We start from the raw sequence: 230,686 nt of genomic DNA on the forward strand, positions 1-230,686 counted from the left end.
ACCTCGTTTTAATATTCTCATTTTAAGCCGATATTTTTATATTATCATACAAAACCTGCTAAATTTGTTAAGAAATCCTTTTTTGTTTCATAAAATGCAATCTTTTTTTTGGTGCGCTAAAAATAATTTATACATTCGCAGAGAATTTAAAATAAAACACAAACAAAATGGCAAGTAACCGTTTTTATTTTAGCAACAATTTTTATTTCTTCTTTAGTAGAAGTCAGGATTGTGCTATGGTTATTTGAGATCGAATTTTAAGACAAATAAAACTAATATACAATCCTGATGCAAATCAGGATTTTTTTTTGACTATATGACAACGAAAATTGCAATACAAGGTATAAAAGGATCATTTCATCATCAGGTTGTGAAAGAGTATTTCTCTGAAAATGTGGATATTGATGAATGTTTGTCTTTTGAAGAATTGATCGACAGCCTTATTGCCGGAAAATCTGATCAGGCAGTTATGGCGATCGAAAATTCAATTGCCGGGCCAATTATCCCGAATTATGCTTTGATTGACAAGAATAATTTACACATAATTGGAGAGCATTATTTAAATATTCAGCAGAATTTAATGGCTTTAAAAGGTCAGAAAATTGAAGATATAAAAGAAGTTCATTCACACCCGATGGCACTTTTGCAGTGTATGGATTTCCTGAAACAATATCCAAATATCAAATTGGTTGAGGATAAAGATACAGCAGAAACGGCAAGAAGAATTCAGGAAAAACAATTAACCGGAATTGCGGCAATTGCAAGTGAAACGGCAGCTGAAATGTACAATTTAGATATTATAGTGTCATCGATTCAAACGATCAAAAACAATATGACACGTTTCGTAATCATTAAAAAGCAAAATTCATTTTTGCCGGAAAGCGAAATCAACAGAGCTTCTGTAAAATTTGAATTGGATCATAAAAGAGGAAGTTTAGCAGCGGTTTTGAATGTAATGAGTGATTGCAAACTGAATTTGACAAAAATCCAGTCGCTTCCAAAAATAGAAACACCTTGGAAATATTCATTCTTCGTAGACGTGACATTTGAGAAATACGAAGATTTTGCAAAAGCCAAAGCGTTATTAAACATCATGGCAGAATATTTTAAAGTGTTGGGAGAATATAAAAATACAAAACCTTTAAGTGAGTCTTAAAGTTGGAAAGTCGAAAGTCTTAAAGTCCAAAATAGAAAGTTTAAAAAGAGCCTAAAGCCTAAAGCTTACGGCCTAAAGCAATAAAAACAATGATTACAACAGCAAAACGATTAGACACAGTTGAAGAATACTACTTCTCATCAAAATTAAGAGAAGTTCGTCAGTTGATGTCTGAAGGAAAATCGATCATCAACATGGGAATTGGAAGCCCTGATTTGAGTCCGTCAAAAGCAGTAATTGAAGCAGTCGCTGCGGCAATTCAAGACGAAAACGGACATGGTTATCAAAGCTATCAGGGATTACCGGAAATGAGGCAGGCGATGGCAGATTTTTATCGTGATCAGTTTGGTGTTGAAGTGAATCCTAATAATGAGATTTTGCCTCTTATGGGTTCGAAAGAAGGAATTATGCATATTTCGTTAGCATTTTTAAATGAAGGCGATCACGTTTTAATTCCGAATCCAGGTTATCCAACTTATACTTCGGTAACTAATTTGGTTCAGGCAGTTCCGGTTTATTATGATTTGAAAGAAGAAAATGCATGGGAACCGGATTTTGAAGCTCTTGAAAAATTAGACCTTTCGAAAGTAAAAATTATGTGGCTTGGATATCCTCACATGCCGACAGGAGCGAGAGGAAGTTTAGCGTTATTTGAAAAATTGGTTGCTTTTGCTAAAAAACACAACATATTATTGATCAATGATAATCCGTATAGTTTTGTTTTGAATGATAATCCGATGAGTTTACTGCAAGTTGAAGGCGCAAAGGAAGTGGCTTTAGAATTAAATTCTTTAAGTAAAACGTTCAACATGGCAGGCTGGAGAGTCGGGATGGTTTTAGGAAATCCTGAAATTATTGATGCAGTCCTAAAAGTAAAAAGCAATATGGACAGCGGGATGTATTACGGAATTCAGAAAGGTGCTATCGCAGCGTTAAAATGTGATAAATCGTGGTTCGAAGATCAAAACAAAATTTACAGACGCCGTAGAGAATTAACAGAAAAATTAGCTGAAAAGTTAAACTGTAAAGTGTATAAAGAAGGAGTTGGCCTTTTTGTTTGGGCTAAATTGCCAGAAGGAATCGAATCAGCAGAGAAGTTCATTGACGAAATATTATATGAGAAACATATTTTCATTACACCGGGAACCATTTTTGGAAGCAACGGTGAAGGTTACATCAGATTCTCATTGTGTGTGAAAGAAGAAAAAGTACAAGAAGCGATTGATCGATTTTAGAAGCAAGAGCCAAGACTTTTTTAAAACTTGGAATTAAAAAGATATGAAAGTATACGTAATAGGAATAGGATTAATAGGCGGTTCGATGGTGCTGGACATCAAAGACCAACATCCGGATTCGACCATTTTTGGAATTGATAGCAACGAAAAGCATTTGCAGGAAGCCATTGATTTAGGAGTTATCGACGAAGCAGGAAGTTTTGAAGATTTGGCTGAAGCCGATTTTGTAATCGTCTCAGTTCCGGTGGATGTGGCGCTGACGGTTTTGCCTAAAGTGCTGGATTCGGTTGGAGATAAAACAATTGTTTTTGAGGTTGGCTCAACTAAAAAGCCAATTTGTGATGCCGTTGCCAATCATCCGAAAAGAAGAAATTTTATTGCCACGCATCCGATAGCAGGAACGGAGTTTTCAGGACCTTCGGCGGCGATAAGAGGTTTGTTTAAAGGAAAAACAAACATTATTTGCGAAGTGGAAAAAACCACTTTTAAATTGCAGGAAAAGGCGTTAAAGCTTTTCAGCGAAATCGGAATGAGGATTCGATATATGGACCCGACTTCGCACGACAAACACATTGCTTACGTTTCGCATTTGTCGCACATTAGTTCGTTTATGCTCGGGAAAACGGTAATGAATAAGGAAAAAGACGAACAGGATATTTTTGATATGGCGGGAAGTGGATTTGAAAGTACCGTTCGTTTAGCAAAAAGCTCGCCGGCGATGTGGACACCAATTTTTAAGCAAAACAAAGAACACGTTCTCGAAACATTAGAAGAATATATTTCAAATCTCAGTCGGTTTAGGGATTTGCTGAAAGATGAAAATTACAATGCCATTTTTGAAGAAATGGAAAGCACAAATAAAATAAAAGAAATACTAAACGGATTAACAACAACTAAAAAGTAAATTAGAATTAAGATGGAAAATAAGAAAGAAATGAGAAAGTGGTTAGAAGATTTCAATTTAAATCACCCACTTGTGATAGCTGGACCATGTAGTGCAGAAACTGAAGATCAAGTATTGAAAATTGCTCACGAATTGAAAGATTCAAAAGTAAGTGTTTTCAGAGCTGGAATCTGGAAACCAAGAACACGTCCAGGAGGATTTGAAGGTGTTGGAGAAATTGGATTAAAATGGTTACAAAAAGCAAAAGCTGAAACTGGTTTATTAATGGGAACTGAAGTTGCGACTGCGGCTCACTGTAAACTGGCTTTAGAACATGATATCGACGTTTTATGGGTTGGTGCTCGTACAACTGCAAACCCTTTCGCGGTTCAGGAAATTGCTGATACTTTGAAAGGAACTGATAAAATCGTTTTGGTTAAAAACCCAGTAAACCCGGATTTAGCTTTATGGTTAGGTGGTGTTGAGCGTTTACACATGGCTGGAATTGAGAAATTAGGTGTTATCCACAGAGGTTTCTCTACTTACGAAAAAACAAAATACAGAAACATTCCAGAATGGCAGATTGCTATCGAATTGCAAAATAAATTCCCTGATTTGCCATTAATCATCGATCCATCTCACATTACAGGAGATCGTAAAATGATTTTTGAAGTAACGCAAGAAGCTTTAGATTTGAACTACGATGGTATGATTATCGAAACGCACTACGATCCGGACAACGCTTGGTCTGATGCTGCACAACAAGTTACTCCGGACGCTTTGAAACAAATCATTAAAGATTTGACAATCAGAAAAACGGATGATACTACAGATGAGTACAGCCAAAAAATGAAAAAACTAAGAGCTAACATCGACGTTCTTGATGCTAATTTATTAGAATTGTTAGGAAAACGTATGAAAGTTGCTGACGAAATTGGTCAGGTGAAAAAAGACGCTAACGTTGCGATTCTTCAAAACAACCGTTGGAACGAAATCTTAGGAAAAATGATTTTGGAAGGTGAGAAAAAAGGTCTTACTGAAGAGTTTGTTTTGAGAATGTTCAAGGCAATTCACCAAGAAAGTATCGGACACCAGGAGAAAATTTTCAATGCATAATTTTCTCTAAATAATATTTATGGTATAAGTCAATTTAAAATCTTTTGAACTTTGTTTTTAGGTTTTCTTATATCATAATGGTAAAATTAGATTGTTTTTTTAAAATCTCCATCACTTAAGTAAGAAGTGGTGGAGATTTTTTTTGCATAAATATTTTTATCTTCCCAACCTTTTGATGTTTTTTGTTCTCTATAACAATATAAACCTTAATTTTCGTGTCATGAAGTTAAAATTGTTTTCGTCTGCGCCGGGCATTTTTCAAATGAATTTGAATGTATTGCTTTTTTTTCTGTTTTTTATTGGAACAAAAACTTTCGCACAAAGTCCTGAACTTACTGTTAAAGGAGAAGAAGCTGAAAAAGTGAGAATGAATAAACTTTTCGTCAATGTAAAAGTGGTGGGTAATATTGCATACACTACTGCCGAAATGCATTTTTTTAATTCAGGAACTCGCCAGATGGAAGCAGAACTTATTTTTCCATTACCAGAAAATGTTTCGGTTTCAAGATATGCAATTGATATTAATGGAAAACTTCGTGAAGCAGTTCCAGTAAACAAAAATAAAGGGAAACAGGTTTTTGAGGCAATCGAACATCGTCGTGTAGATCCGGGATTATTGGAAAAAGTAGATGGAAATAATTTTAAAACGAGAATTTATCCGCTGATGCCAAATGGTGAACGAACTGTTGTTATTGGTTATGAAGAAGAACTTTCGGCTTTTGATAAAGATAATCTGGCGTATCAATTGGTAAGTCGTTTTCCGAAAAAACTGGATAAGTTTGAAATTAATGTTTCGGTTTTAGGAACTTCGACAGCACCAACTGTTACTGAAAATTCAGGAAATGAAATTACTTTTTCAAAATGGAATCAAGCTTTTCAGGCTTCCATCAAAAAAGAAAATTATCAACCTGCAGAAAAAATTGTTATTAAAATTCCAATTCAGCAAAATATTCCAAGTGTTTTGATGCAGGACGGTGGTGGTCAGTATTATTTTTATGGAAATACTTTTATTGAAGGAAATAAAACGGTTAAAAAGATACCAGCTTCAATTGGTTTGATTTGGGATAATTCTTTGAGTTGTCAGAATAGGGATTTAAAGAAAGAATTGAATTTGCTGGATGCTTATTTTCAGAAAATAGAAAACACAAAAGTTACGCTGTACTTTTTGAATTATACTTTTGATAAACAACAAGAATATATTGTTTCTAACGGAAATTGGGATGCGTTAAAAGCTGTTTTAGAAAAAACAAAATACGATGGAGGGACTCGTTTTTCACAACTGAACTTTACCGGTCAAGATGAATATTTGTTTTTTACTGATGGATTATCTTCTTTGAGTGAAAATCTTCTGCCAAAAACTAAAAAACCTGTTTATACCATTACATATTCAGTCTCTGCTGATTTTGCTTTTCTGAATTATTCTTCAACGAAAACTGGCGGTAATTTCATCAATTTAAATCAGATAAATCCTGAAGTGGCTTTGGATAAATTGACAAATACAAATTTGAAGTTTTTAGGAATAAAAGAAAATTTAACGGTAACTGATTTGTTTCCAATGGAAGGAACTTCGGTTTCAGGGAATTTTAGTTTTTCTGGAATTTCTTTGAATCCAAAAAATGAAATTACCTTGTTATTTGGCTATGATAATGAAGTTACTTTAGAAAAGAAAATTATGCTTGATGTCGCGGTTCAAAATTCTAATGACGTAAATGTTGAAAAACTTTGGGCGCAGAAAAAAATTGCCAATCTTGAATTGCAATACACTAAAAACGCAGATGAAATTGAGCTTCTGGGGAAGAAATTCGGAATTGTAACCAAAAACACATCATTGATTGTTCTCGAAAATGTTCGGGATTATATTATGTACGATATTTTGCCGCCAGCAGAATTACGTGCTGAATTTGATTTAATCAAAAAACAGGAACATGATGCTACATTGGCACAGCAAAAAAATAATTGGGAGAGTATTGAAAGTTATTTTGCCAGTATAAACGCTTGGTGGAAAAAAGACGTCAAATACGCAGGGCAGAAAATCGCATCTAAATATAAGTACAATAGACAAGTTCCACCGCCACCGCCACCTCCAAATGGTAGAAATCGAGCTAGAAATATGGAAAGAAGAGTAGCCTCTGAAACTATAAAAGGAGATCCTGATGCAGTACTGACAGTTGATGAGCCTATTGGAAAAGGACCAGTTGCAACAGTAATTGAAGGAGATAATGCTGTATATAATACGCCTCCTCCGTCATCTGCGGCAAAAGTGGATCAGGTAAAATTTGTTTCGCCAGTTGTTGCAAAAGCAGAAGAGGTTACTGATGACGTACCAAAAATTGTTGAATTAAAAGATAAAAAAGTTGGAAGTGAGGTAATTAGGGAAGATTCAGATTTTACTAAATTACAAGATACAATAACTGTAGGATACGCGACTCAAAAAAAATCTGATGTTGTTGATGCTATAGGTGAAGGTACTTCAAAAAACAAAGATCTTTTGCAAGATTTAAATTTCAGTAGAGGTTATTTATCTGGAGATTCAAAAAAGCCTTTAATTATAGTTGATGGTCAGTTTTATGAGGGAGAATTGACCGACTTAAAGTCAGAAGATATTGAAGCGGTGGATGTTTTAAAAGATGCCGCGAGAATTGCTACTTATGGTAGCAGGGGAGTAAATGGAGTTATTATTATAACAACAAAAAAGAAGTCTACTAATAATGGAGTAGTTCAAACAAAAAGTTGGAATCCGGATCGATTATATTTAAAAGCTTTGGCATCGGCGCCAAAAGAGAAACAATACGATTTGTATCTTGATTTGAGAAAAGCGCAAGAGAGAAATCCAAGTTTTTATTTTGATGTGGCGCACTTTTTCTACAATCAAGGAGATGTTAAGAAAGCATTGCTGGTTATCAGTAATATTGCCGATTTAGGTTTAGAAAATCATCAGCTTTATAAAACATTGACTTATACTTTGAGACAATGGAAAGATTATGACGATGCCTTGTTTACTGCAAAACAAGTTGTAAAATGGCGATCTCACGAACCTCAGAGCTTAAGAGATTATGCTTTGACGCTTGAAGATGCCGGAAAATATCAAGAAGCATTTGATGAATTGGTAAAATCACTTGAAGTAAATTATTATGGAGAAATGAGCGGACAATACGAAGGTGTGGAAGATATTGTTTTAATGGATATTAATCGATTAATAACGGCACATCCAGGATTGAAAACAGGCAAATTAGACAAAAAATACCTTGCTAAAATGCCGGTTGATATCAGAATTATCATGAACTGGAACCAAATGGATATTGATTTAGATTTACATGTAATTGAGCCAACAAATGAAGAATGTTATTACAGCCATACTTCAACACAAATTGGAGGAAGATTCTCAAAAGATTTCACAGAAGGTTACGGCCCAGAGCAATATATCATCAGAAATGCGGTGAAAGGGAAATATCAAATCAAGACTAATTATTTTGGGGAAAGTGAATTAACCGAAAGTGGTCCAGCAACAATTATGGTTGAAATTTATACCACAAAAGCGGGCAAAGTATCGAGAACTTTAAAAACAATTCAGCTAGGAAAAGTAAAAGAGAATGAAACTTTAGCCGAAATAGTTTGGTAAAGTCTGCAAATTAAGGATATGTCTTTCAAATTTAAAAGGCGAAATTGCGTTGTTCCATTCTAAAAACGTAATTTTGCCTTTTATTTTTTAGGTTTTAAGCGTAATCTAAAATCTAAAATTTACAATCTAAAATTAAAGAATGACAGGAACCGTATACAAATCTACAGGAAGCTGGTACACCGTAAAATCTCAAAATGGAGATTTTGTGGAATGCCGTATGAAAGGGAAATTCAGAATAAAAGGTATTAAAAGTACCAATCCTATTGCTGTAGGTGATATTGTTGATTATGAGTTGGATGAAACTTCAGATGCCATAACAGGAACAATTCATACTATTCACGAAAGAAAAAACTATATCGTTCGTAAATCGGTTAACTTGTCGAAACAGATTCATATTATTGCTTCTAATATTGATCAGGTTTTTTTATTGGTCACAATCGATAATCCGCCTACAACAACCAGTTTTATTGATCGTTTTTTGGTTACTGCCGAAGCATACGGAATTGAAGCAATTTTGATTTTTAATAAAATTGATACTCTAAACGATCAGACTTTAGATGATCAGCTTTATTTACAGCACATTTATCAGGAAATTGGATATAAATGTCTACGAATTTCATCTACCGAAAATAAAGGAGTTGATAAGCTGAAAGAAATGATGGTCGGAAAAGTAAGTATGTTTTCAGGACATTCTGGAGTTGGAAAATCAACTTTGGTAAATGCGATGGAACCAAGTCTTCATTTAAAAACGACTGTAATTTCAGAACAAAGTAAACAAGGTCAGCACACTACAACTTTTGCTGAAATGTATGATTTGTCTTTTAATGCCCGAATTATCGATACTCCAGGAATTAAAGGTTTCGGAATCGTAGATATGGAACCAACAGAAATCAGCGGTTATTTTCCGGAATTCTTCAAATTAAAAGATCAATGCAAGTTTAACAATTGTTTACACAAAGAAGAACCGCATTGCGCCATAAAAGCTGCTTTAGAAAAAGATGAAATCGCCTGGTCGCGTTACAATAGTTATCTTAAAATTTTAGAGGGCGACGAAGAGCATTATCGCACCGATACCTATGGTGAAGACCGCGCTGCGAGTGATGAAACACGTAAATAATTATTAATTGTGAATGGTTAATTGTAAATTATGATTGACTACAATTTTAATTTCATCACCTCTAAAGAAAAAAATCAATAATTAATAATTCACAATTAATCATTAAATGAAAATTGTTCTTCAAAGAGTTTCTGAGGCTTCTGTAACTGTTGATTCTAAAATTGTTGCAGATATTAAAAAAGGCTTGTTAATCTTAGTCGGAATAGAAGATGCCGACACTCAGGAAGATATTGACTGGCTTGCCGGGAAAATCATTAAAATGAGAATTTTTGGAGATGAAAACGATGTTATGAACTGTTCAGTTCAGGATATCGATGGCGATATAATTGTAGTTAGTCAGTTTACACTTCATGCTTCTACAAAAAAAGGAAATCGTCCCTCTTATATAAAAGCAGCAAAACCAGATTTTGCAATTCCGATGTATGAAACCTTCGTAAAAACTTTGGAAAAAGAATTCAGTAAAAAAATCCAAACTGGAATTTTTGGTGCCGATATGAAAGTCAGCCTCTTAAATGATGGTCCCGTAACAATCGTTATGGACAGCAAAAATCGGGAGTAAAAAAATATAAACAAATGTTAAGGATTTCTAAAAAAAATATATATTTGGGGAAATTCCTTACTAATGAAAAACCCTTTTTTTACGTTATTTTTATTTCTAATTGCCCTTAATTCTTATTCTCAAAAGGTTAATTATAACGTTACTTCTATTCCAGATAGTTTAAAACAAAATGCAAATGCAGTTGTTCGGCTAGATCAAATGGATATTACTATTGCTTCGCAAAGAAGCATGATTATCAAAAAACAAAGAATTGTAACCGTTTTAAATGAAAAAGGACTCGGTGATATCGATGCTTTTGAGCATTATGATAAAACGACTTCAATAAATAGCATTGAGGCAATTGTTTATGACGTAGCCGGCAATGAAATCAAAAAAATCAAGCGTAAAGATTTTAGAGACCAGAGTGCAGTAAGCGGAAGCACACTTTTTTCAGATAGTCGGGTAGTTTATTTAAATTATACACCAATTTCATATCCTTTTACGATTGCTTATACATGTGAGACAGAGACTTCAAATACTGCCTTTATTCCACGTTGGTATTTTTTAGGAGGCTATAATGCAAGCGTTGAGAAATGTATTTTGAATGTTACTTTTCCGAGTGATTTAGGTTTCAAGAAAAAGGAATTTCAGTTTGCTGGATTTAATATCAAAAAAACAGAAGAAACCGCTACTAAACTTAGTTATGTGGCATCGAACATTTTGGCTCAAAAAGGAGAAGATTTAAGTCCGTCTCCATCTGATTTGTTTCCAAAAATTATAATGGGTTTAGAAAAGTTTCATTTAGAAGGTGTTGATGGAACAGCAACAACCTGGGAAGCATTTGGAAAGTGGTACGGAGATAAAATTTTAACTGGAACAACAACTTTGCCGGAAGAAACCAAGGCAAAAATGAAAGCACTTGTAGGCAATGAAAAAGATCCGATCAAGAAAGCAAAAATCATTTATGATTATGTCCAAAAAAAATCAAGATATGTAAATATTGCTATTGGAATTGGCGGATGGAAACCAATGCTGGCCAGCGATGTTGATCGTCTGGGATATGGAGACTGTAAAGCATTGTCAAATTACACTAAAGCACTTTTACAAGCTGTCGATGTCCCTTCTTACAATACCATTTTATATGGTGATTCATATAAATCTAATATTCAGTCTGATTTTGTTTCAATGCAGGGAAATCATATGATATTGGCAATTCCAAATGGAGACAATTATACTTTTTTGGAATGCACAAGTCAAGATGATCCTTTCGGTTATCAGGGAACTTTTACAGATGATCGTGATGTTTTGATTGTTAAGCCAGAAGGCGGCCAAATTGTTCGCACAAAGATTTACGAAGACAAAGGGAATATCCAAAAAGATAAAGGAATTTATACAATTGACGAAAATGGAAACTTTTCAGGTTCTATTTCGATAACTTCTGAAGGCTCGAAATATAATGAGAAATACAGAATCGAAACCTATCAGCCAACAGAAAAAGAAGCTCATTATAAGGAATATTGGGATAATATCAATAATCTGAAATTAGGAAAAATAACATTTTCAAACGATAAGGAAAATGTTCGTTTTACTGAAGATGTACAGTTCAGCGCGATAAATTACGCTTCAATTTCAGCAAACAAAATGATTTTTGCCATTGATGCTTTCAATCAAAATACAGGAAATATAAAACGAATCCGAAACAGAAAAAATCCGTTTCAAATTCAGCGTGGTTTTTTAGATTCTGATGAAATTGAAGTGAATCTTCCAGCCGGATTTACAATCGAATTTCTTCCTGAAAATTATGAACTCAAAGGGAAATTCGGTGAATACAAAACTGAAATCATCAAAAAAGAGAATAATAAGCTTGTTTACAAACGAAGCATGTTTTTGAATAAAGGAAAATATTCAAATAAAGAATATGACGAATTTCGTTTGTTTATGGAACAGGTTTCAAAAAATGATAATGCAAAAATTATATTGATTAAAAGCTAATAAACTAACCAAAACCAACTAACCAAATTACCACATGAAATTAATCAAGATCTTCAGTATTTCAATTGTGCTGTTAATCGTTTCAAAAACCACAGCACAAGAATTTAAACTAGGAAAAGTATCTGTTGCCGAATTAGAGCAAAAAATGCATCCGAAAGATTCAGCAGCGCCAGCCGCTATTTTATACAAAAGAGGAAGAACCAGAATTGAGTATGATGTAAGTGAAGGAGGTTTTGCTACAATGGCCGATGTTGAGGTTCGAATAAAAGTTTATAAAAAAGAAGGTTATGAATGGGCGAATCAGGCGGTTTGGTATTATAAGCAAGCTAACTTTGTTGAAAAAGTTACTTTTTCAGATGCCTATACTTATAATTTAGTGAATGGTAAAGTCGAAAAAACAAAATTAAAACCTGAAGGGATTTTTGATGAAGTGCTAAACAAGTTCAAAGCGCAGAAAAAAATTACCATGCCTAATGTAAAAGAAGGTTCTGTAATTGAATATAAATATACCATCAAAAGTCCGAGCGACAGAATAATAAGAGAATGGAATTTTCAGGAAGCTATTCCGGTAAATTATTCTGAATTTGGCACTAATATTCCAGAGTATTATGTGTTTAATCCAAGACAAAAAGGCTATGTTTTTCCTAAAATGTCGGTTGAAAAAGGACCACGTTCCATTATAATTACAACTAAAGAACGATCAAATGTCGGCGGATTTGGTGGTCCAGTCAGAACCGATTTTTCAACAGACAAATACGATTATACAGAAACAAGAACGACATACGTAGCACAAGATTTTCCAGCTATAAAAGAGGAATCTTTTGTAAACAATATGGACAATTATGTTTCCAGCGTTCAACATGAATTAGCGATGATAAAATATCCAAATTCACAGCTGAAAATGTATTCAACAGATTGGGAATCGGTAGTGAAAACAATTTATGATTATGAAACTTTTGGTCCGGAATTAAATAAAACGGGTTATTATGAAGATGATTTAAAAGCGCTTCTTGCCGGAAAAAACACACCTGAAGAAAAAATCTGGGTGATTTTGAATCACGTAAAATCTAGTGTAAAATGGAACGGTTACACTGGTTACGATTGCGATAACGGAGTTAAAAAAGCATACAAAGAAAAAACAGGAAACATTGGCGACATTAATTTAATGCTGACTTCAATGCTTCGTTATGCGGGTCTGACTGCAAATCCGGTTTTGTTGAGTACACGTGAAAACGGAATTGCTTTATTTCCTAACAGAACTGCTTTTGATTATGTAGTTGCCGCTGTCGAAACGCCACAAGGAAATTTATTGTTAGATGCTTCAAATAAATTTTCAACACCAAATATTCTTCCTTTTAGAACCATTAACTGGACAGGAAGATTGATCCGTAAAGACGGTACTTCTGAAGAGATTGAGCTGACACCTAAAAAAGCATCAAATGATTTTGTTTTTATGATTTATAGTATTGATGCTGATGGAAAAATTTCTGGAAAAACCAAAAGACAATACACAGATCACATGGCAATGATTACAAGAGAAAAAATTGATGGTGTTAAAGAAGAAGATTATCTTGAAAAATTAGAAAATAAAAGCGGAAAAATTGAGATTAGTGATTATAGCCGAACTAACGAAAAAGATATTTTGTTGCCTGCTATAGAAACATATGCCTTTACCGGAAATGATTTATGCGAAATTATTGGTGGTAAAATTTATATTAGTCCAATGCTGTTTTTTACAAATGACAAAAATCCGTTTAAACAGGAAGTGAGAGAATATCCCGTAGATTTTGGATTTCCACAAATGGATAAGTTCAATATCACAATTCAGATTCCTGATGGTTTTGCCGTTGAAACTCTGCCGGCTCCTGCGGCTATAAATATGCAAGACAATGCAGGAAGTTTTAAATTTAATGTTGCAGCGAGCGGAAACAGTTTACAGGTAATTATCACAAATCAAATTAATGAGGCAATCTTTTCTGTAGAAAAATACGAAATGCTGAAAGAATATTATAAAACAATGATTGCGAAAGAAACTGAAAAAATTGTTTTAAAACGTATATAAAAAATGAAGGTTAAAAGTTTAGCGATTGCAATTTTGTTTATTGGTTTTGCAATAAAAGTAAAAGCTCAAAACTACGAACTTGGAAAAGTCACAATTGCTGAATTACAGGAAAAAAGAAATCCAAAGGACACAACTGCTCCGGCAGCAATTTTGTTTAAAAAAGGAAGAACTTTTTTTACGTATAGCGAAAGTGTTGGTTTTTCGGCCAATCATGTTTATGAATTTAAAATTAAAATCTACAAAAAAGATGGACTTAAATGGGCTGATCAGAAAGTGCGTTTTTTCATTGGATATGAAAACTTAAACGAAGATCGTTTGGAGTTTTCCAATGCCATTACTTATAATCTTGAAAATGGAACAATAGTAAAAACAAAACTCGACAATCAAGGAACTTTTAAGAATAAAATCAATAAATTTTGGAAGGAAAAAACCATAACGCTTCCTAACGTAAAAGAAGGATCTGTTATTGAATACAAATATGTATTGAAGTCTGAAAAAATGGTGAAACTGCCTGATTTTGAGATTCAATATGATATTCCGGTAAATTACTTTGAATATAAAACGGAGATTCCGGAATACTATATTTATAAATCTATTTCAGTTGGAAATTTTCCAATCGAATCAGATGCAAAATTAGTAAGCAAAAGTCAAAGTTTTGAGAACGAGCATAATCAATCCGGAATACTTTCTTATAAACAGATAAATATTTTTTATAAAGGAAAAGATGTTCCAGCCCTAAAAGATGAGCCGTATGTAAATAATGTTGATAATTACAGAGGTTGTCTTCAGTTTGAGTTGGAGCGTGTGCGTTTTCCTGATAAGCCAGACAAAGATTATGCACTTACTTGGGAAGGTGTTGCTAAGGATATTTTCAAAAACGAACATTTCGGAAAAGAACTGAATAAGAAAGATTTTCTTCTGGATGACGTTAAAAGATTATTGACAGGAGTTGAATCTCCTAGTGACAGGATGAACATCATTTTTAAATTTGTTCAGAATAAAATGCATTGGAATGAGGAGAATGATTATTTTACCGATAAAGGAGTTGAAAAAGCGTATACAGACCAAACTGGAAATGTAGCCGAAATTAATTTTATTTTGATCAATATGCTGAAATTAGGCGGTATTGATGCAAATCCGGTTTTGGTAAGTACGATTCAAAATGGTGTGCCGGTTTATCCAACAAGAACAGGTTTTAATTACGTAATTGCTGGTGCGCTTATAGATGGAAAATTAGTTTTGTTAGATGCTACGCATAAATATACATGGCCAAATATTTTGCCATTGAATGTTTTAAATTGGAAAGGAAGACTGATTAAAGTAGATGGAACTTCACAGGAAATAAATTTAGATCCAGCTACATTGTCTAGGGAATATTCGACAATCTTCGGAAAAATAAGCGACATCGGAAAAATCGATGGAAAAATGAGGATTCAAAGAACGGATTATGATGCATATAATTTCAGAATAAAACATTCAGGTCAAAATCAGGAAAATTACCTTGAAAAATATGAAGAACAATTGGGCGATGTGAAAATCTCAAATTATAAAATAGAAAATGCTAAAGCTAATTTTTCAGATCCGGTAACCGAAACTTTTGATTTTGCGTCTGATAATGTTACTGAGGTAATTGGAAATCAAATGTTCATTAATCCGTTACTGTTTTTTACTTCGTCTAAAAATCCTTTTACTCAGGAAACAAGGCAAATGGGAATTTATTTTGGGTATCCAACTCAGGAAAAAATTAGTCTAAGTCTTGAAATTCCTGCTGGATTTGCAATCGAATCAATGCCTAAACCAATCCGTATTTCATCACAAAACAAAGAAATTATTTATACTTTAAATATTTCAAACCTTGAAAATAAAATTCAGATTAGCTGTATAAAAGAAATTAACAATAGTATTTTTGCAGCTGACGATTATATTGGATTAAAAAATCTTTTCCAACAAGTGATCGCTAGCCAAAATGAAAAAATTGTCCTTAAAAAAATATAGCAATGGATTTGAAAAATGCTCAACTTGATGTTGATACCTGGATAAAAGAACACGGAGTTCGATATTTTAACGAATTGACCAATATGGCGCAACTTACAGAAGAAGTAGGTGAAGTTGCCCGAATTATCGCGCGTCGTTATGGAGAACAATCTGAAAAAGAAAGTGATAAAAATAAAGATTTAGGCGAAGAATTGGCCGATGTTGTTTTTGTGGTTTTATGTTTGGCAAACCAAACCGGAATCGATTTACAGGCTGCTTTTGACAAAAAAATGGATTTAAAATCGGTTAGAGATAAAGATCGTCACAAAAACAATGATAAATTGAAATAATTGTGAAATTTCAGCGTGAATTTTGATTTACGAACGAGGAGTGGTAAATTGCGCACTCGAATTATGTTTCTCATAATTCGCAACTCATAACTAATATCATGAATTTAAAATTAAGCACGAATTCACCATTCACAATTGATGATTCGAAACTAAATATCACAGGTTCTAAAAGCGAAACGAACCGTTTATTGTTACTAAAAGCTTTATTTCCAAATATCACTTTAGCTAATACTTCAAACTCAGACGACAGCGAAGTAATGCAAAAAGCATTAATTGGAAATGATGAAATCGTAGATATTCACCACGCCGGAACTGCAATGCGTTTTTTGACAGCTTATTTTGCTGTAAACGAAGGCAGAGAAGTGGTAATGACAGGTTCTAGCAGAATGCAGGAGCGCCCAATCAAAATTTTGGTTGATACCTTAAGACAATTGGGAGTTGAAATCTCTTATGAAAAAGAAGAAGGTTATCCGCCAATTAGAATCAAAGGAAAAAAAGTTACGGCTTCAAAAGTTACTTTGGCAGCAAATGTAAGTAGTCAATACATCTCAGCACTTTTATTGGTAGCTTCAAAACTTGAAAATGGTTTAGAGTTGACTTTAGAAGGAGAGATTACTTCGATTCCATATATCAAAATGACTTTGGCTTTGTTGACGGATTTAGATATTAAAACAAGTTTTGAAGGAAACGTAATTAAAGTTTTTCCTAAAGAATCTGTTGAATCAAAAGAAATGGTCGTAGAATCTGACTGGAGTTCAGCTTCTTATTTCTTTAGTCTTGTTGCTTTATCTGAATCTGCTAAAATTACGTTGAGCAGTTATAAAGAAAATAGTCTTCAGGGAGATTCAGAATTAGTTTTTCTTTATGAAAAAATGGGTGTGAAAACGACTTTCCAAAACAATAAAATGACTTTGGAAAAAGTTTCTGGGTTTAATTATCAAGATGTAAATTTTGAATTGAATAACACACCTGATATCGCTCAAACTATTGTTGTAACTTGTTTAGGTTTAGGAATTGGATGTCATTTAACTGGACTTCATACTTTAAAAATTAAAGAAACAGACAGACTTGAAGCTTTAAGAATTGAATTGACAAAATTAGGAGCGAATATTTCAGTTACAAACGACAGTTTGACTTTAATAAAATCTGATAATATCAATCACGATGTAAAAATCGGAACTTATAATGATCACCGAATGGCAATGGCTTTTGCGCCATTGGCAATCAAAGTGCCTATTATTATTGAGGATGCAGGAGTAGTTTCAAAATCATACCCAGATTTCTGGAACGATTTAAAAGCGTTAAATTTTCAGGTCTCAGATTTGTAATTAAAAAATATTCTTTGCCAAAATATAGCCTCTGGTTTCAACCAGAGGTTTTTTTATGCTTGGTTTTGTTTGTGCTCGCAAAGTTTGTCATTTCGACGAAGGAGAAATCTCCGCAAGTAACTCCGCAACGAAAATCCAATCTTTGTAGAGCTTCTTGCGGAGATTTCTCCTTCGTCGAAATGACAATAATATGTTGAAAATGTTTTTTGTAAATAAAAACACAATTTTAATGGTTCTCGAAACATCAGTAAATCAAGGACTTTTGAAAATAAAAGCCAAAACACTTGACAACGCCTATTTCACAATCGTATATTTGCAAGCGATTTAAAATTTTAGATAAAAAAATCTAAGATTGATATTTTAAAATCTAACTTCAAATATGAAATTATCACACTTCAATTTCAATTTACCGAAAGAACTTTTGGCTGAATTTCCAGCAGAAAACAGAGATGAATCTCGTTTAATGGTAATTGACCGTAAAAAAAACACTATCGAGCATAAAATGTTTAAAGACGTTATCAACTATTTTGATGACGGAGACGTTTTAATTCTTAACAATACAAAAGTTTTCCCTGCGCGTTTGTACGGAAACAAAGAAAAAACGGGAGCGAGAATTGAGGTTTTCTTATTAAGAGAATTAAATTCTGAGCAAAGACTTTGGGATGTTTTAGTAGATCCGGCTAGAAAAATCCGTATTGGTAACAAACTTTATTTTGGTGACGACGATTCATTAGTTGCTGAGGTAATTGACAATACAACTTCTCGTGGTAGAACTTTACGTTTCTTATACGATGGTTCTTATGAAGAATTCAGAAACAAATTAACAGAACTTGGAGAAACTCCAATTCCTAAATACATCAACAGAGAAGTAACTGCTGAAGATGCTGAAAGATATCAAACAATCTACGCAAAAGAAGAAGGAGCTGTTGCAGCACCAACTGCTGGTTTACACTTCTCAAAACACCTTTTGAAAAAATTAGAAATCAAAGGGGTGAACTTTGCGGAGGTAACTTTACACGTAGGTTTAGGAACTTTCAATCCAGTTGAGGTTGAAGATTTATCTAAACACAAAATGGATTCAGAAGAATTGGTTATTAATCAACAAGCTTGTGATATCGTAAACGAAGCTAAAGCGAAGAAAAAACGTATTTGTGCAGTAGGAACAACTTCTATGCGTGCAATTGAAAGTTCTGTTTCTTCTGCTAATACTTTAAATCCTTATGAAGGATGGACGAATAAATTTATTTTCCCTCCTCACGATTTTAGTATTGCAAATTGTATGATTACGAATTTCCACACACCAAAATCAACATTATTAATGATGATTTCTGCTTTCTGTGGACATGATTTAATGAAAAAAGCATACGACGAAGCAATCAAAGAAGGATACAAATTCTATTCTTACGGAGATGCGATGTTAATTCTTTAATTAGAATTTATTTTCAAGATAAGAACCCGACAGTTTTTTAGAACTTGTCGGGTTTTCTGTTTTTAAAGGTTTCAAGTTTCAGGTTCCAAGTTTCAGGTTGCCAACAAAACGTGAAACTTGGAACATGAAACAAAACAAAACAAACAATTTTTGTTATTTTAGCAACCAAAACAAAACAAAATGACTTTTCAAAATACACGCGAATTTGCACGAGGGCTAGATTCGAAAGACACATTAAACCACTATCAGGAACAATTTATTTTTCCTAAAGTAAATGATAAACGAGTTATCTATTTTACCGGAAACTCTTTAGGATTACAACCAAAACGTACCAAAGCTTACATCGATGAAGTAATGAATGACTGGGCAGAATTGGCTGTTGAGGGGCATTTTTATGCCGAAAAACCTTGGTGGGATTATCAGGAAAGATTTGCAGAGCCGTTGAGTAAAATTGTGGGAGCGCTTCCGTCTGAAGTTACGGTTATGAATACGTTGACTGTAAATCTTCATTTATTAATGGTTTCTTTTTATCAGCCAAAAGACAAACGTTATAAAATTATCTGCGAAGAAAAAGCTTTTCCGTCAGATCAATATATGTTTCAGAGTCAGGTGAATTTTCATGGATACAAGCCTGAAGATGCGATTGTAGAAATTAAACGTCGTGAAGGGGAACATAATATTCGTCTTGAAGATGTTTTAGCCAAAATCGAAGAAGTTGGTGATGAATTGGCTTTGGTTTTAATTGGTGGAGTAAATTATTATACGGGACAAGTTTTCGACATAAAAACCATTACAGCAGCCGGACAAAAAGCTGGAGCAAAAGTAGGTTGGGATTTAGCACATGCTGCCGGAAATATCAAATTAGAACTTCACGATTGGAATGTTGATTTTGCTGCATGGTGCAGTTATAAATATATGAATTCAGGACCAGGAAATGCTTCTGGTTGTTTTGTTCACGAAAAACATCATAATTCAGATTTACCAAGATTTGCCGGATGGTGGGGACATAACAAAGAACGTCGTTTCAAAATGGAACCAAACTTTGACCCAGTTCACGGAGCAGATGGATGGCAGATTAGTAATTTACCAGTTTTGTCATTAGCGCCGTATTTGGCATCAGTAGAAATGTTTGCTGAGGTTGGAATGGATGCTTTAATTGCAAAACGCGATCATATTACTTCTTATTTAGAATTTATTCTTCATGAAATTGATAAAGAAGTAGAAAGTACTTTCGAAATTATTACACCAACAAATCCAGAAGAAAGAGCTTCGCAATTATCTGTTTTTCTTCACGGACAAGGGCGAAGCTTATTCGATTATTTAATGAAAAACGGTGTCATTACAGATTGGCGTGAACCAAACGTTATTCGTCTTGCACCAGTTCCTTTGTATTCTTCATATGAAGATATGTATGACTTTGGACAAATTCTGAAAAAAGGAATTTTAGGGAAATAAAAAAATAATCTCGTAATCCCGAAAGCCTTCGGGAGCGAAGACGCAAAGCTTTTATTTAAAGTTATAGATTAGAAAGATTAAAACTTTGCGTCTCCGCGACTTTGCGAGATTAAAACATTTGGCTTAACTAAAAACTCTGCGAGAAAAACCACAAAATCTTCTAATCTTATAAACTTTCCGAAAAATTCTGTAATAAGCATTATAGCAGATATTCCGTATTTTGTAGTGTATAATTTTAAAAACTACAATCATGAAAGGCTTATATATTTTATTAGCAGCGATACTTTTAACTTCTTGCCAAAATCAAAGTAAGGAAGATTTAAATAAAGCCAAACAAGCCAGTATTGATTCAATGAAAGTTGAGATTAACAAACAGCGTGTTATCGATTCGATGAAGACTGAGATGGCGAAGGTAGAAGAGAAACAAAAAGCAGAAGCACAAAAAGTTGTTGTGGTCCATCAAAATGATGGAACTGCCACTGCGACACCAGCAAAAAAGAAAGGCTGGAGTTCTACTGCTAAAGGTGCAGTAATTGGAGCTGGAGTAGGTGCCGCAACCGGAGCTATTGTAAGTAAGAAAAAAGGTGAAGGTGCCATAATAGGAGGATTGGCCGGCGCTGGAGTTGGTGCGGGTACAGGCGCAATTATTGACAGCAACAAAAAGAAAAAAGAATAGATCTTATATTTATAAATAAAAGAACGCCGATTTAGATTTTTCTAAACCGGCGTTTTGTTTTATGCTAATTCCAATGTTGGAATTTGAATGGCGTTTAATTCTGATTTGTAAAAATTGAATTGATTCTTGATTTTTTCTTCTTCGCTTTTAAAATAAAAAGTAGATGAAAATAGATTTTGATAATATTCAATTCCTTCCAAAATATTAGCTTTAAAAGAATTCCATTTTTTCAGTTGATTTGAAGTAACTTCAGAAACAGATTCAATTTCGTTTCTAAAATAATCAACATACATTTTTAATTCTTTCACAAATAAATGAGGACGGTCTGTTCTCAAAACTGATTTTCCCTGATAAATATGTTGAAGCATTTCCTTCAATGAAACTTCCTGATCAAAATAAGCCAAATTTGGTCCGGGACAAATGACAACACCTTGTGATTGCCCTTTTATTTTAATATCATTTTCAAGATAAGAGGCATTTGCTAAACCAACACACAAACAGGATTTTTCGGTGATTTTGATTTTGCATTTCTCAAAATCTTCAACTGATAAAGAATCTTTTTTACTTTCGAGTTCTTCCAGTTTTATATCCTGATATTTTTTTGAAGCGGTACAAATTCCGTGTGGATCGTATTCTTTGCTTAATGCTAAAAATTTCTTCGGACACGAACTTCCGGCTTTGTTTTCCTGAATGCGTTTTTGTTTTAAAAATTCATTTGTTGTTCCTTTTAAAGTATTAAACGGAACTCCCAAAGGCGAAATATTACTCAGATAAAAATCATCTTCCTTTGCATTCATTAATAAATTACGAGTTTCCTGATCTACGGAAGTGGCTTCTGGAACTAATAAAAATGGAGAGCCCCATCCAACAGCATCTATATTATATTCGTTTAATAAAAATTCATGTTCTTCAGCAGTTCCAACGCCACCTTGTACCGTAATTTTTAATGGTAAAGGATTTTCAGGGAAAAGCTGATTTTTTAGCTGTAAAGCCTTAATCATTAAATTGTGGGCAGATTGTATCAGTTGTTCTTTTTTTTGCTTGAATTCTTCTAAAATAGTGCCTAATAAAAGTCCGTCAGTTGCAAAAGCGTGGCCACCGCAGTTTAATCCTGACTCGATTCGGTATTCGGAAACCCAAAGTCCTTTTTTCGCAAGGAAATTTCCCTGGATCATAGCCGATCTGAAATCACTCACTTTTAAAGTGATTTTTTTTCTCAGTTCATTATTTTCATTCGGAAAAAAATCTTTGAAGTTTTCAAAATAACCAAATAATCTTGGATTCATTCCGGCAGAAAGTACCACAGACGATTCCAGATTGCTATTTGCAAAACCTCGCAAAGCAGCATGAGCATCATTAAACTCAATTGGAAGCTGTTCATTTTTGATAAAATTATCTTTATCCAATTTTGTCATAATATTGACATCGATTTCTCCCGGAAAAAGATGCGATTCGATATAATGCTGAATGTTTTCTTTAAAAGCAATTCCGTCGTCTAATAAGTTTTGAAAACCTTTTTTAATGTCAGAAGTATTCGGCAACATCGACATGAAATTTTCCAATGCTGTTTTGCTTTCAGTTAATTCGGTTTTAAAGTTTTCGAATTTTTCTTTTACAATTTTATCGACTAAATTTAAATACGAAGTAATTCTTTCAGCGCGGTAATCATGAAATTTTTGCGTAATTTCTTCATACGGAATATTGAATTTTGCGCTATAAAAATTACGCATCTTTTCAATCAAATCATCGTCGGCGAGCGCAATCACAGACGAAATTCCATATTGTGCAACGCGAATGGGGCTGTCGATTGTATAAGCAAGTCCCATTACCGGAATATGGAAGGTATGTAAAGGTGTTTTTGTCATTAGTTTTCAGATTAAAATAAAGACAAATATTGAAAAAAGGATTTTCCTAAAACCTGATAATTGTCAGGTTTGTAGGTAAAGTTTTTCTGCCACGAATTCCCCTCAATCTTGTCATTCCGAGGAACGAGGAATCTTCGTAAGTAACTCCGAATGCAAAATCACATTAGTTTATTTATCTTGCATAAAAAGTAAGAATAATCTTTTATTTTTGTTTCTGAAATTGAAATGAATAATTAATTTGACTGAATGGAAACATTAGAAGGATATCATACTTATTACATTTATATTATAACTAACAAATTTAAAACTGTCTTTTACACAGGTGTAACTAACAACTTGAGAGCTCGTCTAAGCCAGCATAAAGAGAATATTACTGGAGAGAATTAAACTTTTGCTTCAAAATATAAAGTTGAATTTTTGTTATATTATGAAAAGTTTACATGGATTCAAGAAGCAATTGGCCGCGAAAAAGAGATAAAAGGCTGGACTAGAGATAAGAAATTAGAATTGATTAAGACTATTAATCCTGATTTGGATTTTTTGAATCATATTTTTTCTTAAGATTATTGATTTACTATGTCGAAATACTTTGTAGAGTTTCTTACGAAGATTCCTCGTTCCTCGGAATGACAAGATTGTGGGTAATGCTTCATTGTTAAACGGTTTCATATCAAAATCTTCTTCAAAGATTCTGCAATACTTCGCCACAAAAAATTGTAGAATGATTTTTCCTGAATTCTTTCCACTTCAACATCGGCGGTTTTCGCTTTGTCTTTTGAATCGTTTTTTACTAATAAATTAGCGACGGCCGTTTTGAGTTTGGCTTCTTTTTCTGGATTTTTCTTTTTGTAAAGTTTCACTTTAAGATCATCATAATCTAATGAAGCGTTTCCTTTTGAGACATTATCATTTCCATAAAAATTAAATCGGTATTTATTGAAAGTTCCAGTAAAAGTGGTGTTCATGTAAGGTTTGGTAAATCTTGTCATTGCCACAACGTCAAAATTTGAGATGATGCCCTGAATGTGAAATCCATCGGTTTTGTCTAAAACATTAAAACTCCAATCTACGTTTAGTGAAGAGTTTTTCATGAAAATGCATTTCACTTTGATTTTTACATCATCCGTTTTTTTTAATCCAAAACCACTACGAAGATTCGTGGCTTGCAAATTGAATCGGTCAAAAGTCAAAACTCCTGGGCCTTTTGAAAAATCAATTTCTTCTTCATAAACCAGTTTCGATTTCAAAACCTGCAAAGTGTCAATTTGAAGCGGGAATTTTATATTTCGCAATAAATGATTGTAAAGATATTTTTTGCTTAAATCGTCTTTCGGGATTTTACTTCGGTAAATATTAGCGTTAAAATGATGGATTACAAGGGAATTTGCTTTAAAATAAAATTGGTCATTTTTAAATCCCCAATCCATTTTTGCAATTTGAGCCGAATCGAATTTCAAGGTATAAATATCCTTTTCTTTTTCTAATCGCTTCACAAAATTAGGTCGGTCAAACTGAGGAAGATTAGCGAAATTATTGATTTTCAGAAAGTTTTTTTCCGTGCTTATTTTTCCAATAGTTATATGATAGAAAGCACTTGGTCTGTAAAACAAACTATCTATAATTAAAGCATATTTTTGATATTGAAGCGGAATTTTTTCTTTTAAAGTTGCATCGGTTATTAAAATTCCTTCCAATTTTAAAATGATTTTTTTAACGCTGAAAATTGGTTTTTCAGTATCGAGCGAAACAACATCAATTGTTCCGTCATTCAGATAAATGTTCGAAACCGCAATTATTTTTCGGAAAGGCGCCACAATTTCAGTTTCAATGCTTTTGCTGTTATTCAAAAGTTTTTCACCTTTTTTGTATAAAATTACGCGAGGTTTGTTGATGATGATACTTTCGGCCTGAATAATATCGTGAAAAGCCAAATCCCAAATATTGAAATGTTTTATAGTAATCGATTCAATTTTAGAAAAAAGGCCGTTTTTACTGTCTTTCGGTTCGTTTTTCGGACTTACTAATAAGGTCTGGGCATAGATATTTCGAGAAAAAAGTGATACTTCAATTTTTTCATAATTGATATTGTATGCCGTTTTGTTTTTCTCATGAATGATAATCGGAAGTTGTTTTTTGATCCAGTAATTCAAACCAACATTGGCTAGAATCACAATAATAAACAGAGAAATTACTCCGATTGCTATTTTTTTATAGATTGACATTTATTGTATCGATTTTAAATATAAATTTAGACTTTAGAAAATAAAGTCGTTTACATGATTTTGTTTTTACGTTACATTTTAACTAATTATCACATCGCAACACTTTTTTTGAATATGAAAAAACTTAAGAAATTCCTGCTGGTTTTATTTGTCCTGATTGTTGTTTTAGGAATAGGTTTATGCGCTTATATTTTTCATTTAAAACCGAAGTATGAAGGAGAGCTGGAATTGAAAAATCTTCAAAAAGAAATGACTGTTTATTTTGATGAATTTGGAGTTCCTCATATTTATGCCGATTCTGAAAAAGATGCGATGACAGCGCTTGGATATGTTCACGCGCAGGAAAGATTATGGCAAATGGAATTGCTCCGAAGAATTGCTCCGGGACGTTTATCTGAAATCTTCGGATCTGTAGCGCTGAAAAATGATAAGTTTTTCTCCGGAATTGGTATTGAAGAAGCTTCGGCGAAAGCCATTTCCAAATTAGATAAAAACAGTCAGGCGTATCAGTTGACGATGGCTTATCTGGATGGAATTAATCAATATTTAGATGAAGGTGTTACGCCAGTAGAATTTACTTTGGTTGGTGTGAAAAAAGAAAAATTTACGATAAAAGATGTTTATAATATCTTCGGATATATGTCTTTCAGTTTTGCAATGGCTCAAAAAACAGATCCGTTATTAACTGAAATCCGAAATAAATATGGTGTTGAATATTTGAAAGATTTAGGAATTGAAGGCGAATTCAATACAACTCAGTTAAAAAGTTCAAAAGAAAATATTGATGAATATACAGCAATCTCAAAATCGGTTGCGGCTTTGTTGGACAAATCGCCAATTCCGCCGTTTATAGGAAGTAATAGCTGGGTTGCCGGACCTCATAAAACCAAAAGCGGAAAAGTGATTTTTGCCAATGATCCACACATTGGGTTTTCACAACCTGCAACTTGGTATGAAGCGCATTTGATTACGCCTGAACATGAATTGTATGGTTGTTATTTGGCTGGAACTCCGTTTCCGTTGTTGGCGCACAATCGCGATTATGCTTATGGTTTGACAATGTTTGAAAATGATGATATTGATTTTTATCAGGAGAAAAATAAATCGGGAGACAATAATCAATACCAAACTCCGACAGGTTTCGCAAGTTATGAAGTCAGAAAAAAAACAATCAAAGTCAAAGATACTTCTGATGTTGTTATGACTATAAAATCAAGCCGACACGGACCAATTATGAATGATGTCTTAGATCGTTTGGATAAAAAAAATCCGATTGCAATGTCATGGACTTATACGCGAGAACCTATTCAAATTTTAGATGCGGTTTACGGACTTTCGCATGCAAAAAGCAAGGATGATTTTAGAAAAGCCGTTCAATTAGTTGCAGCGCCGGGATTGAATGTGATGTATGGTGATGCTAAAGGAAATGTAGCTTGGTGGGCGACAGGAAAATTGTATAAACACGACAAAGGCGTGAATACTTTCTTGATTCTTGATGGCGCAAGTGGAAAAGATGATATTAAAGAATATCTGGATTTCTCAAAAAATCCATCTTCTGAAAACCCGAAATGGGGTTATGTTTATTCGGCTAATAATCAGCCTGAAGCGATAGATGGTTATTTGTATCCGGGTTATTATTTGCCGGAAGATCGCGCGAAAAGAATTTCAGGTTTAATGGATGCTAAATCAGATTGGGATAAAGAAGCAATCAGTAAAATGATTTATGACAATACATCGCCAGTTGCTGCGGGAACTGTTCAAAATTTGATTTCGAATTTAGATAATAAAGCGCTTTCATCAGAAGAAAATAAAGTTATTGAAGTTTTAAAATCTTGGAAAGGAACAACAAATCTAGAAGATGTTGCGCCAACGATTTACAACAAATGGATTTATTTGTACATGAAAAATACTTTTGAAGATGAAATGGGAAAAGACAATTTCGATTTGTTTTTAGGAACTCACATTGGAAAACAAGTTATTGCCAGACAAGTTGGAAATGAAAATTCGGTTTGGTGGGATAATATCAAAACCAAAAATGTAAAAGAAACGAGAAAAGATATTGTTTCAAAATCATTTCATGAAGGGGTTGCAGCACTTCAAAAACAATTAGGAACTACGATTTCAGATTGGAATTGGGGCAAAGTTCACACCGTTGAACATGAACATCCGTTAGGAAAAGTGGCCGCGTTACGAAAATTATTTAATGTTGGACCTTTTGCGTCGCCAGGATCAAATGAAGTGATTAATAATTTGTTCTTTGGCTTTAACGAAGAAGGCAAATATTACGTAAAAGGCGGACCTTCAACCAGAAGAATCGTCGATTTCTCTGATGTTGAAAACAGCTGGAGCATTTTGCCAACCGGACAATCCGGAAATCCATTCAGTAAACATTATCATGATCAGGCAGAAATGTACAATGAAGGGAAATTCAGAAAAATGAAATTGAATAAGGATGAGATTGTGAAAACTTCGACGAAATTGGTTTTGAAACCAAAGAAATAATACTCATTAAAATAAATTTTATTTACGCTTTTTTAAAACCAATTTCATGGATAAAAAAATTATTGCTTTTTCTTTATTTGTTTCTGTTTTAAGTCTTCTTATTGGAATTTTACCACTTACCGGTGTTGGCGAGATAGTATTTAGTATTTTGAGAGTATTTACTTCGTACATTTTCCCGAGCTTGGGTAATCATTTCAAAATCAATGAAATGGAACACAGCTTAACAATAGCATTGCTTTTCAATAGTCTTTTATTTGCAAGTGCTATTTTATTTTTTAAATCTAATGGGAAAGAAGAACGTCTTTTAAGGTTTATTTTTTCAATAATTTTTATAAATAAATGTTTTTTTGCATTAGATGAAGTTTGTCGTATTTATGTAATTTATAGAGATTTTGGAACATTTTATTTTTGGGTATTTTTTTCATTGTTATTAAGTATTTGTTTGCTTTATTTTTTATACAAAAGCATAAAATACATGAATGAATTAAAGATAGTAGAATATGAGAATTTAAAACTTACAGAATCAGAAAAAGGCTCTTCTTTTAAAAGCAGTAAGTGGCAACGTTTATTGCATTTTATAATAGATAATGTAATTTTTGTTGTTTTTACGTTTAATTTTTTAGATGGAACACGAATGATATATTTTAATGGTTCGTTTGGAATAATTGAAAATATATTAGGAAGACAAAATACAATTTGGATAATGTTGATTATTTTTCGATTTGTTTTTTATTTTGTTTTTGAAACTCTTTTCAGTGCAACACCAGGAAAATTTTTAACAGAAAGTAGAGTTGTTGATAATCAAGGTTTAAAGCCAGAAAATAATTTTGTGTTCAAAAGAACGCTATCGAGATATATTCCTTTCGATTCGATTTCTTTTTTATTTAATGTAAATTGGCATGATTCAATCTCTCATACTCAGGTTTATAAAGAAAAGCAAACGGGACTGAATGGAAAAATATTTTTTTTACTTATTCCAATATATCTTATTCTTTGGTTAGGATTTCATTTGCTTGGAATACAAGAGGAGAAAAAGCAAAATTTTGGATACTCTTTTGAAAGTTTTGTAAATGAAAGAAATCAGGTTTTAGACGGCAAAAAGGTAATCAATACAAACGCAGTTTTGAGATTAGATGAACGGTTTTAATGAAGAAGGCAAACATTATCACGATCAGGCAGAAATGTACAATGAAGGGAAATTCAGAAAAATGAAATTGAATAAAGATGAGATTGTGAAAACTTCGACGAAATTGGTTTTGAAACCAAAGATATAGACAACTTAAAAAAATTATTAATTGAAATTAAACCCCCATTTCTATGTATAAAAAAATTATTGCTTTTGCTTTGTTCCTTTCCATTATTAGTTTTTTTACGGCTTTTTATAATGACTATAATTCGAACTTGTATTATGTTTTAAGTTTTTTCAATTATAGTATCGCAGGCTGGATTGATGTAGGTTGGATTGAAGCTAGAACCTTGCGATTGTTTTTCAATTTTCTATTGTTTGTTGGTGTGATTACTTATTATTTTTCAAAAGGTAAAGAAACACGTCTTTTGCGTTTTAGTTTCGCTACACTATTTGTACAGCTTTGTTTTGGTGTTGTTGTTCAGTTTATTTTTATTTTAAATAGATTCGAGGGAATTGAAGTAAAGAGTTATGCAGGCATTGTCATTTCTTATGTAATAACTTTTTTTGTGCTTTATGTTTTATATAAAAGCTTAAAATACATGAGCGACCAACAATCATTAGATTTTGAAACTGTTGCTTATACAGAATCAACGGAAGTTTATTATTTTAAAACTGGAAATTGGGAACGCTTACTTCATTTCATAATTGATAATTTAATTTTCTTGCTGATTGGATATCAACTTTTCTCTGGAATTTTGATGTTTGAATTTTTTAATTACTTCGGAATAGTGAGAGGAGATGATGCTGATCGATTTTTTTTACTAATTGTTTTTCCAGTATTCAGCTTTGTTTACTATTATATATTTGAAAAGCTTTTTAGCGCAACACCTGGAAAATTTTTAACACAAAGCAGATTGGTTAACAGTGAAGGTTTAGTTCCTGCTAATTCTCATGTGCTTTTAAGAACTTTATGTCGAAACATTCCTTTTGACGGAGTTTCTTTTTTGTTTAATGCCAGCTGGCATGATAATTTGTCAAATACCGAAGTATTTAAAGAAAAGAAAAGTGAAATTAGTGGAGCCTATTATTTTTTGATTATCCCGATTTTTGGTATTCTTTTGTTTTTGGTAAAAGCAATAGAAGGTTATTTGCATACAACCAATATTTAAACCTTTCAACTTTATTAAAATAAAAAGGTTCAAAGGTTTTAAAAGAAAAACCTTTGAACCTTTGCAACTTTGTGCCTTTGAACCTTATTTAGAAATATACTTCCCTAAAACAATATCATTTGCAAAAATGTTCAAATTATTTGCAAGCGCTTTGTTAGCAAGCATTACATTTTTGGTTTGGTAGGCAGTATCTTTTTCGTACGCTTTCAGCAGCGTTTCTAATTCTACTTCATCATAAAAAGCAAAAGAGTTATAAATGGCATCCCTGAAATTTTTATAATTGATACTTTGGGTAATTTCCATCGCTTTTTGTTCGTTCCAGCCTTCTTTGGCGGAAGTCTCATTAATTTTAGTCAGACAAAAATCAATTACATAAGTTTTGTAATGTACCGCTTCGACAATTTTATCGACGATGATTTTGTTTTGCTGTGTTGGCATTGCCGGAGGTGGCGGATTGTTTTGCGATACGCATTTTGAGGAAACAAACAAACAAAACAAGGCAGTCAAAAGACTATACTTTTTTAGATTTTTCATAGGTTATTTAGCTGTTTTTGGGAAGAGCTAAAATAGTATTTTTTATGATAAATCATCGAATAGGAATGTTATAAGTTATAACAAAAAACTCCGATAAAGCAGTTTGAAGCTGTCTTATCGGAGTTTTTGAATTTATGATTTTGCTTATTTTTTTGAAAGTTCAGCCAAAACTTTTTTACCGCCTTCATTACCAGGATCAAGCTCAACCGATTTTGTATAATTTTCAATTGCCAGCTGTTTATTGCCATCAGCTAAATAAGCTTCACCCAGACTGTCATAAGTATTTCCTGATTTTGGAAAAGCTTCTACATTGATTTTGAAAACTTCGATCGCTTCTTTCTTTTTTCCAGTTTGTAATAATTGATATCCAACTCGGTTCATATCGCCTTCTTTGATGGCGTAAGTTGGGTCACTTTTTAACTTTTTGTAAGTTTCATTTCCTGCTGCAACACCTTTTTGTGAATAGGCATCTAATAAATCAAGTGCCAGGGATCTTTTTGCTGGATTATATGGCTGTTTGTATAAAATAGCTCTAATTGAATTATTCATTTCTCCCAAAACAGTTCCGCCTGTATTATTCAATAAAACGACCAAAATTTTATCAGCAGGAATTCTTGAAATAATAGTGTTAAATCCGTTAATTCCGCCGCCGTGTTCTATAATTTTTAGTTTTTTATCACCAATTGTAGCTTCTTCAACACCCCAGCCATATCCGTATGAACCATCCCAAGCTTTAATATAAGGTTTGAATAGCAATTCCATTGACTTTTCTGAAAGTAATTTATTTGTATAAAGCGCCTGATCCCATAAATATAAATCTTCAACTGTTGAATATAAAGATCCTGCTGCATACGGAATACTCATATCGATAAAAAAAGCGTTGCTTAAATTTTTTCCTTCTTTTTCATAACCTGCCGCTCTGTTTTTTATGATGATTTCACTATGATCAAAACCAGTATTAGTCATTTTTAGAGGCGTAAGTATAACTTCTTGTAAATATTGCTCGTATGTTTTTCCTGTGATTTTTTCGATAATATAACCCAGTAGAAAATAACCCGAATTGCTGTAATTGAATTTTTCGCCTGGCGTAAATTCCAGCGGAAGACTTGAAAACGTTTTTACAAATGCTTCAGGTGTATACGAATTTCGGGCTTTCTCTCGCATAAAGTTTGGTACACTTGTGTAATTAGGAATTCCAGATGTATGTGTCAAGAGATTATGAATCGTTATTTTATCTCCATTTTCTTTTGGATAATCGGGTAAATAAGTAGTAATTGGAACATCTAATTTTATTTTTCCTTCTTCGGCCAATTTCACAATTAAAAGTGCTGTGAATTGTTTTGTAATCGATCCTAATCTAAATTTAGTATCGGGTTGATTGGGAATATTCCATTCAAAATTAGCCGAGCCAAAACCTTTTTTGAAAATTACTTTTCCGTTTTCAGCCACTAAAGCCGATCCGTTAAATTGTCCATATTCATTGTATTTGCTCAAAAGCTGTTCAATTTGTTTGGCTTTTTCCTGAGCGAAAGTTGTAATGGTAAAAAGAAATAATATTGCAAAGAGGGCAATTGGTTTGATTGACTTTTTCATAACGATTGATGATTATGGTTGTTGGATTAATGAAATAATTTGTTTTTTGATTGATGATTGAAACGTCATAACAATTGTACAATCAGTATTTTAGTATAAAAATACCGAATTAAATTACGTGTTCTAATTGTTAGACGACTGAATTATCGTTTGGTTTCAATTTCAATCAATTTTTTTCCACTTTCTCCTAAAAAATGTTCCATAAGCTTCGTATAAACTTTATATCCATCATCGACATTGGTGAAAATAATCAAACCTTGTTTTGTTTTTGGAAAAAGAAAAAACAGTGTTTGCACGCCTTGATCAGCGCCACCGTGCGATAACGCATAATTTTCACTTCCTAAATCGTAAATTTCAAAACCCAATCCAAAATATTTATCTGCCTTTGTTTGTTTTACCTGATGCGAATTCATTTCCTCATAAACTTTTTTATTGAGGCCATCGCCATTCATTACACTGCATAAAAAAGTTCCGTAATCCTGAATTGTGGTCAATAAATCGTCGGCAGCGTTTGCGGTTTTGTTTTTTACAGGTTCGTATGCATTTCCGTTTTTGTCATAATTGATAGCATATCTTGAAAAATCTACTTTATCGTTCCAGATATATTGTGTGTCGTTCATTTTCAGTGGTTCAAAAATTAATTCTGAAGCCAACTGATTAAGGGTTTTGTGGAATTTTTTCTCCAAAGCTTTTCTCAAATATTCCATTCCCTCGCCAGAATACTGATATTGAGTTCCGGGTTTGAATTTAAAATCCAATTTTCCGGATTTATTCATGTAGCGCCAGTTTGGAAAACCAGTTTGATGACTTAAAACAATTCGCGTAGTCAGTAATTTATGATTCGGATCATTTGCAATGTCTGGATCGGTCCAGTATTTATATAAAGGTTCATCTAAATCCCATTTTCCTTGGCTTACTAATTTTAATGCTACAATTGCTGTAACTGGTTTTGTTAGTGAAGCTACATTCCAAATGGTATTATATGGTGCGGCAACTCCTTTTTTAAGTTCGCCATAAACTTTAATTTGTTTCAGTTTTCCTTCCGAAATAATTCCGAGGCCTAAAGTTGGGATATTATTCTCTTTTAGCCATTTTTCTGTTTCCTGTTCGCTGTCAAAAAGATTTGTTTTTTCAGTTTCATTTACAGCATTATGATCGTAACTCAAAGATCTTTTTAATCTCCAAACATTATTTTCTAAAACCCAAACATGAGTAAATCTTGCTTTACCAACTAATTTTTCGTTTTCAGGTTTTAAGGATTCATTTTTAGCGGCCACATTTTCATAAAATTGATGGATTCCAGTTTGAATAGCAGCATATAAAACGCCTTTTTTATACATCGGAAAAATTTTGGTACTTCCGTCAACTAATTCTCGTCTGCATTTATAGGTTGCTGGTGAGCCACATAAACCATTTTTGAAGCTTTGTAAAAATTCTGTTTTGTTTGAAGTTCCGTCTTTATCATGATAAAATTCGAATTGATCGCTGTATAAATTTTCAAACTGGCTAATATCGCAAGTGTTAAAACCGACATTAAAAAGCAGACTATCGCGTGACATAATAGTTTTGTACAGTTCTGAGTTTTTTTCTTCCTGCGAAAAAACACTTTGATTACAGAATAATGCGATTCCCAATAAAATGATTTTTAATTGGAAAGCAATAAAATTGATGGTTTTCATTTTGATAATTGATTGATGATTAATGATTTTGCAAGAATACTACAATCAAAAATAGGGAAATTGTACAAAAGCGAAATATTATCTTTTTTGAGAAAGAAAATACGAATTTGGATTGAATGTTTTTGGACTTGCTTTTGTTACGTCTTTGAACTTTCGGATAAAATGAGATTGATCAAAATATTTATTGTAGAGTGCAATATCGGTCAGACTCATTTTTTCTAAATCGGCAGAAATCATTTGATCGACCGATTTTCTGAATTTTAAAATCTGAATGTACTTTTTGATCGTAAGCCCGGTTGCCATTTTAAATTTAATTTGAAGAAGACGCTGTGAAGATTTTATCTTTTTTGAAATGTCCGAAACTGAAATTTCTTCTTCCTGAATCCTAATTATTTCACAGATTTTTTCAACCGTATTTTGATTCGGATTTGAATTGTTCAGTTCTTCAAAATACGAGTTTATTTTGCCTAATAAAGTTTCTATATCCGAGTCAATATGAATTTGAAAAGGCAATTCTGCAGCATCAATTTTAATGATTGAATCGACAAAATTGCTCAAGTCATATTTAGGAAACATCGAAATCGTCCAAGCGTGAAGCTGAATAATAGTGACTTTAGTTTTCGGCTGAATATTGACCAGAACTTTATTGGTCATTTGAGAACAGAAATAAATGCTTTCGTTCATTTCATATTTTTGTTTGCTTGTATGAACTTCAATGGTATTTCCAGAAACTATTGCAAGATTAAAACAGCCATTTGGCAAAACGAGTTTGTTTTCAATGAGGCTTTCGCCGAAACTATTATCCAGACACCAAATCTTATTTACAAATCTTTCCGATTTATTAGAAACATAGTGTTCAGAATATAATTTCATTTACGAAGTATTAAACTTTAAAATTGATGATTATCATTTTGTTTCAAAGTTAATCTAAATTGATTGAACAGTATGCGATATAAAAAAACTAAAAGTGGTTTCATTTTAGAAAGTGAAACATAATAGAAGGTTGGAAAAAGTTTAGTTTTCTTATGGTACGTTAATTTTGGGCTAGAATTTTTTGTTTAATCGATTTAATTCTCCTGCCATGAAAAAATACATTTCTTACTTATTTTTATTACTGTTTATCATAACTGCTTGCAAAAAAGAAAATACAACAGAAACAACAACGAATCAGTCCACAGTTAATTCAAAAACTGCTTTTCAGCCAGAAAATATAAAAGAGAAAATATTATATCAAAGAGCTGTTGATGCTGCCATTTGGGGAATTCCGGCAGTTAATTTCCAACTAATGTATAAAGAAATGGAAAAACAAAACGGTGCGTATAATCAGATTGTGTATTGGCCGGGTTTATTAAGTTGGAAAAACCAGACATTAACTCCAAATCCAGATGTTATTTATCTTATGCCTTTTTTTAATACAGAAAAAGGTCCAGTTGTATTAGAAATTCCTCCTGCGGATAATGGTGTTTTTAATGGCAGTGTGATGAATTACTGGCAAGCCGCAATCGAAGATGTTGGGCCAGGTGGATTGGATAAAGGAAAAGGTGGAAAATATATTATTCTGCCTCCCGGTTACGACAAAAGTAAAATTCCAGCTGGATATTTTATAATGCAGTCTGATACATATCGTGGTTATGCACTTTTACGTTCTGTACTAAAAAGTGGAAGCCCTGCAGATGTAAAAGCAGCTGTAGATTATAGCAAAAGAGTAAAATTATATCCTTATTCTGAAGCTTCAAATGCTCCACAAACAATATTTGTAGATGCTACAAAAGCAGTTTATGATTCTTCTATTAAATATGATGATAGCTTCTATGCGACACTAAACGAAATTGTGCAACAAGAACCTTTTTTGGAACGTGACAGAGCAATGATTGATCCGTTAAGAACTATTGGAATTGAAAGAGGAAAGAATTTTAGCCCTGATGCAAAAACCAAAGAAATATTTAAGGCAGCAGTAAATGAAGCAAGAGATTGGCTTATATATAATTATGAAAAAACTAAACCTTTTTATGAAGGGACCAATTGGTTTTTTCCGGCTGATGAAGAAAACATAACGAGTGTAAAGAATTCTTTCCAGATCAAAGAAATTTATCCAATCGATAACCGAGCAGTTTGTTATATGATTGCTTTTTTTAGTGCCAAACACTTAGGAGAATCACAATATTATCTTATGACTTTAAAGGATAAAGATGGTAATTTGCTTAAAGGTGATACTTCGTATCGTTTAACTGTGCCTGCAAACGTACCTGTAAAACAATATTGGTCAATGACGGTTTATAATCGAGAGACGCATACATTTATTAGAGATATGAAATGGGCTGGACGTTCGTCTCAAACACCTGGCATTAAAAAGAATAGTGACGGAACAGTAACTTTATACTTTGGGCCAAAACCACCTCCGAAAGGAGAGAACAATTGGGTTCCAACTGATCCAAAAGGAGATTTTGAAATACTGGCAAGATTTTATGGGCCAACACCGGCCTTGTTTGATCAATCTTGGAAGCTAACGGATATAGAAAAGGTTAATTAGTTTTGAATAAGTTTTTATTTTCAAACCCAGCTTTTTTTGGCTGGGTTTTTCTTTTAAATGATCATTTAAATTCAGAGAAATATTGTGCTTTAGTATTTTCCCATTCCTCCAAAATAATACTATAATAAACATCATCTTTACTCTTTCCTTCAGAATCAACATAATTATTTCTAAAAAGTCCCTCTTTTAAAGTGCCTAATTTTTCAATAGCTCTCTGTGACCTTAAATTTTCAAGATCGGCACTGAATTGTATTCTTCTAAATTGAATTTTTTCAAAACCAAAATTCAGCAACTCAAATTTGCAGGCTTTGTTTAAACCAGTTCCCTGAAAATCCTTTCCGTACCAAGTCCAGCCAATTTCGCATTTTTGGCTCGCATGATTTAGATATCCGTAACGCGTACTTCCGGCAACTTTATTTGTTGCTTTGTCGATAATTAAAAACGGATAACAAATTCCGTCTGCTTTTTGTTTTAAGGTGCTTTGAATATAGTTTTCGAAATCTTGATCATTTCGAACATACATTCCCATATATTTCCAGATTTCATCATCAAAAATGATTTCTCTGAGTTCTGAATTTCTTTCACTTCCAAATGGAATTAATAGTACTTTTTCGTTTTCTAAAATAATATCCGATTGTAAAATTTTGCTGTTCATGATTTTTAAAATAATAATGGAATCTTAAAACGAAGATAGTTGTTAAATATTTTTAAATAAATCTGTTTATGTAACAAATTGTTATATTTTAAATATCGATCGAATGTCAGTTTTTTTTATTGATTATATATTTAGGTATAGATTAACTTTAAAATAATAGTAGATAAAAATTTTAGAGAAAATCCTCAGCCACAAATAATTCGTTTATTTTAAAGGTTATCTATAATTATTACTTATTTTTACGACCCAATATATTAGAATTTCCCTCGATGCAAACTTCATTAAAAATTGCTGTAGTTGGTTCTGGACTTGTAGGATCGCTTTTGGCAATTTATCTTAAAAAAGCTGGTCACACCGTTCATGTTTATGATCGTAGTCCCGATATTAGAAAAATAAATTTCTCTGGCCGTTCTATAAATTTGGCGATGTCGAATCGCGGATGGAAAGCACTTGATGCTGTAGGTGTTGGCGATTCTGTTCGTGAAATTGCAATTCCGATGGATAAACGTGCAATTCATTTAGTTGATAAACTGAATTTCCAGAATTATGGACAAGAAGGAGAATCTATTTATTCGATTTCGAGAGGAAAACTGAACAGAAAAATGATCGATTTGGCTGAAGAGGCCGGAGCTGAGTTTCATTTTGAACAAAAAGTTTGGGATGTCACTTTAAACGATGCGACTTTGCATATTGGCGAAAGCGAAAGAGGCGAGTGGGAAGAACGAAAATTTGATATGGTTTTTGGTGCTGATGGAGCGTTCTCAAGAATCCGCCACAGAATGCAGCGCCAGAGCATGTTCAATTATTCGCAGGAATTTTTGAATATGGGTTATAAAGAATTAAATATTCCCGCAAATGCTGACGGAACTCATAAACTAGATAAAAATTCATTTCATATTTGGCCAAGAGGCGAGTACATGTTAATTGCATTACCAAATCTTGATGGAAGTTTTACCTGTACTTTATTTATGCCTTTTGAAGGCGAAAACTCTTTTGAGTCATTGACTGACCGAAAAATGGTAGAAGATTTCTTTGAGAAAAACTTTCCAGATTCTATTGAAGTGATTCCTGAATTGGCAAATGATTTCTTTAAAAATCCAACGAGTACTTTGGTAACGATGAAATGCTTTCCGTGGACTTTTGAAGATAAAATCGCTTTGATTGGAGATGCTTGTCATGCAATTGTTCCGTTTTATGGACAAGGAATGAATGCAGGTTTTGAAGATATTACGGTTTTGAATGAAATGATTGAAAAGTACCAAGACGATTGGAAAAAGATATTTTCAGAGTACCAAATTTCCAGAAAACCAAACGCAGATGCGATTGCAGAGCTTTCGTATCGTAATTTTATGGAAATGAGTACTAAAACTGCTGATGAAAAATTCTTGCTTCAAAAGAAAATAGAAAAAGTCTTTTCTGATAAACATCCAGACAAATGGATTCCGCTTTACAGCCGTGTTACATTCAGTGATCGTCCTTATTCTGAAGCTTTAGCAATTGGTGATTTCCAAAATGCCATCATGGAAGAAGTTTTAAAGCTAGACAACATCGAAAATATCTGGGATACGCCAGAAGTTGAAAATAAAATTCTTGTGTTGCTGCAAAACGCATAACTTTTTAACCATATAAGTTACTATAAATTGATTTATGTAAATAATAAAACCCGACAGGTTTTTACCGTCGGGTTTTGTGTTTGTAAAATTAAGTGAACTTATATCACTTATATGGTGTAATTTTTATTTTTTAAAGATTTTAGTTAAAACACCAAAAACTCCTCTTATAAAAGTAGCGCTTGTAACAACTTTTAAAACAGATTTTGTAACGACTTCTGTAGTACTAGGTCCTGTTTTTGAAGATTTTGTTGGAGCTTGTTCTTCTTGTTCAGCTGCAGCCTGAGTAGCACTTTCAATCTTTTTATTTAGCATTTCGTAAGCACTTTCTCGGTCAATTTCTTCAGCATATTTTTTAACCAATTTGGATTTGCCGTTTATTTCTTCAATTTCATCATCGGTTAAAATATCCATTCTACTCATTGGCGCGCGCATCATCGTCGCAACAAGCGGAGTCGGAATCCCTTTTTCGCTTAATGCGGTAACTAATGCTTCTCCAATTCCTAAACTAGTTAGTAACTCATCCGTTTTATAATAATCGGAAGTTGGATAATTATCTGCAGTCTTCTTGATTGCCTGGCGATCATTTGCTGTAAAAGCCCTTAACGCATGCTGGATTTTTAAACCCAATTGCGCCAAAACACCACTTGGAACATCCATTGGGTTTTGTGTTACAAAATAAACACCAACACCTTTTGAACGAATCAGTTTTACAATAGTTTCAATTTGTTCCAATAATGCTTTGCTGGCTTCATTAAAAATCAAATGCGCCTCGTCAATAAAAATTACTAATTCTGGTTGTTCGGCATCGCCTTTTTCAGGCATTTTTTGATAAATTTCGGCAAGCAAGCTTAACATAAATGTCGAGAATAACTTAGGTTTATCCTGAATATCTGTCAAACGAATGATATTTACGTAACCTTTTCCATTTTCGTCAATTCGCATCAAATCTTCAGTATCAAAAGATAATTCACCAAAAAATAAATCACCGCCTTGTTGCTCTAATTCAATTATTTTTCGAAGAATTGTTCCTGTTGTTGCGGTAGAGATTTTACCATAATCTGCTGCAATTTCGTCTTTACCTTCTTCGGTAATATAATTAATGACTTTTTTAATGTCTTTTAAATCCAATAAAGGCATTTGTTTGTCATCGCAATATTTAAAAATAACGGCAACAACACCAGCCTGAGTATCATTAAGGTCTAATATTCTGGAAAACAACACGGGACCAAATTCAGAAACCGTTGCACGAAGACGAACTCCGTTTTGTTTAGAGAGTGACATTAATTCTACAGGAAATGAAGCTACATTATAAGGTATATTCATTTTTGCATGACGTTCCGTAATAAAGCTTTGTTCTTTGCCTTCTTTTGCAATACCGCTGAAGTCTCCTTTAATATCCATCATTAAAACAGGAATTCCCACATTTGATAATTGTTCTGAGAAAACCTGAATTGTCTTTGTTTTTCCAGTTCCAGTCGCGCCAGCTATAAGTCCGTGACGGTTCAGGGTTTTTAACGGAATTTTTACATGAGCATCTGCAACAGCCTCTCCATCCAGAATTGCACTTCCTAAAGTGATGCTATCGCCTTTAGAAAGATAACCGTTGTTGATGTCTTGAATGAAATTATCTTTTTTATTCATGTTTTTATTTGTAATTTAGATGATTATAAGAGTTTTGCTTCATTTTTTAACAATAAGACTATATTTTTTTTAGTAAGAAAATGCTTTTTTTGATTGAAAATGATATAAAAAATAAATTCTCAGCTTTTTAAGAAGATTTCAATGGATTAATTGAATATTTACTAAAACGTTGTAATTTTTTTACTAATCGACCTTTTTTTTGGTTTATCAAAAAAATGACAGCGACAAATTAATGAGATATTTTTTAAATTGACGTTAAATTTCCTTCAATAAAATTAAAAAAAGTTTTTTTATTTAAACTAAACGTATAAATTTGCTCCTCTACAAGTTAAATATAACTAAAAAATAAAAATTATTTAAAACTATTAAAATTAAAAAAAATGGCAAACGTTAAAGTTAAAAAAGAAAGCACTTCAAATGGGGGAGGAATGATTTCAGGAATCATTATTGCAGCATGTGTTTTTGTAGGTTGGTTAATCTGGAAATTCGTTATGGGGGATTCAGCTAACTTTGAAGGAGGAAATCCAGAAACAGGTCACCCAATCAATACTTTAGGTATGGTTTACAAAGGAGGTTTCATTGTACCAGTATTATTAGGTATGCTTTTAATGGTTGTTGTTTTTTCTATTGAAAGATTTATCGTTATCGGTAAAGCTGCTGGTAAAGCTAACTTAGACAAATTCATGAAAAGTGTTCAAGGAAGCATTAAAGAAGGAAACATCGAGGCTGCTATCGCTTCATGTGACAAACAACAAGGTTCAGTTGCAAATGCAATTAAATCTGCTTTGATTAAATATCAAGACGTTAAAAAAGAAGGTTTCAATAGTGAAGAAGCTTCAGAAGTAATCCACAAAGAAATCGAAGAGGCTACTTCATTAGAAATGCCAATGTTAGAAAAAAATATGACTATTATCTCTACTTTAGTATCTTTAGGTACATTAGGAGGATTATTAGGAACTGTATCAGGTATGATTAAAGCGTTTGGTGCGTTAGCTTCTGCTGGAACTCCAGACCAGGCTGCTCTTGCAACAGGTATCTCTGAGGCACTTATCAACACTGCAACAGGTATCTCTACTTCTATCTTTGCAATTGTTTCTTACAACTTCTTTACTGCTAAAATTGACGATTTAACTTACTCTATCGATGAGGCTGGTACTACAATCGTGAATACTTACAGAAAATTCAGAGGAAGTTTAAAACAATAATTAATTTTTGATATATAAATAATTAGATTTAATTATATCAAAAAAATAAAATAAAAGATAATGGCTAAAATTAAAATGAAAAAGAAGTCAACATCGACAGATATGACTGCCATGTGTGATGTTGCGTTCCTTTTGCTTACGTTCTTTATCTTGACTGCTACTGCTAAAGTTCCTGAAGCGCTTCCTGTAGATATGCCTGCTTCTACTGTAGAACATAAATTACCAGATTCTAATTTGGCAATTATTACAATAGGACAAGGAAAAGACGGGAAAAGCAAAGTTTTTTTCGATATCAAAGGAAGAGAGATTCGTAAAAGAACTCTTGAAGGTATGGGAGCAAAATTTGGAGTGACTTTTTCAGAAGATGATAAAGCTAAATTTGCATTAATGGATGACTTTGGTGTTCCAGTAGCAGGTTTAAAGCAAATCATTGATATGAAAGCAGCTGATAGAACTAAAGCAAATCAGCCAGGTATTCCAATCGATTCTTTGGATAATCAATTAAAAGAGTGGCTTTTGGTTTCAAGAAGAGCTACAATTGATCTTGAAGACAAAGAATTAGAGATTGCAATCAAAGGAGATGCTAAAGAACAATATCCTCAAATCAAAAAGATTATGGATATTTTACAAGATCAGAAAATCAATTCCTTTAACTTAGTTACAGGTACAAGAGGAAAAGACTTTTAATTAAAAAAGATACACTAAAATGGCTGAATTAAATACCGGCGACGGTGGTGGCGGAAAAGGTGGCAAAGTAAGAAGTAAAAAGCAAAATTCGAAAGTCGATTTAACGGCAATGGTGGATTTGGCATTCTTATTGATCACGTTCTTTATGTTAACCACTTCGTTGTCAAAACCTAAAGCGATGGATTTATCATTGCCAGATAAAGATCCAAATGATAAAACACCTCCAGTTAAAGTAGATGAAAATCGTACAATGACTATAATGTTAGGAGAGAACAATAAGATGGTTTATTATATGGGATTATTGGCTACTCCAAAAGTTGGTCCAAAGGATATTGCATATGGTAAAGATGGTATTCGTAGAGAATTATTAAAGCAAAAGAAAGAAGTATTAGCTTATTCTACTGCTTTAGGAAAACCTAAGAATGGAATAATAGTTATTATCAAACCAACTAAAAAATCAAATTACCGTAATTTGGTTGATATGTTAGATGAAATGGCTATTACAGGAGTTGATACTTATGCAATTGTTCCTGAGTTTAGTCCTGAGGAAACAAAATTGATAGATAAAAAATAAGATTTATCTTGTTTGAACATCCTAATAATCAAGAAAAATGAAATTAGATATTATAAAAAATCAGTGGCTTGATATCGTATTCGAAGGGCGTAATAAGATATATGGTGCATATGAGTTAAGAAAATCGAACAATAAAACTACGGTAAGAGCACTTATCATTGGTTCGGTTATTTTTAGCTTTGCTGTAGCAGCTCCTCTTATTGCAAGCTATTTGCCAGATTCTGGCGAAGCAGACATGGATAAGGATATTAAGATCGCTACAGTTAAATTACCTCCTAAGAAAAAAGAAGAGGTAAAACCAAATGAACCACCACCACCGCCACCACCACCAAAAGTGGATCAGGTGAAGTTTGTGAAACCGGTTGTTGCTAAAGCAAATGAGGTTACTGAAGATCCACCAAAAATTGAAGATCTTAAAGATAAGAAAGTTGGTGCTGAAACTATTAAAGGAGATCCAGATGCAGTTTTAACTGTTGAGGAGCCAGTAGGAACTGGAACTGCTGCAGTAGTTGAGGAAGATAACCAAGTATATAACACGGCTGGTATCGAAGTAAAACCAGATTTCCCTGGAGGAATTGAGAAATTCTACAAATTCGTAGGAAACAATTACAAAACTCCAGAAGAAGAAGGTTTAAAAGGTAAAGTTTACGTTACGTTTGTAGTTGAAAAAGACGGTTCATTAACCGACATTAAAGTTTTAAGGGATATCGGTTACGGTACAGGAGCAGAAGCAATTCGTGTTCTTAAAAAATGTCCAAAATGGACTCCTGGCGAACAAAATGGTAAAAAAGTTAGGGTATTATACTCTCTTCCTATTACTATTCAATCTGCAGAATAATGTTAAAAGATATGCTTAATAATATTCAGAAGAAATCGCTCAAAGAGCGATTTCTTCTTGTTTTAGGAATACTGTTTTTTTTAATATATCTTGTGCTGGGTTTAATGATTATGTTTTGGGAAAAATTGCCTTTAAACATGGAACCTAAATACAGATATGCTTTTGGAGGACTATTGATTGTGTATTCAGGAATACGCTTCCTTAGGTTAATTAATTCTAATACGGACTAATATGTTGAAGTATAGTAAAGTCTTTGGTTTGGTTGCTTTTGTTTTTTTGTTTGCCATGTGTAACCAAAAAAGCAAGAATGAATCAGAAGAAACAATTTTAAAAGGATCTCTTGATGTCACAGTTGATGAAACAATAAAGCCAATTGTTGATGATCAGGTAGCTGTCTTCGAAGGAACTTACTATGATGCCAAAATCAATGTGAAACCTAAATCAGAGGTTGAGCTTATCAATGATTTACTGAATAAAAAAGCTAAAGTTGTGGTAACTGCTCGTAATTTGACAGCGGAAGAATTGAAAAGATTTGAAAAAAGTAAAATTAATCCTAGAGTTACGCCATTTGCGATTGATGCAATAGCTTTAATTTCAAATAAAAGCAATAATGATACATTAATTGCGTTGAAATCAGTGATAGATTTTATGCAAGGAAAAAAAGATACAGGAATTAAAGGGCTTGTTTTCGATAATCCAAATTCTAGTACAGTTCGTTATATGAAGGATTTGGCTAAAATGAAAGATATTCCGGCGACTGGAGTGTTTTCTTTTAAAACCAATGATGAAGTGATTAAATTCGTTTCTGAAAACGAAGGAATGATTGGGGTAGTTGGTGTTAATTGGTTGTCTCAGCCTGCAGCAAATATGACTCAATATATAGAAAAAGTCAATATTTTGGGTGTGAAAGGTTTAAAAGGTAATCAATATTACTATCCAAGCCAAAATGACCTTGCCGAAGAAAAATATCCTTTGGCACGTGATTTGTTTATTATAAATTGTCAGGGGTATACAGGATTAGGAATGGGCTTCTCGTCATTTGTGGCAGGAGAAATTGGTCAAAGAATTATATTGAAATCTAGTTTGATGCCAGTGAAAACACCGGGAAGAAAACTTAATATTAGAACCCAAATTTTAAAAGATAAAGAATAAATTAATTACTACAAAGATGAATAAATTTAAAATTTTTAGTCTTGCCTTAGTTGCTACAGCTTCTGTTGCAAACGCGCAAGACATCAAAGAAGCTAAAAAAGCAATTGATGCTGAGCAGTTTCAAAAGGCAAAATCTTTGCTAAAGTCGATTATCAAAGCGAAGCCTTCAGATGGTGAAGCTAATTTTGTTTTAGGTAATATCTATTTAAACCAAAGTGTTATTGATTCTGCTAAAATTTATTACCTAAACGGAATTGAGGCAGCTGACAAAAAAAATCTGAATTATATTGGATTAGGTCAAATTGATCTTGATAATAAAAATACTGCTGCTGCTCAGGCTAATTTTGGTTTAGCAACTAAAGATATGAAGCGTAAAGATGTTGATGAATATATCTACATCGGTAAAGCTTACATCAATTCAAACAATCCTGATTACAATAGTGCAATCACTAGTTTGAAACGCGCTTTAGCAATTGAGCCACAAAATCCAACAGCTTTACTTACAATTGGTGATGCTTATTATGGAGCAAATAATCAAAACGATGCTTACAAAGCTTACCGTGATGCTTTTACTGCTGATCCAACGCTTTTAAGAGCTAAAATGCAATTAGGTGTTTTGTTGAAAGGTGCTAAATCATATGATGAAGCTATTAAAGCTTTCAATGAAGTTATCGCTTTGAATCCAAACTATGGTCCTGTTTACAGAGAGTTAGCTGAAACTTATTACAAATGGGCTAGAAATAAACCTTCTACAGCTAAAACTAATTTGCAGAATGCAATTACAAATTATGAGAAGTACTTAAGTTTAACAGATTACTCTTTAGATTCAAAAATGCGTCATGCAGATTTCTTGATCTTGGTAAAAGATTACAAAAGCCTAGAAACTGTTGCAAACAAAATGATTGCTGAGGACAAAGTTAATCCTAGAATTTACAGATATTTAGGATATTCTGCTTATGAGAACGGTAACATCGATGTTGCTCTTAAATCATTAGAAGATTATGTAAAAGTTCCTAACAATAAAGTAATCGCTAAAGACTATCTATACTTAGGATTTGCGAAAATTAAAAAAGGTACTGCTGCTGACGGTACAATTGAAGCTTCTGCGTTTGAAGCTGGTTTGACTGATATCAAAAAAGCCGTTGCTATGGAGCCATTAGCTGTTGAAGATCTTGGTGATTTTGGTAAAGAATTGTTTGGTAAAAAACAATACAACCAAGCTGCTGCTATTTATGAGTTAAGCACAACTAATACAGAGCAGAAAAACTACTTAAACGATAATGTTTATTTAGGTATTTCGCTTTATTATGCTAATGCTAACAAACCTGCTGGGACTGCTGATGCTGCTGCTTTGACTAAAGCTGATGCTGCTTTCGATAGAGTTCTTGTAGCTTCTCCTACTTATGACGAGGCTTACTTATACAAAGGAAGAATCAACAACTTATTGGAGAAAGATGATTTAATTATCAAAAACTACGAAGAGTATGTTGCAAAAACAACTGCTAAAGGTGCTGAAGAATTAGCAAAACCTGCAACAGTAAAAAAAATAGTTGAATCTTACAACAGTATTGGTGCAGCTTATGCTAATACAGACAAAGCTAAAGCAGTTGAATATTTCAATAAATCTTTAGTTTTAGATCCTGCTAATAAGTATGCAGCTGATTCTGTAAAAGCTTTAAAATAATAAATTAGTTTCTAACTAATTATAAAACCGACAGTTCAATGAGCTGTCGGTTTTTTTGTTCCGTATTTAAATGACTATCTTTGCACTTTAAAATTGAATAATGTTATCAAAAGAAATACAATTAGAAGTTAATAAAGGAGCTATGTTGCCTCTGATGGAAGAATTTTATACCATTCAGGGAGAAGGTTATCATACAGGGACAGCGGCGTATTTTATTAGAATTGGAGGATGTGATGTTGGTTGTCATTGGTGTGATGTGAAAGAAAGCTGGAATGCAGAACTTCATCCGCCAACAAGTATTGATTTAATTGTAAAAAATGCTTCAACTTATGCAGATACTGTCGTAATAACTGGCGGAGAACCTTTAACATGGGATATGACTTTGCTTACGCAGCAATTAAAAAATGAAAATTTAAAAGTTCATATTGAAACATCTGGTGCATACCCTTTAAGTGGAACTTGGGATTGGATTTGCCTTTCGCCAAAGAAGAACAAATTGCCAACTCAAACGGTTTATGATAATGCTGATGAATTAAAAGTAATTATCTACAACAAACACGATTTTATTTTTGCAGAAGAACAAGCCGAACTTGTTAATGACAATGCAATTTTGTTCTTGCAGCCAGAATGGAGCAAAAAAGAAGAAATGACTCCGTTGATTGTGGATTATGTAATGAACAACCCAAAATGGCGTGTTTCGCTACAGACACATAAATACTTGAATATACCATAAAAAAAATCTCTTCAATTGAAGAGATTTTTTTTATTGCCAGTTTTTATGCTTTTTTAAAGCTGCAATATGCGCCAAATGATGGTTTCCATGCCAGGCATACATTCCAATAATTTTCTTTAGTTTGTTTTCTGAGTTATCTGCTGGATGTATAAACGTCTTTTCTAAATCAGATTCTGATAAGTTTTTCATGATATAACCTAATCTGAAATGAAGTCCTTTTAATAAATCTAAGGTTGGCTGAATCGGCATTGTTAAATTATCATTTAGTTCAGACCATAAAACTTCATCATAAGCTTTAATCACAGGATTGTTTTCAGTTAATGTCCATTTGATTCTAGTATAACAATGCATGTGGCTTTCAGCACAATGATGGATAACTTGTCTAACGGTCCACCCGCCAGGACGATAAGGTGTGTCTAATTGTTCATCGGTTAAATGAATAGTTTCATTTGCTAATTTTTCAGGGAAAGCTTCAATTTCTTTAATTCTTTCAGAAAGATATTCTTGCGAATAATGTTCTGGAGCAATAAATTTTCCGATAGGATATTTTAACTTTTCTAGATCAAATTCTTTCATGGTGTATGTTTTAATGTTAAATAGAAAGTTTGGCTAAATAATCATAATGCTCGCCTTCTAAAATAAGTTCACATTTTAATCCATTAGCAATTGCTGCATTTTGTAGTGTGTTGTAATCTAGATAAAGCCAGTCAAACGATTCTTCTTTTTCTCCTTTATACGAAATCGTAAAAGTTAATTCTCCATAATAATCATTGCTTGACGGAATCCATTTTCCGCCATCTTCATCCTCATCAAACATATATATGATATCTGAACTGTCTATTAAAATTTGACCTCCAGGATTTAATAGGGATTTAAGTTTCGACAAATATTGATTGCAGTTTTCTAATTTTCCAAAAATTCCAGTACCATTCATTAATAGAAGAATAGTGTCGAATTTTTCTTCTTGAAAATCAAGAATATTTTGAACTTTGGGATTTTTTATTCCTCTTAATTTACAAGTTTCGATTGCTTTTTCTGAAATATCAATTGAAGTAACATCCAAATTTCGGTCATTTTGTAATGAAAGACTATGACTTCCTGCTCCGCATCCCACATCTAAAATTCTGCCGAAAGATAACTGAAGTGCTTTTTGTTCTAATTTGGGCATTTCATTATAAGACCGAAATAAATACGCAACACTCATTTCGTCTTCTTCAGAAATTGAGGTCTCGGTAATAATATCTTCAGGTGAATTATTGGTTTGGAAATCGTACATCGCTTTCCCAAATAGATCTTTCATCGTAATTTAGTTCAAAGATTAGGGTTTCAAGTTCAAAGTTGTTTAATTTTGCAGGATCAACTTTAAATTTTAAACTTGAAACAAATTTTAAATAACTTAAATAAGTTAGCCAAAGATAAGCATATCGAAAATAAAAAGTATTTTGATAAGCTTAAAAAGAAACAGCCTAAAAATTTAGATTATATTATGCAGGATTTGCATGACGCCGAATTTAAAAAAACGGATTGTCTGCAATGCGCCAATTGTTGTAAGACTACAGGGCCGTTATTTACCTTGGCTGATATTGAAAGAATCGCGAAATCGTTTAGACAAAAACCGCAGCAATTTATTGATCAGTATTTGCGAATTGATGAAGATAAAGATTATGTTTTAAAAAGTGTTCCTTGTACTTTCTTGGATAGTGAAAATTATTGTATGATATATGACGTGCGTCCAAAGGCATGTCGCGAATTTCCACATACTGATCGTAAAAAGTTTCATCAAATTTCAGATCTGACATTAAAAAATGTAGCAATATGTCCGGCTGCATATAATATTGTTGAAGAAATGAAAAAGAAAATGCCTTTATAAGAATCTGAAAAAATCGTAATTGTTTTTTCTGACAATTCAATTCTGGTTTTTTAAACGTATTTTTGGCTTAAATAAATTAAGCGGTAAGTATCACCAATATAACATCATTAAATTGAATTTAGAATATTTTATAGCCAAAAGACTTATTACTGCAAAGGATTATAAAAGCAGTATTTCGGCGCCAATTATAAAAATTGCTATTTCGGCAATTGCAATTGGTATTATTATGATGCTGGTTTCTGTAGCGACGGGAATTGGACTGCAACAAAAAATCAGAGATAAAATCTCTGCTTTCAACGGACAGGTTATTATATCGAATTTTGATAACAATAATTCTGAAGTTACTTTGGTTCCAATTTCAAAAAAACAAGATTTTTATCCTAATTTCAAATCTGTTCCAGAGGTAAGTCATGTCCAGGCAATCGCTACAAAAGCAGGAATTATTAGAACTGCAAACGCATTCGAAGGAATAGTTTTTAAAGGAGTAGGGGCTGATTACGATTGGAGCAATATAAAAGAATATCTTGTAGAAGGAAATTTGCCAGATTTTAAAAAATCACTCAATGAAGAAGTTATTATTTCCAGATATCTTGCTGACCGACTCAATTTAAAATTAGGAGATAGTTTTAATACCTTTTTTATAAAAGAAGAACAAGGGAAAGTGCCAAACAGTCGCCGATTTAAAATTGTAGGTATTTTTAGTTCGGGATTTCAGGATTTTGATGCCACTTTTATAATAGGCGACATTCGTCATATCCAGAGAATCAACAAATGGAATCCTGATCAAATAGGTGCTTTCGAAGTTTTTGTAAAAGATTTTACAAAAATAAAGCAAACAGGTAATCAAATTTACGAACAAACCCCTTCAGGCTTGGATACTAAGACTATTATTGAAAAGTATAGTTATATTTTTGATTGGTTGCAACTTTTTGATTTTAATATAGTAGTAATTCTTGGTGTTATGATCTTGGTTGCAACTATAAACATGGTAGTAGCACTATTGGTTCTTATTTTGGAGCGTACACAAATGATAGGTATTTTAAAATCTCTTGGTGCAAATAATTGGACAGTCAGAAAAATATTTCTATATAACGCTTTCTATTTAATAATACGAGGTTTGTTTTGGGGTAATCTTATAGGTATTTCAATATTGTTAATTCAGCAACAGTTCGGAATAGTTCGTCTTAATCCAGAAAATTATTATGTAAACCAAGCTCCGGTATATTTAAATTGGGGTTATGTAATAGGATTAAATTTACTTACAGTGGTAATTTGTTTTATGGTCTTGCTGATTCCGTCCTATATAATAACGAGGATATCTCCAGTCAAAGCAATTCGTTTTGATTGATATCTAAATATTTTCATTTCAAACCCGACAGTTTTTGAAAACCTGTCGGGTTTGTTTTTTCTATACATATATGTATTTAGAAAGCTATACTATATATAAGAGTAGAAAATCCGAATTTTTGATTGTATATAAGGAGCTGTTTCCCGCTATCCGCTTCAATCTTTTGCTTTTTAAAGAAAAAAGCAAAAGGATTTCCGCTTCTATCGGGGCTATGGGAGCTGTTTTCAGGAGAAATCCAGAGGAAGAAGAGAGGATTCCGGTTAAAATGGAGCCTGAAAAGGGAAGACTTTGCGTCTTTGCGACTCTGCGAGACTAAAAAGTGCATTTTAAGTAAGCCTTGAATCCTGTTTTCTTATCATAAAAGAGGCCGAAAGACTAAAAATTCAACAAAACGGAAAGCAGAAAAGACCCGAAAAGAATCAAAACCGCACCTTGATTCAGAAAAACGCTACAAAGAATCAAAAAAAAATGATTTGTAAAGAATCCGTTATCAGTGAGTTAAGAAATAATCCGAAAAAAGATGAAAAAAAGAGGCTAAAAAAGCTTGTATAACTGAATAAAGGTTCTACTTTTGCACCCGCAACAACGAAAGGCGTTCACTGAAATACTGGCAAGCGAGACGATTTAAACTGAAAAATATTTTCAAAAAAAGATTTCGAAAAGCTTGTGAGATTTGAAAATGCTTTTTACATTTGCACCCCGCAAAACACGGAAAGTTCATTGAGAGATTGGGAGGAAAGTTTGGAATATGAGACGAAAAAAAAGTTTCAAATTTTTTTAAATTTTTCTTGCGAGAAACAAAAAGAATTTTTAGTTTTGCACCCGCTTTGAGAGACAAGCGAAGGAAACAAAATTACGTTCGTAGACATATTGAATTGACAGCCGTTCCGATGAGAATCGGAACAAATAGAATAAGAGTAATGGAATCGATAGATTCGAAAAGAACCACTAGAGGAAGCATCGACTATATAATATTAAAATATACGATGAAGAGTTTGATCCTGGCTCAGGATGAACGCTAGCGGCAGGCTTAACACATGCAAGTCGAGGGGTATAGTTCTTCGGAGCTAGAGACCGGCGCACGGGTGCGTAACGCGTATGCAATCTACCTTTCACAGAGGGATAGCCCAGAGAAATTTGGATTAATACCTCATAGTATAGTGAGTTGGCATCAACACACTATTAAAGTCACAACGGTGAAAGATGAGCATGCGTCCCATTAGCTAGTTGGTAAGGTAACGGCTTACCAAGGCAACGATGGGTAGGGGTCCTGAGAGGGAGATCCCCCACACTGGTACTGAGACACGGACCAGACTCCTACGGGAGGCAGCAGTGAGGAATATTGGTCAATGGGCGCAAGCCTGAACCAGCCATGCCGCGTGCAGGATGACGGTCCTATGGATTGTAAACTGCTTTTGTACGAGAAGAAACAACATTACGTGTAATGTCTTGACGGTATCGTAAGAATAAGGATCGGCTAACTCCGTGCCAGCAGCCGCGGTAATACGGAGGATCCAAGCGTTATCCGGAATCATTGGGTTTAAAGGGTCCGTAGGCGGTTTAGTAAGTCAGTGGTGAAAGCCCATCGCTCAACGGTGGAACGGCCATTGATACTGCTGAACTTGAATTATTAGGAAGTAACTAGAATATGTAGTGTAGCGGTGAAATGCTTAGAGATTACATGGAATACCAATTGCGAAGGCAGGTTACTACTAATGGATTGACGCTGATGGACGAAAGCGTGGGTAGCGAACAGGATTAGATACCCTGGTAGTCCACGCCGTAAACGATGGATACTAGCTGTTGGGGGCAACTTCAGTGGCTAAGCGAAAGTGATAAGTATCCCACCTGGGGAGTACGTTCGCAAGAATGAAACTCAAAGGAATTGACGGGGGCCCGCACAAGCGGTGGAGCATGTGGTTTAATTCGATGATACGCGAGGAACCTTACCAAGGCTTAAATGTAGATTGACCGTTTTGGAAACAGAACTTTCGCAAGACAATTTACAAGGTGCTGCATGGTTGTCGTCAGCTCGTGCCGTGAGGTGTCAGGTTAAGTCCTATAACGAGCGCAACCCCTGTTGTTAGTTGCCAGCGAGTCATGTCGGGAACTCTAACAAGACTGCCAGTGCAAACTGTGAGGAAGGTGGGGATGACGTCAAATCATCACGGCCCTTACGCCTTGGGCTACACACGTGCTACAATGGCCGGTACAGAGAGCAGCCACTGGGTGACCAGGAGCGAATCTACAAAGCCGGTCACAGTTCGGATCGGAGTCTGCAACTCGACTCCGTGAAGCTGGAATCGCTAGTAATCGGATATCAGCCATGATCCGGTGAATACGTTCCCGGGCCTTGTACACACCGCCCGTCAAGCCATGGAAGCTGGGGGTGCCTGAAGTCGGTGACCGCAAGGAGCTGCCTAGGGTAAAACTGGTAACTAGGGCTAAGTCGTAACAAGGTAGCCGTACCGGAAGGTGCGGCTGGAACACCTCCTTTCTAGAGCCTCGAATGTTAGTGCTTGCACACGTTGGGGAAAAAAGATGCGGATCGAAATGGGTCTGAATTGAGGATTTTATTACTCTTGCTGTTAATTTAAAAAAATGATAAAACTTAAGTAAAACAGAGTCTCGTAGCTCAGCTGGTTAGAGTACTACACTGATAATGTAGGGGTCGGCAGTTCGAGTCTGCCCGGGACTACTATTTGGCTTAAAAAAAAAGGAAATTCTAGAGTTGAGTTCTTATGAATATAAATTCATAATTCATAATTCACAATTCATAATTAGATTGGGGGATTAGCTCAGCTGGCTAGAGCGCCTGCCTTGCACGCAGGAGGTCAACGGTTCGACTCCGTTATTCTCCACGAATTTACTTGAAGAAGTAAATAAAAGTTCATTGACATATTGAGATAAGAAAATAATAAAAAGTAGAAAGCGTTTTTTACAATTTATTGTAGAAAACAAAAAAAAACGGTCTTGTTTTTAGGAACAAGATTGGTACAATAAGCAAAATAAGGGCGTATGGGGGATGCCTAGGCTCTCAGAGGCGAAGAAGGACGTGATAAGCTGCGAAAAGCTGCGGGGACGAGCACACATCGATTGATCCGCAGATATCCGAATGGGGCAACCCACTATGTTGAAGACATAGTACACCGATAGGTGGGCAAACCCGCTGAACTGAAACATCTAAGTAGGCGGAGGAGAAGAAAACAAAAGTGATTCCGTAAGTAGTGGCGAGCGAACGCGGATTAGCCCAAACCAATAATGTTACGGCATTGTTGGGGTTGTAGGACCACGACATTTCATGCATGCAGAACCGGAAGTTACTGGAAAGTGACGCCATAGAGGGTGATAGCCCCGTATGGGTAATAAATGTAATGAATAGTGGTATCCTGAGTAGGGCGGGGCACGTGAAACCCTGTCTGAATTTGGCGGGACCATCCGCTAAGGCTAAATACTCCTGAGAGACCGATAGTGAACCAGTACCGTGAGGGAAAGGTGAAAAGAACCGTGAATAACGGAGTGAAATAGATCCTGAAACCATACGCTTACAAGCGGTCGGAGCCCTTTAGTGGGGTGACGGCGTGCCTTTTGCATAATGAGCCTACGAGTTAACGTTGCTGGCAAGGATAAGTGGTTAAGCCATGGATCCGTAGCGAAAGCGAGTCTGAATAGGGCGCTTTAGTCAGTAGTGTTAGACGCGAAACCGTGTGATCTACCCATGGGCAGGTTGAAGCTGTGGTAACACACAGTGGAGGACCGAACCGGTTGACGTTGAAAAGTCTTCGGATGACCTGTGGGTAGGGGTGAAAGGCCAATCAAACTCGGAAATAGCTCGTACTCCCCGAAATGCATTTAGGTGCAGCGCTGATGATAGTTATATAGAGGTAGAGCTACTGATTGGATGCGGGGGCTTCACCGCCTACCAATTCCTGACAAACTCCGAATGCTATATAATGTTTCACAGCAGTGAGGGCTTGGGTGCTAAGGTCCAAGTCCGAGAGGGAAAGAACCCAGACCATCAGCTAAGGTCCCCAAATATATGTTAAGTTGAAAGAACGAGGTTTGTCTGCCCAGACAGCTAGGATGTTGGCTTGGAAGCAGCCATTCATTTAAAGAGTGCGTAACAGCTCACTAGTCGAGCGGACGAGCATGGATAATAATCGGGCATAAACATATTACCGAAGCTATGGATTTGCAAGCAATTGCAAGTGGTAGGGGAGCATTCTGACAGGGTTGAAGGTGTATCGTAAGGTATGCTGGACTGGTCAGAAAAGAAAATGTAGGCATAAGTAACGATAATGCGGGCGAGAAACCCGCACACCGAAAAACTAAGGTTTCCACAGCTATGCTAATCAGCTGTGGGTTAGTCTGGTCCTAAGGCGAACCCGAAAGGGACAGTCGATGGCCAACGGGTTAATATTCCCGTACTACTAATTACTGTGATGGGGTGACGGAGTGATGAAAGCGCCGCGAACTGACGGAATAGTTCGTTGAAGTACCTAGCTATAAGACCTGTAGGCAAATCCGCAGGTTTTGGTGAAATACGATAGTACTCGGAGTCTTCGGACAAAGAGATAGTGCGCCTAAGGGCTTCCAAGAAAAACCTCTAAACTTCAGGTAATTAGTACCAGTACCGTAAACCGACACAGGTAGTTGAGGAGAGAATCCTAAGGTGCTCGAGAGATTCATGGCTAAGGAATTAGGCAAAATAGACCTGTAACTTCGGGAGAAAGGTCGCCCCCAGCAATGGGGGCCGCAGTGAAGAGGTCCAGGCGACTGTTTATCAAAAACACAGGGCTCTGCAAAATCGTAAGATGAAGTATAGGGCCTGACACCTGCCCGGTGCTGGAAGGTTAAGAGGAGATGTTATCTTCGGAGAAGCATTGAATTGAAGCCCCAGTAAACGGCGGCCGTAACTATAACGGTCCTAAGGTAGCGAAATTCCTTGTCGGGTAAGTTCCGACCTGCACGAATGGTGTAACGATCTGGACACTGTCTCAGCCATGAGCTCGGTGAAATTGTAGTAACGGTGAAGATGCCGTTTACCCGCAGTGGGACGAAAAGACCCTGTGCACCTTTACTATAGCTTAGTATTGACCTTGGATAAATGATGTGTAGGATAGGTTGGAGACTGTGAAGCGGCGTCGCCAGGCGTTGTGGAGTCATTGTTGAAATACAACCCTTTGTTTATCTGAGGCCTAACCCCGTGTTGCGGGGGACAGTGCTTGGTGGGTAGTTTGACTGGGGTGGTCGCCTCCAAAAGAGTAACGGAGGCTTCTAAAGGTTCCCTCAGTACGCTTGGTAACCGTGCGTAGAGTGCAATGGCATAAGGGAGCTTGACTGAGAGACATACAGGTCGATCAGGTACGAAAGTAGAGCATAGTGATCCGGTGGTTCCGCATGGAAGGGCCATCGCTCAAAGGATAAAAGGTACGCCGGGGATAACAGGCTGATCTCCCCCAAGAGCTCATATCGACGGGGGGGTTTGGCACCTCGATGTCGGCTCGTCACATCCTGGGGCTGGAGAAGGTCCCAAGGGTTGGGCTGTTCGCCCATTAAAGTGGCACGCGAGCTGGGTTCAGAACGTCGTGAGACAGTTCGGTCTCTATCTACTGTGGGCGTTAGAAATTTGAGTGGATCTGATTCTAGTACGAGAGGACCGAATTGGACTAACCTCTAGTGTATCTGTTGTCCCGCCAGGGGCACCGCAGAGTAGCTACGTTGGGAAGGGATAAGCGCTGAAAGCATATAAGCGCGAAACCCACCACAAGATGAGATTTCTTTTAAGGATCGTGGAAGATGACCACGTTGATAGGCTATAGATGTAAAGGCAGTAATGTCATAGTCGAGTAGTACTAATAATCCGTAAGCTTATGTACACCCTTTTCCCTCCGAGCAATCGGAGGGAGGAAACTTTCTAAACAAATACTTCTTTTCTTTATCTCAGTATGTTAAAATATTAGCTCGACGCAGAGCAGTTGATGGTCAAGAGTTGATAGTTGATGGAGAAATCCGACAACCAAAAACCAACAACTAAAAACCTTAAGGTGGTTATTGCGGCGGGGCTCACCTCTTCCCATCCCGAACAGAGAAGTTAAGCCCGCCTGCGCAGATGGTACTGCAATTTTGTGGGAGAGTATGTCGTCGCCTTTCTTTTGAAAACCCTGTTTCGTGAGTTACAGGGTTTTTTATTCTTAACTTTATTTATAGTATTGTAAATAATTTAAGGTACCTTAGCTCAGATGGTAGAGCAATGGACTGAAAATCCATGTGTCCCTGGTTCGATCCCTGGAGGTACCACATAATGCTCGGATGGTGAAATTGGTAGACACGCTGGACTTAAAATCCAGTGAACAGCAATGTTCGTGCGGGTTCAAGTCCCGCTCTGAGTACTAAAACTTCAATTGGCTTTGCTAATTGAAGTTTTTTTTTGGAACAATCTCATGTTTAATTTTTTGTATTTTGTCGTTTAGGGGTGCTTATTTGTATTTTAAAACCTTTTCATTTGACTTTGTTATCTTTAAACTCTCTTCTTTAAAATATAATGATAAATTTGTTTCCTTATAAGTTACAGTATGAACGAGCTAATTACCGTTATAAATAGTTTTCAAAAGCTAGATGCTGACACTGAAAATGCGATTCGGAGATTTTTTGTTGAAGAAAAGTTTAAGAAGAACGATTTTATAATCCAAGAGCATAAAATATGCGACAAGATTTATTTCATAAGTTCTGGTGCTGTTAGGAGATTTTGTTTTGAGAATGATGAAGAAGTTACGAAGTGGATTTATACCGACAATCAATTTGTAACTTCCATGAGTAGCTTTTTTGAACAAAAACCTTCTTTTGAAATTTTTCAGGCTTGTGAGGAAACAGTTGTCTATTCTTATCATATTCTAATGAACAGCTTTTATTGGAATATCCTTTATTTTTAAAATTTCACCTTAAGCAGCTGCGGCATTATCTTTCTAGTATAAATGAATTTCATCATTTATTTCGTTTAATGACGGCTGAAAAAAAATATTTGTTTCTATTAGGATCATTCCCTCAAATTATTCAAAAAACTAAGCTGAAACACATCGCTTCACTAATTGGCGTAAGCCAGGAAACCTTAAGCCGAATTCGAGCTTCAATTATTTGATATTAGGTCAAGAAATAAACTTTTCTTTTTTTTAATATTTGCTTTGTTATTAAATTTAAGAATATTGAAAAATGTTGAAATAGATAAGAATGCAATTATTGGGAAAAATGCTCATTTTGGTAATTTTTCTACAATTGAAAATGATGTAATTATAGGTGATGACACCTGGATTGGTAATAATGTTACAATCTTAAGCGGTTCCAGAATTGGGAACAATTGCCAAATCCATTCAGGATCCGTAATAGGAGGAATTCCTCAGGATTTGAAGTTTGTGAATGAATATACTTTACTTGAAGTCGGTGATAATAATGTAATCAGGGAGAATGTTACTATAAATCGTGGTACTGCTTCAAAGGGAATAACTCGAATTGGAAATTTTAATTTAATTATGGCAAATGCTCATATAGGGCATGATTGTTTTGTTGGAAATAATTGTATTATTGGTTTTAGCGTTGGTATGGCTGGTGAAGTGATTGTCGAAGACTGGGTTAATATTAGTGGTCTGACTGCGATTCATCAATTTTCCAGAATTGGTGGTCATTGCATGATTAGTGGTTTGAGTAGAATTGTTCAAGATATTCCTCCTTATATAACTGTCGCACATGAACCTCTACGATTTGCTGGATTAAATATTGTTGGTCTTCGTAGAAGAGGTTTTTCTTCGGAGAAAATTGAAGAGATTAAATCAATTTACAGAATTATTTTTCAGGGAAATAAAAATACTAGACAAGCTTTGGGTTATATCGAACGAAATTTCAAACCTACTTTTGAGCGTGATGAAATTCTGAATTTTATTAAATTTTCAAAACGTGGAATTGTAAAAGGAATAGAATAATAAAGAGGCTCCAATTTTTTGTATTGGAGCCTCTTATTTTATGAATTAAAATTAAAGATGAAATCAATTTTCTATTCGTATTTCAGGTATTTCAAGATATCTGTTTTAGTTGCCTGATATGCGCGAGCTAAAACAATTATTAAAGTTAGAGATAATAGGACAATAAATCCAGAAAGAAATGGTGTTATGGTAATGTCAATTCTAAAAGCAAAATTTTGAAGCCATTTATTCAATAGGAAATAAATGGGGAACAATGCAATTAAAAATCCCATTATACAATACAAAATATATTGCTTGGATAATTCTTTGAGTAAAACATTTGTTTCAGCCCCTAAAGTTTTTCTGATTGCAATCTCTTTCATTCGTCTTTGGATTGAATACGATGCCAATGCAAATAATCCGAATAATGCGATAAGAATTACGACTATATTTAATAGTAAAAAAAGATTCTTTTGCTTGACATAAGACTCATATGTTCGTGCATATTCTTTATCGACAAAATCATATTTAAATGGATATTCGGTATCAACTTTTGTTTTCCAAAATTTCTCAATCTCTGTAATTGAATTTTGAATATTGTCGGATTTTAATTTAATATAAATACGATTTATTTCTGGAGCCATCCCCAATGTTTTTATATGATAAAATGTAATTGGCGGTACTTCAACTTCGGGGCTTAATAAATTAAAATCTTTTACAATTCCGATAATATTCATTGATTGGTTTCCGATTTTTATTTCTTTTCCAATTGGATCCTTGATATTCATTAATTGTAATGATTTTTCATTTAGCAATACTGAGTTTATGGTATCTGAAGCAAATTTTGGATCAAAATTTCTTCCTTTTGTTATTTTTATGTCCAATAGGTCGAACATAGCATAATCAAGTCCGATGGCTTTCTGTTTGAATAATACACCATGATACCAAATGGGCCAAAAAGAATGATCAGTTCCATCAAATGAAAGAAGACCTGTTGAAACTTTTTCAACACCTTTAATTTTTTTTAATTCCTGCTTGATCGTTTCATATCTGCCAAAAATATTTTTTCCGACATTTTCCCCCTGATAATAAGATGAAGGAAGATTCAGTGAAATCGCAAGAACTTGGTTTCCTTTAAAACCTAAATTTTTATTGCTCAAATAATTTATTTGCTCGTAGACAATAGAAGATCCTATGATGAAAAATGTAGCAATTGCAAATTGGAAAATAAGCATTCCATTTCGGAGCCAAACACCACTTTTGCTTCTTTCGTAATTGCCTTTAAGAACTTTTAAAGTTTCAAAATTAGCAACGTAAAGGGCTGGAAATATACCAGAAACTATTATTGTTACGATGAAGACTATTATTAATTGGATATAAAACTGTGCTTCAATGATTCTTAGATTCTTTCCTAAAAATAAATTATAGTATGGCAATACCACTTCTACGATTACTAATGCTAAAAGAATTGAAAATAGTGTGATGAGAACAGTTTCAAATATAAACTGATTGATAATATCTCTTTTTGAGGCGCCTAAAATTTTACGCACGCCAACTTCTTTGGCCCGCTTAATCGCATTTGCTGTTGCCAAATTAATATAATTGACAATAGACAAAACAAGAATTAAAACGGATAAACCTGCCATTATCATCAGAAACTGGTAATTTCCCCGACCTTCTGGATAACCATCTGTAACCGAATGTAATCTGGCTTTTGAGAGAGGTTCCATATAAACTTTGAAGTTTCCAATTTTCTTAACCATTTCTGCTGGTGTAAAACCTGCTTGTTTGGCACTTCTTACAATAATCTCGTCATAAAATACTTTTTCAAGCATTTTTCGGGTTATATCTGCTTTTAATGGATCTTTTAGTTTCACTAATAATTTTAAAACAAAAAGACCGGGATTTTGAGTAGGATCTGCTAGATTTTTCATTCGATTGACTACTATATTTGGCGCTATCGAAGAATTCCCAGGAATACGATATACAGCACCAATCGTAAGCATAGTGTCAAAACATTTGATTTGCTTGCCCACTGGATTTTGATTTCCAAAGAAACGTTGTGCTAATTTTTCGGAGATAGCAATACCGTTCTCGTCTTTTAGAGCTGATGTTGCATTTCCATAAATGATTTCAAAAGGGAAAAGAGTAAAGAAACCGCGTTCGGCATTAATGATTTTATCTACAAATTCTTTTTGTTCGTTGTACATCACTTTGCTTTTTTGATACCATTCATCTGCGTATACAACAGTTTCGACATTGGGATCACTTTCTAAATGCGGTTTTAAACGTACCGGGTTATTTGTAGTTACAGGCATGTCGCTTAATTGCGCCAAAACCTGATATACATTCTCTTTTTCCGGATTCCAGGCATCGTAACTTTGTTCGTCATTCCAATAAAGCAATGCGAAGATCAAACCAGAAATTCCAATTGATAATCCTAAAACATTCAAAGCTGTAAAAAGCTTATTATTTTTAATTTGGTAAATAAATATATTGATCCAGTTTTTTAGCATCTTATTCGTATTTTAAATATCGTAGAACTTCAACTTTTGTTACTTGGTAAGCTTTTGCCAAAACGATTGTTAGTGTCAGAAATAGTAAAGACACAAAAGCAGTTATAAAGGGCAAAACCGGAATATCAATTCTGAAGGCAAAATTTTCCAGCCATTTTTGCAATAATAAATACGCCGGAATAATTCCGATTAGAAAACCAATTGCACAAAAAATCACATATTGTCGGGACAATTCTTTGAGTAATATATTGGTTTCGGCGCCAAGCGTTTTTCTGATTGCAATTTCTCTTAATCTTCTTTCCATCGAAAATGAAGCTAAAGCAAACAATCCGAAAACGGCAATAAGGATTACGATGATATTTAATAAGGCGAATAAATTTCTTTGATTTTCGTATTTCTTAAAATTTCGAGCATAATTTTTATCCACGAAATTATATTCGAATGGATATTCAGAATCTACTTTTTGAGTCCAGAATTTATTAATGCCAGCAATAGTTTCTGAAATATCATCCGGTTTGACTTTAATAAAGATATGTCTGATGTCATCTTTTACACCATTAATTTTTGTGACATAAAAGAAAACCATTGGCGCAATTTGACTCTCAAGTCCGAAATAATTGAAATTTTTGACAACACCAATTATTTTGACTTTTTGATCTCGCCATAAAATGGTTTTGTTTAAAATATCTTTTTCTGGAATCATTTTGGCAGTTTCTTCATTTATAAGAACGGACGAAATTGTATCTGAAGAAATAGCAGGATTTAATTTTCGCCCTTTTATTACTTTGATATCCAAAATGTCAAGCATATCTAAATCCATTGCCATTTCTTGTACTAAAAAAGGTTTCTCATTTTTGTAATTTGCGCTTGACCATGAATTTTCCTGAGATCCCATTGCAAATAATGCTGTTGAAACACCATCGACACCTTTTATTTTCAGGGCTTCTTGTTTTAAAACTTTGTACCTCTCATATTGCGTTTTTCCTTTTTTAGGTTTAAAGGTGATATCTATAACTTGTGATCCTTTGAAACCTAAATCTTTTGAGGCCATAAAATTGACCTGTTTGTAAACTATAAAAGAGCCAATGATAAAAAAGGTTGCAATTGCGAATTGAAGAACCAACATTCCATTGCGAAGCCAGATTCCTTTTTTGCTTCGGGAAAAATTTCCCTTCAAAACTTTTAGAACTTCAAAATTCGAAACATAAACAGCTGGCAAAACTCCTGAAACAAGAATGACAAGCAACGTAATTAGTATTAATTGCGTGTAGAATTGAGCGCCAACCAGAACCAAATCTTTATCTAGAAATGAGTTATAATACGGTAATAAAACCTCAACAAGAACCAATGCCAGTAAAGCAGAAAAAATCGTAATTAAAGCGGTTTCAAATACAAACTGAATTACAATTTGTCCTTTTGTAGCGCCAGTAATTTTTCGCACCCCAATTTCTTTGGCTCTTTTTATGGCATTTGCAGTCGCCAGATTAATATAATTTACAATAGAAAGTGATAAAATCAAAATCGACAAACCCATTAAGATTAATAGATATTGCATGTTCCCGTTTGGCTCAGAAAAAGGAGTGCTTCCGGTATATAATTTTGCTTCTGGCAAAGGCAATAAACTTGATTTTACAGGATCGCCGTACTTTTTTACAAATTCAGCTACGGTCATTCCTTCTTGTTTAGCATATACTTTTGTGCAATTTTCGAAGAATAAATTATCTAACGTTTTTATAATTCTGCCCGTGGTATTCGGATTTTTGATTTTAAGAACCAGTCCGTAATGATAACTCCATTCATTTTTTGTTCGCTCAATATCATCATCAATAACGGTTGTGACAGCTTCGGGCATTACAGACGATTTTTCAGAAAGATCATAAACGCCTCGAACAGTAAAAAACTGACCATTATATTTTACTAATTTTCCCATTGGATTTTCTGTCCCGAAAAGTCGTTCGGCAGTTTCTTCAGATAAAGCAATACTGCTTCGATCCTGAATTGCCGTTTTGCCGTTTCCGTGAATAAATCGGTAAGGGAAAAATGAAAAGAAGTTTTTTTGCGCAGTAAAAATCTTGTTTAGTACTTCTTTTTTGCCATTATAAGAAATAACATCTTTGGCATACTCGGCATAAAAGTAACAATAGCTTTCTACGTCCGAAGAAACTGCTTTTAGCATTGGTCCAGTTGTCGCAGCATTTGTTGTCCAGATATTATGGTTTCCAATGTCATTTAGAACCGAATAAATCTTGTCCTTTTCCGGATTCCACTGGTCATACGAATGTTCGTCGTTCCAAAAAAGAATCGCAAAAATCAAAGTCGCCATTCCGATTGACAATCCCAAAATATTCAGAATCGAAAACAGTTTGTTGTTTTTGATGTGATAAAAAAATGTGTTAATCCAATTTTTTAACATGACTCTAGTTTTTAGAATTTACTAAAACGTCAACATTTCTATGATTTTGTTTTTCAGAAAGAATAACACCATCTTTCATTAAAATGGTTTTTTGCGAAAAAGAAGCATCATAATCCGAGTGTGTAACCATCAAAATTGTTGAACCGCTGGCATGAAGATCAGTTAGTAATTCCATCACTTCATTTCCGTTTTTACTGTCCAGATTTCCGGTTGGCTCATCGGCCAAAATAATTTTCGGATTATTGATTAAAGCTCTTGCAACCGCCACACGTTGTTGTTGCCCACCCGAAAGTTGTTGTGGGAAATGTTTCAATCGGTGAGAAATTCCTAAAATTTTTGCCATCTCATTTACTTTTTGTTTTCTTTCAGAAGATGGAACGTTGTTGTAAATCAAAGGCAATTCGATATTATCATAAACCGATAATTCATCAATCAAATTAAAGTTTTGGAAGATGAAACCAATATTTTCTTTTCTGGCTTTCGATCTTGATTTTTCTTTCAAGCCAACCATTTCCTGATCAAGCAAAACATAACTTCCATCTGAAGCGCTGTCCAAAAGTCCAATAATATTTAATAAAGTCGATTTTCCACTTCCGGACGGCCCCATAATCGAAATAAAATCGCCTTGATTGATTGTTAACGAAATTTCACTTAATGCTCTGGTTTCTAATTCCTCAGTTCTAAATACTTTTGAAAGCTTTTTAATGGTAATCATAATGGATTGTTTTTAGTTTTGATTGATTTTCTCTTTTAGATTTTTCCCTTCGGAAGCAAAAGAAACGCGTCTGAAAATTAAGATAATTAACAATGCAATTTTTTGTTATTTTTACTTTCGAAAGGGCTTAATAATTAATGATTTACTAGTACAAATGTGATTTTTATGCCAAAAATTTAAACTTTGTAACTGCTTTATTTTTAATATTTTATTTTCTGAAAAAAAGCCTCACTGTCCATAAGTGGACACCTTTCGTCCAAAACCGAACAAAAATGAAAAAGACAAATGCATCAATTTTAATCATCGACGATCAGGAAGACATCCTTTTTGCGTCGAAAGTCTATCTTAAAAAGTATTTTGAGAACATTTATACGCTCAATAATCCGAAGAATATTGTCGAATTATTGGCAAAAAATACCATTGATGTTGTTTTGTTGGATATGAATTACAGAATTGGTTTTGAAGATGGAAGAGAAGGTTTGTATTTATTGAAAGAAATTAAAACACTTTCGCCAAAAACGGTTGTGATTTTAATGACGGCTTTTGGAAAAGTAGAAACGGCTGTTGAAGGTTTGAAATCAGGTGCATTCGATTATATTTTGAAACCTTGGGAAAATAAAAAACTATTAGAATCAGTAAAACAGGCAGTTGATAAATCTCGAAAAGAACAAAAGAAAATTAAAAATCCGGAAATTGCTGATGATTTTTTTATTGGCAATTCTGAAATCATAAAAAAAGCGTATTCTCTTGCCGATAAAGTTGCAAAAACGGATGCCAATGTTTTGATTCTTGGTGAAAATGGAACAGGGAAATTCGTTTTGGCACATCACATTTATTCGCAATCAGAAAGAAAACATCAGCCCTTTATTAATGTTGATTTGGGTGCTTTGAATTCGAATATTTTCGAAAGCGAATTATTCGGATATGCAAAAGGCGCTTTTACCGATGCAAAAACCGATACGCCGGGACGTTTTGAAATGGCGCAAAATGGAACTATTTTTTTAGATGAAATTGGAAATGTTCCACTTCATTTACAATCAAAATTATTACAGGTAATTCAAACCAAAACGGTAACAAGATTAGGCGAAACAAAACCAAGACCTTTAAATGTTAGAATTATTACGGCAACTAATCTGAATTTAAAACTCGAAGTTGCCGACAAAAATTTTCGTGAAGATTTGTATTACCGAATTAATACAATGGAAATTATTTTGCCTCCGCTTCGAGAAAGAATCGAAGATAAAATTCCGCTAGCCGAATATTTGCTGGGAAAAATCAGTGAAAAATATGGACGAAGCCAAATTACTTTTGACAAAAAAGTTTTGGAACAAATTGAAAAACACGCCTGGAACGGAAATATCCGCGAAATGGAAAATAAAATCGAGCGCGCTATCATTCTCTGCGAAAACAATAAAATAACAGTTTCCGATTTGGATTTGGAGCAAATCACCGAATATGAAAATCTGGATGATATTCAGCTTTCTTCGGTCGAAAAAGCTACAGTCGAAAAAGCACTTTTGAAACACAATAATAACATTAGCAAAACTGCCGAAGAACTCGGTTTGTCGAGAGGTTCATTATATCGTCGTTTAGAAAAATATAATATCAGCACCAATTAATATGCTTAAATCATTAAAAACCTATCAGCTTCTTTTTTTGCGGTTAATTTTGATTTTGGCCGGAATTGAATTTTCTATTTATCTGCATAAAATCAATTTTGTTTTTGCACCGATTTTTGGTTTTCTAATTGTTTTTCTGCTAATTATTGAATTGTATAATTATGTAAAAAGTATCATTTTGCTTTATGATAAAACCATTTCTTCAATTATTCAAAACGATTTTAGTTCTGATTTTTCGAAACATAAATCGGAAAAAAATGATTTGTTTCAGTTGTATGATATTTTAAAAAACAAGCAAAACGAGCAGGTTTCGAAAGACATTATATATACTTCGATTTTAAATAATATTGAAACCGGAATTATTATCCTGCAAAAACAGGAAAAAGATTGGAACGTTTTTTTGATGAACGATTATTTTTCGACGCATTTTAATGTCCCGAAATTTTCAAAATGGAAATACCTGAAAAGTCATTTGCCTTCGTTGTGTGATATTATTGAAAAAGATGATTTTCAGGAAATAAAAACGTCAATCGAAATCAGTATTAATCAGCAAAATTCGCAGACTTTTGTTTTACAGGCGTCGCGAACCGAGATTTTTGAGAATGATTATTTTATTGTTTTATTGGATTCGATTCAGAATGTTGTCGAGAAAAAAGAGAAAGATGCCTGGATTAATTTGATGAAAGTGATTTCGCATGAACTCCTGAATTCGATAACGCCAATACGTTCGATTTGTCAAAATTTGCAGGATTTGGTCGAACAGGATTCATTGTCTTCTGAAGATTTGGAAGACATCAAAAACAGCGTTGGAACCATGCTCAGACGAAGCGATCATTTGCAGAAATTTGTTGAAGGTTATCGAAAACTAGCGATGCTTCCTTCGCCAAAAAAGCAAAAAATAGAGTTGAAAGATTTGGTGAATAATAGTCTTGATATTATGGAACCAATGTTTAAAAAGGAAAATATCGAGATTGTAAATTCAATTTCGCGTCATTATTTCATTACGGTTGATGCACAGCAAATTGAACAAGTTTTAATTAATCTTTTAACGAATTCGATAAATGCTCTTAAAAAGACAAATCAAAAACAGATTTTCATTTCGGCGGAAGCCAAAGAAAATAGAACTTTTATAAAAATTTCAGACAACGGAATCGGAATTGAAAAAGAAATTGAAAACAAAATTTTCCTACCGTTTTTCACCACCAGAAATGAAGGTGCCGGAATTGGTCTGACTTTATCTAAAAATATTATCGAAGCGCATGGTGGTTATATCAATTATAAAAATGAAAACGAAAAAACAGTTTTTGAGATTTGTTTGATTGAGAATTAGTTTCAGCTGAAATAGAATTATATTCGCATAAAACATCTTTTCAAATCATGATATTAGCCTTCGATACTTATTATTACGACAATAAAGCCAAAACAGTCTGCTTAGAATTTACAGAATGGAATCAAGAAAAAGATTTTAAAATTCACACTGAAATTATTGATAATGTCTCAGAATATATTCCGGGCGAATTTTATAAAAGAGAACTGCCATGTATTCTTAGTTTGTTGAATGAGATTGATTTAAAAGAAGATACGATTATAATAGTTGATGGTTTCGTATATTTAGACGACGATAAAAAATACGGTTTAGGCGGACATTTATATGAAAAGCTAAACAAGAAGATTCCAATTATTGGTGTTGCCAAAACGAATTTTGCCAGCATTGAAAAAGATAAAAAGCCTTTATTTAGAGGCGACAGCAAAAAACCTTTGTTTGTAACTTCTATCGGAATTGATTTGGAAGATGCTTTTCAGAAAATTGAAAGTATGGCGGGCGAATTTCGAATTCCGACTTTGTTGAAAGAAATGGATCGGCTGACAAAGGAAATATAAATTGAATTCAATTATAAAACGAAAATGAATCTAATAATTCAATCTCTTTTATCCGAAGATTCTATTTCGCATTTTGTTCACAGCTTTTGGATGGTGGAAAATAAATCGGGAAAGGATATTCCTGGAACAATTCTTCCAAACGGAATGGCTGATATGACATTGATGAAAATGAATTCAGAAGATTGGGAAATTTCAATTCGCGGACTCGATACAATGCCTGGTCAGGTAATAATTGCCAAAGATGCCAAAATATTTTCTGTTGGATTTAAACTTTTGGCTGTCGAATATTTATTTGGAGATTCTATAAAAGATGTTTTAAATGAAGGAAAAATAATTCCGAATGACTTTTGGCAGTTTGAAGAATTTGATACAGAAAGTTTAGAAAATTTTCAGAAAAAAGTAACGCAGAAAATCAATTCAATTTCCATAAAACCAATCGATGAAAGAAAGAAAAAATTATTTGAAGTGATTTATTCCTCGCACGGAACCATTTCGGTGAAAGAACTTTCTGAAAAAGTGTTTTGGAGCAGTCGCCAGATCAACCGTTATTTTAATCAGCAATTCGGGATTTCGCTTAAAGAATATTGCAAAATTTTGCGTTTTGGATCTTCGTTTAAAGATTTAAGTGAAGGCAAACTTTATCCCGAATTAAATTTCACAGATCAGAATCATTTTATCAAAGAAATCAAAAAATACTCCGGCGTTACGCCAAAAGAACTCAGCAAAAATACCGATGAACGTTTCATGGATATTTTGGCGATTAAAAAACTGCCTCCACAAAACGACTGATTTTTACTATTTCAGCAATTCCTTTCGTCGCAATTTTGTATCACATTAAATGATACAAAATATGTTACTTCAAAATAAAAAAATAGCCATTATTGGCGCTGGGCCAGTTGGTTTGACAATGGCAATATTATTACAACAGAAAGGAATCGATGTTTCAGTTTACGAAAGAGACAAAGATGCGCAAACCAGAATTTGGGGTGGAACGCTCGATTTGCATAAAGGTTCAGGACAGGAAGCGATGAAAAAAGCAGGATTGTTAGAACAGTATTTTGAACTCGCAATTCCGATGGGAAGAACCATTGCTGATGAAAAAGGAAATGTTTTATCTGTTCAAAAAATAACTCCGCAAGAAGCTCAGGATAATCCAGAAATCAACAGAAATGATTTAAGAACCTTATTGCTCGAAAGTTTAAAAGAAAACACGGTTATCTGGAACAGCAAAGTAACTGAAGTTGAAGCAAAAGATGGAAAATGGATTTTGCATTTTGAAAATGAAGAAACTGCAATCGCAGATTTTATTATTGGAGCTAATGGCGGAATGTCGGCAATTAGAAAATATATTTCGGATGCCGAAGTGGAAGAAACTGGAACGTACATGATTCAGGGCGAAGTTTCTGATGCTGAAATTTTATGCAAAGACTTTTTTAATTTATGCGATGGTACTATTTTAATGTCTGCTTATAATGGGAATTTATTGGTTGCAAATCCGAAGAATAAAGATTTGTTGAGCTATAATGTCATTTTCAAAACTCCTTTAGATTGGATTCCTGAAAATGAATTAAATTTTAAAGATACTGAAAGTATAAGTTCATTTCTGATTAATCGTTTCTCAGAATGGAATGAAACTTTTAAGAAATTATTTCAAGCAACATCATTTTTTGTGGGATTGCCAACGCGAAAAATTTCATTGGAAAAAGAATGGAAAAACAATCGCATTTTGCCCATAACACTTATTGGAGACGCAGCGCATTTAATGCCTCCTTTTGCCGGACAAGGCGCAAATATTGGACTTGTCGATGCGATGATTTTGGCAGAAAACCTTTTGGACGGAAAATTTGAAAACCTTGATTCCGCAATTACAGATTATGAACAAAGAATGTTTGTTTATGCCAAAGAAGCGCAGGAAGATACAAGAATCAATGAATTGGCAATGCGTGACCCTGATTTTTCATTTTCGCAATTCGTGAATTAAAAACTTCAGAATTTTAATAGTCATATATTTTTGACCTATTGCAAAATGCATCTGTTTCAGCGTAATTTGTTAAACTAAAAATTAAAAAGTAACTTTCAAGTTCTAAAAACCAAATTATGGCAGCCAAAAAACCAGAAGAAATGAGCAACGAAGAATTGCTTAAAAATGAAAAATTAATAAAAACAATGCTTTACATTTTGATATTTTTCGCCTTGATATTATTTGCGGCGGGAATTTGGCTCACGATTGTAAAGCATAAATTTAGCGCTTTAACAGTTATTCCACTATCATTAGGAATAATCGCATTAGCAAATGCAAGCAATTTAAAAAATTTGCAGAAAGAGAAAAAAAGCAGAGGATTGTAAAATAATATTCTCTATAAAAGTAAAACTCCTTAATTTCTTAAGGAGTTTTTTTGTTTTAAATTCTTGGAAATTACATTCCCGGCCAATATAAAAAATTGAATTTATGACCGTCAGGATCAGCGAAACCAAAAGTATAACCTTGTTGAAAATTTTCGGGTTCGGAAAAGATTTTGGCGCCGGCTTTTTTTACAATTTCGTACCATTCATCTACATTTTCTCTACTGTCTGCAGATAAGGAAAAGATAATTTCATTTTCCGTTTTAGTATCAGCAGATTTGCCTCTTAGTGCATTGTTGAATCTTTCAGGTATAAAAAAAATTAATTACAAAATTATTTTCGCCATAAATAAAACTTACTAATTCTTCGGTTTCTTTGCCGTTTTGCTGGAATCCCAGATCCGAATAAAATTGAATCGTTTTTTGCAAATCATGTGAAACCAAGTTTGCCCATATCATTTTAGTTTTCATAAACTTTAGTTTTTAGAATAGTTAATAAACTAAGTTAGCAAATTAATGTCTTACATACTTTTAATGAAATTGTAAAGTTTTGTTCTGGCCATCTTTTGTCTTAATTTTGTACGATTGCCAGAAGATGCGAAGGCTGAAAAATAAAGAAGAAATAAAAGTGAAAAAGGAAGAAACAAGCTGGACTATTTGTGAAGAATGTCAGGGAAGAGGGAAAAAAAGCCAGCGAATCAGCAAAAAGGTGAAGCTTCGCTATCAATTGGAATTGGAACAATTTCAAAATGATGGAGAAGAAGGAAAAGCGCCAGTTCCTCCCAAAGCACATATGAAAACCTGCTTAAATTGCGACGGATCTGGATTAATTCAGGCTTTAAATTCTCCAATTGCAGATACAGAAAAATATCCTCACATTGCTATTATTGGTGGCGGAATTGGCGGAACAGCTTTAGCAGTCGCTTGCCTACACCGAAAAATACCTTTTACTCTTTATGAACGTGACACTAATTTCGAAGCCCGATCTCAAGGTTACGGACTCACTTTGCAACAAGCCAGTAAAGTAATGGCAGGATTGGGAATTTTGAAATTAAAAGATGGAGTAGTTTCCTCAAGACATTTGGTTCATACTACTGAAGGAAAAGTTATTGGTGAATGGGGAAACAGAAAATGGATTCAATCCGATTCTAAAAAATCCCAAAAACGTTCCAATATTCATATCGCCCGACAATCTTTGCGTTTAGAACTTTTGGATCAGCTTGGTGAAAGCGATGCCATAAAATGGGGATATCAATTAATCGATTTTAAGCAAAAAGAAGAAAACGTTGAGCTCAGTTTTAACGTAAATGGCGAAATAAAAAAAGCTACAGCTGATATTGTAGTTGGTGCCGATGGAATTCGTAGTTCAGTAAGAAAACTTTTGATTGGCGAAGAAGTTGCGCCTTTGCGTTATTTAGATTGTATTGTGATATTGGGAATTTGCCCTTTGAGCGCGCTTGAAGGTGTTGAAAGTTCTTTATTAGACTCGGCGACGGTATTTCAAACGGCTAATGGAAATGAGCGAATTTACATTATGCCCTATAAATCAGATTCTGTAATGTGGCAACTTAGTTTTCCAATGCCTGAAAATGAAGCAAAAGAATTAAGTTTAAAAGGTGCGAAAGCACTGAAAGAAGAAGCGTGCAGAAGAACGCAGTGGCACGATCCGATTCCGCAAATTCTAAAAGCTACTGAGGAGATTCATATTTCCGGTTATCCTGTTTACGATCGGGAATTGCTTCATTCTGAATTATTAAAAAATGGCGGAAATGTTACGCTTATTGGTGATGCAGCGCATCCAATGAGTCCGTTTAAAGGACAAGGCGCAAACCAGGCTTTGTTAGACGCGCTTTCGTTGGCGCGAGGTATTGTAAAAGGATGTAAATCTTTATCGCATTGGAAAAAAGCGGGATTGCGAGAAAGTGTATTAAATGAATTTGAAGCCGAAATGCTAAAACGCAGCGCTGTAAAAGTAAAAGATTCTGCAGATGCTGCACAATTCCTTCATTCTGAAATTGTACTTCACGAAGGTGACGAGCCGAGAGGACGTTGTTTGAACAAAAAAAGATCTTAGATATTTCTAGATAATCTTGAAGTTTCTGTTTGAGATTTATTGTGATAAATTGTTGAAAAACAGTTTTTTGTAATTATTCGTGCTTATAAATAAAAAAAGTCGTACTATTTTGTTTAAAGCAAATGAGTACGACTTTTTTTATTCGGTCGCGTAGCCAAGGCTTCTTTCTCAAATTTGTATCGAAATAAATTTCTAACCTAAAATTCGATACAATGAAAACTTCAGTAAAATTTTTAGCAGTACTATTATTAATAAGCAACTTTTCTTTTGGACAAGATCTTTCTAAAAGAATTGATTCGATAATAAAGGACAATTATCAAAAAAATCCAAAGGTTGGTATAAGCGTAGGTTTTATTAAAAATGATGACGAATATTTTACAGCCTATGGTAATTTGAATTCCGAAAGTCAAATTCAAATCAATAAAAATTCGTTATTCGAAATTGCATCGATTACTAAAATTTTAACTTCAAATTTGATTGCGCAAGCCGTTATTGAGAATAAAATAAAAGTAGATGATTATATAGACAATTATCTTCCGAAGGAATATGTTCTGCAGAAAAATCTTCAAAATAAAATAAAAATTTCAGATTTGGCTTCTCATCAATCTGGTTTGCCTGATATCGATTTTGGAAAACTAATTGAATTAAATCCGCAACAGCCTGTAAGTAATGTGACCGAAAAAACATTGGCTGATATAATCAATAATTGCAGTGAATTGAAAGATTATGGTAAATATCGTTATTCTACGATTGGCTATACTTTACTCGGTCAAATACTAGAAAAAGTGTATAACAAGAATTACGATCAAATTATTAGAGAAAAAATAATTCTACCGTTAAAAATGAAAAATACATTTACGGAAGACTTTAATGTAAAAAACATTACAACAGCTCACAATCCTGAAGGTGGCATTCAGGAATTCTTTAAATGGAATGTTACTGCACCTGCCGGATTAATAAAATCAAATGCGGCTGACATGGTTACTTATTTAAAAGCAGTTTTAAATAGCAAAACTTCAATAGGGAAAGCAGCAATCATTACTGAAAAAATCTTTTATAAAAATCAAAAAAGAGAAATGGGTTTAGGCACAAATATTGTCACTGATGATAAAAATACAATCTATATGAAATCAGGTGATTCAATGGGACAATCTTCAATTATTTGTTATAACCGAACTAAAAATTGGGGTATTATTATATTATTAGATCAAAGAAATTCAAAAATGAGACAAGACCTCTTGAATACAATTTATGATACTGTTTTGAAATAAATAAAAGCAACTCTTTAAGAAATTAAGGAGTTGTTTTTTGTGTGATTTAAAGAGATATTTCAATGAAATTACAGTAAGAATTATTTCTGTTTTTATTCACTATTAAATTATCGGATTTATAATATTAATATTTTTATATTCGTTTGTTTATTGGTTTATTTTAATCGAAAATTAAAGATAAAACTCAAAAAGTAAAGTAAAAAATAAGAGATATGATCAATTTAAAAAATGCAAAATACCTCATTGTACTCTTCGTATTTATCCTTTTTGGTTTTTCTATCCAGTCTAATAAATCTGGAATAGAAATATTTGCTGTTAAGGGAAATTTAAAAAAATCATTTAAAGATTGTTATTATTGTTTTGATGAGAATTCAGTGGTTTTGTCTCAAAATCCAATTTTTGATGAAGATGATATTGAAGGTTTTAATTGGAAGAACCAACAAATTTTCCTCAATGAATCAGGAAAAAGGAAAGTAAAAAACCTTAAAATTGCACTTTCGGGACTGCCAGTTGTAATGGTTCTGAATAAAAAAAGGATTTACGGATTTTGGTTTTGGGATAAGTTTTCTTCCTTTGGATGTGATCGAGTTTATACCTATCCACAAAAGGATTTTAAAATAAAATTTGGGTTGCCTGAAAATAATGTCTTTGGCAAAGACCCAAGATTTGATAAGTTACTTCAAAAATATGTCATAGATAATTACAAACAAGACTAATTATCAAATTAGTACGGAATGCTTTTTGCAGTAAACATGTTTTCTGACAGAATAGTAACTAATCATTAAAATCTGAAATGAATTATAAAAACATAAAACGGATTTTATCTACATTCGGAATATTGATTTTCTTTCTTCCCTTTTTTCAGATGTGCTCTGATGAAACTCTAAAATCAAGGCCAGCAATTTTTAAAAATCAACCAGATTCCCAAGATCAATTGGAGAAAAATGCTGCTTTTGATAAAGCTAAAAAAAAATGCGACTTTAACTGGTTATAATTTAGCACTGGATTTTGAAATTTCACCGTTGTCAATATTTACGGTAATTATGTTTCTTAATTTCATTATTTGGGTTTTCACACTGCGAAATTTCGAAATTTCGATGCTTACGTTTTTAAATATGCTTTTGTCTTTGATTGCTCTTATTTTATTGTGTTTTACAATTCCCTTTGGACAATTTCGATATGGAATATTTTTATTTCAACTTAATTCGTTGCTTCTTTTTTATTTCGTTTGGAAAGAGGAATGAAAAGATTGGTCAAATAAAAAAAATTTCTGAAAAATTGTACGACCTATTTCTAAAAATCACAAAAAGAAATTATTCCCCTTATAATTTTCGTACCTAAAAAACTGCATTTCATACCTAATCCCTGATTTCGTGCTGAATCAAGATGTTTTCGAATATACTTTTGTTGCTCAAATCTAAATGAAATAATTTATGAAAAAACGATGGTTTAGGAGATTGTTGTACGCTGCTATTATAGTAATAGTTGTTTTTATGAGTGTCTTTATATGGGCCGATAATGAATTAAATAAAGTTTTAGGTAAATCAACCAAGGTCATCAATATTTCTTCAATTGTTAAAGCATCCAAAACAGTTCAAATAAAAAATGTAAACATACTTTCAGAAGATTGCACCTATTTTGTAAATAATCAAGATGTACTTATTAAAGATGGTGTAATAATTCAAATTGGAAAAAATCAATTGCTGGATAGTACAATTACCATAATTGACGGAACTGGAAAATTCCTGATTCCAGGCCTTGTAGATAGTCATGTTCATTTAAAAGAAAGCAAGAATGATTTGTTTTTGTATTTAGCAAATGGTGTAACTTCTATCAGAGAAATGGCTGGAAGTGATGCAATTTTGGAATGGAGAAAAGAAATCTTAAATGATAGTATCGGGCCACGAATGTTTATTGCCTCTCCGCCCATATTTAGCGAAAGCGGACTAACAGGTTATTACTACAGCTGGACGAGACATTCTATTAATTATTCCACTCAAAAAGATGCTGAAAAAGCAATCAAAAAAATAAAAGAACAAGGTTATGATGCCATTAAAATGTATGGTTTTGTTAATCCTGAAATGTTTAAGACCACAATAGCAATTGCCAAAAAACAAAATATTCCAGTTATTGGTCACATTCCGCTAGTTGATTTAGAAACTTTTTATCAATCAGGTCAAATTGAAGTGGCTCATGTTGAGGAACTAACTATCAAGACTATTGATGAATTTGGAAAATCTATTTCTAAAAACCCGAAAGAATATCTTCAGTTCTTAAAAGTACGTTCTGATCAAATTGCCAAAAAACTCAGAAAAAATAATATAAGTGTTACTTCGACGGTTTGGCTGTGTGAAAGTTTTTCGAACCAAAGATTTGGCTTAAAGGCTAAACTAAAAGAAATAGAACTGCAATATGTTAATCCAAAAATCATTGAAGGAACACCGCTTTACAAATTAGGCTGGCTGCCTGGTGAAAATGGTTATGAATATGATGGGGAAAATGATGATAAAGCCAAAAGGTTATCCAAAACTTTTTGGAACACTTATGCCGAAGCTACTCATATTATGACAAAAGCACTGGTAGATAATAAAGTTACAATTATGGCTGGAACAGACGCGAATGTAGCCACGGTTGTTCCTGGGTTTTCACTTCATGAGGAATTAGAATCTTTATCTAAAACCGGAATGACGAATTCACAAGTGCTTTATTCAGCAACCGTTGCGCCGGGTAATTGGATGAAAAAAAATACAGGAAAAATAAAAGCAGGATATAAAGCTGATTTGATTCTGCTCACAAAAAATCCATTAGAAAATATTACAAATACAAAGGCTATTGAATATGTGTTTTTTGATAAATATAAGATCGATAAAATCCAAATTGAAAATATTCTTAAGGCTATTGAAGATGCCAATAATCAAAATAGAAATATAAAGATTGACGAATATTTATAAATAAAAAAACTCCTTAAGAAATTAAGGAGTTTTTTATTTTGGTTTTTAAAAGATTGAAAAACTTTCGTTTTAGCTTCTTTTACCCTTTTAGTGGGGAGAGCAGGATTCGAACCTGCGAAGTTCACACAGCAGATTTACAGTCTGCCCTCGTTGGCCGCTTGAGTATCTCCCCAAAATTCCGCATTGTAAATTTGTAATCTATAGACAACCGGTAAGGTGTAAAAAAAACTCCTTAATTTCTTAAGGAGTTTTTTGGTGGGCGATGAGGGGTTCGAACCCCCGACCCCCTCGGTGTAAACGAGGTGCTCTGAACCAGCTGAGCTAATCGCCCTATTTTACTAGGTTGCTATCGTTTGTGATTGCGAGTGCAAATATACGCTAGTTTTTGAGTTCTGCAAAGAAAACACACTAAAAATTTAAACTTTTTTTAATGTGTTTTCTATCTTGCTGAGGCAGAAAATGTTATAAACGTAATTTTTTTAAGTATTTTTTATTTTGAAACCGAAGGAACGTTCCTGTAGATGTAATCGCTGTGTTTTCCGTTGAAAGATTTTTCTAATTCATCAAAAAAAGCATCAGCATCTTTTTCATTTGGCCACGTCGATTTGATAAGCTCGTCTATTTTATCACTAGATTTTTCCATATCGGCTAAAGAATCATAGTAAAAAACTTCAAGAAAATCGGTGCTATTTGAACCCCACGAATGTCTTAAAGGATAATAGGCTTTTATGTAAGGATCTTTAAAAGTGATTTTGTCATTGAATTCTTTTGCTTTTTTTGAATCTCCTTTCATGCTCAGTTGAGATTTTCGCAAATAAACAATCATTGGTTTTTTAGTTTCGTCTTTGTAGTCTTTCCTACCAATAGAAGTTACGCTTTGATAAATTTCATCAGAATGTACAGGAGTGTAAAAGGAATCATACTTTTCAAAAAACGCTTTTCTGGCCTTTTCATCAGGCCATCCTTTTTTAATTAAATCATCGCTGACAGTGTTTGCTTTTTCAATGTCTTCCCAAGTTCTGTAAACGTTCACCATAGCAATTTCAGTATTATCCTCAGTGTAATAATGAGTGATAATCTCAGATCCAATAATAAGGTCATTTTTACTGGTAACTTTATCAAAGTATTCCTGTTCTGCTGCTTTCCAATCTTTGGCCTTCAATTTAGAATCCAAATTTCGATGTAAAGTGGTAACTGTAATAAATACAGGTTTTTCCGCATCTTTTTCCTGCGCGCTGACTTTTGCGCCAATAAGAATCATCAATATGATGATCCCTATAGCAAGGGTTTTTCTCTTTTTCATGTTTTAAATTTGTATTGGTTATTAAAAAAACTTTAACAAATTTAAAACATTAAAAATCAAGTAGTTATAAAATAAGTACGAATTTTAAAGGGTGTTTTTCCCCAGATTTTAACTTTCGTTGTTTAATGGGAGTTCAGCGACAACAAACGTACTTCCGCCAACGTAAATAAAATCATTTTTTGTAGCGTTTTTCTTTGCATCTAAAAAAGCTTTTTTAACCGAATCGTATTTTTCTCCAATTAAATAATACTTCTTGGCAGTATCTTGCAGGATTTCAGTGCTTAATCCCCTCGAAGAATCGGGTCTGCAGAAATAATAATGCGCTTTTTTAGGGAAGAGTGGTAAAATTGAATCCAAGTCTTTATCGTTTACAACACCCAAAACAATATGTAAATTATCATAAGATTCCTTTTGAAGCTGATTCATAACTACAGACAAGCCATGTTTGTTATGTGCAGTATCGCAAATAATTTTCGGATTTTCGCCAAGCTGTTGCCATCTGCCTTGAAGACCAGTATTTTTTACAACATTCAATAATCCCGATTTTAGTTTTTCATCTGAAACTTTAAAATCAGTAGTTTCATTTAAAATCTGAATCGTTTGCTGAACTGTTTTTTTATTATGAAACTGATAGTCCCCAATTAAATCGGATGGAAAAACTTTCGAGATTAAATCGGAAGCAAAATAAATCGGTGCTTTGTTTTCTCTGGCTTTCGCCAAAAATACAGGCTGGGTTTCATTAGTATATTCGCCAATAACAACCGGAACATTTGGTTTTATAATTCCAGCTTTTTCGCCGGCAATCAAAGCTGGGGTATTTCCGAGAAACTGAGTGTGATCTAAATCTATATTTGTGATTACTGAAATTAATGGCGTAATAATATTAGTTGCGTCTAATCTTCCGCCCAAACCAACTTCAATAATAGCAATGTCAACTTTTTCGGCAGCAAAATAATCAAAAGCCAATCCAACCGACATTTCGAAGAAACTCATATCATTCGCTTCAAAAAAGCTTTTGTGTTTTCCAATAAATTCAATTACAAAATCTTCTGAAATTTCCTCACCGTTAATTCTGATTCGTTCTCTAAAATCTTTCAAATGTGGCGAAGTGTACAATCCAACTTTATATCCAGCTTCCTGCAAAACCGAAGCCAACATGTGCGAAGTAGAGCCTTTTCCGTTTGTTCCTGCAACGTGAATGCATTTTAAATGATCTTGCGGATTATCAAGATGTGCAGCCAGTAATTTAATATTGGTTAAATCTTCTTTATAAGCCGAAGCGCCCTGCAGCTGGTACATTGGAAGTTGATTAAACATCCAGTTTGTAGTCTCTTGATAGTTCATTTATTTTGGATAAAATGGTTGTCGATTGAAATAAATTTCGATTTTTGTAGTTTAATATTACAGCGAAAATTATCTTTAGTGCAAATTTCAAATAATTTTTAGAATTAATCATAAAAACCAGAATTAAAATATGTTTAGCTTCATTCAATTACAAACAGATACCATCGCAAAAGCAGCATCTAACGTAGTTATCGAAAAAATTGCTCCAAATAACGAAATCTCAGTTTTAGACTTTATCTTCAAAGGAGGTGTATTCCTTATTCCAATTGCTATTTTATTGTTTTATACTATCTATGTTATTTTTGAGCGTTATATGTACATCAGCAAAGCTTCAAAAATCGACAGCCGTTTGATGCAAGATGTTGGAGATAAATTGAATGCAGGGAATATTGAATTAGCAAGAACTATTGTTGAAAGAAGCAATACTGCAGCCGGAAATATCCTAAAAGAAGGCGTTTTAGTAATTGGAAGGCCAATTGCAGAAATCGAATCAAATATGGACCGCGCCGCTGATATTGAAATTGGCGAAATGGAAAAGCATTTAGGTCATCTTGGTCTTATCGCTGGTATTGCGCCAACGCTTGGTTTTATTGGAACAATTTCAGGAGTTATTAAAATTTTCTACAGTATTTCGGTTACAGAAAATATCAGTATCGGAAATATTTCTGGAGGTTTATACGAAAAAATGATCAGTTCAGGTTCTGGATTAATTGTGGGTATTATTGCGTATTCTGCGTACCACTTATTAAACGGAAAAATTGATAATTTCGCCTTGAAAATTCAGAAACAAATATTAGAATTTGTCAATATAATTCAAAGAGCATAAGCTATGTCAATTAAAAGAAAAAGAAGATTTCACGCTGAGGTTGCGACTTCGTCATTAAGTGATATTATGTTTTTCCTGCTGTTGTTTTTCTTAATTATTTCAACGCTGGCAAATCCTAATGTAATTAAAATGACGTTGCCAAAAGCCAAAGCAAACGAAAAAACAAATAAACAATTAATCAGTTTATCAGTTACTGAAGATAAAAAATTCTACATCGACAAAGAACCGGTTGATTTTGAAAATCTAGAAACCAGTTTAATGTCTAAAATAGGTACAGATAAAGAACAAACAGTCGTAGTCCGAATTCCGTTTAATTTACAAGTGCAAGATTTAGTAGATGTTTTACAAATAGGAGTGAAGAACAATTTGAAGTTTGTAATTGCTACAAGTCCGAAGTAAATTTATCATTAGGGCGTGACCATCCCGAGATAAAAAGGCAAATATACTTTGCGGAAATACGCCTTTTTATCTCGGGACGGTCGGGCTATCCGCGCTACTTCGGTAGCCAGCTCCTATCCCTCACGCGGAAACAAGACGATTTTAGTATCCGAGAAATAAAGTAATTTCAACACAATCTTGTCATTCCGAGGAACGAGGAATCTCCACAAGTAACTCGACAAAGATTGGCGATTTTGCTTACGGAGCTACTCGCGGAGATTCCTCGTTCCTCGGAATGACAAACTAGGCGAAAATAAAAAGGCTTTCAGATTTCTGAAAGCCTTTTTTATGAAAACAGATTTAGTGTAAATCCGTGAAATTCGTGTTTTAATTCAAACTAAAATTATAAGTAATAGTTCCAGTTTGTTTTGCAGCTGCATTTTCATCAGCAGACCATTTTGTATTCATTGCGGCCATCCTAGCTTGTTCTCTTAAACATTTAGCTGTAATTGTAGTTCCTTTTGCTCCAGCAACGGCACTGATAGTATTACCATTTTGATCAACGGTAATTTGTACTACTACAGTTCCTGTTTCATTACTGCATTCACTATTTGGTTTAGGTTTAGATAATGCTTTTCGTCCATTTAAAGCATATCCTGATCCACCGCCAGAACCACCGCCGCTTCCAGCTCCGTAACCGCTTCCTGTACCAATTCCATGTCCGGTTCCGTTACCGCCTCCAGTTCCTCCGCCAGAACCACCGCTTCCGTAATAACCTTTCGAATTTAAATCCCCATTTGATTTTCCTTTATTCCCGGCGACTTTATCATCGCCATCTCCGCCTTTGTTTGATCCTTTTAAAATACTAGACAAGGCATCGTTTGTGGAGTTGGAAACTTTTGGTTTTTCAGGAACAGGTTTTTGTACCGGTTTTTCAACGGGAACAGGTTTTTTAGGTTTTTCTTTTGTCGGAATAACGACGTCATTATCTGTAGTTGTATTTTCCTGTGAAATTATCGCTTCTTCTTCAGGAGTTGCTTTTGCAGGAGCTTGTTTTACATTATTTTTTACCTCCAGAACTTCGCTTTTGTAATTGGCACCAGAACCCAAATCACTGTCGCCAAAGTTCACAGTTACGCCGCCACCGCCACCACCGCCATCAGCAAGTGCAACGTTGTTTTCTGGGTTGTATGGAGGCCAAAAACGTATAAAAAACAATAATAGAATTATTACTGCATATATAGCCGTTGTGTATAGTAACGATTTCTTTTGGTCCGAAGAAATAGTGGAACTCATTTAATTCTGAATTTTGAATGTATTATTTTAAAAACGTTTAAAAGTAGTAAAAATTGTTGAGAGTGAAAGAGAGAATTTAACCGCAAAGCTCACTAATCTATTTCTCGCAAAGTCGCGAAGTCGCAAAGAAAACTTAAAAAGAAAAACTTTGCGACTTCGCGACTTTGCGAGATTAAAACTAACCGCTTAGCGAGTATCGCAATTATGCTAAAAAAAAACGAGCCAAATATAAATTTGACTCGTTTATAATATACAGTATAAAGAAAATTACACTAATTGTTTCAATGCAATTTCAAAAGCAGTTGCACTAATATTTGTTTTTGACGAACTTAAAGCATGCGCTTTAACAATCGCATTTTTTATAATTTCTGAAGTATCATTAAAGATCGCCTCATCTGTCATTTGAACTTTTTTCTCCATGAAATAAGCAAAAACTCTCGCCATTCCGCAGTTTGAAATGAAATCCGGAATCAAACTTACTTTGTGGTCCACTTCTTCCATAATCGATCCGAAGAAAATTTCTTTATCAGCAAAAGGAACATTTGCACCACATGAAATAACTTCTAATCCATTTGCAATTAAATTATCAATTTGCGCTTGCGTTACCAATCTTGAAGCTGCACAAGGCGTGAAAATTTCAGCACCGATTGTCCAGATTTTAGAATTGATTTCTTCAAACGGAATCATATTTTCGGCAACTAATTTGTTTCCGTCTTTATTTAAAAACAAAGTTCTGATTTCTTCAAAAGAAAAACCTTCTTCTTTGATTAGTCCTCCGTCACGGTCAATAATTCCGATAACTTTTGCTCCCATTTCAGCTAAATAAAAAGCAGCTGCAGAACCTACGTTTCCAAATCCCTGAACAATTGCTTTTTTGCCTTTGATTTCTCCGCCATAAGTAGCGTAGAAATGACGAACCGCTTCAGCAACGCCATAACCGGTAATCATATCGGCAACAGTATATTTTCTTGTTACATCTGGTGAAAATTTTGGATTTTCAATCACTTTAATTACACCTTGACGTAATTGTCCAATTCTATTGATTTTATCAGCTTCTGTTGGTTTGAAATGTCCGTTGAAAACACCTTCCTGCGGATGCCAAACACCACATTCTTCTGTCATTGGGATTACTTCGTGAATTTCATCAACATTTAAATCTCCACCAGTTCCATAATAGCTTTTTAATAAAGGAGAAACCGCTTTGTACCAGCGCTGTAAAACGCCTTTTTTGCGAGGATCATTTGGGTCAAAATTAATTCCAGATTTAGCGCCTCCAATTGCTGGTCCAGAAACTGAAAATTTAACTTCCATGGTTTTTGCCAAAGACAAAACTTCGTTCATGTCTAAGCCTTTTCTCATTCTAGTTCCTCCTCCCGCAGCTCCTCCGCGCAAAGAATTAATAACTGTCCATCCTTCAGCCTCAGTTTCAGAATCTTTCCAGTTAAAAACAATTTCAGGTTCCTTATTTTCAAATTGCTGTAATAAATCTTTCATTTTGTTGAGATATGTTTATTTTGCGTAAAAGTATAAAATAGAATAATGCGAATAATGTATTTTATGGCAAATTTAATGAAAGAAAAAAAAGAAAGCCGAAAACTATAAGGTTTTCGGCTTTTGGATTTCGAATATTTTTAAGAAATTCTGAATTATATTCCTAATAAGTGTTTTTTCAAAGTTTCGTCAACTGGTTTGTCTGAAAGCCAGATTCCGAATAATGCTTGTTTGAAATCAAATCCTGTGATTTTTCCTTTTGGAACATCATTTTTGATTACACTAACAGTTTGATCAAGCGGGTTGTAAAATAAAATAAATACATCTTTTTCTGTGATAGCATCACTTAAAAATGTTTTGAACTCCTCAATTCTCGGACGCAAAGCCTCAAGATTGCTTCCTGCAGATTTTTCAAAACCTGTGTTCATTGCTTTTGTCAGTTTATTTGAAGAAACCATAGAAGAAGTGATTTCAATTCTAACCGCCATTTCAGTATCACTGTCAATAATGAATTTTGGATCTTGGCTTAATTGCGATAAATAAAGCGCCTGGACATAAACTTCCAACCACATTTTTGATCTCCCACCAGCACCATTTAGCTGCATTGTTTTATTTTGGACTTCAATTTTTCTTGGAACCGTTACGCCGTTTACTTCTAGTTGGGCTTGTGCCGAAACAGTCGAAAATTGCACGCTGAAAATAAGTGCAAATAATAGTAAAATCTTTTTCATACTTCTATCGATAATTTTTGTTTTTTGGCAAAAATACTTTTAATTTCTAAATTCTGTTCTCTAAAAATACATGTTTTTTATTAAAGTTATATATTTTTTTTAATTGTATTTATTTCATTATCAATTTAGTAAGACTTGCTTTACGTACATTTACGTGTTCCAAAACCGGTTGCGCACTTTTTTAGCTAAATTTTACTAAAACTTTATAAATAAGACCTTTTTGATGCATAATTATATTCTTAAATTTTAAAGAAATCCTTGAAGTATTGCAGTTAGTTTTTTGAAAATGCCGAATAATTACGAAAACGTTATCGTAATTATTGCTGATCTATTAATTTTATATGCATGCATTGTTAATTTGACTTTTAAAAATTATCTTTGGAAGCCTTTTTTAAAGCAGAAAAAATACAAAACACAAAAAACAAATTATTTCCATCACCGAAAATTTTTCGATTTTGGTTCTAAAAAAAAAAATAAACTAACAAAGACTATGGATTTTAATCTTACCGAAGAACATTTAATGATTCAACAGGCTGCCAGAGATTTTGCTCAAAACGAATTGCTGCCTGGTGTTATTGAACGTGATGAAAAACAAATTTTTCCGACAGAACAAGTAAAGAAAATGGGACAATTAGGTTTCATGGGAATGATGGTTGATCCGAAATACGGAGGAAGCGGACTGGATGCGATTTCATACGTAATTGCTATGGAAGAAATTTCGAAAGTTGACGCATCAGCTTCTGTGGTTATGTCTGTAAATAATTCATTAGTTTGCTGGGGCTTACAAGAATTTGGAACCGAAGAACAAAAACAAAAATATTTGCCAGGTTTGGCGTCAGGAGAAATTCACGGAGCTTTTTGCTTAAGTGAACCAGAAGCTGGAAGTGATGCAACTTCTCAAAAAACAACTGCAGTTGATATGGGAGATCACTATTTAGTAAACGGAACAAAAAACTGGATTACAAATGGAAACACGGCTTCAGTATATTTGGTAATTGCTCAAACGCATCCAGAGAAAAAACATAAAGGAATCAATGCTTTGATTATGACCAAAGATATGCCAGGTTTTTCTATTGGTCCAAAAGAGCAAAAGATGGGAATCCGTGGATCTGATACGCATTCATTAATGTTTAGTGATGTAAAAGTTCCTAAAGAAAACAGAATTGGTGAAGATGGTTTCGGATTTAAATTTGCTATGAAAACTTTGGCTGGAGGAAGAATTGGTATTGCTTCTCAAGCTTTAGGAATTGCTTCTGGAGCTTATGAATTGGCTTTGAAATATTCTAAAGAGCGTAAAGCTTTTGGAACAGAAATCTGCAATCATCAGGCAATCGCTTTCAAATTAGCAGATATGGCTGTAAATATTGAAGCGGCTCGTCATTTATGTATGAAAGCGGCTTGGGATAAAGATCAAGGTAAAAACTATGATGTGAGTGGTGCAATGGCAAAATTATTTGCTTCACAAGTAGCAATGGATACTGCTGTAGAAGCCGTTCAAATTCACGGTGGAAACGGGTATGTAAAAGAATATCATGTTGAGCGTTTTATGCGCGATGCAAAAATTACTCAGATTTATGAAGGTACTTCTGAAATTCAAAAAATTGTAATTTCAAGATCAGTTATCGCCGGATAATTTCTCTTAAATATATTTCAAAACCCTTTCAGGCTTTCTGCTTCGAAAGGGTTTTTTGTTGCCCAACTGAACTGTAATTTGAACGCTGATGACGCTGATTCGCTACCGCGAAGACACAGATTGACGCGGATTTTTTATTTTCAAAAATAATAGAAATCCGTTTTATCAGCGTTTTCGCGGTAGCGAATCTGTATAATCACCGTGCTTAAAACTTATCAGAAAGATAATCACGTAACTGTTAAATTAATTACATTTACACCAACAGATTTAATTTTTATGTACGAAGATTTAAAATATTGGTACTTGCGGGATCATAAATTGTTTAGAACGCTGAGTTATTCACAAATCAAACAATTGTGTATTATTACCGGTTTTAAAAAAGCATCAAAAGGGGAAATTATTTATTTTTCTTCTTCAGATGTGCCTCGTATCTTTTTACTTAAAAAAGGAAATATAAAAATTGTTGCCATTGATGATGATGGTAATGAAACAATAAAAGACATTATTCAAAAAGGAGATTTATTTGGCGAATTGACTTTAGAAACAGATAGTAAAGTCGAAGAATATGCAAAAGTACTTTCAGACGATGTTGCAATCTGTAGTTTTTTAATGTCTGACTTTGAAGATTTATTATTGAGAAATCCAACTTTGGCACTTTCATATACCAAATTTGTTGGTTTGAAAATGAAGCGCATCAAAAACAGTTATTCTAATTTGATTTCTAAAGATGCTAAAACAAGATTGTATCAATTTCTAAAAGACTGGGCAGAGAGTGAAGGAGCTGCAAACGGAAATTCAGTTACGATTGAAAACTATTTAACCCAAAATGATATTGCTCAAATTATTTGTACTTCCAGACAAACAGCGACACAATTGCTGAATGAAATGGAGGCGAATCAGCTGTTAAGTTATAACAGAAAAGAAATTATCATTCAAGATATTACCAAATTATAATTATTTTAAGCGAAGTGTAAATTAGCCGACATTTTGCTTTTTCATAGTACAATAATTTTACATCATCAAAAAGATGTAAAACCACTACACTATGAAAAAAATACTTTTTATTTTTTTAGCAGCTTTTACTTTAGCTGTTAATGCGCAGAACACAATTCCTAAATCTGCGATCGATATTGCTCCTTTATTAATAGGAGAGAAAATTCCAAACATTACTTTAAAATCATCTGAAAATGCAGATGTAAATATTTCAGATTTACTTAAAAAGAAAAAAACTGTTCTGATTTTTTATCGCGGTGGCTGGTGTCCGTATTGCAATTTACATTTGCAGTCATTGGCTGAAGCCGAAAAACAAATTATCGACTTAGGTTATCAAATTATAGCCGTAAGTCCTGATTCTCCAGAAAATTTAAAAATAACAGAAGAAAAGGACAAAGTAAAATACACCTTACTCTCTGATTCAAAAGGAGAATTGATAAAAGCGGTAGGAATTGCCTATCAGGTTCCGGAAAACTACAAAACAGTTATTAACGTACATTCTAAAGGAATCAATACCAGTTTACTGCCTGTTCCTTCTGTTTTTGTTGTTAATACTGAGGCTGATATACTTTTTGAATATATCTCGCCAGATTTTAAACAGCGTATTTCCACAGAATTATTAGTGTCAGTATTAAAAAACCTTAAATAAAACAAAGATGAAAAAGTTAGTATTATTGTTATTGATTTTAGTTTCAGGCAGTTCATTTGCTCAAAATGATGCCAAAAGAGTTAGCCAGTATAATTTAGAAAATAAAGTAGGGATTCAGGGTTATGATCCTGTTGGTTATTTTAATCAGGGGAAAGCAGTTAAAGGGAAAAAAGAAATTTCGACTTCCTATCAGGGAGTGACTTATAATTTTTCATCTGTTGAAAATAAAAATATCTTTTTGAAAAATCCATCAAAATATGAACCTCAATATGGTGGATGGTGTGCATATGCAATGGGAAGTGCAGGCAAAAAAGTAGAAATTAATCCGGAAACTTTTAAAATTAGTGATGGAAAACTTTATCTGTTTTACAATGCTTATTTTAATAATACGCTGAAAAGCTGGAATCCGGATGAAGCGGAGTTAAAAGTTAAGGCCGATAACAACTGGAAAAAAATATACAAATAACCCGAAGCCATGAAAAAGGAAATTATAATATGGATTCTGAGAATAACGGCTTCGGTAATTTTATTGCAAACCTTGTTTTTTAAATTCAGCGGAGCAGAAGAAAGTATTTATATTTTCTCGACTTTAGGAGTAGAACCTTATGGAAGAATTGGTTCTGCAATTGCAGAATTAATCGCAGCGATTTTGATTTTAATTCCCAAAACAACTTGGATTGGAGCATTTAGTGCAACCGGAATTATGTTTGGCGCTATTTTGTCACATTTGTTTGTTTTAGGAATTGAGGTTCAAAACGACGGCGGATTACTTTTTGCTTTAGCTGTTATTACGTTGTTGTGCAGTTTAGGTTTGCTTTATTACAATAAAAACAAATTGTTTAATCTTCTAAATTAAAAGTTATGTTACTAAAATCAATACGCCGCAGTTTAGATGAGTTAACGGATTTATTGAATCAATTATCTGATAAAGATTATTCAAAATCCTGTGAGGCTTTAAGCAATGCCACAATTGGCGAACACACAAGGCATATTCTCGAAATGTTTCAATGTCTTCAAAATGGATATGATTCGGGAATTATAAATTATGATAATCGCGAGAGAAATATCAGAATTCAAACGGAGACCGATTTTGCGAAACAATGCATCAATGAAATTAAAGCAGGTTTGCAAAGCGAGAATAAAATAATGTTTCTAGAGCAGTTTATTGATGGACTTAACATGAGAATTCAAAGTAATTATTACAGAGAATTGCTTTATAATCTGGAACATTGCGTGCATCATCAAGCTTTAATAAAAGTCGCTGTACGAGAATTTGAAAATGTTTTAGTAGATGACAATTTTGGCGTAGCGCGTTCAACCATAGAATATAGAAAACAATGTGTACAGTAAGTTTTGTAAATAACAACGGCATTGTAATTATTACTTCAAATCGGGATGAAAAAGTAATTCGTCCCGGTGCTGAAGCGCCAAGAAACTTTTTTCATAAAGGAAAAAATATCATGTATCCAAAAGATTCAAAAGCTGGCGGAACCTGGTTTGCGATGGATGAAAACGGAACTGTTTTGGTCTTATTAAATGGCGGAATTACAAAACACATTCCTTTACTTCCTTACAGAAAAAGCCGCGGATTAATTCTTCTTGATATTATTGCAAATGATTCGCCAAAGGATTTTTGGAAACAGATTAATTTAGAAAATATAGAACCTTTTACTTTGGTCTTGTACCAAAATGAAGAATTGTATGAATTAATTTGGGATGGTTCAGGAAAAAGAACAACAAAATTAAATGAATTTGAAAATCATATTTGGTCGTCTGTCACTTTATATCCGGAAGAAATTAGAAAAGAACGCTCCAATTGGTTTTTTGATTTTGTAAAAAATAAAAATGAAATCTCGGCCTTGGATATGTTGGATTTTCATAAAAATACACATAACGACGATAAACAAAATGGTTTGATCATCAACAGAGAAAATAAGATGAAAACATTAAGTGTGACGCAAGTTGTGGTAGAACAAAATAAAGGTGCAATGAAATATTACGATTTAATAAAAACAGAAGATTTTTCAACTTCTTTTATTCGAATTTAAAATATAAAACAATGAAACTATTTTTTCACAAAGTAACCAATTGGGAATATTGGCCCTTTCAGGTTTTGTACTTTCCGATTTATTTTCTTTGGGCCTATTATGCAGTCAAAGCAAGGTCGATTTTTTTCTTTAATGCCTCAAACCCCAGAATCAAAAATGGAGGTTTTATCATGGAAAGCAAAAAACAGATTTATGATTTGCTGCCCAAAAAGCACTATCCCAAAACCATTTTGGTTCGGGAAAAATCTGATTTAAAAGACATTGTTAATCTATTGGTCGAAAAACAAATTTATTTTCCATTAATCGCCAAACCAGATATTGGCCTGCGCGGTTCCGGAGTGAAAAAAATCAAAACCGTTTCTGAGTTAACAGATTATGCAGCTAAAGCAAATTTTGATTTTTTACTACAAGATCTTATTCCGTTTGAAAAAGAAGTAGGCATTTTTTACGTACGCAGTCCGCTTCAAAAAAACGGAAAAATTACAGGAATTGTTTCCAAAGAATTTTTGATTGTAACCGGAGATGGAAAATCAACTATTGAAAATTTAATCAAACAAACTCCCAGATTTGAACTGCAGTTTGAAGTTTTAAAAGAAGAATATGGAGAAGAATTGCAGCGGATTTTACCTAAAGACCAAACATTAAATTTAGTTCCGTTTGGAAATCATGCCAGAGGTGCAAAATTTCTTGACGGCAGCGATTGGATTACGCCAGAATTGACAAAGACAATTAATGAAATTGCAACTCAAATTCCAGGATTCTATTTCGGGCGTTTTGATATCATGTACAATATTTTTGAAGAATTAGAACGAGGAGAAAATTTTCAAATTGTAGAACTTAACGGAGCAGCGAGCGAGCCTACACACATTTACGATCCCAAACATTCGGTATGGTTTGCCTGGAAAGAATTGGCCAGACATATTACTTATATGTATGAAATAAGCGTTGAAAACCATAAAATGGGAGTTCCTTATTTAGATTATAAAGTAGGGATGCGCGAATACAAATTGCATTTGATTCAAAACAATAAAATCATGAATTTTTAAAAAATGAAAAGTTTAAAAAATAGCTTAGTTGGATTTCTCGTAAGTTTTTTGGGATCAATTCCGTTAGGATATTTAAATCTTGTCGGATTAGAAATTTATACCAAATCAGGACTTCGTGATTTAGCTTTCTTTTTATTCGGAGTTATTTTAGTGGAGACTTTTGTAATTTATTTCACGCTTCTTTTTGCTAAACAACTCATCAACAATAAAAAATTAATGAAAATAATTGATTTTTTTGCGGTAGGATTCATGTTTGTTCTAGCCTTTGCTTTTTATTTCAATTTTAATCAAGAAATAAAATCAGATGGAATTTTATCAAACTATCTAATCTATTCGCCGTTTGTGATCGGAATTATTTTGAATTGTTTTAATTTTTTACAGCTTCCTTTTTGGGCCAGCTGGAATTTATATTTGCTTAACGGAAAGTATATTACCGTCGAAAGGCAGTTAAAATATTATTATATTGCAGGAACTTTGATTGGGATTTTTTTGGGGATGTTTAGTTTGATTGTAGTTTTGCAGACTTTTTTTCAAAAAACAAATCAGTTTTCAAAGTATATAATGCCAGTTTTTATTCCAGGGTTTTTTATAATTCTGGGAAGTATTCAGGTATTAAAAGTGTATAAAAAATATTTTAAATCAGCAGCTTTAGAAATTTAAAGGTTAAAGTGCGTCAAATTTTCATTTATGAAAAAACTATACTTTCTTCTTCCGCTTATTTTATTAGGTTGTAAATCAAATACTTCTTCTGTAAATGATATAGATTATAAAGTTTCACAGACCGAAGTTTCAGATTTCCTAAAATACCTTTCGTCAGATGAATTAGAAGGACGAGAAACGGGTACCAAAGGAATTGAAAAAGCAGCGGTTTTTTTAGAAGACTTTTTTAAGAAAAATAAAATCAAACCTTATTTTGCATCTTATCGTGATACTTTAACGAATTTTAAATCTCCTGCTTATAATATTGTTGGTGTTTTAGAAGGAACAGATCTTGTCCTGAAAAAGGAATTTGTGGTTTTGAGTGCGCATTATGATCATATTGGTTTGGAAAACAAACAACAACCAGACGTTATTAATAATGGTGCCAATGATGATGCTTCAGGTGTAACGGCTGTGGCACAGATGGCGAAATATTTCGCCAAAACAAAATCGAATAAAAGAAGTATTCTTTTTGTGTTTTTTGCAGGAGAAGAAAAAGGATTGTTAGGTTCTAAAAGTTTGGTAGAGAAATTAAAAAAGAGAAATTTTAATTTGTATACACAGCTCAATATCGAAATGATTGGTGTGCCAATGAAACGCGATTATTTAGCGTATGTTACTGGTTTTGACAAATCAAATATGGCACAAAAAATAAATGAATATACCGGAAAAAATACAATTGGGTTTTTGCCAAAAGAAGCAGAATATAAATTGTTTTACAGATCTGATAATTATTCGTTTTTTGAGGCCTTCGGAAAACCTTGCCAATCGATAAGTACGTTTGATTTTGAGAATTTTGAATTTTATCATCATGTTTCAGATGAATTTAAAGTGATGGATATTTCCCATATGACTTTATTTATCCAGGAATTTTTACCGGCTGTCACTAAGATTGCTTCTACACCAACAGAAGAAATTACAATGAATTTATAACACAACCTTTTATTGGATTTGTTTATTTTTGCTGCATGAAAAATATTATTGTTACCGGAACGAGTAGAGGAATTGGTTATGAATTAGCATTGCAATTTGCAAATGCAGGAAATCAGGTTTTGGCCATTTCGAGAAAAATTCCAAAAGCACTTTTGGAACATGAAAATGTTACCTGTTTATCAATTGATTTAGCGGATGAATCTGCTTTAACAGAAGTAGAAAGCTTTCTTTCGTCAACTTGGAAAAAGGTTGATGCAGTTGTTCATAATGCTGGCGCTTTAATCTGGAAACCTTTTGCAGAAACAACTCAGGCCGATTTTGAAAGTATTTATAAAGTGAATGTTTTTGCAGTTGCTAATCTTACCAGAATTTGCCTTCCATATTTGCAAAAAGGAAGTCACGTTGTGACAATCAGTTCGATTGGTGGTGTAAGAGGAAGTTTGAAATTTGCCGGATTAGCGGCTTACAGTTCAAGCAAAGGCGCTGTAATTACTTTAACAGAATTATTAGCTGAAGAGTACAAAGAAAAAGGAATTTCATTTAATGTTCTAGCTTTAGGTTCTGTTCAGACCGAAATGTTAAATGAAGCTTTTCCTGGATATCAGGCACCAATTTCTGCTGAAGGAATGGCAACTTATATTTATGATTTTACATTAAATGGAAATAAATATTTTAATGGAAAAGTATTGGAAGTTTCTTCGACAAATCCATAATTAAAATCCAAAACTCATAATTCATAATTAAATTGAACGAAACATTAGCAAAATATATTCCTGAACATGCTGTAAAGCCTGTTTTTGATTTGATTGTAGCCAATCAGGTTCATTTGAAAATCGTAAATGAACGTCAGACGCGTCATGGAGATTATCGAAGAGCATTGAATGGCAAACATGAAATCACGGTTAATGCCAGTTTAAATAAATATCGATTTTTGATCACGCTGATTCATGAAATTTCGCATTTGGTCGCATTCGAAAAATTTGGGCGACATATAAAACCGCATGGAAATGAATGGAAATATACGTTTCAGCGTTTGATGATTCCATTTATTCGTCCAGAAATATTTCCTAGTATGATATTGCCTTTGTTGGCAAGACATTTTAAAAATCCGTCTGCGAGCAGCGATACTGATACCACTTTGTCATTGGCATTAAAACAATATGATTCAAACAGCGACAAAAATTATGTTTTTGAAATCCCTTACGGAAGTGTTTTCAGAATAAAAAATGGCAAGGTATTTAAAAAGATTGCCGTTAGAACCAAACGATTTGAATGCATCGAAATAAGCACAGGAAAAACCTATCTTTTTAATCCAAACGCTGAAGTTGAGCTAATAGATTAAAGGTTTAAATATTTCAAAATAGAAAATTCCAAATTCCAATTTTATGTAAGATTGGGGTTTGGAATTTTTTGTTGGGATTTGTCATATGAAATTTAATATTAATTTTAAATATAACTTGTTCTACATTTGTAGAATTGCTTTATATTTGAAAAAATTAATTTTTTATGGAAAGAATATTACTCAGCTTATTTTTTGTGTTGGTTTTCTCAAATTTTGTTTTAGGACAAGAAACTTCTAGTTCGGAAAAAGAAGAAAAAACGAATCCGATTATATATTTTGAAGGTTTTGGTGGACCATCAGTTGTGAAGAATCTTGGCGTTTCTGGTGGTGTTGGACTCAATTATCAATTGGGAGAAAGCCTGTTTACCTTTAGATATATTAATTCGGCTGGCTATAGAAGGAAAAATGATGGCCCGGTTATTATTGCTCCATCGGTTTACAAGTCAGAAGATAATGTTGAGCTTGCCTTAATGTACGGGAGGCGTTGGGTAAAAGAACATCATTCCTATAGTATTTCAGCAGGAATTAGCCGAAATAATTTGGAATTAGAAAGTCGTGATCTTGACGGAATTCGTACAGTTTCAACTACAGGTTTTTATGGATTTCCTTTTGAAGCCAATTATAAAAGATTTTACTCAAAAAAAAGATCTAATTTGATCTACAATGTGCTGATTCCAAGTGTTGGGTTCAAGCTTTTTGGAGATATCGGGAAATATACTTTTGTAGGTGTTGGCGTATCAGTAGGTTTTGGATTATGCAAACATTATTAAAAAAGAAAATCCCAAATTCCATTTTGTTGACATTGGAATTTGGGATTTTTTTATTGGAATTTAAAAAGCTTAACCTTTCAAATAAGCTTCTCTTACTTTTTTAAATAGGTTTGAAGAATAAACAAACTTCACAATGTCTTTGTTGTCAGTTCTAAATATTTCTTCTTTATTTCCTTGCCATGCCTTCAAGCCTTTTTTTAGAAAAACGATATTTTCACCAATTTCCATTACAGAGTTCATATCGTGTGTGTTGATAACGGTTGTAATGTTATATTCTCTAGTGATTTCCTGAATTAAGTTGTCGATCAAAGTTGAAGTATTTGGATCAAGACCAGAGTTTGGTTCATCACAAAATAAATACTTCGGATTGTTTACAATAGCACGTGCAATGGCAACACGTTTCTGCATACCTCCAGAAATTTCAGAAGGTAATTTTTTATGAGCATCTATAAGATTTACTCTTTCTAAAACAAAATCAACGCGTTCCTGAATTTGAGCTTTGTTTTTGTTAGTGAACATTCTTAGTGGGAATGCGACATTTTCTTCAACGGTCATCGAGTCAAATAAAGCACTTCCCTGAAATACCATTCCGATTTCAGTTCTTAACTCACGTTTTTCATCTTTGTCTAAATCAGAATAAACTCTTCCGTCAAATTCAATTGTTCCTGAGTCTGGCGTATGAATTCCTAATAACGTTTTCAATAAAACTGTTTTTCCAGATCCACTTTGTCCAATAATCAAATTGGTTTTTCCAGTTTCAAATACCGTTGAAACGCCTTTTAAAACTTTGCTGTCTCCAAACGATTTTTCTATGTTTTTTACTTCTATCATTATCCTAGTAATAATTGAGTTAATATATAATTTAGAAGGATAATAGTAACAGATGTCCATACAAATGATGTTGTACTAGCCTTACCAACTTCTAATGCGCCACCTTTCATGTAATATCCATGAAAAGACGGAATTGTTGCCAATAACATGGCAAAAATTAAAGTTTTGATAAAGGCATACGTAATATGAAAGGGTATGAAATCTTTCTGAGCTCCCATAATAAAATCGGCTCCTGTTGAAAATCCTCCGTAAGCACACGCAAGCCATCCTCCAAAAATTCCTAAAAACATACTAATTCCGATTACAAATGGATACATTAATAAAGCTACAATTTTTGGGAAAACAAGATAATTTACGGAGTTAACTCCCATAACTTCTAAAGCATCAATTTGTTCTGTAACGCGCATTGTCCCGATACTTGAAGTAATGTATGATCCCATTTTTCCGGCCATAATTACCGAAATAAAAGTAGGTGCAAATTCTAAGACTACAGATTGACGTGTAGCAAAACCAATTAGATATTTTGGAATTAAAGGGTTTGTTAAGTTTAGCGCTGTTTGAATGGCAACAACCCCTCCGATGAAAAAAGAGATAAAGCAGACAATCCCAAGTGAGTCGATAATTAAATCGTCGATTTCTTTGAAAATTAATTTTTTCATAACAGACCATTTGGTCTGTTTATTGAAAATTTCTTTCAGCATTAAAAAATATTTTCCTATTTGGGATAAATAACGAATTAGCATCATAAGTTTTACAAATATTGGCTAAGGTAAAAATAAGTTATGAGTTTTGGGTAATGAGTTCCAGTTTTTCGAGTGTTTTAGCAATCAAATTAACTTTTCTTTCATTTTTTGAAAACGATAATTTCTAATAAATTTAGCCTGTTCCGGAGTTACTAATAAAGGAGTTTTGGCTTTTTTAGCTTTCCAAAATCCTCTTATATAATCTAAAAATAAGAATGGTTTTTTCTTCATCATTGCCAATTTTGCCGAAGCAATTGCAGTAATCCAAAAACCATATCCTAAGGTATAAAAAGCTTCGCCTTGTTTATAACGAGCTGTTTTGTTGTAGTTTGCACCTGTTGGCTTTAAATGTTTTACATGTAAAGATTCGTCGGTGACAACTTTCCAATCATAATATTTACAAAGCAGTTCATCAACGGTGTCCCAGCCCATTGCAGGGCGTAATCCTCCAATTTGCTGGAAAGTTGCTGCTCTGTAAGCTTTCAAAGCTCCGCGAATGTGATCTTTATCGGTTAAGTTTTCCAAAACCCATTCGCCATTTTTATCGATATAGCAGAATCCGCCAACCATTCCAATTTTTGGATCTGACTCGAAATGTTTGATTATGGTTTCAAAATAATTTGGAGGAAAAATTAAATCACCGTCAATTTTTACAATGATATCGTAATCAGAATCTAAAGTTTCAAAACCTTTCTGAAAAGCCTGAATTACTTTACTTCCCGGCATATGAATCGCATCTGAAGTTTTGTTCACAACAGATATGTATGGATTTTCTTTTGCAAATCCTAAAACAACTTCTTCTGTTTTATCAGTCGAATTGTCATTTACAACCACAACTTTTGAAGGCAAAACGGTTTGTGAAACCAAGGATTGTAAAGTCAAGCCAATTAAATCTTGCTCGTTGTGTGCGGGAATGACGATGTAATATTTCATAATTTTCAATTTAAATTCCAATTCTTTAAATTCCAAATTCCAATTAAAACTTGTTCAATTGGAATTTGGAATTTTATTTTTTTGAAATTTGCCTTTAGGCTTTTATTTTTTCAGCAACAACAAGATAATATCTCGGAGTGAAATACCTTAGTAAAGGTCTTAATCCAAATTTTTTCACCGGATGCGTGAATTGTAAACGATCTGTAATTTTCCAGCCCGTTTTTTCTAAAAGCCAGTCCAATTGCCAGTCTTCAAATTCGTGGTAATGTCTATCCCACATATCAGTTTTAGAACGGTATGCTGGTGAAAACCATAAACGCAACGGAATCGAAATTAACAATTTATCGCATTTTACGTTTTCTAAAACGGTGTATGGATTTAGTAAATGTTCGAAAATTTCAAATGCCGTAAAAACAGTATATTCTTCTGTTTGTAAAGCAGTGTGATCGTTATCTAAATCTTCTCCTTTTGTATTTTTTACAGTATAGCCATTTTCTTCCATTATTTTAGAAAATGGATTTGGTACGCCAAAATCAAAAATGGTCTCTGAAGTATTTACGTGTTTTTGTAAAAATTCTAAAGTAAGCTTGAATCTTTTATTAGGAAACGTTTTTTCGTACATAGTCATTGCGAACGAATCAATCTCTCGTTCTTGATTTTAATTAGGTCGCAAATATACTAAAAAAGTCCGCACTATAAGATGCGGACTTTTTAGTTTTCAGTATTCAATCACAGTTTTCAGTAGCTGTGAATTACGAATATAAATTTAATATCGATATACAAAAGCATTAATATTCATTCCTGCTCCAACTGAAGCAAAAATAAGAACATCGCCTTTATTGATTTCGTGATTTTCGATCTTTCCTTGTAAAATCAAATCATATAAAGTAGGTACAGTTGCAACACTGCTGTTTCCTAAATCATGAATGCTCATTGGCATAATATCTTTCGGCGCCGTTTTATCATAAAGTTTATAAAAACGTTCGATAATCGCTTCATCCATTTTTTCGTTTGCCTGATGAATAAGGATTTTTTTAACCTCGCTGATATCAATACCGCTTTTATCTAAGCAGCTTTTCATCGCGCACGGAACATTGTTTAAAGCAAATTCGTAAATTTTACGTCCATACATTTTAATGTATTTGATGTCCGGATCTAAATCTGGGTTGTATGATTTTCCGAAGAAAAGATAATTGGCTTCATCATTTGCAAAAGTGGCACTTTCATATGATAATAATCCAGCTTCATCTGTTGATAATTCTAAAATTGAAACACCAGCTCCATCAGAATAAATCATCGAATCACGGTCATGATCATCTACAACTCTTGATAAAGTCTCAGCTCCAATTACCATCACTCTTTTTGCCATTCCTGATTTGATGAAAGCGTTGGCTTGTAAAACACCTTCAATCCAGCCCGGGCATCCAAAGAGAATATCGTAAGCCACACATTTAGGATTTTTGATGCCTAATTTGTTTTTAACGCGAGTGGCTAAACTTGGTAAAATATCAGTTTGATGCGTTCCGGTTTTTACGTCACCAAAATTATGGGCGAAAATAATGTAGTCTAAAGTTTCGGCATCAATTCCTGCATTTGCAATTGCTTTTTGAGCTGCAAAAAAAGCTAAATCTGATGCTGTATATTCTGGTTCGGCATAACGACGATTTTGAATTCCTGTAATGCCTTTGAATTTTTTAATAACGACTTCGTTCGGATAAGCAAATGGAGTTCCGTCTTCATTTAAAAAAACATGTTTGTCAAAATCTGTGTTTTTTACTTCTAAATTAGGAATGTAGCTCCCAATACCAATAATTTTTATTTTCATTTTTCCCGTAATTATCCGATAAATTTGACGCTAAAATAGAAATAAAATAATGATAACTATCATAAAAAATACTATGCGTGCATATAATTGTGAAATAAGAGATTTTTTAATGATAAATTGATTATTTACTAATGATTTTTTAATTTTTCCGAGATTTCAAACGTTTGAGATTGATTTGGGAGCGTATTTTTATTTCGTATGAATATTTGAAAGTGTTATAAAAATTAAAAAAGTTTTTAAGAATGTTATAAAAAAACAAAACCCGATAACGATGATGTTATCGGGTTTGTTTTATGAAATAATCTACGATTAATTTTCCATGTAAGCTTCAATAGGAGCACAGCTACAAACTAAGTTTCTGTCACCATAAGCATCATCTACACGACGAACTGATGGCCAGAATTTATTTTCAGCAATGTAATCTAATGGGTAAGCTGCTTTTTCTCTAGTATAAGGGAAATCCCAAGAATCTGTAGTTAACATTGCCAATGTGTGCGGTGCATTTTTCAATACATTGTTTTTATCATCAGCAGTTGCAGCTTCAATTTCTTTTCTGATTGAGATAAGTGCATCACAAAAACGATCTAACTCAGCTAAATCTTCAGATTCTGTAGGTTCAATCATTAAAGTTCCAGCTACAGGGAAAGAAACCGTTGGAGCGTGGAAACCATAATCCATTAAGCGTTTTGCGATATCACCAACTTCGATTCCGTTTTCTTTAAATGAACGACAATCTAAAATCATTTCGTGGGCTGCTCTTCCGCATTCTCCTGTATAAAGAATTGGATAGTGTCCTTCGAAACGAGATTTCATATAGTTAGCATTCAAGATTGCGTGTTCTGTAGCACTTTTTAATCCTTCAGCACCCATCATTGTGATGTAACCGTAAGAAATCAAACATACTAAAGCAGATCCGTAAGGAGCAGATGAAATAGCTGTAATAGCTTGTTCACCGCCAACATTTAAGATTGGGTTTGTTGGCAAGAACGGAACTAATTTTTCGTTCACACAGATTGGTCCAACTCCAGGTCCACCACCACCGTGAGGAATAGCAAATGTTTTGTGTAAGTTTAAGTGACAAACGTCAGCACCAATGGTAGCCGGATTTGTTAATCCAACTTGCGCGTTCATGTTTGCACCGTCCATATATACTAATCCGCCATTTTCGTGGATTAATTTTGTGATTTCAATAATTGAAGATTCGAAAACTCCGTGAGTAGAAGGATACGTTACCATTAAACAAGATAAATCATCTTTGTGTTCAATCGCTTTTTCTCTTAAATCTTCTACGTCAATATTTCCTTCTGGAGTCGTTTTCGTAACAATAATTTTCATTCCGGCCATCGCTGCAGAAGCAGGATTTGTTCCATGAGCTGATGAAGGAATCAAACATACATTTCGGTGACCTTCGTTTCTTGACAAATGGTAAGCACGAATAGCCATTAATCCTGCATATTCTCCTTGAGCTCCAGAGTTTGGCTGTAAAGTTGTTCCAGCAAATCCAGTAATTACATTTAATTGCTGCTCTAATTTTTTAAGCATTGTAAGGTAACCTTCAACTTGGTCAACTGGTGCAAACGGGTGAATGCTGTTCCAGTTTGGCATTGAAAGAGGCAACATTTCAGAAGCTGCGTTTAATTTCATTGTACAAGAACCTAATGAAATCATCGAGTGATTCAATGATAAATCTTTACGCTCTAATTTTTTGATGTAACGCATGATCTGACTTTCTGAATGATGATTATTGAATACATCATGAGTCAAGAAAGATGAAGTTCTTTCTAATGAAGCTGGCAATTGGCTTGCAGAAGTTAATTCAGAAACCGTAACAGTTTCTTTCCCTAAAGCTTCAGCAAAAATCGCAACGATTTGATTGATATCAGCAACAGAAGTTGTTTCGTTTAACGAAATTGAAACTGAATCAGCATCAGGGTAGAAGAAGTTTACTTTGTTATTTTCCGCAACTGCTTTCACTTTTTGAGCATCAGCTTTTACTAAAATAGTATCAAAGTAAGCTGTGTTAGTTTGGAAAACTCCTAATTTATTTAAAGCTTCAGCAGTAGTAACTGCAGAGGCGTGAACTTTATTTGCAATATATTTTAGTCCTTCAGGTCCGTGGTAAACCGCGTACATTCCAGCCATAACTGCCAATAAAACCTGAGCAGTACAAATGTTAGAAGTCGCTTTTTCACGTTTAATGTGCTGTTCACGAGTTCCTAAAGCCATACGTAAAGCACGGTTTCCATTTGTATCAACAGAAACTCCAATGATACGACCCGGCATCGAACGTTTGTATTCATCTTTAGTTGCGAAGTAAGCAGCGTGAGGACCACCGTAACCCATTGGCACACCAAAACGTTGTGTTGTTCCAACTACTACTGCAGCTCCCATTTCTCCCGGAGAAGTTAAAGCAGCCAATGATAAGATATCAGCAGCAAAAGCTACTTTAATTTCATTTTCTTTTGCTTTAGCAACAAAAGCGCTGTAATCATTTACCTGACCGTATTTACCTGGGTATTGTAAAATCGCTCCAAAGAAATCATTTGAAAAATCAAATGTTTCGTGGTTTCCAACAACTAATTCAATTCCAATTGGAGTCGAACGTGTTTGAAGTACAGATAAAGTTTGTGGTAAGATTTCTTCAGAAACGAAGAATTTGTGTGTATTGTTTTTCTTTTGATCTCTCGTACGAACATCAAATAATAACGCCATAGCTTCTGCAGCAGCAGTTCCTTCATCAAGTAAAGAAGCGTTTGCAATTTCCATTCCTGTTAATTCGATAACTGTAGTCTGGAAATTCAAAATTGCTTCAAGACGACCTTGAGCAATTTCTGCTTGGTAAGGCGTGTAAGCTGTATACCATCCTGGGTTTTCAAAAATATTTCTTTGAATTGGAGCCGGAACAATAGTTGGGTGATAACCCAAACCAATGTATGATTTAAATGTTTTGTTTTTCTTTCCTAATTCGCGAATATGATTTGCAAATTCGAATTCTGTCATAGCAGGATCTAAATTCAAAGGCGCTTTTAAACGAATATCGTCCGGAAGGGTTTCATAAACAAGTTGTTCAATCGAATCAACTCCAATAGTTTTCAGCATGTGCTGAAGATCTGTTTCTCTTGGACCAATGTGTCTTAAAGCAAAAGCATCTGTTTTCATGTAGCTATCTAAGTTTTTTAAATTAATGTGTTCGTGCACCATTTTGCTGTACGAATCACATTTAAAAGTAAATGTGTTGTTTTTTTGTCGCGCAAAATTAAGTATTATTAATAATTTAATGGGTATTTTTAACTTCAATTTTTATCAAATTTCTAACTAAAGAGTTGATTTGTTACCAATTGATTAGATTTGAGGCATGAAACTTCTAAAACAAATATTAGATTTTTATTTAAACAGCAGTATTCACGTGGCTTTATCGTGTTATGCTTTGGTTCGTATTACTTTTCATTTCTTTCATATTCAGTATGATGAACCAATGGCGCTGTTCGTTTTTTTCGGAACAATTGTAGGATATAATTTTGTAAAATATGATGCTTTGGTTCGTGTGAAAAGAAAACCGGTTGGCATTCAATTAAAAATTATTGCTGTTTTAAGTTTTATTTCGCTGATTTTAGTCGGATATTATTTTTTCCATTTAAAAAGAATCACGCAAATTGTTTCTGTTGTAATTTTTGCCATAACCGCGCTTTATACATTACCGTTTTTTCCAAACAGAAAAAATGCCCGAAATTGGGCAGGAGTAAAAATCTACATTGTAGCGATTTGTTGGGTAGGAGCAAGTTTGGTTTTGCCGTATATAAATGCTGAAATTCCTTTTACGGCCGATTTTTTTATAAAATGCGTCCAGCGTTTTGTTTTGGTTTTTGTACTTATTTTGGTTTTCGAAATTCTGGATTTAGCTAATGACGATCCACATTTGCAAACCGTTCCACAGACAATCGGTGTAAAAAAAACTAAGATTTTAGGATTTTCACTTTTGGTTCCGTTTTGGGTTTTAGGAATTTTATCATTTACGCTTCATGATCTTATGATCAATCTGATAATGGTTGTGACATTAATGTTTTTCATTTTCTTTGCGAATACAAATCGCTCCAAATATTACACTTCTTTCTGGGTCGAAAGCGTACCGATTTTTTGGTGGTTGATGATAGTTTTTCTGTAAAAATGCTTTGGGCGTGCCACCATCCCGATAAAAGGGCAAATTTACTTTACGTTTATACGCCCTTTTATCGGGATGCTGTCGGGCTATCCGCGCTACTTCGGTAGCTTGCTTCTATCCCTCACGTAAACCGTAAACCGAGAAAATTCATTTTCAAAAGAAGATTTCATTAATTCTTTTCTGAAACCTTTTTTAAAACCTTATTTCTTTCCAAAAGGAAATTCGTAAGATGCTTTTCTAAAAACAAAATATCAAAAAGTTCTCCAAATATGCCAAACGGAGTTTCATATTGCAATATATCCTTCATAATTGTTACGCCATTTTCTTCTTCAAAAATATGCTCATGTTTGAACGATTTGAATTTACCTTTCTCCATTTCATCCATAAAATAATCATGAAGATTCATTTTTGTAATACGGCTTTTGTGCGTGATGTAAAATCCGAAATGTTTACCGCGCCAGGTTACGGTTTCGTTTAAATTGATTAAACCAGATGTTACGCCAGCAATTGCTTTCTCTTTTGTAGGACTTGCCGATTGCTGATGAAGATCGATATTTCTTGAAGCATCAAAAACGATTTGTTTTGATGCTTTTATTTTGGTTGTGAGATTTATTGTTGTCATGATTTTCTTGTTTTGTGCGTTGTTTTGTCATTTCGACGAAGGAGAAATCACACTAGAAACTCCACAATCAAAATCGTCAATCTTTGTCGATTCTCTAGTGTGATCCCTCGTTCCTCGGGATGACAAAAATGCGTGCAGTTTCAGTGCAATAAATCTCGAAAAGCCTCATCAATATCCTCAAACTTAAATCTAAACCCATTTTCTAAAAGTCTTTTCGGAACTACGTTTCGGCTTTTCAAAACCAATTCCGTTTCTGTTCGAATAAAAAAAGATCCAATTTCCAGAAAAAATTGATTCATCGGAATTCCGAAAGGAAAACCAATTGCTTTTCTAAGTTTCTGCATAAAAACAACATTTCGAATTGGTTCAGGAGAAACGATATTAATAACACCAGTAATTTCTTTTTGAAGAATATAACCAACCGCATTCGCAAAATCTTCTTCATGAATCCAGCTTATAAACTGATTGCCGTTTCCTTGTTTTCCTCCAAAACCAATTTTTGCCAAAGTCTTCAACGGAATTAAAGCACCGCCATTTTTTCCTAAAACAATAGAAGTTCGTAAAGCCGTTTTTAAAGTATTTGGAGTTTCAATTTTAAAGAATGCTTTTTCCCAAGATAAGGCAACATTTATAGAAAAGTCATTTCCAATTTCGCCATCAACTTCATCCATTTGTTTATCTAAAGAAAAACGATAAATAGTTGAGGTTGACGAATTCAGCCAATGTTTCGGCGGATTTTCACAATTTAAAACCGCTTTATTTAGAATTTTAGTGCTTTCAATTCGAGATAAAAGAATCTCTTTTTTATTCTTTTTCGTATAACGACAATCCACAGATTTTCCTGCGAGATTAATTAGAACGGTTGCGTTTTCTAACTCCTTTTCCCAGCCAGAAAAAGTTCTGGCATTCCAGTTTACATATTTAATTCCGTTTACGGTTTGAGATTTTCCTCGGGTCAGAATTACAATTTCTTCAAATTTATCTTTGAAATGATTCACTAAAACTTGTCCTAAAAATCCTGTTCCAGCTGCGATTATGAGTTTTTCCATTTTATAAATTTAAGATAAATAGTAAAGCAATCATTCGATAAAGAATCCAGGTAAAACACAAATAAAAGGGAAGTTTTAGAATTTTAACTCTTCTGAAATGTTCTGCAAACATGATAAAAACAGTTATTCCAAACCAGCCCAAAATTAAAAATTGGGGAAGATTGACAAATTGATTTAAAATCAAAATTGGAACTAAAATTAAACTTCCCATTAAAGAAATAGTTATTAAGTTTCCAGCATAATTGACAATCGTCTTTTTATCTAATTTTAAAAGAAACAAACTTTGAAAAACAATTTGTCCAAAAGCTAAAATGAATTCTCTCAAAATACTTGTTTTCGGTAAAATCGGAATCAAATTAGAAAATCCAAATAATACAAGAGTTGTTATCGTTAAAGCAAATCCGATAAATAGAAATCTGTATTTGTAATTAAAATCAGGAGTACATTGCAATTTGTTTTCTTCTTTTACATTTCCCGGAATAATTACTTTTCTGTTGAAAGAAACAAAAGAATACATTTTTTTCAGGATAAAATGAATGGGTTTTACCGTTGCTGTTTTTTCAATTAAAGGAAAAGAAAATCCAACTACTTTTATCAGACTGTCAATTCCGTAAATAACGGTTTTAGTTTTATTATCAACCAAAGCAATTTCGTTTGGAGCGCGTTTCAAGTCTACAAAATTTTGCTCTTCTGCAGATAATTGACAATACGATTTTCTTCCGTTTTCATCAAGCATTCCGCTTTTTACAAATCCAGTGGTGTACAAACTGCAAAGCGGACAATCTTCATCATAAAGTAAAGTTTGGTTTTCTAACGTTTTCATGATTTTTGGTTTTAAAGATGAATAGTTTAAGCGTATAATGTTTCTTCGACAGGAATCAATTCGATTTTTCTTTTGTTTTTAACTGTGATTTTTGAGCCTTCAGCTAAGAAAATAGAAGTCGGTTTTTGCGTTTGAAGGAATCCAAAATCGCTTCCATAATTTTTTTCGAAATCAATATCAACTCGGTGATTTAAAACTTCAAATTGTTCCCATCTCGGATGCGTAACTTCATATTCAAAAGTGGTTTCTTCGTCAATTTTAGTATATCCGAAATAATGTTCTGTAATGAATTCAGCTTCAGAATCAATTTCGATTTTACTTAAATCTTTTTTGGTTTCAATTTCAATTGTATTCCATTCTTTGCCATTTTTCCATTGATAAATAAAAGTATTGTTGTTTTCGTTTTCAAGAATTTCATGTCTCATTTTCTGAGTTTCATAATGTTCCTGATACAAAGTATTCGCAATAAAAGTGATCGCTTTTTTGGGAACAATTTCTTTTATAAAAACTACACCACGTTTCCACTTGCCATTTTCAAAACGCTTTACGTAAAATCTCAAATTCACTTCTTCAAAATCGACATGAAAAGGAATTTTTACTCCTAAAACTTTGGTGTTTTTAAACATAAAACCAACTAAACTCACGTAACATTTGTTATTCCAAATATCAATTTCAGTTCCTGCGGGAAGGTATTTTTCTAAAATTTCAGCATTAATTTCATAATTGAAAAGGGCTAAATTTTTCCATTCTGCTTTTAAGAAGTTCATTGGTGTGCTTTTTTATAGATTATTAATTCAGAATTCTCGCCTGAGTTCATATTCTGAAACTATTTTTCTCATTATTACATAGAAATAAATTGCAATTGACATAGGGAAAACTACCATTAAAGACCATTCTATTGCATCATTTGAAGTTGGAAAATAGTTATGTTGTACATAAAATAAAACAAGTTCAGAAATTGCTACGATCCAATAAATTGATAAGTTTCTTTTTGCATAATCTGATTTATGGTACATTTTGACTGTTAAATAAATAGCTGAAATTACCTGAATGATTCCCAAAGGGATTTGCGCCAACATTCCAAGATATACAGTAAGGAAGAGAACCAATGTCGTAATCAATGCAATTTTGTTGATTTTTTTAAGTGTTTTCATAACTGTTTGTTGTTTTTAAACTTTCAGAAAAAATTGAAAGTTTTAATTAAATTTTTTTATTTCATCATTTTGATGACTAATTTTCCTAACCAGTTTTCATTGAATTCAGTCATTTTATCTAACATATTATCAGCTTTTAAAACGAAATCATAAAGCTTAGTTGTTTGATCAACGAAGTGTTTTTCTTCTGCTGAATCTTTAGCTTCAATAGTCGAAACTTCTTTTAAGATTTTAAGAGCTGGTTTAATTTCTCTTTTGCTTCTCTCTCTTGAGATTTTGGCTGCCAATTCGTCCAAATCTTTTTCGGCAGTAAAGAATTCTTTTCTTTCTCCGGCTTTAAATTCTTTGTACACAATTCCCCAATCCATTAAAGCTCTTAGGTTCATGCTGGCATTTCCGCGCGAAATCTGCAATTCTTCCATAATGTCTTCCATAGAAACAGCCTCGTTTGAGACCATTAATAAAGCGTGGATTTGCGCCATCGTTTTATTAATTCCCCACTGAGAACCTAATGCTCCCCAAGTTTGTACAAACTTATTTTTTGCTTCTTTGAATTCCATGGATCAAATGTAAGTAAAAGTTTTTAAACTTTCAAAAATAATTGAAACTTATTTAACAAATTATAAAGTTGTGTTAATTCATCCCCTGAAATTTTCGATTAAATAATGAGAAGGATATTTTTGTAAAAATCGAATTTTATGGAATTATACTACACATTTTCAATACTAATTGTATTGGCTTCTTTCTTCGCCTATTTGAATTTAAGATTTTTAAAACTTCCGGGAACTATTGGGATAATGATTATTGCCATGTTGGTTTCAGTTGGAATCCGTCTTTTAGGAGATTCTTATTTTCCTGCTACAACCAAACATTTTTTTGATTTGATAAAAGAATTTGATTTCAACGAAATCCTAATGGGAGCGATGTTGAACTTTCTTTTGTTCGCGGGCGCATTACACGTAAACATCTCTGATCTTAAAGAACAGAAAGTTCCAATTATGATTTATTCGACAATAAGCGTAGTGTTATCAGCCTTAATTATTTCGATGTTGGTTTATTATATTTCACCACTTTTAGGAATAAAAATCCCTTATATATTTTGTTTGGTTTTCGGAACATTAATCTCTCCAACCGATCCAATTGTGGTTTTGGGAGTTTTAAAGGAAGCGAAAGTTCCGAAGAGAATCGAAACCAAAATTGTTGGTGAATCCTTATTCAATGATGGAGTAGCGGTAGTAATGTTTGCCGTTGTTTTAAAAATGGCAACCGATCCAACTTTTGATGTAAGTTTTGGTTCTATTGCCTGGCTTTTTGCAAAAGAAGGAATTGGCGGACTTTTACTAGGAGCTGTTTTTGGATTTACTGCATCCAAGGTTATGAAGAGAATTGATGATTATAAAGTTTCCGTTTTAATCACACTTTCTATCGTAATGGGAGGGTTTTTGATAGCTCAAAGTTTGCACGTTTCTAGTCCGCTAGCAATGGTTGTTGCCGGATTAATTATTGGAAATTATGGTAAAAAAGTTGCCATGAGTGAAGTAACTCAAGATTATCTTGGTAAGTTTTGGGAACTTATCGATGAGATTTTAAATGCAGTTTTATTTTTATTTATAGGTTTTGAATTGTTGCTACTCCCAAATCTGGACAAACAGTTATTGACAGGTGTTGTAGCTATTTTTATTGTGTTATTTGCCCGAATTTTTTCTATCGTTTTGCCATGGAAGTTCTTCGATATATTTAAGTTTTTCGGAATTAAATCTGCTTATAATAAAGGTTCTTTGATGGTTTTGGTTTGGGGAGGAATTCGTGGTGGAGTTTCTATTGCTTTGGTACTCTCGATGCCTGAAGGAGAATACAAAAACTTGTTACTTGAGGTAACTTATATTGTTGTACTGTTTTCAATAGTCGTACAAGGACTGACTGTTGGGAAATTGGCAAAAAGGGTTTTGGAGAAAGAATAAGAACGAATTACAAAAATATATGGTAACCTGCAAAGAATATTTTTTGCAGGTTTTTTTATGTTTTCTTTTTATGAAGTTTTGTTTAAATTGACAGTTTTGGATTACATATTATGTTTTTCGTGCTATTTTTCTACTTAAATTTACATGCCTTTTATTTTTTTTGAAAGATATAAGATACATTTTTATTGGCTTCTTTTTAAGGAAGATTTTTTAGAAGGCAAAAAAATACCAGAAAATATTACCCAAAAACAAAAAAATCATGAAAGAATTCGAAAGAATGAAGAGTGCATTTGACTTAAATAATTATTTTTCAAATGGACCTTTTTTAAAACAAGTGCATGTTATTATGCAAGAAAAAAAACTGATGTGTCTTTTGGTGTCTCACAATTGGCAAATCAATTGAAAATTAGCAAATCCCAGCTTAATCGTAAAATGAAAAAAGAAATGAGTTTCTCGCCCAGGAAACTCATTTTGCATTATAAAATGGATCTGGCAAAGTATATTCTGAATCAAAATAAATATTCTATAGAAGAAACAGCCTTCTATTGTGGTTTTAGCGGAGTGACTCATTTTAGCCGTAAATTCAAACAAGAATTTGGTCTTTCTCCTTCTAAATATCGTAAAAATGTACTTGCTGTTGTATTTCAGTCTAATGATTGGAAAATCCCTTTAAGCAAAAAGTGTTTTAATAAACTCATTCAGTTAAAAAGTGAATATATCTGGTTAGGGAAGTTACTGATCATTGTAATTGATAATCTTGACAACGAAGCATTCTCTATTGAGATTTTATCAAATAAACTTTTTATGAGTTCATCAAACCTTAACCGGAAAGTGAAATCTTTATTTGGATTTCCAGCAATCCGACTGCTACGTGATATAAGGCTTCAATATGCTACAGAACTATTGATACTACAAAACAAATCAATTACTGAATCAGCAGCTGATGCGGGTTTTTTTGATATCGCTCATTTTTCCCGTGTTTTCAAACAAAATTTTGGATGTCCTCCCAGTAGATATGGAGATAGTATCACTTTATTTCCTTTTGTTGATTTATTGCGAAATCAATTATGATTCAAATTGATAAAAAGTAGCTGATTCTGTACAAATTAAAAAAGGAATAAACTGATAATTTTGACTTGTTAGAATGAATAATTGTACAATTAACATCTAAAAAACTTGTCAACTGACTCTGCAGGTCAGAAAGATAAGTGTTTGAATTTCAGATAAAAATAAATCTAACAGTAGTACAAGGCATACATATGCCAAAAGATGCAAAATATACTTTCATGTTACATTAAAATTTTGTTTGAGATTTTTATACAATACCGTAGATGTTGTTTTAAAAGGTTTGAAATAGACGTATGGAAAAACTTAATTAAGACAAATATTTAAAAATTGCTATAGAGGTAAAAGTCTATGACACAAGTTTAAAATATTATTAACCATTTAATTAGAAAATCATGAGTGTAAAAGTTACAAATGATGATTTAGTTCTTTTAGGTCACGGTAGTTATCCAGGTGGAGCAGCTAACACGAGACTTCCTAAAGAGATTGATCTATATATTTTACCACCTTTAGGGTATACTTTGATGACTGATGTTGCAGAAGCACTGATTCAACAAAGAGAAATTAAAACTGTGACGTTGCATCATAGCAATGGCAGTGGTAATACGACTATTGATGTTCCTTTTGTAGAATATTTGGGTGGAACCGATGCTCCAGATCTTACATTATATGATTTGGGATCTCTTAAAGATTGGGGTATACAAACTATAGGAACCAAACAAAACGTGGTTACTGTTAGCGAAACTACTTTGTTATCTCAATTGTTTACGTCTAATGCGAAAATCGTAGATGCCTTAGCAAAACTTCCTAAAGGAAAAAAATTAAAACTATACTGGTCAGCATGTGCAAATCAGGTAAGTGGTAATACTGCTAGTTTGAGTTAAATAATCATCTCAACCAAAAACTAGTAATGCATTTTTATTAATAAAGATTGATAAATCATTCTGGATGAAATAAAAATAATAAACCATTTTAGTGAAAGAACAATCACTTAAAAAAATCAAGCTGTTCACATTCAGAAAATAATGTGAGGCGGAACCTGAAAAGCTTATGAGTAAGGACAAACAATCAAAAATATAAAATTATGTTTAGTATAGAAGCATTAAATTCGACAACCAATTATACTATTTACTTAAAAAATGAAAGTAGTGATGATAAAAATTTCTGGTGTTTTTTAGAAAAACCAAATGGGGTACCAAGTAGTGCAGTTTTTGCAAATTCATCTGCTTCCTTAAATGTAGTGCCTAACTACGGGGGAACAAATAAGTTTGTTATTCCGCTTCAATACTCTTTAGGAGCTGGTGCTTCAAACGAAGCGGTAGGACTTGGTGTTCAAATTGATACGAGCATCATTAAAAATGCTGAGTTAAAACAAACCTGGGAAGCTTATTACGCTACTATACCACCTAATCAAGGGCCAAATTTGAGTCTTGTACAAGGACAAAAAAGTCCAGATAATACTATTGGATATTTATCTAATGGATTTAATAAAGTGAAAAATGAAAATGGGAAGTGGTTCAGTAATATGAGTTTTGGTATTCAGACTCAAAATGGATTTTTAGGGGTTACCTGGTCTCCTTCTCCAAATGATCAAAATACGATTACTCCAAAGTTTTCATTTTACATCTCTACAGGTTCTTTTACAAGTTATGAACTTGCTGATATTTCAACGATTTCCAGACAATCTGCAAAAGTTGAATTAAAAGATTTTATAAACTTAGAGGCAACCGTTACTTTGACTGCTACAGGAGAGTGGTTAGTACAAGGAGGAAAAGTATAAAAATGTAATATTTAGAAGGGCTGCCCAATAGCAGCCCTTTTTTTTAAAATTAAACACTTTATGAAAACATTCGAGAATAACAGATCTATAGAGGAATATCTATATGCCTTGCAACAGCGAAATTTGGTGTATAATTATGATTTTAGATATTTTAGTAATCAAATTGAATTTAATTACGGAACTCCTGATGGTTGGTGTTATGAGGATAAGGGAGCTAATGGAAGTATTAATTTTGATAAAAGTACAGAAAGCTGCATTATTAAAAAAAGCGGGGATAGTAGTTTAATGACTTTTAAACAAGCTCTTCATGAATTTCCACGTTGGAAGCAAATGCTTTTGGATGAAATGATTTCGGCTAAAGTAATTATGAATTTAAGTGTTGCCGGCAATGTAAGTGTAACACTATCAGATGGCATCGATTCAAATACTATTGTAAAAAGTGGTGTAGGCGATTTTGAAGTTGATGTGCAGTTAAAAATAAATAAAACGGCAAAAGCGGTTTGGATTGCGATTGCCTCTGCAACACCATCAATTGTGATTTCTATTGCAAAGGTATATGGAAATGTTGGAGTGGTTGCTTTAGAAAACTTACCATGTATCGTACAAGGTGTTATAGGAGAGCGTAAACAATATATTGGTACCGAAATACCTCCAGCTGAAGAGTTGTCTTTATGTCAAACTCCATTAGAACTTACTAATGATTATTCAAGGCTAAACTCCGTGATTAATAATAGATTTGGTAAAGGAGCAAATGGAAATTCTATGCTTATTGATATGAGAGGGTATTTTAGCAGAGCATGGAATAATGGTGCTAAGGTAGATCCTGACGCAGCAAATAGAAAACCGCCCGGAACAGGAACAATTCAAGGAGATCATGTAAGTACTGTAGAACAGGATATTTTTCTAAAACACGATCATGGATTAGATTTTTCAATTGACAAAAATATTCTAATGGGAGATAAAAGTTCAACGACAATTATAAATACTGCCAGTACTTCTAAAACCAAAGAAACTGCTGATGGAAAAGAAACCCGCCCAAAGAATATTGCTGAGCTTTATACTATTAAATGGGCATAATTGGCATAATCAGGAATCTCTAAAAAGAAAAAATCCGAAGTAATTTACCTCGGATTTTTTTTATCGTTTATCTTCTTTCGAATAATTAGATTCTCCATTAATATTAATTTCTCCGCCTAAAAAATGAGGTTTGCGATTTCTCAAAACATCAAAAAACGATTTAAAAATTGAACCGTATTCTCTAAAGCGAACATAATTGTAACCAAGATATTCTCCGTTATTGGCAGAATATCCAGAAGATTTAATGCCAAGTTTTTGTCCGATATAAATCGCTCGGTTTAAATGATATTCCTGAGAAATTAAAGTTGCTTTTTTAATCTTGAAAATATGTTTGGCACGATACATTGTTGAGTAAGTGTCGAAACCTGCGTAATCGATAAAGATCTTTGTAGTGTCGACACCATGATTATAACAGTAGTTTTTCATAACCGTTAATTCATCATATTCCTGACGACCGTTATCTCCCGAAAGTAGAATTTTATTAATTCGTTTCATTTTGTACAACAGTATACCGGCATCCAGACGATCTTTTAAATATTTGCTCGGCTCGTTTCCTTTAATTCCTGCACCAAAAATAATTCCAACATCATTTTTTGGGAACCTTTTTATCGAATAATGAATCTTGGTTTTAGTTGAAGATTTTACATAATAATTCACTGAAATAACAGCAATTAATCCAATAAGTAAAAGGTAAAAGAAGATTCTAAAATATTTTTTCACGATATATTTTGTAAGATTAAGATTCAAAAACACGAAGATAGCTAAAATTAATTCTAAGTTAAGATCAAATAAAAAAACCGAAGCAGGAAAGCTTCGGTTTCAAAATATCTAACAGTCTAAGAAGTCTAAGAATCTAAGAAAGTCTAAAGTAATCCTGCTCTTTTCAATAAAGCTTCAGGTTTTGGTTCCTGACCTCTGAAACGTTTATACAAAGTCATCGGATGTTCAGTTCCTCCTTTTGAAAGAACGTTATCTTTAAATTTCTTAGCAATTTCTTCGTTGAAAATTCCATTTTCATGGAAATATTCGAAAGCATCCGCATCTAAAACTTCTGCCCATTTGTAGCTGTAATATCCAGAAGAATAGCCACCTTGGAAAATGTGTGAAAACGCAGTACTCATCGCATTTTCTTTTACATCAGGATACAATTGCGTATTGGCAAATTGTTCTGTTTCGAAAGCTTTTAAGTCAGTAATATTAGTTGGATCTTGTCCGTGCCAAGCCATATCTAATAATCCAAAACTCAATTGACGCAACGTTGCTAAACCTTCCTGGAAACTTGCACTTTCTTTAATTTTCTGAACATATTCAATCGGAATGATTTCTCCCGTTTCATAATGATTCGCGAACAAAGCCAAAGCTTCCGGTTCGTAACACCAATTCTCCATAATCTGACTTGGTAATTCTACGAAATCCCAGTAAACAGAAGTTCCTGATAAACTTGGATAAACCGTATTAGCCAACATTCCGTGCAAACCGTGCCCGAATTCGTGGAATAAAGTCGTTACTTCATTAAAAGTCAATAATGAAGGTTTTGTTTCTGTTGGTTTAGTGAAATTACAAACGTTAGAAATATGAGGTCTTTCGTTTACGCCGTCTTTCACATATTGCGATTTGAATGAAGTCATCCAAGCGCCGTTTCTTTTTCCTTTTCTTGGGAAGAAATCAGCGTAGAAAATCGAAACTAAATTATTTTCAGCATCTCGAACTTCATAAGTGGTAACTTCTTCGTGATATTTATCGATATCAAAAACTTCCGTAAAAGTTAAACCATATAATTTTTTAGCAACTGTAAAAGCGCCGTCTAAAACTTTTTCTAATTGAAAATAAGGTTTCAGTTTTTCGTCGTCTAAATTAAAAAGTTGTTGTTTTAATTTTTCAGAATAATAAGCGCCGTCCCATTTTTCTAATTGCTCAATTCCGTCTAACTCTTTTGCGAAAGAAGTCAATTCTTCAAATTCTTTTTGAGCCGCAGGTTTTGCTTTTGCCAATAAATCATTTAGGAAAGAGAAAACTTTTTCTGGACTTTCGGCCATTCTTTCTTCTAAAACAAAATGTGCGTGCGTTTTGTAACCTAATAAATTCGCTCTTTCATGACGAAGTTTAGCAATTTTTAAAACGTTTTCTTCATTGTCGAATTCGTTTTTCTGAAAACCTTTCGCTCCAAATGCAATTGCCATTTTTTTACGCAATTCACGATTGTCAGCATAAGTTAAAAACGGAACGTAACTTGGGTAATCTAAAGTGAAAATCCAGCCTTCTTTTTCTTGATTTTTGGCTAATAATCTCGCCGCTTCGATTGTTCCTTCCGGTAAACCAGCTAAATCTTTTTCATCTGTTAAATGCAATTCGAAGTTATTGGTTTCTGCCAAAACGTTTTCACCAAACTGTAAACTCAATTTCGATAATTCTTTGTCGATTTCTCTTAATTGATTTTTTTTGTCTTCTGGCAAATTCGCTCCGTTTCTAGAAAAGCTTTTGTATTTTTTATCTAATAAAGTTGTTTGTTCTGGATTCAGATTTAAATTTTCTTTCTGATCATAAATCGCTTTTACTCTCGCAAATAAATCAGCATTCAAACGAATATCGTTTCCGAATTCTGAAAGTAAAGGTGAAACTTCCTGAGCAATTTTCTGCATTTCGTCATTCGTTTCTGCCGAATTCAAATTGAAGAAAACACTAGAAAGACGATCCAAAATATCGCCTGAATAATCCATCGCTACAATGGTGTTTTCAAAAGTCGGCGCAGCTGGATTATTTACAATCGCATCAATTTCGGCTTTAGCCAAAGCAATTCCTTCATTGAAAGCAGGAACGTAATCCTCGATTTTTATTTGCGAAAAAGGTGCTGTGTTATGTTTGGTATTGAAATATTGGGTTAAAACGCTCATATTATTTATGCTGTTTAAAATATAAAATTAGAAAATCATAATTTGATTTTTTCCGTATCCTGAAAAGTATTCCAAAAACGAAGTAACTCTAAATTAGTGTTTTCGATACGATAATAAAGTGAAATGTGTTTGGTAATGAAAATTTTATAAACGCTTTTGTAGTTGGTTTTTACAAATAAAACATTGTCATTTTTTAAAAGTGTTATAGTAGAGTTTACTTTTTCGATAAAATTGAGGGCCACTCTTTCAGACCATTCTGCTTCTAAATAATCAATGTGTTCCAAAAGTCTTTTTTAGCTTGTGGAGCCCAAATTACATTCATTATTTAAAATATTTTGAATAACGATTTTTGGTTTCTTCCATAACAACATCATGCGAAATTCCGTCATTATTGTCTAAAGAATAAATAGCCTCATTTATGTTGCTTTTTAGTTCTTCAGAAAGGCTTTCTTTAGATTGAATGAACTCCACAATTTCTTGAATTAAATCAGGATTATCGATGTCTAAAACAATTTTAGCGAGCTCTATTTTAGAAGTTTGAATGTTCATTTTGCTTTTTTTCCAAAGTTAAGTTTTTCTTTTAGAAATTTTTATAATGAATCGTTAATAGTTCTAAAGGTTTTTTTGAAAAGATTCTCAAAGAAAAAACACAGAGATTCACAAAATTTTGCCTGTCTCTGTGCTTCTTTTTGTGTCTGTGAAATTACTTCTTCAAACTTTCAGCCGCTTTATTAACCGCCGCTTTCAATTCTTCTTTATAAGAAATAATAGTATCTAAAACTTTTTTATCGTGGCTTCCGATGATTTGTGCTGCTAAAATTCCAGCATTTTTTGCTCCGTTTAAAGCGACAGTTGCAACAGGAACACCGCCTGGCATTTGCAGAATCGACAATACCGAATCCCAGCCATCGATAGAATTACTTGATTTTACGGGAACTCCAATTACAGGAAGCGGAGACATTGAAGCCACCATTCCAGGTAAATGCGCTGCACCGCCCGCTCCAGCAATAATTACCGAAATGCCGCGAGTATGTGCATTTTTGCTGAAATCGAATAATTTCTCCGGCGTTCTGTGTGCCGAAACGATATCTACTTCAACTTCTACATTAAATTGTTTTAATATGTCGATTGCATCCTGCATAACTGGCATGTCTGAGATGCTTCCCATTATAATAGCTACTTTGCTCATGTTTTTTGTTTGTTTTGTTTCAGGTTTCAAGTTTTGTTGAGACTAAAAACTGTTTGTTTTGTTTTAAAGTTGTAAACTTCGACTAATCACTAATCACTAATTACTAAGCGCTAATCACTCTAATAGTATTCTTAACTTCCTCTGCAATTCGTCTTGCTTCCTGCATATTTTCATTTACGATTGTAACGTGACCCATTTTTCTGAACGGGCGCGTTTGCTTTTTACCGTAAATATGTGGTGTAACGCCATCCCATCCTAAAATGGTTTCGATGTTTTCATAAACCACGTTTCCAGAATGCCCTTCGGCACCGACTAAATTTACCATAATTCCGGCAACTTTGCTGTCTGTGTTTCCTAACGGAAGATCTAAAATAGCGCGTAAATGATTTTCGAATTGTGAAGTATAACTTGCTTCTATAGAATAATGCCCTGAATTGTGTGGACGAGGAGCAACTTCGTTTACCAAAATTTCGTCGTCCTGAGTCTGGAACATTTCAACAGCCAAAAGACCAACATGATTAAAGTTTTCTGAAACTTGTAAAGCAATTGCTCTGGCTTTTTCTGCAACTTTTTCGTCGATTCTTGCAGGACAGATTACGTATTCAACTTGGTTGGCTTCCGGGTGAAATTCCATTTCTACAACCGGATACGTTTTCATTTCTCCAGATGGATTTCTTACCACAATTACTGCCAATTCATTTTTGAACGGAACCATAGTTTCTGCAATGCATTCTACATTTGGAAGTATATCTAAATCTGAAACTTGGCGAACTATTTTTACGCCATTTCCATCATAACCAAATTCGGTGCATTTCCATACAAATGGTAATTTCAGATTGTTGATTTTAGATTTTAGTTGATCTAAATTTTCAAATCTTTCGAATGGTGCAGTTGGGATATTATTTTTAGCGTAAAAATCTTTTTGAACACCTTTATTCTGAATTCCTTTTAAGGTTTTTGGAGATGGATATATTTTTAAACCTTCGTTTTCTAATTGCGTTAAAGCTTCAAGGTTTACCAATTCAATTTCAAAAGTCAAAACATCGACTTGTTTTCCGAAATTATAAACCGTTTCATAATCCATTAAATCGCCTTGAAAGAATTTATTACAGGCAATTTTACTAGGCGCTTCATCGCTTGGATCAAGAACGTAAGTTTGTATGTCAAATTTTCGGGTATCGAACAAAAGCATTTTGCCTAATTGCCCTCCGCCTAATATTCCTAATTTAAAATCAGAAGAAAAATAATTCATTTTGTGTTGTGTTTTTGCAAAGATACTTTTTAATCTTTTTTTAGCCAAAATTTAGTTTTTCTGCTATGGATTGATAAAGTTTTGCCACAGATTAAAAGGATTAAAAGGATTTTTTTTGTGTGTGTTTTTGGTTGCCACGAATTACACGAATTTTCACAAATTTTTTAGGTTGAATTAAAAAAAAGAATTCGTGAAAATTAGTGTAATTGCTTCGCCTGTTCGCTATCGCTCGGGTTGTGGCGAAAAAATCCTTTTGATCCTTTTAATCTGTGGCTATCAAAAAACTATTTTATTTTCTTCAAAACTTCTTTGGCGACGGCTTTGTATGCGGCAGAATGATCTCCGAAATCTTTATCAATAATCACTTTTAGTTCGGGATGAATCCAGTCGTAATGATTTCCTAAAACATATAAAGTTCTTATTGAATATGCTTTTGTAGCGACTTTTGTGTCATTAATTAACCAATCGAAAGAAGCTTCTATGCAATCCTGAAGATTTTCTTCGGAAAGTTTTATGGAGTTTTCGTTTTTCTTGTAATGAGATTTTACCAAAAGCTGAACGACTTTTGCAATTGGACGCATGGAACTTTCATCTTTTAAAACTTTCAGATTCGAACAGAAAAAATCAAGATGAGGTTGAAGCCAAAGTAATTCTTCATAAGACACAAATTCTAAAATCCAGCAAGCTTTATGATTGTTTTTGTCTTCGGGCGAAAAGCAAATCGAAACCAACTCGCTAAAAAGGGAAGGGTTTTCTAAAACATCTTGTGCCGTTTTGAGACGATTTTCTCTATAAGCATTTACATAATCGAGTTTTTTTTGCAATTCAGAAAGCATCATTTAATATTTAAATACTAAGCTAAAATAAGTAATTTAATGAGATAATTCCGTAATAATTTATTGGTAATCCAGGATAATAAAATCTTGGTTGAGCATTTCCGACAGCGGTTGCATTGGTCAAAATCATCGAAGCGTATTTTTCATTTGTGACATTGTTGATTCCTGCGTCTAAATGCGCTTTTAAACCAGATAAAATTTCAAATTGATAACCCGTTTTTAAATTTAAAAGCGAATAAGAATCTGAAAAATTAGCATTCGAATCGTTCATTGGGATTTTATCGGTAAACTGAAAATCGGCTGAGAAGTAAAAGCCAGAATTGGTATTTAAATTAAAACCTGCACTTGCCGTATTCGCTGGAACTCCGGTTAATTTGTTTCCTGAATAATCATTTCCGTTATCGACGAATTCTTTAAATTCATAATTTCCAATTGAATTTCCTATATATGAATCTAAATTAAAAGTTCGATTGATTGTCCAATTGTGATTCAACGAAATTTCGATTCCTTCATGGAAAGTTTTTCCAGCATTTACACCTTCATATTGATCGTCGCCGATTCTTTTGGCTACTAATAAATCTTTAATTTCCATTCGGTAAACGGCAATTTGTGTGTATAATTTTTTGTTGAAAAAATGAAGTTTTCCTCCCAATTCAAAATTATAGCCCGTTTCTGGTTTAATGTTTTGATTGATGTTTCCTGCTGAGGTTAGAGTTTCTTCGGTTGCGGGAAGAGAAAATCCTCGGCTTACAGAAAAGTAAAAGGTTCGGATTTCATTCGGCTTAAATAAAAAGGAAAGTTGTGGCGAAAAAATTCCGTCATAACTATAATGTTCCGTTGGATTATTCGCGGAAGCGGGAAAATCATTCTGAAGTTCGAATTTGGTTTTATTGTAATTTAAACCGGCTTGAATTTCAAAATGATCGGAAAGTAAAGTTCTGATTTGCGAAAAAATATTGTAAAAATCTCTTTTTTGATTCGTTGCAGAAAGCTGATTACCTTGTAAACTTCCGTTTCCATTATTCTGTTGATATAAGTTTTGAAAAGTATTTCCGCTGTAATTATCTCTGAAATATTCCAGACCAGCAATAAATTGATTTTTGATTTTTCCGATTTTAAAATCTCCTGAAAACTGAGTTCTCGCGCCCGAAGCAAAAGTATATTGACGCAAAATATCAAAAGGTCGCGGTTCGTTGCTGTCTTTATAATTGATGAAAACTGAAGTCGAATTATTTAAATGATCGTTTATTTTGAAATCGTAAGCTAATCCGCCCAAAGTCGATTTGTATTCTTTGAATCCTTTTGAAGCAACCCAAGTCGGCGCTCCCGCTTTTGGATTATTGTCGAAAGTGTTTTTATTAATCGAACTCGGAATGTAAGCTTTCAAATAAGTATAATTAGAAAAATAAGTCAGTTTGCTGTTTTTCTTTCTAAATAATTCTCCGCCAAGCGTAATTCCTTCCCGACTGTAAGCACTATTTTGTCGCCAGCCGTCTGTCTTTAAATTATGATAACTAAGATTTAAAGAACTGCTTTTTTCATTCAAATCAAAACTGATTCTGTTTTTTAATAATCCAAAAGAACCAAACACAGAACTTACTTCAGCCTGATAATTTCCTTTTTTTAATGTTTGAGGTGAAATTAAAATTGCTCCGCCCAATCCAGCGCCGTAAATACTCGAAAGCGGACCTTTTATAACTTCAATTTGATTGATATTTTGAAGGTCAATATCATCAATTACGGTTTCACTGTTTCCAGAAGTCAGTGGAATAGTTCCATAAAATGCTCTAATTTTATTAGTTCCGTAAGGAGTTCTCGCGCCAATTCCGCGAATCGAAATTCGGGTTGTGGTAATATTCGACGACTGCATAAAAACTCCAGGAATCGTATTAATGACATTGCTGATATCTGTTGTGCTATTTCGAAGTAATTCTTTTTCTGATAAAATACCAATCGAAGCCGGACTATTCTGTAAATCCCGATTAATATGAAGCGGACTTATTAAAACTTCGTTTAGTTTTTGAGTTTTTACAGAATCAATAGAGTTGCTTTTTTCATCTTGTGCAAAAATGTTTTGACAAACAATTAGAACAAGAAGAAAAAAGCAATATTTTTTTGAAAACATAAAAGGTTTCTTAAATATGAAAAAAATGCAGAAAATGTATAGGTTTGGTGCGGAGCACAAAGTTTAAAAACAATTTTGTCATTTCGACGAAGGAGAAATCACACTCGTGATTCGACAAAGATTGGCGATTTTCATTGTGGAGTTTCTAGTGTGATTTCTCCTCCGTCGAAATGACAAAAAGAAGTAAATTTAGAATTCTATGTGTTTAAATTAGAATTTGGAATTTTACTTATTCGCTGTCACTTTCCAAATCGTATTTCCGCTGTCATCATTAACCAAAAGCGCTCCATCTTTCATAACTGTAACAGCAACTGGGCGTCCGTAAACTTCCGCTTTATCATTATCAGAAATAAAACCAGTTAAAAAATCTTCCGGTTTTCCTGAAGGTTTTCCATCTTTAAAAGGAACGAATAATACTTTGTAACCTGAAATATTAGAACGGTTCCAAGAACCATGCTGACCAACAAAAGCGCCATTTTTATATTTTGCCGGAAATGCATCCTTAGTATAAAAAGCCAACCCAAGAGAAGCAGTGTGTGGACCGACAGGAACATCTGGAACAATTGCTCTTTTGATTAAATCTTTTCGTTCGCCTTTCCCTTTCCATCTTGGATCAGGAATACTTCCAAAATACGAATATGGCCATCCGTAAAAACCGCCTCTTTTTACACTTGTAATATAATCGGGAACTAAATCGTCGCCAAGTTCATCTCTTTCATTTACAGCAGTCCAAAGCTCTTTTTTATTGGCCGGATTCCAATCCATTCCCATAGGGTTTCTAAGTCCGTCAGCATAAATTTTTTCGCCAGTTCCATCAGGATTGATTTCTAAAATGGCAGCGCGACGAATTTCTTTATCCATTCCGTTTTCTCCAACATTGCTTCCTGAACCAACACCAATATAAATTTTTGTTTCTTCAGGATTAGCAAGTAAACTTCTAGTCCAGTGATTGTTGTATCCGCCAGCTGGTAATTCAACAATTTTGGTTCCTTGAGTTTCTAATTTCAAAGGTGCATTTTTATAAGGATAACGATAAAGTCCATCGGTATTTGCAACATAAAAAAAGTCTTTTAAAATTAACATTCCTAAAGGTCGGTTAAGGTCTTTTAAAAAAACTTCTCGAGTTTCATAGGTTCCGTCTTTGTCAGTGTCGCGCAAAATTATAATTTGGTTTTTACTCGTTCTTGTTCCGCTTTCAACAACAAAAATATCATCGTTTGGACCTATATAACTCCAACGAGGATTACTAAAACCGTCAGCAAATTTTGTAACGGTAAAACCTTCTGGTGCTATTGGCGTTTTTCCTTCTGGCCAGCCTATAACTTTACTGTTTTTTGTTTTTGATTCGGTTGCGTATGGAGGCGGCAGGGTGAGGTCGCCTATTGCAGTTTTTACAACAGTTGCAGGTTGTTTAGCTAAAGCTTCTTTTTCTTCCTTTGTTACTTGTCCTTGACAGGCTGTTAATATCAGGAATGCTGAAAAGATTTGTATTGTGGTTTTCATTGAGGTTTGTATTAAAGATTAAAAGGCCTCAATTTACTAAAATTAAAAAGATTTTTTTTTAAAAGATGTACTTAATGTGCTTAAAAAATACTCAGACAGTTTATTTTGATACTTACAGTTAAGTTGTAATTCTGTATCTTTGTCCATTATTTTAAATTTAAAAATAATGATACAACTTCACGATAAACAATTTGTTCCGTTTATTTCGGCTAAAGAAATTGATTTTGCTTTAACCAAATTAGTGGCTCAGGTAGAAGACGATTTTGGAGATGATACACCAATTTTTATTGGAGTTTTAAACGGCGCCTTTATGGTTGTTTCCGATTTTTTGAAAAAATATAAAAAACCATGCGAAGTTTCATTTATAAAAATGGCATCGTATGAAGGAACTGAAAGTACAAATTCGGTTAAAGAATTAATAGGAATCAATCAGGATTTGACAGGCAGAACTGTTGTTATCATTGAAGATATTATTGATACCGGAAACACAATCGAAGAATTAAAACATTTATTTAAAGAACGAAATGTAAAGCATTTTAAAATTGCAACATTATTCTTTAAGCCAGAAGCGTACAAAAAAGATATTAAAATCGATTATATCGGAATCAGAATCCCGAATAAATTTATTGTAGGTTACGGATTAGACTATGATGGTCTTGGAAGAAACCTGACAGAGGTTTATAAATTAGCTGAATAATTTAAAAACAAACACAACTATATATTCATTTTAAACTTCTTAAAGTAAGAAGTCGCAACACTAACAGTCATTATGATTAACATCGTTTTATTTGGAAAGCCTGGTGCAGGAAAAGGAACTCAGGCAGAATTTTTAAAAGAAAAATACAACTTAACACACCTTTCAACAGGAGATATTTTTCGTTTCAATTTAAAAAATGATACTGAGCTAGGAAAAAAAGCAAGAGTTTTTATGGATAACGGAGAATTAGTTCCGTGCGAAGTAACAACAGCAATGTTAATTGATGAAGTAAAAAAACACCCTGATACAGCAGGATTTTTATTTGATGGTTATCCAAGAACAATTGATCAGGCTGAAGCTTTAGATAAATTTTTGCCAACAATTGGTTCAAGTGTTACTGCTACAATTGCTTTAGAAGCTGATGACGAAATTTTAGTAGCACGTTTACTAGAAAGAGGAAAAACTAGCGGAAGAGCTGATGATCAGGACGAAGAAAAAATTCGTGTAAGATATCAGGAGTACAACGAAAAAACAGCTCCATTAATTGGATATTATAAAGAACAAAATAAATTTCATGCCGTAGATGGTATTGGAACAATTGAACAAATTACAGAAAGATTAACATCGGTTATAGATAATTTGTAACAAAACCTGTTTGAAGTTAAAAGTTAAATGTTTAGAAGGAAATTGAAATAAGTTCTGAAAAACATTTAACTTTTGGCTTTTAACTTTAAACTTAAAAATGGAAATACTAATAATATTTTTTCTAATACTATTAAATGGAGTTTTCTCGATGTCTGAAATTGCATTGATTTCGGCCAGAAAAAACAGATTGGAAACGGCGGCAAAAAAAGGAAATAAAGGTGCCAAAATTGCGCTTGATCTGGCGAATTCTCCAAACAAATTTTTATCAACGGTACAAATCGGAATTACCTTAATCGGGATTTTGACGGGTATTTATAGTGGTGATAAAATTACGATAGATGTAGAAAGTTTTGTTTCCGGTTTTGCTGTTTTAAAACCTTACGCTCATTCACTTGCAGTTGGAATTGTGGTGGTTGTTTTAACTTTTTTCTCGTTGGTTTTGGGAGAATTGCTTCCAAAACGAATTGGATTAAATTATCCTGAAGCAATCGCAAAAATGTTTGCAATGCCAATGAAAGTAATTTCGATTATTACGGCGCCTTTTATTTGGCTCTTGACATCTTCGACCGATTTTTTGTTGAATATTCTTCAGATAAAACCAACCGCTGACGGAAAAGTTACAGAAGAAGAAATCAAAGCAATCATAAAAGAAGGAACTGAAGTTGGTGAAGTTCAGGAAATTGAGCAAGATATTGTGGAACGTGTTTTTCACATCGGAGACAGAAAAGTAAGTTCGTTGATGACGCATAGAAAATCTGTTGATATGCTTCCGTTAAAAGAAGATAAAGCGAAAATCAAAGAATTGGTTGTTCAGGATTTGCATGCAGTTTATCCGGTTTACAATGACAATTATGACGATATTGTTGGTGTCGTAACTTTGAAAAATATTTTTGCCCACATCGAAAACGATAATTTTGATTTGTCTGCAATTATGTCTGATGCGCCTTATTTAATGGAACAGACAACGGCTTATAAAGCATTGGAAAATTTCAAAAAAACAGGTGTTCATTATGCTTTAGTTTCAGATGAATATGGAGTTTTTCAGGGTATGATTACTTTGAATGATATTTTGGAAGCTTTAGTAGGCGACGCATCTGAGTTTTATAAAGATGAATTTCAACTGATCGAAAGAGAAGATGGTTCATGGTTGGTTGACGGACATTATTCATTACATGATTTCTTAACTTATTTTGAGTTAGACGAATTGACAAATGATTATGAAGTAAATACCGTTAGTGGTATGATTATGACCGAGCTTTCACATATTCCAAAAGAAGGCGAAAAATTGGTTTGGCAAAAATTCGTTTTAGAAGTCATCGATATGGATGGCGTTAAGATTGACAAAGTTTTAGTAAAAGCTTTAAAAGAATAGAGATAAAATTTTGTTTCAAGTTTCAAGTTTCAAGTTCCAGGTTATTGCGTTGCGCAAACTTGAAACTTGAAACGTGAAATCTGAAACTACACATAAACAAAAAAAATGACAGAAGGAAATTTTGTAGATTACGTTAAGATATACGTTTCATCCGGAAAAGGAGGGAAAGGATCTACGCATTTACATAGAGAGAAATTTATTGAAAAAGGAGGTCCTGATGGAGGTGACGGAGGTCGCGGAGGACATGTGTATTTAGTGGGAAATAAAGGACTCTGGACATTATTTCATTTAAAGTTTGCGCGCCACATTAAAGCCGGACATGGTGGAGATGGAGGTGGAGATCGAAGCACCGGAGCAGATGGAGATGATAAAATTATTGAAGTGCCGCTAGGAACTGTTGTAAAAGACAAAGAAACCGGAGAGACACTTTTTGAGATTACAGAACACGGAGAAAAACAGATTCTTGCAAGAGGAGGAAAGGGAGGTTTAGGAAACTGGCATTTTAGAAGTTCGACTAACCAAACGCCTCGTTATGCACAACCAGGTTTGCTTGGTGTAGAAATGGATGTCATTTTGGAACTTAAAGTTTTGGCTGATGTTGGTTTAGTTGGTTTCCCAAATGCAGGAAAATCTACTTTATTGTCTGTATTGACTTCGGCAAAACCAAAAATTGCTGATTATCCGTTTACGACTTTAAAACCAAATTTAGGTATCGTTGCTTACAGAGATTTTCAATCTTTTGTGATTGCTGATATTCCTGGAATTATTGAAGGTGCTGCCGAAGGAAAAGGTTTAGGACATTATTTTTTGCGTCATATTGAACGTAATTCAACTTTATTATTTTTAGTTCCTGTTGATACACCAGATATTAAAGCAGAATACGATATTTTGGTTAACGAATTAACAAAATACAATCCTGAAATGCTGGATAAAGAACGTCTTTTAGTAATCTCAAAATGCGATATGCTGGATGATGAATTAAAAGCAGAATTAAAAGCCGAACTTGATGTTTCTTTTAAAGATGTTCCTTACATGTTTATTTCATCTGTTGCACAACAAGGTTTGACAGATTTAAAAGATAAACTTTGGAAAATGCTAAATGAGTAAAAAAGCATTTCTATATAAAAACAAAACCCGACAATTATTTTGTCGGGTTTTTGCTTTTTGTACGAAAAAACAAAAAGCATGTGGGATATTTTTTTTAATTATTAAACCTTAAGATATCCCAAAAATTATAATCCGAAGTTTTTAGAAATTCCAATTTTTAAAGTTTTTCCAAAATCAAACCCAAAACGTTCTTGTCTCGGATCATTTTTCCCGTCAAGATTATCATAGTTTAATCCTCCGATAGAGAAATTTAAACCAAATCCTCTTTTCATGTTAATGAATAATGCAGGCGTTAAATTTGCATACATTCCTTTCGCATTGTTCAAGTTTGTAGATTGGTATCCGGCACCTAAATCTCCAAAAACAGAAAATAAATCTGAAAGTGGCACTGTATAACGTACAAAACCGCCAATTTTATATCGCTCTGTTGTATCAGATCCAGAAGTTTTAACATTCATAATAGAACCTTCAACTCCTGCAGTCCATTGATCAGCAAACTGATATCCAACTTTTGGAGAAAATTCAAAGTTTTCAAGTTTAGAGTCTCCAATCTTTTCTGAAGAAAATCCAACATTTCCACCTAGTAAAATTGAATTTTTTTGTGCACTTGCAAAAGTTGTAACCATTACAACTACCGCTACTAATAATTTTTTCATCTTTTAAATTTTTTATTACTGGGCAAATTTAGAAGATTTAAAATTGTAAGAAATAATTTATAATTAAAATTTTTAAAAGAAAGTATATTTTTACAAATTATATTGTTTTTTAAAAGCCGTATGGTTTAGTTTTCTAAATTTTTAAATGTTTCGTGAAGATTTGTGCACGATTTTTAAGATAATTTTTGTGTTCACTTAAATTATGGATTTCGCAAAATCATCTTTTCTTTTATTTAATATGTTTTGAATTTGCGTTGAAAGCTTACTTTTTTTGCGAAAATGAGCTATATTCGCATCACTTAAATAAAATAACATGAAAAAAATAGTTTTATTCTTAACCATGTGCTTGATGGCTTTTCCTGTAAGAGCCGATGAAGGAATGTGGTTTTTGATGTTTATCGAAAGATTGAACCATAGAGATATGGAGAAAATGGGACTTCAGTTAACAGCTGAAGAAATCTACAGTATCAATCATCATAGTTTAAAAGATGCTATTGTACAGTTCAATGGAGGTTGTACTGCTGAAATCGTTTCTAACAGTGGTTTGGTATTAACTAATCATCACTGTGGATATAGTGCGATTGCAGAACTTTCAACTGCCGAACAAAATCATTTGAAAGATGGTTTTTGGGCAAAAAATCGTTCAGAAGAATTGAAACCTAAATCTTTATATGTTCGTTTCTTCGTTCGTATGGACGATGTTTCGAAAAGAATTTTGTCAAAAGTAAATGATCAAATGACAGAAACTGAAAGAAACAAAATCATTCAGCAAGAAATCAGTTTAATTGAAAAAGAAAACAGCGAAAACGGAAAATATACTGTTTCTGTTCGCCCTTTCTTTCAAGGAAATGAATATTATTATTTTGTTTACCAAGATTATACAGACGTTCGTTTGGTAGGAACACCGCCAGAAAGTGTAGGTAAATTTGGTGGAGATACTGACAACTGGGAATGGCCGCGTCAAACAGGAGATTTTTCGATGTTTAGAGTTTATGCTGATAAAGATGGAAATCCTGCAACGTATTCTAAAGACAATGTGCCTTTGCAACCAAAACATTATTTGCCTGTAAGTATTAAAGGTGTAAAAGAAAATGATTTTGCAATGATTCTTGGTTATCCAGGAAGAACAAACCGTTGGATGCCGGCTGGAGGAATTGAGCAAAATGTAAAATTTGCTTATCCTGCATGGGTTGAAGGTGCAAAAACCGGAATGGATGTCATGAAAAAGTATATGGATAAAGATGCGACTGTTCGTTTAAACTACGCTTCTAAATATGCTTCGACTGCAAATTACTGGAAAAACCGTCAAGGTATGATCGATGCTTTAACAAAAGCCGGAACAGCAGATGCAAAAGCAGAGCAAGAAGATAAATTTTATGAGTGGGCAAGTAAACCTGCTAATAAAGATAAATACGAAAATGTAATTCCGACAATCAACGATTATTATAGAGAAACGAATATAAAAGCGCGTCACGATAATTATTTGTCACAAGTTTTGCGAACGTCAAGTTATGCCGCTGGTCCAGCAAATCTTGGAAATGCATTGATTGCTTACTATAAAGAAAATGATGCTAAAAGAGCTGAGATGTTGCCTAAAATCAACGCTTTAGTTGATAATATTTATGGTGATTTTTATGCGCCTTTAGAAAAAGATGTTTTAACGGCTCAATTGAATTTATACGCTGCTAAAGCTTCTGAATATGGACTTGCTCCAGAAATTGCAAAAATGAAAGCAGCTAATAACGGAGATTTTACTGCAGATGTAGCAAAAGCAACTGAAATTAGTTATTTTACAAATAAAGAAAAAGTATTAGCATTTTTGGCTGATCCAAAACCATTAGCAATTGTACATGATCCATTGTATATTATTTCTAATGATCTTTTGACGAAATTCCGTGCTAAAACGGATGATCAGGCAAAAGCAGATGATGGTTTTGCAATTGCTTACCGTAAATTAGTTGAAGGTTTAAGAGAGTCAAAATTAAACGCAATAAAATATCCGGATGCTAACTCAACTTTGAGATTGACTTACGGAAAAGTTCGCGCTTTACCTGCAGATCCTCGTAACGATGCTAAAATCAACAATTACACAGATATGGCTAGTATGGTAAAAAAATACAAAGCCGGAGATCAGGAATTTGATTTACCAGCTCGTTTGTTAGAATTAAATAAAGCAAAAGATTACGGACAATATGCTGATAAAGCAGGATATATGCCAATCAACTTTTTAACAGACAATGATATTACAGGAGGAAATTCTGGTTCACCGGTTCTTAACGGAAAAGGAGAATTAATCGGAATTGCTTTTGATGGAAACATCGAAGCGATGGCTGGAGATGTTATTTTTGATTCTAAATTACAAAGAACGATCAACGTTGATATTCGTTATGTGCTTTGGATTATCGATAAATATGCTGGAGCTAAAAACATTATTGATGAATTGACGATTGCAAAATAATCTCAATTTCTTTATAAAATTAAACCCGACAGTTTCTTGAAATTTGTCGGGTTTTTTGTTTTATATATTTCCTTATTTTTGATATATGAAAAAGCTGCTAATCTTATTTTTAATTGTTCCGATCTATTGTTGGTCGCAATCTAATTTTGAAAAAGCAGAAAAATTATTTCAGTCTAAAAAATACAATGAAGCCCAATTACTTTTTGAGGGAATATTAAAAAACAATCCATCAGATTTAAAAACTTTGGAGTATTTGGGCGAAATTGCGGCACATCAAAAATCTTGGGTGAAAGGTGCTGAATATTTCAAAAAATTAAAAGAATTGAAACCTACAGTTGCTGACTATTTTTTTAAATACGGAGGTTGTCTGGCGATGCGTGCTGTCGAAGTAAATAAAATTAAAGCTTTTTCAATGGTTGGCGATATGAAAGAAGCTTTTGAAAAAGCAATCGAACTCAATCCAAAACACGTTCAGGCAAGATGGGCATTGATTGAAATATATTTACAATTGCCTGGAATTTTAGGAGGAAGCGAATCGAAAGCAATTTCATATTCTAACGAATTGGCACAGTTTTCACCAATTGATGGCTATTTGTCAAAAGGAAGAATCGACGAATATTTTAAACGTTACGATGCAGCCGAAAAAAATTATAAAAAAGCACATGAAATTGGCAATTCAAAAGTCACGTTTCAAAAATTATATAATTTATATTTGAACAAATTAAAAGATCCTAAAAAAGCGCAGGAACTGAAACGAAAATTTGACGCATAATAATCAAATCTCAAAACTGAATTCTGAAAAATAAATTGGAATTTAGTATTTAAATAAATTGGAATTTTAAATGAAAACACATTTCATCGCGATAGGCGGAAGTGCCATGCACAACTTGGCATTAGCATTGCATAACAAAGGATATCAGGTTACAGGAAGCGACGATGCTATTTTTGAACCATCAAAATCAAGATTAGAAAAAAAAGGAATTTTGCCTGCTGAATTAGGCTGGTTTCCAGAAAAAATAACTGCTGATATTGATGCAATCATTTTAGGAATGCACGCAAAAGCAGATAATCCGGAATTGCTAAAAGCACAGGAATTAGGATTGAAAATTTATTCATATCCGGAGTTTTTATATGAGCAATCAAAAAATAAAACGCGCGTTGTAATTGGCGGTTCTCACGGAAAAACGACAATTACTTCGATGATTTTGCACGTAATGCATTACCATAATATTGCGGTTGATTATATGGTTGGCGCGCAATTAGAAGGTTTTGATACAATGGTTCACTTAACCGAAGAAAATGATTTTATGGTTCTGGAAGGAGATGAATATTTATCTTCACCAATTGATAGACGTCCGAAATTTCATTTGTATCAACCAAATATTGCTTTAATTTCTGGAATTGCCTGGGATCATATTAATGTGTTTCCAACGTATGAAAATTACGTAGAGCAATTTGAAATCTTCATAGGAAAAATTACAAATGGAGGAATTTTGGTTTACAATGAAAATGATCCAGAAGTAAAACGTGTTGCAGAAGCAGCTACAAATCCAATTCGAAAGCTAGCATATTCAACTCCAAATTATACAGTAAGTGACGGTGTAACTTTATTAGAAACTCCTGAAGGTGATATGCCAATTGAAGTTTTTGGTGCGCATAATTTAAATAATTTGGCTGGAGCCAAATGGATTTGCCAAAATATGGGTGTAGATGAGGCTGATTTTTATGAAGCAATTGCAAGTTTTAAAGGCGCTTCAAAACGTTTAGAAAAAATAGCTGAAGGAAAAGGCAAAGTTGCTTACAAAGATTTTGCACATTCACCAAGTAAAGTTGCAGCAACTACAAAAGCGGTAAAAGAACAGTACCCAAACAGAACTTTGGTAGCTTGTCTAGAGCTTCATACGTATAGTAGTTTAAATGCTGAATTCTTAAAAGAATATGAAGGCGCGCTTGAATATGCTGATGTTGCAGTTGTGTTTTACTCACCAGATGCTGTAAAAATTAAACAATTGGAGGAAGTAACTTATGAGCAAATTGCAAAAGCATTTAATCGTGAAGATCTTGTTATTTATACTAATCCTGCTGAATTCAAAGAATATTTATTCAATTTGAATTTAGACAATTCGGCACTTTTATTAATGAGTTCCGGAAATTATGGAGGATTAAATTTTGACGAAGTAAAAGGTTTGATTGAGTAATTAATTAATTAGAAAATTAGATAAAGTGCCAATTGTTTTCAGTTGGCACTTTTTTTTGATTCAAATAAATAATGAAAGATATTTCTTTCTTTTTTAAATATCTTCGCTTTTTAAAAATTTGTTTTAATATGGAAAAATCTCATTTCCCAATTACTAATTGGTCAGAGGATGACAGACCTCGCGAGAAATTAATGCTGAAAGGAAAAAATGCGCTGAGCGATGCTGAATTAATTGCAATTTTGATAGGTTCAGGCAGCCGAAATGAATCGGCAGTGGAGTTGAGTAAAAGGATTTTGGCTAATGCCGATAACCTAAATGCATTGGGAAAAATGTCGATTTCTCAATTAATGAATTTTAAAGGAATAGGAGAGGCGAAAGCTATTGCAATTATTGCTGCATTAGAGCTTGGACGCCGCCGCCGCGCTGAAGATGCCGTAGAATTAATAAAAATTACTTCAAGCAAATTGGTTTTTGAATTAATGCTTCCCATTATAGGAGAATTGGCTCATGAAGAATTTTGGGTACTTTTTCTGAATAATTCTAATAAAGTAATTTCGAAATCACAGCTGAGTAAAGGAGGTATCACGGGAACTATTGTAGATGTTCGGCTGGTTTTTAAACTAGCGCTGGAAAATGGAGCTACTAGCTTGATTTTGTGTCATAATCATCCATCTGGAAATACACAACCAAGTGAGGCTGACAAACTCATTACGAATCGGATTAAATTGGCGGGCGAAAGCTTAGATGTTAAAGTTTTGGACCATTTGATTATTACTGAAACAAAATATTATAGTTTTGTAGACGAAGGAATTTTTTAGATTATGAACACCAATATTACAGATGTTTTTTTTGATTTAGATCACACGCTTTGGGATTTTGACAAAAATTCAGAAATGGCTTTTGATCGTATTTTCAAAAGCAAATTTCCAGAAATCAAAACTGAGGATTTTATTGAAAAATATATTCCAATTAATCAGGCGTGCTGGAAGTTATATCAAAACGATGAAATAACACATGTTGAACTGCGTTACAACAGATTAAAGTTTTCGTTTGATGCTTTAAATTATGAAATTTCAGATGAAAATATAAATGAGATTGCAACTGATTATATTGAATTTTTGACCGATAATAATCATCTTTTTGATGGAGCAGTTGAAGTTTTGGACTATTTAAAACCAAAGTATAAACTACACATTATAACTAATGGCTTTGCAAAAGTTCAGGACAAGAAAATCAAGAATGCATCACTTTCCGATTATTTTAATACTATTACAAATTCAGAATTAGCTGGTGTAAAAAAACCAAATAGTATTATCTTTGATTATGCTGTTAATTTGGCTCAGGCTTCAAAAGAAAATAGTATCATGATTGGTGATTGTTTAGATGCCGATGTAAACGGAGCTTTAAATGCTGGTCTGGATGCGATTTTCTTTAATGAGAAAAAAATTGATGTTGCACAAAATATAAAACAAGTAAACCATTTATTAGAACTTAAAAAATATTTATAATGATGAGAATTAAATTTTTGCTGGCTGTATTTTTCATTTCAGTTATCGGATTTGCACAATCTGTAAATGATTACAAAGCGGTTATTGTGCCGTTGAAATATGATTTTTTAAAATCGGATAATCAATACAGAATGGCAACAATAAGCAAAGGAAATTTAACTAAAGCTGGTTTTCAGGCTTTTTATGCAAATGAAGAACTTCCAGCAGAACTTAACGACCGTTGTCAGCTTTTATATATTGATGTAAAAAAAGATAATGGTTTTTTGGTTACTAAACTTTTTGTTGAGTTGAAAGATTGCTACGGTACAGTGGTTTATACTTCAGAAATTGGGAAAAGCAAAGAAAAAGATTACGAGGTAGCGTATAGAGAGAGTTTAAACATGGCTTTTATTTCAATTAATGGTCTTCATTATAAATACAGCGGAAAAACTGCTACACCTAGTGGAAAAGCGGGTATGATTACCGCAGCTCCAGTTGCGGTTGCAGCAACTGCGAGACCTTCTCAACCTGTTGCAACTCCTGTTTCTACTCCAGTTGCTGATGTTACAGATCCAAATTTACTTTACGCACAACCAACAGAAAATGGATTTCAGCTGATCGACAAAACACCAAAAGTAGTAATGAAATTATTGAAAACTTCACGCCCAGATTCATTCATTGCTATTAAAGATGGAGTTCAGGGAACTTTGAATGCAAAAGACAATCAATGGTTTTTTGAATATTATCAAAATGATAAATTAGTTTCTGAAAAAGTTTCAGTTAAATTCTAAATATAAAATATGGTTTTAGTAACCATATTTATCTTTCCAACGGTTCTTTAAAAATTCGCGGTTGCTATTCTCTCTAGAATTGTTTCCAGGATTGTAAAGAACCGTTTCTTTTACGGCATCAGGTAGAAATTCTTGTTCTGCGAAATTATTGGCATAGTCATGCGAATATTTGTAATCATCCCCATATCCTAATTCTTTCATCAATTTCGTTGGAGCATTTCGCAAATGAATTGGAACTGGAAGATCGCCAGTTTGTTTTACTAATTGCTGCGCGTTTCCAATTGCCATATACGAAGCGTTGCTCTTAGGCGAAGTTGCAAGATAGATGGCGCATTGGCTCAAAATAATACGGCTTTCCGGATAACCAATAGTTGTTACAGCCTGAAAAGTATTATTTGCCATAATAAATGCCGTTGGGTTAGCATTTCCAATATCTTCGCTGGATAAAATAAGCATTCTTCGGGCAATAAATTTTACATCTTCACCGCCTTCAATCATTCTGGCAAGCCAATATACAGCTCCATTAGGATCACTTCCTCGAATCGATTTTATAAATGCTGAAATAATATCATAATGTTGCTCGCCCGTTTTGTCATATAAAACAGTATTTTGCTGTACGAGTTCAAAAACTCTGTCATTTGTTATAGTGATTTCATCGCCAGCTGAAGCATTTACAACCAATTCAAAAATATTGAGCAACTTTCTGCCATCGCCACCAGAAAGTCGTAATAAAGCTTCTGTTTCCTTTAAAATAATCTTTTTAGAAGCAAGATAACTGTCCACTTTCATTGCGCGATGTAATAAGGCTTCCAGATCCTCTTTTGTAAATGCATTTAAGACATAAACCTGACAACGCGACAATAATGCGGGAATAACTTCAAAACTTGGGTTTTCTGTTGTTGCACCAACTAGTGTAATCCATCCTTTTTCAACTGCAGCCAAAAGTGAATCTTGCTGAGATTTGCTGAAACGATGAATCTCATCAATAAATAAAATGGGATTTTTGGCAGTAAATAAACCACCGCTTTGTTTTGCTTTATCAATAACATCCCGAATATCTTTTACACCCGAATTGATAGCGCTTAATATATAAAATGGACGTTTTGATTCTTGTGCAATAATTTGTGCCAAAGTAGTTTTTCCTGTGCCAGGCGGTCCCCAAAAAATTAAAGACGGAATAATTCCTTTTGAAATCTGTTGTGTCAAAGACCCATTCGGGCCAACCAAATGACTTTGACTTACATAATCTTCTAATTTCTGTGGGCGAATACGCTCGGCTAACGGTGCTTCCATTTTGTAAAATTAGTATTTTTTAATTTTAGATTTTGTCTCTTAAAAGTTAAAACAAATGATTCAGAGAAGATTGTTACAATCTGAGACATGTTTTATAATATGACAAATTATCAGTAAATTAGATTTGGACAGTTTTTTGATGCCGATAACTGAATTGATTTCTTAAAATATGAATGATAAAGATTTTAAATTTTCAACAGCTGTAATTGGGCTTCCTTTGTTTTTTGTCCTTTTTTTATGGATAGTTTATTGGTTTCAGATCCGTTTCGATTTTGATTTTTATCAAAATGGAATTTATCCAAGGGATTTTTTGGGTTTGCAAGGCGTTTTGTTTAGTCCTTTTATCCATGAAAATTTAGAACATCTGTATAATAATTCGATTCCGTTGCTTGTTTTGCTGGCTGCGTTGCAATTTTTTTATCCAAAGCAAACTGTTCCTGTTATTGCTTATGGAATTTTGTTTTCAGGTCTAATTACATGGATTATTGGTCGGGAAAATTATCATATTGGCGCAAGCGGACTGATTTATGTTTTGGTGAGTTTTATTTTCTTCAAAGGAATTCAAACGGGTTATTATCGTTTAGTAGCACTTTCACTTTCAGTAATTTTATTATACGGCGGAATGATTTGGTATGTTTTTCCAGACGTGGATAAAACCATTTCGTGGGAAGGACATTTGGCCGGTTTTATTACAGGTTTTGTACTTTCATTATTTTATAGAACGCCAGAATATGCAAAACCTATAATTTACGATTGGCAAAAACCTGATTTTAATCCAGAGAATGATCCTTTTATGAAGCATTTCGATGAAAATGGAAATTTTGTAAATACTGAAATTCCTGAGGAAGAATCAGATTTAGAAAATAATTATTTCACTTCAAGTTTTCCTGTGTATTATGTTGTAACAAAGTCTGAATCAGAGAATAAAGAATAATAACCATTTCTAATTTAACTTAAAAAGGTTATTTTTGTGTGAGATATTCTAATTTATTTTACTTGTTATGAAGAAGATAGGATTTGTATTTTTTGTTTTGTTCTTTTTAGTAAATAATAAAGCAACTGCGCAATGCGATATTAAAAATAGAATATTGGCTGATGGATCAATGGTCTATTATTTTGATCCCGAAGTTTTTTATACAACCACATCAAAATCGCTAAAAATTAATATCGTAACCGATAAAGAACATTATTTTATAGCACTACAGCCAACTCCGTTTCCGCCAAAAAAAGAAGGTAAGAAAATTAAAGATGATTTAATTATGCACTTGGCAGATAATAAAACATATAAGTTGGCGCATTATGATACACAGTATATTAAAAATGATTCAATTATGCAGGTTTTGTATTTAATTGATGATAAGGATCTCGACTCGTTTTCTAAATTTGAAGCTGTAGTTGCTGAGATTAAAATGGAAGGGACTGAATTTGTCAGAGACTATAATTTTAAATTGCATAAACGTGCTATTATAAGACAGCTTGCTTGCTTTTTTAAAGAAGAAGAAAAGTGAGATTTACTCGTCGCTTGGCGGTGAATCATTTTTATGCAATAATTTTTTATTTAGATTTTCAAAAAGATTATTCAATGTTATTGCTATAGATGCAGCGTTTACTGTTTGGTTGCCGTTATTTCTGGGAAGATATTCATTAGCATATGTTAATTCGAGTTGGATATCATCTGTAAATAAATATCCTGCTCCAATATTAAATCTGTTTCGGTCAAAAAAGCTTTCTCCAGTTACTTTTGTTCCTGATTTAAAATAAAGTTCGTCTGAGGCGATTACATAAACGACACCTTCTCTTAGAACTTTACTATTAATAGGTTTTATGTATTTAATTTGTTGACGATAACGAAGTACATTTTCGTAATCGTCGTCTTGATTTTTCATGTGTCTAAGCTCTAATCTCATTCGAGTACTTAAAGTATAGCCGGTTTTATGAAAGTAATAAATTCCCTGTAAAGCAAATCTCCATTCTGGCGACTCAAACTGGCCAATTTCGGGGACATCTTTGTTGTTGTAATACGCAAGAAATGCAGATAGTTTCCATCTTGGCGTTAAATAATAATGACCCCAGCCGCGAAGCGATCTTTGAATGTTTTGCTCAAATATATTTGATGAAGATTCTGTACTACTGTAGGTTGCGGCAATATCTAATTCTGCAGACCATTTTTTATTTATGGTCCTATTAAGCTGAATTTCGTTCCAGAATTGATTGTATGTGGTAGTCTGTCCATGAATAATACTTGTAATTGAAAAAATTACAAGTATTAAACTGATTTTTTTAAATATGTTATGAGTATTTTTTGAAGACATTCATTAGGTAATTTATGAGTCCACTTAATCCTCAATATTGCTCTTTAGCTTCTTTGACGAACTGCTTCGTATAAAAATGCACCACAAGCTACAGAGACATTCAGAGATCCTATAGAGCCAAACATAGGCAGTTTAGCTTTTTCATCTACAATTTTAAGCACCGAAGGATTGATTCCTCTGTCTTCAGAACCCATAATAATTGCTACAGGCTCGTTTAGCGTTACATCGTAAATATTTTGATCTGTTTTTTCAGTTGCAGCAACAGTTTTGATTCCTGATCCTTGCAAATAAAAAATGGCGTCTTTAATATGTTCAACTTTACAGATTGGAACATTAAAAACAGCTCCAGCAGAAGTTTTTACTGTATCTCCATTTACAGGCGCTGAACCAGCTTTCTGAATAATGATACCATTTACTCCGGTACATTCTGCAGTTCTGATAATTGCACCAAAATTTCTTGCATCAGAAATTTGATCTAGAATTAAAAATAATGGTTTTGAACCAGATTCAATAGTTGATTCAACTAAATGCTCTAATTCAATAAATCCTATAGGTGATATTGTAGCAACAGCACCTTGGTGGTTATTTGGAGTAAGACGATTTAATTTTTCAACCGGCACATAAGAGAAATTAATGTTAGCGCGTTTCATCACTTTCATTAAATCTTTCATTAATTCTCCAGAAATTTCTTTTTGTATAAATACTTTGTCAACTTCTTTTCCTGCCTGAATTGCTTCTATAATGGCTCTAATTCCAAATATTTGATGTTCTTTTTCCATGATGCAAATATAGGTATATTGTTTATATAAAAAAAAACCACTCTGAATGAACAGAGTGGTTTTAGTATTATGTTTTCGGTCTAAAATTAGAATTTATCCCAGAAAAGTTTTGTAGTTAACAAATCTCCACCGATTGCTGTAGAAGCAGCTTTCCAGTTTGTGCTATTTGTTTGTTGCTCAAGAACAGGATAAGCCATTCTTACAGGAACTTTTCCACCAGCATTGTTGATAGCTGTAGGAGGAGCTAATAATACAGGGAAATCTAATCTTCTCCAGAAATTCCAGCCAGTTAAAGCTTGATTATACATCGCTACCCAAGCTTGCTCTCCAATTGATTTTTTCCAATTAGCAGCATCGTATGGTTTTGTTGCAAGATAAGCTGTAGCATCTGCTGCTGAACCACCCCATTCTAAGATTGAAGCAGTAACCGCTGCAGTATAAGCTGCAGGTGCTGCAGCTGTATTCCAGCGTGCATTTGCTTCAGCAACATAAAAAGCAACTTCTGTAGCAGTCAAGATGTTTCCAGGAGTATCTGGAGTGTATGCATAGTCTCCTGCGTGAGAGAAATCTGCAAATTCACCACCTTCTCCAATTGGAAGACCAACATATACACCTTTTACTGTTGTGAAGTAACCAGGTAATCTTGGGTCGTTAGATGCGTTCATGTAGTCAACTAAAGTTTTTCCACCCACGAAATCTTCTCTACCACTAGCTTCTAAGTTTTCATACAAAGGATTGTAGTTTGGTGAAGCCTCTTGGTATGGGAAATGTCCATTTCCAGCAGGAGATGTTATTACTCCCGCAGCAATAGCAGCAAGTGCGTTAGTTTGTGCTAAAGTTGGATTTGAATCTGCGATTCCAATTGCAAGTTTTAATTTTAAAGAGTTTGCAAAAGTACGCCAAGCTACTGGATCACCTCCATAAATCTTATCTCCACTAGAGAAAGTTGGGAAGCTATTAGCTGTACCACTGCTTAAGGCAGTAATGTCAGCGTTGATTCTTGTAATTAAATCAGCATAAATAGTCGCTCCATCATCATAAGCAGGTAATGGATATTGAGCAAGGTTTGCAGCTTGAGTGTAAGGAATATTACCAAACGTATCTACTAAAAGCTGATATGTGTAAACTTGCATGATGTCAATAATAGCTAATTGAGTCTTTTTGTTTGCTGGCCAAGCTGCTAGTTCATCTGCAGTTGGTGCATAAGCATTAATGATCGTTTTAGCTTTACCAAGATTGTTCAATACGTTTACGTAGTTATCTGAGTAAATTTGGTTAGAAACGTTACGGTTTGTAAAGTCGTAGTTACTTTCGTTTACATACGTTGTTTCTTGCCAGTATTGCATTGTCAATCTAAAGTTGTTCTCGTTTACGCTTGGAGTATTAACATAATCACTTAATTCTTTTTGGGCGTAAGTAATCAATGATCCCGGTACAGTGGTGTAGGCACTATTTGGATCGGTGTTTGCATCTTCATTAACACAAGCTGTCATCGACAGACCTATTGCTAATATTGCTATGATTTTTTTCATCTTCATTTTTTTTAAAAATTAACTTTGACATTAAAAGAAATATTTCTTGTTGTCGGCATAGGTCCTGATTGGTAACCTTGTGTGTTACCTGAAGACAATCCTGCTTCTGGATCAGAATAAGGCAAGCTTTTGTCAATGATCCAAAGATTGTTACCTATTACACTGAAAGAAGCTCCTTTTATTGCACTTCCTAAAATGCTTGAAGGAAGATTATAAGTCAATACAACCTCTCTTAATTTTACAAATCCAGCATCATAAACAAATGCAGCAGCAGGTGGGTCAGTACCTAAAACCTGGCTAGACTGAGATCTGTCTAATCTTGTTGTGTTTGTAACATATTGTGGTTGAGATCCTCCAGGTGTGTATGCAGGATTTAACATTACACCTTGTAAAACTTCACCACCACCGTTTGCTAATGTATTTCTGATAGGGTTTCCTAAGTCGTTGTTTCCAACTGAGTTAGCATAGATACCTGTTCCGTATCCGTAATATTGGTCAAGTGAGAAAACGCTTCCTCCTTTTTTCATATCAATTAAGAAACTGAAAGAAAGGTTTTTGTAGTTGAATTTGTTGTTAATACCACCAATCCAATCAGCTTGGTAAGTTCCTAATTTGTTATCAGTAGTTGTAGAAACTTCGTATGCGCCGTTAGCACCGATAATTCTGTTTCCAGCATCATCTAATACGTAAGTTGTTCCCCAGATTTGACCATAGTCTTGGTTTAATGGAGCATTGATACTGATACCTCCTTGAAGAGAGTTGATGTTGATGTTTTCAATACCTGGAGCCAATTCTGTAACTTTGGTGTTAGGATTAGACCAGTTAACGCTAATATCCCAAGAGAAGTTATCAGTTTTAACAGGAGTTCCTGTAAGAGTAACCTCAAAACCTTTAGTAGTTAATGTTCCAGCGTTTACAGTGTTGAAGTTTGATCCAGTAGAAGTTGATACTGGTAATGGTAAAATTTGATCAAATGCTTTGTTTTGGAACCAAGCAACATCAAATCCAAGTCTGTTTTGTGCAAATTGCATATTCAAACCAACCTCCACGTTGTCTAACTGTTGTGGTTTTAAGTTTGGATTTTTAGCAGTAGTATTGAATGAATATACTGGAGTTCCGAATGGAGTTCTAGCAGTATAGTTATCCAATAATTGGTTTGGATCTGTATCAGAACCTACTTGAGCGTAAGCAACTCTGAATTTACCAAAGTTGATGAATTCAACATCTTTTAACCAGTTTGAGAAAACAACACTTCCTGAAATTGCAGAATACCAGTATGCATTGTTGTCTTGTGGAAGAGCAGAAGATTGATCTCTTCTAACAGAACCTTCTAAGTAGTAAGTTCCTTTGTATCCTAATGTAGCTTGTGCAAATAAACCTAATACTTCTTTTCTAGTATCTACGATTCTAGGAAGAGCAGGAGCAGAAACTGAGTTAGAGATAGTGTATAATCCAGGGATGTATAAACCTCCTGAAGTCATTTGTTGATTAATGAATCTGCTTTGTACATTGTAGTTAGTACCAAGAAGAACACTAAGGTTTAAATCTTCACTTAAGTCTTTTTTGTAAGTAGCTAAGAAATCATAGTTTTGCTCGCTGAAGTTATATAAATCTAATGCATAACCTGATGGCTGAGCAGGAAGGTTTTGAAGGTTTGAGTTAGAGCCTAGAGTTGCTGGCGTTGAACCTGGAGCAATTCTGTCTTCTGTTTTTAAGTTGAAACCGTCAGTACCAACTCTACCTGTAAAGCTTAAGTTTTTATTTACGTCATAAGTAATACTTGCGTTAGCAGCAACTCTTTGTCTGCTATCGTTGTTGTAGTTCTCATATCTTTGGAAGTAAGGGTTATCCCAGTATGCTGGAGTAATGTCTGCAGCACTTTTAATATTCCAAGTATAGTTTTGACGGCTTTGGAAATAAAGATCTCTTTGCTCGTTAAGGTCAACGTTTGTAGCCCACCATTGTCTGAAACCAGCTAATTGGTTTCCTCCGTATCCAGTTGAGTTTCTGTTTCTTGTGTTTTGAGAAACATAAGTCGCGTTGAAAGTAGAGCTTAATTTGTCGTTGAATTTGTAAGTACCAGCAAAGTTAAAATTGTTTTTGCTTAATAATGAATTTGGCAAAATGTCTCTACTGTCTGTGTTTGCGTAAGTTAATCTGTAAGTAGCTTTTTCAGTACCTCCATTTAACGAGATATTGTTGATTGTAGATGTTCCAGTGTCAAAAAATTCGATTGGACCATTTGCAGCAACTTTCCATGGAGTTTGTTTTCCATAATTAGGAGAACCTGGAGTAAAAGCATCATATTGCCAAACTAGAGAACCATCATATTTAGGTCCATAAGAAGCATCATCTCCTGATCTAGTTCTTGGTTGTCCGTTGTAAGTAGAAAATCTTTGTCCGAAATAACCTTGACCATATTCAGTTTGGTATTTTGGGAAAGTTGTTTTGTCTACAGTAGACATAGTGTAAGAAGAAGAGAATTCAACTGATAAATCAGTTCTAGATTTTCCTTTTTTAGTTGTAATGATGATCGCACCATTTTGAGCTCTAGATCCGTAAAGAGCTGTTGCAGCAGCACCTTTTAATACGTTGATCTCAGCAATGTTGTTTGGGTTGATATCTGATGCAGCGTTACCGTAATCGTAACCACCTCTACCACTTTTTTGATCATTACTGTTTACGTTGTTGTTCAAAATTGGCACACCATCAACTACGAATAAAGCCTGGTTGTCTCCCAAAAGTGATTTAAAACCTCTAAGAACCACGTTTGTAGATCCTCCAAAGTTAGTACCTTGAGTTACGCTAAGACCAGCAACTTTTCCAGATAAGTTATTCGTGAAGTTTCCTGTTGGTACAGTTCCAACTTGCTCAGCTGATACTGTTTGAGCAGAATAACCAAGAGATTTTTTCTCTCTTTTAATACCTAAAGCAGTCGTTACTACAACTCCTTCAAGTTCTTGAGCGGCTGCTGCTAATTTTACGTTTAATGAAGTAGAACTCGCAGCTACTTCTTGGGTTTTCATTCCGATGTAGCTAAATACCAAAACTTGGCTTGATGATGCTTTGATAGTAAATTTACCATCAAAATCAGTTTGCGTTCCAGCTTTTGTTCCTTTAACTAATACACTAACACCTGGTAAAGGCATTCCGGCATTGTCAGAAACGGTCCCTGAAACGGCTCTTTCTTGCGCAAAAGTAAGTTGCGCTACTAGTACTAATAAAAGCACTAAGAATCCATTGAACTTTAGTTTCATTTTTAAATATTTTGAATTAGTATCGCAAAACTCTTAATAATTTGTTAACTATCCTAATATTAGATTAAACTTTTTTCAGTTCCTGCTAAAATTTAACATTATAACATATGTTTACGATAGTGTTATATAATTGTAACTCTTCGGTATTTTGACCGCCATTTGTGAGGTTTATCTTTAATAATCCGTTTGGTGTCTGTAAAACTGTTCCAATTCCTAGTCCTATTAATTTCTTTGTTTTGTTTGGATCAATTGTAGATGTTAAGTCTTGATATATACCATAATCTGCTATTGTATGTATGTAGATGGTTGGTGTAAATTTATATCTGTATTCTGTAAGAATTAAAAAATTAAAGTTAGATTGTAAACTGTTTTCTAAAAAACCTCTAATGGAATTCATGCCGCCAAATCGAAACAATTCATTGGAAATATAATTCTTGCTTTGTAGATAGAAATTTTGTGAATTTATGTTAATGAAATTCTTGGAGTTAATCTCGAAATTGTACGATGCATTTAAATTTGTATAAAATTGCGTACTCGATCCGGCTGTTTCAGGATCGTTGTTGGTGTTTCTTTTTCCGTAACCAATTATCCAGTTTACAAGTGCTTTTCGAGGAAGAAGATTATTCTTGTAGTCAATTCGTTTATAGTCGAAGCTTGATGTGAAAAATGCATTTTTAAAATCGCTGATTTGTGAATTGTTTATATTTTGGATATCGCTAGATTCGGTTGATTGATATCCAGCGTAAATTTTGGAATTGTAATTTAAGTAATATCCTAAGTCAATAGCAGTTTTTGTGTTTTGAAAAGTACTGTCTTGTTTGAATATGTTCAATTGCGCTTTTATCCCTAATGGAGATTTAAAGATATATGGAATTTCTAATTTTGAATTGAACGTTTTTTGCTGATTTCCATCGCTCTTCCAGTACAAAGAAAATTGTTCGCCGGCATGAAGTGTGTTTAATAATGTAATATCTATATACCCATTTATATTCATTTTGTTCTCGTCGTCGTTCGAGAATCCAATATAGCCATCAAAAGTGTTTGCTTTTCTTTTTTCTATATAGGTGTAAATTTTGGTTGAATCGGTTGTGAATAGTATTTCGGGATATTTTGTTTGTGAAATAAATTCATAACTGTTTATGTCTTCGTAGAGTTGTTGTGTTGTTTCTTGATTGAATGTTTTATTTAAATATTTTTTATTGAGTTGTTTTAAATGTCCTTGTGGGAAAAAATCTTTTCCTTTTGAATTTGCATAATTAAGTATAATTGAATTTATGGTTCTTTTTTTTTCTGATTTGAAATTTAAGTTCGCATAAATTATAGATTTCTTTTTTTGAATATTTTCAAGTTTGATTTTGCTAAGTGCGTAACCTTGTTTTTCAGCATCGATAATTTTTTGATTTAAATAATTTTCAACTTTAGTGTACGGAAGAATTATGGTGTCATTTTTTGTTTCTTCCCAATAAAAAAAAGAATTATTCCTACCTATATATATATGTATATATTTTGTTTGTTCTTTTAAATCAATTTCGGTATTGTAAGTGCTGTCATTTATTTGGGTTGTGTTTTGAATATTGTTTTCTAAATAACCAATTTTAGAAAGCTTTTCGGATGTGTTTTTTACTTCTTCAGATAGCGATTTTATATTTAGATGATCTTTTTTGTAATTTAAAGAGTCAATGATTTGAGTTTCAGTTTTGTTAGCTCCCTTTATTGTTAGGTAGAAATTTTGGGCATAGCTTGAAAAGCTTATTAGGTAAAGAAGGAATATTTTTAATAAGAGTTTCAAAAGCTGTTTTTTCATTTGTTAATAGTATTGCAAATATCTATTGTTTGTTTGTAAAAACATAAGGATAAATAATGTTCTTGAAAATTAATGATTTAACGTTTGTATAGTGAAAAATATTTTATACATTTGCAACCCCGTAAAAAGCGGGAATTTAATAAACATAATAATTTTTAGTATTAATTATGCCAACAATTCAACAATTAGTAAGAACAGGAAGAACTCAGATCACTAAGAAGAGTAAATCGGTTGCTTTAGATTCTTGTCCTCAAAGAAGAGGGGTTTGTACGCGTGTTTACACTACTACACCAAAAAAACCAAACTCTGCAATGCGTAAAGTTGCGCGTGTGCGTTTGACAAATGGTAATGAAGTGAATGCTTACATCCCTGGAGAAGGACATAATCTACAAGAGCACTCGATAGTATTAGTGCGAGGTGGAAGGGTAAAAGATTTACCAGGTGTTAGATATCATATCGTTCGTGGAGCGCTTGACACGTCAGGAGTTGCAGGAAGAACGCAAAGAAGATCTAAGTACGGTGCTAAACGCCCAAAAGAAGCAAAAAAGTAATTTAAAAACTTTTAAGAAAAAGACATGAGAAAAAGAGCGGCAAAGAAAAGACCACTTTTACCGGATCCAAGGTTTAACGACCAATTAGTAACACGTTTTGTGAATAACTTAATGTGGGATGGTAAGAAATCTACAGCTTTTAAAGTATTTTATGATGCAATTGATATCATCGAAACTAAAAAGCAAAATGATGAGAAGACTTCATTAGAGATTTGGAAAGATGCTTTAACAAACGTTATGCCTCACGTAGAAGTACGTAGCCGTAGAGTTGGAGGAGCTACATTCCAAATTCCAATGCAGATTCGTCCAGACAGAAAAATTTCTATGGCAATGAAGTGGTTAATACTTTATTCAAGAAGAAGAAATGAAAAATCTATGGCACAACGTTTAGCGTCAGAATGTTTAGCTGCTGCTAAAGAAGAAGGTGCTGCGGTTAAGAAAAGAATGGATACTCACAAAATGGCAGAAGCTAACAAAGCATTCTCTCACTTTAGATTTTAATTCGTAAGAAATGGCTAGAGATTTAAAATATACAAGAAATATCGGGATTGCTGCTCACATTGATGCTGGTAAAACAACAACAACTGAGCGTATTCTTTTTTATACTGGAAAGTCACACAAAATTGGTGAGGTACACGATGGTGCTGCAACAATGGACTGGATGGCGCAAGAGCAAGAAAGAGGTATTACAATTACTTCTGCTGCTACAACTTGTACTTGGAATTTTCCAACTGAGCAAGGTAAGACTCTTCCGGAATCATTGCCTTATCACTTTAATATTATTGATACTCCTGGACACGTTGACTTTACTGTAGAGGTAAACCGTTCTTTACGTGTACTTGATGGTTTGGTTTTCTTGTTTAGTGCTGTTGATGGTGTTGAGCCACAATCAGAAACTAACTGGAGACTTGCTGATCAATATAGAGTTCCTCGTATGGGATTCGTAAACAAAATGGACCGTCAAGGTGCTAACTTTTTAGGAGTATGCGGACAGGTTAAAGATATGTTGAAATCGAATGCGGTTGCAATTACTTTGCCTATTGGTGATGAAGCAGATTTTAAAGGTATTGTTGACTTAGTTAAAAATCAAGCTATCGTATGGCATGATGAAACTCAAGGAGCTACTTTTGATATTGTTGATATTCCTGCTGATATGGTAGACGAGGTAAGACAATATCGTTCTATCCTTATCGAGGAGATTGCTACTTACGACGAGAATCTTTTGGATAAATATATGGAGGATGAAAACTCTATTACAGAGGAAGAAATCAACAATGCATTAAGAGCTGCTACTATTGATATGGCAATTATCCCAATGCTTGCTGGTTCATCTTTCAAAAACAAAGGTGTTCAATTTATGTTGGATGCGGTTTGTAAGTATTTACCATCTCCATTAGATAAAGAAGGTATCGAAGGAATTCACCCTGATGATGCTGATTTATTAGAAGAAGATCAAACTAAAATCTTGCGTAAGCCAGATGTTAAAGAGCCATTCGCTGCTTTAGCATTTAAAATTGCTACTGACCCATTCGTAGGTCGTTTAGCTTTCTTCCGTGCTTACTCTGGACGTTTAGATGCTGGTTCTTACGTTTTGAATACTCGTTCTGGTAATAAAGAAAGAATTTCTCGTATCTACCAAATGCATGCTAATAAACAAAATCCAATCGAATTTATTGAGGCTGGAGATATTGGTGCTGCTGTTGGATTTAAAGATATTAAAACAGGAGATACTCTTTGTGATGAAAAGAATCCAATTATCTTGGAATCTATGAAATTCCCAGATCCTGTAATTGGTATTGCTATTGAGCCAAAAACAAAAGCTGACGTTGATAAAATGGGTATGGCTTTAGCTAAATTAGCTGAAGAAGATCCAACATTTACAGTTAGAACTGATGAGGCTTCTGGTCAAACTATTATTTCAGGTATGGGTGAGCTTCACTTAGATATCTTAGTAGATCGTATGAAACGTGAATTTAAAGTTGAAGTGAACCAAGGTGAGCCTCAAGTTGAGTACAAAGAAGCGTTTACAAGATCTGCAACACATAGAGAGACTTACAAGAAACAATCTGGAGGTCGTGGTAAATTCGGTGATATCGTATTTACAATTGAGCCTGCTGATGAAGTTGATGGTAAAGTTCCGGTTGGATTACAATTTATCAATGCTGTAAAAGGTGGTAACGTTCCTAAAGAATATATCCCTGCTGTTGAAAAAGGATTTAGAGAGGCTATGAAAACTGGTCCATTAGCAGGATATGCTGTGGATAGTTTAAAAGTAACTTTAACTGATGGATCTTTCCACCCTGTGGATTCTGATGCATTATCTTTTGAGTTAGCTGCAAGAATGGGTTATAAAGAATCTGGACGTGCTGCTGGAGCTGTTATTCTTGAGCCAATCATGAAAATCGAAGTTATTACTCCAGAAGAAAATATGGGTGATATCGTAGGTGACTTGAACCGTCGTAGAGGTCAGGTTAATGATATGGGTGACAGAAATGGAGCTAAAACTATCAAGGCTGATGTGCCTTTATCAGAAATGTTTGGTTATGTAACAACATTAAGAACATTATCTTCTGGTAGAGCAACTTCAACAATGGAGTTTTCTCACTATGCAGAAACGCCTTCTAATATTTCAGAAGCGGTAATTAAAAAAGCAAAAGGTAACGCTTAATTCTTAAGAAAATGAGTCAAAAAATCAGAATAAAACTAAAATCTTACGATCACATGTTGGTAGATAAATCTGCTGAAAAGATCGTAAAAACAGTAAAAACTACTGGAGCAGTTGTAACAGGTCCTATTCCGTTGCCAACTCACAAAAAACTTTTCACTGTGTTACGTTCTCCGCACGTTAACAAAAAAGCGAGAGAGCAATTTGAAGTAATGTCATACAAGAGATTGATTGATATTTATTCATCTTCATCTAAAACTATTGATGCTTTAATGAAACTTGAATTGCCAAGTGGAGTAGAAGTAGAGATAAAAGTATAATTTTTTTTATATTTTTTTATATAAAAAGCGAGGCATTTCTGTCTCGCTTTTTTTGTTTTTAAAGATGATTTTGATTTGCTGATTTTTTAAATGTTTTACGATTTTTATAGTCTTTTGGATTCTTGTAAAGTCCTTTGTTTTAAGGTGGTTCGGAAGATTTTTGTTTGAGTTTTATTAAGTAATTGTTAAGTCTGAATTGTCTAAAGATTAAAAAAAATGTTTAAAATTTTGAGATGATCAAAGTTGTTTTTGGTGTCATTTTGGAGCTTGGATTTTGATTATGAGCGATTTAATTTTTATAAGCGTTTGGTATATTCAATTTTAATGTCTACTTTTGCACTCCCTGTTTGGAAATTTCTGTTATTTTCAAATTGAAGGGAATTTTAGTAATTAATAATTAATATTTATGTCTGGGTTAATTGGTAAGAAAATCGGCATGACTAGTATTTTTGATGAAAACGGGAAAAACATTCCTTGTACAGTAATCGAAGCTGGTCCATGTGTTGTTACCCAAGTCAGAACCAAAGGTGTTGACGGGTACGAAGCGTTGCAACTTGGTTTCGATGACAAAAACGAGAAACATTCTACTAAAGCGGCTTTAGGTCACTTTAAAAAAGCTGGAACTGTTGCTAAGAAAAAAGTCGTTGAATTCCAAGATTTCGCAACTGAACAAAAATTAGGAGATCTTATTGATGTTTCTATTTTTGAAGAAGGAGAATTTGTAGATGTACAAGGTGTGTCTAAAGGTAAAGGTTTCCAAGGTGTTGTTAAACGTCACGGTTTTGGTGGTGTTGGACAAGCTACTCATGGTCAGCACAACCGTTTAAGAGCGCCAGGTTCTGTAGGAGCTTCTTCTTATCCATCTAGAGTATTCAAAGGAATGCGTATGGCTGGAAGAATGGGAGGAGAAAATGTAAAAGTTCAAAACCTTAGAGTTTTAAAAGTAGTTGCTGAAAAGAACCTACTTGTTGTTAAAGGGTGTATTCCTGGGCACAAAAACTCTTACGTAATCATTCAGAAGTAATGGAAGTAAAAGTATTAGATTTCAACGGAAAAGATACTGGAAGAAAAGTTCAACTTTCTGATTCAGTATTCGCAATTGAACCAAACAATCACGCAGTATATCTTGATGTTAAGCAATATCTTGCTAATCAAAGACAAGGTACTCATAAAGCTAAAGAAAGAGCTGAAGTAACTGGAAGTACGCGTAAGATTAAAAAACAAAAGGGAACGGGTACTGCTCGTGCAGGAAGCGTTAAAAATCCTTTGTTTAAAGGTGGAGGAACAGTTTTCGGACCAAGACCAAGAAGTTATTCATTCAAATTGAATAAAAACTTGAAAAGATTGGCAAGAAAATCAGCTTTCTCAATTAAAGCAAAAGAGTCAAATATTGTTGTTCTTGAAGACTTTAATTTTGAAGCGCCAAACACTAAAAATTTCATTAACGTTTTGAAAGCTTTAGGGTTAGAAAATAAAAAATCTCTATTTGTATTGGGTGAGTCAAATAAAAATGTATATTTGTCGTCACGTAATTTAAAGGCTTCAAGCGTCGTAACTAGCTCAGAATTAAGCACTTACGCAATATTAAACGCTAATAATTTAGTGCTTTTGGAAGGTTCTTTAGAGTTAATTGAAGAAAATTTAAGTAAATAATAGGAATATGAGCATCATTATCAGACCTATAGTAACGGAAAAAGTAACCAAAGAAAGTGAAGTTCTAAACCGTTTTGGATTCGTTGTTGACAAAAAAGCGAACAAAGTTCAGATTAAGAAAGCTGTTGAAGCTGCTTATGGAGTAACTATCGTTTCTGTTAACACTATGAATGTGAGACCAGACAGATCTACTAAATACACTAAAAGTGGTTTAATCAGTGGAAAGACAAATGCAATTAAAAAAGCGATTGTTCAAGTACAAGAAGGAGAAACAATTGATTTTTACAACAATATCTAAGATAGAAAAATGTCAGTAAGAAAATTAAAACCTATTACCCCAGGTCAGCGATTTAGAGTTGTGAATGGTTATGACGCCATTACAACTGATAAGCCGGAACGCTCTTTGATAGCGCCGATAAAAAACTCTGGAGGTAGAAATAGTCAAGGAAAGATGACCATGCGTTATACGGGTGGTGGTCACAAGCAGAGATATCGTATTATTGATTTCAAAAGAACTAAAGACGGAATTCCGGCTACAGTGAAATCAATCGAATACGATCCAAATCGTACTGCATTTATCGCTTTATTAGCTTACGCTGATGGAGAGAAAACTTATGTAATTGCTCAAAACGGATTGAAAGTTGGTCAGAAATTAGTTTCTGGTCCAGAATCTCAACCTGAAATTGGTAATACATTACCTTTAAGCAGAATTCCTCTTGGAACTGTTATATCTTGTATTGAGTTACGTCCAGGACAAGGAGCTGTTATTGCTCGTTCAGCTGGAACTTTTGCTCAGTTAATGGCAAGAGACGGGAAATATGCAACAATTAAAATGCCATCTGGTGAAACAAGATTAATCTTGTTAACTTGTTCGGCTACAATTGGAGCTGTTTCTAACTCTGACCACCAATTAGTTGTATCTGGTAAAGCAGGTAGAACAAGATGGTTAGGAAGAAGACCTAGAACTAGACCAGTAGCGATGAACCCAGTTGATCACCCTATGGGAGGTGGTGAAGGACGTTCTTCTGGAGGGCACCCACGTTCAAGAAACGGATTGCCAGCTAAAGGTTACAGAACTCGTTCTAAGAAAAACCCGAGTAACAAGTATATCGTAGAACGTAGAAAGAAATAATAAGATATGGCACGTTCATTAAAAAAAGGACCTTTCGTTCATTATAAATTAGACAAGAAAGTTCAGGAAAACGTAGAAAGTGGTAAAAATGCAGTTGTTAAGACTTGGTCTAGAGCTTCAATGATTACTCCAGATTTCGTTGGACAAACTATCGCAGTTCATAACGGTCGTCAATTTGTACCAGTTTACGTAACAGAAAACATGGTAGGTCACAAATTAGGAGAGTTTTCACCAACTAGATCTTTTAGAGGTCATGCTGGAGCAAAAAATAAAGGTAAAAAATAAGAAGCAATGGGAGTTCGTAAAAGAGAAACAGCAGATGCGAGAAAAGAGGCTAATAAGTCTATTGCTTTCGCAAAATTGAATAACTGCCCTACTTCACCTAGAAAAATGCGCTTAGTAGCGGACTTGGTAAGAGGTCAGAAGGTAGAAAGAGCACTTAACATTTTAAGATTCAGTTCTAAAGAAGCTTCAAGAAAATTAGAAAAACTATTATTGTCTGCAATCAACAACTGGGAGCAAAAAAATAGTGAAGGTAATTTAGAAGAAGCTGGATTATTTGTTAAAGAGATCAGAGTAGATGGTGGAATGATGTTAAAAAGACTTCGTCCAGCTCCACAAGGTCGTGCACACAGAATCAGAAAACGTTCGAATCACGTAACAATCGTGCTTGGAGCTATCAATAACACACAAAGCAATTCTTAAGCAGCATGGGACAAAAGACAAATCCAATTGGAAATAGACTTGGTATCATCAGAGGATGGGACTCAAACTGGTATGGTGGAAATGATTACGGTGATAAATTAGCCGAAGATCACAAAATCAGAAAGTATATCCATGCTCGTTTATCAAAAGCTAGTGTATCAAAAGTAATCATCGAGAGAACTTTGAAACTTGTAACCGTTACTATCACTACTGCTAGACCTGGTATTATTATCGGAAAAGGTGGGCAAGAGGTAGACAAGTTAAAAGAAGAACTTAAGAAAGTTACTGACAAAGAGGTTCAAATCAACATCTTTGAAATTAAAAGACCTGAGTTAGATGCTTATCTTGTGGCGACAAGCATCGCTCGTCAAATCGAAAGCCGTATTTCTTACAGACGTGCAATCAAAATGGCTATTGCTGCTTCTATGCGTATGAACGCTGAGGGTATCAAAGTTTTGATTTCTGGACGTTTGAATGGTGCTGAGATGGCGCGTTCGGAAGGTTTCAAAGAAGGTAGAATTCCTCTATCAACTTTCAGAGCTGATATTGATTATGCTTTGGCTGAAGCTCATACTACTTACGGTAGAATGGGTATCAAAGTATGGATCATGAAAGGTGAGGTTTACGGAAAAAGAGATCTTTCTCCACTTGCAGGAATGGATAAAAAACAATCTGGAACTGGTGGTGGTAAAGGTGGAGATTCTCCAAGAGGAGATAGAAAACCTTTTAACAAAGGTGGTAAACCAGACGCTCGTAAAAGAAAGTAAATTTTTAAACTAAAGAAAAATGTTACAGCCTAAAAGAACAAAATACCGTAAGGTACAAAAAGGTAAGATGAAAGGTAACTCTCAAAGAGGGCATGAACTTTCTAATGGAATGTTTGGTATTAAATCTGTACATGAAGATGGAATGTTCTTAACTTCTCGTCAAATCGAAGCTGCACGTATCGCTGCAACTCGTTACATGAAGAGAGAGGGACAATTATGGATTAAAATATTTCCAGACAAACCTATCACTAAGAAACCTCTTGAAGTACGTATGGGTAAAGGTAAAGGAGCAGTTGAGTATTGGGCTGCTGTTGTTAAACCAGGAAGAATTATGTTTGAAGTTGGAGGAGTTCCGTTGTCAGTTGCAAAAGAGGCTTTACGTCTTGCGGCTCAGAAACTTCCGGTAAAAACTAAATTCGTCGTTGCTAGAGATTTCGAAGCATAATTTATATTTATTATGAAACAATCAGAAATAAAAGATCTTTCTGCAGCGGAGTTGCAAGAAAAGCTTAGTCAAACTAAGAAAGTATATGCTGACCTAAAAATGGCTCATGCTATTTCTCCAATTGCTAACCCACTTCAAATTAGAAGCGTTAGAAGAACAGTTGCAAGATTAGCTACAGAGTTAACTAAAAGAGAGTTACAATAATTGTATTCTGCTGAAAGATGGAAGAAAAAAGAAATTTAAGAAAAGAAAGAATAGGTGTTGTTACTTCAAATAAAATGGATAAGTCTATTGTTATTGCTGAAGTAAGAAAAGTAAAACACCCATTATACGGTAAGTTCGTGTTGAAAACAAAGAAATATGTTGCACACGACGAAACAAACGACTGTAACATTGGAGATACTGTAAGAATTAGCGAAACGCGTCCTTTAAGTAAAACAAAATGTTGGAGATTAGTTGAAATCTTAGAAAGAGCTAAATAATTATGGTACAACAGGAATCAAGACTAAAAGTAGCAGATAACACGGGAGCTAAGGAAGTTTTAACTATCCGTGTTTTAGGAGGTACCAAAAGAAGGTATGCCTCTGTTGGTGACAAGATTGTAGTATCTATTAAAGATGCAACTCCAAACGGAAACGTTAAAAAAGGAGCTGTTTCAACTGCAGTTGTTGTACGTACCAAAAAAGAAGTGAGAAGAGCTGATGGTTCTTATATCCGTTTCGATGACAATGCATGTGTTCTTTTGAACGCTGCAGGGGAAATGAGAGGAACTCGTGTTTTTGGTCCGGTAGCAAGAGAACTTCGTGAAAAACAATTCATGAAAATTGTATCATTAGCACCAGAAGTGCTTTAATTCGTTTTAAGATGATAAAGCTAAAAATAAAATCAGGAGATATCGTAAGAGTTATTGCTGGAGACCATAAAGGTGCTGAAGGTAAAGTTCTACGTGTTTACCGTGAGAAAAATAAAGCGATAGTTGAAGGTGTAAACATGGTTTCGAAACATACAAAACCAAGTGCTAAAAACCCTCAAGGTGGTATCGTTAAGAAAGAGGCTTCTATTCAAATTTCTAACATTGCTTTAATTGATCCTAAAACTAAGGAAACAACTAGAGTAGGTATTAGAGTAGAAGGAGATAAGAAAGTAAGATTTTCAAAAAAATCTAATCAAGTACTATAGTAATGGCATATACACCTAGACTAAAAGAAGAATATAAGAGTAGAGTAATCTCTGCTCTTAAAGAAGAGTTCGGATATACAAACGTAATGCAAGTTCCTAAACTTGAAAAAATCGTTTTGAGCCGTGGAGTTGGTGCAGCTGTATCTGATAAAAAACTTATTGACTATGCAGTTGATGAGTTGACAAAGATCACTGGACAAAAAGCAGTATCTACAATTTCTAAGAAAGACGTTGCGTCTTTCAAATTAAGAAAAGGGATGCCTATTGGAGCAAAAGTAACTTTACGTGGTGAAAGAATGTATGAGTTTTTAGATAGACTTATTACTTCTGCTTTACCGCGCGTTAGAGATTTTGGTGGTATTAAAGCTACTGGTTTCGACGGAAGAGGTAACTACAATCTTGGAGTTTTAGAGCAAATCATTTTCCCTGAAATTGATATTGACAAAGTAAACAAAATTTCAGGAATGGATATTACATTTGTTACTACTGCAAAAACAGACAAGGAAGCAAAGTCATTATTGGCTGAATTAGGATTACCTTTTAAAAAGAATTAAGACATGGCTAAAGAATCAATGAAAGCCCGTGAGGTGAAAAGAGAGAAAACGGTAGCTAAGTATGCTGAAAAAAGAAAAGCTTTATTAGAAGCTGGAGATTATGAAGGCTTACAAAAATTACCTAAAAATGCTTCACCAGTTCGTTTACACAATCGTTGTAAATTAACAGGAAGACCTAGAGGTTATATTCGTCAATTTGGTATTTCACGTGTAACTTTCCGTGAAATGGCTAATAATGGATTAATTCCAGGAGTTAAAAAAGCGTCTTGGTAATCTCGCAATAAGTTATTACTTTTGCAAACCAAAAAATAATTTTTAATTGATTAAAGGTTCGGGAGACGAGTGTCTCCCGAAAACCATAATCGCAATCAAATACATATGTATACAGATCCTATTGCAGATTATTTGACTAGAGTTCGTAACGCTGTGGCTGCAAACCACAAAGTTGTTGAAATTCCAGCTTCTAATCTTAAAAAAGAAATAACTAAGATCTTATTTGATCAAGGTTATATCTTAAGTTACAAATTTGAACAGAACACTGTACAAGGTTCTATCAAAATTGCTTTGAAGTATGATAAAGATACTAAAGAGCCTGTAATCAAAGATATCCAAAGAATTAGTAAACCTGGTTTACGTAAGTACGCAGGTGCTGCCAAATTACCTAGAATCCTTAATGGATTAGGAATTGCTATTGTTTCTACATCAAAAGGTTTGATGACAGGAAAACAAGCTAAGCAATTAAATGTAGGTGGTGAAGTAATTTGTTACGTATACTAATTTTAAACACTAGATAAGATGTCAAGAATAGGTAAAAGCCCAATTGTAATCCCTGCTGGTGTAACTGTTGAAGTTAAAGACGGTATTATTACAGTAAAAGGAAAAAAAGGTCAACTAGTTCAGGAGTTTTCGGACGTAAATGTAACTGTTGAAGGCGATCAAGTTTTAGTAGAAAGATCGTCTGATCATAAAGACCATAGAGCAAAACACGGATTATTCAGATCTTTGATCAGTAATATGGTTGTTGGTGTATCTGAAGGTTTCACAAAAGAACTAGAATTAGTTGGAGTTGGTTATAGAGCTTCAAACCAAGGTCAAAAATTAGATTTAGCTCTTGGATATTCTCACAATATTGTTTTAGAAATTGCTCCAGAAGTAGCTTTAGAAACAATATCTGAAAAAGGTAAGAACCCTATCGTAAAATTAACATCATTTGATAAACAACTTTTAGGTCAAGTTGCTGCGAAAATCAGAGGTTTCCGTAAGCCAGAGCCATATAAAGGAAAAGGTGTTAAATTTGTGGGTGAAGTATTAAGAAGAAAAGCAGGTAAATCAGCTTAAAAAATAAGATTATGTCATTAACAAAATCTGAAAGAAGACAGAGAATTAAATTCAGAATTAGAAAATCGGTTAGTGGTTCTGCTGCAAGACCAAGACTTTCTGTTTTTAGAAGTAATAAAGAAATTTACGCTCAAATCATTGATGATGTAAATGGAGTTACTATATTAGCTGCATCTTCTAGAGAAAAAGAAATAGGAAAAGGTACTAACGTTGAAGTAGCTGCTGCTGTTGGAAAACTAGTTGCAGAAAAAGCGTTAAAAGCTGGGATTGATACCATCACTTTTGATAGAGGTGGATATTTATATCACGGTCGTATTAAATCATTAGCAGAAGGCGCAAGAGCCGCTGGACTTAAATTCTAATATATTATGTCTAAATACAAAAATGTAGAATTGGTAAAACCTAGTGGTCTTGAACTTAAAGATCGTCTAGTTAGTGTTAATCGTGTTACTAAAGTTACAAAAGGTGGTAGAGCTTTCGGTTTTTCTGCTATTGTAGTTGTAGGTGATGAAAATGGAGTAGTTGGTCACGGATTAGGAAAATCTAAAGACGTTTCTGAAGCAATTGCGAAAGCAGTAGAAGATGCTAAGAAAAATTTAGTAAAAATTCCTTTGAATGGACAATCTGTTCCTCACGAACAAAAAGGTAAATTTGGTGGTGCACGTGTGTTCTTAATTCCTGCTTCTCATGGTACAGGAGTTATTGCTGGTGGAGCTGTTCGTTCAGTTCTTGAATCAGTAGGTATTCACGACGTATTATCTAAATCTCAAGGATCATCAAATCCTCATAACGTAGTGAAAGCAACTTTTGATGCTTTATTACAAATGAGAAGCGCTCATACTGTTGCAAAACAAAGAGGTGTTTCTTTAGAAAAAGTTTTTAAAGGTTAATTCAAGGAAATTATGGCTAAATTATTAGTAAAACAAGTAAGAAGCAAAATCAACTGTCCTCTTTCTCAAAAAAGAGGTTTGGAAGCTTTAGGTCTACGTAAAATGGGACAAGTTGTAGAGCATGATTCAAATCCTGCTATCCTTGGTATGATAAACAAAGTTAAACACTTAGTTTCTGTTGAAGAAGCTAAATAACAAATACTGTTATGAATTTAAGTAACTTACAACCAGCTGAAGGATCAACGCACAATCAAAATAAAAGATTAGGTAGAGGAGAAGGTTCTGGAAAAGGTGGCACTGCTGCAAGAGGTCACAAAGGAGCAAAATCTCGTTCTGGTTATTCTAAAAAGATTGGTTTTGAGGGTGGGCAAATGCCACTTCAAAGACGTGTGCCTAAGTTTGGTTTCACAAACATCAATCGTAAAGAATACGAAGGTGTTAATTTAGATACGCTTCAATTATTAGTAGACAATGGTTTGATTACTGATTCTGTTTCTATGACAGAATTTGTTGCAAACCGTCTAGCTACCAAAAATGAAATCGTTAAGATTTTAGGTAGAGGAGAGTTGAAAGCAAAATTAAAAGTAACTGCTCACAAATTTACTGCTACTGCAAAAGCTGCTATTGAAGCTGCTGGTGGAGAGGCTGTAACAATATAATTTTTCTATTGTATGAAGAAATTTATTGAATCAATTAGCAATGTTTGGAAAATCGAAGAACTAAAGAATAGAATTCTAATTACTTTAGGATTACTTTTAGTATATCGTTTTGGAGCACACGTTACCCTTCCTGGAGTTGATGCAACTCAATTAACAGGTTTAGCAGGGCAAACTAAACAAGGTTTAGGTTCTGTCCTAGACATGTTTACAGGAGGTGCTTTCTCTAAAGCTTCAGTTTTTGCTTTAGGTATTATGCCTTATATTTCTGCATCTATTGTTGTTCAGTTAATGGGAATTGCTATTCCTTATTTGCAAAAACTTCAAAATGATGGAGAGAGTGGTAGAAAAAAGATTAATCAAATTACACGTTGGTTAACTATTGCTATTACATTGGTTCAAGGTCCAACCTATATCTACAATCTATACAGAACATTGCCTGGTAGTGCTTTTCTACTAGGCTTTAACTCACCTGAGTTTTTATTCTCTTCTGTAATCATTTTAGTTACTGGTACAATTTTTGCTATGTGGCTTGGTGAAAAAATTACTGATAAAGGTATTGGAAATGGAATTTCATTATTAATTATGGTTGGTATCTTAGCTCGTTTACCACAAGCTTTTATTCAGGAGTTTACTACGAGAGTTACCAATAACAATGGAGGGCCAATGTTGTTAGTTATTGAAATTATTTTGTGGTTATTAGTGATTATTTCTTGTGTATTGCTTACAATGGCAGTACGTAGAATCCCGGTTCAGTACGCTCGTCGTACGACTACTGGTGATTATGAGCAAGATTTAGCAGGTGGTAATAGACAATGGATTCCTTTGAAGCTAAATGCTGCTGGGGTTATGCCAATTATTTTTGCTCAGGCAATTATGTTTATACCTGCAGCTGTAGCTGGGTTATCTCAGTCAGAAACATCACAATCCATTCTTGTAGTATTTAAAGACATGTTTGGTTTTTGGTATAATTTGTTATTCGCAACTTTGATTATTGTGTTTACATTCTTTTATACTGCGATCACTGTACCGACTAACAAAATGGCTGATGACTTGAAAAGAAGTGGCGGTTTTATTCCTGGGGTTCGTCCTGGTGCTGAAACTTCAGACTTCCTTGATAAAGTGATGTCTTTAATAACTTTTCCAGGTTCTTTATTCCTTGCTTTGATTGCTGTGTTCCCAGCTATTGTAGTTAGTGTTATTGGTGTAACAGATGCTTGGGCAATGTTTTTTGGAGGTACCTCATTAATAATTATGGTTGGAGTTGCAATAGATACTATTCAGCAAATCAATTCATATTTGTTAAACAAACATTATGATGGTTTAATGAAGACTGGTAAAAATAGAAAAGCAGTAGCTTAATATATTTATGGCAAAACAATCAGCAATAGAACAAGACGGATCAATCATTGAAGCATTATCAAATGCGATGTTCCGTGTAGAGTTAGAAAATGGACATATTGTAATTGCTCATATTTCTGGTAAGATGCGTATGCATTACATCAAATTATTACCTGGTGATAAAGTGAAACTAGAAATGAGTCCTTATGATTTGTCAAAAGCAAGAATTACTTATCGATATTAAAGGATAATTACTATGAAAGTTAGAGCATCAGTAAAAAAGAGAAGTGCCGAGTGCATTATCGTGCGTAGAAAAGGGAGACTGTACGTAATAAACAAAAAGAATCCTAGATTTAAACAAAGACAAGGATAATTATGGCAAGAATAGCAGGGGTAGATATCCCAAAAAACAAAAGAGGTGTTATCGCACTTACCTACATCTTTGGATTAGGAAAAAGTAGAGCTATTGAGATTTTAGAAAAAGCTCAAGTAAGCCAAGATAAAAAAGTTCAAGATTGGAATGATGACGAGATCGGAGCAATTCGTGATGCAGTTTCATTTTACAAAATTGAAGGAGAATTACGTTCTGAAGTTTCTTTGAACATCAAACGTTTAATGGATATTGGTTGTTACAGAGGTATCCGTCATAGATCTGGTCTTCCATTAAGAGGACAAAGAACTAAAAACAACTCTAGAACAAGAAAAGGTAAAAGAAAAACTGTTGCTAACAAGAAAAAAGCAACTAAATAATAAGTAATATGGCTAAAGCAACTGCAAAAAAACGTAAAGTTATCGTTGAATCAACGGGTGAAGCTCATATTTCTGCGACTTTCAACAATATTATCATTTCTTTGACTAATAAGAAAGGTGAAGTTATTTCTTGGTCTTCAGCTGGTAAAATGGGTTTCAGAGGTTCTAAAAAGAACACTCCGTACGCAGCTCAAATGGCAGCAGAAGATTGTAGTAAAGTAGCTCTTGAAGCAGGACTTAAAAAAGTAAAAGTTTATGTAAAAGGACCAGGAAACGGACGTGAGTCTGCTATCCGTTCTATTCATAACGGTGGAATTGAAGTTACTGAAATTATCGATGTTACTCCAATGCCTCACAACGGATGTCGTCCTCCGAAAAGACGTAGAGTTTAATACTCAAAATTATTATAGTATAACCTAGATAGAACATAGATTATCGAAGGATAAGACCTGAATTCATAATCTCTATCTTAAACAATTTAAAATGGCAAGATATACTGGTCCTAGCACAAGAATCGCCCGTAAATTTGGCGAAGCAATTTTCGGAGATGATAAATCTTTCGAAAAAAGAAATTACCCACCTGGACAACACGGGATGGCTAAAAAAAGAGGAAAAAAATCTGAGTACGCTGTTCAGTTAATGGAAAAGCAAAAAGCTAAATATTCTTACGGAATTTTAGAAAAACAATTCAAAAATTTATTCGAAAAAGCATCAGCTACTAAAGGAGTTACTGGTGAAGTTTTATTACAATTATGCGAAGCAAGATTGGATAACGTAGTTTTTAGAATGGGTATCGCTCCTTCTAGAAGAGGTGCACGTCAAATCGTATCTCACAGACACGTTACTGTAAATGGTGAAGTTGTAAATATTCCTTCTTACCACCTTAAACCTGGTGATAAAGTTGCAGTTCGTGAAAAATCTAAATCTTTAGAAGCTATCGAACGTTCTTTATCAAATTCAAGTCATGTTTATGAATGGATTACTTGGAACAATGATCTTAAAGAAGGAACTTTCGTTTCTGTACCTGCAAGACTTCAAATTCCAGAAAACATTAAAGAACAATTAATCGTAGAGTTGTACAACAAATAATAATTGACTTAGTCGAAATTTATGGCAATATTTAATTTTCAAAAGCCCGATAAAGTTATCATGATCGATTCAACCGATTTTGAAGGTAAATTTGAATTTAGACCTTTGGAACCTGGTTACGGATTGACAGTTGGTAATGCACTTAGAAGAGTTTTGCTTTCAGCGTTAGAAGGTTATGCAATTACATCTGTTCGTATCGAAGGTGTAGATCATGAGTTTTCTACTATTTCAGGTGTTGTTGAAGATGTTACCGAAATTATCCTTAATCTAAAACAAGTTCGTTTTAAACGTCAAATTGAAGATATTGATAATGAAGCAGTTACTATTTCTGTTTCTGGTAAAGATCAGCTAACGGCAGGTGATTTTCAAAAATTTATTTCAGGTTTCCAAGTTTTGAATCCAGACCTTGTTATCTGTAATTTAGATTCTAAAATCAAATTGAACTTCGATTTAACGATCGAAAAAGGTAGAGGATACGTTCCTGCTGAAGAGAACAAAAAACAGAATGCTGCAATTGGAACGATTTTTACAGATTCTATTTTTACTCCGGTAAAAAATGTAAAATATGCAATCGAAAATTTCCGTGTAGAGCAAAAAACAGATTACGAAAAATTAGTTTTTGAAATCAAAACTGATGGATCTATTAATCCTAAAGATGCTCTTACTGAAGCTGCTAAAGTTTTAATTCACCATTTCATGTTGTTTTCTGATGAAAGAATTACACTTGAGGCTGACGAAATTGCACAAACAGAATCGTATGATGAAGAGTCATTGCATATGAGACAATTGCTTAAAACTAAGCTTGTTGATATGGATTTATCTGTAAGAGCATTAAATTGCTTGAAAGCGGCTGAAGTTGATACACTTGGTGATTTAGTATCGTTCAATAAAAATGACCTAATGAAATTCCGTAATTTCGGTAAAAAATCTTTAACTGAACTTGATGAACTTGTTGCAGTTAAAAATTTGACTTTCGGAATGGATTTAGCTAAATACAAATTAGATAAAGAATAATTTACTTCATATTTTGCTCTCCATAGCGGATTGTAGCAAGATGAAGATAAAAAAAACACGTCATGAGACACGGAAAAAAATTCAACCACTTAAGCAGACAGACTGGACATAGAAAAGCTATGTTGGCTAATATGGCTTGTTCTCTTATTGAGCACAAACGTATTAACACTACTGTTGCTAAAGCTAAAGCGCTTAAACAATTCGTTGAGCCTTTAATCACTAAATCAAAAGAAGATACGACTCACAACCGTCGTATTGTTTTTGCTTACTTACGTAGCAAATATGCTGTAACTGACTTGTTCAGAGATGTAGCTGCTAAAGTTGGTGACCGTCCAGGTGGATACACTCGTATCATTAAAGTTGGAAATCGTTTGGGAGATAACGCTGATATGGCGATGATCGAACTTGTTGACTTCAATGAACTTTACAACGGAGGTAAAAAAGAAGTTAAAAAAGCTAAAAGCCGTCGTGGTAGTAAAGCAAAAAAAGCTGAAGGAACTGCTCCTGAAGCTCCAGCTGCTGAATCAGAAACGACTACAGAAGCTTCTGAATAATTATGAAAGTAATGATTCTATAAAAATCAAGGATAAACTAATTGTTAGTTTATCCTTTTTTTTTGATTTTTTTTGAAACCTTTAAAAATGTAACTTATTTAAAATGTTAGGTTTTATTTTTACGAATGAAAGTTTTAAAAAATCTTGGAAGAGCTCTTTTAAAGAAGTAAATTTGCAAAATATCTAATTACAAATGAAGCTTTTCAAGTTTCGTACACAATTAAAAAACAATACAAATTAAAGAATGAAATACACAACACGACAAAGCGCCATTTTATTACTAAGTGATGGAACTATTTTTCACGGAAAGTCTATCGGTATTAGCGGTAAAACTTTTGGTGAGGTTTGTTTTAATACTGGAATGACCGGATATCAGGAGATTTTTACAGATCCTTCTTATTTTGGTCAAATTATGGTTGCGACTAATCCGCATATTGGTAATTATGGTGTTAATGATTTAGAAGTAGAATCAGATAGCATTAAAATTGCAGGTTTGGTTTGTAAAAACTTTAGCTTTAATTATTCCAGAGAAGGTGCTTCTGGAAGTTTAGAAGATTACTTTACTAAGCAAAACCTGATTTGTATTTCTGATGTTGATACAAGAGCTCTTGTAAGTTATATTCGTGACAATGGAGCAATGAATGCTGTAATTTGTACAGATGGTACTTCAATTGAAGATTTGAAAAAGGAATTAGCAGATGTTCCAAATATGGAAGGTCTAGAACTTGCGTCTAAAGTGTCTACAACTGAACCATATTTTGTTGGAGATGAAAATGCAACTTATAAAATTTCTGCACTTGACCTTGGAATTAAAAAGAATATTTTAAGAAATCTTGCCAAGAGAGATTGCTATATTAAAGTTTTTCCATACAACTCAACTTATGAGGATTTAAATTCGTTTAATCCAGATGGATTTTTCTTGTCAAACGGGCCTGGAGATCCGGATCCTTTATTTGGAGCAATTGAAGTTGCAAAGAAAATTCTTGCTGAGGATAGACCTTTATTCGGAATTTGTTTAGGACATCAAGTAATTGGTCTTGCCAATGGTATTGAAACTTATAAAATGTTTAACGGACACCGAGGAATTAATCACCCTGTTAAAAATATTTTAACTGGTAAAGGAGAGATTACTTCTCAGAATCATGGATTTGCAGTTAAGAAAGAACAATTGGAAAATCACCCAGAATTGGAGATTACCCATGTGCATTTAAATGATGGTACTGTTGCTGGAATGAGAATGAAAAATAAGAATTGTTTTTCAGTGCAATATCACCCAGAGGCAAGTCCGGGACCACATGATTCATCTTATTTATTTGATCAATTTGTTGAGAATATAAAACTGGCTACCTCTAAAACGATGTAGTTAATAAATAAAGGTGTTTAATGTCTAGATTGCGTTTTTAGTATTAAATATTTTTATAATTTCGAAAAAAATATATAATTTATTAATAAAAAACAAAAATAATGAGTATTATAATTAAAGTTCACGCAAGACAAATTCTTGATTCTAGAGGTAATCCTACTATTGAAGTTGATGTAGTAACTGAAAATGGAGTTTTAGGTAGAGCTGCTGTTCCTTCTGGAGCATCAACTGGAGAGCACGAAGCTGTTGAATTACGTGATGGAGGTAAAGCTTATCTAGGTAAAGGTGTTTTGAATGCAGTGAACAATGTAAATACTGTTATTGCTGAAGAATTAGTTGGAACTTCTGTTTTCGAACAAAACACAATTGACCAATTAATGATTGATTTAGATGGAACTCCAAATAAATCTAAATTAGGAGCTAATGCTATTTTAGGAGTTTCTTTAGCTGCTGCAAAAGCTGCTGCTAACGAACTTGGATTGCCATTATACAGATATGTAGGTGGTGTTTCTGCTAATACATTGCCAGTTCCGATGATGAACATCATCAACGGTGGTTCTCACTCTGATGCGCCTATCGCATTTCAAGAGTTTATGATTTTCCCAGTAAAAGCAACTTCTTTTACACATGCAATGCAAATGGGAACTGAGATTTTTCACAGTTTGAAAAAAGTTTTACATGATAGAGGTTTAAGTACGGCTGTAGGTGACGAAGGAGGTTTTGCTCCAAACTTAGCAGGTGGTACTGAAGATGCTTTAGATACTATTAAATTAGCAGTTGAAAAAGCTGGATATACTTTCGGTGACGAAATTATGATTGCGCTTGACTGTGCGGCTTCTGAGTTTTATGTAAACGGTAAATACGATTATACTAAATTTGAAGGTGAAACTGGAAAAATCAGAACATCTGAAGAGCAAGCGGATTATTTAGCTGAACTTGCTGCTAAATATCCAATTATTTCTATCGAAGATGGTATGTACGAAGACGATTGGAATGGATGGAAATACTTAACTGAGAAAATTGGAAATAAAGTACAATTAGTAGGTGATGATTTATTTGTTACTAACGTTGAGCGTTTATCAACAGGTATCGAAAAAGGTATTGCTAATTCAATTTTAGTAAAAGTTAACCAAATTGGTACTTTAACTGAAACTATTGCAGCTGTAAACATGGCTAAAAACGCTGGTTACACATCTGTAATGTCTCACCGTTCTGGTGAAACTGAAGATAATACAATTGCAGATTTAGCTGTTGCTTTAAACTGTGGGCAAATCAAAACGGGTTCTGCTTCACGTTCTGATCGTATGGCTAAATACAACCAATTATTAAGAATTGAAGAAGAACTTGGAAGTACTGCTTATTTCCCTGGTTTAAACGCTTTCAAGATCAAATAATTGTAAGAGTTATATATTGAAAAGAAACCATTCGTGTTAACGAATGGTTTTTTTTTGGAGTTTTAACAAATTCATAGCAGGATTCTTTTTTTAGTTAGTCTTAAATTCCTTAGATTTGATAAATTATTATTTTATAGAATTATTTCCGATTATATTATGTCAAAAATAGCTACATTAGAAGTAGATGGTAAAAAAATTGAACTTCCGGTTATCACAGGGAGCGAAAATGAATCAGCTATCGATATCAACAAATTACGTGATTTAACTGGTATTATTACAATCGACCCAGGTTATAAAAACTCTGGATCTTGTACAAGTGAAATTACTTTCTTAGACGGAGAATTAGGAATCTTACGTTACAGAGGATATTCAATTGAAGATTTAGCTGAAAAGGCTAGTTTTTTAGAGGTATCTTATCTTTTAATTTTTGGAGAACTGCCAACAGCTGCAGAATTAGAAAACTTTGAAAATGGTATTAAAAAACATTCGTTAGTTAACGAAGAAATGAAAAATATCATTGATGGTTTCCCAAAAACAGCACATCCAATGGGTGTTTTGTCAGCTTTGACAAGCGCTTTAACTGCTTTCAACCCAAAAGCAGTAAATGTGGATAACGAAAAAGAAATGTATGAGGCAATTTGCAAAACAATGGCTAAATTTTTAGTTATTGCAACTTGGACTTACAGAAAATCAATGGGGTATCCGTTGAATTATTATGACAATACAAAAGGATATGTTGAGAACTTTATGCAATTGATGTTTCAATTGCCTACGGGACCATACAGTGCAAATCCTGTTGTTGTTGATGCATTGGATAAATTATTTATTCTTCACGCAGATCATGAACAAAACTGTTCAACTTCAACAGTAAGAATGGTTGGTTCATCTCACGCTGGTTTATTTGCTTCAATCTCTTCTGGAGTTTCTGCTCTTTGGGGACCTCTTCACGGAGGAGCAAATCAGGCTGTACTTGAAATGTTGGAAGAAATCAACAAAGATGGTGGAGATACTGATAAATTCTTGGCTAAAGCTAAAGATAAAAATGATCCTTTCCGTTTAATGGGATTCGGACACAGAGTTTATAAAAACTTTGATCCAAGAGCAAAAATCATCAAAAAAGCGGCTAAAGAAGTTTTAGAAACTTTAGGTGTTGAAGATCCAATTCTAGATATTGCTAGAAAATTAGAAACAGCAGCTCTTGAAGACGAATACTTCAAATCAAGAAACTTATATCCAAACGTTGATTTCTACTCAGGAATTATTTACAGAGCGTTAGGAATTCCAACAGATATGTTTACAGTAATGTTTGCTATCGGAAGATTGCCAGGATGGATCGCACAATGGAAAGAAATGCGTGAAAACAAAGAGCCAATTGGAAGACCAAGACAAATTTACACAGGGCATCCGTTAAGAGAATTTAAGCCTAACAAATAAAAAATAGAAAGCTTCACTTACATGTGAAGCTTTTTTTATCTTTGCTCAAAATATAATAAAGTTATGTTGCAATTAAATGTAAAGAACGAAACGTCAAGACTGCGGGCTGTAGTTTTGGGTTCAGCCGTTCATAATGGGCCAACTCCAACCTTAGAGGAAGCTTATGACCCTAAGTCATTGGAACATATTAAAGCAGGAACCTATCCGATCGAAAAAGACATGGTTGTTGAAATGGAAGCTTTTAATTCTGTTTTTCAAAAGTATGACGTTAAAGTCTATCGCCCGGAAATGATTGAGAACTACAATCAGATTTTTGCTCGAGATATTGGATTTGTAATTGATGATGTCTTTGTAAAATCAAATATACTGCCTGATCGTGAACGTGAGCTAGACGCAATTCAATATGTAATAGATCAAATTGAACCTCTAAAAGTTGTTCGTCCGCCTGAAGAAGTTCATATTGAAGGAGGCGATGTTATGCTTTGGAATGATCATATTTTTATAGGAACTTACAAAGGAAGTGATTATAAAGATTATATAACCGCAAGGACTAACATGCATGGGGTTAATTATATTAAAGAGTTGTTTCCAAATAAAATTGTAAAAGAATTTGATCTGGTTAAATCTAAACTAGAAGCCAGAGATAATGCATTGCACTTAGATTGTTGTTTTCAGCCAGTTGGAGAAAATAAAGGAATTATCTACAAAAGAGGTTTTCGTGAAGAAGCTGATTATTTATATCTAGTGAATCTTTTTGGAAAAGAAAATTTGTTTCATATCGAAAGAAATGAAATGTACAATATGTTTTCAAATGTGTTTTCAATTGATAAAAATGTTGTGGTTTCGGAGAAAAATTTCACACGCTTAAATAACTGGCTTCGTGCAAATGGTTTTACAGTCGAAGAAATTCCGTATGCCGAAATTGCAAAACAGGAAGGATTATTAAGATGTTCAACACTTCCGTTAATTAGAGACTAAAATAGTTTTTGAGGTTCAAGTTTAAGGTTTTTACAAGACGCTAAATTTTAAACTTGAAGCTTTAAACTTGAAACAAAAAAATATAAAATCATGAAACAGACAACAAATGCAATCGTGATGATTCGGCCTGTTGCATTCAGAATGAATGAACAGACCGCCGTAAATAATTATTACCAAAAAGTATTAGACGGACTTTTGCCAAGTACCGTAAATGCCAAAGCACAGCAGGAATTTGATGCTTTTGTTGAAAAACTTAGAGCGGTTGGAGTAGATGTTACAGTTATTGAAGATACTTTGGAAACAGATACTCCGGATAGTATTTTTCCAAATAACTGGGTTTCATTTCATGAAAATGGCGATGTAGCGCTTTATCCGATGTTTGCTGAAAACAGACGCCAAGAACGTCGTGAAGATATTTTGGACACTTTAGAAGAAAAGGGTTTCGAAATATCAAATATAATGGATTACACTTCTGCTGAAGATGATGGTTATTTTTTAGAAGGAACAGGGAGTCTTCTTTTAGACCGTGCTAATGCAAAAGCGTATTGCGCTTTGTCGCCTCGTGCCGATGAAGAATTATTTATTGAATTCTGTGAAGATTTTGATTATGCTCCTGTAATTTTTGAAGCTTTTCAGACTGTTGACGGAGAACGAAAACTCATTTATCATACAAATGTGATGATGTGTTTGGGCGAAACTTTTGCAGTTATTTGTGCAGATTGTATTGATGATAAAAAAGAAAGAAAAATGGTTCTTGATAATCTGAAAGATGATAAAAAAGAAATCATTTTAATTACAGAAGATCAAGTAAATAATTTTGCCGGGAATATGCTAGAAGTTAGAGGTGCAAACGATAAAAAGTATATAGTTATGAGTGCATCGGCTCATCAAAGTTTAACTGCAAAGCAAATTGCACAATTAGAAAAACACGCCGAAATTTTAAGTTCGAGCTTGGATACAATTGAAGCTTGTGGCGGTGGAAGCGCACGCTGCATGATGGCTGAAGTTTTCTTGCCAAGGAATTAAAAAAAAACAGGTTTTTAAATAAAGAAGGGATAATGCTTAAAGTTTTATCCCTTTTTTATTTTTTAAAAAGTTTTAGATTAAAAGTTTCCTTTAATAATATTTACAATAGAACTTACGATATATTGAATTCCGATAGAAATTACAATGAATCCAACTATTCGGGAAATTGCAACAATTCCTGATGCACCTAGTATGCGGGCAAGGTAATGTGCACTTTTTAGAATGGCAAAAATGCTGACTCCAATTGCTAAAATAGCAAGACATGAAATAATGATTTCATTCATTTCATGATGTTCTTGGTAAAAAGCAATTAGAAGAGAAATTGAACCTGGTCCCGCTAACATTGGAATTGCTAATGGCGTCAAGGCAATGTCGTTTCTTTGCTGTGCGTCAGTTTCAATTTTTTTATTGATTCCTCGTTTTTTATTAAATTTTCCCGAAAGCAATGAAAAGCCAGAATTCACAATTACAATTCCGCCTGCAATTCGAAGAGCATCAATGCTAATCCCAAAAAATGTCAAAACATATTGGCCGATAAAAAAAGATACCAATAAAATGATAAAAACATTTATTGCGGTCCATAGAGAAATTCTTGAACGTTCTTTTTGTGAATCGTGCTGTGTTAATCCAACGAAAATCGGCACAGTGCCAATAGGGTTTAAAACGGAAAAAAGTGCAGCAAATAAGTAAATGAATAAATCCATAAAATTTCGGTTAGTGAAGTAAAAGTAGTTATTTTTTTATATTGACAGCTAAAACGGAGTTATGATATTATTTTTTTAGAGTCAATATTCTGAATTGATAAGATAAACTAAGCTCATTCTTTTTAACTACTTTTGCACTTTAAATTAAAAAGATGAAAAATAAAAAGACATTACTCCTAGGTGCTACAACAAAACCAGATCGTTATGCATTTAGAGCTATAAATATGCTTACTCAAAAAGGGCACACAGTATTAGCAATTGGTCAAAATACTGGAGAGGTGGCTGGTGTAAAAATTCATACAAAAGCAATTCCTGTAAAAAATATCGATACAGTAACTTTATATTTGAACCCATCTCGTCAACGTGATTATTATAATTACATAATTGAAGCACAACCTAAAAGAGTAATTTTTAATCCCGGAACAGAAAATCCTGAATTATATCAATTATTGGAATTAAATAATATTGAGGTCGAAGTTGCTTGTACATTAGTTTTATTGGCTACAAACCAATATTAATCGAAAAAAAGCGTTTTAAAACTTTCCAATTGTATTGGGAAGTTTTGTTTTTTATTGGCAGATAGAAACAAGATAAATCCCTATTTCTTTTAGAGTTGAATTTAATTGTTTGAAAGATGCTGATACCGTTAAAAATGTTACTTTTGTCGTCATGGAATTTTCATCAAAATTAATAGAGAAAGCGGTTAATGAAATGTCGCAATTACCTGGTATTGGTAAGCGTACAGCTCTGCGATTAGTTCTTCATTTGCTCAAACAGCCAAAGGAGCAAACAGGCTTTTTGTCTCAAGCACTTTTAAATATGCGTGAGGATATTAAATTTTGCGAAAATTGCCATAACATTTCAGATACAAAAGTGTGTGAAATATGTGCCAATTCATCTAGAAATCATCAGACTATTTGTGTTGTTGAGGATATTCGTGATGTTATGGCTATTGAAAATACGGGTCAGTATAAAGGGATTTATCATGTGTTGGGAGGAAAAATTTCTCCAATTGAAGGTGTTGGCCCAAGTCAGTTAAATATTTCAACTTTGGTCGAAAAAGTCAAATCCGGAAAAGTTGTTGAAATCATTTTTGCATTAAGTTCAACCATGGAAGGTGATACGACCAATTTTTATATCTATAAACAAATTGCAGAATTTCAAATTATAATTTCTACGATTGCAAGAGGAATATCAGTAGGAGACGAATTGGAATATGCTGATGAAGTTACTCTCGGTAGAAGTATTTTGCATCGCGTTCCATTTGAAAAAACATTCAAGAACAATTAAATAAACCCCAATTGAAATATAGATTTTCCGAAGATTAAATGGAAAAGCTATATTTGCGATAAAATTTTAACAATGACAAAAAATAGTTTTTATATCCTGGTGCTGATTAGTATGCTTTTTACTTCATGTATTCCTATAAAAGATTTAGTATATCTGCAGGATAAAAATTCTTCTGAAGACTCAAATACTGTTGCAGTAGTTGAAACTAAGCCTTATAGGCTTCAGGTTAATGATGTTTTAAGTATTAATTTAAAAGCCATAGACCCTAAATTAGTTGCAATTTTTAATAAAACAGAGAGTACATCTCTAACAACCGGAAGATCTGAAGCTGCCTTATATTTTGACGGATTCACAGTTGATGATCATGGGAATATTCGAATTCCAATTTTAGGCGAAATAAATGTTATTGGTTATACTCTGGAAGAAGTTCGAGTGATAATTGAGAAAAAATTGCTTGAAGAATATTTTAAAACAGATGCTAATATATTTGTGACAATAAAGTTAGCGGGTTTTAGATATACAATAAATGGAGAGGTTGGAAGCACAGGTACAAAAACAATGTTTCAAGAGCATGTGAATATTATGGAAGCTGTTGCAAATGCTGGAGATATTAATACAGTGGGAGATAGAAAATCTGTGACCATAATTCGACAAACACCTACCGGAGTTCAAATGAACGAGATTGACCTTACTGATGTGAACGTCATGAAATCTCCTTACTATTACTTACAACCCAATGATTATATTTATGTCAAGCCATTGCGACAAAAAACATGGGGAACTGGGCAAACGGGAATACAGTCAATAGGTACAATTATTACTTTATTGTCACTGGCAACAACAGTGTATTTAATTATAAAATAAGAATCAAAACTAAAAATTAGGCTCGGAAATGTTAGATATAAAAGATTTGTCGATTTTTGAAAATCATTCAAGTTTTGATTTTAAAGGTATGTTGCTAAAAATTCTTAGCTATTGGAAATGGTTTTTAGTGAGTTTAATTATCGCGTTTACTATTGCATATCAGGTAAATATTCGTAAAGAAAAAATTTATGGAATGCAGACTTTGATTTCGATTAAAGAAGAAAGCAATCCTTTTTTTACCTCAAATACAAGCTTGGTTTTTAATTGGGGAGGAATTTCAGATCAGGTAAATGGAATAACAACAATATTACAGTCAAGATCTCATAATGAGTTAGTAGTTAGTAAACTTCAATATTATATTGATTACCTAACCATGGGTGAATACAATTTAATTGATGCTTATGGTAGCGTGCCATTTTATGTTGATATCGATAAATCTAGAGGGCAGCTTGCAAATACCTTGATAAAAATTAAATTTATCAGTGCAAATGTATATGAGATACATATTCCTTTTGAGAATAATTCGGTTTCATTGATTAATTATGCTGAAAATTCATATTCTAAAACAGCAGTTCAGCCTGTAGAATTTGTAAAAAGATACAAAGTTGGTGAACGCGTTTCTTTGCCTTTTTTAAATTGGGAATTGCAAATTAATGATAATCCGGGTTTGTATATAGGAAACGAGTATTTTGTCAAATTCAATGATTTTGATGGAACAGTTTCCCGTTACAAAGGTATAAGTGTTGGTTCTGATGATAAGGGCGGCTCAATTTTGACTTTGGGAATGCAAGGCACAAACAAAGCAAGACTTGTTGAGTACCTTAATTCAACAGTAAAAATGTTGATCAAAATTCAATTGGATGGGAAAAATCAATTTGCAAACAATACGATTAAATTTATTGATAGTACTTTGGTTGCTATGGAATTGCAATTAAAGCAAACAGGGAATGAGTTAAAATCATTTAGAAAAGATAAAAACATCTATGAAATAGAAGATGGAGGGGCGAAGGTTTCTGATAAAATAATGAATTTTGATGTCGAAAGAGATCAGATCGCCAGAAAAATTACGTATTATAATTCACTAAAATCGTATCTAAATAACAGTGTTGATTATTCGAGATTACCAGCACCATCAGTTGCAGGAATTGAGGACCCGAATATTGCCACAAATATTTCGAAGCTAATTGCGCTTTCAACTCAAAGGTCAGAAATGGCATATGCCGTTAAAAGCGATAAGATTTTTAAGGATTTTGATAATCAAATGGAGGCGCTTAAAAGCGTTTTGCTTGAAAATATTGTTTCTGCAAAAGCATCTCTCGTTTATGATTTATCGTTAGTAAATGCTAAAATAGGAGAAGCGGAAAATACAGTTAAAAGGTTGCCGGAAGAGCAACAGGAGCTATTGAAGATAAAAAGAAAATATGATTTAAACGACAATATTTATACAACATTTCTTCAAAAACGAAATGAAGCAGAAATTGTAAAAGCATCTAATTTATCTGATATCCATTTTATTGATCCGGCTAAAGAAATAGGAGGAGCTTTGGTAGGTCCTAAAACTTCTGTTAATTATATATTAGCGCTGTTTTTAGGAATACTGATTCCCTTATTAATTGTTTTAATGATTTTTTTTATTAATAATTCCATTCAAAACACTGAGGAACTTACAAAGTTGAGTCAAATACCAATAATTGGTGTAATCGGTGTAAATAAAGGAGGAGTTAATCTCGCTGTTTTCGATAAACCTAAATCGGCACTTTCTGAAGCTTTTAGGGCAATTCGATCTTCATTACAATTTTTGTATAAAAAACGGCAGGTAAGTGGTTCAAAAACTTTAATGATAACTTCATCAATAAGTGGTGAAGGAAAAACATTCTGTTCGATAAATATTGCAACAGTTTTTGCCTTGAGCGAAAAGAAAACGGTTATTGTAGGTTTGGATTTAAGAAAGCCAAGATTGGCAGATGAATTTAATTTAACTACTCAGACGGGAGTTGTGAATTATTTAATTAGACAAAATAATTTGAGTGAAATTACGAATTCTACAGAGGTTCCAAATCTTGATGTTATTCTTTCTGGACCAATTCCCCCAAATCCATCAGAGTTGATTTTGAGTGAAGCGATGGGAGAATTAATTGAAGAATTAAAAAATAAATACGATTATATCATTTTGGATACACCTCCTGTAGGTTTAGTTTCAGATGCATTAGAATTATCTCAATACTCAGACGTAACTTTGTATATCGTGAGACAGAATTATACTAAAAAAGATATGATAACGTTGTTGAATACCAGAGTTAAGAGAGGTGAACTAAGTAATGCAAGTATTGTTTTCAATGGATATGAAAACAAAGCAAAATATGGTTCAGCTTATGGTTACGGATATGGTTATGGAGATTATTCTAACGGATATCTGGATGAGGAAGAAAAAAAGAAATCAATAAAAACTTTTCTAAATAAATTGAAAAAATAAATTTGATTCAAATGGAAACATCAATTCAAAGGACTATTTTAATTACAGGAGGTGCGGGATTTATTGGCTCAAATTTGTGTGAATATTTTTTGAAACTTGGTGATAAAGTAGTTTGTCTAGATAATTTTTCAACTGGACATCGTCATAATTTGGATAATTTTATTGAAGATTCAAATTTTGAATTAATTGAAGGTGATATTCGCAATTTAACAGATTGTATTTTAGCCGTAAAAGGGGTCGATTATGTTTTGCACCAAGCGGCATTAGGTTCTGTTCCTCGTTCGATAAATGATCCAATAACGACAAATGATGTAAATGTTTCCGGTTTTTTAAATATGCTAGTCGCATCCAGAGATGAAAAAGTTAAACGTTTTATCTACGCTGCAAGTTCGTCAACATATGGAGATTCTGAAGGATTGCCTAAAGTTGAAGATATTATAGGGAAACCATTATCACCATACGCCATAACTAAATATGTGAATGAATTGTATGCTGAAATTTTTAGTAGAACATACGGTTTAGAAACTATTGGCTTACGATATTTCAATGTTTTTGGTCAGAGACAAGACCCGGAAGGAGCTTATGCAGCAGTAATTCCAAAGTTTGTAAAACAGTTGATAAAATATGAAAGCCCTGTGATAAATGGTGATGGAAATTATTCAAGGGATTTTACCTATATCGAAAATGTAATTCAGATGAATGACTTGGCGATTAAAATCCAAAATACTGAGGCTACTAATACAGTTTACAATACAGCATTTGGAGAACGCAATACATTGAATGATTTGGTAGAATGTTTAAAAGAATATCTTTCAGAATTTGATTCGAAAATTGCTAATGTCAAAATTATTTATCGAGAAAATAGAGCAGGAGACATTCCACATTCGTTGGCAAGTATTGATAAGGCTAAAAGTATGCTAGGTTATGATCCAAAATATTCTTTACAAGATGGTTTGAAGGAAGCGGTAAACTGGTATTGGAATAATTTAAAATAAAAATAGACTAAGTTAATAGTATAATAAATGAAAGTTACAAAAATTTGTTGCATAGGTGCAGGTTATGTTGGAGGTCCAACTATGGCAGTGATTGCTCAAAAATGTCCACATATTCAAGTGACAGTTGTCGATTTGAACGAACAAAGAATCAAAGACTGGAATGATCCAGATACTAATAATATTCCTATTTACGAACCAGGTTTATCTCAAATTGTTGATGAAGCAAGAGGAAGAAATCTTTTCTTTTCGACAGATGTTGAAAAAGCAATTGATGAAGCACAAGTAATTTTTATATCAGTTAATACGCCAACGAAAACATACGGAAAAGGTAAAGGCATGGCAGCTGATTTAAAATACATTGAATTGTGCGCCAGACAAATTGCAAAAGTAGCAAAGGAAAATAAGATAGTTGTAGAAAAATCTACTTTACCAGTAAGAACAGCCGAAGCTATAAAAAGTATTTTAGATAATACAGGAAATGGTGTGCAATTTCAGATTTTGTCTAATCCTGAGTTTTTAGCAGAAGGAACTGCCGTTACAGATTTGTTGAATCCTGATCGAATTTTAATTGGTGGAGATACAACTCCAGAGGGTGAATCGGCAATAAATGCTTTAGTTGATGTTTATGCGAACTGGGTCGATAAAAATAAAATTTTAACAACAAATGTTTGGTCTTCAGAATTATCGAAACTTACGGCAAATGCATTTTTAGCACAAAGAATTTCTTCAATAAACGCAATGTCTGAATTATGCGAAAAGACAGGAGCTGATGTAAGTGAAGTTGCAAAAGCGATTGGAATGGACAGTCGAATTGGGCCAAAGTTTTTAAAAGCTTCAGTCGGATTTGGAGGTTCTTGTTTTCAAAAAGACATTTTGAATTTAGTATACATAGCGAAATCATATGGATTGAATGAGGTGGCTGATTATTGGGAACAGGTTATCATAATGAATGACCATCAAAAAAGAAGATTTTCTAATAAAATTGTTCAGACTTTATATAACACTGTTGCTGATAAGAAAATAACATTTTTAGGTTGGGCCTTTAAAAAAGACACGAATGATACCCGTGAATCAGCTGCAATTTACGTTGCTGACGATTTAATTAATGAGCAGGCAAAAATATCAGTATATGACCCTAAAGTTTCAGGAAGTAAAATGTTAACTGATTTAAATTATTTGCAAACTAGAACAGATGAAGAAAATAATGCTGCGTTAACTGCGTTTGATAATCCTTATGAAGCTTGTTTAGGAGCACATGCTATTTCAATTTTGACTGAATGGGATGAATTTGTCTCTTATGACTGGCAAAAGATTTACGATGCAATGCACAAGCCTGCTTTTATATTTGACGGAAGAAATGTGTTAAATGCAAAAGAGTTAGAGTCAATAGGGTTTATTTATAAAGGAATTGGTTCATAAATGTAAAAGCCAAATATTGAATTAAGATTTAGTATTATAGAATGAATGAAGTATGAATGGAATTTTGTTTCAATATAGTGTTTAATTTATGAATTGGTATGTAGTTTATACAAAGCCCAAATGGGAGAAAAAAGTAGCAGAGAGGCTGACTCAAATAGGTGTAGAATGCTATTGCCCATTAATTACCCAAGTAAAACAATGGTCAGACAGAAAGAAAAAAATTGAAGTTCCTCTTTTTAACTCTTATGTATTTGTTCAACTTTCAGAAATAGATCGAAATTCCGTTTTTAATATTCCAGGTGTTGTTAGGTATTTATTTTGGCTTGGAAAACCTGCAATTGTTCGTGATGAAGAAATTGGTATAATTAAATCGAGTCTTAACGCGACAAATGTAAGTGATGTTTCAGTTTCATCAATTCAAGTGGGAGACCGGATAAAGCTTGAATCAGGAGCTTTTAGTAATCAAGATGCAATTGTTCAGGAAATTTCAAAAACGCATTATATTTTGGTATTAGAATCTTTAGGTTGTGTGCTAAAGGTTAAATACAAATAATTGATAAAATTTAAAAAAAGCAGAGGATAAAATCAATAAAAATTAAGGTTTTGTTTTCTGTTTTTTTTATGGTGTATTTTTTTACAGTCTGACAGATAACTAGTTGAGTTTTTAAAGATTTTCTTATTTTTTGTTTTCTAAGTATTACGGGAAACCGTATTGAATAAATTGATTGAATGTGCTATATTTGCCGTGATTATACTTTTTTAGTAAACCAAGCATATTAATGGGACTTGGAATGGCGAAGCCATGTGTTGTTATGAATAAAGCTAATATTTTTTAAATGAACGAAGACATAAAAATAGCTGTTATAGGTTTAGGTTATGTTGGTCTCCCTTTGGCAAGATTATTTGCTACAAAATATCCAGTTGTAGGTTTTGATATTAATAAATCGAGGGTAGATAACTTAAAATCTGGAATAGATTCTACTCTGGAGGTTGATCAATATGATTTACAAAAAGTATTAGTTGATAAACCTAATTCACAAATTGGACTGTATTGTACAAGTTCTTCAACAGATATTGCTGATTGTAATTATTTTATAATTACTGTCCCAACTCCTGTTGATAGAAATAATCGTCCTGATTTAACTCCCTTATACAAATCAAGTGAAACAGTTGGAAAAATATTAAAAAAAGGAGATATTGTTATTTATGAATCAACTGTTTATCCAGGTGTTACTGAAGAACAATGTGTGCCAGTTTTGGAAAACGTTTCGGGCCTTAAATTAAATATTGATTTTTATGCGGGATATTCTCCTGAAAGAATTAATCCCGGAGACAAGGAGCACACTGTCGAAAAAATTTTAAAAGTAACTTCTGGTTCAACACCGGAAATAGGTTTAAAAGTAGATGCTCTTTATAAATCTGTAATTACTGCGGGTACGCATTTAGCTCCAACAATAAAAGTTGCCGAAGCAGCGAAAGTTATTGAAAACTCTCAAAGAGATATTAATATTGCTTTTGTAAATGAATTAGCCAAAATATTTAATTTAATGAATATTGATACTCAGGAAGTATTAGCGGCGGCAGCTACGAAATGGAATTTCTTACCTTTTAAACCAGGCTTGGTTGGAGGACATTGTATTGGCGTAGATCCCTATTATTTGGCTCAAAGAGCACAGGAGTTTGGATATCATCCCGAAATAATTTTGGCCGGTCGACGTTTAAATGATAGCATGGGTGAATATATTGCTTCGCAAGTAGTAAAATTGATGATAAAAAAAGGTATTTCTGTCAATGGAGCTAATCTTTTAATGTTGGGTATAACGTTTAAAGAGAATTGTCCAGATGTCAGAAATACTAAAATTGTTGATGTTATAAAATCATTGACAGAATATGGAATAGCAGTAACAATATTTGATCCATTAGCAAATATTAAGGAAGTAAAAGAAGAATATGGATTGACTACCATAAATTCAATTCCAAAAGAAAAATTTGATGCAATAGTACTTGGTGTTGCACATGCCGAGTTTTTAAAGTTAAATTTTTCAGAGTTACAGAAAGATAATAGTTTATTATACGATGTAAAAGGAGTATTAGGCACTATCGCTGATAATAGATTATAGACACTTCTTGGATTTTTTTATTTATAGATGATGAGTACAAATAAAACAATTACACATGTAATTTTAACTGGCGGAGTAGGGAGCAGATTGTGGCCTCTTTCTCGTAAAAGCCAGCCAAAACAATATTTAGAGATATTTGAAGGGAAATCTTTATTTGAAATGACAGTAGATCGTAATAGTCATTTAGCAAATAAAGTTATGGTTGTCGGAAATGTTGATAATCATCATTTAAGTGGAAAAGTAATGGATAAATCTAAAACTTTATATACTAATATTGTTGAGGCAACTCCCAGAAATACTGCAGCTGCAATTGCTTTTGCTGCATTTGCGTCTGATCCGGATGACATCTTGATTGTTACACCTTCTGATCACATTATAGATTTAATGGAAAATTATAATAATGCGATAGATGAAGCTATTTTAAAAGCAAATGAAGGATTTATTGTGACTTTCGGCGTCATTCCAACTAAACCTGAAACTGGATATGGTTATATTGAATCAAAAGGAGATAAAGTAATATCATTTCGTGAAAAACCAAACGAAACTACGGCTAAAGAGTTTATAGCAAGAGGCAATTTTTTATGGAATAGTGGGATGTTTTGCTTTAAGGCTGGTGTTCTTCTAGATGAATTAAAACAATTTCAGCCTGATGTTTATGAAAAATCCAAAGAAGTTTGGGAAAAAAGTAAAGATGGGTTTTTAGATTTAAATCTATCTCTAGAGATTCCATCAATCAGTATTGATTATGCTGTAATGGAACGTAGTAAAAAAATAAAAGTAGTACCAGCATCATTCTCTTGGTCTGACTTAGGGTCTTTTGAGTCGGTTTATGATTATCTGATATCCAAAGGTCATCCAACTGATAAAAACGGAAATATGGTAATTGGATGTAATCTGCATACAACTTTTCTTGGATTAAAAAATACTATTTTCGTACATACAGATTCTGCTAATTTGATTTTGCAGAAAGAAAACTCGCAAGATGTAAAAGATATTTACAGCGAATTAGAAAAACTAAACTCTGAATTACTAAACTAAATTAAAATTAAAATGAAAAAAATTCTTATCACTGGCGGCGCTGGTTTTATTGGGTCACATGTAGTGAGACGTTTTGTGAATAAATATCCAGAATATCAAATTTTTAATTTAGATGCATTAACTTATGCTGGAAATCTAGAAAATATTAAAGACATCGAAAATCAACCTAATTACACTTTTGTAAAGGGAGATATTGTAGATGAAAATTTTATAAATGAACTTTTTTCTTCACATAATTTTGATGGAGTTTTACATTTAGCTGCAGAATCTCACGTAGACCGTTCAATTGAAGATCCATTGGCATTCGTTAAAACAAATGTTATTGGAACAATGAATTTGTTGAACGCTGCTAAAAATCAATGGAAAAATAATTTTGAAGGCAAAAGATTTTACCACATTAGTACAGATGAAGTTTATGGTTCGTTAGGGGCGGAAGGCTTGTTTACAGAAACGACACCTTATGATCCTAATTCGCCTTATTCCGCTTCAAAAGCAAGTTCTGATCATTTCGTTAGAGCTTATGGCGAAACTTATGGTTTGCCTTATGTTTTGACAAATTGTTCAAATAATTATGGATCTTATCATTTTCCTGAAAAATTAATTCCCCTATTTATAAATAACATTATAAATAATAAAGCCTTGCCGGTTTATGGAGATGGAAATTATACTCGTGATTGGCTTTTTGTTGAAGATCACGCCATTGCAATAGACCTAGTTTTCCATGAAGGTAAAAATCATGATACATACAATATTGGAGGGTTTAATGAATGGAAAAATATTGATTTGGTTAAATTATTATGCCAAATTATGGATGGTAAACTGGAAAGAGAAAAAGGAACATCTGAAAAACTAATTACTTATGTAAAAGATAGACCTGGTCATGATTTACGTTATGCAATTGATGCGTCAAAAATCAATAAGGAATTAGGGTGGAAACCGTCTGTTACTTTTGAGGAAGGATTAGAAAAGACTATTAATTGGTATTTAAATAATGAGGAGTGGCTGAAAAATGTTACATCAGGTTCATATAAGGATTATTATAAAAAACAATATTCATAAATCTAAAAATTTATTTTAACGATATATAAAAGTTAAAACTATAGCCGAATGAAAAAGATAACTTACGTTCTTACATTATTTTTTATTTTATTAATGTCTTTCAATGGACATGCTCAGGATTTACTTAAGTCTAAGGATTTGAGTACCATAAAAGTTGATTATTTGTCAGATGATGACTTGTCAAAAATTAGCGCTCAGTTAAAAAGCAACAATGCAACACTTGATCAGGTTGAACCAATGGCTTTGTCTAAAGGTATGACTCAAACAGAGTTTAATAAATTAAGGATCAAGCTTACAGAATATGAAAAAAAGAATGCTAAAGATTCTGATAAAAATAAAAATACTGACAATGAAAATAAGTTAAAGAAAAATGATAAAGATTCAGAGTTTGGTAGAAAACAAGAAAAAATCAAAAACGATAAAGTAAAGGATTCATTAAATGCGTTAATTTTTGGTTCTGAATTATTCGATAATCCGACATTGAATTTTGAACCAGATTTAAAATTAGCAACTCCAATGAATTATGTTTTAGGGCCTGGTGATGAATTGCAGGTAAGCGTGTATGGAGTTCAAGAGTACAGCGCAAGTATTCCGGTAAGTGTAGAAGGAAAAGTAACGATTGATTATGTCGGACAGATTTCTGTTTCAGGGATGTCAATTGAAGCGGCAACTCAAAAAATAAAAGCTGCAATAGCGAGAGTTTACAGTACCGTTAGATCAGGTCAGTCACAAGTTAGCATTAGTTTAAGTCAAATTCGTACTATCAAAGTAACAATCGTGGGCGGAAAACAACCTGGAAATTATTCAATATCATCATTGGCTACAGTTTATAACGCATTGCACTTAGCTGGAGGACCAGGGAAAAACGGAAGTTACAGAAACATTGAATTAATTAGAAACAACAAAGTTTATAGAAATATAGATATTTATAGATTTTTAGTAAAAGGTGACCAGTCAGATAATGTGAGTTTAAAAGACAATGACGTTATCAGAATTCCAGCTTACAGCCAAAGAGTTGTTGTAGAGGGTGAAGTAAAAAGACCAGGAATTTTCGAAATGAAAAAGGGCGAAAAATTCTCCGATTTGTTAAATTTTGCATCTGGCTTTAATGAATTTGCGTACACAGCTTCTGTAAATGTTTTGCAGAAAACGGGAAAAGAGTTTAAGGTGCACGACATTAATGAAAGTGATTATAATACTTATGTACCACAATCTGGAGATGTTTTTAAAGTAACTAAAATTTTAAATCGCTTCGAAAATCGTATCAAAATTGAAGGTGCGGTATTTAGACCAGACTATTATTCATTTAATGAGGGAATGAGAATTTCTGATCTTATTACTAGAGCAGAAGGACTTAAAGAAGATGCATATTCGAAAAGAGCACGAATTATTCGTTTAAAAACTGATTTAACTACCGAAATTGTAAATGTAGATTTAGCAAGTGCATTATCAGGGGACTTAAATGCTGATATTGAACTGAAAAGAGAAGATATCGTTACAGTATATTCAATATTAGATTTTAGGGAAGAATATAAAGTAACAATTGATGGAGAAGTTAAAAACCCTGGAGAATATGAATATTTTGAAAATCTAACATTAAATGATTTAGTTGTTCAAGTTGGAGGATTAACGGGTTCTGCATCAAAACGAGTAGAAATTGCAAGAATGGTAAAGTCTGATGTAATAGACGACGCTGATCCTAAACGTGTTGAGTTAATTGAACTTGAGATTACCGCCGATAACAATGAACAGGTGAAAAATTTTATTTTAAAACCATTTGATGTTATTAATATTCGAAAAATGGCAGTTTACGAAAAACCACAGATGGTTACAGTAAGCGGTGCAGTTGGATATCCAGGAAAATATGTTTTAGCTAATAAAAAAGAAACTGTTTATAATGTGGTAATGAGAGCTGGCGGATTGACTTCGATAGCAAATTTAGATGGAATGAAAATCAAAAGACCAATCAAGCAAGAGCAAATTGAAAAGATTGAAAGTGTTGATTTGAATTTATCCAAAAATGATACTCTAAAAGAAAAACTTACCAAAAAATTAAAAGAAGATTTAAAATATGCTACTATTCCAGTTAATTGGGAGAAAATAGTAAAAGATAAAAATCACTATTCAAATGTTACATTGTTTCCAGGTGATGAAATCGAGGTTGCGGTTTATAATGAAGGAGTTAAAGTTACGGGTAATGTACTTTTAACTTCCGAAATTCCATACCGTAGCGGAAAAGGATTTAAATATTACATAAATGCTGTTGGTGGAGTTGATAATAAAGGATGGAAGAAAAAAGCATATATCATTTATCCAAATGGAAAAGCGTCAGTAACACAATCTTTCTTGTTCTTTAGATCATATCCAAAGGTTGAACCTGATTCCCAAATTGTGGTTCCGGAAAAGCCTGAAGGAAAGAAAATGAGTACAGGAGAATGGGTAAGTATTGGTAGTGTACTGACTAGTTTAGCTTTATTAATTGTCACAGCTTTTAAATAGTATTATTTAATGGAAAAAGAATTAGGGGTTAATGAGGAGATTCCATTAAAGGAGTTGATTCAAAAAATAAAAGATTGGAGTAATTATTTACTTTCTAAATGGAAGCTCATTGTTTTAGCTGGGATAATCGGTGGAGCATTGGGGATAACTTATTCTTTAATGCAAAAACCGGTTTATACTGCAACATTAACATTTGCATTAGAAGATGAAAAACAAGGTGGCGGTTTAGGTGGAGCTCTTGGATTAGCAAGTTCGCTTGGTATTGATGTTGGCGGCGGTGGAGGTAGTATGTTTTCTAGTTCTAATTTAGCGGAACTATTTAAGTCTCGAACAATGGTAGAAAAAACATTATTGACTCCAGTTACAGTCAATAATAAAAAAATATCCTTAGCAGAAATGTACATTCAAAATAAGGAATGGCGAGAAAAATGGAACGATAATCCGAAATTTAAAAACATACAATTTTTACCTGGGAGTAATCGAAATTATTTCACAAGAATACATGATAGTATTTTTGGTGTAATCTATGAGAATTTATCTATGAATTCTTTGCATGTTGCTCAAAAGGATAAAAAAATATCCATTATTACAATGGATGTGACATCAGATAATGAGTTGTTTTCTCTTTACTTCTGTGAAGCCCTTGCTAGACAAGTTGGTAAATTTTACGTGGAGACTAAGAGCAAAAAGGCACGCATGAACATGAAAATTTTAGAACGTCAGGTTGATTCTGTGCGTGCTGAATTAAATGGTGCAATTACTGGAGTAGCAGTTGCAAATGACAATACATTTAACCTGAATCCAGCTCTTAATGTTCGTAGAGCGCCTTCTGTACGAAGACAAGTAGACGTTCAGGCAAATACCGCTATTTTAACAGAGCTTGTGAAACAGTCAGAATTAGCGAAAGTGACTTTACGAAAAGAAACTCCATTGATTCAAATTATTGATAGACCAATCTTGCCTTTACATAAAGAACGTTTTGGAAAAGCCAAAGGATTGGTTTTTGGCGGATTTTTATTTGGCTTTTTTGCTCTTATTTGGGTTATAGTACGAAAAATAATTAGCGAATTGCTTTAGACTTAATTTAAAAATTAAAGATATGATACCAGTTACCAAACCCTTTTTACCGCCACAAGATAAGTACTTGGCTTTAATTGATGGAATTTGGAAAAGACAATGGCTAACTAACATGGGACCTTTGGCCAGTGAATTAGAAATGAATCTTAAAGAATATCTAAACATAAAGCATTTATTATATGTAACTAACGGAACTGTTGCCTTGCAAATGGCTTTAAAAGGTTTAAATATTACCGGTGAAGTAATAACAACTCCTTTTTCTTTTGTTGCTACAACTTCAAGTATTGTTTGGGAAGGTTGTACACCAGTTTTTGTAGATATTGATCCTAAGTCACTAAATATAGATGCTTCTAAAATTGAAGAAGCTATTACTGATAAAACACAAGCTATATTGGCTACTCATGTATATGGTAATCCATGTGATGTAGAAGCGATAGAAAAAATTGCAATCAAACATAATTTGAAAGTAATATATGATGGAGCTCATGCATTTGGAGTCGTTGTAAATGGCAAATCTATTTTTGAATATGGAGATGTATCAACTTGTTCTTTACATGCTACAAAACTTTATCATTCTACTGAAGGAGGATTGCTAATTACTAAAGATGGTGACTTATTGAAGAAACTGGCCTATATCCGCAATTTTGGGATTTCAGGATTTGATAGCTTTGCTGAACTGGGTATAAATGGTAAAAACTCAGAATTTCACGCAGCAATGGGATTATTAAATTTAAACTACATCAGTGAAATAAGTTCTCAAAGAAAAAAACTTTCAGAGCGATATAATCTTAAATTAAAATCTTTGAAAGCATTCCGTCCTAGTTGGCATGCGGGTTCAAGTGAAAACTATTCCTATTATTCTTTAGTTTTTGAAAGCGAAGAGTTATTATTAAAAGTAAAAAGTACTCTAGACGGAAACGAAATTTTTACACGTCGTTATTTTTATCCTTCTTTGGCTAATTCTTTGCCATATTTGAAAGCCCAAGATTTAAAAATTACAAATTCAATTGCTAATCGTGTACTATGTTTACCATTGTATCATGATTTAACTGTTGAGGAAGTTGATTTGATTTGTAGATTAATATTAAGAACACAGAATAATTAAAAAAATAATAATAATTAAAAATATATATTTTATGGATATTTCAATTTTTTTACAAAATTTCATTGATATTCTTGATGATACTGACCCAGCTTTAATTCAACCAGAAACAATTTTTAGAGATTTGGACGAATGGAATTCATTAACAGCTTTGTCACTTATTGCTATGGCTGATGAGGAATATTCAGTTAAATTGACGGGAGATGATATTAAATCTTCAAATTCTATAAATGATATCTTCGAGACAATAAAAAATAAAGGATAAATAAAATGGCAGCTTTTTCACTAGACAATGTTGCAATAAAAGGTATTTCTTGTTGTGTTCCAAAAAATAAGGAATACAACATTGATTTGAATATTTCAACAAAGGAAGATATACAAAAGTTTATTGAGGTAACTGGCGTTGAGGAACGGCGAATTGCATCAAAGGATATTTGCACATCTGATTTGTGCTGTGAAGCTGCTGAAAAATTAATCAAAGACTTGAATTGGCAAAAAGATGAAATTGAAATATTAGTTTTCGTTTCTCAAACAGCCGATTACATTTTGCCTATTTCGGCTGCAATTCTTCAGGATCGATTAGGGTTGTCTACAAACTGTCTTGCGTTTGACGTTCCGTTAGGATGTTCCGGCTATGTATATGGTATATCAATAATAGCTGGAATGATGAAAGCTTCAGGTATAAACAAAGGGCTTTTATTGGCGGGAGATACAATAAGCAAAATCGTTTCAGATACAGACAAAAGCACCTTACCACTTTTTGGAGATGCTGGAAGTGCAACTGCACTTGAATTAGACAAAAACGCTGGAAAGTTATTTTTTGATCTAGGAACTGATGGTGCTGGCTACAAAGCTATAATTGTTCCAGATGGCGGTTCGAGAAAAAGAATTAATGCCGATTCGTTAGTAAAAAATGAAATTGAAGAAGGAATAAGTCGAACCTCATGCGATTTAGTTCTGGATGGTATGGATGTTTTTAGTTTTGGAATATCACAAGCACCCAAAACAGTAAACAAACTAATCGAAAAATTTGAGATCGATAAGGAAAAAGTGGATTATTTTATTTTTCATCAGGCTAATATGATGATGAATAAAATGATTGCAAAAAAGTTAAAATTATCTGTCGATAAAGTGCCATATTCATTAAAACATTTCGGAAATACTTCTTCAGCGACCATACCTCTGACAATAGTGTCTGAACTGAAAGATAAAATTCTAAACCAGTCCTCGAATTTATTAATGTGTGGATTTGGTGTAGGATTGTCTTGGGGAACTGTATTAATTGAGGAGTGTAAAATAGAATCCCTAGCTTTAATCGAACTATAAAATGATTACACTAAAAGATAAAAATATATTAGTTACAGGTGCATCGTCCGGAATTGGAAGAGCAATCGCAATTATGGCTTCAGAATTAGGAGCAACTGTTACAATTGTAGGGAGAAACACCGATAAACTAAAAGAAACAATTTCATTATTAACAGGAAAAGGGCATACTATGCATACTGTTGATCTTTCGGTTTCTGAAGATATTGATCAGTTAATTTCACAGAGTATTGCTTATGATGGAGTTGTTTTTAATGCGGGAATCGTAGAATATATGCCTGTTAAGTTTTTGAACGACAATAAAATCGACACTACTTTTTCTGTGAACTTTGACAGTAGTGTAATTTTAAGCCAAAAATTAATTAAAAAGAAACTGTTGAATAAAAAAGGATCTTTGGTTTTTATATCATCGATTTCTTCAAAATTAGGTGTTGCCGGAACAGCCATGTATGCTTCTTCAAAAGCGGCATTAACTGCCTTCTCAAAAGTACTTGCTTCAGAATTGGCTTCGCAAGGAATAAGGTCCAACAGCATTTGTCCCGGAATTGTAAAAACAGCAATGACAGAGCAAGCAAATGATGTTGTCTCTGAAGAAGAACTTCAAAAAGCAGAATCTGAATATCCTTTAGGATATGGAGAAACTACAGATGTTGCCGGATTGGTGATGTATCTTTTAAGCGACGTGAGTAAATGGATGACCGGATCTGATTTGACAATTGATGGAGGATTCACATTAAAATAAAAATTATGAATTCAAACATACCTGCTTTTCATTATTACGATAATGATGTTTTTTTGCAAGAAAGTCAAGTGCTTTTTAAAAAAGTATGGCATTTTGTAGGTTTTAAAAGTGATTTTTTAAATGACAATGATTTTATTACCTTAAAAATTGGAGGTACTCCCATCGTTGTTCAAAATGTACGAGGCACTGTAAAATCATTTCTAAATGTTTGTTCTCATAGATTTTCTATACTTCAACAAGAAAAATCAGGTAACAGACCTCTACTGTGTCCTTATCATGGATGGGCATATGATAAAGAAGGAATTCCAAGCGGAATTCCTAAAAAACCTTTGTTCAAAAAGTTTACTAAAGAAGAACTCTGCGAAATGAAATTAAAGGAGTTCAAAGTTTCATTTTGTGGTAACTTATGTTTTGTTTCATTAGATGAAAATGTTGAATCTTTAGAAGACTTTATAGGTGTTTTTTATAAAGAATTAGAATCTATGTCGCTGACTTTAGGAACTAAGATTGATTCGAATTCTATGGAAATAAAGGCAAACTGGAAAGTAATTGTTGAAAACACACTGGAAAGTTATCATGTTGGCTTAGTTCATGCCGAGACTCTTGCAAAATTAGAACCTTCTGGATTAGATTTTAGTTTCGACAAAAAAAATTCAAGCTGGACCAGTGAACTTAATATCGTAAAAGATAAAGGAGGCTATAAGAAAATCAATTCTTTTTATTCACCCAGAGACTATGAAATAGATGGATATAAACACATACTAATTTTTCCAAATCTGTTGATTTCTAGTACACATGGAGTTTCATTTAATTACTCATTAATAGAACCTCTTGATGCCAACAATACAAGATTTACTAGTTATGTGTTTACTGCTCTTTCAGAATCTGAGACAAAATCGATAGTTATTAAAGCATTTGAGGAGTCTTTAATAGCTTTTAATAGACAGGTTTTTGATGAAGATAAAACAGTCTGCCAGTTTGTTCAGGAAGGTGTGAGGCACACTAATTTATCTGGAAAACTATCTGATGAAGAAGAAAGAGTACATCATTTTCAAAATTCATATTTAAAATTTCTGAAAAATGAAAGCTAATATAAAAGCCATATCGTATTATTTGCCTGAATCAATTCTTTCTAATGAATTGATAAATCAGGAATTTCCGGAATGGGAAATTGAAAAAATCAGCTCAAAAACTGGAATTAACTCTAGACATATCAGCGCTGATGATGAGTTTTCATCTGATATGGCGGTAAAAGCGGCCAATCGGTTATTTGAAGAACATAATATTGATAAATCAACCATAGATTTTTTATTGTTTTGTACACAAAGTCCAGATTATTTTTTGCCAACATCTGCTTGTATTATTCAGGAGCGATTAGGTTTAAATACATCCATAGGGGCTCTTGATTTTAATTTAGGCTGTTCTGGTTTTGTTTATGGTTTGAGTTTGGCCAAAGGATTAATTTCGGGTGGAATGGCAAAAAACGTTTTACTCATTACAGCCGAAACTTATTCAAAGTTTATTCATCCAAAAGATAAAAGCAACAAAACAATTTTTGGCGACGCGGGAGCTGCAACTTTAATTACAAGTGAAAAAGGATTTTGTGAACTTGATAATTTTGTTTTTGGGACTGACGGTAAAGGAGCTGAAAATTTGATTGTAAAACAAGGTGGTTTGCGTTATCCGGTTTCAAATGAAAATGAAGATATATCAGACGAATTTGGAAATGTTCGAAATGATAAAAATTTGTACATGAATGGTACTGAAATTTTTAATTTTACTGGAGAATTTGTCCCGCAACTGACTAATTCTATCTTAGAAAAATCGAATCTTTCAAAAGAAGATGTGGATTTGTTTATTTTTCATCAAGCGAATAAATATATGTTAAACCACTTGAGAAAAAAAATAAAAATATCTGAAGAAAAGTTTTTTATAGCTATGGAAGATTGCGGAAATACGGTTTCCTCTACAATTCCAATAGCGCTTTATGAAGCGCAGAAACAAGAAAAACTTACAGCCGTTAGTAATGTAATATTAGCTGGTTTTGGCGTGGGCTATTCTTGGGCAGCATGTAACCTAATATTTAATCAATGAAGAATTTAATTATTATAGGGGCTAGAGGTTATGGACGTGAAGTATGTGGTCTTGCCAAACAATGTTCAGGGTATAATTCGGAATATACTATAAAAGGTTTTTTGGATGATAAATCTGATGCCCTTGAGGGTTTTGAAAATTATCCATCTATTATTTCTTCCGTAGAAAATTATGAAATTGAGGAAAATGATGTATTTATTTGTGCACTGGGAAGTGTTCAATGGAAAAAACATTATGTAGAGATTATATTATCAAAAGGAGGGAAGTTTATTAATTTGATTCATCCTTCAGTAATTTTTACTTCAAATGTAAAATTAGGAACAGGTATAATCATTTTTATGTATTCAAATATTAGTAATGATTGTGTACTAGACGATTTTGTCACAATTCAGGGATTTGTCGCAATAGGACATGATTCAAAAATTGGAAAATGGTCGCATATTAATGCATTTAGTTTTACCGGAGGATATGTCGTTTTAGAAGAGGAAGTATGTTTGAATACCAGAGCAACTGTTTTGCCTAATCTTATTGTTCGTAAAAAAGCAACAGTAGGCAGCTGTAGTTTGGTCGTGAAAAATGTAAAAGAAGAGACTGTTGTCTTCGGTGTTCCGGCAATGAAATTAAAATTTTAAATTTTGCAAAAATTATAAATGAATAAGCTTTACGCGCCTCTATTAATTCCTACTTTAAATAGATTTGATCATTTTTCCAGTTGCGTTAATTCGCTTTTACAATGTGAATTAAGTTCAGAAACAGATTTGTACATCGCTTTAGATTATCCTTTAAAAGAGCAGCATTATGATGGTTACAACAAGATAAAAGGATTTATTGAGAAAATAGACGGTTTCAAATCAGTTAATGTTCTACAAAGAGAACATAATTATGGTGCTCATCAGAATATTCATGAAGCCATTGATTTTTTGTTTCAAAAATATGAGACATTAATTTTAACAGAGGACGACAATGTTTTCTCGACTGATTTTTTACTATTTATGAATAAATCTTTTGAGACTTATAAAGATAGTTTAGATGTTTTTTCTGTTTGTGGATACAATTATCCGGTTGAAATACCAAAATCGTATGAAAACGAAGTTTATCTTTGGACAGGTTATTCAGCATGGGGTGTCGGCTTTTGGCGTTCTAAATTTGTTAACGTGAATTGGACAGAAGAAACTGTACATTCTGATGTAAAGACTTTTTTGCATGATTATAGAAAGGTAGTTCAATTGGATAAAATTGCAAACAACTACGTTCCTGCTTTGTTGCATATGCATAATATTCAAAAAATACATGGAGATACATATATCTGTATGTATCAGTTTTTAAATAAAATGGTTTCTGTATTCCCAGTAATTAGTCGTGTCCGAAATATGGGACATGATGGTAGTGGAATTAATTGCGGAACAATGGAAGATGATTTTTTTTCAGTCCAGGAAATTTACACAGGTACACATACATATAAAATCCCAAAATTAAATAGTACAAATAGTATAATAAATAAGATACTTTATAATCATTTTAAAACAGACTGGAATTCTAAAATGAAATTGATCATAAAACTGATTTTATTTAGATTGGGATTTACGAATAATAAGCAATAATTTTTAACAAAATCTGTGGAAGCAAATAAAATTATTGCTAGGAATAGCGTTGTGTTGTATGTAAAGTTGATATTAGTTTCTGTTTTGGGGCTATTTGCCTCCAGATTCGTGATTCAGGGGCTAGGAGCATCAGATTTTGGACTTTATAATGTTGTAGGAAGTGTCGTCTTTATGATGGCTTTTTTGAACAATATTATGGTAACTACTACATATCGTTTTATTGCCTTTGAATTAGGTAAAGGCGAATTAGAATCAGTAAACAAGGTTTTCAATGTAAGTTTGGTTATTCATACTATTTTAGCAATTTTAATTTTATTTTTTGCTGAAACAATTGGTACTTATTACATAAATAATTATTTGAAAGTAGCACCAGGTAAGCTAGATGATGCTTTGTTTGTTTTTCGTTTTTCGGTATTAAGTACTATCGTTTCAATTTTAAGCATACCGTATCAAGGTTTAATTATAGCTAAGGAAAAATTTGTCGCGAGTTCTATTATTGAGGTTTGTCGCAGTATTTTGGCTTTGGGAGTTGTTTTATTAATTTTATTTTATTCAGGCAACAGACTACGTCTTTATTCTTTTTTAATTTCGATAGTAAGCATAATTCCTTCTGTTTTATTTTTCATATACGCTAAAAGAAAATTTATTAAAGAAACGGTTTGGAATTTTCAAAGAGGAAGGAGCAAATATAAAGAAATGTCTCTTTTTTCTGGGTGGGTAATGTTTGGCGCTTTGGCTAGTGCAGCTGAAATACAAGGATCTGTAATTATAATAAATATTTTCTTTGGAACAATAATCAACGCTAGTTTTGGAATTGCAAATCAAGTAAATAATATTGTCAAAATGTTTGCACAAAGTGTAAACCAATCATTTATTCCCCAAATAACAAAAAGTATTAGTAGTGGGGATGAAAAAAGATCCTTGGATTTAGTTGTTTTTACTTCTAAATATTCTTATTTTTTAATTTTGTTGCCTTCATTGCCAATTTTATTAGAGACCGATTTTATTTTAAAATTATGGCTAAAGGATGTTCCTGCTTATACTGCTGTGTTAATTCAATTATTCATTCTTACGGTAATGGTACGAACAATGAATGCCGGAATTCCAGCATTAGTTCAAGCAACAGGTAAAATTAAATTTTTCCAATTAATTTCAGGATTATCAGCAATATTGGGTTTACCAATTTCTTATTTTTATTTAAAATCTGGGTCACCGCCTTATATTTTGGCTCTTATTTACTTAGTAATAGCAATTTTAGACTTGTTTGCAATTCAACTTTTATTTAAAAAAATCTTACATTTCGATGTTTTGCTTTTCTTTAAAAAGTTATATCTCAAAATTATTTTAGTTTCTCTATTCGTTCTTCCATTATTCTTTGTTCAATTTATCTTTGCGCCAAGTTTTTTAAGATTTATAATTCTATGTTTTACGTCCGTAGTTTTTATATTAATTGGTGTTTATTTTTTTGGGATGGACAAAATTGAAAAGATGTTTGTGAAAAATTATCTGAAAAAGGTTTTGAAAATTTCGACTACAACTAATTAGAATATTGTTTATGAAAGTATTATGGATTGTAAATACAATTTTTCCTGGCCCGAGTGAAGTTTTGGGATTGAAGGCCCCTGTATTTGGAGGATGGATGTATGGATTAGCTAATCAGGTAGGCAATGTTCCCGGTATTGAATTAAGTATAGCTACAATTTATGGTGGAAATGATTTGAAGAAAATATCAATTGATGAAATCCATTACTATTTATTACCAAGTAAATCTCATATAAAATATGATAAAAACCTTGAATCTGTATGGTTACAAGTTTGTACTCAAGCTGAACCAGATGTAGTACATATACATGGAACAGAATTTACTCATGGATTAGCTTGTATGCGAATTTTACCAGATTTAAAATATATTGTTTCTATTCAGGGATTAGTTGGTATTTATTCTCGATATTATTATGCCGGCCTTTCTTTTACTGAAATATTTAAAAATATTTCGTTTAGAGATATTGTTAGGTTTGATACGATTTTTCAGCAAAAAAATAAATTTAGTAAACGAGGGAAACTCGAACAAGATTATCTCCTAAATACAAATCATGTTATTGGTAGAACAAATTGGGATTATGTTCACACAAAAACGATTTCTAAGAATGTTGATTATCATTTTTGTAACGAATCATTACGAAACGCTTTTTATGGAGCAGAAAAATGGTCTTTAAATACTTGTACACCATATAGTTTGTTTTTGAGTCAGGCTGGATATCCTATAAAGGGTTTGCATCAGGTGATTAAAGCATTAGCTATTTTAAAAGCTGACTTCCCTAATTTAAGAATTAGAGTTGGAGGAGGTAACATTACTGAATATCATAGTTTTAAAGATAAAATTAAGTTATCAGGCTACGGAAGATATATTCGTAAATTGTTAAAAACAAATAAATTAGAAGAGAGTGTTGTTTTTTTAGGGAATTTGTCAGAACAACAAATGGTATTGGAATATCAGAAGGCTCATATTTTTATTTGCCCATCTAGTATTGAAAATAGTCCAAATTCATTGGGAGAAGCACAGCTTTTAGGTACTCCAGTTATAGCTTCATATGTTGGTGGTGTACCAGATATGGTTGAAGAAAACGAAACAGGAATCCTTTATCGTTTTGAAGAAGTAGAGATGTTAGCGAACAATATTCGTAATATTTTCAATGATGGAAGTCTTGCTCAAAAATTATCAATTAAAGGAATTGAAGCTTCAAGCTTCAGACATGACAGGGAAATAAATCTTAAAAGAACAATTGAAATTTATAAAAATATTGCATTGCAATAAAAAGAGATAATCTTTAGTTTAATCAGCCCTTTTAAAAAGTAAGTATTGAAGAGAAAATAAAAATTTGATGATAATAATATTAATATTTGTATTGCTTATTTTTCTTGCCAAAGTGCTTATTAGAGATCGATTTTCTTTAATGTTTTTGCAGCTATATCTGATTTGGTGGGGAATTTTGTTATTCATCTCGACTTTTAACCCATACAAACTTTTTCCTGTAAGTAACTATATTTACGGTTTATTAATATTAAGCGTATTTTGTTTTAGTTTCGGGTTTATTACAAGCAGATACATTGGAACTGTTAACGTAAAACAAACGAATGTTTTAAGTGAAGATTTATTACTTGATTTTTTTTTGAAATTATCAAAAAGCAAAATCTATTTATCTTTATTGATCGTTTTTTCACTATTCGTTTCGCGATATTTGTTAAAGTATCAAAGCATGATACTATTGCATGGCACGGAAGAAGCTAGAACTATGCGATTTTATGTTGGTGAAGTTTTTTCTTCGACTGCAGAAATTTACTTTTATAATTATTTTGTTGAAACTTTTTCAATTTTTGTAACTATATACATTGCGTTTTGTTTTGTATTGATGCAATTTAAAAAAGCATTTTATCTTTCAGCAGTTTTTTTATATCTGTATAGTTCTTTTGGAGCAGGCCGTGGTATCATTATTGAATTGGGATTTTATGTTATTTTCTTGTATATCGCTAAGGGAATAATTATTAACAAAAGTGATATTTCTTTGGAGAAGTTAAAAATAATGAAAAGGAGAAAAATAAAATCCTTATTAATTATTTTGCCTCTTCTGTTTGCATTGTATTTGTTTTCTATCTATTTATCAAATTTTAGAAATGGACTTTTTGAGCTAACAGTTGAAAATTTCATTAAGGGAAATGATGATTTTTTTAGCCAAATTATAATATACTGTGTTGGCTCCTTTAGAGCCTTAGAATATGGCATAAATAATTTTTCTTTTGAAATAGGTTATACATATGGTAGTTTAAGTTTTGGGGCTATCGATGAAGTAATTTGCTTGGTGTGTAATTTAATTGGAATAAAATTAGAAGCAAGTAATTTTATTTATGGTTTACAAACTAGTTCGGAAATCACGATAGGATATGATCAGAATTTCAACGCATTGTTTACAAATATTTTTGTACAATATCTTGATTTTGGAATCTTAGGAATCATATTTTTTTCTTTTTTCTGGGGTTTCGTATTTAATAAATCAATTGTTTTATTTCATAAAACGCAATCTATTTTTTCTCTTGCATTAGTTTCATTTTTATTTGTTACTGCAATAGTTTCTCCACTTATTTGGAAATTACAATCAGTAAGTTCTTTTATGTTTTTAATCTTTTTGTATCTGTTCAGAAAAAAATAGGATTTTTATTATTCGATGGTTAAATTTTTTATATGGTCAAATTAATTTTTCTTGGAGGACTTTTTCCTAATGAGTCTAGACGGGAAATAGAAAGTAAGAGTACTGGTGTTATCCAATATGCTGCAGATGCATTACAATGGGCAATTGTAACGGGATTAGATAATTATTATAGTCAAAATTTCAAATTGGTAAATTTGCCATATATTGGCTCTTTTCCTAAAAGATATAGTGATTTAAAAACTAAAACCTTTAAATTCTCACATATTAAAGGTGCCAACGATATTAATGTTGGATTTATAAATTTGCCTATTTATAAATTATATTCACGATTTTACCAAGCAAAAAAGACTTTGAAAAAAGTAATAGATAATGATAATACGATAATCATTATTTATGCTATTCATACGCCATTTATTAAAGCGGCGATAGATATAAAAAAAAATAATCCTTCTGTAAAGATTTGTCTGATTGTTCCTGATTTACCAGAATTTATGGACGATGACAAAAGTTTTATCCGAAAATATCTTAAAAATATTGAAAAAGGACTATTGAATAAATATCTTAAAGAAATTGATAGTTTTGTAGTTTTGTCTGATTACATGCATTTGCCATTGCAAATAAATAATAGGCCTTGGGTGAGAGTCGAAGGTATCTTTGAGCAAAAAACAGATAATATTGTTCTTGAAAAAGAACCGTTTAAGACTATTTTGTATACAGGAACATTAGCTAAGAGATATGGAATCTTAAATTTATTGGAAGCATTTTCTTTAATAAAAAATAATGATTATCGTCTTTGGATTTGTGGTGATGGAGATGCAAAAGAGGAATTAGAGTTAATGGCAAAGGAAGATTCTCGAATTAAGTATTTTGGGCAACTTTCCCGAGAAGAAGTTATAAAATTACAGAAGAAGGCGACTGTTTTGGTTAACCCAAGGATTTCTGAGGGTGAGTTTACAAAATATTCCTTTCCTTCTAAAACCATGGAGTATTTAGCTTCAGGAACTCCATGTGTTTTATATAGATTGCAAGGAATTCCTGAAGAGTATTTTGATTATTGCTATATGTCTGAAGAGGAGACACCTCTAGGATTGTACAAAACCATAATATTTGTATGTGAAAAAGAACAATCAGAATTAAATGAATTTGGTGAAAAAGCAAAAAGATTTATATTAGAAAATAAAAATCCTGAAATTCAGTGTAAAAAAATATATAACATGTTAAGTAAATTTGAATTAAATGAAAATACAAAATAAGACACTTCTTATAACCGGCGGTACAGGTTCTTTTGGACATGCTGTGTTAAATCGATTTCTTAATACAAATCATTTTAGTGAAATAAGAATTTTTTCTCGTGATGAGAAAAAGCAGGATGATATGCGAAATCAATTAAAAAATGATAAACTGAAATTTTATATTGGTGACGTAAGAGACTATAATAGTGTTGAACGTGCAATGAGAGGTGTTGATTATGTTTTTCATGCTGCTGCTTTAAAACAAGTTCCTTCATGCGAGTTTTTTCCATTAGAAGCGACAAAAACAAATGTCTTAGGAACTCAAAATGTTATTGATGCCGCTGGAGTAAATAAAGTTCAAAAAGTTATTTGCTTAAGCACCGATAAGGCCGCTTATCCTATTAACGCAATGGGAATATCAAAAGCTTTAATGGAAAAAGTTGCAGTTGCAGCATCAAGAAATTTAAATGAAACAACTGTTTGTCTAACTCGTTATGGTAACGTAATGGCATCAAGAGGTTCTGTAATACCTTTATTTTTGAAACAAATTAAAGAGAATAATCCGATTACAATTACAGATCCTAATATGACTCGTTTTTTAATGTCATTAGACGAAGCTGTAGAGCTCGTTTTATTTGCATTTGAAAATGGTAATCCTGGTGATTTATTTGTGAATAAAGCGCCAGCCGGAACCATAGGAGATTTAGCTCAGGCACTGAAAGAGTTGTGTAATGCTGATAACGAAATAAAAATAATTGGAACACGTCACGGTGAAAAATTATATGAAACTTTGTGTACTCGCGAAGAAATGGTAAAAGCGGAGGACATGGGAGATTTTTATCGTATTCCTGCAGATAATCGTGATTTGAATTATGCACAATATTTTTCTGAAGGAGAAGAAGATGTTTCTTTGATTGAAGATTATCATTCTCACAACACTGAACAACAAGGCGTAGAAGGAATGAAAAGACTATTATCAACACTTCCACTTATACGAAAAGAAGTATTTGGAGAAGATGTTGCTCAAATGCCCGGATAATGGATAGTAAGCCAAAATTGATTAACGGTAATTCTCATTCTGATCAAAGGGGAATTTTATTTTATAATAATGATTTTGATGCATCTTTAATTAAGAGAATCTATATTATAGAAAATCATAATCTTGAATTTAAGAGAGGTTGGCAAGGGCATAAAGTTGAGCAAAGGTGGTTTTCTGCTGTCAGTGGAAAATTTAAAATCCAGCTTATTAAAATTGATAACTGGGAAAAACCATCTGTTGATTTGGAAGTTTTTACTTATTTAATAGATTCTGAAAAATTAAATGTAGTACATGTTCCTAAAGGATATGTAAGTAGTATCCAGTCTTTAGAATTAAATTCTAAATTACTAGTGATGGCTGATTATTTAATGGGAGAAACTAAAGATGAGTATCGATATGATATTGAATATTTTAAAATCTAAATAAACTAATGTTAAAAGTAGGTATTACAGGCCAAGCAGGTTTCGTTGGAACACATTTGTATAACACAATCGGTTTATTTACCGAAGAGTTTGAACGAATCGAGTTTCAAAAAGATTATTTCGATAATAAAAATAAATTGGACTCATTTGTTGCACAGTGCGATGTTATCGTCCATTTAGCTGCCATGAATCGTCATAATGATCCACAGGTTATTTATGATACAAATGTGGGACTAGTGCAAAAATTAGTAGATTCTCTTACTGCTACAAATAGCAAATGTCATGTTCTTTTTTCTTCGTCAACTCAAGAGGAAAGAGACAATTTGTATGGGAAATCTAAAAAAGAGGGAAGAGAATTAATGATCAATTGGTCAAATAATTCTGAGGGACAATTTACAGGAATGATAATTCCTAATGTATTTGGCCCTTTTGGTCATCCCAATTATAATTCGGTTGTAGCTACTTTTTGCCACAAGTTATCCCACAATGAAACACCTGTAATTGAAGTAGATGGTGATTTAAAATTAATTTACGTAGGAGAATTGGTAGATAGTATTCTTTCTGAAATTAGAAGTAAGGAAGGAAAATCTGAAATTTTAGTGCCACATACATCAGAATCTAAAGTTTCGCAAATTTTAAGTTTACTTGAAATATATAAATCAGAATATCAGAAAAAAGGTATAATACCAAGTATCAACAATACTTTCGAATTAAATTTATTTAATACGTTTCGTTGTTATATGGATATCAAAAATCATTTTCCTGTAAAATTTGTTGAGCATACTGATCCGAGAGGCTCTTTTGTCGAAATTATTCGTTTAGGAGTTGGCGGGCAGGTTTCTTTTTCTACAACTGTTCCAGGTATTACTCGAGGAAATCATTTTCACACCAGAAAAATTGAGCGTTTTGCAGTAATTAAAGGGAAAGCCTTAATTCAGCTTCGCCGTATTGGTACTGATGATGTGTTTGATTTTTATCTTGACGGTAATGAACCAGCTTATGTCGATATGCCTATTTGGTATACACATAATATAAAAAATATTGGAGATGAAGTATTGTATACTAATTTTTGGATAAATGAATTTTATGATCCAAATGATCCCGATACCTATTTTGAAAACGTTTAAAAAATAATAATTTCTTATATAATGAAATCACAATTAAAAGTAATGACTGTCGTTGGGACAAGACCTGAAATTATTCGTCTTTCCAGAGTAATGGCGGCTTTAGATAATTCCGATGCAATTGAGCATATTATTGTTCACACAGGACAAAATTATGATTATGAATTAAATCAAATATTTTTTGATGATTTAGGAATTAGAAAACCTGACTTTTTCTTAAATGCGGCTGGAGCTACAGCAACAGAAACGGTAGGTCAAATTTTAATAAAAATAGATCCTTTATTAGAATCAGAAAAGCCGGATGCTTTTTTAGTTCTAGGGGATACAAATAGTTGTTTATGTGCTATTCCTGCTAAAAAAAGACATATTCCAATTTTTCATATGGAAGCAGGGAATCGTTGTTTCGATCAACGTGTGCCTGAGGAAACTAATAGAAAAATTGTGGATCACACTTCTGATATTAATTTAACTTACAGCGATATTGCGAGAGAGTACTTATTGCGTGAAGGTTTACCTGCTGATAGAATTATAAAAACAGGTTCTCCGATGTTCGAAGTTTTAAATCACTATTTACCTTCTATCGAGTCATCAGATGTTTTGAAGAGACTTGGATTAGAGGAAGGTAAATTTTTTGTAGTATCATCTCATAGAGAAGAGAATATAAACAGTGATACAAACTTTCAAGGCTTAATGGATAGTTTAAATCTTATTGCTGAAAAATACGATTATCCTATTATTGTAAGTACACATCCTCGAACACGAAATATGATCGAGAAGAAAAATATTCAAATGCATAAAAATGTGCAATTTTTAAAGCCACTTGGATTTAATGATTATAATGCTTTGCAAATGAGATCTTTTGCAGTATTGTCAGATTCAGGTACAATTTCTGAAGAATCTTCAGTATTGAATTTTAGAGCTCTTAATATTAGAGATGCACATGAAAGACCAGAGGCTATGGAAGAAACCTCTGTAATGATGGTTGGATTAAGTCCGGAGAGAATTTTGCAAGGATTAGTTCAGCTTCAATATCAAAAAATAGGAAAAGAAAGAAATTTTAGACCCGTAGCCGATTATTCAATGCCAAATGTTTCTGAAAAAATGGTGCGTATTATTTTAAGTTATACGGATTATGTGAAGCGTGTAGTTTGGAGAGAAATATAATTGTGTTATTGTGAATTGGATTATTTCTGAATTATTCTATCCCGATGAAGTTTCCACAGCTCAGATTCTTACTGATGTAGCTTTGCATAAAATCAATAAGGGACAAGTAAGCGTTATTTGCGGACCAATTGGTTATGAAAGTTCGTACAATATTCAAAATAAAGAGTTGGATAGTAGGATTACAATACATCGAATAGCACTTCCTGATTTAAATAAAAATAAGATTTTCGAGCGAATTTTAAGATTGCTGATTTTGACATTTAAGATGAGTTGGAAAATACTTGTCAAAGTGAAGAAAAATGACAATGTGCTGCTAACGACTAATCCTACTTTTTTAATTATTAGTATAGCTTTATTAAAAAAAGTCAAAAAATTTAATCTCGAAATCTTGGTTCATGATGTTTTTCCAGAAAACTTAGTTCCTGCAGGATTAATTGAAAAAACGAGTACTAAGTACAAGCTCCTTAGTAAACTTTACAATAATTCATTTAAATGCGCCGATCGACTTATTGTTTTAGGAGAGGATATGAAAGAGCTAATGCTGAAAAAGATATCTCCTGGTAATAGTAAAATAGACATCATTCCAAATTGGGCTGATAATGATATTTACCCTGTCTCTAATTTTAATATTTCAGAATATTTGCAAATAGATGTGGCGGATAAAATTGTATTTGGTTTTGCTGGAAACTTAGGACGCGTACAAGGTGTTTTAGAGTTCATAGAATTGTTTATAGAAGCTCAAAATCCTAATTGTGTTTTGATTATAATTGGAGATGGTGCACTGAAATCAGACATTCAAAACAAAATACAAGGAGAAAAAGTAAATAACATTTTTTACTTGGGAGCAAAGCCAAGAAAAGAGCAAAATTTATTTTTGAATGCATGTAATATTGGTTTAATTACTTTGTTAGAAGGTATGAAAGGTCTTGGAGTTCCATCTAAGACTTATAACTTGATGGCAGCAGGGAAACCACTTTTTTATATTGGTGACAATGATTCTGAAATCGACTTATATGTAAAAAAATATAATTGTGGATGGTCATTTTCATGGAATGAAAAAGAAAGTATTATTTCATTTTTAAAAAACATTTCTTTAAACGATTTAAAAAGCATTTCTGAAAAAGGAATAAATTCAGGTTTAGCTGCTGAAGCAAATTATAAGAAAGAAAAAGTTTTAAAATTATTCTAATTATCATGAATTGTTTATTAACAGGAGCAAGTGGGTTTCTAGGGAAAGCTATTGCAGTTGAGCTATCTAAAGAATATGAGCTTTTTAGCCTTTCCAGAACTTCAGGAGACTATAAGTTTTTTTTAGAAAAAGAAATACCTGTTTTTAAAGAAAAATTTGACCTTGTAATTCACTCTGCAGGGAAAGCGCATTCAGTGCCAAAAACAGAATCTGAAAAGGAGGAGTTCTATAAAACTAATGTTACTGGAACCTATAACTTATTGAAAGCGCTGGAGAAATCTGGATTGCCTAAGCAATTTGTTTTTATTAGTTCGGTTGCCGTTTATGGAAGAGAAGCGGGAACTGAAATAAAGGAAAGTGATGATTTAAATGCTAAAGACGCTTATGGTTTAAGTAAAATTGAAGCAGAAAAAATCATTACAGAGTGGTGTTCTTTAAATAATGTGGTTTGTACTATTTTGCGTTTGCCTTTATTGGTAGGGAAAAATCCTCCGGGCAATTTGGGCGCTATGATAAAAGCGATTCGAAAGGGGTATTATTTTAATATCGATGGAGGAAAAGCAAGAAAAAGCATGGTTTTAATTAAAGATGTTGCTTCATTTGTAACTGTAGTTTCTTCATTTGGAGGTGTATACAATCTGACAGATGGGATTCATCCTAGTTTCGATAAATTAAGTATGGCAATTTCTAATAAAAAGAAAATCAGTTTGCCTTTGGGATTAGCTAAATTTATTGGAAAAATAGGAGATCTTATTGGTGATAGTGCTCCAATCACTTCACGAAAAGTTAAAAAAATAACTTCAGATTTGACTTTTGATGATTCAAAGGCGCGCCAATTATTAAATTGGAAATCAGAATCAACTCTGGATTATCTAAATAAAGAGCGTTTATAAGTAAATATTATATTAAAGAGAAAAATACTGAATAATGCAATACTTAATTCTATTAATTGTTTTAATGATCATAATGTTACTTTATTTTAAAGTCGCAGATTATTTTAATATTATTGATAAACCTAACAATAGAAGTTCTCATACAGAAATAACATTACGTGGTGGTGGAATAATTTTCTGGTTTGCAGCTTTGCTTTATTTTGCACAAAATATTCAAATTAATTATCTCTTTTTTACTGGAATTACATTGGTTAGTTTGATTAGCTTTTGGGATGATATTCAAAGTTTGTCAAATAAGATGCGAATTTCGATTCATTTTCTTTCCATAAGTTTGATTTTCTTCGATTTGGGCTTGTTTAATTCAATTCCAATTTGGGGTGTTATAATTGCTTATGTTTTAGCTATAGGCTTGATAAACGCATATAATTTCATGGATGGAATTAATGGAATTACCGGACTTTATACTTTTACTGTAATGAGTTCTCTGCTGTATGTAAATACAAAAATTCAACTTTTTACAGATGGAAGTTTTATAAAATATGCAATGGTTGCAAGCTTGGTTTTTTTGTTTTTTAATTACAGGAAAAAAGCAAAATGTTTTGCTGGCGATGTTGGAAGTATTGCAATTGCTTTTTGGGTAATTTACCTTATTTTAAAGCTTATTCTTGTTACAGATTCTTTGATTTGGTTATTGTTTTTAGCAGTCTATGGAGTCGATGCAGTTTGTACAATTTTGCATAGACTTTATTTGAAACAGAATATTTTTGAAGCGCATCGATTGCATTTATATCAGATTTTAAGTAATGAATATGGATTACAACATAGAGTAGTTTCATTATATTATGCATTAATTCAAGCGGTTGTTTCTTTTTTTGTTATTGCTTTTTATCAAAAAGTTCAGATCGTAATTGTTTTTATAAGTGTGATTATTCCGTTGCTTTTTATTTATTCTTTAAAATTTTATTTGCTAACTAAAATCAAAAATAAAACGTGTCAAATAACTCCGGAATAAAAGAAAGTTATTTAAAATATTATTTATAATGAATAATACGAGAATTTACTTGTCATTATCTCAAGAAAGTGGTTTCGAGCAAGAGTATATTCAAAAAGCTCTTAAAACAAATTGGATTACTTCTGGCGGACCAAATGTTAATGAATTTGAGAATGAACTTCAAAATTATTTTGAAAATCAGTCTTTTATAGCGGCATTAAATTCGGGAACATCAGCGATACATTTGGCTTTAATTCTACTGGGAGTTAAAGAAGATGATGAAGTAATATGCCAAAGCATGACATTTGCTGCATCAGCAAACCCAATTTTATATCAAAAAGCGGTTCCTGTATTTGTTGATAGTGAAACTGAAACCTGGAATATTTGTCCCGAAAATCTGGAAATTGCTATTAAGGACAGAATACAAAAGGGTAAAAAACCAAAAGCAATAATAGCAGTGCACTTATATGGAATGCCTTATAAAATAGATGAAGTGCATGCCATAGCTGACAAGTATAGTATACCCGTTATTGAGGATAGTGCAGAAGCTCTTGGAAGCAGTTATAAAGGGAAAAAGTGTGGCAGTTTTGGGGCTTTTGGGATACTTTCTTTCAATGGAAACAAAATTATTACCACTTCAAGCGGAGGAGCATTAATTGCTAATTCAGAAGAAACAAAAGATAAAGCTATTTTTTATGCTTCACAGTCAAAAGATAAAGCAGTACATTATCAGCATAGTGAAATAGGCTTTAATTATAGAATGAGTAATATTTGTGCCGGTATTGGCCTTGGACAAATGAAAATACTACAAGAGAATGTTAATTTAAGAAGAGAAAATCATTTATTTTATAAAGAAATTTTTAAGGAGATTGAAGAAGTGGAATTCTTTGATGATTTAAATGAAGATTTTTTTTCGAATTATTGGCTTAATACGATATTATTAGAAACAGAAAGTCGAAGAGAAAATTTAAGGTTAGCTTTTGATAATGCAAATATAGAATGTCGTCCCTTGTGGAAACCGATGCACTTACAGCCACTTTTTGAAAATTATCCTTATTATGGCAACAAAATAGCAGAAAAATTATTTGAAAATGGCTTATGTTTACCATCTGGGTCAAATTTAACAAATGAAGATAAAATTAGAATTAAAGAAGTTATACATAATTTCTTTAACAAAGTAAAATAAAGCATGAAAATAGAAAAGACATTTATAAAAGACTTAGTAATTGTAGAGCCAACTGTTTTTGGTGATGAGAGAGGTTACTTTTTTGAAGCCTATAGTAAAACTAAATTTGAAGACTTAGGAATCAATATTGATTTTGTTCAAGACAATCAATCTTTTTCAAAAAAAGGGACTTTGAGAGGTTTGCATTATCAAAACCCGCCGTTTGCTCAAACAAAATTAGTTCGTGTTTTAGAGGGTGAAATTATTGATGTAGCAGTAGATTTGAGAAAAGATTCTCCAACTTTCGGAAAATCATTTACGGTTTTGCTTTCTGCTGAAAATAAAAAACAATTACTGGTACCACAAGGATTTGCTCATGGATTTTCGGTTATTAGTGAAACAGCTTCGGTAATGTATAAATGTGACCAATTTTACAATAAAGCTTCTGAAGGCGGAATCAAATTTGATGATCCTTCTTTAAATATTGATTGGGGAATGGATTTAAATGACGCAATTGTTTCGGAAAAAGATCAAGTTTTGCCTTTTATTGAAAATTGTAATAGTTTATTCTAATGAAAAAGATTCTAGTTACAGGAGCAACCGGACAGTTAGGGTCTGAATTGAAGGTTTTATCTGAAAATTATAAAGATTTTGAATGGATTTTTGCTGATCGAACTAAGATAACATTAGATAATCCAGATCTATTGAAAGTTCAATTAAACGATATTGCTCCGGATGTTATTTTTAATTGCGGTGCTTATACAGCAGTTGACAAAGCCGAAAGCGAGAAAGAAATAGCCTTTGCAATAAATCATGTTGGAGTCGAAATAATTGCAGTGTATTCATTTCAAAATAATGCTAAATTAATTCATGTATCGACAGATTATGTTTTCGACGGATTGTCATCTGTAGCTCTTAATGAAGAAGCAATAACAAATCCTGTCAATATATATGGCGAAAGTAAATTAGCCGGAGAAATTGCATGTACAAAAGAAAATCCGGATTCGATTATTATACGAACCTCTTGGGTGTATAGTAAATTTGGCAATAATTTTGTTAAAACTATGCGTCGTTTAATGGAGGAAAGAGACTCAATCAATGTAGTAAATGACCAAATTGGTTCTCCAACTTATGCAGCAGATTTGGCTCAGGTGATGATTGATATTCTGAAAAATCCAGAATGGGTTCCAGGTATCTACAATTATTCAAATGAAGGTGAAATAAGTTGGTATGATTTTGCGTTGGACATAAAAGAATTTGGAGGATATGAATGTAATGTTCAGGGCATTCCATCGATATCTTATCCTACTCCTGCAAAACGCCCAAAATATTCATTATTAGATAAACAGAAAATTAAAAAGGTTTATGGTTTAAATATTCCAGATTATAAGGTAAGTTTAAAAAAAATGATAGAATAATATCTTTCAATACGATCGAGAGATATTCAAAATTTAAAAATAAAATTTTAAGACATGAAAGGAATTATATTAGCAGGAGGATCTGGCACCAGATTGCATCCATTGACATTGGCCGTTAGTAAACAATTAATGCCTGTATATGATAAGCCAATGATTTATTATCCTTTATCAACTTTGATGATGGCCGGAATTAATGAGATCTTAATAATTTCGACACCTCATGATTTACCTCATTTTAAAAAGCTTCTTGGCGATGGAAGTACAATTGGCTGTAAATTCAGTTATGCAGAACAGGCAATACCTAATGGACTAGCACAGGCATTTGTAATTGGGGAAGAATTTATTGGTAATGATAAGGTAGCTTTAGTGCTTGGAGATAATATTTTCTTTGGAACAAATATGCAACACTTACTAAAAGATAATGCAGATCCTGAGGGAGGTGTTGTTTTTGCTTATCATGTTTCTGATCCTGAAAGATATGGTGTAGTGGAATTTGATGAAAATAAAAAGGCTATTTCTATTGAAGAAAAACCTATCGAACCGAAATCAAATTATGCTGTTCCAGGACTTTATTTTTATGACAATTCAGTTGTTGAAATTGCAAAGAACATTAAACCAAGTGCTCGTGGTGAATATGAAATAACAGATGTAAATAAGGTTTATCTTGAAAAAGGAAAATTGAAAGTAGGTATATTGAGCAGAGGAACCGCTTGGCTTGATACAGGAACTTTCAATAGTTTGATGCAAGCAGGACAATTTGTTCAGGTTTTAGAAGAAAGACAAGGTTTAAAAGTTGGATGTATTGAGGAGATAGCTTGGAGACAAGGCTTTATTAATGATGCCCAATTAGAAGAAATTGCAACTCCTTTAGTAAAATCTGGTTACGGAACTTATTTAATTGAGTTTTTAAAACAAAAAAGAAAAGGAGTTAAATTTTAATTTACTTACAGAAATAATTTTTTAAACGTTTAATTTGTATTTTTGTAAGACCTACAAATTTAGCGAAATCAAAATCATTGCAATTGAATACAGATAAACAGACCAAAGTAGCCGATTTGTTGTATAACTCCTTTTCACCTAGGAATCTAAGGGCGCACATTAATAACCTTAGCTATTTACCTAGATGGATAATTGTTGCAATAGATATCATGGTTTTGGTTTTTTCTTTTACCTTTACCTATATGCTGTTTGAGGGCACTGCGTTAGGCTATATCATTACCTCTCATGACTTTTACTTTGTTTCTAGTTTAATAATTGTAAACATATTCTTTTTCTGGCTATTTCGAACCTATTCAGGAATTATAAGACACTCTTCTTATATTGATGCCATAAAACTGCTTTTTTCACAAATGTCAGTTTTAGTGTTTTTTTTATTTTTCAATTTAGTTTTTGAATTATATACAGGACATAAAGCCTTCTTAAATACTGCTCTATTTATTAATTTGGTTTTATCTTTTTGTGGATTGTTTTTATATCGTGTAGTTGTTAAGCAAACTTTTGAGTTGTATTTCTCAGAAAAGGCTAACACAAAACTTATTAGAACAGTAATTTACGGAACTGATGCAAATGCGATTTCTGTTGCCAATGCATTAAAATTTGAAACGCCTTCCCGATTTAAAATAGTTGGATTTGTCGATAAAAACAATCAGAATGCATCAAAGAGGATGCTTGATCTGCCAATCTTAATCCTTAGAAAAAAGTTACCTGCTTTAATGCGATCCGTTGCTGCAGAAGGGGTTATTATTGCAGATAAAAGTTTGTCCAAAGATGAACAATTAATTATTGTTGATCAATGTTTGGAGTTTAACTATAGAGTTTATACTGTTCCATTGATTTCAGATTGGGAAAATCAAAAAGAAATTTCACAAAAAGTTAAAAATATTCAGATTGAGGATTTATTAGAAAGAAAACCAATCGTTCTTGACAGCAAATCAATCTCTAAACAGTTAAAGGATAAAACAATACTTATAACTGGGGCTGCAGGATCAATTGGAAGTGAAATAGTACGACAAGTTCTCGGATTTAATCCAAAAGTTGTAATCATTTTAGATCATGCTGAAACTCCGTTACATAACTTGTGCTTGGAAACATTTGCTACAAAAGCAGAAACAAAAATTGTAGCAGTAATTGCTGATGTGAAAAGTAAAAAAGCATTAGAAAAGGTTTTTAAAAATTATAATCCGCATGTTGTTTTTCATGCTGCAGCATACAAACACGTTCCTTTGATGGAAGAAAATCCATCACAGGCAATTTTGACAAATATAAAAGGAACTAAAAATTTAGCAGATTTGTCATGTAAATATCGTGTTAAGAAATTTGTAATGGTTTCGACAGATAAAGCAGTAAACCCAAGTAATGTCATGGGAGCGAGTAAACGCATTGCAGAGAAATATGTACAGTCACTCTTTTTAAAAAATCAAACTGAAAATAACGGAACGAGTACAAAATTTATTACAACCCGCTTTGGTAATGTATTAGGTTCAAACGGTTCTGTAGTTCCATTATTTACAAAACAAATTGCTGCAGGTGGACCTGTTACTATAACGCATCAAGATATTATTCGATATTTTATGACTATTCCTGAAGCTTGCCAGCTAGTTCTTGAAGCTGGAGCAATGGGTAATGGAGGTGAGATTTATATATTTGATATGGGTAAGCCAGTCAGAATTATTGATTTGGCTAAAAAAATGATCAAACTGGCAGGTTTTATTCCTGATAAGGAAATTAAGATAAAGATTGTTGGTTTAAGACCGGGTGAAAAACTATATGAAGAGTTATTAAATGATACATCTAAAACTTTGCCGACTTATCATAATAAAATTATGATTGCTCAGGAAATTCAGGATGAATATGAAAGTTTGCATACTGATATTGATGAGTTAATTGGTATTGCTGATTTTTATGACAATGATGATATTGTTGCAAAAATGAAAAAAATTGTTCCAGAGTTTAAGAGTATGAATTCTACTTTTGAAGTTTTGGATAAGTAAATACTATATAAAGTTGAATTTAATTTAAATGATAATTAAAAAGGTGTTTTTTAAAAACGCCTTTTTTGCTTTTAAGATAATTCGCAAACAAGTAAAAATCTTGTTAATTTGGCGAGATTTTTATTTTTGGATAGATGTCTTTAAATGTTAAAAATATTATTACTTTTCCGCCGTCAATCTTCATTAAAAGAAAAGTAAAATAATAAAGTAAAATTCTAATAATTTAAATGGAATTAAAAACCACAGTTTATCAAAAAACTAATACTAGTAAAATTGATAAACTTTTAAAAGAAAGCCTAAACGATATGTTTAGCTCTCGTTTTTTAGCAAAACAACTTGCTATTCGTGACATCAAAGCGCAATATCGTCAATCTTTTTTAGGCATAATCTGGGCATTTATAACGCCATTATCAACTGCTTTAGTTTGGATTATTTTAAGTAAGTCCGGAACAGTTAAATTATCAGATACTGGAGTTCCTTATCCTGTTTTTGTATTTGCCGGCACACTTTTATGGTCTATTGTTACAGATTCTATTAATGCACCAATGTCAAATACTAATGGAGCCAGAGGAATTCTTACCAAAATTAATTTTCCAAAAGAAGCATTAATTTTATCAGGAGTATATAAATTGATTTCAAATAGTATTGTTAAAATTCTTTTGTTATTGATTTTTTTAATAGTTTACGGTGTAGGATTTCATTCCTCTATTTTATTATTCCCATTAGCTTTTATAGGAATTATTTTTTTTGGAACCACTATTGGTTTGTTTATAACTCCTTTGGGAATGCTTTATAATGATGTCGGGAAAATAATTGGTATGGGGCTTAGTTTTTTAATGTATGCAACACCAGTTGTATACTCAATTCCAAAAACAGGATTGTTAAAAACATTAATGGAAATAAATCCTTTAACACCTTTGCTGCTAACTACTAGAAATTTATTGTTTGGACAAAATATAGATTATCTGGCTTATTACCTTGGAGTATTTGCTGTCTGTATTCCCTTATTTTTTGTAGGACTGGTTTTTTACAGAATTTCTATTCCGATAATTGTTGAACGTATGAGTGCCTAATTATGGAAGATAACGAAGTATTAGTAAAAGTAGAACATCTTTCTAAAAAGTTTTGCAAAGATTTGAAAACCAGCTTATGGTATGGATTAAAGGATTTATATGCCAATGTTTTAGGTAATAAAAATGATAATTCTGAATTGCGTAAAAAAGAATTTTGGGCAGTAAAAGATATTAATTTTGAATTAAGACGTGGAGAATGTCTAGGTTTGATTGGACATAATGGTGCAGGAAAATCTACTTTGCTGAAAATATTAAACGGACTGATAAATCCAGATTTAGGCAAAGTAACCATGCGAGGAAGAGTTTGTGCCTTAATTGAACTTGGAGCTGGCTTTAATCCAATTTTGACAGGAAGAGAGAATATTTATAATAATGGCGCCGTCTTAGGTTTTTCAAAAAATGAAATTAATTCAAAAATTGAAGAGATTATTGATTTTGCTGAAATTCGCGAATTTATAGATATGCCGGTACAAAATTACAGCAGCGGTATGAAAGTACGTTTGGGCTTTGCTGTTGCAGCTCAAATGGAGCCCGATGTATTGATTATTGATGAGGTATTGGCAGTTGGAGACGTTGGATTCATGCTAAAATGTTTTAATCGAATTGATGTTTTACTTAAAAATACCGCTATATTATTTGTATCTCATAGTATGCCTCAAGTTTCCAGAATGGTCAATCAAGTATTATTGTTGCATAAAGGCCAGACTGCATTACAGACTTATGATGTTGCGGCAGGTATTACAGAATATTATAATCAATTTAAAGTTGATATCTCTAAAGATTTTAAAACAGATAAAGTTTTAATTCAAGATTTAAAAATATATTCAGATGGCGTATGTCACGAAAATAATGATTCGATTATTGTTAGTGAAAACGCAAAATTTGAAATTGAAATTAGTTTGCATTTTTATGAATTAGTAAAAAATCCATCAGTTTATATTGCTTTATATGATGGAAGTCAGCGTGGCTTTGCTGAAATTTCAAATTTTAATGATTTTATAAAATACGATGAAGTTCAAGGTGAAATGAAAGTTGTTTTTAGTTTAGATAATTTGCCTTTAAGTCAGGGTAAATATTCTATTTCTATTGGAATCATGCATTTAAAAGATAATGTTAGAAATACACTGGCTAGATTTCAGTCAGTTATTGCATTTACGATTAATAGTGAAAATCATGGTTGGGTTCCTGTACAATTCAAGCCAGAATGGCGAAAAATTAAATAATTAATCAAGTCAAATTATAAATGAGTACTATAAGTTTTTTAACAAAAGCAGAATATGTAAATCACGTTCAAGGATTAGAGGATGGTCATTGGACAAATGATACGATAGAAATAAGATGGGATTACCATTCTCGCGTTATCGAATTGGTTAAAGCGACAGGGGTAGATTATTCAAACAAAGTACTAGAAATGGGAACAATGGGAGTTTCCTGTGTTAAAGAGAGTCATACCATTGATTATTTAGAAAGATGGGATTTTGAAGGGAAAAACCCTAACTATCCTCATGATGCACGCGAAATCCCTTGGCCTGTAAACGATAAGCAATATGAAGTTTTTATTGCTTTACGAGTATTTCAGCATTTAACTCCCGTACAACCACAGGCAGTATTGGAAGCTTTTCGAATTGCCAAAAAAATTATATTGGTAATACCAGAGAAATATGATAATCCAATTATACCAGGTTCTAAAGGAATTAGTTATGAAGATTTCTATTCTATTTTAGGAGTTCATCCTAATCTTTATTTTCCAACAGCTTTTGGAAGTTTTTTTTACTGGGATTCTGAAAATCCTTCCTCTCTGGATTTGTCAAAAGTAATGGCGAATATTAAATTGACGCAAGTAACAAAACAAGTAATTCAAAAAGAACACTCACATTCCATTAAAACAAAAGTTAAAAGCAAAATAAAGAGACTTCTGAAAAAACTCAAATAAATGATTTTTAAAAGATTTAAATTTCTTCTTGCCAAGAAAGATAAGGATAGTGAAGCGATTGAAGTAAAATCGGATGCTGCCAAACTCCCGGTCAATAATAAGATTGTTGAATTTGTTGGGGTGTCTGGAATAGGAAAATCGACTTTATATCATGCTACAATAAAAAGACTTTCAGGGCAATGGAAATTTAATTTTTTTAATTTAAAATTTGAAGAAAGTTTATTTGATAACAAAATTAGTGAGATACATTGGAGTTTATTGAAAGATAAATTGTCAAATGTAGATATTTACTCATGCGATCATTCAAGAAAAATACAATTACTATCTTATTTTAATAAAGTATTGCTTGATAATTTAAAGATGATTAATGAAAATGATCAAATTGGTTTTTTTATTGAAGAAGGAGTATCTCATAATTTTTCTGAAGAATTGCAAAAGCTCAGCGATGAAGAATTGAAAGTCATTTTAAAAAATAGATTTTTAATTTATGTAAAAACAAATGATCCATCAATTGTGGTTACACAAATACGCAAGAGAACAAATGAAGGCGGACATACTGTTTTTCATCATATTGGATTAAATGATGAACAGTTATCAGAGCTAGTTGTTGATGACATGAAACAGCTTGAATCTTTTTTTAACAGAATCGAAAAAATTAAAATTCCTTTTTGTTCTATTAATATTGAAGATGGCTTAGAAGCTGGTATTTCTAAAATTGTGCAATTTGAAAATCAAATTTTAAGAATTATCTAGTTTAAGATTGTTTGCAAAATGTTGTTCGAAACTATTATTTAACAGATATCTTGTGTCGCATTTCCAACAAATAATAATAATATAATTAAACCTGCTGGTTAAAATGAGCCAAAAACCAAAAATAAGTGCAATCATGACTACTTATGGTCATGAAAAGTTTATCCGTCAGGCGATTGAAGGAATATTGGTACAGGAATGTGAATTTGAAGTTGAATTAATAATTGCAAATGATTGCTCACCAGATCGTTCAGATGAAATTATCAACGATATTCTAGAAAATCATCCCAATAAATCATGGATCAAATATTTTAGACATGAAAAAAATTTAGGGTCGATGTCCAATTTTCTTTTTGCATTGAAAGAATGCAAAGGAGAATTTATTGCTTTATGCGAAGGAGATGATTATTGGACAGATCCACTGAAATTACAAAAACAGATTGATTTTTTAGATGAAAATCCAGATTATGTGGCTTGTTTTCATAAAATAGAAATTCTAAAAACTGACGGTACTATTGTAAAAGACTTTATTACAAATGTTCCTGAAAATCATGAAACATTAGAAGCATTAGCAGAATTTGGAAATTATATTCATACACCTTCAGTAGTTTTTAAAAATAATATTATAGAACTACCATTTGAATTTAAACTAACTCCAATAGGTGATTATTTTCTTTATATAATGCTCGCAGAGCATGGAAAATTTAAATTTATCGAAGAGGTCATGGCTGTTTATCGTCATGGAGTCGGAATTCTTTCGGCAGATGATAGCATTTTAAAATCAAAAAAATGGATTGATTGTTTAGTTCTAATAATTTCATGTTGCAAAAATCAAGAAATTAAAAGAATATTATATAAAAGATATAAGATTTCAATCGAGGGCTTGTATAGAAACACCTTAAAAGAAAAAAAAGAAAGCTTTTTTCAGACTATCAGAAAGAAAGCTAAAAAAATAAAAAATAGAATAATGCTTCAAATTTTAAATTCTAAATGAAAAATTTTGAAATAAAACCAATTGCCATTTATTTACCGCAATTTCATCCAATACCTGAAAATGACGAATGGTGGGGAAAAGGTTTTACGGAATGGACAAATGTAACTAAAGCCCGTCCTTTATTTAAAGAACATTATCAGCCACATTTACCAACAGATTTAGGTTTTTATGATTTGCGTTTAGAAGAATCAAGGCTGGCTCAGGAGGCTTTGGCTAAAGAGCACGGAATTTATGGCTTTTGCTATTATCATTATTGGTTTAATGAAAAAAGATTACTCCATGAGCCTCTTGACAGGAAAATGAAAAATCCAAAAGAAGATTTTCCTTTTATGCTTTGCTGGGCAAACGAAACATGGAGCAGAAGATGGCTTGGAGAAGAAAAAGAAATTTTGATCGAGCAGACTTACAGCGAAGAAGATGATCTAAAACATATTTCCTGGCTCATTGAAATTTTTAAAGATTCGAGATATATAAAGGTAAATGACAGACCCGTTTTTGTTTTTTACCGTCCATCATATCTTCCCGATGTAAAAAAAACAATTGCTCTTTTTAGAAGTGAGTGTTTAAAAAATGGTCTTAAAAATCCTTATTTAGTTGCGTCAAATTCTCATTTAAGAACTAATTATCATGATTTAGGTTTTGATGATATATTAAATTTTCAACCCAAACTTGGCCTTTTGCCCAATGCTTTTATTGACAAAAAATCACTCAAAAAATGGTTTGCTAATTTAGTTAAAGGTGTTTTTAGTTCGACTTTGAAGATTTATGACTACAATAAAGCTAAAGAAAAAATGAAAGTCACTTTTAATTATAAATATATTCCTTGTTCGTTTATAGGATGGGACAATACAGCAAGACGCGGTAGAAAAGGAATTATTTTAAAAGATCAAAACGTAGAGACTTTCATCAAAGAGGTGGAAGAAAATATAAATGATGTTAAAAGCCAAAACAGAGATGATGAAAATCAATTTGTTTTTATTAACGCCTGGAATGAATGGGCTGAAGGAAACCATCTTGAACCCGATAATAAAAACGGATTAGCTTACTTGAAAGCATTGAAAAATCTATTTGATAAATATGCAGAAAATTAAACCTATAGCTATTCATTTGCCGCAATTTCATCCCATACTTGAAAATGATCTCTGGTGGGGAAAAGGCTTTACAGAATGGACAAATGTAACTAAAGCACAGCCAAGATTTGCAGGGCATTATCAGCCTCATTTGCCAGCAGATTTAGGTTTTTATGACTTGCGATTAGAAGAGGCGCGCCTGGCTCAGGAAGCATTGGCGAAACAATATGGAGTTTATGGATTTTGTTATTATCATTATTGGTTTAATGGTAAACGTATCATGCATGAGCCAATTGACCGAAAAATGAAAAACCCAAAGGAAGATTTTCCTTTTATGTTTTGCTGGGCAAATGAAAATTGGACAAGAGCCTGGGATGGAAGTATAAATGATGTTTTATTACAGCAAAATTATTCGGCTGAAGATGATCGGGAGCATATAAAGTTTTTACTGTCTTTTTTTAAAGACGAAAGATATATTCGTGTAAATAATAAACCTTTTTTTATTTTTTACAAACCTGATTTGTTCCCGGATATGGCAAGCACAATTGCTATTTTTAGAGAAGAAGCAAAAAAAGAAAATATTGAACTGTATTTGGGCTGCTTTGAACGCTGGATTGGATGGGATAAAGAGAAAATGTCTACATTCGATTTTGATGCTGTAATTGAATTTCAGCCTTTATCAAGGTCAATGAGTAAGTTTAGTAATCGATTAGAAAATAGAAAACAAACTATAGTCAAACGTATCGAAAATAAGTTGCGCAAGAAGTTTGGATTAAAGCAAAAAATTAAAAAAAATAAAGATGTTGTAGTTGATTACAAACAATTTATTGATTTTGATCTTCAAAATTGTATTCAGGGAGTTTATCCCGGAGTGACTCCAATGTGGGATAATTCATCACGCAGGGTTGGACAAAATGCAACTATACTTAAGAATAGTACCCCAGAATTATTTAAATATTGGTACAAAAATAAAACTGCAGCAAGAAACTTTGAAGGACTGGATGATTCCTTTATATTTATTAACGCATGGAATGAATGGGCAGAAGGAAATCATTTAGAACCATGTCAAAAATGGGGAACCTCTTATCTTGAAGCGCTATTATGAAAACAGCAATTGTTATAGTAACCTATAATCCTTTAAAATGGATTGAAAAATGCCTGGATAGCTTATTCAATAGTACGGTTTCTGTCGAAGTTTTTATTATTGACAACAATTCTACTGATGGTTTTCAGGAAATCGTAAAGTCTAAATATTCACAAGTAGAATTTATACAAAGTACTATTAATTTAGGGTTTGGTGCAGCAAATAATATCGGTATTAAAAAAGCCTATGATAATAATGCCGATTTTGTGTTTCTGTTAAACCAAGATGCTTGGGTAGAAGTTGATACTATTGAAAAATTGATTCATGCACAACAAAAGGAACCGGAATATGGAATTGTCAGTCCGATGCATTTGAATGGCAAAGGAGACAAGCTGGATTTTAATTTTTCTAACTATATCATTCCTTCCCGATGCAAAGGATTGTATTCAGATATATATTTAAATAAAGCAAAATCGAATATTTATCAAGTCAATTTTGTAAACGCCGCAGGTTGGTTATTGTCACGAAAATGTATTGAGACAGTCGGCGGATTTAATCCTTCTTTTTTTCACTATGGAGAAGATGATAATTATATACAACGAATTCATTTTCATAAATTAAAAGTAGGCATCCTAGCAACAACCAGTTTGTATCACGATCGGGAAGAACGAAGCAGCAATGTTTATTATGAAGATCCAAAATTGATTTTTAAACGACAAACGGTATTGACAGCTTCAAATCCTTTTATGAAATTTTCATTTCAGGCAGAACATAAGAATCTTTATCGATTTGCTTTTAAAGCCATATTTTCTTTTAGATTTGGATTGTTTTTAAAAATAGTTGCACAAATAAAAATAGTAAATAGTTTAGATCAAAAAGCGATTATTAAAAGAAGAGATGACAGCAAAATACCTAATTTGACATTTTTAAATTAAAAGGAAAACAATCTTAAAAACATTTAAAAAAAACGACACCGAAAGTCATTCTTGATAAACTAAGCTTTGTCTCGTAATGTTAAACTGATAAAAAAATGAAGCATTTTATTGCAACTAGATTTAATTTGAAAAATGCTGATTGGAAGGAAAACAAATCAGGTAATTTAGTTTTGACTGATGAATGGTTGGAACATAGATTTAATTTGTTTGAAAATTATTGCTTTCCCTCAGTGATAAATCAATCAAATCAGAATTTTACATGGTGTATTTTTTTTGATATCGATACACCACAAAATTTTAAAGAAAAAATTTTTGCTCTCACTGCGTCTACTTCAAATGTAGTTCCATTATTTATTGATGGTATGCGTGATTTAAACGTTTCATTCAAAAACTATATACGAGAAAATCTAAACGATACAGATTCATTTATTATTACTACAAGAATTGATAATGACGATATTGTCCATCAAGATTTTGTAGATACTATACAATCTTTATATCAGCCAACTAATCTTACAGTAATTGATTTAACAAATGGTTATCAAGTTTCTATTGATGTCGCTAAGCCAGAAATTAGATTGTATACACATCCATTTAATGCTTTTATAAGTGTAATCGAGGCCACAAAATCTTTTGAGACCATATTTGCCAAAATGCATTACGGTTGGAAAACCGAAAAGAGTATTATTTCATACACAAAAAAACGACTTTGGATGGAGTTGTCTCATCAGGAAAATTATGTAAATCATAGACGTGTGGGCTTGAAAAAGGCCTATTACTATGACAAAATTAAATTTGTTTTGCCACCAACATTTGAAACCGATGTTTTAGATACTTTTTACACCAATTTAAAAATTGATAAAAATAATGTTTTGCAATACTTGAGAAAAAAAATCAGGTTTGTGAGTAAATTGCCATTTCGAGGAAAAAGGTACCTTTTGAAAAAAATAAACAATCGATTAAAATAAAAATATTTTAGATGTTTTTATCAATCACTAAAATTGAGATAGATTAGATTTTTCTTAAATATTATAACAAATTGTTTCCGTTTCATTGTGATATAAAAAAAATGTATTTATAATGAGAAGCAAATAAATACTTAACTGATAACAGTAGTGATGAATAAAAATTTAGTTTCAATTATTATTCCGACATATAATAGAGCAAACCTTTTGAGAGAAACACTTGATAGTGTCTTAAATCAAACTTATGCGAATTGGGAATGTATTGTTGTGGATGATGGTTCAACAGATGCTACAGATAAACTATTAGAAGAGTATTGTAGGCAAGATTCCCGTTTTCAATATCATAAAAGACCTAAAGAAAGTCTTAAAGGAGGAAATGTTTGTCGAAATTTAGGATTCGGATTCAGTAAAGGAACATTCATTAAATGGCTCGATTCTGATGATTTATTGTCAGCAGATCTTTTGTTTTCCCAGGTAAATACTTTGAATACTATTTTAGAGAATAAATATGCTTTGGCAACCTCAAAATGGAATTATTTTAAAGATTCAATAGAAGATGTTAAACCCCAAATAAAAGAGATTAATAAAAATTATGAGAGTGGTTTTGATTTACTTTATGATTTTGGAATAAATAATAGTTTTTTGCCCCAACATGTTTATTTGGTAAAAAGAGAATTGGTCATAAAAAGTGGTCTTTGGAATGAATCGTTGTCAATAAATCAAGATGGTGAATTTTTTACAAGAATTTTATTAAATGCAACTAAGATTGTTCATGCCCAAGAAGGTATGGTTTTTTATAGATATGATCCTTTAAATAATAATAATGTTAGTGCTTTCTCTAATTTTGAAAAATGCAAAGATTCAATTCTAAGCTGGATTCTTATAGACACTTATATAAAGTTATATACAAAACAAAACAAATCGATCAAATATGTCGAAAATGGGAAACAATATTTGGTAAAGAATATAACTGATAAAAAATTACTTCAAGAATATGTATTCTTCTTTGGGAAAACTTTAAATAAAAAAGGTAAGCGGGATGGAAAAATAATGAAGCTTTCTAATTTAGTCAAAGTTCGTATTGTTGCTAAAATGCGTAATTTAAAATGGAGAATAAAAAAATAATTTTTAAACTCGGACAGTTTCCTCATTTGTCTGAAACTTTCATATTGGCGCAAATTATAACAGCCATAAAAAGTGGATTTGATGTGAAAGTGATAATTGGCAAATTGTTAGATTTTGAAAGTAGTAAACAGCAGGATTTAATCTCTAAATATGAAATTAAGGATAAAATAATTTTAGAAGATTTTAAAATTCCGAAAAATAGAATAATCCGTATACTCAAATGGGCGGGTTTGTTATTAATTAATTTTCAAAATGCAAATCAGATATTTAAATATTATAAAGCGCACTCAAAATTTAGCCTGACTTGGTTATATCAATGGGTTTTTTATAATCAATTTAATGATGCGGCTATTTTTCATGTTCAATATGGAACCAATTCAGGGGGTTTATCTTTATTAAAAAAAGTTGGTTTTAAACCGTCATTAATTGTTAGTTTTCATGGACATGATGCGTTTTTTCCAATAAATGGTTTTATACCTAATAATGGTTATTATGATAATCTCTTTAAATATGGAGATTTAATAGTCGCTAATACTCCATACTTAGCAGAAATACTTATAGAATTAGGTTGCCCAGAAAAGATGCTTAAAATCGTACCAGTAGGAGTAGACACAGATTTTTTTTATCAAAAGAAAATACAGCGAAATGATCAAATTTCGAGATTAATTACTGTAGGGAGATTAAATATTGTTAAAGGACATATTTATGCCTTTCAAGTTATAAAGAAATTAAAACATGAAGGACTTGATGTAAAACTGACAGTTGTTGGTGAAGGACCAGAACGAGAAAAATTAGAAAATTATATTCGTGATAATAATTTAACAGACTCGATAGTCTTAGTGGGATCTAAATCACGAGATGAAATTCGTGAATTACTTTGGAAAAATGACATCTTTGTATTTTCATCAGTTTCATTACATAATGGAAAAAGCACTGAAACACAAGGATTAGTAACAATTGAAGCAATGGCATGTGGTTTACCAGCTATAGTATTTGACTCAGGAGGAGTAAAATATACTTTAGAGAATGGAATTTCGGGATTTCTTTGTGATGAATACGATATTGATTGCATGTCAGCCAAGATTAAAACATTGGTTGATGACAAAAGTATTTTAATTGAAATGGGTAAGCAAGCCAATCATTTTGCAAATAAAAATTATTCACAAAAAATGATTGATTCAAAATGGCAAATCATATATAATAAACTAAGTAATGGAAAATACTGATTTAATATCAATAATAATTCCTTGTTATAACGATTGGCAATATGTTGAACAAGCTGTTGATTCGGCTATAAATCAGACTTTTTTAAATAAAGAAATTATAGTTATTGATGATGGTTCTAATTCAAAGACCAAAGAAGTTTTAAAACAGCTTGAACCTAAGATTACAAAATTAATTACGCAGGAAAATCAAGGACAATCCAAAGCAAGAAATGTAGGGATTGAAGCTGCGAAAGGAAATTATATTTTATTGTTAGACAGCGATGATTTTTTTGAGAAAAGTCTTTGCGAAAAAGCGATCGAGCTTTTTAAAAGTAGTCAAGATATTAAATTGGTAACTTGTCAGGCTAATTTACTTTTTGAGGATGGATCTTCAAGGATTTTCACACCAAAAGGAGGTAAAATTGCTGATTTTATTTTTGGTAATAATGCTTTAGGAACATCAATGTTCAAAAAAGCAGATTGGAATAGTTGCGGAGGGTATGATGAACAAATGCGTAATGGTTTTGAGGATTGGGAATTTTTTATTCGGCTTCTAAAAAATGGCGGTGAAGCAAAAGTAATTCACGAGCCACTTTACATATATAGAAAAAGAAACAACTCAACAACAACTGTTGCAAATTCAAGAAAGTATGAACTTTTAACATACGTTTTTAATAAAAATAAAACTTTATATATTGATAATTTCGAACAGTATACAGATTATCTTCTCAAACTAATTCAGAGGGAAGAGATTGATAAGAAAAAGAAAATGAATTCAATAGATTATAAAATAGGAAAAACTATTCTTAAGCCTTATAGAGTGCTGAAATCATTCTTTAAAAAATAAGAAGCATTAAATATGAAACAAGCGATTTTAATTACTGCCTATAAAAATTACCATCATCTCGAGGAAATAATTCGTTTTTTTGACGAAGATTTTGAATTATATATTCATATAGATAAGAAAAGCAATATTTCAGATGCTGAGTTGCTTAATCTAAGAAATTACGATGTCGTAAAACTTGTAGAACAAAAGTACAAAGTCAATTGGGGTGGATTTAATCATTTAAAAAGTATTTTGTTTTTGAGCGAACAAGCACTTAAAAATAAAGAAAACAAGTATTTTCATCTTATAAGCGGACATGATTTTCCGATAAAAAAAATAGAGTATTTCAAAGAGTTTTTCAAAAAAAATGATAGGGAATATATAGACTATTTTTCGATACCAAGGATTGGTGCAGCCAATAATGGATATCTGGACAGATTTGAATATTATAATTTTTATGATTTATTAGATGCAAAAAAGCCTAATGAAAATTATAGAATCAAACGCATAATCAGAATTCAAAAAAAATTAGGATTTAAAAGAAAAACTTCGTCAAAGATGCCCAAATTATATGGAGGATCTACATGGTGGAGTTTAAGTCGGGATTGTTTGGATTATGTCATAACGTTTTCAAACAAAAATAAATTTGTTTTAAACAGATTCAAGCATACTTTATGCTCAGAGGAATTTTATTTTCAAACCGTAATCGTCAATTCACCTTTTGTTGATAAGGTAGCAAATGAAAGTTTACGACATATTGATTGGGTAGCGAGAAACGGGAATAATCCAGCTGTTTTAGATGAAACAGATTATGATAAACTTACACAGTCTAGTGCAGTATTTGCACGTAAATTTGATTACCCATTCTCGACAGGTTTATTCAATAAGATTAAATCCTTTTTAAAATGATTTCTCCAAAAATAACCATACTTCTTGCTACTTATAACAGGTCTCATTTAATAAAGGAAACCCTAGATTCTATTATAAGGCAAACTTACACTAATTGGGAATGTATTATTGTAGACGATAATTCAACTGATGCTACCAAAGACGTTGTAGCAGAATATACCGCTAAAGATGATAGATTCAGTTATTATTTAAAAACAAACGCGTATAAAAAAGGACTTTCGGGAACAAGAAATCAGGGATTAGACCTCGCATCTTCACGAAATACTGAATTTATACAATTTTTTGACGATGATGATATCATGCACCCCCAAAAATTAGAATTACAAATGGAGCCATTATTGAACGATGACTCACTTTCTTTCACTACTTGTAAATATCGACATTATTATGGAAATGAGGAATTGGTTTTTAGCCTGAACGATTATGACTGTAATATAGAAATTAAGAATAATTTGTTGAAGGATTTTTATTCAGGATTTTTAAAGCTAAATTCTTTAGGACCTTTATGGAAATCCAATGTCATTCTTAAATACAGATTTGATGAAGAGCTTGTATGTTCAGAAGAGAGAGATTTATACCTTAAAATTTTTTTAATAGATAAAATTAAATTTAAAGGAATTAATTATATTTTGTTTTACTATCGAAAACATGATAAGTCAAATACTAGTAATAGATATAGTGATTTACAAAAGAATGTAAGTTTATATAGATCAAAACTTAATTTTTACAATACCATTGTTTTAAATAATTTGTGGACCCCTTTTTTATTAAAGGAAATGTTGAAAAGATATGTGCTTATTTGTTTTGATGCGAATATCTATCAGGAATTAAAGAAAGTAATTGATAAAGATGAAATTAATTTAGGATATCGAAAGTATCTGCTAAAAGCAGTTCTAAGTTGCTTTATTGGGTGTAGAAAATTTACAGGAAAATTTATAAGTAAAATATAGCAATAGAAAAGTTTTTGACTATTTTTTTTACAAGTTATAATAACATTCAATTTAAATTTGTAAACGATTGCCAAAAGAAGGTAATATTATATTTTAAAAACAATTACAACAATAAAATGATTTTAATCTGTTAATAAGCAAATGCGTAAAGGAGTTAATCCAGAAAAGTTTAAAGAAGAGAGAAACATTCAGAAGTATCATCGTGTTCTGGTTGTTTGTTATATTCCAAGTGTACAGGACGATTATTACAAAGAAAGTGTAGCCGTTTTAGAAAAAAGCTTAAATTCTTTAATAAAAACAATTAATCTAGAAACCACCAGTATTACGTTTATTAATAATAACAGTACTGTTGAAGTTGATGATTTAATTAAAGGTTATTTGCTAACAAATCAGATAGATAAATATGTTTTGTATAATGAAAACAGAGGAAAGGTCTACGCTGTAATAGATGAAGTTCGAAGCGTTTTTGAGCCCTATGTTACTATTGCAGATTGCGATGTTTTGTTTTTAAATAATTGGGAAGATGCTGTCTTCTCTGTTTTTAAAAATAATCCTAAAGCAGGAGTAGTTTCTCCATTACCATGTCCAGGATTGGCTTTATATCTAAATGAAAATATTTTCTCTGATTTATATCTTTTCGGTGGTATCAAGTACACAAAAGAAGTAACAGACTATGATATTGATCTTTATGTACAAGGAGTCAATAATTTTGCATTGATTAATAGAGAAAATAAAAGTAGCTGGAAGGAAAAACAATATATCGTAAAAAGAAAAAACAGCAAAGCTGTGGTAGGAGCATCTCATTTTGTAGCAACTTATAAGAGTTTTATCTTTAAAGGAGAAACTTCTTTTCCAGAAATTAAATTCAAAAATGGGTACGAACAAAATTTTATAGATGTTTTGGCATCAAAGAAAGGATTATACAGACTCTCTACGATAAAAACCCATGCTTATCATATTGGTAACAAACTGGATGATTTTACATTAAACTACCAGTTTTTAGAAAATGATAAGCAACACAAAGTCAATTTCAGTAGAATAACTCCAGTAGATCAAAAAACGCTATTTCATGGTTATATCTTCAAAAAAATAGTATTTAAGTTTTTAAATAAGCTATTTAAATTTTGAATTAGCAAGCTTGAGGTTTAAGAAATTGTATCTATAAATCCCATAAAACAATTAGTAAAAAACACACTTTCTTTTTTTGTTATAATCTTGTAGTAATAAAAGTCTAAAAATTTAATTAAGATAATTTAAAAAGAAAAAAATAATTATAATGATATGAAAGTTGATATTATTGCAGGTACAAGACCTAATTTCATCAAAATAGCCCCTTTGGTAAGCGCTTTACAATTAGCTCATGATTCAGGGAAATCGATAGATTTTCGTTTGATTCATACCGGACAGCACTATGATGAAAATATGAGTGAAAGCTTTTTTAAACAATTGAATATTCCTAGACCAGACATAAATTTTGGTGCAGGCGGAGGTTCTCAGGCAGTACAAACTTCAGCAATATTAGTGGCTTACGAAGAATTATTATTGAAGGAACCTACGGATTTGTGTATTGTAGTAGGAGATGTCAATTCTACAATGGCATGTGCAATAGCAGCGAGGAAGGCAAATATTCCTGTAGCTCACGTCGAAGCAGGCATAAGATCTTTTGATAATTCAATGCCAGAAGAAATAAACAGAAAAATAACTGATAGCATATCAAATTATTTTTTTACAACAACAGTTTTGGCTTCTGAAAATTTGAAAAAAGAGGGCATTGACGAAAATAATATTTTTTTAGTTGGAAATGTAATGATCGATACATTGTTAAAAAATAAAGACAAATTCATAAAGCCAATTTTTTGGGATGAATATTTACTTGAAAAAAAGAATTTTTTATTGTTGACAATTCACAGGCCATCCAATGTAAATAATAAGGAAAAGCTGAAAAATTATATTATCAATATCTTATCAAACTCAGAAGATGCAAAAATTATTTTTCCAGTTCACCCAAGAACAATCAAAGCTATCGAAGAGTTAGATATTAAGGATGATAGGCTAATAGTTGTTCCTCCAATGAGTTATTTAGAATTCAATTATTTGGTTATGAATTCAAAAGCTGTAATAACTGATTCAGGAGGAATAACAGAGGAAACCACAGTTATGGGAGTTCCTTGTATTACTCTAAGAGATAATACCGAGAGACCGGAAACAGTCACTATTGGTACCAATGAATTAATAGGAACTAATCCTGAAGCAATTAAGCCGGTTTTAGAAAAATTATTTTCAGGAAACTGGAAAAAAGGAAGTATACCAGAATTATGGGACGGAAAGACGGCAGAAAGGATAATTGATATTATTGTAAAAAATAATTTATAATTTCGAAATTGAATGAGTATTAAAGCTAAAAAAATATTGGTGATTTCGGAATCAATTGATATTAACGATAGTAGCGGAACGAAAGGCCGTGTGGCTTTGATTAATAATTTAGTAGAAGCCGGATTTAACTTAAAAGTGCTTCATTATACATCAAAGGATATTTTTTTAGAGGGTGTAGATTGTGTTAGAATTAAAGAAAGAAAAATTTCAATTCTGTATGTATTGAGCAGAATGGAACGTGTTTTTACCCGCGTCACAAAAATTAGCCTGAACCCTTATCTTGAAAGCTGGTTTGGATTTTCTTTTACCTTTTTTAATGATGCAAAAAGTATAAAAAAGGCGGTAAAAAAAGAAATCGGAAATAATACATACGATTTCGTTATGACGTTGAGTAAAGGGGCAAGTTTTAAACCACATTATGCCTTATTAGATATTCCTGAAATACATGATAAATGGATGACTTATGTGCATGACCCATTTCCATATCATTTTTATCCAAGACCTTACAACTGGATTCAGCCTGGATTTCGTCAAAAAGAGCAATTTTTCTTAGAGGTTTCTGAAAAAGCAAAATACAGTATTTTTCCAAGTTTGTTGTTAAAGGAATGGATGGCTAGTTATTTTCCTAATTTCCTAAAAACAGGGATTGTAATTCCACATCAAAGTGCAGAGAAAGATTTTCCAACTCAAGATTTTCCAAATTATTTTGATGCATCTAAATTTAAGGTATTACATGCAGGAAACCTAATGAAACAACGTTCTCCGGAAGGTTTGATTGAGGGATTTAAATTGTTTTTGTATAAAAATCCAGAAGCAAAAGATGCGTCAAGATTACTGTTGCTAGGATCAGCTTCTCACCATACGGAAATGCTTGAAAAATATAAAACGGATATTCCGGAACTTTATGTTTCTAATGGAAGCGTTTCATTTGATATGGTTTATCAACTTCAGCAACATGTTTCTGTAAATGTTATTTTAGAATCAAAATCAGAAATTAGCCCATTTCTTCCCGGAAAATTTCCGCATTGTGTAGAGGCAAATAAAATTATACTTTCGCTGGCTCCTTATTATAGTGAGACAAGACGACTATTAGGAGATGATTATCCTTATTGGGCAGAAGTTGATCAAGTGGAGAAAATAGCTGCTATCATCGAAAATCTGTATCAATTATGGAAGCAAAACCCAGATAATCTTAATTTGAATAGATTGGATTTAATCGAATATTTATCTGCCGACTATTTGAAAAAAGTATTAAAGAGTATTTAAAAAATGCAATATAAATTTACGATTGTTATTCCGACAAAAAATCGATTAGAGGATTTAAAAGTCACTTTAGAAAAGCTAAGCTTTTTATTTGAGCAGAAAGATGTTCATTTTTTAATTTGTGATGATGGTTCAACAGACGGCACTTTTGAATATATAACAACAAATTTTCCAAAAATTGAAATTTTCTCAAATAAGATTTCCAAAGGAATTCATTGTACGAGGAATCAGCTTATGGCGAGAGTTAAATCTCCATATGCAATAAATATTGACGACGATATTCATTTTATTACTCAGAATCCCACTTCATTAATCGAAGAATATTTCAATTTAAACCCAAACTGCGCTATTATTGGGTTTAGGATTTTTTGGAATAAGTTGCCACCAAGTTCTATAGAGACTAATGATGTACCATATCGAATGAAAAGTTTTGGTGCTGGCGCAAGTGTTTGGAGAATGTCGGCATGGAATTCAATTCCAAATTATCCTGAATGGTTTGTTTTCTATGGCGAGGAAGATTTTGCATCGTACCATTTATTTTTAAACAAATGGGAAATTCATTATTTGCCAACAATTTTGACACACCATAGAGTGGATATTAAAAGTAGAAAAAAGCATAAAGATTATGTGTCCAGATCTAGAAAATCATTACGTGCAGGATGGTATCTGTATTTCTTGTTTTATCCCGTAAAAATGATTCCGAAAAAGTTAGCTTATTCAATTTGGATGCAGCTTAAGTCAAAAGTTTTTAAAGGAGATTTAAAGGCCTTCATTGCTATTAATTTAGCCTTGTTCGATCTAGTTTGGTCATTTCCCAAGATAGTAAAAAACAGCAAAAGATTGACTCAAAGTGAATACGATTTATACAATCAACTTCCTGCAGCTAAAATCTACTGGCAACCAGAAAATAAAGTATTTTTGTCAACTCAAGAACAAAATTAAATATGCTTTCGAAAAAAACATCTCCTTATATTATCGCTGAAATTGGCCAGGCGCACGAAGGCAGTTTAGGAATATTATATTCTTATATAGATGCTATTGCTAAAACAGGAGTCAATGCGGTTAAATTTCAAATGCATATTGCAGAAGCCGAAAGTAGCGAGCATGAGCCGTTTCGAGTAAAGTTTTCATTAGAAGATAAAACGCGATTTGATTATTGGAAAAGAATGGGTTTTTCTTTAGAACAATGGAAGGGAATTAAAGCACATTGTGATCAGGCGGGTCTTGATTTTATATGTTCGCCCTTTAGCAATCTAGCTGTCGATTGGCTGGAAGAAGTAGGAGTGAAATATTATAAAATTGGTTCAGGAGAAGTAAATAATTTTTTGATTCTTGAAAAAATCGCACAAACAGGAAAGCCTGTTATTCTATCTTCAGGAATGAGTTCTTATACTGAATTAGACGAAACGGTTGGTTTTTTAAAAGAAAGAAATGTCGATTTTTCAATTTTGCAGTGTACAACGGCTTATCCAACACAGCCAGAACAATACGGTTTAAATGTTATTCCGGAATTAAAAAGCCGTTATAATGTTACTGTTGGATTTTCAGATCATTCAGCAAAAAAAGAGGCTTGCATTGCCGCAACTGCGCTAGGCGCTTCTATTTTAGAATTTCATGTTGTTTTTGACAGAGAACTTTTTGGACCAGATTCAAAAGCTTCATTAACTATTGCAGAGGCGAAGGAACTTGTGCAGGCTGTTCAAAATATTGCAACGGCATTGGCCACACCAATAGACAAAAATGATATTGAATCCTTAAAACCATTAAAACAAATTTTTGAAAAATCACTGGCAATAAATAAAGATTTGCCTAAAAATCATATTTTAAGATTTGAAGATTTGGAAGCTAAAAAGCCAAAAGGATTTGGTATTTTAGCCAGCAATTATAAAGAACTTATAGGAAAGACTCTGAAATCAGATATGAAACAATGGGATTTTTTAAATGAAGACGATTTAGCATGAACTCAAAGAGAAAAATAGCTGTAGTAGTTACAGCGCGCCCATCATATAGCCGTGTTAAAACGGTTTTAACAGCGATAGACAAACATCCAGAATTAGAACTGCAATTAGTTGTTGCTGCATCGGCATTATTAGATCGATATGGTTCTGCAGTAAATTATATTGAAAAAGATGGTTTTAAAATTGCAGCAAGAGTGTTTAATGTTTTGGAAGGGGAAAATTTAGCAGCTGCCGCAAAAACAACCGGAATTGGTATTTTAGAATTATCAAGTGTTTTTGATAATTTGAAACCAGATATCGTAGTTACCGTTGCAGATCGATTTGAAACTATGGCGACTGCAATTGCAGCATCCTATATGAATATTCCTTTAGCTCATATTCAAGGTGGAGAAGTTACCGGAAATATTGATGAAAAAGTACGTCATGCAATCACTAAACTAGCAGATTATCATTTTGTAGCTTCTGAAAATGCAAAAGAACGTGTTATCAAGTTAGGCGAAGATCCCGAAACTGTATTTAATACAGGATGTCCCTCAATAGATTTGGCAGAAGAAATTGTAAATATTGAAACACTTTCATTCGATCCTTTTGAAAAATATGGAGGCGTTGGAGCAAAACCAGATTTGTCAGATGGATATTTAGTAGTAATGCAACATCCTGTAACTACTGAATATCAGGATTCCCGAAAACATATAGAAGCTACTCTTGAAGCTATATATAAATTAAATAAGCCTACACTTTGGTTTTGGCCAAATGTCGACGCCGGAGCAGACGGAACTTCAACAGGAATTCGCGCTTTTAGAGAGCAGCATCAATTGCCAAATGTGCACTTTTTTAAAAATATGGAAGGAAAAGATTTCTTGCAATTGTTGATGCACAGTGATTGTTTAATAGGAAATTCAAGTGTTGGAATACGCGAATGTGCTTTTTTAGGGGTTCCTGTAATTAATATTGGTTCTCGTCAAAACAGAAGAGACAGAGGAGGAAATAGCATTGATGTAGATTATTCGCAGGAACAAATAGAAAGTGCCATTGTAGCTTCTGTTACTAAAGGTAAAGTAGTTTCTTCTTCTATTTATGGAGATGGAAAAGCAGGTTTAAAAATAGCTGAATTGTTAACAGAGGTACCTTTAAAATTTCACAAAACAATAATGTATTAATGAAAATCCTTGCTATCATCCCAGCTCGCGGTGGTTCTAAAGGCCTGCCAGGAAAAAATATCAAACCTTTAGGAGGTAAGCCACTTATATTGCATGCTGTTGATTGTGCTAAAGAATCACAAATGATTTCAAAAATTGTGGTTACCACTGATAGTATTGATATTATTAAGGTTGTTGAAAAGGAAAACATAGAAGTAATAGTACGTCCAGATGATCTAGCAAAAGATGATAGCCCAGTTGTGAATGTAGTGCAGCATGTGCTGGATGTTTTACAAACAGATTATGATTTATTAGTGCTATTACAACCAACAGCCCCGCTTCGTTCAGGGCAGCAATTGGATGAAATTATTGAGATGTTTCAAAAAGACAATGAGCTCGAAGGTGTTGTAAGCGTTGTTCCTATGGACGACATTCATCCAGCTCGTATGTATAAACTTGGTCAAAATAATAATCTGGTTCCTTATATTGAATCGGGTGAAACTTCAAGAAGGCAAGATTTAATACCTGTTTATTATAGAAATGGATGTTTTTATGCAGTGAGACAAAATGCCTTTTTAGAGCAAAAAACTTTAATGCCTCAATATAAAAAGCCTTTTATAATGGACCCGAATTGGCTTGTGAATATTGATAACAAAAGAGATTTTGCAATTGCAACAGTACTTTATGACGATTGGAAAGATGAAAATAGCAGTAACTGAATCTGAGCATTTTAGTTCCTTAGCGCTGAAAAAACTTTCAGAAATTGGAACTGTCAAATTACTTGATTGTAAGAGCGAGCAGGAACTTGTAGCGGAATGCATTGATGCTTCAATACTTTTTGTCAGATTAAAGTTTAAAATCACCAATTCTGTAATTGATCAGTTACCAAATTTAAAATACATACTTTCGGCTACTACTGGTACGGACCATATTGATGAAGATTATTTTGCTTCAAAAGGAGGAAGAATCATAACCTTAAAAGGAGAAACAGATTTTTTAGAAAGTATTCCTTCAACAGCAGAGCATACTTGGGCTCTAATTCTTTCTTTAATAAAAAAAGTACCTTTCGCTTTCGATGATGTAAAACGTGGAAACTGGAATAGGGATGCTTTTAAAAATAACAACCTAAGAGGCAAAAATATTGCTATTTTGGGAATGGGAAGAGTAGGAAAGCAGGTCGCACATATTGCTTCGGCTTTTGGTATGAAAATAGGGTTTTATGATACGCTTTCTTTCGAATCTTCGTATGAAAGATTTGAAACTCCAGAGGCTTTATTTAATTGGGCCGATATCATTTCAATACATATTCCTTACACGAAAGAGAATGATAATTTTATTGATGAGAAGCTTATAAATTATACAAAAAAAGAGGTTTTCTTTATTAATACATCCAGAGGAAGAGTTTGGAATGAAAAAATAATAGCTAAAAAGCTGGAGGAAGGATCAATTAAAGGAATTGCAACCGATGTAATTCATGATGAGTTCCAACACGAAGACATAGAGAATGACTTGATAGCTTTGGCCAAAAGAGGATTTAATATCATTATTACACCTCATATTGCAGGTGCAACTTTTGAGTCGATGGCTATGACAGAGGAATTTGTTGTCGAAAAGTTTCTAAGAATAATAGTTGAAAATTTATAAATCAAAAAATATATCTAAATAACAGTTTATAATTTAATTTGAAAAATGGGAAAGTGGAATTATTGGACGGAAAGAAGTTACTATCATGCTGAATTAAGGGATAGAGCGAAAGGAATCAAAAGTGAAATGGAAGCTGCCAAGCAAATTTCACAACTAATTTTTAATAAAGCAAAAAGTTATAATTCTATTCTTGATGCGGGCTGCGGTACTGGGCATTTTATTTTAAGTCTTGAAAAAAAATTAAAAAACGATTTTAAATATTTAGGTGTTGATATCACAGAACAACATATAATTGATGCTACTGAGATATTTAAAGAAAATAAAAATTTTGAATTTCAATTAGGTGATGTTAGAGACTTAGATGTTGAAGATAAAAGTTATGAAGTGTCAATATGTTCTAATACGATTCCGCATATTCCTCAAATAGGAAAAGCAATCAACGAACTTATTCGTGTTACAAAAAATGATGTTTTTATTAGAATGTTAGTAGGCGATGAGGTATTAATAACAAAGAAAGCTTTGTCAGATAAATTTGACGAAAACGGAGAACCCGATTCTTTCATGTATATTAATATTTACGATAAAAATTATTTAAATAATATCATTGGTGATAAAGGGGAATTATTTATTTATGATGATGAATTTGATCAGGATGCAATAATGAAGCATTATAATGAACATAAAGATATTGCTGGAAAAAATATTGCTACGCGAATCGTTGAAGGAAACCAGTTCAAAGGATATTTAATGCTACCATGGAAAATAGTCCATATAAAATTATATTAATAGATTTTAGCCTAAATATTCTAAATAAAATTTTTAGAATAAATGATTCTTCGCTTTGGTAGATTTAAAAAGTAAGGATATATTAACGGCGTAATGAAA

Annotated in this window: 221 protein-coding genes, 6 tRNA genes, 3 rRNA genes and 1 pseudogene; 180 read left to right on the forward strand and 51 right to left on the reverse strand. The window is 32.9% G+C overall.

The genetic code is table 11. The features are described from left to right. Window positions 1-316 precede the first annotated feature (316 nt). The 15 genes from ACNFIH_RS14840 (at window position 317) to ACNFIH_RS14910 (ending at window position 20,930) form a co-directional block, all read left to right on the forward strand. Window positions 317-1,156, forward strand: a complete 840-nt coding sequence (locus tag ACNFIH_RS14840; protein ID WP_142451698.1) for a prephenate dehydratase — start codon at window positions 317-319, stop codon at window positions 1,154-1,156. Window positions 1,157-1,245: 89 nt separating this feature from the next. Then, window positions 1,246-2,391 (forward strand): pyridoxal phosphate-dependent aminotransferase, encoded by a 1,146-nt coding sequence (locus ACNFIH_RS14845; RefSeq protein ID WP_426483736.1) that lies wholly within the window; start codon window positions 1,246-1,248, stop codon window positions 2,389-2,391. 43 nt (window positions 2,392-2,434) lie between these two features. Next, a complete protein-coding gene (locus ACNFIH_RS14850; protein ID WP_035653391.1) occupies window positions 2,435-3,295 on the forward strand; it encodes a prephenate dehydrogenase in 861 nt (286 codons plus the stop codon). A gap of 12 nt (window positions 3,296-3,307) precedes the next feature. Continuing rightward, complete coding sequence (locus tag ACNFIH_RS14855; RefSeq protein ID WP_035653393.1) at window positions 3,308-4,390, forward strand: bifunctional 3-deoxy-7-phosphoheptulonate synthase/chorismate mutase type II; 1,083 nt, start codon at window positions 3,308-3,310, stop codon at window positions 4,388-4,390. Between the two features lie 220 nt (window positions 4,391-4,610). Beyond that, on the forward strand, window positions 4,611-8,009 hold the full coding sequence (locus ACNFIH_RS14860; protein WP_426483737.1) for a VIT domain-containing protein: 3,399 nt from the start codon (window positions 4,611-4,613) through the stop codon (window positions 8,007-8,009). A gap of 139 nt (window positions 8,010-8,148) precedes the next feature. Beyond that, a complete protein-coding gene (rsgA, locus tag ACNFIH_RS14865) occupies window positions 8,149-9,126 on the forward strand; it encodes a ribosome small subunit-dependent GTPase A (protein ID WP_426483738.1) in 978 nt (325 codons plus the stop codon). Window positions 9,127-9,232: 106 nt separating this feature from the next. Further along, the gene (gene dtd, locus ACNFIH_RS14870; RefSeq protein WP_035653397.1) at window positions 9,233-9,685 is read left to right on the forward strand and encodes a D-aminoacyl-tRNA deacylase; all 453 of its coding nucleotides are present in this window, start codon (window positions 9,233-9,235) and stop codon (window positions 9,683-9,685) included. 63 nt (window positions 9,686-9,748) lie between these two features. Continuing rightward, window positions 9,749-11,656 carry a DUF3857 domain-containing protein gene (locus ACNFIH_RS14875; RefSeq protein ID WP_426483739.1) on the forward strand — a complete coding sequence of 636 codons (1,908 nt, stop codon included), beginning with the start codon at window positions 9,749-9,751 and terminating at the stop codon, window positions 11,654-11,656. A 34-nt stretch (window positions 11,657-11,690) separates the two neighbouring features. Beyond that, on the forward strand, window positions 11,691-13,718 hold the full coding sequence (locus ACNFIH_RS14880) for a DUF3857 domain-containing protein (RefSeq protein WP_426483740.1): 2,028 nt from the start codon (window positions 11,691-11,693) through the stop codon (window positions 13,716-13,718). Between the two features lie 3 nt (window positions 13,719-13,721). Further along, window positions 13,722-15,713 (forward strand): DUF3857 domain-containing protein, encoded by a 1,992-nt coding sequence (locus ACNFIH_RS14885; RefSeq protein ID WP_426483741.1) that lies wholly within the window; start codon window positions 13,722-13,724, stop codon window positions 15,711-15,713. 2 nt (window positions 15,714-15,715) lie between these two features. Next, window positions 15,716-16,042 carry a nucleotide pyrophosphohydrolase gene (locus tag ACNFIH_RS14890; RefSeq protein ID WP_012022600.1) on the forward strand — a complete coding sequence of 109 codons (327 nt, stop codon included), beginning with the start codon at window positions 15,716-15,718 and terminating at the stop codon, window positions 16,040-16,042. A 98-nt stretch (window positions 16,043-16,140) separates the two neighbouring features. Then, the gene (locus tag ACNFIH_RS14895) at window positions 16,141-17,370 is read left to right on the forward strand and encodes a 3-phosphoshikimate 1-carboxyvinyltransferase (protein ID WP_426483742.1); all 1,230 of its coding nucleotides are present in this window, start codon (window positions 16,141-16,143) and stop codon (window positions 17,368-17,370) included. A gap of 379 nt (window positions 17,371-17,749) precedes the next feature. Then, window positions 17,750-18,799 (forward strand): tRNA preQ1(34) S-adenosylmethionine ribosyltransferase-isomerase QueA, encoded by a 1,050-nt coding sequence (gene queA / locus ACNFIH_RS14900; protein ID WP_426483743.1) that lies wholly within the window; start codon window positions 17,750-17,752, stop codon window positions 18,797-18,799. 180 nt (window positions 18,800-18,979) lie between these two features. After that, window positions 18,980-20,254, forward strand: coding sequence for a kynureninase (kynU, locus tag ACNFIH_RS14905; protein ID WP_426483744.1), 1,275 nt, complete (start codon window positions 18,980-18,982; stop codon window positions 20,252-20,254). A 250-nt stretch (window positions 20,255-20,504) separates the two neighbouring features. After that, window positions 20,505-20,930 (forward strand): YMGG-like glycine zipper-containing protein, encoded by a 426-nt coding sequence (locus ACNFIH_RS14910; protein ID WP_426483745.1) that lies wholly within the window; start codon window positions 20,505-20,507, stop codon window positions 20,928-20,930. Between the two features lie 59 nt (window positions 20,931-20,989). Here the strand turns inward: ACNFIH_RS14910 and ACNFIH_RS14915 are convergent, their stop codons facing one another. Beyond that, the gene (locus tag ACNFIH_RS14915) at window positions 20,990-22,795 is read right to left on the reverse strand and encodes a hypothetical protein (RefSeq protein ID WP_426483746.1); all 1,806 of its coding nucleotides are present in this window, start codon (window positions 22,793-22,795) and stop codon (window positions 20,990-20,992) included. A gap of 246 nt (window positions 22,796-23,041) precedes the next feature. On the opposite strand from ACNFIH_RS14915, the pseudogene ACNFIH_RS14920 reads away from it, so the two are divergent. Beyond that, window positions 23,042-23,356 (forward strand): annotated as a pseudogene (locus ACNFIH_RS14920) (GIY-YIG nuclease family protein). 104 nt (window positions 23,357-23,460) lie between these two features. On the opposite strand, the gene ACNFIH_RS14925 reads toward ACNFIH_RS14920, so the two are convergent. Continuing rightward, a complete protein-coding gene (locus tag ACNFIH_RS14925) occupies window positions 23,461-25,017 on the reverse strand; it encodes a hypothetical protein (protein ID WP_426483747.1) in 1,557 nt (518 codons plus the stop codon). Window positions 25,018-25,131: 114 nt separating this feature from the next. Here ACNFIH_RS14925 and ACNFIH_RS14930 point away from each other — a divergent pair, with 114 nt between their 5' ends. The 3 genes from ACNFIH_RS14930 to ACNFIH_RS14940 all read left to right on the forward strand — a co-directional run bounded on the left by ACNFIH_RS14930 (window position 25,132) and on the right by ACNFIH_RS14940 (window position 29,817). Further along, window positions 25,132-27,519 (forward strand): penicillin acylase family protein, encoded by a 2,388-nt coding sequence (locus tag ACNFIH_RS14930; RefSeq protein WP_426483748.1) that lies wholly within the window; start codon window positions 25,132-25,134, stop codon window positions 27,517-27,519. Window positions 27,520-27,994: 475 nt separating this feature from the next. Beyond that, entirely contained in the window at window positions 27,995-28,666 is a 672-nt protein-coding gene (locus ACNFIH_RS14935; RefSeq protein ID WP_371199661.1) for an RDD family protein, read from the forward strand. A gap of 170 nt (window positions 28,667-28,836) precedes the next feature. After that, window positions 28,837-29,817, forward strand: coding sequence for an RDD family protein (locus ACNFIH_RS14940; protein ID WP_426483749.1), 981 nt, complete (start codon window positions 28,837-28,839; stop codon window positions 29,815-29,817). An 84-nt stretch (window positions 29,818-29,901) separates the two neighbouring features. Here the strand turns inward: ACNFIH_RS14940 and ACNFIH_RS14945 are convergent, their stop codons facing one another. From ACNFIH_RS14945 to ACNFIH_RS14960, 4 genes are all read right to left on the reverse strand, one after another. Continuing rightward, window positions 29,902-30,351, reverse strand: coding sequence for a hypothetical protein (locus tag ACNFIH_RS14945; RefSeq protein WP_426483750.1), 450 nt, complete (start codon window positions 30,349-30,351; stop codon window positions 29,902-29,904). Window positions 30,352-30,495: 144 nt separating this feature from the next. Further along, complete coding sequence (locus ACNFIH_RS14950; protein WP_426483751.1) at window positions 30,496-31,944, reverse strand: serine hydrolase; 1,449 nt, start codon at window positions 31,942-31,944, stop codon at window positions 30,496-30,498. A gap of 143 nt (window positions 31,945-32,087) precedes the next feature. Further along, window positions 32,088-33,623 (reverse strand): serine hydrolase, encoded by a 1,536-nt coding sequence (locus ACNFIH_RS14955; protein ID WP_426483752.1) that lies wholly within the window; start codon window positions 33,621-33,623, stop codon window positions 32,088-32,090. Between the two features lie 78 nt (window positions 33,624-33,701). Then, window positions 33,702-34,496 (reverse strand): helix-turn-helix domain-containing protein, encoded by a 795-nt coding sequence (locus ACNFIH_RS14960; protein ID WP_426483753.1) that lies wholly within the window; start codon window positions 34,494-34,496, stop codon window positions 33,702-33,704. 208 nt (window positions 34,497-34,704) lie between these two features. Between ACNFIH_RS14960 and ACNFIH_RS14965 the strand changes: the two genes are divergently transcribed. Then, window positions 34,705-36,153, forward strand: coding sequence for a DUF1214 domain-containing protein (locus ACNFIH_RS14965; RefSeq protein WP_426483754.1), 1,449 nt, complete (start codon window positions 34,705-34,707; stop codon window positions 36,151-36,153). 61 nt (window positions 36,154-36,214) lie between these two features. Here the strand turns inward: ACNFIH_RS14965 and ACNFIH_RS14970 are convergent, their stop codons facing one another. Continuing rightward, window positions 36,215-36,808, reverse strand: coding sequence for a GNAT family N-acetyltransferase (locus ACNFIH_RS14970; protein ID WP_426483755.1), 594 nt, complete (start codon window positions 36,806-36,808; stop codon window positions 36,215-36,217). A 269-nt stretch (window positions 36,809-37,077) separates the two neighbouring features. Between ACNFIH_RS14970 and ACNFIH_RS14975 the strand changes: the two genes are divergently transcribed. Beyond that, a complete protein-coding gene (locus ACNFIH_RS14975; RefSeq protein ID WP_426483756.1) occupies window positions 37,078-38,421 on the forward strand; it encodes an FAD-dependent oxidoreductase in 1,344 nt (447 codons plus the stop codon). 123 nt (window positions 38,422-38,544) lie between these two features. On the opposite strand, the gene ACNFIH_RS14980 is transcribed toward ACNFIH_RS14975, so the two are convergent. Beyond that, the gene (locus ACNFIH_RS14980; RefSeq protein WP_426483757.1) at window positions 38,545-40,062 is read right to left on the reverse strand and encodes a helicase HerA-like domain-containing protein; all 1,518 of its coding nucleotides are present in this window, start codon (window positions 40,060-40,062) and stop codon (window positions 38,545-38,547) included. Window positions 40,063-40,442: 380 nt separating this feature from the next. Here ACNFIH_RS14980 and ACNFIH_RS14985 point away from each other — a divergent pair, with 380 nt between their 5' ends. From ACNFIH_RS14985 to ACNFIH_RS15020, 8 genes are all read left to right on the forward strand, one after another. Then, window positions 40,443-41,267, forward strand: coding sequence for a MotA/TolQ/ExbB proton channel family protein (locus tag ACNFIH_RS14985; RefSeq protein WP_035653445.1), 825 nt, complete (start codon window positions 40,443-40,445; stop codon window positions 41,265-41,267). Window positions 41,268-41,327: 60 nt separating this feature from the next. Beyond that, a complete protein-coding gene (locus ACNFIH_RS14990) occupies window positions 41,328-41,954 on the forward strand; it encodes an ExbD/TolR family protein (RefSeq protein ID WP_426483758.1) in 627 nt (208 codons plus the stop codon). 19 nt (window positions 41,955-41,973) lie between these two features. Continuing rightward, window positions 41,974-42,528 carry an ExbD/TolR family protein gene (locus ACNFIH_RS14995; protein WP_426483759.1) on the forward strand — a complete coding sequence of 185 codons (555 nt, stop codon included), beginning with the start codon at window positions 41,974-41,976 and terminating at the stop codon, window positions 42,526-42,528. 37 nt (window positions 42,529-42,565) lie between these two features. Then, window positions 42,566-43,366 carry an energy transducer TonB gene (locus tag ACNFIH_RS15000; protein WP_426483760.1) on the forward strand — a complete coding sequence of 267 codons (801 nt, stop codon included), beginning with the start codon at window positions 42,566-42,568 and terminating at the stop codon, window positions 43,364-43,366. Beyond that, window positions 43,366-43,596, forward strand: coding sequence for a hypothetical protein (locus ACNFIH_RS15005; protein WP_026728445.1), 231 nt, complete (start codon window positions 43,366-43,368; stop codon window positions 43,594-43,596). Before ACNFIH_RS15000 ends, ACNFIH_RS15005 begins: the two co-directional genes overlap by 1 nt. A gap of 1 nt (window position 43,597) precedes the next feature. After that, window positions 43,598-44,518 carry a PstS family phosphate ABC transporter substrate-binding protein gene (locus ACNFIH_RS15010; RefSeq protein ID WP_426483761.1) on the forward strand — a complete coding sequence of 307 codons (921 nt, stop codon included), beginning with the start codon at window positions 43,598-43,600 and terminating at the stop codon, window positions 44,516-44,518. 16 nt (window positions 44,519-44,534) lie between these two features. Continuing rightward, a complete protein-coding gene (locus tag ACNFIH_RS15015; protein ID WP_426483762.1) occupies window positions 44,535-46,202 on the forward strand; it encodes a tetratricopeptide repeat protein in 1,668 nt (555 codons plus the stop codon). 100 nt (window positions 46,203-46,302) lie between these two features. Beyond that, window positions 46,303-46,935 (forward strand): 7-carboxy-7-deazaguanine synthase QueE, encoded by a 633-nt coding sequence (locus tag ACNFIH_RS15020; RefSeq protein ID WP_142451724.1) that lies wholly within the window; start codon window positions 46,303-46,305, stop codon window positions 46,933-46,935. A gap of 30 nt (window positions 46,936-46,965) precedes the next feature. On the opposite strand, the gene ACNFIH_RS15025 is transcribed toward ACNFIH_RS15020, so the two are convergent. Both ACNFIH_RS15025 and ACNFIH_RS15030 read right to left on the reverse strand, forming a co-directional pair. Further along, window positions 46,966-47,511, reverse strand: a complete 546-nt coding sequence (locus tag ACNFIH_RS15025; protein WP_426483763.1) for a YfiT family bacillithiol transferase — start codon at window positions 47,509-47,511, stop codon at window positions 46,966-46,968. Window positions 47,512-47,527: 16 nt separating this feature from the next. Continuing rightward, a complete protein-coding gene (locus ACNFIH_RS15030; RefSeq protein WP_426483764.1) occupies window positions 47,528-48,235 on the reverse strand; it encodes a class I SAM-dependent methyltransferase in 708 nt (235 codons plus the stop codon). A gap of 75 nt (window positions 48,236-48,310) precedes the next feature. Here ACNFIH_RS15030 and ACNFIH_RS15035 point away from each other — a divergent pair, with 75 nt between their 5' ends. The 12 genes from ACNFIH_RS15035 (at window position 48,311) to lpxA (ending at window position 58,126) form a co-directional block, all read left to right on the forward strand. Beyond that, the gene (locus ACNFIH_RS15035) at window positions 48,311-48,805 is read left to right on the forward strand and encodes a YkgJ family cysteine cluster protein (RefSeq protein ID WP_035653470.1); all 495 of its coding nucleotides are present in this window, start codon (window positions 48,311-48,313) and stop codon (window positions 48,803-48,805) included. A gap of 112 nt (window positions 48,806-48,917) precedes the next feature. Next, window positions 48,918-50,153 (forward strand): ABC transporter permease, encoded by a 1,236-nt coding sequence (locus ACNFIH_RS15040; RefSeq protein ID WP_426483765.1) that lies wholly within the window; start codon window positions 48,918-48,920, stop codon window positions 50,151-50,153. Window positions 50,154-50,223: 70 nt separating this feature from the next. Beyond that, window positions 50,224-50,469 carry a hypothetical protein gene (locus ACNFIH_RS15045; RefSeq protein ID WP_426483766.1) on the forward strand — a complete coding sequence of 82 codons (246 nt, stop codon included), beginning with the start codon at window positions 50,224-50,226 and terminating at the stop codon, window positions 50,467-50,469. A 667-nt stretch (window positions 50,470-51,136) separates the two neighbouring features. Further along, window positions 51,137-52,650: ribosomal RNA gene (locus tag ACNFIH_RS15050) — 16S ribosomal RNA — on the forward strand. A gap of 127 nt (window positions 52,651-52,777) precedes the next feature. Further along, a tRNA-Ile gene (locus ACNFIH_RS15055) sits at window positions 52,778-52,851 on the forward strand. Window positions 52,852-52,940: 89 nt separating this feature from the next. After that, window positions 52,941-53,014: transfer RNA gene (locus ACNFIH_RS15060), tRNA-Ala, on the forward strand. 136 nt (window positions 53,015-53,150) lie between these two features. After that, window positions 53,151-56,032, forward strand: a 23S ribosomal RNA gene (locus ACNFIH_RS15065). A gap of 164 nt (window positions 56,033-56,196) precedes the next feature. Next, window positions 56,197-56,306: ribosomal RNA gene (gene rrf, locus ACNFIH_RS15070) — 5S ribosomal RNA — on the forward strand. Together the 16S, 23S and 5S rRNA genes with 4 tRNA genes alongside form the textbook arrangement of a ribosomal RNA operon. 74 nt (window positions 56,307-56,380) lie before the next feature. Further along, window positions 56,381-56,453, forward strand: a tRNA-Phe gene (locus tag ACNFIH_RS15075). A 6-nt stretch (window positions 56,454-56,459) separates the two neighbouring features. Beyond that, window positions 56,460-56,545, forward strand: a tRNA-Leu gene (locus tag ACNFIH_RS15080). A gap of 183 nt (window positions 56,546-56,728) precedes the next feature. Further along, on the forward strand, window positions 56,729-57,085 hold the full coding sequence (locus tag ACNFIH_RS15085) for a Crp/Fnr family transcriptional regulator (protein WP_426483767.1): 357 nt from the start codon (window positions 56,729-56,731) through the stop codon (window positions 57,083-57,085). Between the two features lie 270 nt (window positions 57,086-57,355). Further along, a complete protein-coding gene (gene lpxA / locus ACNFIH_RS15090) occupies window positions 57,356-58,126 on the forward strand; it encodes an acyl-ACP--UDP-N-acetylglucosamine O-acyltransferase (protein WP_035650743.1) in 771 nt (256 codons plus the stop codon). A gap of 71 nt (window positions 58,127-58,197) precedes the next feature. Here the strand turns inward: lpxA and ACNFIH_RS15095 are convergent, their stop codons facing one another. Genes ACNFIH_RS15095 through ACNFIH_RS15105 form a run of 3 tightly spaced genes read right to left on the reverse strand, consistent with a single transcriptional unit; the run spans window position 58,198 to window position 63,749 of the window. Then, complete coding sequence (locus ACNFIH_RS15095) at window positions 58,198-60,621, reverse strand: ABC transporter permease (RefSeq protein WP_426483768.1); 2,424 nt, start codon at window positions 60,619-60,621, stop codon at window positions 58,198-58,200. Window position 60,622: 1 nt separating this feature from the next. Next, the gene (locus ACNFIH_RS15100) at window positions 60,623-63,034 is read right to left on the reverse strand and encodes an ABC transporter permease (RefSeq protein WP_426483769.1); all 2,412 of its coding nucleotides are present in this window, start codon (window positions 63,032-63,034) and stop codon (window positions 60,623-60,625) included. 4 nt (window positions 63,035-63,038) lie between these two features. After that, window positions 63,039-63,749, reverse strand: a complete 711-nt coding sequence (locus ACNFIH_RS15105) for an ABC transporter ATP-binding protein (RefSeq protein WP_035650617.1) — start codon at window positions 63,747-63,749, stop codon at window positions 63,039-63,041. 272 nt (window positions 63,750-64,021) lie between these two features. On the opposite strand from ACNFIH_RS15105, the gene ACNFIH_RS15110 reads away from it, so the two are divergent. The 6 genes from ACNFIH_RS15110 (at window position 64,022) to ACNFIH_RS15135 (ending at window position 69,595) form a co-directional block, all read left to right on the forward strand. Then, entirely contained in the window at window positions 64,022-65,368 is a 1,347-nt protein-coding gene (locus ACNFIH_RS15110; RefSeq protein ID WP_426483770.1) for a sigma-54-dependent transcriptional regulator, read from the forward strand. 1 nt (window position 65,369) lies between these two features. Beyond that, window positions 65,370-66,698, forward strand: coding sequence for a sensor histidine kinase (locus ACNFIH_RS15115; RefSeq protein ID WP_426483771.1), 1,329 nt, complete (start codon window positions 65,370-65,372; stop codon window positions 66,696-66,698). Between the two features lie 47 nt (window positions 66,699-66,745). Beyond that, window positions 66,746-67,249, forward strand: coding sequence for an endonuclease V (locus ACNFIH_RS15120; protein WP_426483772.1), 504 nt, complete (start codon window positions 66,746-66,748; stop codon window positions 67,247-67,249). Between the two features lie 24 nt (window positions 67,250-67,273). After that, the gene (locus ACNFIH_RS15125; RefSeq protein ID WP_426483773.1) at window positions 67,274-68,038 is read left to right on the forward strand and encodes a helix-turn-helix domain-containing protein; all 765 of its coding nucleotides are present in this window, start codon (window positions 67,274-67,276) and stop codon (window positions 68,036-68,038) included. 49 nt (window positions 68,039-68,087) lie between these two features. Beyond that, window positions 68,088-69,230 (forward strand): FAD-dependent oxidoreductase, encoded by a 1,143-nt coding sequence (locus tag ACNFIH_RS15130; protein ID WP_426483774.1) that lies wholly within the window; start codon window positions 68,088-68,090, stop codon window positions 69,228-69,230. A 116-nt stretch (window positions 69,231-69,346) separates the two neighbouring features. After that, window positions 69,347-69,595, forward strand: coding sequence for a hypothetical protein (locus ACNFIH_RS15135; protein ID WP_426483775.1), 249 nt, complete (start codon window positions 69,347-69,349; stop codon window positions 69,593-69,595). Between the two features lie 70 nt (window positions 69,596-69,665). Here the strand turns inward: ACNFIH_RS15135 and ACNFIH_RS15140 are convergent, their stop codons facing one another. Together ACNFIH_RS15140 and ACNFIH_RS15145 are read right to left on the reverse strand one after the other, a co-directional pair. Next, window positions 69,666-69,914 carry a VOC family protein gene (locus tag ACNFIH_RS15140; RefSeq protein WP_426486727.1) on the reverse strand — a complete coding sequence of 83 codons (249 nt, stop codon included), beginning with the start codon at window positions 69,912-69,914 and terminating at the stop codon, window positions 69,666-69,668. Further along, window positions 69,898-70,062 carry a hypothetical protein gene (locus ACNFIH_RS15145; RefSeq protein WP_426483776.1) on the reverse strand — a complete coding sequence of 55 codons (165 nt, stop codon included), beginning with the start codon at window positions 70,060-70,062 and terminating at the stop codon, window positions 69,898-69,900. Before ACNFIH_RS15145 ends, ACNFIH_RS15140 begins: the two co-directional genes overlap by 17 nt. A gap of 124 nt (window positions 70,063-70,186) precedes the next feature. On the opposite strand from ACNFIH_RS15145, the gene ACNFIH_RS15150 reads away from it, so the two are divergent. From ACNFIH_RS15150 to ACNFIH_RS15165, 4 genes are all read left to right on the forward strand, one after another. Continuing rightward, complete coding sequence (locus ACNFIH_RS15150) at window positions 70,187-71,665, forward strand: FAD-dependent oxidoreductase (RefSeq protein ID WP_426483777.1); 1,479 nt, start codon at window positions 70,187-70,189, stop codon at window positions 71,663-71,665. Window positions 71,666-71,877: 212 nt separating this feature from the next. Then, on the forward strand, window positions 71,878-72,936 hold the full coding sequence (locus ACNFIH_RS15155) for a serine hydrolase domain-containing protein (protein ID WP_426483778.1): 1,059 nt from the start codon (window positions 71,878-71,880) through the stop codon (window positions 72,934-72,936). Between the two features lie 212 nt (window positions 72,937-73,148). Then, entirely contained in the window at window positions 73,149-73,652 is a 504-nt protein-coding gene (locus ACNFIH_RS15160; protein WP_426483779.1) for a hypothetical protein, read from the forward strand. A 777-nt stretch (window positions 73,653-74,429) separates the two neighbouring features. Further along, the gene (locus ACNFIH_RS15165; RefSeq protein WP_426483780.1) at window positions 74,430-75,887 is read left to right on the forward strand and encodes an amidohydrolase family protein; all 1,458 of its coding nucleotides are present in this window, start codon (window positions 74,430-74,432) and stop codon (window positions 75,885-75,887) included. Window positions 75,888-75,978: 91 nt separating this feature from the next. Here the strand turns inward: ACNFIH_RS15165 and ACNFIH_RS15170 are convergent. The 4 genes from ACNFIH_RS15170 to ACNFIH_RS15185 all read right to left on the reverse strand — a co-directional run bounded on the left by ACNFIH_RS15170 (window position 75,979) and on the right by ACNFIH_RS15185 (window position 78,534). Next, window positions 75,979-76,059, reverse strand: a tRNA-Tyr gene (locus ACNFIH_RS15170). Between the two features lie 81 nt (window positions 76,060-76,140). Beyond that, a tRNA-Val gene (locus ACNFIH_RS15175) sits at window positions 76,141-76,218 on the reverse strand. Between the two features lie 159 nt (window positions 76,219-76,377). After that, window positions 76,378-77,190, reverse strand: coding sequence for a hypothetical protein (locus tag ACNFIH_RS15180; RefSeq protein WP_426483781.1), 813 nt, complete (start codon window positions 77,188-77,190; stop codon window positions 76,378-76,380). Window positions 77,191-77,298: 108 nt separating this feature from the next. Continuing rightward, window positions 77,299-78,534, reverse strand: coding sequence for a bifunctional folylpolyglutamate synthase/dihydrofolate synthase (locus ACNFIH_RS15185; RefSeq protein ID WP_426483782.1), 1,236 nt, complete (start codon window positions 78,532-78,534; stop codon window positions 77,299-77,301). A 130-nt stretch (window positions 78,535-78,664) separates the two neighbouring features. Here ACNFIH_RS15185 and ACNFIH_RS15190 point away from each other — a divergent pair, with 130 nt between their 5' ends. Further along, window positions 78,665-79,360 carry a MotA/TolQ/ExbB proton channel family protein gene (locus tag ACNFIH_RS15190; protein ID WP_035650588.1) on the forward strand — a complete coding sequence of 232 codons (696 nt, stop codon included), beginning with the start codon at window positions 78,665-78,667 and terminating at the stop codon, window positions 79,358-79,360. Window positions 79,361-79,363: 3 nt separating this feature from the next. Beyond that, window positions 79,364-79,759 (forward strand): ExbD/TolR family protein, encoded by a 396-nt coding sequence (locus ACNFIH_RS15195; protein WP_026728937.1) that lies wholly within the window; start codon window positions 79,364-79,366, stop codon window positions 79,757-79,759. Window positions 79,760-80,125: 366 nt separating this feature from the next. Here ACNFIH_RS15195 and ACNFIH_RS15200 read toward each other — a convergent pair whose 3' ends face one another. The 3 genes from ACNFIH_RS15200 to ACNFIH_RS15210 all read right to left on the reverse strand — a co-directional run bounded on the left by ACNFIH_RS15200 (window position 80,126) and on the right by ACNFIH_RS15210 (window position 83,256). Next, window positions 80,126-81,034 carry a hypothetical protein gene (locus ACNFIH_RS15200; RefSeq protein WP_035650585.1) on the reverse strand — a complete coding sequence of 303 codons (909 nt, stop codon included), beginning with the start codon at window positions 81,032-81,034 and terminating at the stop codon, window positions 80,126-80,128. 267 nt (window positions 81,035-81,301) lie between these two features. Then, the gene (locus tag ACNFIH_RS15205) at window positions 81,302-82,528 is read right to left on the reverse strand and encodes a Glu/Leu/Phe/Val dehydrogenase dimerization domain-containing protein (protein WP_035650584.1); all 1,227 of its coding nucleotides are present in this window, start codon (window positions 82,526-82,528) and stop codon (window positions 81,302-81,304) included. A gap of 152 nt (window positions 82,529-82,680) precedes the next feature. After that, on the reverse strand, window positions 82,681-83,256 hold the full coding sequence (locus ACNFIH_RS15210) for a chalcone isomerase family protein (protein ID WP_426483783.1): 576 nt from the start codon (window positions 83,254-83,256) through the stop codon (window positions 82,681-82,683). 490 nt (window positions 83,257-83,746) lie between these two features. Here ACNFIH_RS15210 and ACNFIH_RS15215 point away from each other — a divergent pair, with 490 nt between their 5' ends. The 13 genes from ACNFIH_RS15215 to ACNFIH_RS15275 all read left to right on the forward strand — a co-directional run bounded on the left by ACNFIH_RS15215 (window position 83,747) and on the right by ACNFIH_RS15275 (window position 93,369). Then, window positions 83,747-84,889 carry an acyl-CoA dehydrogenase gene (locus ACNFIH_RS15215; RefSeq protein WP_035650578.1) on the forward strand — a complete coding sequence of 381 codons (1,143 nt, stop codon included), beginning with the start codon at window positions 83,747-83,749 and terminating at the stop codon, window positions 84,887-84,889. Window positions 84,890-85,165: 276 nt separating this feature from the next. After that, window positions 85,166-85,843, forward strand: a complete 678-nt coding sequence (locus ACNFIH_RS15220; RefSeq protein ID WP_426483784.1) for a Crp/Fnr family transcriptional regulator — start codon at window positions 85,166-85,168, stop codon at window positions 85,841-85,843. Window positions 85,844-85,934: 91 nt separating this feature from the next. After that, complete coding sequence (locus tag ACNFIH_RS15225) at window positions 85,935-86,531, forward strand: peroxiredoxin-like family protein (protein ID WP_426483785.1); 597 nt, start codon at window positions 85,935-85,937, stop codon at window positions 86,529-86,531. Between the two features lie 7 nt (window positions 86,532-86,538). Beyond that, window positions 86,539-86,997, forward strand: a complete 459-nt coding sequence (locus tag ACNFIH_RS15230) for a YHS domain-containing (seleno)protein (protein WP_426483786.1) — start codon at window positions 86,539-86,541, stop codon at window positions 86,995-86,997. A 9-nt stretch (window positions 86,998-87,006) separates the two neighbouring features. Then, window positions 87,007-87,387, forward strand: coding sequence for a DoxX family membrane protein (locus ACNFIH_RS15235; RefSeq protein WP_426483787.1), 381 nt, complete (start codon window positions 87,007-87,009; stop codon window positions 87,385-87,387). A gap of 5 nt (window positions 87,388-87,392) precedes the next feature. After that, a complete protein-coding gene (locus ACNFIH_RS15240; RefSeq protein WP_426483788.1) occupies window positions 87,393-87,881 on the forward strand; it encodes a DinB family protein in 489 nt (162 codons plus the stop codon). Continuing rightward, window positions 87,869-88,579, forward strand: coding sequence for an NRDE family protein (locus ACNFIH_RS15245; RefSeq protein ID WP_426483789.1), 711 nt, complete (start codon window positions 87,869-87,871; stop codon window positions 88,577-88,579). Before ACNFIH_RS15240 ends, ACNFIH_RS15245 begins: the two co-directional genes overlap by 13 nt. A gap of 11 nt (window positions 88,580-88,590) precedes the next feature. Then, the gene (locus ACNFIH_RS15250; RefSeq protein ID WP_426483790.1) at window positions 88,591-89,625 is read left to right on the forward strand and encodes a D-alanine--D-alanine ligase; all 1,035 of its coding nucleotides are present in this window, start codon (window positions 88,591-88,593) and stop codon (window positions 89,623-89,625) included. A 3-nt stretch (window positions 89,626-89,628) separates the two neighbouring features. Continuing rightward, the gene (locus ACNFIH_RS15255; protein ID WP_426483791.1) at window positions 89,629-90,285 is read left to right on the forward strand and encodes a hypothetical protein; all 657 of its coding nucleotides are present in this window, start codon (window positions 89,629-89,631) and stop codon (window positions 90,283-90,285) included. A 27-nt stretch (window positions 90,286-90,312) separates the two neighbouring features. Beyond that, window positions 90,313-91,257, forward strand: a complete 945-nt coding sequence (locus ACNFIH_RS15260) for a M20/M25/M40 family metallo-hydrolase (RefSeq protein WP_426483792.1) — start codon at window positions 90,313-90,315, stop codon at window positions 91,255-91,257. A gap of 35 nt (window positions 91,258-91,292) precedes the next feature. Then, window positions 91,293-91,970: an SDR family NAD(P)-dependent oxidoreductase gene (locus ACNFIH_RS15265; protein ID WP_426483793.1), complete on the forward strand. Its 678-nt coding sequence runs from the start codon at window positions 91,293-91,295 to the stop codon at window positions 91,968-91,970. Between the two features lie 32 nt (window positions 91,971-92,002). Beyond that, window positions 92,003-92,599 (forward strand): SprT-like domain-containing protein, encoded by a 597-nt coding sequence (locus ACNFIH_RS15270; protein ID WP_426483794.1) that lies wholly within the window; start codon window positions 92,003-92,005, stop codon window positions 92,597-92,599. Window positions 92,600-92,763: 164 nt separating this feature from the next. Beyond that, the gene (locus ACNFIH_RS15275; protein WP_426483795.1) at window positions 92,764-93,369 is read left to right on the forward strand and encodes a hypothetical protein; all 606 of its coding nucleotides are present in this window, start codon (window positions 92,764-92,766) and stop codon (window positions 93,367-93,369) included. A 69-nt stretch (window positions 93,370-93,438) separates the two neighbouring features. Here the strand turns inward: ACNFIH_RS15275 and ACNFIH_RS15280 are convergent, their stop codons facing one another. From ACNFIH_RS15280 to gcvP, 6 genes are all read right to left on the reverse strand, one after another. Then, window positions 93,439-94,200 carry an ABC transporter ATP-binding protein gene (locus tag ACNFIH_RS15280; protein WP_035650552.1) on the reverse strand — a complete coding sequence of 254 codons (762 nt, stop codon included), beginning with the start codon at window positions 94,198-94,200 and terminating at the stop codon, window positions 93,439-93,441. Continuing rightward, window positions 94,200-94,946, reverse strand: a complete 747-nt coding sequence (locus ACNFIH_RS15285) for an MlaE family ABC transporter permease (RefSeq protein ID WP_035650550.1) — start codon at window positions 94,944-94,946, stop codon at window positions 94,200-94,202. The genes ACNFIH_RS15280 and ACNFIH_RS15285 overlap by 1 nt, the downstream gene beginning before the upstream one ends. A gap of 81 nt (window positions 94,947-95,027) precedes the next feature. Further along, the gene (locus ACNFIH_RS15290; protein ID WP_426483796.1) at window positions 95,028-95,876 is read right to left on the reverse strand and encodes a glycosyltransferase; all 849 of its coding nucleotides are present in this window, start codon (window positions 95,874-95,876) and stop codon (window positions 95,028-95,030) included. A 94-nt stretch (window positions 95,877-95,970) separates the two neighbouring features. Then, window positions 95,971-96,498 (reverse strand): methyltransferase, encoded by a 528-nt coding sequence (locus tag ACNFIH_RS15295; protein ID WP_426486728.1) that lies wholly within the window; start codon window positions 96,496-96,498, stop codon window positions 95,971-95,973. Window positions 96,499-96,642: 144 nt separating this feature from the next. Next, the gene (locus tag ACNFIH_RS15300) at window positions 96,643-97,701 is read right to left on the reverse strand and encodes a 3-oxoacyl-ACP synthase III family protein (RefSeq protein WP_426483797.1); all 1,059 of its coding nucleotides are present in this window, start codon (window positions 97,699-97,701) and stop codon (window positions 96,643-96,645) included. A 309-nt stretch (window positions 97,702-98,010) separates the two neighbouring features. After that, window positions 98,011-100,860, reverse strand: a complete 2,850-nt coding sequence (gene gcvP, locus ACNFIH_RS15305) for an aminomethyl-transferring glycine dehydrogenase (RefSeq protein ID WP_426483798.1) — start codon at window positions 100,858-100,860, stop codon at window positions 98,011-98,013. Between the two features lie 196 nt (window positions 100,861-101,056). Between gcvP and ACNFIH_RS15310 the strand changes: the two genes are divergently transcribed. Beyond that, window positions 101,057-101,863 (forward strand): hypothetical protein, encoded by an 807-nt coding sequence (locus tag ACNFIH_RS15310; protein ID WP_426483799.1) that lies wholly within the window; start codon window positions 101,057-101,059, stop codon window positions 101,861-101,863. A gap of 166 nt (window positions 101,864-102,029) precedes the next feature. On the opposite strand, the gene ACNFIH_RS15315 is transcribed toward ACNFIH_RS15310, so the two are convergent. The 6 genes from ACNFIH_RS15315 to ACNFIH_RS15340 all read right to left on the reverse strand — a co-directional run bounded on the left by ACNFIH_RS15315 (window position 102,030) and on the right by ACNFIH_RS15340 (window position 106,068). Next, complete coding sequence (locus ACNFIH_RS15315; protein ID WP_426483800.1) at window positions 102,030-102,482, reverse strand: SRPBCC family protein; 453 nt, start codon at window positions 102,480-102,482, stop codon at window positions 102,030-102,032. 140 nt (window positions 102,483-102,622) lie between these two features. After that, window positions 102,623-103,531 (reverse strand): TIGR01777 family oxidoreductase, encoded by a 909-nt coding sequence (locus tag ACNFIH_RS15320; RefSeq protein ID WP_426483801.1) that lies wholly within the window; start codon window positions 103,529-103,531, stop codon window positions 102,623-102,625. Between the two features lies 1 nt (window position 103,532). After that, a complete protein-coding gene (locus ACNFIH_RS15325) occupies window positions 103,533-104,354 on the reverse strand; it encodes a hypothetical protein (RefSeq protein ID WP_426483802.1) in 822 nt (273 codons plus the stop codon). A gap of 26 nt (window positions 104,355-104,380) precedes the next feature. Continuing rightward, complete coding sequence (locus ACNFIH_RS15330) at window positions 104,381-105,121, reverse strand: YqjF family protein (RefSeq protein ID WP_426483803.1); 741 nt, start codon at window positions 105,119-105,121, stop codon at window positions 104,381-104,383. 27 nt (window positions 105,122-105,148) lie between these two features. Beyond that, on the reverse strand, window positions 105,149-105,508 hold the full coding sequence (locus tag ACNFIH_RS15335) for a hypothetical protein (RefSeq protein WP_426483804.1): 360 nt from the start codon (window positions 105,506-105,508) through the stop codon (window positions 105,149-105,151). Between the two features lie 56 nt (window positions 105,509-105,564). Continuing rightward, a complete protein-coding gene (locus ACNFIH_RS15340) occupies window positions 105,565-106,068 on the reverse strand; it encodes a GbsR/MarR family transcriptional regulator (protein ID WP_035650528.1) in 504 nt (167 codons plus the stop codon). Window positions 106,069-106,206: 138 nt separating this feature from the next. Here ACNFIH_RS15340 and ACNFIH_RS15345 point away from each other — a divergent pair, with 138 nt between their 5' ends. The 5 genes from ACNFIH_RS15345 (at window position 106,207) to ACNFIH_RS15365 (ending at window position 111,391) form a co-directional block, all read left to right on the forward strand. Beyond that, window positions 106,207-107,469 carry a cation:proton antiporter gene (locus tag ACNFIH_RS15345; protein WP_426483805.1) on the forward strand — a complete coding sequence of 421 codons (1,263 nt, stop codon included), beginning with the start codon at window positions 106,207-106,209 and terminating at the stop codon, window positions 107,467-107,469. A gap of 366 nt (window positions 107,470-107,835) precedes the next feature. After that, window positions 107,836-108,540: a helix-turn-helix transcriptional regulator gene (locus ACNFIH_RS15350; protein WP_426483806.1), complete on the forward strand. Its 705-nt coding sequence runs from the start codon at window positions 107,836-107,838 to the stop codon at window positions 108,538-108,540. Between the two features lie 389 nt (window positions 108,541-108,929). Continuing rightward, a complete protein-coding gene (locus tag ACNFIH_RS15355) occupies window positions 108,930-109,418 on the forward strand; it encodes a putative adhesin (protein WP_426483807.1) in 489 nt (162 codons plus the stop codon). A 200-nt stretch (window positions 109,419-109,618) separates the two neighbouring features. Continuing rightward, window positions 109,619-110,314 (forward strand): hypothetical protein, encoded by a 696-nt coding sequence (locus ACNFIH_RS15360; protein WP_426483808.1) that lies wholly within the window; start codon window positions 109,619-109,621, stop codon window positions 110,312-110,314. 60 nt (window positions 110,315-110,374) lie between these two features. Further along, window positions 110,375-111,391, forward strand: a complete 1,017-nt coding sequence (locus tag ACNFIH_RS15365; RefSeq protein ID WP_426483809.1) for a hypothetical protein — start codon at window positions 110,375-110,377, stop codon at window positions 111,389-111,391. A 60-nt stretch (window positions 111,392-111,451) separates the two neighbouring features. On the opposite strand, the gene ACNFIH_RS15370 is transcribed toward ACNFIH_RS15365, so the two are convergent. The 9 genes from ACNFIH_RS15370 to ACNFIH_RS15410 all read right to left on the reverse strand — a co-directional run bounded on the left by ACNFIH_RS15370 (window position 111,452) and on the right by ACNFIH_RS15410 (window position 121,187). Next, on the reverse strand, window positions 111,452-112,111 hold the full coding sequence (locus tag ACNFIH_RS15370; RefSeq protein ID WP_426483810.1) for a SanA/YdcF family protein: 660 nt from the start codon (window positions 112,109-112,111) through the stop codon (window positions 111,452-111,454). Window positions 112,112-112,254: 143 nt separating this feature from the next. Further along, the gene (locus ACNFIH_RS15375) at window positions 112,255-114,282 is read right to left on the reverse strand and encodes a M3 family metallopeptidase (protein ID WP_426483811.1); all 2,028 of its coding nucleotides are present in this window, start codon (window positions 114,280-114,282) and stop codon (window positions 112,255-112,257) included. A 35-nt stretch (window positions 114,283-114,317) separates the two neighbouring features. Further along, window positions 114,318-114,566 (reverse strand): type II toxin-antitoxin system RelE/ParE family toxin, encoded by a 249-nt coding sequence (locus ACNFIH_RS15380; protein WP_426483812.1) that lies wholly within the window; start codon window positions 114,564-114,566, stop codon window positions 114,318-114,320. Between the two features lie 37 nt (window positions 114,567-114,603). Then, window positions 114,604-114,831, reverse strand: a complete 228-nt coding sequence (locus ACNFIH_RS15385) for a hypothetical protein (RefSeq protein WP_426483813.1) — start codon at window positions 114,829-114,831, stop codon at window positions 114,604-114,606. 154 nt (window positions 114,832-114,985) lie between these two features. Next, window positions 114,986-115,471 (reverse strand): 5-(carboxyamino)imidazole ribonucleotide mutase, encoded by a 486-nt coding sequence (gene purE, locus ACNFIH_RS15390; protein WP_426483814.1) that lies wholly within the window; start codon window positions 115,469-115,471, stop codon window positions 114,986-114,988. A 103-nt stretch (window positions 115,472-115,574) separates the two neighbouring features. Then, window positions 115,575-116,723: a 5-(carboxyamino)imidazole ribonucleotide synthase gene (locus tag ACNFIH_RS15395; protein ID WP_426483815.1), complete on the reverse strand. Its 1,149-nt coding sequence runs from the start codon at window positions 116,721-116,723 to the stop codon at window positions 115,575-115,577. Window positions 116,724-117,007: 284 nt separating this feature from the next. Continuing rightward, complete coding sequence (locus ACNFIH_RS15400; RefSeq protein ID WP_244290005.1) at window positions 117,008-117,562, reverse strand: hypothetical protein; 555 nt, start codon at window positions 117,560-117,562, stop codon at window positions 117,008-117,010. A gap of 19 nt (window positions 117,563-117,581) precedes the next feature. After that, entirely contained in the window at window positions 117,582-119,684 is a 2,103-nt protein-coding gene (locus ACNFIH_RS15405) for a TonB-dependent receptor (RefSeq protein WP_426483816.1), read from the reverse strand. Between the two features lie 225 nt (window positions 119,685-119,909). Next, window positions 119,910-121,187 (reverse strand): PQQ-dependent sugar dehydrogenase, encoded by a 1,278-nt coding sequence (locus ACNFIH_RS15410; protein ID WP_426483817.1) that lies wholly within the window; start codon window positions 121,185-121,187, stop codon window positions 119,910-119,912. Between the two features lie 166 nt (window positions 121,188-121,353). Here ACNFIH_RS15410 and hpt point away from each other — a divergent pair, with 166 nt between their 5' ends. From hpt to obgE, 4 genes are all read left to right on the forward strand, one after another. Next, complete coding sequence (gene hpt, locus ACNFIH_RS15415; protein ID WP_426483818.1) at window positions 121,354-121,884, forward strand: hypoxanthine phosphoribosyltransferase; 531 nt, start codon at window positions 121,354-121,356, stop codon at window positions 121,882-121,884. Between the two features lie 72 nt (window positions 121,885-121,956). Beyond that, window positions 121,957-122,529 carry an adenylate kinase gene (locus ACNFIH_RS15420; RefSeq protein ID WP_035650501.1) on the forward strand — a complete coding sequence of 191 codons (573 nt, stop codon included), beginning with the start codon at window positions 121,957-121,959 and terminating at the stop codon, window positions 122,527-122,529. A gap of 97 nt (window positions 122,530-122,626) precedes the next feature. Continuing rightward, on the forward strand, window positions 122,627-123,901 hold the full coding sequence (locus ACNFIH_RS15425; protein WP_426483819.1) for a hemolysin family protein: 1,275 nt from the start codon (window positions 122,627-122,629) through the stop codon (window positions 123,899-123,901). A gap of 105 nt (window positions 123,902-124,006) precedes the next feature. Then, a complete protein-coding gene (gene obgE, locus ACNFIH_RS15430) occupies window positions 124,007-125,008 on the forward strand; it encodes a GTPase ObgE (RefSeq protein ID WP_035650497.1) in 1,002 nt (333 codons plus the stop codon). A gap of 125 nt (window positions 125,009-125,133) precedes the next feature. On the opposite strand, the gene ACNFIH_RS15435 is transcribed toward obgE, so the two are convergent. After that, complete coding sequence (locus ACNFIH_RS15435; RefSeq protein ID WP_426483820.1) at window positions 125,134-125,664, reverse strand: outer membrane beta-barrel protein; 531 nt, start codon at window positions 125,662-125,664, stop codon at window positions 125,134-125,136. A gap of 313 nt (window positions 125,665-125,977) precedes the next feature. Here ACNFIH_RS15435 and ACNFIH_RS15440 point away from each other — a divergent pair, with 313 nt between their 5' ends. The 6 genes from ACNFIH_RS15440 to ACNFIH_RS15465 all read left to right on the forward strand — a co-directional run bounded on the left by ACNFIH_RS15440 (window position 125,978) and on the right by ACNFIH_RS15465 (window position 132,598). Beyond that, window positions 125,978-128,122 carry a S46 family peptidase gene (locus tag ACNFIH_RS15440; RefSeq protein WP_426483821.1) on the forward strand — a complete coding sequence of 715 codons (2,145 nt, stop codon included), beginning with the start codon at window positions 125,978-125,980 and terminating at the stop codon, window positions 128,120-128,122. A gap of 85 nt (window positions 128,123-128,207) precedes the next feature. Continuing rightward, window positions 128,208-128,894 (forward strand): tetratricopeptide repeat protein, encoded by a 687-nt coding sequence (locus ACNFIH_RS15445; protein WP_426483822.1) that lies wholly within the window; start codon window positions 128,208-128,210, stop codon window positions 128,892-128,894. A gap of 70 nt (window positions 128,895-128,964) precedes the next feature. Further along, a complete protein-coding gene (locus tag ACNFIH_RS15450) occupies window positions 128,965-130,320 on the forward strand; it encodes a UDP-N-acetylmuramate--L-alanine ligase (protein WP_142452018.1) in 1,356 nt (451 codons plus the stop codon). A gap of 128 nt (window positions 130,321-130,448) precedes the next feature. Next, a complete protein-coding gene (gene radC / locus ACNFIH_RS15455) occupies window positions 130,449-131,138 on the forward strand; it encodes a RadC family protein (RefSeq protein WP_426483823.1) in 690 nt (229 codons plus the stop codon). Between the two features lie 3 nt (window positions 131,139-131,141). After that, entirely contained in the window at window positions 131,142-131,828 is a 687-nt protein-coding gene (locus tag ACNFIH_RS15460; RefSeq protein ID WP_426483824.1) for a YjjG family noncanonical pyrimidine nucleotidase, read from the forward strand. Between the two features lie 2 nt (window positions 131,829-131,830). Then, entirely contained in the window at window positions 131,831-132,598 is a 768-nt protein-coding gene (locus ACNFIH_RS15465; RefSeq protein WP_426486729.1) for a hypothetical protein, read from the forward strand. Between the two features lie 15 nt (window positions 132,599-132,613). On the opposite strand, the gene ACNFIH_RS15470 is transcribed toward ACNFIH_RS15465, so the two are convergent. Next, window positions 132,614-133,891, reverse strand: coding sequence for a replication-associated recombination protein A (locus ACNFIH_RS15470; RefSeq protein ID WP_142452015.1), 1,278 nt, complete (start codon window positions 133,889-133,891; stop codon window positions 132,614-132,616). Window positions 133,892-134,060: 169 nt separating this feature from the next. Between ACNFIH_RS15470 and ACNFIH_RS15475 the strand changes: the two genes are divergently transcribed. Together ACNFIH_RS15475 and ACNFIH_RS15480 are read left to right on the forward strand one after the other, a co-directional pair. Next, entirely contained in the window at window positions 134,061-134,825 is a 765-nt protein-coding gene (locus ACNFIH_RS15475) for a rhomboid family intramembrane serine protease (RefSeq protein WP_426483825.1), read from the forward strand. A 67-nt stretch (window positions 134,826-134,892) separates the two neighbouring features. Next, window positions 134,893-135,399: a hypothetical protein gene (locus ACNFIH_RS15480; protein ID WP_426483826.1), complete on the forward strand. Its 507-nt coding sequence runs from the start codon at window positions 134,893-134,895 to the stop codon at window positions 135,397-135,399. Window positions 135,400-135,402: 3 nt separating this feature from the next. Here ACNFIH_RS15480 and ACNFIH_RS15485 read toward each other — a convergent pair whose 3' ends face one another. The 5 genes from ACNFIH_RS15485 to ACNFIH_RS15505 form a co-directional block, all read right to left on the reverse strand. Continuing rightward, window positions 135,403-136,203, reverse strand: a complete 801-nt coding sequence (locus ACNFIH_RS15485) for a DUF2490 domain-containing protein (protein WP_426483827.1) — start codon at window positions 136,201-136,203, stop codon at window positions 135,403-135,405. A gap of 44 nt (window positions 136,204-136,247) precedes the next feature. Further along, window positions 136,248-136,982: a 23S rRNA (guanosine(2251)-2'-O)-methyltransferase RlmB gene (gene rlmB, locus ACNFIH_RS15490; RefSeq protein ID WP_142452011.1), complete on the reverse strand. Its 735-nt coding sequence runs from the start codon at window positions 136,980-136,982 to the stop codon at window positions 136,248-136,250. A gap of 86 nt (window positions 136,983-137,068) precedes the next feature. Then, the gene (locus ACNFIH_RS15495) at window positions 137,069-138,514 is read right to left on the reverse strand and encodes a SusD/RagB family nutrient-binding outer membrane lipoprotein (RefSeq protein WP_426483828.1); all 1,446 of its coding nucleotides are present in this window, start codon (window positions 138,512-138,514) and stop codon (window positions 137,069-137,071) included. An 11-nt stretch (window positions 138,515-138,525) separates the two neighbouring features. Next, on the reverse strand, window positions 138,526-141,771 hold the full coding sequence (locus ACNFIH_RS15500; RefSeq protein ID WP_426483829.1) for a SusC/RagA family TonB-linked outer membrane protein: 3,246 nt from the start codon (window positions 141,769-141,771) through the stop codon (window positions 138,526-138,528). An 85-nt stretch (window positions 141,772-141,856) separates the two neighbouring features. Then, window positions 141,857-143,575 carry a hypothetical protein gene (locus ACNFIH_RS15505; RefSeq protein WP_426483830.1) on the reverse strand — a complete coding sequence of 573 codons (1,719 nt, stop codon included), beginning with the start codon at window positions 143,573-143,575 and terminating at the stop codon, window positions 141,857-141,859. Between the two features lie 167 nt (window positions 143,576-143,742). Here ACNFIH_RS15505 and rpsL point away from each other — a divergent pair, with 167 nt between their 5' ends. The 37 genes from rpsL to ctlX all read left to right on the forward strand — a co-directional run bounded on the left by rpsL (window position 143,743) and on the right by ctlX (window position 167,373). After that, window positions 143,743-144,126 (forward strand): 30S ribosomal protein S12, encoded by a 384-nt coding sequence (gene rpsL / locus ACNFIH_RS15510; protein ID WP_007136570.1) that lies wholly within the window; start codon window positions 143,743-143,745, stop codon window positions 144,124-144,126. Between the two features lie 24 nt (window positions 144,127-144,150). Beyond that, the gene (gene rpsG / locus ACNFIH_RS15515) at window positions 144,151-144,627 is read left to right on the forward strand and encodes a 30S ribosomal protein S7 (protein WP_026727879.1); all 477 of its coding nucleotides are present in this window, start codon (window positions 144,151-144,153) and stop codon (window positions 144,625-144,627) included. Window positions 144,628-144,637: 10 nt separating this feature from the next. Continuing rightward, window positions 144,638-146,794: an elongation factor G gene (fusA, locus tag ACNFIH_RS15520; RefSeq protein ID WP_035650464.1), complete on the forward strand. Its 2,157-nt coding sequence runs from the start codon at window positions 144,638-144,640 to the stop codon at window positions 146,792-146,794. Between the two features lie 11 nt (window positions 146,795-146,805). Continuing rightward, window positions 146,806-147,111 carry a 30S ribosomal protein S10 gene (gene rpsJ / locus ACNFIH_RS15525; protein ID WP_007803605.1) on the forward strand — a complete coding sequence of 102 codons (306 nt, stop codon included), beginning with the start codon at window positions 146,806-146,808 and terminating at the stop codon, window positions 147,109-147,111. Between the two features lie 406 nt (window positions 147,112-147,517). Next, window positions 147,518-148,135: a 50S ribosomal protein L3 gene (rplC, locus tag ACNFIH_RS15530; RefSeq protein WP_035650463.1), complete on the forward strand. Its 618-nt coding sequence runs from the start codon at window positions 147,518-147,520 to the stop codon at window positions 148,133-148,135. Beyond that, a complete protein-coding gene (rplD, locus tag ACNFIH_RS15535) occupies window positions 148,135-148,764 on the forward strand; it encodes a 50S ribosomal protein L4 (protein WP_229354988.1) in 630 nt (209 codons plus the stop codon). The genes rplC and rplD overlap by 1 nt, the downstream gene beginning before the upstream one ends. A gap of 7 nt (window positions 148,765-148,771) precedes the next feature. Then, window positions 148,772-149,062, forward strand: coding sequence for a 50S ribosomal protein L23 (gene rplW, locus ACNFIH_RS15540; protein ID WP_012022489.1), 291 nt, complete (start codon window positions 148,772-148,774; stop codon window positions 149,060-149,062). Between the two features lie 9 nt (window positions 149,063-149,071). Further along, window positions 149,072-149,896, forward strand: coding sequence for a 50S ribosomal protein L2 (gene rplB, locus ACNFIH_RS15545; RefSeq protein ID WP_035650459.1), 825 nt, complete (start codon window positions 149,072-149,074; stop codon window positions 149,894-149,896). 6 nt (window positions 149,897-149,902) lie between these two features. Continuing rightward, a complete protein-coding gene (gene rpsS, locus ACNFIH_RS15550) occupies window positions 149,903-150,181 on the forward strand; it encodes a 30S ribosomal protein S19 (RefSeq protein ID WP_008464288.1) in 279 nt (92 codons plus the stop codon). Between the two features lie 6 nt (window positions 150,182-150,187). Beyond that, the gene (gene rplV, locus ACNFIH_RS15555) at window positions 150,188-150,601 is read left to right on the forward strand and encodes a 50S ribosomal protein L22 (RefSeq protein WP_007803631.1); all 414 of its coding nucleotides are present in this window, start codon (window positions 150,188-150,190) and stop codon (window positions 150,599-150,601) included. Between the two features lie 5 nt (window positions 150,602-150,606). Beyond that, complete coding sequence (rpsC, locus tag ACNFIH_RS15560; RefSeq protein ID WP_007803635.1) at window positions 150,607-151,368, forward strand: 30S ribosomal protein S3; 762 nt, start codon at window positions 150,607-150,609, stop codon at window positions 151,366-151,368. A 19-nt stretch (window positions 151,369-151,387) separates the two neighbouring features. Then, on the forward strand, window positions 151,388-151,813 hold the full coding sequence (rplP, locus tag ACNFIH_RS15565) for a 50S ribosomal protein L16 (RefSeq protein WP_017495016.1): 426 nt from the start codon (window positions 151,388-151,390) through the stop codon (window positions 151,811-151,813). A 12-nt stretch (window positions 151,814-151,825) separates the two neighbouring features. Next, window positions 151,826-152,017 carry a 50S ribosomal protein L29 gene (gene rpmC / locus ACNFIH_RS15570; RefSeq protein WP_008464297.1) on the forward strand — a complete coding sequence of 64 codons (192 nt, stop codon included), beginning with the start codon at window positions 151,826-151,828 and terminating at the stop codon, window positions 152,015-152,017. Between the two features lie 17 nt (window positions 152,018-152,034). Next, window positions 152,035-152,295, forward strand: a complete 261-nt coding sequence (gene rpsQ, locus ACNFIH_RS15575; protein WP_007803646.1) for a 30S ribosomal protein S17 — start codon at window positions 152,035-152,037, stop codon at window positions 152,293-152,295. A gap of 2 nt (window positions 152,296-152,297) precedes the next feature. Further along, window positions 152,298-152,666 carry a 50S ribosomal protein L14 gene (gene rplN, locus ACNFIH_RS15580; protein WP_007803649.1) on the forward strand — a complete coding sequence of 123 codons (369 nt, stop codon included), beginning with the start codon at window positions 152,298-152,300 and terminating at the stop codon, window positions 152,664-152,666. Between the two features lie 11 nt (window positions 152,667-152,677). Beyond that, window positions 152,678-152,992: a 50S ribosomal protein L24 gene (gene rplX / locus ACNFIH_RS15585; RefSeq protein ID WP_026727873.1), complete on the forward strand. Its 315-nt coding sequence runs from the start codon at window positions 152,678-152,680 to the stop codon at window positions 152,990-152,992. Window positions 152,993-152,994: 2 nt separating this feature from the next. Continuing rightward, window positions 152,995-153,546: a 50S ribosomal protein L5 gene (rplE, locus tag ACNFIH_RS15590; RefSeq protein ID WP_012022484.1), complete on the forward strand. Its 552-nt coding sequence runs from the start codon at window positions 152,995-152,997 to the stop codon at window positions 153,544-153,546. 3 nt (window positions 153,547-153,549) lie between these two features. Then, on the forward strand, window positions 153,550-153,819 hold the full coding sequence (gene rpsN, locus ACNFIH_RS15595; protein ID WP_031456037.1) for a 30S ribosomal protein S14: 270 nt from the start codon (window positions 153,550-153,552) through the stop codon (window positions 153,817-153,819). Window positions 153,820-153,924: 105 nt separating this feature from the next. Next, window positions 153,925-154,323, forward strand: a complete 399-nt coding sequence (gene rpsH / locus ACNFIH_RS15600) for a 30S ribosomal protein S8 (RefSeq protein ID WP_008464306.1) — start codon at window positions 153,925-153,927, stop codon at window positions 154,321-154,323. Between the two features lie 18 nt (window positions 154,324-154,341). Further along, window positions 154,342-154,884, forward strand: coding sequence for a 50S ribosomal protein L6 (rplF, locus tag ACNFIH_RS15605; protein WP_035650454.1), 543 nt, complete (start codon window positions 154,342-154,344; stop codon window positions 154,882-154,884). A gap of 11 nt (window positions 154,885-154,895) precedes the next feature. Continuing rightward, window positions 154,896-155,246: a 50S ribosomal protein L18 gene (rplR, locus tag ACNFIH_RS15610; protein WP_035650451.1), complete on the forward strand. Its 351-nt coding sequence runs from the start codon at window positions 154,896-154,898 to the stop codon at window positions 155,244-155,246. Between the two features lie 3 nt (window positions 155,247-155,249). After that, window positions 155,250-155,774: a 30S ribosomal protein S5 gene (gene rpsE / locus ACNFIH_RS15615; RefSeq protein ID WP_085950926.1), complete on the forward strand. Its 525-nt coding sequence runs from the start codon at window positions 155,250-155,252 to the stop codon at window positions 155,772-155,774. Between the two features lie 12 nt (window positions 155,775-155,786). Continuing rightward, window positions 155,787-155,969 (forward strand): 50S ribosomal protein L30, encoded by a 183-nt coding sequence (rpmD, locus tag ACNFIH_RS15620; protein WP_017495010.1) that lies wholly within the window; start codon window positions 155,787-155,789, stop codon window positions 155,967-155,969. Window positions 155,970-155,980: 11 nt separating this feature from the next. Beyond that, window positions 155,981-156,433 (forward strand): 50S ribosomal protein L15, encoded by a 453-nt coding sequence (gene rplO, locus ACNFIH_RS15625; protein ID WP_142452007.1) that lies wholly within the window; start codon window positions 155,981-155,983, stop codon window positions 156,431-156,433. A gap of 12 nt (window positions 156,434-156,445) precedes the next feature. After that, complete coding sequence (secY, locus tag ACNFIH_RS15630; protein WP_035650446.1) at window positions 156,446-157,792, forward strand: preprotein translocase subunit SecY; 1,347 nt, start codon at window positions 156,446-156,448, stop codon at window positions 157,790-157,792. 7 nt (window positions 157,793-157,799) lie between these two features. Beyond that, window positions 157,800-158,015: a translation initiation factor IF-1 gene (gene infA, locus ACNFIH_RS15635; RefSeq protein ID WP_007136545.1), complete on the forward strand. Its 216-nt coding sequence runs from the start codon at window positions 157,800-157,802 to the stop codon at window positions 158,013-158,015. Between the two features lie 12 nt (window positions 158,016-158,027). Next, window positions 158,028-158,144 (forward strand): type B 50S ribosomal protein L36, encoded by a 117-nt coding sequence (ykgO, locus tag ACNFIH_RS15640; protein ID WP_002987490.1) that lies wholly within the window; start codon window positions 158,028-158,030, stop codon window positions 158,142-158,144. 2 nt (window positions 158,145-158,146) lie between these two features. Then, window positions 158,147-158,521, forward strand: coding sequence for a 30S ribosomal protein S13 (rpsM, locus tag ACNFIH_RS15645; RefSeq protein WP_012022478.1), 375 nt, complete (start codon window positions 158,147-158,149; stop codon window positions 158,519-158,521). An 8-nt stretch (window positions 158,522-158,529) separates the two neighbouring features. Continuing rightward, window positions 158,530-158,913, forward strand: coding sequence for a 30S ribosomal protein S11 (rpsK, locus tag ACNFIH_RS15650; protein ID WP_007803677.1), 384 nt, complete (start codon window positions 158,530-158,532; stop codon window positions 158,911-158,913). A 91-nt stretch (window positions 158,914-159,004) separates the two neighbouring features. Next, window positions 159,005-159,610: a 30S ribosomal protein S4 gene (gene rpsD, locus ACNFIH_RS15655; RefSeq protein WP_426483831.1), complete on the forward strand. Its 606-nt coding sequence runs from the start codon at window positions 159,005-159,007 to the stop codon at window positions 159,608-159,610. 21 nt (window positions 159,611-159,631) lie between these two features. Then, on the forward strand, window positions 159,632-160,624 hold the full coding sequence (locus tag ACNFIH_RS15660) for a DNA-directed RNA polymerase subunit alpha (protein WP_026109818.1): 993 nt from the start codon (window positions 159,632-159,634) through the stop codon (window positions 160,622-160,624). Window positions 160,625-160,686: 62 nt separating this feature from the next. After that, the gene (gene rplQ / locus ACNFIH_RS15665; protein ID WP_426483832.1) at window positions 160,687-161,178 is read left to right on the forward strand and encodes a 50S ribosomal protein L17; all 492 of its coding nucleotides are present in this window, start codon (window positions 160,687-160,689) and stop codon (window positions 161,176-161,178) included. A gap of 244 nt (window positions 161,179-161,422) precedes the next feature. Next, window positions 161,423-162,541: a glutamine-hydrolyzing carbamoyl-phosphate synthase small subunit gene (gene carA, locus ACNFIH_RS15670; RefSeq protein WP_035650443.1), complete on the forward strand. Its 1,119-nt coding sequence runs from the start codon at window positions 161,423-161,425 to the stop codon at window positions 162,539-162,541. 101 nt (window positions 162,542-162,642) lie between these two features. Next, the gene (eno, locus tag ACNFIH_RS15675; RefSeq protein WP_035650440.1) at window positions 162,643-163,935 is read left to right on the forward strand and encodes a phosphopyruvate hydratase; all 1,293 of its coding nucleotides are present in this window, start codon (window positions 162,643-162,645) and stop codon (window positions 163,933-163,935) included. Window positions 163,936-164,091: 156 nt separating this feature from the next. Continuing rightward, a complete protein-coding gene (locus ACNFIH_RS15680) occupies window positions 164,092-165,369 on the forward strand; it encodes a citrate synthase (RefSeq protein ID WP_142452005.1) in 1,278 nt (425 codons plus the stop codon). Between the two features lie 63 nt (window positions 165,370-165,432). Next, window positions 165,433-166,347 (forward strand): dimethylarginine dimethylaminohydrolase family protein, encoded by a 915-nt coding sequence (locus ACNFIH_RS15685; protein WP_035650437.1) that lies wholly within the window; start codon window positions 165,433-165,435, stop codon window positions 166,345-166,347. Window positions 166,348-166,437: 90 nt separating this feature from the next. After that, window positions 166,438-167,373, forward strand: coding sequence for a citrulline utilization hydrolase CtlX (gene ctlX / locus ACNFIH_RS15690; protein WP_426483833.1), 936 nt, complete (start codon window positions 166,438-166,440; stop codon window positions 167,371-167,373). A 77-nt stretch (window positions 167,374-167,450) separates the two neighbouring features. On the opposite strand, the gene ACNFIH_RS15695 is transcribed toward ctlX, so the two are convergent. Then, on the reverse strand, window positions 167,451-168,077 hold the full coding sequence (locus ACNFIH_RS15695; protein WP_035650433.1) for a MarC family NAAT transporter: 627 nt from the start codon (window positions 168,075-168,077) through the stop codon (window positions 167,451-167,453). A 152-nt stretch (window positions 168,078-168,229) separates the two neighbouring features. On the opposite strand from ACNFIH_RS15695, the gene ACNFIH_RS15700 reads away from it, so the two are divergent. From ACNFIH_RS15700 to ACNFIH_RS15990, 59 genes are all read left to right on the forward strand, one after another. Then, window positions 168,230-168,595: a CoA-binding protein gene (locus tag ACNFIH_RS15700; RefSeq protein WP_035650431.1), complete on the forward strand. Its 366-nt coding sequence runs from the start codon at window positions 168,230-168,232 to the stop codon at window positions 168,593-168,595. 151 nt (window positions 168,596-168,746) lie between these two features. After that, window positions 168,747-169,367, forward strand: coding sequence for a recombination mediator RecR (gene recR / locus ACNFIH_RS15705; protein WP_142452001.1), 621 nt, complete (start codon window positions 168,747-168,749; stop codon window positions 169,365-169,367). 72 nt (window positions 169,368-169,439) lie between these two features. Beyond that, a complete protein-coding gene (locus ACNFIH_RS15710; protein ID WP_426483834.1) occupies window positions 169,440-170,231 on the forward strand; it encodes a polysaccharide biosynthesis/export family protein in 792 nt (263 codons plus the stop codon). 28 nt (window positions 170,232-170,259) lie between these two features. After that, window positions 170,260-172,704: a polysaccharide biosynthesis tyrosine autokinase gene (locus ACNFIH_RS15715; protein ID WP_426483835.1), complete on the forward strand. Its 2,445-nt coding sequence runs from the start codon at window positions 170,260-170,262 to the stop codon at window positions 172,702-172,704. 11 nt (window positions 172,705-172,715) lie between these two features. Further along, window positions 172,716-173,699 carry an SDR family oxidoreductase gene (locus ACNFIH_RS15720; RefSeq protein ID WP_426483836.1) on the forward strand — a complete coding sequence of 328 codons (984 nt, stop codon included), beginning with the start codon at window positions 172,716-172,718 and terminating at the stop codon, window positions 173,697-173,699. Between the two features lie 27 nt (window positions 173,700-173,726). Beyond that, a complete protein-coding gene (locus ACNFIH_RS15725) occupies window positions 173,727-175,118 on the forward strand; it encodes a UDP-glucose 6-dehydrogenase (RefSeq protein ID WP_426483837.1) in 1,392 nt (463 codons plus the stop codon). An 88-nt stretch (window positions 175,119-175,206) separates the two neighbouring features. Continuing rightward, entirely contained in the window at window positions 175,207-175,671 is a 465-nt protein-coding gene (locus ACNFIH_RS15730; protein WP_035650416.1) for a UpxY family transcription antiterminator, read from the forward strand. Window positions 175,672-175,954: 283 nt separating this feature from the next. Continuing rightward, a complete protein-coding gene (locus tag ACNFIH_RS15735; protein WP_426483838.1) occupies window positions 175,955-177,238 on the forward strand; it encodes a nucleotide sugar dehydrogenase in 1,284 nt (427 codons plus the stop codon). A gap of 30 nt (window positions 177,239-177,268) precedes the next feature. Next, window positions 177,269-178,276, forward strand: a complete 1,008-nt coding sequence (locus tag ACNFIH_RS15740) for a mannose-1-phosphate guanylyltransferase (protein ID WP_035650412.1) — start codon at window positions 177,269-177,271, stop codon at window positions 178,274-178,276. 12 nt (window positions 178,277-178,288) lie between these two features. Beyond that, window positions 178,289-179,335 (forward strand): dTDP-glucose 4,6-dehydratase, encoded by a 1,047-nt coding sequence (gene rfbB, locus ACNFIH_RS15745; RefSeq protein ID WP_426483839.1) that lies wholly within the window; start codon window positions 178,289-178,291, stop codon window positions 179,333-179,335. Between the two features lie 48 nt (window positions 179,336-179,383). After that, window positions 179,384-181,834, forward strand: coding sequence for an SLBB domain-containing protein (locus ACNFIH_RS15750; protein WP_426483840.1), 2,451 nt, complete (start codon window positions 179,384-179,386; stop codon window positions 181,832-181,834). 9 nt (window positions 181,835-181,843) lie between these two features. Beyond that, window positions 181,844-182,911 carry a Wzz/FepE/Etk N-terminal domain-containing protein gene (locus ACNFIH_RS15755; protein ID WP_035650406.1) on the forward strand — a complete coding sequence of 356 codons (1,068 nt, stop codon included), beginning with the start codon at window positions 181,844-181,846 and terminating at the stop codon, window positions 182,909-182,911. 22 nt (window positions 182,912-182,933) lie between these two features. Further along, window positions 182,934-184,016 (forward strand): DegT/DnrJ/EryC1/StrS family aminotransferase, encoded by a 1,083-nt coding sequence (locus ACNFIH_RS15760; RefSeq protein ID WP_426483841.1) that lies wholly within the window; start codon window positions 182,934-182,936, stop codon window positions 184,014-184,016. Window positions 184,017-184,047: 31 nt separating this feature from the next. Continuing rightward, window positions 184,048-184,278: a phosphopantetheine-binding protein gene (locus ACNFIH_RS15765; protein WP_035650400.1), complete on the forward strand. Its 231-nt coding sequence runs from the start codon at window positions 184,048-184,050 to the stop codon at window positions 184,276-184,278. A gap of 5 nt (window positions 184,279-184,283) precedes the next feature. Further along, window positions 184,284-185,339 (forward strand): 3-oxoacyl-ACP synthase III family protein, encoded by a 1,056-nt coding sequence (locus ACNFIH_RS15770; RefSeq protein ID WP_426483842.1) that lies wholly within the window; start codon window positions 184,284-184,286, stop codon window positions 185,337-185,339. A gap of 1 nt (window position 185,340) precedes the next feature. Further along, window positions 185,341-186,078, forward strand: a complete 738-nt coding sequence (locus ACNFIH_RS15775) for an SDR family NAD(P)-dependent oxidoreductase (protein WP_426483843.1) — start codon at window positions 185,341-185,343, stop codon at window positions 186,076-186,078. A 5-nt stretch (window positions 186,079-186,083) separates the two neighbouring features. Continuing rightward, entirely contained in the window at window positions 186,084-187,169 is a 1,086-nt protein-coding gene (locus tag ACNFIH_RS15780; RefSeq protein WP_426483844.1) for an aromatic ring-hydroxylating oxygenase subunit alpha, read from the forward strand. After that, complete coding sequence (locus ACNFIH_RS15785; RefSeq protein WP_426483845.1) at window positions 187,159-188,172, forward strand: 3-oxoacyl-ACP synthase III family protein; 1,014 nt, start codon at window positions 187,159-187,161, stop codon at window positions 188,170-188,172. Before ACNFIH_RS15780 ends, ACNFIH_RS15785 begins: the two co-directional genes overlap by 11 nt. Beyond that, window positions 188,169-188,804 carry an acetyltransferase gene (locus ACNFIH_RS15790; RefSeq protein WP_426483846.1) on the forward strand — a complete coding sequence of 212 codons (636 nt, stop codon included), beginning with the start codon at window positions 188,169-188,171 and terminating at the stop codon, window positions 188,802-188,804. Before ACNFIH_RS15785 ends, ACNFIH_RS15790 begins: the two co-directional genes overlap by 4 nt. Window positions 188,805-188,822: 18 nt before the next feature. After that, a complete protein-coding gene (locus ACNFIH_RS15795; protein ID WP_035650393.1) occupies window positions 188,823-189,773 on the forward strand; it encodes a hypothetical protein in 951 nt (316 codons plus the stop codon). Window positions 189,774-189,788: 15 nt separating this feature from the next. Further along, a complete protein-coding gene (locus ACNFIH_RS15800; protein WP_035650392.1) occupies window positions 189,789-191,318 on the forward strand; it encodes a hypothetical protein in 1,530 nt (509 codons plus the stop codon). A 10-nt stretch (window positions 191,319-191,328) separates the two neighbouring features. Further along, on the forward strand, window positions 191,329-192,588 hold the full coding sequence (locus tag ACNFIH_RS15805; protein WP_426483847.1) for a glycosyltransferase family 4 protein: 1,260 nt from the start codon (window positions 191,329-191,331) through the stop codon (window positions 192,586-192,588). A 67-nt stretch (window positions 192,589-192,655) separates the two neighbouring features. Continuing rightward, window positions 192,656-193,978, forward strand: coding sequence for an O-antigen polymerase (locus ACNFIH_RS15810; protein ID WP_426483848.1), 1,323 nt, complete (start codon window positions 192,656-192,658; stop codon window positions 193,976-193,978). Between the two features lie 32 nt (window positions 193,979-194,010). Beyond that, a complete protein-coding gene (locus tag ACNFIH_RS15815) occupies window positions 194,011-195,231 on the forward strand; it encodes a glycosyltransferase family 4 protein (protein ID WP_426483849.1) in 1,221 nt (406 codons plus the stop codon). Further along, the gene (locus ACNFIH_RS15820) at window positions 195,215-196,249 is read left to right on the forward strand and encodes a polysaccharide biosynthesis protein (protein ID WP_035650381.1); all 1,035 of its coding nucleotides are present in this window, start codon (window positions 195,215-195,217) and stop codon (window positions 196,247-196,249) included. Before ACNFIH_RS15815 ends, ACNFIH_RS15820 begins: the two co-directional genes overlap by 17 nt. After that, the gene (locus tag ACNFIH_RS15825) at window positions 196,249-196,671 is read left to right on the forward strand and encodes a WxcM-like domain-containing protein (protein ID WP_426483850.1); all 423 of its coding nucleotides are present in this window, start codon (window positions 196,249-196,251) and stop codon (window positions 196,669-196,671) included. Before ACNFIH_RS15820 ends, ACNFIH_RS15825 begins: the two co-directional genes overlap by 1 nt. Before the next feature lie 8 nt (window positions 196,672-196,679). Then, window positions 196,680-197,798 (forward strand): NAD-dependent epimerase/dehydratase family protein, encoded by a 1,119-nt coding sequence (locus ACNFIH_RS15830; protein ID WP_426483851.1) that lies wholly within the window; start codon window positions 196,680-196,682, stop codon window positions 197,796-197,798. Between the two features lie 21 nt (window positions 197,799-197,819). Next, complete coding sequence (gene wecB, locus ACNFIH_RS15835) at window positions 197,820-198,959, forward strand: non-hydrolyzing UDP-N-acetylglucosamine 2-epimerase (protein ID WP_035650373.1); 1,140 nt, start codon at window positions 197,820-197,822, stop codon at window positions 198,957-198,959. Between the two features lie 10 nt (window positions 198,960-198,969). Beyond that, on the forward strand, window positions 198,970-200,148 hold the full coding sequence (locus ACNFIH_RS15840) for a glycosyltransferase family 4 protein (RefSeq protein ID WP_426483852.1): 1,179 nt from the start codon (window positions 198,970-198,972) through the stop codon (window positions 200,146-200,148). 5 nt (window positions 200,149-200,153) lie between these two features. Next, a complete protein-coding gene (locus tag ACNFIH_RS15845) occupies window positions 200,154-201,041 on the forward strand; it encodes an NAD-dependent epimerase/dehydratase family protein (protein ID WP_426483853.1) in 888 nt (295 codons plus the stop codon). A 34-nt stretch (window positions 201,042-201,075) separates the two neighbouring features. Then, window positions 201,076-202,053, forward strand: a complete 978-nt coding sequence (locus ACNFIH_RS15850; RefSeq protein WP_426483854.1) for an MraY family glycosyltransferase — start codon at window positions 201,076-201,078, stop codon at window positions 202,051-202,053. Between the two features lie 28 nt (window positions 202,054-202,081). Continuing rightward, on the forward strand, window positions 202,082-203,218 hold the full coding sequence (locus ACNFIH_RS15855; protein WP_426483855.1) for a DegT/DnrJ/EryC1/StrS family aminotransferase: 1,137 nt from the start codon (window positions 202,082-202,084) through the stop codon (window positions 203,216-203,218). 3 nt (window positions 203,219-203,221) lie between these two features. Further along, window positions 203,222-203,770 carry a dTDP-4-dehydrorhamnose 3,5-epimerase gene (gene rfbC, locus ACNFIH_RS15860; RefSeq protein ID WP_035650364.1) on the forward strand — a complete coding sequence of 183 codons (549 nt, stop codon included), beginning with the start codon at window positions 203,222-203,224 and terminating at the stop codon, window positions 203,768-203,770. Further along, window positions 203,770-204,615: a dTDP-4-dehydrorhamnose reductase gene (rfbD, locus tag ACNFIH_RS15865; RefSeq protein ID WP_426483856.1), complete on the forward strand. Its 846-nt coding sequence runs from the start codon at window positions 203,770-203,772 to the stop codon at window positions 204,613-204,615. The genes rfbC and rfbD overlap by 1 nt, the downstream gene beginning before the upstream one ends. A gap of 54 nt (window positions 204,616-204,669) precedes the next feature. Further along, a complete protein-coding gene (gene rfbA, locus ACNFIH_RS15870; RefSeq protein WP_426483857.1) occupies window positions 204,670-205,554 on the forward strand; it encodes a glucose-1-phosphate thymidylyltransferase RfbA in 885 nt (294 codons plus the stop codon). Between the two features lie 83 nt (window positions 205,555-205,637). Then, window positions 205,638-207,605: a polysaccharide biosynthesis protein gene (locus ACNFIH_RS15875; protein ID WP_426483858.1), complete on the forward strand. Its 1,968-nt coding sequence runs from the start codon at window positions 205,638-205,640 to the stop codon at window positions 207,603-207,605. Between the two features lie 227 nt (window positions 207,606-207,832). Continuing rightward, window positions 207,833-208,678, forward strand: coding sequence for an ABC transporter permease (locus tag ACNFIH_RS15880; protein WP_426483859.1), 846 nt, complete (start codon window positions 207,833-207,835; stop codon window positions 208,676-208,678). Window positions 208,679-208,680: 2 nt separating this feature from the next. Then, window positions 208,681-209,901 (forward strand): polysaccharide ABC transporter ATP-binding protein, encoded by a 1,221-nt coding sequence (locus tag ACNFIH_RS15885; RefSeq protein ID WP_035650354.1) that lies wholly within the window; start codon window positions 208,681-208,683, stop codon window positions 209,899-209,901. A gap of 20 nt (window positions 209,902-209,921) precedes the next feature. Further along, window positions 209,922-210,611 (forward strand): hypothetical protein, encoded by a 690-nt coding sequence (locus ACNFIH_RS15890; protein WP_426483860.1) that lies wholly within the window; start codon window positions 209,922-209,924, stop codon window positions 210,609-210,611. Further along, window positions 210,612-211,364 carry a hypothetical protein gene (locus ACNFIH_RS15895; protein WP_426483861.1) on the forward strand — a complete coding sequence of 251 codons (753 nt, stop codon included), beginning with the start codon at window positions 210,612-210,614 and terminating at the stop codon, window positions 211,362-211,364. It abuts the gene before it with no gap. A gap of 103 nt (window positions 211,365-211,467) precedes the next feature. Next, complete coding sequence (locus ACNFIH_RS15900; RefSeq protein WP_426483862.1) at window positions 211,468-212,355, forward strand: glycosyltransferase family 2 protein; 888 nt, start codon at window positions 211,468-211,470, stop codon at window positions 212,353-212,355. Beyond that, the gene (locus ACNFIH_RS15905) at window positions 212,352-213,446 is read left to right on the forward strand and encodes a glycosyltransferase WbsX family protein (protein WP_426483863.1); all 1,095 of its coding nucleotides are present in this window, start codon (window positions 212,352-212,354) and stop codon (window positions 213,444-213,446) included. The genes ACNFIH_RS15900 and ACNFIH_RS15905 overlap by 4 nt, the downstream gene beginning before the upstream one ends. After that, window positions 213,433-214,530: a glycosyltransferase WbsX family protein gene (locus ACNFIH_RS15910; protein ID WP_426483864.1), complete on the forward strand. Its 1,098-nt coding sequence runs from the start codon at window positions 213,433-213,435 to the stop codon at window positions 214,528-214,530. The genes ACNFIH_RS15905 and ACNFIH_RS15910 overlap by 14 nt, the downstream gene beginning before the upstream one ends. Next, a complete protein-coding gene (locus ACNFIH_RS15915) occupies window positions 214,527-215,444 on the forward strand; it encodes a glycosyltransferase family 2 protein (RefSeq protein ID WP_426483865.1) in 918 nt (305 codons plus the stop codon). The genes ACNFIH_RS15910 and ACNFIH_RS15915 overlap by 4 nt, the downstream gene beginning before the upstream one ends. Before the next feature lie 95 nt (window positions 215,445-215,539). Next, on the forward strand, window positions 215,540-216,412 hold the full coding sequence (locus ACNFIH_RS15920; protein ID WP_426483866.1) for a glycosyltransferase: 873 nt from the start codon (window positions 215,540-215,542) through the stop codon (window positions 216,410-216,412). 150 nt (window positions 216,413-216,562) lie between these two features. Further along, window positions 216,563-217,534 (forward strand): glycosyltransferase family 2 protein, encoded by a 972-nt coding sequence (locus ACNFIH_RS15925; RefSeq protein ID WP_426483867.1) that lies wholly within the window; start codon window positions 216,563-216,565, stop codon window positions 217,532-217,534. Next, window positions 217,516-218,760: a glycosyltransferase gene (locus ACNFIH_RS15930; protein ID WP_426483868.1), complete on the forward strand. Its 1,245-nt coding sequence runs from the start codon at window positions 217,516-217,518 to the stop codon at window positions 218,758-218,760. The genes ACNFIH_RS15925 and ACNFIH_RS15930 overlap by 19 nt, the downstream gene beginning before the upstream one ends. Beyond that, complete coding sequence (locus tag ACNFIH_RS15935) at window positions 218,747-219,586, forward strand: glycosyltransferase family 2 protein (protein ID WP_426483869.1); 840 nt, start codon at window positions 218,747-218,749, stop codon at window positions 219,584-219,586. Before ACNFIH_RS15930 ends, ACNFIH_RS15935 begins: the two co-directional genes overlap by 14 nt. A 12-nt stretch (window positions 219,587-219,598) precedes the next feature. Continuing rightward, on the forward strand, window positions 219,599-220,474 hold the full coding sequence (locus ACNFIH_RS15940) for a beta-1,6-N-acetylglucosaminyltransferase (RefSeq protein WP_426483870.1): 876 nt from the start codon (window positions 219,599-219,601) through the stop codon (window positions 220,472-220,474). Beyond that, window positions 220,471-221,424 (forward strand): glycosyltransferase family 2 protein, encoded by a 954-nt coding sequence (locus tag ACNFIH_RS15945; RefSeq protein ID WP_426483871.1) that lies wholly within the window; start codon window positions 220,471-220,473, stop codon window positions 221,422-221,424. The genes ACNFIH_RS15940 and ACNFIH_RS15945 overlap by 4 nt, the downstream gene beginning before the upstream one ends. Window positions 221,425-221,565: 141 nt before the next feature. Next, window positions 221,566-222,552 carry a glycosyltransferase family A protein gene (locus tag ACNFIH_RS15950; RefSeq protein ID WP_426483872.1) on the forward strand — a complete coding sequence of 329 codons (987 nt, stop codon included), beginning with the start codon at window positions 221,566-221,568 and terminating at the stop codon, window positions 222,550-222,552. A 153-nt stretch (window positions 222,553-222,705) separates the two neighbouring features. After that, on the forward strand, window positions 222,706-223,797 hold the full coding sequence (gene wecB, locus ACNFIH_RS15955; protein ID WP_426483873.1) for a non-hydrolyzing UDP-N-acetylglucosamine 2-epimerase: 1,092 nt from the start codon (window positions 222,706-222,708) through the stop codon (window positions 223,795-223,797). Between the two features lie 12 nt (window positions 223,798-223,809). Beyond that, on the forward strand, window positions 223,810-225,063 hold the full coding sequence (locus tag ACNFIH_RS15960) for a UDP-glycosyltransferase (RefSeq protein WP_426483874.1): 1,254 nt from the start codon (window positions 223,810-223,812) through the stop codon (window positions 225,061-225,063). A gap of 3 nt (window positions 225,064-225,066) precedes the next feature. Continuing rightward, entirely contained in the window at window positions 225,067-226,002 is a 936-nt protein-coding gene (locus tag ACNFIH_RS15965; protein WP_426483875.1) for a glycosyltransferase family 2 protein, read from the forward strand. A gap of 2 nt (window positions 226,003-226,004) precedes the next feature. Next, window positions 226,005-227,021, forward strand: a complete 1,017-nt coding sequence (locus ACNFIH_RS15970) for an N-acetylneuraminate synthase family protein (protein WP_426483876.1) — start codon at window positions 226,005-226,007, stop codon at window positions 227,019-227,021. Beyond that, window positions 227,018-228,178: a UDP-N-acetylglucosamine 2-epimerase gene (neuC, locus tag ACNFIH_RS15975; RefSeq protein WP_426483877.1), complete on the forward strand. Its 1,161-nt coding sequence runs from the start codon at window positions 227,018-227,020 to the stop codon at window positions 228,176-228,178. Before ACNFIH_RS15970 ends, neuC begins: the two co-directional genes overlap by 4 nt. Then, window positions 228,178-228,876, forward strand: coding sequence for a cytidylyltransferase domain-containing protein (locus tag ACNFIH_RS15980; protein WP_426483878.1), 699 nt, complete (start codon window positions 228,178-228,180; stop codon window positions 228,874-228,876). Before neuC ends, ACNFIH_RS15980 begins: the two co-directional genes overlap by 1 nt. Continuing rightward, entirely contained in the window at window positions 228,857-229,801 is a 945-nt protein-coding gene (locus ACNFIH_RS15985) for an NAD(P)-dependent oxidoreductase (protein ID WP_426483879.1), read from the forward strand. Before ACNFIH_RS15980 ends, ACNFIH_RS15985 begins: the two co-directional genes overlap by 20 nt. 45 nt (window positions 229,802-229,846) lie before the next feature. Continuing rightward, the gene (locus ACNFIH_RS15990) at window positions 229,847-230,587 is read left to right on the forward strand and encodes a class I SAM-dependent methyltransferase (protein ID WP_426483880.1); all 741 of its coding nucleotides are present in this window, start codon (window positions 229,847-229,849) and stop codon (window positions 230,585-230,587) included. The last annotated feature ends 99 nt before the right edge of the window (window positions 230,588-230,686 follow it).

It is taken from the genome of Flavobacterium sp. 2 (assembly GCF_049949195.1).
Taxonomy (GTDB): domain Bacteria; phylum Bacteroidota; class Bacteroidia; order Flavobacteriales; family Flavobacteriaceae; genus Flavobacterium.

Excerpts from the sequence above, each read along its gene's own strand:
- ACNFIH_RS14840 (WP_142451698.1), top strand. The coding sequence starts at position 317 with ATGACAACGAAAATTGCAATACAAGGTATAAAAGGATCATTTCATCAT.
- ACNFIH_RS14845 (WP_426483736.1), top strand. The coding sequence starts at position 1,246 with ATGATTACAACAGCAAAACGATTAGACACAGTTGAAGAATACTACTTC.
- ACNFIH_RS14850 (WP_035653391.1), top strand. The coding sequence starts at position 2,435 with ATGAAAGTATACGTAATAGGAATAGGATTAATAGGCGGTTCGATGGTG.
- ACNFIH_RS14855 (WP_035653393.1), top strand. The coding sequence starts at position 3,308 with ATGGAAAATAAGAAAGAAATGAGAAAGTGGTTAGAAGATTTCAATTTA.
- ACNFIH_RS14860 (WP_426483737.1), top strand. The coding sequence starts at position 4,611 with ATGAAGTTAAAATTGTTTTCGTCTGCGCCGGGCATTTTTCAAATGAAT.
- rsgA (WP_426483738.1), top strand. The coding sequence starts at position 8,149 with ATGACAGGAACCGTATACAAATCTACAGGAAGCTGGTACACCGTAAAA.
- dtd (WP_035653397.1), top strand. The coding sequence starts at position 9,233 with ATGAAAATTGTTCTTCAAAGAGTTTCTGAGGCTTCTGTAACTGTTGAT.
- ACNFIH_RS14875 (WP_426483739.1), top strand. The coding sequence starts at position 9,749 with ATGAAAAACCCTTTTTTTACGTTATTTTTATTTCTAATTGCCCTTAAT.
- ACNFIH_RS14880 (WP_426483740.1), top strand. The coding sequence starts at position 11,691 with ATGAAATTAATCAAGATCTTCAGTATTTCAATTGTGCTGTTAATCGTT.
- ACNFIH_RS14885 (WP_426483741.1), top strand. The coding sequence starts at position 13,722 with ATGAAGGTTAAAAGTTTAGCGATTGCAATTTTGTTTATTGGTTTTGCA.
- ACNFIH_RS14890 (WP_012022600.1), top strand. The coding sequence starts at position 15,716 with ATGGATTTGAAAAATGCTCAACTTGATGTTGATACCTGGATAAAAGAA.
- ACNFIH_RS14895 (WP_426483742.1), top strand. The coding sequence starts at position 16,141 with ATGAATTTAAAATTAAGCACGAATTCACCATTCACAATTGATGATTCG.
- queA (WP_426483743.1), top strand. The coding sequence starts at position 17,750 with ATGAAATTATCACACTTCAATTTCAATTTACCGAAAGAACTTTTGGCT.
- kynU (WP_426483744.1), top strand. The coding sequence starts at position 18,980 with ATGACTTTTCAAAATACACGCGAATTTGCACGAGGGCTAGATTCGAAA.
- ACNFIH_RS14910 (WP_426483745.1), top strand. The coding sequence starts at position 20,505 with ATGAAAGGCTTATATATTTTATTAGCAGCGATACTTTTAACTTCTTGC.
- ACNFIH_RS14915 (WP_426483746.1), bottom strand. The coding sequence starts at position 22,795 with ATGACAAAAACACCTTTACATACCTTCCATATTCCGGTAATGGGACTT.
- ACNFIH_RS14925 (WP_426483747.1), bottom strand. The coding sequence starts at position 25,017 with ATGTCAATCTATAAAAAAATAGCAATCGGAGTAATTTCTCTGTTTATT.
- ACNFIH_RS14930 (WP_426483748.1), top strand. The coding sequence starts at position 25,132 with ATGAAAAAACTTAAGAAATTCCTGCTGGTTTTATTTGTCCTGATTGTT.
- ACNFIH_RS14935 (WP_371199661.1), top strand. The coding sequence starts at position 27,995 with ATGAATGAATTAAAGATAGTAGAATATGAGAATTTAAAACTTACAGAA.
- ACNFIH_RS14940 (WP_426483749.1), top strand. The coding sequence starts at position 28,837 with ATGTATAAAAAAATTATTGCTTTTGCTTTGTTCCTTTCCATTATTAGT.
- ACNFIH_RS14945 (WP_426483750.1), bottom strand. The coding sequence starts at position 30,351 with ATGAAAAATCTAAAAAAGTATAGTCTTTTGACTGCCTTGTTTTGTTTG.
- ACNFIH_RS14950 (WP_426483751.1), bottom strand. The coding sequence starts at position 31,944 with ATGAAAAAGTCAATCAAACCAATTGCCCTCTTTGCAATATTATTTCTT.
- ACNFIH_RS14955 (WP_426483752.1), bottom strand. The coding sequence starts at position 33,623 with ATGAAAACCATCAATTTTATTGCTTTCCAATTAAAAATCATTTTATTG.
- ACNFIH_RS14960 (WP_426483753.1), bottom strand. The coding sequence starts at position 34,496 with ATGAAATTATATTCTGAACACTATGTTTCTAATAAATCGGAAAGATTT.
- ACNFIH_RS14965 (WP_426483754.1), top strand. The coding sequence starts at position 34,705 with ATGAAAAAATACATTTCTTACTTATTTTTATTACTGTTTATCATAACT.
- ACNFIH_RS14970 (WP_426483755.1), bottom strand. The coding sequence starts at position 36,808 with ATGAACAGCAAAATTTTACAATCGGATATTATTTTAGAAAACGAAAAA.
- ACNFIH_RS14975 (WP_426483756.1), top strand. The coding sequence starts at position 37,078 with ATGCAAACTTCATTAAAAATTGCTGTAGTTGGTTCTGGACTTGTAGGA.
- ACNFIH_RS14980 (WP_426483757.1), bottom strand. The coding sequence starts at position 40,062 with ATGAATAAAAAAGATAATTTCATTCAAGACATCAACAACGGTTATCTT.
- ACNFIH_RS14985 (WP_035653445.1), top strand. The coding sequence starts at position 40,443 with ATGGCAAACGTTAAAGTTAAAAAAGAAAGCACTTCAAATGGGGGAGGA.
- ACNFIH_RS14990 (WP_426483758.1), top strand. The coding sequence starts at position 41,328 with ATGGCTAAAATTAAAATGAAAAAGAAGTCAACATCGACAGATATGACT.
- ACNFIH_RS14995 (WP_426483759.1), top strand. The coding sequence starts at position 41,974 with ATGGCTGAATTAAATACCGGCGACGGTGGTGGCGGAAAAGGTGGCAAA.
- ACNFIH_RS15000 (WP_426483760.1), top strand. The coding sequence starts at position 42,566 with ATGAAATTAGATATTATAAAAAATCAGTGGCTTGATATCGTATTCGAA.
- ACNFIH_RS15005 (WP_026728445.1), top strand. The coding sequence starts at position 43,366 with ATGTTAAAAGATATGCTTAATAATATTCAGAAGAAATCGCTCAAAGAG.
- ACNFIH_RS15010 (WP_426483761.1), top strand. The coding sequence starts at position 43,598 with ATGTTGAAGTATAGTAAAGTCTTTGGTTTGGTTGCTTTTGTTTTTTTG.
- ACNFIH_RS15015 (WP_426483762.1), top strand. The coding sequence starts at position 44,535 with ATGAATAAATTTAAAATTTTTAGTCTTGCCTTAGTTGCTACAGCTTCT.
- ACNFIH_RS15020 (WP_142451724.1), top strand. The coding sequence starts at position 46,303 with ATGTTATCAAAAGAAATACAATTAGAAGTTAATAAAGGAGCTATGTTG.
- ACNFIH_RS15025 (WP_426483763.1), bottom strand. The coding sequence starts at position 47,511 with ATGAAAGAATTTGATCTAGAAAAGTTAAAATATCCTATCGGAAAATTT.
- ACNFIH_RS15030 (WP_426483764.1), bottom strand. The coding sequence starts at position 48,235 with ATGAAAGATCTATTTGGGAAAGCGATGTACGATTTCCAAACCAATAAT.
- ACNFIH_RS15045 (WP_426483766.1), top strand. The coding sequence starts at position 50,224 with ATGTATTTAGAAAGCTATACTATATATAAGAGTAGAAAATCCGAATTT.
- ACNFIH_RS15085 (WP_426483767.1), top strand. The coding sequence starts at position 56,729 with ATGAACGAGCTAATTACCGTTATAAATAGTTTTCAAAAGCTAGATGCT.
- ACNFIH_RS15095 (WP_426483768.1), bottom strand. The coding sequence starts at position 60,621 with ATGCTAAAAAACTGGATCAATATATTTATTTACCAAATTAAAAATAAT.
- ACNFIH_RS15100 (WP_426483769.1), bottom strand. The coding sequence starts at position 63,034 with ATGTTAAAAAATTGGATTAACACATTTTTTTATCACATCAAAAACAAC.
- ACNFIH_RS15105 (WP_035650617.1), bottom strand. The coding sequence starts at position 63,749 with ATGATTACCATTAAAAAGCTTTCAAAAGTATTTAGAACTGAGGAATTA.
- ACNFIH_RS15110 (WP_426483770.1), top strand. The coding sequence starts at position 64,022 with ATGAAAAAGACAAATGCATCAATTTTAATCATCGACGATCAGGAAGAC.
- ACNFIH_RS15115 (WP_426483771.1), top strand. The coding sequence starts at position 65,370 with ATGCTTAAATCATTAAAAACCTATCAGCTTCTTTTTTTGCGGTTAATT.
- ACNFIH_RS15120 (WP_426483772.1), top strand. The coding sequence starts at position 66,746 with ATGATATTAGCCTTCGATACTTATTATTACGACAATAAAGCCAAAACA.
- ACNFIH_RS15125 (WP_426483773.1), top strand. The coding sequence starts at position 67,274 with ATGAATCTAATAATTCAATCTCTTTTATCCGAAGATTCTATTTCGCAT.
- ACNFIH_RS15130 (WP_426483774.1), top strand. The coding sequence starts at position 68,088 with ATGATACAAAATATGTTACTTCAAAATAAAAAAATAGCCATTATTGGC.
- ACNFIH_RS15135 (WP_426483775.1), top strand. The coding sequence starts at position 69,347 with ATGGCAGCCAAAAAACCAGAAGAAATGAGCAACGAAGAATTGCTTAAA.
- ACNFIH_RS15145 (WP_426483776.1), bottom strand. The coding sequence starts at position 70,062 with ATGAAAACTAAAATGATATGGGCAAACTTGGTTTCACATGATTTGCAA.
- ACNFIH_RS15150 (WP_426483777.1), top strand. The coding sequence starts at position 70,187 with ATGCGAAGGCTGAAAAATAAAGAAGAAATAAAAGTGAAAAAGGAAGAA.
- ACNFIH_RS15155 (WP_426483778.1), top strand. The coding sequence starts at position 71,878 with ATGAAAACTTCAGTAAAATTTTTAGCAGTACTATTATTAATAAGCAAC.
- ACNFIH_RS15160 (WP_426483779.1), top strand. The coding sequence starts at position 73,149 with ATGATCAATTTAAAAAATGCAAAATACCTCATTGTACTCTTCGTATTT.
- ACNFIH_RS15165 (WP_426483780.1), top strand. The coding sequence starts at position 74,430 with ATGAGTGTCTTTATATGGGCCGATAATGAATTAAATAAAGTTTTAGGT.
- ACNFIH_RS15180 (WP_426483781.1), bottom strand. The coding sequence starts at position 77,190 with ATGAAAAAGAGAAAAACCCTTGCTATAGGGATCATCATATTGATGATT.
- ACNFIH_RS15185 (WP_426483782.1), bottom strand. The coding sequence starts at position 78,534 with ATGAACTATCAAGAGACTACAAACTGGATGTTTAATCAACTTCCAATG.
- ACNFIH_RS15190 (WP_035650588.1), top strand. The coding sequence starts at position 78,665 with ATGTTTAGCTTCATTCAATTACAAACAGATACCATCGCAAAAGCAGCA.
- ACNFIH_RS15195 (WP_026728937.1), top strand. The coding sequence starts at position 79,364 with ATGTCAATTAAAAGAAAAAGAAGATTTCACGCTGAGGTTGCGACTTCG.
- ACNFIH_RS15200 (WP_035650585.1), bottom strand. The coding sequence starts at position 81,034 with ATGAGTTCCACTATTTCTTCGGACCAAAAGAAATCGTTACTATACACA.
- ACNFIH_RS15205 (WP_035650584.1), bottom strand. The coding sequence starts at position 82,528 with ATGAAAGATTTATTACAGCAATTTGAAAATAAGGAACCTGAAATTGTT.
- ACNFIH_RS15210 (WP_426483783.1), bottom strand. The coding sequence starts at position 83,256 with ATGAAAAAGATTTTACTATTATTTGCACTTATTTTCAGCGTGCAATTT.
- ACNFIH_RS15215 (WP_035650578.1), top strand. The coding sequence starts at position 83,747 with ATGGATTTTAATCTTACCGAAGAACATTTAATGATTCAACAGGCTGCC.
- ACNFIH_RS15220 (WP_426483784.1), top strand. The coding sequence starts at position 85,166 with ATGTACGAAGATTTAAAATATTGGTACTTGCGGGATCATAAATTGTTT.
- ACNFIH_RS15225 (WP_426483785.1), top strand. The coding sequence starts at position 85,935 with ATGAAAAAAATACTTTTTATTTTTTTAGCAGCTTTTACTTTAGCTGTT.
- ACNFIH_RS15230 (WP_426483786.1), top strand. The coding sequence starts at position 86,539 with ATGAAAAAGTTAGTATTATTGTTATTGATTTTAGTTTCAGGCAGTTCA.
- ACNFIH_RS15235 (WP_426483787.1), top strand. The coding sequence starts at position 87,007 with ATGAAAAAGGAAATTATAATATGGATTCTGAGAATAACGGCTTCGGTA.
- ACNFIH_RS15240 (WP_426483788.1), top strand. The coding sequence starts at position 87,393 with ATGTTACTAAAATCAATACGCCGCAGTTTAGATGAGTTAACGGATTTA.
- ACNFIH_RS15245 (WP_426483789.1), top strand. The coding sequence starts at position 87,869 with ATGTGTACAGTAAGTTTTGTAAATAACAACGGCATTGTAATTATTACT.
- ACNFIH_RS15250 (WP_426483790.1), top strand. The coding sequence starts at position 88,591 with ATGAAACTATTTTTTCACAAAGTAACCAATTGGGAATATTGGCCCTTT.
- ACNFIH_RS15255 (WP_426483791.1), top strand. The coding sequence starts at position 89,629 with ATGAAAAGTTTAAAAAATAGCTTAGTTGGATTTCTCGTAAGTTTTTTG.
- ACNFIH_RS15260 (WP_426483792.1), top strand. The coding sequence starts at position 90,313 with ATGAAAAAACTATACTTTCTTCTTCCGCTTATTTTATTAGGTTGTAAA.
- ACNFIH_RS15265 (WP_426483793.1), top strand. The coding sequence starts at position 91,293 with ATGAAAAATATTATTGTTACCGGAACGAGTAGAGGAATTGGTTATGAA.
- ACNFIH_RS15275 (WP_426483795.1), top strand. The coding sequence starts at position 92,764 with ATGGAAAGAATATTACTCAGCTTATTTTTTGTGTTGGTTTTCTCAAAT.
- ACNFIH_RS15280 (WP_035650552.1), bottom strand. The coding sequence starts at position 94,200 with ATGATAGAAGTAAAAAACATAGAAAAATCGTTTGGAGACAGCAAAGTT.
- ACNFIH_RS15285 (WP_035650550.1), bottom strand. The coding sequence starts at position 94,946 with ATGATGCTAATTCGTTATTTATCCCAAATAGGAAAATATTTTTTAATG.
- ACNFIH_RS15290 (WP_426483796.1), bottom strand. The coding sequence starts at position 95,876 with ATGAAATATTACATCGTCATTCCCGCACACAACGAGCAAGATTTAATT.
- ACNFIH_RS15295 (WP_426486728.1), bottom strand. The coding sequence starts at position 96,498 with ATGTACGAAAAAACGTTTCCTAATAAAAGATTCAAGCTTACTTTAGAA.
- ACNFIH_RS15300 (WP_426483797.1), bottom strand. The coding sequence starts at position 97,701 with ATGAAAATAAAAATTATTGGTATTGGGAGCTACATTCCTAATTTAGAA.
- gcvP (WP_426483798.1), bottom strand. The coding sequence starts at position 100,860 with ATGAAAACAGATGCTTTTGCTTTAAGACACATTGGTCCAAGAGAAACA.
- ACNFIH_RS15310 (WP_426483799.1), top strand. The coding sequence starts at position 101,057 with ATGAAACTTCTAAAACAAATATTAGATTTTTATTTAAACAGCAGTATT.
- ACNFIH_RS15315 (WP_426483800.1), bottom strand. The coding sequence starts at position 102,482 with ATGACAACAATAAATCTCACAACCAAAATAAAAGCATCAAAACAAATC.
- ACNFIH_RS15320 (WP_426483801.1), bottom strand. The coding sequence starts at position 103,531 with ATGGAAAAACTCATAATCGCAGCTGGAACAGGATTTTTAGGACAAGTT.
- ACNFIH_RS15325 (WP_426483802.1), bottom strand. The coding sequence starts at position 104,354 with ATGAAAACGTTAGAAAACCAAACTTTACTTTATGATGAAGATTGTCCG.
- ACNFIH_RS15330 (WP_426483803.1), bottom strand. The coding sequence starts at position 105,121 with ATGAACTTCTTAAAAGCAGAATGGAAAAATTTAGCCCTTTTCAATTAT.
- ACNFIH_RS15335 (WP_426483804.1), bottom strand. The coding sequence starts at position 105,508 with ATGAAAACACTTAAAAAAATCAACAAAATTGCATTGATTACGACATTG.
- ACNFIH_RS15340 (WP_035650528.1), bottom strand. The coding sequence starts at position 106,068 with ATGGAATTCAAAGAAGCAAAAAATAAGTTTGTACAAACTTGGGGAGCA.
- ACNFIH_RS15345 (WP_426483805.1), top strand. The coding sequence starts at position 106,207 with ATGGAATTATACTACACATTTTCAATACTAATTGTATTGGCTTCTTTC.
- ACNFIH_RS15355 (WP_426483807.1), top strand. The coding sequence starts at position 108,930 with ATGAGTGTAAAAGTTACAAATGATGATTTAGTTCTTTTAGGTCACGGT.
- ACNFIH_RS15360 (WP_426483808.1), top strand. The coding sequence starts at position 109,619 with ATGTTTAGTATAGAAGCATTAAATTCGACAACCAATTATACTATTTAC.
- ACNFIH_RS15365 (WP_426483809.1), top strand. The coding sequence starts at position 110,375 with ATGAAAACATTCGAGAATAACAGATCTATAGAGGAATATCTATATGCC.
- ACNFIH_RS15375 (WP_426483811.1), bottom strand. The coding sequence starts at position 114,282 with ATGAGCGTTTTAACCCAATATTTCAATACCAAACATAACACAGCACCT.
- ACNFIH_RS15385 (WP_426483813.1), bottom strand. The coding sequence starts at position 114,831 with ATGAACATTCAAACTTCTAAAATAGAGCTCGCTAAAATTGTTTTAGAC.
- purE (WP_426483814.1), bottom strand. The coding sequence starts at position 115,471 with ATGAGCAAAGTAGCTATTATAATGGGAAGCATCTCAGACATGCCAGTT.
- ACNFIH_RS15395 (WP_426483815.1), bottom strand. The coding sequence starts at position 116,723 with ATGAATTATTTTTCTTCTGATTTTAAATTAGGAATATTAGGCGGAGGG.
- ACNFIH_RS15400 (WP_244290005.1), bottom strand. The coding sequence starts at position 117,562 with ATGATGCTTTCTGAATTGCAAAAAAAACTCGATTATGTAAATGCTTAT.
- ACNFIH_RS15405 (WP_426483816.1), bottom strand. The coding sequence starts at position 119,684 with ATGTTTTCAAAAAAATATTGCTTTTTTCTTCTTGTTCTAATTGTTTGT.
- ACNFIH_RS15410 (WP_426483817.1), bottom strand. The coding sequence starts at position 121,187 with ATGAAAACCACAATACAAATCTTTTCAGCATTCCTGATATTAACAGCC.
- hpt (WP_426483818.1), top strand. The coding sequence starts at position 121,354 with ATGATACAACTTCACGATAAACAATTTGTTCCGTTTATTTCGGCTAAA.
- ACNFIH_RS15420 (WP_035650501.1), top strand. The coding sequence starts at position 121,957 with ATGATTAACATCGTTTTATTTGGAAAGCCTGGTGCAGGAAAAGGAACT.
- ACNFIH_RS15425 (WP_426483819.1), top strand. The coding sequence starts at position 122,627 with ATGGAAATACTAATAATATTTTTTCTAATACTATTAAATGGAGTTTTC.
- obgE (WP_035650497.1), top strand. The coding sequence starts at position 124,007 with ATGACAGAAGGAAATTTTGTAGATTACGTTAAGATATACGTTTCATCC.
- ACNFIH_RS15435 (WP_426483820.1), bottom strand. The coding sequence starts at position 125,664 with ATGAAAAAATTATTAGTAGCGGTAGTTGTAATGGTTACAACTTTTGCA.
- ACNFIH_RS15440 (WP_426483821.1), top strand. The coding sequence starts at position 125,978 with ATGAAAAAAATAGTTTTATTCTTAACCATGTGCTTGATGGCTTTTCCT.
- ACNFIH_RS15445 (WP_426483822.1), top strand. The coding sequence starts at position 128,208 with ATGAAAAAGCTGCTAATCTTATTTTTAATTGTTCCGATCTATTGTTGG.
- ACNFIH_RS15450 (WP_142452018.1), top strand. The coding sequence starts at position 128,965 with ATGAAAACACATTTCATCGCGATAGGCGGAAGTGCCATGCACAACTTG.
- radC (WP_426483823.1), top strand. The coding sequence starts at position 130,449 with ATGGAAAAATCTCATTTCCCAATTACTAATTGGTCAGAGGATGACAGA.
- ACNFIH_RS15460 (WP_426483824.1), top strand. The coding sequence starts at position 131,142 with ATGAACACCAATATTACAGATGTTTTTTTTGATTTAGATCACACGCTT.
- ACNFIH_RS15465 (WP_426486729.1), top strand. The coding sequence starts at position 131,831 with ATGAGAATTAAATTTTTGCTGGCTGTATTTTTCATTTCAGTTATCGGA.
- ACNFIH_RS15470 (WP_142452015.1), bottom strand. The coding sequence starts at position 133,891 with ATGGAAGCACCGTTAGCCGAGCGTATTCGCCCACAGAAATTAGAAGAT.
- ACNFIH_RS15475 (WP_426483825.1), top strand. The coding sequence starts at position 134,061 with ATGAATGATAAAGATTTTAAATTTTCAACAGCTGTAATTGGGCTTCCT.
- ACNFIH_RS15480 (WP_426483826.1), top strand. The coding sequence starts at position 134,893 with ATGAAGAAGATAGGATTTGTATTTTTTGTTTTGTTCTTTTTAGTAAAT.
- ACNFIH_RS15485 (WP_426483827.1), bottom strand. The coding sequence starts at position 136,203 with ATGTCTTCAAAAAATACTCATAACATATTTAAAAAAATCAGTTTAATA.
- rlmB (WP_142452011.1), bottom strand. The coding sequence starts at position 136,982 with ATGGAAAAAGAACATCAAATATTTGGAATTAGAGCCATTATAGAAGCA.
- ACNFIH_RS15495 (WP_426483828.1), bottom strand. The coding sequence starts at position 138,514 with ATGAAAAAAATCATAGCAATATTAGCAATAGGTCTGTCGATGACAGCT.
- ACNFIH_RS15500 (WP_426483829.1), bottom strand. The coding sequence starts at position 141,771 with ATGAAACTAAAGTTCAATGGATTCTTAGTGCTTTTATTAGTACTAGTA.
- ACNFIH_RS15505 (WP_426483830.1), bottom strand. The coding sequence starts at position 143,575 with ATGAAAAAACAGCTTTTGAAACTCTTATTAAAAATATTCCTTCTTTAC.
- rpsL (WP_007136570.1), top strand. The coding sequence starts at position 143,743 with ATGCCAACAATTCAACAATTAGTAAGAACAGGAAGAACTCAGATCACT.
- rpsG (WP_026727879.1), top strand. The coding sequence starts at position 144,151 with ATGAGAAAAAGAGCGGCAAAGAAAAGACCACTTTTACCGGATCCAAGG.
- fusA (WP_035650464.1), top strand. The coding sequence starts at position 144,638 with ATGGCTAGAGATTTAAAATATACAAGAAATATCGGGATTGCTGCTCAC.
- rpsJ (WP_007803605.1), top strand. The coding sequence starts at position 146,806 with ATGAGTCAAAAAATCAGAATAAAACTAAAATCTTACGATCACATGTTG.
- rplC (WP_035650463.1), top strand. The coding sequence starts at position 147,518 with ATGTCTGGGTTAATTGGTAAGAAAATCGGCATGACTAGTATTTTTGAT.
- rplD (WP_229354988.1), top strand. The coding sequence starts at position 148,135 with ATGGAAGTAAAAGTATTAGATTTCAACGGAAAAGATACTGGAAGAAAA.
- rplW (WP_012022489.1), top strand. The coding sequence starts at position 148,772 with ATGAGCATCATTATCAGACCTATAGTAACGGAAAAAGTAACCAAAGAA.
- rplB (WP_035650459.1), top strand. The coding sequence starts at position 149,072 with ATGTCAGTAAGAAAATTAAAACCTATTACCCCAGGTCAGCGATTTAGA.
- rpsS (WP_008464288.1), top strand. The coding sequence starts at position 149,903 with ATGGCACGTTCATTAAAAAAAGGACCTTTCGTTCATTATAAATTAGAC.
- rplV (WP_007803631.1), top strand. The coding sequence starts at position 150,188 with ATGGGAGTTCGTAAAAGAGAAACAGCAGATGCGAGAAAAGAGGCTAAT.
- rpsC (WP_007803635.1), top strand. The coding sequence starts at position 150,607 with ATGGGACAAAAGACAAATCCAATTGGAAATAGACTTGGTATCATCAGA.
- rplP (WP_017495016.1), top strand. The coding sequence starts at position 151,388 with ATGTTACAGCCTAAAAGAACAAAATACCGTAAGGTACAAAAAGGTAAG.
- rpmC (WP_008464297.1), top strand. The coding sequence starts at position 151,826 with ATGAAACAATCAGAAATAAAAGATCTTTCTGCAGCGGAGTTGCAAGAA.
- rpsQ (WP_007803646.1), top strand. The coding sequence starts at position 152,035 with ATGGAAGAAAAAAGAAATTTAAGAAAAGAAAGAATAGGTGTTGTTACT.
- rplN (WP_007803649.1), top strand. The coding sequence starts at position 152,298 with ATGGTACAACAGGAATCAAGACTAAAAGTAGCAGATAACACGGGAGCT.
- rplX (WP_026727873.1), top strand. The coding sequence starts at position 152,678 with ATGATAAAGCTAAAAATAAAATCAGGAGATATCGTAAGAGTTATTGCT.
- rplE (WP_012022484.1), top strand. The coding sequence starts at position 152,995 with ATGGCATATACACCTAGACTAAAAGAAGAATATAAGAGTAGAGTAATC.
- rpsN (WP_031456037.1), top strand. The coding sequence starts at position 153,550 with ATGGCTAAAGAATCAATGAAAGCCCGTGAGGTGAAAAGAGAGAAAACG.
- rpsH (WP_008464306.1), top strand. The coding sequence starts at position 153,925 with ATGTATACAGATCCTATTGCAGATTATTTGACTAGAGTTCGTAACGCT.
- rplF (WP_035650454.1), top strand. The coding sequence starts at position 154,342 with ATGTCAAGAATAGGTAAAAGCCCAATTGTAATCCCTGCTGGTGTAACT.
- rplR (WP_035650451.1), top strand. The coding sequence starts at position 154,896 with ATGTCATTAACAAAATCTGAAAGAAGACAGAGAATTAAATTCAGAATT.
- rpmD (WP_017495010.1), top strand. The coding sequence starts at position 155,787 with ATGGCTAAATTATTAGTAAAACAAGTAAGAAGCAAAATCAACTGTCCT.
- rplO (WP_142452007.1), top strand. The coding sequence starts at position 155,981 with ATGAATTTAAGTAACTTACAACCAGCTGAAGGATCAACGCACAATCAA.
- secY (WP_035650446.1), top strand. The coding sequence starts at position 156,446 with ATGAAGAAATTTATTGAATCAATTAGCAATGTTTGGAAAATCGAAGAA.
- infA (WP_007136545.1), top strand. The coding sequence starts at position 157,800 with ATGGCAAAACAATCAGCAATAGAACAAGACGGATCAATCATTGAAGCA.
- ykgO (WP_002987490.1), top strand. The coding sequence starts at position 158,028 with ATGAAAGTTAGAGCATCAGTAAAAAAGAGAAGTGCCGAGTGCATTATC.
- rpsM (WP_012022478.1), top strand. The coding sequence starts at position 158,147 with ATGGCAAGAATAGCAGGGGTAGATATCCCAAAAAACAAAAGAGGTGTT.
- rpsK (WP_007803677.1), top strand. The coding sequence starts at position 158,530 with ATGGCTAAAGCAACTGCAAAAAAACGTAAAGTTATCGTTGAATCAACG.
- rpsD (WP_426483831.1), top strand. The coding sequence starts at position 159,005 with ATGGCAAGATATACTGGTCCTAGCACAAGAATCGCCCGTAAATTTGGC.
- ACNFIH_RS15660 (WP_026109818.1), top strand. The coding sequence starts at position 159,632 with ATGGCAATATTTAATTTTCAAAAGCCCGATAAAGTTATCATGATCGAT.
- rplQ (WP_426483832.1), top strand. The coding sequence starts at position 160,687 with ATGAGACACGGAAAAAAATTCAACCACTTAAGCAGACAGACTGGACAT.
- carA (WP_035650443.1), top strand. The coding sequence starts at position 161,423 with ATGAAATACACAACACGACAAAGCGCCATTTTATTACTAAGTGATGGA.
- eno (WP_035650440.1), top strand. The coding sequence starts at position 162,643 with ATGAGTATTATAATTAAAGTTCACGCAAGACAAATTCTTGATTCTAGA.
- ACNFIH_RS15680 (WP_142452005.1), top strand. The coding sequence starts at position 164,092 with ATGTCAAAAATAGCTACATTAGAAGTAGATGGTAAAAAAATTGAACTT.
- ACNFIH_RS15685 (WP_035650437.1), top strand. The coding sequence starts at position 165,433 with ATGTTGCAATTAAATGTAAAGAACGAAACGTCAAGACTGCGGGCTGTA.
- ctlX (WP_426483833.1), top strand. The coding sequence starts at position 166,438 with ATGAAACAGACAACAAATGCAATCGTGATGATTCGGCCTGTTGCATTC.
- ACNFIH_RS15695 (WP_035650433.1), bottom strand. The coding sequence starts at position 168,077 with ATGGATTTATTCATTTACTTATTTGCTGCACTTTTTTCCGTTTTAAAC.
- ACNFIH_RS15700 (WP_035650431.1), top strand. The coding sequence starts at position 168,230 with ATGAAAAATAAAAAGACATTACTCCTAGGTGCTACAACAAAACCAGAT.
- recR (WP_142452001.1), top strand. The coding sequence starts at position 168,747 with ATGGAATTTTCATCAAAATTAATAGAGAAAGCGGTTAATGAAATGTCG.
- ACNFIH_RS15710 (WP_426483834.1), top strand. The coding sequence starts at position 169,440 with ATGACAAAAAATAGTTTTTATATCCTGGTGCTGATTAGTATGCTTTTT.
- ACNFIH_RS15715 (WP_426483835.1), top strand. The coding sequence starts at position 170,260 with ATGTTAGATATAAAAGATTTGTCGATTTTTGAAAATCATTCAAGTTTT.
- ACNFIH_RS15720 (WP_426483836.1), top strand. The coding sequence starts at position 172,716 with ATGGAAACATCAATTCAAAGGACTATTTTAATTACAGGAGGTGCGGGA.
- ACNFIH_RS15725 (WP_426483837.1), top strand. The coding sequence starts at position 173,727 with ATGAAAGTTACAAAAATTTGTTGCATAGGTGCAGGTTATGTTGGAGGT.
- ACNFIH_RS15730 (WP_035650416.1), top strand. The coding sequence starts at position 175,207 with ATGAATTGGTATGTAGTTTATACAAAGCCCAAATGGGAGAAAAAAGTA.
- ACNFIH_RS15735 (WP_426483838.1), top strand. The coding sequence starts at position 175,955 with ATGAACGAAGACATAAAAATAGCTGTTATAGGTTTAGGTTATGTTGGT.
- ACNFIH_RS15740 (WP_035650412.1), top strand. The coding sequence starts at position 177,269 with ATGAGTACAAATAAAACAATTACACATGTAATTTTAACTGGCGGAGTA.
- rfbB (WP_426483839.1), top strand. The coding sequence starts at position 178,289 with ATGAAAAAAATTCTTATCACTGGCGGCGCTGGTTTTATTGGGTCACAT.
- ACNFIH_RS15750 (WP_426483840.1), top strand. The coding sequence starts at position 179,384 with ATGAAAAAGATAACTTACGTTCTTACATTATTTTTTATTTTATTAATG.
- ACNFIH_RS15755 (WP_035650406.1), top strand. The coding sequence starts at position 181,844 with ATGGAAAAAGAATTAGGGGTTAATGAGGAGATTCCATTAAAGGAGTTG.
- ACNFIH_RS15760 (WP_426483841.1), top strand. The coding sequence starts at position 182,934 with ATGATACCAGTTACCAAACCCTTTTTACCGCCACAAGATAAGTACTTG.
- ACNFIH_RS15765 (WP_035650400.1), top strand. The coding sequence starts at position 184,048 with ATGGATATTTCAATTTTTTTACAAAATTTCATTGATATTCTTGATGAT.
- ACNFIH_RS15770 (WP_426483842.1), top strand. The coding sequence starts at position 184,284 with ATGGCAGCTTTTTCACTAGACAATGTTGCAATAAAAGGTATTTCTTGT.
- ACNFIH_RS15775 (WP_426483843.1), top strand. The coding sequence starts at position 185,341 with ATGATTACACTAAAAGATAAAAATATATTAGTTACAGGTGCATCGTCC.
- ACNFIH_RS15780 (WP_426483844.1), top strand. The coding sequence starts at position 186,084 with ATGAATTCAAACATACCTGCTTTTCATTATTACGATAATGATGTTTTT.
- ACNFIH_RS15785 (WP_426483845.1), top strand. The coding sequence starts at position 187,159 with ATGAAAGCTAATATAAAAGCCATATCGTATTATTTGCCTGAATCAATT.
- ACNFIH_RS15790 (WP_426483846.1), top strand. The coding sequence starts at position 188,169 with ATGAAGAATTTAATTATTATAGGGGCTAGAGGTTATGGACGTGAAGTA.
- ACNFIH_RS15795 (WP_035650393.1), top strand. The coding sequence starts at position 188,823 with ATGAATAAGCTTTACGCGCCTCTATTAATTCCTACTTTAAATAGATTT.
- ACNFIH_RS15805 (WP_426483847.1), top strand. The coding sequence starts at position 191,329 with ATGAAAGTATTATGGATTGTAAATACAATTTTTCCTGGCCCGAGTGAA.
- ACNFIH_RS15810 (WP_426483848.1), top strand. The coding sequence starts at position 192,656 with ATGATAATAATATTAATATTTGTATTGCTTATTTTTCTTGCCAAAGTG.
- ACNFIH_RS15815 (WP_426483849.1), top strand. The coding sequence starts at position 194,011 with ATGGTCAAATTAATTTTTCTTGGAGGACTTTTTCCTAATGAGTCTAGA.
- ACNFIH_RS15820 (WP_035650381.1), top strand. The coding sequence starts at position 195,215 with ATGAAAATACAAAATAAGACACTTCTTATAACCGGCGGTACAGGTTCT.
- ACNFIH_RS15825 (WP_426483850.1), top strand. The coding sequence starts at position 196,249 with ATGGATAGTAAGCCAAAATTGATTAACGGTAATTCTCATTCTGATCAA.
- ACNFIH_RS15830 (WP_426483851.1), top strand. The coding sequence starts at position 196,680 with ATGTTAAAAGTAGGTATTACAGGCCAAGCAGGTTTCGTTGGAACACAT.
- wecB (WP_035650373.1), top strand. The coding sequence starts at position 197,820 with ATGAAATCACAATTAAAAGTAATGACTGTCGTTGGGACAAGACCTGAA.
- ACNFIH_RS15845 (WP_426483853.1), top strand. The coding sequence starts at position 200,154 with ATGAATTGTTTATTAACAGGAGCAAGTGGGTTTCTAGGGAAAGCTATT.
- ACNFIH_RS15850 (WP_426483854.1), top strand. The coding sequence starts at position 201,076 with ATGCAATACTTAATTCTATTAATTGTTTTAATGATCATAATGTTACTT.
- ACNFIH_RS15855 (WP_426483855.1), top strand. The coding sequence starts at position 202,082 with ATGAATAATACGAGAATTTACTTGTCATTATCTCAAGAAAGTGGTTTC.
- rfbC (WP_035650364.1), top strand. The coding sequence starts at position 203,222 with ATGAAAATAGAAAAGACATTTATAAAAGACTTAGTAATTGTAGAGCCA.
- rfbD (WP_426483856.1), top strand. The coding sequence starts at position 203,770 with ATGAAAAAGATTCTAGTTACAGGAGCAACCGGACAGTTAGGGTCTGAA.
- rfbA (WP_426483857.1), top strand. The coding sequence starts at position 204,670 with ATGAAAGGAATTATATTAGCAGGAGGATCTGGCACCAGATTGCATCCA.
- ACNFIH_RS15880 (WP_426483859.1), top strand. The coding sequence starts at position 207,833 with ATGGAATTAAAAACCACAGTTTATCAAAAAACTAATACTAGTAAAATT.
- ACNFIH_RS15885 (WP_035650354.1), top strand. The coding sequence starts at position 208,681 with ATGGAAGATAACGAAGTATTAGTAAAAGTAGAACATCTTTCTAAAAAG.
- ACNFIH_RS15890 (WP_426483860.1), top strand. The coding sequence starts at position 209,922 with ATGAGTACTATAAGTTTTTTAACAAAAGCAGAATATGTAAATCACGTT.
- ACNFIH_RS15895 (WP_426483861.1), top strand. The coding sequence starts at position 210,612 with ATGATTTTTAAAAGATTTAAATTTCTTCTTGCCAAGAAAGATAAGGAT.
- ACNFIH_RS15900 (WP_426483862.1), top strand. The coding sequence starts at position 211,468 with ATGAGCCAAAAACCAAAAATAAGTGCAATCATGACTACTTATGGTCAT.
- ACNFIH_RS15905 (WP_426483863.1), top strand. The coding sequence starts at position 212,352 with ATGAAAAATTTTGAAATAAAACCAATTGCCATTTATTTACCGCAATTT.
- ACNFIH_RS15910 (WP_426483864.1), top strand. The coding sequence starts at position 213,433 with ATGCAGAAAATTAAACCTATAGCTATTCATTTGCCGCAATTTCATCCC.
- ACNFIH_RS15915 (WP_426483865.1), top strand. The coding sequence starts at position 214,527 with ATGAAAACAGCAATTGTTATAGTAACCTATAATCCTTTAAAATGGATT.
- ACNFIH_RS15920 (WP_426483866.1), top strand. The coding sequence starts at position 215,540 with ATGAAGCATTTTATTGCAACTAGATTTAATTTGAAAAATGCTGATTGG.
- ACNFIH_RS15925 (WP_426483867.1), top strand. The coding sequence starts at position 216,563 with ATGAATAAAAATTTAGTTTCAATTATTATTCCGACATATAATAGAGCA.
- ACNFIH_RS15930 (WP_426483868.1), top strand. The coding sequence starts at position 217,516 with ATGGAGAATAAAAAAATAATTTTTAAACTCGGACAGTTTCCTCATTTG.
- ACNFIH_RS15935 (WP_426483869.1), top strand. The coding sequence starts at position 218,747 with ATGGAAAATACTGATTTAATATCAATAATAATTCCTTGTTATAACGAT.
- ACNFIH_RS15940 (WP_426483870.1), top strand. The coding sequence starts at position 219,599 with ATGAAACAAGCGATTTTAATTACTGCCTATAAAAATTACCATCATCTC.
- ACNFIH_RS15945 (WP_426483871.1), top strand. The coding sequence starts at position 220,471 with ATGATTTCTCCAAAAATAACCATACTTCTTGCTACTTATAACAGGTCT.
- ACNFIH_RS15950 (WP_426483872.1), top strand. The coding sequence starts at position 221,566 with ATGCGTAAAGGAGTTAATCCAGAAAAGTTTAAAGAAGAGAGAAACATT.
- wecB (WP_426483873.1), top strand. The coding sequence starts at position 222,706 with ATGAAAGTTGATATTATTGCAGGTACAAGACCTAATTTCATCAAAATA.
- ACNFIH_RS15960 (WP_426483874.1), top strand. The coding sequence starts at position 223,810 with ATGAGTATTAAAGCTAAAAAAATATTGGTGATTTCGGAATCAATTGAT.
- ACNFIH_RS15965 (WP_426483875.1), top strand. The coding sequence starts at position 225,067 with ATGCAATATAAATTTACGATTGTTATTCCGACAAAAAATCGATTAGAG.
- ACNFIH_RS15970 (WP_426483876.1), top strand. The coding sequence starts at position 226,005 with ATGCTTTCGAAAAAAACATCTCCTTATATTATCGCTGAAATTGGCCAG.
- neuC (WP_426483877.1), top strand. The coding sequence starts at position 227,018 with ATGAACTCAAAGAGAAAAATAGCTGTAGTAGTTACAGCGCGCCCATCA.
- ACNFIH_RS15980 (WP_426483878.1), top strand. The coding sequence starts at position 228,178 with ATGAAAATCCTTGCTATCATCCCAGCTCGCGGTGGTTCTAAAGGCCTG.
- ACNFIH_RS15985 (WP_426483879.1), top strand. The coding sequence starts at position 228,857 with ATGAAAATAGCAGTAACTGAATCTGAGCATTTTAGTTCCTTAGCGCTG.
- ACNFIH_RS15990 (WP_426483880.1), top strand. The coding sequence starts at position 229,847 with ATGGGAAAGTGGAATTATTGGACGGAAAGAAGTTACTATCATGCTGAA.